This is a genomic window from Flavobacterium humidisoli (assembly GCF_023272795.1).
Lineage (GTDB): Bacteria > Bacteroidota > Bacteroidia > Flavobacteriales > Flavobacteriaceae > Flavobacterium > Flavobacterium humidisoli.
In genome coordinates, this window is sequence record NZ_CP096829.1 from 5,016,897 (window position 1) to 5,247,582 (window position 230,686).

The 230,686-nt window shown below is 33.9% G+C and carries 198 protein-coding genes, 8 tRNA genes, 1 other RNA gene and 1 pseudogene (2 of these 208 only partly in view); 129 read left to right on the forward strand and 79 right to left on the reverse strand.

Features of this window, described 5'->3' with window-relative positions; all coding sequences use genetic code 11:
* From M0M44_RS21030 to M0M44_RS21040, 3 genes are all read left to right on the forward strand, one after another.
* Positions 1-2,424, forward strand: partial view of a T9SS type B sorting domain-containing protein gene (locus M0M44_RS21030; protein ID WP_248727485.1) — the end only. The gene continues 7,446 nt to the left of window position 1, outside the view; 2,424 of the gene's 9,870 nt are visible here — the last part of the coding sequence; its start codon lies off the left edge, out of view; it ends in the stop codon at positions 2,422-2,424.
* Between the two features lie 137 nt (positions 2,425-2,561).
* Positions 2,562-3,479 carry a PorP/SprF family type IX secretion system membrane protein gene (locus M0M44_RS21035; protein WP_248727486.1) on the forward strand — a complete coding sequence of 306 codons (918 nt, stop codon included), beginning with the start codon at positions 2,562-2,564 and terminating at the stop codon, positions 3,477-3,479.
* A gap of 12 nt (positions 3,480-3,491) precedes the next feature.
* On the forward strand, positions 3,492-5,435 hold the full coding sequence (locus M0M44_RS21040; protein ID WP_248727487.1) for an OmpA family protein: 1,944 nt from the start codon (positions 3,492-3,494) through the stop codon (positions 5,433-5,435).
* Positions 5,436-5,551: 116 nt separating this feature from the next.
* On the opposite strand, the gene M0M44_RS21045 is transcribed toward M0M44_RS21040, so the two are convergent.
* From M0M44_RS21045 to pyrR, 6 genes are all read right to left on the reverse strand, one after another.
* Positions 5,552-6,058, reverse strand: a complete 507-nt coding sequence (locus tag M0M44_RS21045; protein ID WP_248727488.1) for a CAP domain-containing protein — start codon at positions 6,056-6,058, stop codon at positions 5,552-5,554.
* 184 nt (positions 6,059-6,242) lie between these two features.
* Entirely contained in the window at positions 6,243-6,887 is a 645-nt protein-coding gene (pdxH, locus tag M0M44_RS21050) for a pyridoxamine 5'-phosphate oxidase (protein WP_248727489.1), read from the reverse strand.
* Between the two features lie 261 nt (positions 6,888-7,148).
* A complete protein-coding gene (locus tag M0M44_RS21055) occupies positions 7,149-8,054 on the reverse strand; it encodes a ribonuclease Z (RefSeq protein ID WP_248727490.1) in 906 nt (301 codons plus the stop codon).
* An 81-nt stretch (positions 8,055-8,135) separates the two neighbouring features.
* Positions 8,136-8,468, reverse strand: coding sequence for a ribonuclease Z (locus M0M44_RS21060; protein ID WP_248727491.1), 333 nt, complete (start codon positions 8,466-8,468; stop codon positions 8,136-8,138).
* Between the two features lie 144 nt (positions 8,469-8,612).
* Positions 8,613-9,539, reverse strand: a complete 927-nt coding sequence (locus tag M0M44_RS21065; protein ID WP_029273654.1) for an aspartate carbamoyltransferase catalytic subunit — start codon at positions 9,537-9,539, stop codon at positions 8,613-8,615.
* A 100-nt stretch (positions 9,540-9,639) separates the two neighbouring features.
* Positions 9,640-10,179, reverse strand: coding sequence for a bifunctional pyr operon transcriptional regulator/uracil phosphoribosyltransferase PyrR (pyrR, locus tag M0M44_RS21070; RefSeq protein ID WP_091493031.1), 540 nt, complete (start codon positions 10,177-10,179; stop codon positions 9,640-9,642).
* A 165-nt stretch (positions 10,180-10,344) separates the two neighbouring features.
* Between pyrR and M0M44_RS21075 the strand changes: the two genes are divergently transcribed.
* Together M0M44_RS21075 and M0M44_RS21080 are read left to right on the forward strand one after the other, a co-directional pair.
* Positions 10,345-11,061, forward strand: a complete 717-nt coding sequence (locus tag M0M44_RS21075; RefSeq protein ID WP_248727492.1) for a hypothetical protein — start codon at positions 10,345-10,347, stop codon at positions 11,059-11,061.
* A 512-nt stretch (positions 11,062-11,573) separates the two neighbouring features.
* Positions 11,574-11,747 (forward strand): hypothetical protein, encoded by a 174-nt coding sequence (locus M0M44_RS21080; protein ID WP_198856286.1) that lies wholly within the window; start codon positions 11,574-11,576, stop codon positions 11,745-11,747.
* A 295-nt stretch (positions 11,748-12,042) separates the two neighbouring features.
* Here M0M44_RS21080 and M0M44_RS21085 read toward each other — a convergent pair whose 3' ends face one another.
* Entirely contained in the window at positions 12,043-13,662 is a 1,620-nt protein-coding gene (locus M0M44_RS21085; RefSeq protein WP_248727493.1) for an ABC-F family ATP-binding cassette domain-containing protein, read from the reverse strand.
* Between the two features lie 323 nt (positions 13,663-13,985).
* Entirely contained in the window at positions 13,986-14,756 is a 771-nt protein-coding gene (locus M0M44_RS21090) for a TlpA family protein disulfide reductase (RefSeq protein WP_248727494.1), read from the reverse strand.
* A 208-nt stretch (positions 14,757-14,964) separates the two neighbouring features.
* Here M0M44_RS21090 and M0M44_RS21095 point away from each other — a divergent pair, with 208 nt between their 5' ends.
* Positions 14,965-15,195 (forward strand): hypothetical protein, encoded by a 231-nt coding sequence (locus M0M44_RS21095; RefSeq protein WP_248727495.1) that lies wholly within the window; start codon positions 14,965-14,967, stop codon positions 15,193-15,195.
* A gap of 195 nt (positions 15,196-15,390) precedes the next feature.
* Here the strand turns inward: M0M44_RS21095 and chiA are convergent, their stop codons facing one another.
* From chiA to M0M44_RS21120, 5 genes are all read right to left on the reverse strand, one after another.
* On the reverse strand, positions 15,391-20,127 hold the full coding sequence (gene chiA, locus M0M44_RS21100; RefSeq protein ID WP_248727496.1) for a T9SS-translocated chitinase ChiA: 4,737 nt from the start codon (positions 20,125-20,127) through the stop codon (positions 15,391-15,393).
* A 471-nt stretch (positions 20,128-20,598) separates the two neighbouring features.
* A complete protein-coding gene (locus M0M44_RS21105) occupies positions 20,599-22,665 on the reverse strand; it encodes a beta-N-acetylhexosaminidase (RefSeq protein WP_248727497.1) in 2,067 nt (688 codons plus the stop codon).
* 153 nt (positions 22,666-22,818) lie between these two features.
* Entirely contained in the window at positions 22,819-24,756 is a 1,938-nt protein-coding gene (gene nagB, locus M0M44_RS21110) for a glucosamine-6-phosphate deaminase (RefSeq protein ID WP_248727498.1), read from the reverse strand.
* 105 nt (positions 24,757-24,861) lie between these two features.
* The gene (locus M0M44_RS21115) at positions 24,862-26,430 is read right to left on the reverse strand and encodes a RagB/SusD family nutrient uptake outer membrane protein (RefSeq protein WP_248727499.1); all 1,569 of its coding nucleotides are present in this window, start codon (positions 26,428-26,430) and stop codon (positions 24,862-24,864) included.
* Positions 26,431-26,440: 10 nt separating this feature from the next.
* Entirely contained in the window at positions 26,441-29,476 is a 3,036-nt protein-coding gene (locus M0M44_RS21120) for a SusC/RagA family TonB-linked outer membrane protein (RefSeq protein ID WP_248727500.1), read from the reverse strand.
* 276 nt (positions 29,477-29,752) lie between these two features.
* Here M0M44_RS21120 and M0M44_RS21125 point away from each other — a divergent pair, with 276 nt between their 5' ends.
* The 3 genes from M0M44_RS21125 to M0M44_RS21135 all read left to right on the forward strand — a co-directional run bounded on the left by M0M44_RS21125 (position 29,753) and on the right by M0M44_RS21135 (position 33,141).
* Positions 29,753-30,805 (forward strand): sensor histidine kinase, encoded by a 1,053-nt coding sequence (locus M0M44_RS21125; protein WP_248727501.1) that lies wholly within the window; start codon positions 29,753-29,755, stop codon positions 30,803-30,805.
* Positions 30,795-31,496, forward strand: coding sequence for a LytR/AlgR family response regulator transcription factor (locus tag M0M44_RS21130; protein ID WP_095930523.1), 702 nt, complete (start codon positions 30,795-30,797; stop codon positions 31,494-31,496). The genes M0M44_RS21125 and M0M44_RS21130 overlap by 11 nt, the downstream gene beginning before the upstream one ends.
* Before the next feature lie 175 nt (positions 31,497-31,671).
* Complete coding sequence (locus tag M0M44_RS21135; protein WP_248727502.1) at positions 31,672-33,141, forward strand: MFS transporter; 1,470 nt, start codon at positions 31,672-31,674, stop codon at positions 33,139-33,141.
* A 118-nt stretch (positions 33,142-33,259) separates the two neighbouring features.
* On the opposite strand, the gene M0M44_RS21140 is transcribed toward M0M44_RS21135, so the two are convergent.
* The 5 genes from M0M44_RS21140 to ffs all read right to left on the reverse strand — a co-directional run bounded on the left by M0M44_RS21140 (position 33,260) and on the right by ffs (position 36,022).
* The gene (locus M0M44_RS21140) at positions 33,260-33,757 is read right to left on the reverse strand and encodes a hypothetical protein (protein ID WP_248727503.1); all 498 of its coding nucleotides are present in this window, start codon (positions 33,755-33,757) and stop codon (positions 33,260-33,262) included.
* Between the two features lie 91 nt (positions 33,758-33,848).
* Complete coding sequence (gene fsa, locus M0M44_RS21145) at positions 33,849-34,505, reverse strand: fructose-6-phosphate aldolase (protein ID WP_198856298.1); 657 nt, start codon at positions 34,503-34,505, stop codon at positions 33,849-33,851.
* A gap of 239 nt (positions 34,506-34,744) precedes the next feature.
* Positions 34,745-34,942 carry a hypothetical protein gene (locus tag M0M44_RS21150; RefSeq protein ID WP_248727504.1) on the reverse strand — a complete coding sequence of 66 codons (198 nt, stop codon included), beginning with the start codon at positions 34,940-34,942 and terminating at the stop codon, positions 34,745-34,747.
* Positions 34,943-34,946: 4 nt separating this feature from the next.
* Positions 34,947-35,750, reverse strand: coding sequence for an SDR family oxidoreductase (locus M0M44_RS21155; RefSeq protein WP_248727505.1), 804 nt, complete (start codon positions 35,748-35,750; stop codon positions 34,947-34,949).
* A gap of 174 nt (positions 35,751-35,924) precedes the next feature.
* An RNA gene (gene ffs / locus M0M44_RS21160) (signal recognition particle sRNA small type) lies at positions 35,925-36,022 on the reverse strand.
* A gap of 88 nt (positions 36,023-36,110) precedes the next feature.
* On the opposite strand from ffs, the gene M0M44_RS21165 reads away from it, so the two are divergent.
* The 3 genes and pseudogenes from M0M44_RS21165 to M0M44_RS23970 all read left to right on the forward strand — a co-directional run.
* On the forward strand, positions 36,111-37,160 hold the full coding sequence (locus M0M44_RS21165; RefSeq protein WP_248727506.1) for a glutaminyl-peptide cyclotransferase: 1,050 nt from the start codon (positions 36,111-36,113) through the stop codon (positions 37,158-37,160).
* 92 nt (positions 37,161-37,252) lie between these two features.
* Positions 37,253-38,491, forward strand: a complete 1,239-nt coding sequence (gene hutI, locus M0M44_RS21170; protein ID WP_248727507.1) for an imidazolonepropionase — start codon at positions 37,253-37,255, stop codon at positions 38,489-38,491.
* Positions 38,492-38,519: 28 nt separating this feature from the next.
* Positions 38,520-38,594, forward strand: a pseudogene (locus M0M44_RS23970) (hypothetical protein); the annotation flags it as partial.
* Between the two features lie 64 nt (positions 38,595-38,658).
* On the opposite strand, the gene M0M44_RS21175 reads toward M0M44_RS23970, so the two are convergent.
* On the reverse strand, positions 38,659-39,537 hold the full coding sequence (locus M0M44_RS21175) for a hypothetical protein (RefSeq protein WP_202004001.1): 879 nt from the start codon (positions 39,535-39,537) through the stop codon (positions 38,659-38,661).
* A 98-nt stretch (positions 39,538-39,635) separates the two neighbouring features.
* On the opposite strand from M0M44_RS21175, the gene M0M44_RS21180 reads away from it, so the two are divergent.
* Entirely contained in the window at positions 39,636-40,673 is a 1,038-nt protein-coding gene (locus tag M0M44_RS21180) for a formimidoylglutamase (RefSeq protein ID WP_248727508.1), read from the forward strand.
* Between the two features lie 136 nt (positions 40,674-40,809).
* Positions 40,810-42,057 (forward strand): DEAD/DEAH box helicase, encoded by a 1,248-nt coding sequence (locus M0M44_RS21185; protein WP_248727509.1) that lies wholly within the window; start codon positions 40,810-40,812, stop codon positions 42,055-42,057.
* Here the strand turns inward: M0M44_RS21185 and M0M44_RS21190 are convergent.
* From M0M44_RS21190 to aroC, 3 genes are all read right to left on the reverse strand, one after another.
* The gene (locus tag M0M44_RS21190) at positions 42,054-44,237 is read right to left on the reverse strand and encodes a response regulator (protein WP_248727510.1); all 2,184 of its coding nucleotides are present in this window, start codon (positions 44,235-44,237) and stop codon (positions 42,054-42,056) included. The two genes, M0M44_RS21185 and M0M44_RS21190, sit on opposite strands and share 4 nt — an antisense overlap.
* A 126-nt stretch (positions 44,238-44,363) precedes the next feature.
* A complete protein-coding gene (locus M0M44_RS21195; RefSeq protein WP_248727511.1) occupies positions 44,364-45,626 on the reverse strand; it encodes a dicarboxylate/amino acid:cation symporter in 1,263 nt (420 codons plus the stop codon).
* A gap of 53 nt (positions 45,627-45,679) precedes the next feature.
* On the reverse strand, positions 45,680-46,738 hold the full coding sequence (gene aroC, locus M0M44_RS21200) for a chorismate synthase (RefSeq protein WP_248727512.1): 1,059 nt from the start codon (positions 46,736-46,738) through the stop codon (positions 45,680-45,682).
* Between the two features lie 188 nt (positions 46,739-46,926).
* On the opposite strand from aroC, the gene M0M44_RS21205 reads away from it, so the two are divergent.
* The gene (locus M0M44_RS21205; RefSeq protein WP_248727513.1) at positions 46,927-47,748 is read left to right on the forward strand and encodes a UDP-2,3-diacylglucosamine diphosphatase; all 822 of its coding nucleotides are present in this window, start codon (positions 46,927-46,929) and stop codon (positions 47,746-47,748) included.
* A 139-nt stretch (positions 47,749-47,887) separates the two neighbouring features.
* Positions 47,888-48,385 carry a hypothetical protein gene (locus tag M0M44_RS21210; RefSeq protein ID WP_095930509.1) on the forward strand — a complete coding sequence of 166 codons (498 nt, stop codon included), beginning with the start codon at positions 47,888-47,890 and terminating at the stop codon, positions 48,383-48,385.
* Positions 48,386-48,506: 121 nt separating this feature from the next.
* Here the strand turns inward: M0M44_RS21210 and M0M44_RS21215 are convergent, their stop codons facing one another.
* From M0M44_RS21215 to M0M44_RS21245, 7 genes are all read right to left on the reverse strand, one after another.
* A complete protein-coding gene (locus M0M44_RS21215; RefSeq protein ID WP_248727514.1) occupies positions 48,507-48,932 on the reverse strand; it encodes a protease complex subunit PrcB family protein in 426 nt (141 codons plus the stop codon).
* Positions 48,933-48,946: 14 nt separating this feature from the next.
* The gene (gene bshA, locus M0M44_RS21220) at positions 48,947-50,092 is read right to left on the reverse strand and encodes an N-acetyl-alpha-D-glucosaminyl L-malate synthase BshA (RefSeq protein WP_248727515.1); all 1,146 of its coding nucleotides are present in this window, start codon (positions 50,090-50,092) and stop codon (positions 48,947-48,949) included.
* A gap of 382 nt (positions 50,093-50,474) precedes the next feature.
* The gene (locus tag M0M44_RS21225) at positions 50,475-50,957 is read right to left on the reverse strand and encodes a hypothetical protein (protein WP_057116491.1); all 483 of its coding nucleotides are present in this window, start codon (positions 50,955-50,957) and stop codon (positions 50,475-50,477) included.
* A 102-nt stretch (positions 50,958-51,059) separates the two neighbouring features.
* Positions 51,060-51,851 (reverse strand): (Fe-S)-binding protein, encoded by a 792-nt coding sequence (locus M0M44_RS21230; RefSeq protein WP_248727516.1) that lies wholly within the window; start codon positions 51,849-51,851, stop codon positions 51,060-51,062.
* Positions 51,852-51,987: 136 nt separating this feature from the next.
* Positions 51,988-53,325 carry a 4Fe-4S dicluster domain-containing protein gene (locus tag M0M44_RS21235; protein WP_248727517.1) on the reverse strand — a complete coding sequence of 446 codons (1,338 nt, stop codon included), beginning with the start codon at positions 53,323-53,325 and terminating at the stop codon, positions 51,988-51,990.
* A 6-nt stretch (positions 53,326-53,331) separates the two neighbouring features.
* Positions 53,332-54,297 carry an MlaD family protein gene (locus M0M44_RS21240; RefSeq protein WP_248727518.1) on the reverse strand — a complete coding sequence of 322 codons (966 nt, stop codon included), beginning with the start codon at positions 54,295-54,297 and terminating at the stop codon, positions 53,332-53,334.
* A 50-nt stretch (positions 54,298-54,347) separates the two neighbouring features.
* A complete protein-coding gene (locus M0M44_RS21245) occupies positions 54,348-55,469 on the reverse strand; it encodes an N-acetylmuramoyl-L-alanine amidase family protein (protein WP_248727519.1) in 1,122 nt (373 codons plus the stop codon).
* Between the two features lie 82 nt (positions 55,470-55,551).
* Here M0M44_RS21245 and M0M44_RS21250 point away from each other — a divergent pair, with 82 nt between their 5' ends.
* A complete protein-coding gene (locus tag M0M44_RS21250) occupies positions 55,552-58,254 on the forward strand; it encodes a putative LPS assembly protein LptD (protein WP_248727520.1) in 2,703 nt (900 codons plus the stop codon).
* A gap of 29 nt (positions 58,255-58,283) precedes the next feature.
* Complete coding sequence (locus M0M44_RS21255) at positions 58,284-58,664, forward strand: RidA family protein (RefSeq protein WP_248727521.1); 381 nt, start codon at positions 58,284-58,286, stop codon at positions 58,662-58,664.
* Here M0M44_RS21255 and M0M44_RS21260 read toward each other — a convergent pair.
* The 5 genes from M0M44_RS21260 to M0M44_RS21280 all read right to left on the reverse strand — a co-directional run bounded on the left by M0M44_RS21260 (position 58,645) and on the right by M0M44_RS21280 (position 66,941).
* A complete protein-coding gene (locus tag M0M44_RS21260) occupies positions 58,645-59,019 on the reverse strand; it encodes a methylglyoxal synthase (RefSeq protein ID WP_248730023.1) in 375 nt (124 codons plus the stop codon). The two genes, M0M44_RS21255 and M0M44_RS21260, sit on opposite strands and share 20 nt — an antisense overlap.
* Before the next feature lie 10 nt (positions 59,020-59,029).
* A complete protein-coding gene (locus M0M44_RS21265; protein WP_248727522.1) occupies positions 59,030-59,881 on the reverse strand; it encodes an N-acetylglucosamine kinase in 852 nt (283 codons plus the stop codon).
* A 130-nt stretch (positions 59,882-60,011) separates the two neighbouring features.
* On the reverse strand, positions 60,012-61,016 hold the full coding sequence (gap, locus tag M0M44_RS21270) for a type I glyceraldehyde-3-phosphate dehydrogenase (protein ID WP_012026555.1): 1,005 nt from the start codon (positions 61,014-61,016) through the stop codon (positions 60,012-60,014).
* 93 nt (positions 61,017-61,109) lie between these two features.
* The gene (pfkA, locus tag M0M44_RS21275; RefSeq protein ID WP_248727523.1) at positions 61,110-62,096 is read right to left on the reverse strand and encodes a 6-phosphofructokinase; all 987 of its coding nucleotides are present in this window, start codon (positions 62,094-62,096) and stop codon (positions 61,110-61,112) included.
* A 309-nt stretch (positions 62,097-62,405) separates the two neighbouring features.
* Positions 62,406-66,941 carry a translocation/assembly module TamB domain-containing protein gene (locus M0M44_RS21280; protein ID WP_248727524.1) on the reverse strand — a complete coding sequence of 1,512 codons (4,536 nt, stop codon included), beginning with the start codon at positions 66,939-66,941 and terminating at the stop codon, positions 62,406-62,408.
* 207 nt (positions 66,942-67,148) lie between these two features.
* Between M0M44_RS21280 and tsaD the strand changes: the two genes are divergently transcribed.
* The 8 genes from tsaD to M0M44_RS21320 all read left to right on the forward strand — a co-directional run bounded on the left by tsaD (position 67,149) and on the right by M0M44_RS21320 (position 74,374).
* Complete coding sequence (gene tsaD, locus M0M44_RS21285) at positions 67,149-68,171, forward strand: tRNA (adenosine(37)-N6)-threonylcarbamoyltransferase complex transferase subunit TsaD (protein ID WP_248727525.1); 1,023 nt, start codon at positions 67,149-67,151, stop codon at positions 68,169-68,171.
* 3 nt (positions 68,172-68,174) lie between these two features.
* Positions 68,175-68,879 (forward strand): 16S rRNA (uracil(1498)-N(3))-methyltransferase, encoded by a 705-nt coding sequence (locus tag M0M44_RS21290; protein WP_248727526.1) that lies wholly within the window; start codon positions 68,175-68,177, stop codon positions 68,877-68,879.
* Between the two features lie 149 nt (positions 68,880-69,028).
* A complete protein-coding gene (locus M0M44_RS21295; protein ID WP_248727527.1) occupies positions 69,029-69,667 on the forward strand; it encodes a DUF4159 domain-containing protein in 639 nt (212 codons plus the stop codon).
* Positions 69,668-69,677: 10 nt separating this feature from the next.
* Positions 69,678-70,175: a TrmH family RNA methyltransferase gene (locus tag M0M44_RS21300; RefSeq protein WP_248727528.1), complete on the forward strand. Its 498-nt coding sequence runs from the start codon at positions 69,678-69,680 to the stop codon at positions 70,173-70,175.
* A gap of 286 nt (positions 70,176-70,461) precedes the next feature.
* Positions 70,462-71,424 (forward strand): zinc metalloprotease, encoded by a 963-nt coding sequence (locus tag M0M44_RS21305; protein WP_248727529.1) that lies wholly within the window; start codon positions 70,462-70,464, stop codon positions 71,422-71,424.
* Between the two features lie 103 nt (positions 71,425-71,527).
* Positions 71,528-72,619, forward strand: coding sequence for an AI-2E family transporter (locus M0M44_RS21310; protein WP_248727530.1), 1,092 nt, complete (start codon positions 71,528-71,530; stop codon positions 72,617-72,619).
* A gap of 2 nt (positions 72,620-72,621) precedes the next feature.
* The gene (locus M0M44_RS21315) at positions 72,622-73,803 is read left to right on the forward strand and encodes a THUMP-like domain-containing protein (protein ID WP_248727531.1); all 1,182 of its coding nucleotides are present in this window, start codon (positions 72,622-72,624) and stop codon (positions 73,801-73,803) included.
* A 4-nt stretch (positions 73,804-73,807) separates the two neighbouring features.
* Positions 73,808-74,374, forward strand: a complete 567-nt coding sequence (locus M0M44_RS21320; protein ID WP_248727532.1) for a hypothetical protein — start codon at positions 73,808-73,810, stop codon at positions 74,372-74,374.
* Here M0M44_RS21320 and M0M44_RS21325 read toward each other — a convergent pair whose 3' ends face one another.
* Positions 74,375-75,022 (reverse strand): M15 family metallopeptidase, encoded by a 648-nt coding sequence (locus M0M44_RS21325; protein ID WP_248727533.1) that lies wholly within the window; start codon positions 75,020-75,022, stop codon positions 74,375-74,377.
* A gap of 206 nt (positions 75,023-75,228) precedes the next feature.
* On the opposite strand from M0M44_RS21325, the gene M0M44_RS21330 reads away from it, so the two are divergent.
* Positions 75,229-75,750 (forward strand): hypothetical protein, encoded by a 522-nt coding sequence (locus tag M0M44_RS21330; RefSeq protein WP_248727534.1) that lies wholly within the window; start codon positions 75,229-75,231, stop codon positions 75,748-75,750.
* A 148-nt stretch (positions 75,751-75,898) separates the two neighbouring features.
* Here M0M44_RS21330 and M0M44_RS21335 read toward each other — a convergent pair whose 3' ends face one another.
* Both M0M44_RS21335 and M0M44_RS21340 read right to left on the reverse strand, forming a co-directional pair.
* Complete coding sequence (locus tag M0M44_RS21335) at positions 75,899-77,002, reverse strand: fatty acid desaturase family protein (protein WP_248727535.1); 1,104 nt, start codon at positions 77,000-77,002, stop codon at positions 75,899-75,901.
* A gap of 173 nt (positions 77,003-77,175) precedes the next feature.
* Entirely contained in the window at positions 77,176-77,499 is a 324-nt protein-coding gene (locus M0M44_RS21340; RefSeq protein ID WP_248727536.1) for a helix-turn-helix domain-containing protein, read from the reverse strand.
* 101 nt (positions 77,500-77,600) lie between these two features.
* Between M0M44_RS21340 and M0M44_RS21345 the strand changes: the two genes are divergently transcribed.
* The 5 genes from M0M44_RS21345 (at position 77,601) to M0M44_RS21365 (ending at position 81,384) form a co-directional block, all read left to right on the forward strand.
* Positions 77,601-77,900, forward strand: coding sequence for a hypothetical protein (locus M0M44_RS21345; RefSeq protein ID WP_248727537.1), 300 nt, complete (start codon positions 77,601-77,603; stop codon positions 77,898-77,900).
* A 35-nt stretch (positions 77,901-77,935) separates the two neighbouring features.
* Entirely contained in the window at positions 77,936-78,139 is a 204-nt protein-coding gene (locus tag M0M44_RS21350; RefSeq protein ID WP_248727538.1) for a hypothetical protein, read from the forward strand.
* Positions 78,140-78,319: 180 nt separating this feature from the next.
* Positions 78,320-80,089 (forward strand): glycoside hydrolase family 9 protein, encoded by a 1,770-nt coding sequence (locus M0M44_RS21355; protein WP_248727539.1) that lies wholly within the window; start codon positions 78,320-78,322, stop codon positions 80,087-80,089.
* Between the two features lie 18 nt (positions 80,090-80,107).
* A complete protein-coding gene (locus M0M44_RS21360) occupies positions 80,108-80,881 on the forward strand; it encodes a ThuA domain-containing protein (RefSeq protein ID WP_248727540.1) in 774 nt (257 codons plus the stop codon).
* 59 nt (positions 80,882-80,940) lie between these two features.
* Positions 80,941-81,384 (forward strand): GNAT family N-acetyltransferase, encoded by a 444-nt coding sequence (locus M0M44_RS21365; protein ID WP_248727541.1) that lies wholly within the window; start codon positions 80,941-80,943, stop codon positions 81,382-81,384.
* 29 nt (positions 81,385-81,413) lie between these two features.
* On the opposite strand, the gene M0M44_RS21370 is transcribed toward M0M44_RS21365, so the two are convergent.
* A complete protein-coding gene (locus M0M44_RS21370; protein WP_248727542.1) occupies positions 81,414-81,932 on the reverse strand; it encodes an STM3941 family protein in 519 nt (172 codons plus the stop codon).
* 289 nt (positions 81,933-82,221) lie between these two features.
* Here M0M44_RS21370 and M0M44_RS21375 point away from each other — a divergent pair, with 289 nt between their 5' ends.
* Positions 82,222-82,392: a hypothetical protein gene (locus M0M44_RS21375; RefSeq protein WP_248727543.1), complete on the forward strand. Its 171-nt coding sequence runs from the start codon at positions 82,222-82,224 to the stop codon at positions 82,390-82,392.
* Between the two features lie 5 nt (positions 82,393-82,397).
* A complete protein-coding gene (locus M0M44_RS21380) occupies positions 82,398-82,910 on the forward strand; it encodes a PRC-barrel domain-containing protein (RefSeq protein WP_248727544.1) in 513 nt (170 codons plus the stop codon).
* Between the two features lie 141 nt (positions 82,911-83,051).
* Here M0M44_RS21380 and M0M44_RS21385 read toward each other — a convergent pair.
* The 3 genes from M0M44_RS21385 to M0M44_RS21395 all read right to left on the reverse strand — a co-directional run bounded on the left by M0M44_RS21385 (position 83,052) and on the right by M0M44_RS21395 (position 83,314).
* Positions 83,052-83,125: transfer RNA gene (locus tag M0M44_RS21385), tRNA-Arg, on the reverse strand.
* A 16-nt stretch (positions 83,126-83,141) separates the two neighbouring features.
* A tRNA-Pro gene (locus tag M0M44_RS21390) sits at positions 83,142-83,216 on the reverse strand.
* A gap of 14 nt (positions 83,217-83,230) precedes the next feature.
* Positions 83,231-83,314, reverse strand: a tRNA-Ser gene (locus M0M44_RS21395).
* A gap of 239 nt (positions 83,315-83,553) precedes the next feature.
* Here M0M44_RS21395 and M0M44_RS21400 point away from each other — a divergent pair.
* The 3 genes from M0M44_RS21400 (at position 83,554) to M0M44_RS21410 (ending at position 86,632) form a co-directional block, all read left to right on the forward strand.
* Entirely contained in the window at positions 83,554-84,732 is a 1,179-nt protein-coding gene (locus M0M44_RS21400; protein WP_248727545.1) for an acetyl-CoA C-acyltransferase, read from the forward strand.
* A gap of 69 nt (positions 84,733-84,801) precedes the next feature.
* Positions 84,802-85,563, forward strand: a complete 762-nt coding sequence (locus tag M0M44_RS21405; protein ID WP_248727546.1) for a C40 family peptidase — start codon at positions 84,802-84,804, stop codon at positions 85,561-85,563.
* 16 nt (positions 85,564-85,579) lie between these two features.
* The gene (locus M0M44_RS21410; protein ID WP_248727547.1) at positions 85,580-86,632 is read left to right on the forward strand and encodes an SMI1/KNR4 family protein; all 1,053 of its coding nucleotides are present in this window, start codon (positions 85,580-85,582) and stop codon (positions 86,630-86,632) included.
* A gap of 286 nt (positions 86,633-86,918) precedes the next feature.
* Here the strand turns inward: M0M44_RS21410 and M0M44_RS21415 are convergent, their stop codons facing one another.
* Positions 86,919-87,764 (reverse strand): AraC family transcriptional regulator, encoded by an 846-nt coding sequence (locus tag M0M44_RS21415; RefSeq protein WP_095930479.1) that lies wholly within the window; start codon positions 87,762-87,764, stop codon positions 86,919-86,921.
* A 115-nt stretch (positions 87,765-87,879) separates the two neighbouring features.
* On the opposite strand from M0M44_RS21415, the gene M0M44_RS21420 reads away from it, so the two are divergent.
* The 4 genes from M0M44_RS21420 (at position 87,880) to M0M44_RS21435 (ending at position 90,769) form a co-directional block, all read left to right on the forward strand.
* Entirely contained in the window at positions 87,880-88,866 is a 987-nt protein-coding gene (locus tag M0M44_RS21420; protein ID WP_248727548.1) for an aldo/keto reductase, read from the forward strand.
* Between the two features lie 417 nt (positions 88,867-89,283).
* Positions 89,284-89,889, forward strand: coding sequence for an NAD(P)H-dependent oxidoreductase (locus M0M44_RS21425; protein ID WP_248727549.1), 606 nt, complete (start codon positions 89,284-89,286; stop codon positions 89,887-89,889).
* A gap of 2 nt (positions 89,890-89,891) precedes the next feature.
* On the forward strand, positions 89,892-90,170 hold the full coding sequence (locus tag M0M44_RS21430; protein WP_248727550.1) for a putative quinol monooxygenase: 279 nt from the start codon (positions 89,892-89,894) through the stop codon (positions 90,168-90,170).
* Positions 90,171-90,307: 137 nt separating this feature from the next.
* A complete protein-coding gene (locus tag M0M44_RS21435; protein WP_248727551.1) occupies positions 90,308-90,769 on the forward strand; it encodes a DUF3291 domain-containing protein in 462 nt (153 codons plus the stop codon).
* 60 nt (positions 90,770-90,829) lie between these two features.
* On the opposite strand, the gene M0M44_RS21440 is transcribed toward M0M44_RS21435, so the two are convergent.
* Positions 90,830-91,537: a class I SAM-dependent methyltransferase gene (locus M0M44_RS21440; protein WP_248727552.1), complete on the reverse strand. Its 708-nt coding sequence runs from the start codon at positions 91,535-91,537 to the stop codon at positions 90,830-90,832.
* 204 nt (positions 91,538-91,741) lie between these two features.
* Between M0M44_RS21440 and M0M44_RS21445 the strand changes: the two genes are divergently transcribed.
* Complete coding sequence (locus M0M44_RS21445) at positions 91,742-92,623, forward strand: LysR family transcriptional regulator (RefSeq protein WP_248727553.1); 882 nt, start codon at positions 91,742-91,744, stop codon at positions 92,621-92,623.
* 234 nt (positions 92,624-92,857) lie between these two features.
* On the forward strand, positions 92,858-94,147 hold the full coding sequence (locus M0M44_RS21450; protein WP_248727554.1) for a DUF2130 domain-containing protein: 1,290 nt from the start codon (positions 92,858-92,860) through the stop codon (positions 94,145-94,147).
* A 56-nt stretch (positions 94,148-94,203) separates the two neighbouring features.
* Here the strand turns inward: M0M44_RS21450 and M0M44_RS21455 are convergent, their stop codons facing one another.
* The gene (locus tag M0M44_RS21455) at positions 94,204-94,635 is read right to left on the reverse strand and encodes an META domain-containing protein (RefSeq protein ID WP_248727555.1); all 432 of its coding nucleotides are present in this window, start codon (positions 94,633-94,635) and stop codon (positions 94,204-94,206) included.
* Between the two features lie 104 nt (positions 94,636-94,739).
* On the reverse strand, positions 94,740-95,513 hold the full coding sequence (locus M0M44_RS21460; RefSeq protein WP_248727556.1) for an META domain-containing protein: 774 nt from the start codon (positions 95,511-95,513) through the stop codon (positions 94,740-94,742).
* A 269-nt stretch (positions 95,514-95,782) separates the two neighbouring features.
* Here M0M44_RS21460 and nirB point away from each other — a divergent pair, with 269 nt between their 5' ends.
* The 10 genes from nirB to M0M44_RS21510 all read left to right on the forward strand — a co-directional run bounded on the left by nirB (position 95,783) and on the right by M0M44_RS21510 (position 107,694).
* A complete protein-coding gene (nirB, locus tag M0M44_RS21465) occupies positions 95,783-98,296 on the forward strand; it encodes a nitrite reductase large subunit NirB (protein ID WP_248727557.1) in 2,514 nt (837 codons plus the stop codon).
* Positions 98,297-98,503: 207 nt separating this feature from the next.
* Positions 98,504-98,881, forward strand: coding sequence for a nitrite reductase small subunit NirD (gene nirD / locus M0M44_RS21470; RefSeq protein WP_248727558.1), 378 nt, complete (start codon positions 98,504-98,506; stop codon positions 98,879-98,881).
* Between the two features lie 150 nt (positions 98,882-99,031).
* Positions 99,032-99,616 carry a DUF4202 domain-containing protein gene (locus M0M44_RS21475; protein ID WP_248727559.1) on the forward strand — a complete coding sequence of 195 codons (585 nt, stop codon included), beginning with the start codon at positions 99,032-99,034 and terminating at the stop codon, positions 99,614-99,616.
* A 10-nt stretch (positions 99,617-99,626) separates the two neighbouring features.
* Positions 99,627-101,438, forward strand: a complete 1,812-nt coding sequence (locus M0M44_RS21480) for a PAS domain-containing sensor histidine kinase (RefSeq protein ID WP_248727560.1) — start codon at positions 99,627-99,629, stop codon at positions 101,436-101,438.
* A 696-nt stretch (positions 101,439-102,134) separates the two neighbouring features.
* On the forward strand, positions 102,135-102,794 hold the full coding sequence (locus tag M0M44_RS21485) for a response regulator transcription factor (RefSeq protein WP_248727561.1): 660 nt from the start codon (positions 102,135-102,137) through the stop codon (positions 102,792-102,794).
* A 96-nt stretch (positions 102,795-102,890) separates the two neighbouring features.
* Positions 102,891-104,375, forward strand: a complete 1,485-nt coding sequence (locus tag M0M44_RS21490; protein WP_248727562.1) for an MFS transporter — start codon at positions 102,891-102,893, stop codon at positions 104,373-104,375.
* Positions 104,376-104,470: 95 nt separating this feature from the next.
* Complete coding sequence (locus tag M0M44_RS21495; protein WP_248727563.1) at positions 104,471-105,730, forward strand: alginate export family protein; 1,260 nt, start codon at positions 104,471-104,473, stop codon at positions 105,728-105,730.
* Between the two features lie 137 nt (positions 105,731-105,867).
* Complete coding sequence (locus M0M44_RS21500) at positions 105,868-106,233, forward strand: hypothetical protein (RefSeq protein ID WP_248727564.1); 366 nt, start codon at positions 105,868-105,870, stop codon at positions 106,231-106,233.
* Positions 106,234-106,356: 123 nt separating this feature from the next.
* The gene (locus M0M44_RS21505; protein ID WP_248727565.1) at positions 106,357-107,070 is read left to right on the forward strand and encodes an endonuclease/exonuclease/phosphatase family protein; all 714 of its coding nucleotides are present in this window, start codon (positions 106,357-106,359) and stop codon (positions 107,068-107,070) included.
* Positions 107,071-107,073: 3 nt separating this feature from the next.
* Positions 107,074-107,694, forward strand: coding sequence for a class I SAM-dependent methyltransferase (locus M0M44_RS21510; protein ID WP_248727566.1), 621 nt, complete (start codon positions 107,074-107,076; stop codon positions 107,692-107,694).
* Positions 107,695-107,812: 118 nt separating this feature from the next.
* On the opposite strand, the gene M0M44_RS21515 is transcribed toward M0M44_RS21510, so the two are convergent.
* On the reverse strand, positions 107,813-108,517 hold the full coding sequence (locus tag M0M44_RS21515) for a Crp/Fnr family transcriptional regulator (RefSeq protein WP_248727567.1): 705 nt from the start codon (positions 108,515-108,517) through the stop codon (positions 107,813-107,815).
* A 175-nt stretch (positions 108,518-108,692) separates the two neighbouring features.
* Here M0M44_RS21515 and M0M44_RS21520 point away from each other — a divergent pair, with 175 nt between their 5' ends.
* The 3 genes from M0M44_RS21520 (at position 108,693) to M0M44_RS21530 (ending at position 114,662) form a co-directional block, all read left to right on the forward strand.
* A complete protein-coding gene (locus M0M44_RS21520) occupies positions 108,693-112,208 on the forward strand; it encodes a nitrate reductase (protein ID WP_248727568.1) in 3,516 nt (1,171 codons plus the stop codon).
* 286 nt (positions 112,209-112,494) lie between these two features.
* Positions 112,495-113,925 (forward strand): rubredoxin, encoded by a 1,431-nt coding sequence (locus tag M0M44_RS21525; protein WP_248727569.1) that lies wholly within the window; start codon positions 112,495-112,497, stop codon positions 113,923-113,925.
* 131 nt (positions 113,926-114,056) lie between these two features.
* On the forward strand, positions 114,057-114,662 hold the full coding sequence (locus M0M44_RS21530; RefSeq protein ID WP_248727570.1) for a hypothetical protein: 606 nt from the start codon (positions 114,057-114,059) through the stop codon (positions 114,660-114,662).
* A 122-nt stretch (positions 114,663-114,784) separates the two neighbouring features.
* Here M0M44_RS21530 and moaA read toward each other — a convergent pair whose 3' ends face one another.
* The 10 genes from moaA to M0M44_RS21580 all read right to left on the reverse strand — a co-directional run bounded on the left by moaA (position 114,785) and on the right by M0M44_RS21580 (position 122,408).
* Positions 114,785-115,792: a GTP 3',8-cyclase MoaA gene (gene moaA, locus M0M44_RS21535; RefSeq protein WP_248727571.1), complete on the reverse strand. Its 1,008-nt coding sequence runs from the start codon at positions 115,790-115,792 to the stop codon at positions 114,785-114,787.
* On the reverse strand, positions 115,779-116,693 hold the full coding sequence (gene moaCB / locus M0M44_RS21540) for a bifunctional molybdenum cofactor biosynthesis protein MoaC/MoaB (RefSeq protein ID WP_248727572.1): 915 nt from the start codon (positions 116,691-116,693) through the stop codon (positions 115,779-115,781). Before moaCB ends, moaA begins: the two co-directional genes overlap by 14 nt.
* A 9-nt stretch (positions 116,694-116,702) precedes the next feature.
* Positions 116,703-117,134 carry a molybdenum cofactor biosynthesis protein MoaE gene (locus M0M44_RS21545; protein WP_248727573.1) on the reverse strand — a complete coding sequence of 144 codons (432 nt, stop codon included), beginning with the start codon at positions 117,132-117,134 and terminating at the stop codon, positions 116,703-116,705.
* 23 nt (positions 117,135-117,157) lie between these two features.
* The gene (locus M0M44_RS21550) at positions 117,158-117,511 is read right to left on the reverse strand and encodes a lysozyme inhibitor LprI family protein (RefSeq protein ID WP_248727574.1); all 354 of its coding nucleotides are present in this window, start codon (positions 117,509-117,511) and stop codon (positions 117,158-117,160) included.
* A gap of 8 nt (positions 117,512-117,519) precedes the next feature.
* The gene (gene moeB, locus M0M44_RS21555; RefSeq protein ID WP_248727575.1) at positions 117,520-118,605 is read right to left on the reverse strand and encodes a HesA/MoeB/ThiF family protein; all 1,086 of its coding nucleotides are present in this window, start codon (positions 118,603-118,605) and stop codon (positions 117,520-117,522) included.
* Positions 118,606-118,616: 11 nt separating this feature from the next.
* Entirely contained in the window at positions 118,617-118,856 is a 240-nt protein-coding gene (locus M0M44_RS21560; RefSeq protein ID WP_248727576.1) for a MoaD/ThiS family protein, read from the reverse strand.
* Between the two features lie 2 nt (positions 118,857-118,858).
* Complete coding sequence (gene cobA, locus M0M44_RS21565) at positions 118,859-119,647, reverse strand: uroporphyrinogen-III C-methyltransferase (protein ID WP_248727577.1); 789 nt, start codon at positions 119,645-119,647, stop codon at positions 118,859-118,861.
* A 5-nt stretch (positions 119,648-119,652) separates the two neighbouring features.
* A complete protein-coding gene (locus M0M44_RS21570) occupies positions 119,653-120,225 on the reverse strand; it encodes a molybdenum cofactor guanylyltransferase (protein WP_248727578.1) in 573 nt (190 codons plus the stop codon).
* 127 nt (positions 120,226-120,352) lie between these two features.
* Complete coding sequence (locus M0M44_RS21575; RefSeq protein ID WP_248727579.1) at positions 120,353-121,099, reverse strand: sulfite exporter TauE/SafE family protein; 747 nt, start codon at positions 121,097-121,099, stop codon at positions 120,353-120,355.
* 136 nt (positions 121,100-121,235) lie between these two features.
* A complete protein-coding gene (locus M0M44_RS21580) occupies positions 121,236-122,408 on the reverse strand; it encodes a molybdopterin molybdotransferase MoeA (RefSeq protein ID WP_248727580.1) in 1,173 nt (390 codons plus the stop codon).
* A gap of 927 nt (positions 122,409-123,335) precedes the next feature.
* Between M0M44_RS21580 and M0M44_RS21585 the strand changes: the two genes are divergently transcribed.
* From M0M44_RS21585 to M0M44_RS21630, 10 genes are all read left to right on the forward strand, one after another.
* The gene (locus tag M0M44_RS21585) at positions 123,336-126,467 is read left to right on the forward strand and encodes a SusC/RagA family TonB-linked outer membrane protein (protein WP_248727581.1); all 3,132 of its coding nucleotides are present in this window, start codon (positions 123,336-123,338) and stop codon (positions 126,465-126,467) included.
* 15 nt (positions 126,468-126,482) lie between these two features.
* Entirely contained in the window at positions 126,483-127,955 is a 1,473-nt protein-coding gene (locus M0M44_RS21590) for a RagB/SusD family nutrient uptake outer membrane protein (RefSeq protein ID WP_248727582.1), read from the forward strand.
* A gap of 186 nt (positions 127,956-128,141) precedes the next feature.
* Complete coding sequence (locus M0M44_RS21595) at positions 128,142-130,058, forward strand: arylsulfatase (RefSeq protein WP_248727583.1); 1,917 nt, start codon at positions 128,142-128,144, stop codon at positions 130,056-130,058.
* A gap of 181 nt (positions 130,059-130,239) precedes the next feature.
* Positions 130,240-131,295 (forward strand): sterol desaturase family protein, encoded by a 1,056-nt coding sequence (locus tag M0M44_RS21600; RefSeq protein WP_248727584.1) that lies wholly within the window; start codon positions 130,240-130,242, stop codon positions 131,293-131,295.
* A gap of 11 nt (positions 131,296-131,306) precedes the next feature.
* The gene (locus M0M44_RS21605) at positions 131,307-132,023 is read left to right on the forward strand and encodes a thioredoxin domain-containing protein (RefSeq protein WP_248727585.1); all 717 of its coding nucleotides are present in this window, start codon (positions 131,307-131,309) and stop codon (positions 132,021-132,023) included.
* Between the two features lie 47 nt (positions 132,024-132,070).
* The gene (locus M0M44_RS21610) at positions 132,071-133,693 is read left to right on the forward strand and encodes a sulfatase-like hydrolase/transferase (RefSeq protein ID WP_248727586.1); all 1,623 of its coding nucleotides are present in this window, start codon (positions 132,071-132,073) and stop codon (positions 133,691-133,693) included.
* A 116-nt stretch (positions 133,694-133,809) separates the two neighbouring features.
* Positions 133,810-135,069: a YeiH family protein gene (locus M0M44_RS21615; protein WP_248727587.1), complete on the forward strand. Its 1,260-nt coding sequence runs from the start codon at positions 133,810-133,812 to the stop codon at positions 135,067-135,069.
* 701 nt (positions 135,070-135,770) lie between these two features.
* The gene (locus M0M44_RS21620; RefSeq protein WP_248727588.1) at positions 135,771-138,818 is read left to right on the forward strand and encodes a SusC/RagA family TonB-linked outer membrane protein; all 3,048 of its coding nucleotides are present in this window, start codon (positions 135,771-135,773) and stop codon (positions 138,816-138,818) included.
* A 10-nt stretch (positions 138,819-138,828) separates the two neighbouring features.
* The gene (locus tag M0M44_RS21625; protein ID WP_248727589.1) at positions 138,829-140,277 is read left to right on the forward strand and encodes a RagB/SusD family nutrient uptake outer membrane protein; all 1,449 of its coding nucleotides are present in this window, start codon (positions 138,829-138,831) and stop codon (positions 140,275-140,277) included.
* A 172-nt stretch (positions 140,278-140,449) separates the two neighbouring features.
* Entirely contained in the window at positions 140,450-142,102 is a 1,653-nt protein-coding gene (locus M0M44_RS21630; RefSeq protein ID WP_248727590.1) for an arylsulfatase, read from the forward strand.
* Positions 142,103-142,237: 135 nt separating this feature from the next.
* Here the strand turns inward: M0M44_RS21630 and rocD are convergent, their stop codons facing one another.
* The gene (gene rocD, locus M0M44_RS21635; RefSeq protein ID WP_248727591.1) at positions 142,238-143,488 is read right to left on the reverse strand and encodes an ornithine--oxo-acid transaminase; all 1,251 of its coding nucleotides are present in this window, start codon (positions 143,486-143,488) and stop codon (positions 142,238-142,240) included.
* Between the two features lie 224 nt (positions 143,489-143,712).
* Between rocD and M0M44_RS21640 the strand changes: the two genes are divergently transcribed.
* The 4 genes from M0M44_RS21640 (at position 143,713) to M0M44_RS21660 (ending at position 147,100) form a co-directional block, all read left to right on the forward strand.
* Positions 143,713-144,165 carry an Lrp/AsnC family transcriptional regulator gene (locus M0M44_RS21640; protein ID WP_095928823.1) on the forward strand — a complete coding sequence of 151 codons (453 nt, stop codon included), beginning with the start codon at positions 143,713-143,715 and terminating at the stop codon, positions 144,163-144,165.
* Positions 144,166-144,275: 110 nt separating this feature from the next.
* Positions 144,276-145,049: a dienelactone hydrolase family protein gene (locus tag M0M44_RS21645; RefSeq protein ID WP_248727592.1), complete on the forward strand. Its 774-nt coding sequence runs from the start codon at positions 144,276-144,278 to the stop codon at positions 145,047-145,049.
* Positions 145,050-145,103: 54 nt separating this feature from the next.
* Positions 145,104-146,078, forward strand: a complete 975-nt coding sequence (locus tag M0M44_RS21655; protein ID WP_420842747.1) for a DUF3667 domain-containing protein — start codon at positions 145,104-145,106, stop codon at positions 146,076-146,078.
* Positions 146,079-146,083: 5 nt separating this feature from the next.
* The gene (locus M0M44_RS21660; protein ID WP_248727593.1) at positions 146,084-147,100 is read left to right on the forward strand and encodes a M28 family peptidase; all 1,017 of its coding nucleotides are present in this window, start codon (positions 146,084-146,086) and stop codon (positions 147,098-147,100) included.
* Positions 147,101-147,268: 168 nt separating this feature from the next.
* Here the strand turns inward: M0M44_RS21660 and rho are convergent, their stop codons facing one another.
* Positions 147,269-149,095, reverse strand: coding sequence for a transcription termination factor Rho (gene rho, locus M0M44_RS21665; RefSeq protein ID WP_248727594.1), 1,827 nt, complete (start codon positions 149,093-149,095; stop codon positions 147,269-147,271).
* A gap of 181 nt (positions 149,096-149,276) precedes the next feature.
* On the opposite strand from rho, the gene M0M44_RS21670 reads away from it, so the two are divergent.
* The 3 genes from M0M44_RS21670 to M0M44_RS21680 all read left to right on the forward strand — a co-directional run bounded on the left by M0M44_RS21670 (position 149,277) and on the right by M0M44_RS21680 (position 151,415).
* Positions 149,277-149,687, forward strand: coding sequence for a DUF4293 domain-containing protein (locus tag M0M44_RS21670; RefSeq protein ID WP_008468670.1), 411 nt, complete (start codon positions 149,277-149,279; stop codon positions 149,685-149,687).
* A gap of 151 nt (positions 149,688-149,838) precedes the next feature.
* The gene (locus M0M44_RS21675; RefSeq protein ID WP_248727595.1) at positions 149,839-150,498 is read left to right on the forward strand and encodes a response regulator transcription factor; all 660 of its coding nucleotides are present in this window, start codon (positions 149,839-149,841) and stop codon (positions 150,496-150,498) included.
* Positions 150,499-150,509: 11 nt separating this feature from the next.
* Entirely contained in the window at positions 150,510-151,415 is a 906-nt protein-coding gene (locus tag M0M44_RS21680; RefSeq protein ID WP_248727596.1) for a sensor histidine kinase, read from the forward strand.
* Here the strand turns inward: M0M44_RS21680 and M0M44_RS21685 are convergent, their stop codons facing one another.
* Positions 151,416-151,910 carry a metallophosphoesterase family protein gene (locus M0M44_RS21685; protein WP_248727597.1) on the reverse strand — a complete coding sequence of 165 codons (495 nt, stop codon included), beginning with the start codon at positions 151,908-151,910 and terminating at the stop codon, positions 151,416-151,418.
* 330 nt (positions 151,911-152,240) lie between these two features.
* Between M0M44_RS21685 and truA the strand changes: the two genes are divergently transcribed.
* The 29 genes from truA to M0M44_RS21830 all read left to right on the forward strand — a co-directional run bounded on the left by truA (position 152,241) and on the right by M0M44_RS21830 (position 174,577).
* The gene (truA, locus tag M0M44_RS21690) at positions 152,241-152,975 is read left to right on the forward strand and encodes a tRNA pseudouridine(38-40) synthase TruA (RefSeq protein ID WP_248727598.1); all 735 of its coding nucleotides are present in this window, start codon (positions 152,241-152,243) and stop codon (positions 152,973-152,975) included.
* A gap of 85 nt (positions 152,976-153,060) precedes the next feature.
* Positions 153,061-154,815, forward strand: a complete 1,755-nt coding sequence (locus tag M0M44_RS21695) for an ABC transporter ATP-binding protein (protein ID WP_248727599.1) — start codon at positions 153,061-153,063, stop codon at positions 154,813-154,815.
* 180 nt (positions 154,816-154,995) lie between these two features.
* Positions 154,996-155,286: a ubiquitin-like protein gene (locus tag M0M44_RS21700; protein WP_248727600.1), complete on the forward strand. Its 291-nt coding sequence runs from the start codon at positions 154,996-154,998 to the stop codon at positions 155,284-155,286.
* A gap of 340 nt (positions 155,287-155,626) precedes the next feature.
* Positions 155,627-155,920 (forward strand): ubiquitin-like protein, encoded by a 294-nt coding sequence (locus M0M44_RS21705; RefSeq protein ID WP_248727601.1) that lies wholly within the window; start codon positions 155,627-155,629, stop codon positions 155,918-155,920.
* 485 nt (positions 155,921-156,405) lie between these two features.
* A complete protein-coding gene (locus M0M44_RS21710) occupies positions 156,406-156,990 on the forward strand; it encodes an NUMOD4 domain-containing protein (RefSeq protein ID WP_095928832.1) in 585 nt (194 codons plus the stop codon).
* A gap of 374 nt (positions 156,991-157,364) precedes the next feature.
* The gene (gene lpdA, locus M0M44_RS21715; protein WP_073416603.1) at positions 157,365-158,753 is read left to right on the forward strand and encodes a dihydrolipoyl dehydrogenase; all 1,389 of its coding nucleotides are present in this window, start codon (positions 157,365-157,367) and stop codon (positions 158,751-158,753) included.
* A 187-nt stretch (positions 158,754-158,940) separates the two neighbouring features.
* Positions 158,941-159,531: a hypothetical protein gene (locus M0M44_RS21720; protein ID WP_248727602.1), complete on the forward strand. Its 591-nt coding sequence runs from the start codon at positions 158,941-158,943 to the stop codon at positions 159,529-159,531.
* A gap of 190 nt (positions 159,532-159,721) precedes the next feature.
* Entirely contained in the window at positions 159,722-160,471 is a 750-nt protein-coding gene (locus M0M44_RS21725; RefSeq protein WP_248727603.1) for a DUF2314 domain-containing protein, read from the forward strand.
* A gap of 166 nt (positions 160,472-160,637) precedes the next feature.
* Entirely contained in the window at positions 160,638-161,144 is a 507-nt protein-coding gene (locus M0M44_RS21730) for a TPM domain-containing protein (protein WP_248727604.1), read from the forward strand.
* A 107-nt stretch (positions 161,145-161,251) separates the two neighbouring features.
* Positions 161,252-161,899 (forward strand): suppressor of fused domain protein, encoded by a 648-nt coding sequence (locus M0M44_RS21735; protein WP_248727605.1) that lies wholly within the window; start codon positions 161,252-161,254, stop codon positions 161,897-161,899.
* Between the two features lie 18 nt (positions 161,900-161,917).
* A complete protein-coding gene (locus M0M44_RS21740; RefSeq protein WP_248727606.1) occupies positions 161,918-162,256 on the forward strand; it encodes an avidin-fold protein in 339 nt (112 codons plus the stop codon).
* Between the two features lie 14 nt (positions 162,257-162,270).
* Positions 162,271-162,711, forward strand: a complete 441-nt coding sequence (locus M0M44_RS21745; protein WP_248727607.1) for a GNAT family N-acetyltransferase — start codon at positions 162,271-162,273, stop codon at positions 162,709-162,711.
* Between the two features lie 11 nt (positions 162,712-162,722).
* On the forward strand, positions 162,723-163,115 hold the full coding sequence (locus M0M44_RS21750) for a DUF1801 domain-containing protein (RefSeq protein WP_248727608.1): 393 nt from the start codon (positions 162,723-162,725) through the stop codon (positions 163,113-163,115).
* Positions 163,116-163,415: 300 nt separating this feature from the next.
* Entirely contained in the window at positions 163,416-164,096 is a 681-nt protein-coding gene (locus tag M0M44_RS21755) for a DUF4919 domain-containing protein (protein WP_248727609.1), read from the forward strand.
* 134 nt (positions 164,097-164,230) lie between these two features.
* The gene (locus M0M44_RS21760) at positions 164,231-164,773 is read left to right on the forward strand and encodes a DUF2975 domain-containing protein (RefSeq protein ID WP_248727610.1); all 543 of its coding nucleotides are present in this window, start codon (positions 164,231-164,233) and stop codon (positions 164,771-164,773) included.
* A 10-nt stretch (positions 164,774-164,783) separates the two neighbouring features.
* A complete protein-coding gene (locus tag M0M44_RS21765; protein WP_057116634.1) occupies positions 164,784-164,990 on the forward strand; it encodes a helix-turn-helix domain-containing protein in 207 nt (68 codons plus the stop codon).
* Between the two features lie 79 nt (positions 164,991-165,069).
* Positions 165,070-165,669 (forward strand): NAD(P)H-dependent oxidoreductase, encoded by a 600-nt coding sequence (locus M0M44_RS21770; RefSeq protein ID WP_248727611.1) that lies wholly within the window; start codon positions 165,070-165,072, stop codon positions 165,667-165,669.
* Positions 165,670-165,858: 189 nt separating this feature from the next.
* Positions 165,859-166,344 (forward strand): SRPBCC family protein, encoded by a 486-nt coding sequence (locus M0M44_RS21775; RefSeq protein ID WP_248727612.1) that lies wholly within the window; start codon positions 165,859-165,861, stop codon positions 166,342-166,344.
* 102 nt (positions 166,345-166,446) lie between these two features.
* Positions 166,447-167,343 carry an NmrA family NAD(P)-binding protein gene (locus M0M44_RS21780; protein ID WP_248727613.1) on the forward strand — a complete coding sequence of 299 codons (897 nt, stop codon included), beginning with the start codon at positions 166,447-166,449 and terminating at the stop codon, positions 167,341-167,343.
* A gap of 12 nt (positions 167,344-167,355) precedes the next feature.
* A complete protein-coding gene (locus tag M0M44_RS21785) occupies positions 167,356-168,270 on the forward strand; it encodes a helix-turn-helix domain-containing protein (RefSeq protein WP_248727614.1) in 915 nt (304 codons plus the stop codon).
* Between the two features lie 43 nt (positions 168,271-168,313).
* On the forward strand, positions 168,314-168,739 hold the full coding sequence (locus tag M0M44_RS21790) for a hypothetical protein (protein WP_248727615.1): 426 nt from the start codon (positions 168,314-168,316) through the stop codon (positions 168,737-168,739).
* Positions 168,729-168,941, forward strand: a complete 213-nt coding sequence (locus M0M44_RS21795; RefSeq protein ID WP_248727616.1) for an ArsR family transcriptional regulator — start codon at positions 168,729-168,731, stop codon at positions 168,939-168,941. Before M0M44_RS21790 ends, M0M44_RS21795 begins: the two co-directional genes overlap by 11 nt.
* Positions 168,942-169,020: 79 nt before the next feature.
* Positions 169,021-169,389 carry a nuclear transport factor 2 family protein gene (locus M0M44_RS21800; RefSeq protein ID WP_248727617.1) on the forward strand — a complete coding sequence of 123 codons (369 nt, stop codon included), beginning with the start codon at positions 169,021-169,023 and terminating at the stop codon, positions 169,387-169,389.
* 106 nt (positions 169,390-169,495) lie between these two features.
* Positions 169,496-170,536, forward strand: a complete 1,041-nt coding sequence (locus M0M44_RS21805; protein ID WP_248727618.1) for a serine hydrolase domain-containing protein — start codon at positions 169,496-169,498, stop codon at positions 170,534-170,536.
* A 5-nt stretch (positions 170,537-170,541) separates the two neighbouring features.
* Positions 170,542-170,964: a DUF1801 domain-containing protein gene (locus M0M44_RS21810; protein WP_248727619.1), complete on the forward strand. Its 423-nt coding sequence runs from the start codon at positions 170,542-170,544 to the stop codon at positions 170,962-170,964.
* Entirely contained in the window at positions 170,965-172,068 is a 1,104-nt protein-coding gene (locus tag M0M44_RS21815; protein ID WP_248727620.1) for an MBL fold metallo-hydrolase, read from the forward strand. It begins immediately after the preceding gene.
* Between the two features lie 51 nt (positions 172,069-172,119).
* Complete coding sequence (locus M0M44_RS21820; protein ID WP_248727621.1) at positions 172,120-173,244, forward strand: lactonase family protein; 1,125 nt, start codon at positions 172,120-172,122, stop codon at positions 173,242-173,244.
* A gap of 85 nt (positions 173,245-173,329) precedes the next feature.
* Complete coding sequence (locus M0M44_RS21825) at positions 173,330-173,854, forward strand: GNAT family N-acetyltransferase (protein ID WP_248727622.1); 525 nt, start codon at positions 173,330-173,332, stop codon at positions 173,852-173,854.
* Positions 173,855-173,995: 141 nt separating this feature from the next.
* On the forward strand, positions 173,996-174,577 hold the full coding sequence (locus M0M44_RS21830; RefSeq protein WP_248727623.1) for an LOG family protein: 582 nt from the start codon (positions 173,996-173,998) through the stop codon (positions 174,575-174,577).
* On the opposite strand, the gene M0M44_RS21835 is transcribed toward M0M44_RS21830, so the two are convergent.
* The gene (locus tag M0M44_RS21835; protein ID WP_248727624.1) at positions 174,574-175,431 is read right to left on the reverse strand and encodes a helix-turn-helix domain-containing protein; all 858 of its coding nucleotides are present in this window, start codon (positions 175,429-175,431) and stop codon (positions 174,574-174,576) included. The two genes, M0M44_RS21830 and M0M44_RS21835, sit on opposite strands and share 4 nt — an antisense overlap.
* An 85-nt stretch (positions 175,432-175,516) precedes the next feature.
* Between M0M44_RS21835 and M0M44_RS21840 the strand changes: the two genes are divergently transcribed.
* The 5 genes from M0M44_RS21840 (at position 175,517) to M0M44_RS21860 (ending at position 178,747) form a co-directional block, all read left to right on the forward strand.
* On the forward strand, positions 175,517-175,909 hold the full coding sequence (locus M0M44_RS21840) for a DoxX family protein (protein ID WP_248727625.1): 393 nt from the start codon (positions 175,517-175,519) through the stop codon (positions 175,907-175,909).
* A 5-nt stretch (positions 175,910-175,914) separates the two neighbouring features.
* Positions 175,915-176,865, forward strand: coding sequence for a polysaccharide deacetylase family protein (locus M0M44_RS21845; protein ID WP_248727626.1), 951 nt, complete (start codon positions 175,915-175,917; stop codon positions 176,863-176,865).
* A gap of 278 nt (positions 176,866-177,143) precedes the next feature.
* Positions 177,144-177,611 (forward strand): SRPBCC family protein, encoded by a 468-nt coding sequence (locus tag M0M44_RS21850; RefSeq protein WP_248727627.1) that lies wholly within the window; start codon positions 177,144-177,146, stop codon positions 177,609-177,611.
* 76 nt (positions 177,612-177,687) lie between these two features.
* Positions 177,688-178,056, forward strand: a complete 369-nt coding sequence (locus M0M44_RS21855) for an iron chaperone (protein WP_248727628.1) — start codon at positions 177,688-177,690, stop codon at positions 178,054-178,056.
* 7 nt (positions 178,057-178,063) lie between these two features.
* On the forward strand, positions 178,064-178,747 hold the full coding sequence (locus tag M0M44_RS21860) for a 2'-5' RNA ligase family protein (RefSeq protein WP_248727629.1): 684 nt from the start codon (positions 178,064-178,066) through the stop codon (positions 178,745-178,747).
* 97 nt (positions 178,748-178,844) lie between these two features.
* Here M0M44_RS21860 and M0M44_RS21865 read toward each other — a convergent pair whose 3' ends face one another.
* Genes M0M44_RS21865 through M0M44_RS21875 form a run of 3 tightly spaced genes read right to left on the reverse strand, consistent with a single transcriptional unit; the run spans position 178,845 to position 181,828 of the window.
* On the reverse strand, positions 178,845-179,207 hold the full coding sequence (locus tag M0M44_RS21865; RefSeq protein ID WP_248727630.1) for a VOC family protein: 363 nt from the start codon (positions 179,205-179,207) through the stop codon (positions 178,845-178,847).
* Between the two features lie 2 nt (positions 179,208-179,209).
* Positions 179,210-179,668 carry a DUF4348 domain-containing protein gene (locus tag M0M44_RS21870; RefSeq protein ID WP_248727631.1) on the reverse strand — a complete coding sequence of 153 codons (459 nt, stop codon included), beginning with the start codon at positions 179,666-179,668 and terminating at the stop codon, positions 179,210-179,212.
* A gap of 12 nt (positions 179,669-179,680) precedes the next feature.
* Positions 179,681-181,828, reverse strand: a complete 2,148-nt coding sequence (locus M0M44_RS21875; protein ID WP_248727632.1) for a cation:proton antiporter — start codon at positions 181,826-181,828, stop codon at positions 179,681-179,683.
* A gap of 292 nt (positions 181,829-182,120) precedes the next feature.
* On the opposite strand from M0M44_RS21875, the gene M0M44_RS21880 reads away from it, so the two are divergent.
* From M0M44_RS21880 to ypfJ, 8 genes are all read left to right on the forward strand, one after another.
* The gene (locus tag M0M44_RS21880; RefSeq protein ID WP_248727633.1) at positions 182,121-183,548 is read left to right on the forward strand and encodes an L-serine ammonia-lyase; all 1,428 of its coding nucleotides are present in this window, start codon (positions 182,121-182,123) and stop codon (positions 183,546-183,548) included.
* 240 nt (positions 183,549-183,788) lie between these two features.
* Positions 183,789-184,607 (forward strand): 3-methyl-2-oxobutanoate hydroxymethyltransferase, encoded by an 819-nt coding sequence (gene panB, locus M0M44_RS21885; protein ID WP_248727634.1) that lies wholly within the window; start codon positions 183,789-183,791, stop codon positions 184,605-184,607.
* Between the two features lie 135 nt (positions 184,608-184,742).
* The gene (locus tag M0M44_RS21890) at positions 184,743-185,093 is read left to right on the forward strand and encodes a four helix bundle protein (RefSeq protein WP_248727635.1); all 351 of its coding nucleotides are present in this window, start codon (positions 184,743-184,745) and stop codon (positions 185,091-185,093) included.
* 64 nt (positions 185,094-185,157) lie between these two features.
* The gene (locus M0M44_RS21895) at positions 185,158-185,847 is read left to right on the forward strand and encodes an RluA family pseudouridine synthase (protein WP_248730024.1); all 690 of its coding nucleotides are present in this window, start codon (positions 185,158-185,160) and stop codon (positions 185,845-185,847) included.
* A gap of 76 nt (positions 185,848-185,923) precedes the next feature.
* Entirely contained in the window at positions 185,924-187,252 is a 1,329-nt protein-coding gene (locus M0M44_RS21900) for an aldehyde dehydrogenase (protein WP_248727636.1), read from the forward strand.
* Between the two features lie 121 nt (positions 187,253-187,373).
* On the forward strand, positions 187,374-188,171 hold the full coding sequence (locus tag M0M44_RS21905; protein ID WP_248727637.1) for a hypothetical protein: 798 nt from the start codon (positions 187,374-187,376) through the stop codon (positions 188,169-188,171).
* A 90-nt stretch (positions 188,172-188,261) separates the two neighbouring features.
* Entirely contained in the window at positions 188,262-192,314 is a 4,053-nt protein-coding gene (locus tag M0M44_RS21910; protein ID WP_248727638.1) for a PAS domain S-box protein, read from the forward strand.
* Between the two features lie 125 nt (positions 192,315-192,439).
* Positions 192,440-193,294 (forward strand): KPN_02809 family neutral zinc metallopeptidase, encoded by an 855-nt coding sequence (ypfJ, locus tag M0M44_RS21915; protein ID WP_248727639.1) that lies wholly within the window; start codon positions 192,440-192,442, stop codon positions 193,292-193,294.
* Positions 193,295-193,500: 206 nt separating this feature from the next.
* Here ypfJ and M0M44_RS21920 read toward each other — a convergent pair.
* The 4 genes from M0M44_RS21920 to M0M44_RS21935 all read right to left on the reverse strand — a co-directional run bounded on the left by M0M44_RS21920 (position 193,501) and on the right by M0M44_RS21935 (position 195,956).
* Positions 193,501-193,574: transfer RNA gene (locus tag M0M44_RS21920), tRNA-His, on the reverse strand.
* Positions 193,575-193,653: 79 nt separating this feature from the next.
* Positions 193,654-194,370 carry a bacillithiol biosynthesis deacetylase BshB1 gene (bshB1, locus tag M0M44_RS21925; protein ID WP_248727640.1) on the reverse strand — a complete coding sequence of 239 codons (717 nt, stop codon included), beginning with the start codon at positions 194,368-194,370 and terminating at the stop codon, positions 193,654-193,656.
* A gap of 86 nt (positions 194,371-194,456) precedes the next feature.
* Positions 194,457-195,521, reverse strand: coding sequence for a chorismate-binding protein (locus M0M44_RS21930; protein WP_248727641.1), 1,065 nt, complete (start codon positions 195,519-195,521; stop codon positions 194,457-194,459).
* Between the two features lie 3 nt (positions 195,522-195,524).
* Positions 195,525-195,956, reverse strand: coding sequence for a PaaI family thioesterase (locus tag M0M44_RS21935; RefSeq protein ID WP_095928875.1), 432 nt, complete (start codon positions 195,954-195,956; stop codon positions 195,525-195,527).
* A 261-nt stretch (positions 195,957-196,217) separates the two neighbouring features.
* Between M0M44_RS21935 and M0M44_RS21940 the strand changes: the two genes are divergently transcribed.
* From M0M44_RS21940 to M0M44_RS21965, 6 genes are all read left to right on the forward strand, one after another.
* Entirely contained in the window at positions 196,218-197,729 is a 1,512-nt protein-coding gene (locus M0M44_RS21940; protein WP_248727642.1) for a hypothetical protein, read from the forward strand.
* A gap of 446 nt (positions 197,730-198,175) precedes the next feature.
* Positions 198,176-201,829 (forward strand): phosphoribosylformylglycinamidine synthase, encoded by a 3,654-nt coding sequence (purL, locus tag M0M44_RS21945; RefSeq protein ID WP_248727643.1) that lies wholly within the window; start codon positions 198,176-198,178, stop codon positions 201,827-201,829.
* Between the two features lie 227 nt (positions 201,830-202,056).
* On the forward strand, positions 202,057-204,468 hold the full coding sequence (locus M0M44_RS21950; protein WP_248727644.1) for a TonB-dependent receptor domain-containing protein: 2,412 nt from the start codon (positions 202,057-202,059) through the stop codon (positions 204,466-204,468).
* A 142-nt stretch (positions 204,469-204,610) separates the two neighbouring features.
* A complete protein-coding gene (locus tag M0M44_RS21955; RefSeq protein ID WP_248727645.1) occupies positions 204,611-205,045 on the forward strand; it encodes a hypothetical protein in 435 nt (144 codons plus the stop codon).
* 176 nt (positions 205,046-205,221) lie between these two features.
* Positions 205,222-207,000 (forward strand): AMP-dependent synthetase/ligase, encoded by a 1,779-nt coding sequence (locus M0M44_RS21960; protein ID WP_248727646.1) that lies wholly within the window; start codon positions 205,222-205,224, stop codon positions 206,998-207,000.
* 143 nt (positions 207,001-207,143) lie between these two features.
* The gene (locus tag M0M44_RS21965) at positions 207,144-208,058 is read left to right on the forward strand and encodes a phytanoyl-CoA dioxygenase family protein (protein ID WP_248727647.1); all 915 of its coding nucleotides are present in this window, start codon (positions 207,144-207,146) and stop codon (positions 208,056-208,058) included.
* Between the two features lie 106 nt (positions 208,059-208,164).
* Here M0M44_RS21965 and M0M44_RS21970 read toward each other — a convergent pair whose 3' ends face one another.
* The 10 genes from M0M44_RS21970 to M0M44_RS22015 all read right to left on the reverse strand — a co-directional run bounded on the left by M0M44_RS21970 (position 208,165) and on the right by M0M44_RS22015 (position 217,739).
* On the reverse strand, positions 208,165-208,710 hold the full coding sequence (locus M0M44_RS21970; RefSeq protein WP_248727648.1) for a 3'-5' exonuclease: 546 nt from the start codon (positions 208,708-208,710) through the stop codon (positions 208,165-208,167).
* Between the two features lie 140 nt (positions 208,711-208,850).
* Positions 208,851-209,354 (reverse strand): hypothetical protein, encoded by a 504-nt coding sequence (locus tag M0M44_RS21975; RefSeq protein ID WP_248727649.1) that lies wholly within the window; start codon positions 209,352-209,354, stop codon positions 208,851-208,853.
* Between the two features lie 324 nt (positions 209,355-209,678).
* Complete coding sequence (locus M0M44_RS21980) at positions 209,679-210,776, reverse strand: slipin family protein (protein ID WP_248727650.1); 1,098 nt, start codon at positions 210,774-210,776, stop codon at positions 209,679-209,681.
* Between the two features lie 761 nt (positions 210,777-211,537).
* Entirely contained in the window at positions 211,538-212,107 is a 570-nt protein-coding gene (locus tag M0M44_RS21985) for a hypothetical protein (protein ID WP_248727651.1), read from the reverse strand.
* Positions 212,108-212,133: 26 nt separating this feature from the next.
* Positions 212,134-212,206 (reverse strand) — tRNA-Leu (locus M0M44_RS21990).
* Between the two features lie 6 nt (positions 212,207-212,212).
* A tRNA-Pro gene (locus tag M0M44_RS21995) sits at positions 212,213-212,284 on the reverse strand.
* A gap of 56 nt (positions 212,285-212,340) precedes the next feature.
* Positions 212,341-212,413: transfer RNA gene (locus tag M0M44_RS22000), tRNA-Asp, on the reverse strand.
* Positions 212,414-212,433: 20 nt separating this feature from the next.
* Positions 212,434-212,507, reverse strand: a tRNA-Arg gene (locus M0M44_RS22005).
* Between the two features lie 805 nt (positions 212,508-213,312).
* Complete coding sequence (locus M0M44_RS22010; RefSeq protein WP_248727652.1) at positions 213,313-214,641, reverse strand: SWIM zinc finger family protein; 1,329 nt, start codon at positions 214,639-214,641, stop codon at positions 213,313-213,315.
* Between the two features lie 5 nt (positions 214,642-214,646).
* Complete coding sequence (locus tag M0M44_RS22015; RefSeq protein ID WP_248727653.1) at positions 214,647-217,739, reverse strand: DUF6493 family protein; 3,093 nt, start codon at positions 217,737-217,739, stop codon at positions 214,647-214,649.
* Between the two features lie 482 nt (positions 217,740-218,221).
* On the opposite strand from M0M44_RS22015, the gene M0M44_RS22020 reads away from it, so the two are divergent.
* From M0M44_RS22020 to M0M44_RS22055, 8 genes are all read left to right on the forward strand, one after another.
* Complete coding sequence (locus tag M0M44_RS22020; RefSeq protein WP_248727654.1) at positions 218,222-220,030, forward strand: type VI secretion system Vgr family protein; 1,809 nt, start codon at positions 218,222-218,224, stop codon at positions 220,028-220,030.
* 5 nt (positions 220,031-220,035) lie between these two features.
* The gene (locus tag M0M44_RS22025; protein WP_248727655.1) at positions 220,036-220,377 is read left to right on the forward strand and encodes a hypothetical protein; all 342 of its coding nucleotides are present in this window, start codon (positions 220,036-220,038) and stop codon (positions 220,375-220,377) included.
* A gap of 3 nt (positions 220,378-220,380) precedes the next feature.
* On the forward strand, positions 220,381-222,315 hold the full coding sequence (locus M0M44_RS22030) for a phospholipase effector Tle1 domain-containing protein (protein ID WP_248727656.1): 1,935 nt from the start codon (positions 220,381-220,383) through the stop codon (positions 222,313-222,315).
* Positions 222,299-223,450 carry a DUF2931 family protein gene (locus M0M44_RS22035; protein WP_248727657.1) on the forward strand — a complete coding sequence of 384 codons (1,152 nt, stop codon included), beginning with the start codon at positions 222,299-222,301 and terminating at the stop codon, positions 223,448-223,450. The genes M0M44_RS22030 and M0M44_RS22035 overlap by 17 nt, the downstream gene beginning before the upstream one ends.
* 18 nt (positions 223,451-223,468) lie before the next feature.
* Positions 223,469-224,629: a DUF2931 family protein gene (locus M0M44_RS22040; protein WP_248727658.1), complete on the forward strand. Its 1,161-nt coding sequence runs from the start codon at positions 223,469-223,471 to the stop codon at positions 224,627-224,629.
* An 18-nt stretch (positions 224,630-224,647) separates the two neighbouring features.
* Positions 224,648-225,790, forward strand: a complete 1,143-nt coding sequence (locus M0M44_RS22045) for a DUF2931 family protein (protein ID WP_248727659.1) — start codon at positions 224,648-224,650, stop codon at positions 225,788-225,790.
* Between the two features lie 18 nt (positions 225,791-225,808).
* Entirely contained in the window at positions 225,809-226,960 is a 1,152-nt protein-coding gene (locus M0M44_RS22050) for a DUF2931 family protein (protein ID WP_248727660.1), read from the forward strand.
* 289 nt (positions 226,961-227,249) lie between these two features.
* Positions 227,250-228,269, forward strand: coding sequence for a DUF2931 family protein (locus M0M44_RS22055; RefSeq protein ID WP_248727661.1), 1,020 nt, complete (start codon positions 227,250-227,252; stop codon positions 228,267-228,269).
* A gap of 47 nt (positions 228,270-228,316) precedes the next feature.
* On the opposite strand, the gene M0M44_RS22060 is transcribed toward M0M44_RS22055, so the two are convergent.
* Positions 228,317-228,595, reverse strand: coding sequence for a hypothetical protein (locus tag M0M44_RS22060; RefSeq protein ID WP_248727662.1), 279 nt, complete (start codon positions 228,593-228,595; stop codon positions 228,317-228,319).
* 403 nt (positions 228,596-228,998) lie between these two features.
* Positions 228,999-230,686: the 3' portion of a DEAD/DEAH box helicase gene (locus tag M0M44_RS22065; RefSeq protein ID WP_248727663.1), read on the reverse strand. 820 nt of this gene lie beyond the right edge of the window; only the last 1,688 of its 2,508 coding nucleotides appear in the window; its start codon lies beyond the right edge, outside the window; its stop codon occupies positions 228,999-229,001.

Here is a 230,686-nt window from a genome sequence, read left to right on the forward strand (position 1 = left end):
GTTCTTGGAGATTATGTTTGGTATGATCTTAACAATAACGGAATTCAAGATGAATGGTATGACGCTAATAATGATGGAGTGGTTACCAAAAACATTCCAGATTCAAACGGATCTATTGATTATAGCCAATGGGAATGGATTGACCTTAACGGAGACGGAAGCTATACTGGTCCGCAAAACAATGGCGAATTAAATGCCGCAGGTTTTGGAAATGCGTTAAATGCCAATGTAATAATCGATGGTCCAAACGGATATCATGAAGAAGTTATAGTGGGTATCGAAGGATTCTGGAGAGATCGTCCAGATACAGCAAATCCTTACGGAGACTATACGATCAAATTGGTTAGAGATGCCAACTTTGATGCCGTGGCTGCTGCTTTAGGAGCAACTGGTTTAGTAAAAGTTCTGCCTTCAATATCTTCTAAAAACATAGCAGCTAAAACAAACAAAATGCAATTGCATACCGTTTGTAAAACAACAACAGACAGTGGTTATGTCGTAACGGTAACTCCAGAGGATTTGGTTCATTTAGATGCCGACTTTGGTGTAAGCTGTAAAGATTACAAAGATATTGTTGCCAATGACGATAGCGCAGGTCCAATTGCAGGTGTAAACCACATTACAACTAATGTATTAAATGTATTGCCAAATGATACTTTAGAAGGAAATGCCATAACTGCATCTGATGTTATTATTACAACTGTAACGCCAAACGAGTTTTTACAATTAAATCCTGATGGTTCTGTTGATGTACTACCAAATGCTCCTGTAGGAACACTGACAATGGTATATCAAATTTGCGAAGCCGATCAGACAGACAACTGTGATACTGCAACTGTTACTGTTACAATTGAAGCTCCAATAATGACCGTTACAGCAACTTCAATTTGTGTTAATGATGTTCCATATATTGATTATGTAGTAACAGCAGTAAACTTCACTCCTTTAAATGGTGTAAGCATTGCTTGGGCAGACAGCAACAGCAATGTCGTAACAACAATGAACAATTTACCATTAAGTGGTCGTGTATTGTGGCCAGGAGCGGTTGTAGACGAGCAAGGAAAAGGAATTGATTGGCCAGGCTGGATTTTTGAAAATAACAGATGGATTGAAGGAGCAGATGGATTTGAGAAATTACGTCCAACTACTAATGTAACTTTCACTGTTAATCCAAGTCAGACTATTACAATTAATTATCCGCCTGCAGATCCTTATTGTACTGCAAGACCAACATTTGCAATAGTGGCTAATGATGATACTCCTGCACCGATAATAGAAAGTCCAACACAAACTACCGTAGGCAATGTTTTAACTAACGATACATTAAATAGTAGTTCAGTAAATATAAATGATGTCACATTAACGACAACTATTCCAGATCCAACAGGTTCGATATCTGTTAATCCTGACGGAACTATAAGTGTTGCACCCAATACACCTGGTGGCACTTATACTTTAACCTATCAAATCTGTGAAAAAGCTGATTTTGGAAACTGTGATACTGCAATAGTGACTGTTACTGTGATTTCTCCAATCGTTGCTAATGATGATACATTCAGCAATATAGGATGCAATTCTTTTGGACTAGTAGGCAATCTATTGAGTAACGACGTAAAAGGAAGAACTCCTATAACCATAGATTTAGTAAACTTTACACTTATTGCCCAAGGAAACACTACTAAAACAGATCCAAATATTACCGTTGATAGTTCTGGAAATGTAAATGTGTCTAGTTTAACAGTTGCAGGAACTTACACTTACAGCTACACAATTTGTGATAAACTAAATCCTGAAAATTGTGATTCTGCAATCGTTACCATTATAGTAATTCCAAATGGTGCTATTGAGGTTACAGGTACAGCATGTAACGATGATTCAACATTGGTTAACTTGAGCAGCCTGCTTCCCGAAGGAAGCCCTACAACAGGAGTTTGGCAAGATAGAAACAATACCAATGCGTTACAGGGTGGCATCCTTAATCCGTTTGGTTTAGCATTAGGCAATTATGTTTTTGAATATGTAATAGCAGATCAAAACTGTCCGCGAACCGTAGTTTTAAACATGGAAATCAATGATGACTGTAAAGTCTTAGCTTGTGGTAACGTGTTGGTGCATAATGCTTTCTCTCCTAATGGTGATAACATGAATGATTTCTTCAAAATTGATAATATTGATGAACTAACCTGTTATCCAGGCAATACTGTCGAAATATATAATCGCTGGGGAATTTTAGTTTTTGAAACTACAAATTACAACAATAAAACAAATGCTTTTGATGGAACTTCAAGAGGAAGAACAACTGTTAAGCAATCTGACGGACTACCAACTGGAACCTATTTTTACATTATCACGTATAAATCTCTAGATGGAAACAACAATGTTCAAGATCATAAACTAGACGGGTATTTATATTTATCTAGATAGCAATTACAATACGCTGCAAATAAATATTTGCAGCGTATTAAAAAATCTATATTTTTTTGATTAATTCTAAAATACAATTAATTAAAAAACAATGATTTAAATAGTCAATAGTAATTATTAAATTAATAAAATCTACTATGAGAACAAAATTATTTTTCTTCGTCATTCTGTTAGTTACATGTTCAGGTTATGCACAGCAAGATGCGCAGTACACACAGTATATGTACAATACAATAGCCATAAATCCTGCCTATGCAGGTTCCCGTGGAGTATTTAGCGTATTTGGCCTTTACCGCACCCAATGGGTTGGTCTTGATGGAGCACCAGAGACAAGCAGCTTCTCAATCAATACGCCAATAAACAATAGCAGACTAGGTATTGGAGCTTCATTAGTCAATGACAAAATTGGCCCTACAAATGAAAATAACATCTCAGTCGATCTGTCTTATACAATTCAGACATCTGCAGATTTCAAGCTATCATTTGGCATCAAGGGAACGGCAAACATCTTCAATTTAGATGTAAACAAATTAAATCCTGCAGACCAGGGCGACCCTCAATTTCAGGATTTAAACAGTAAATTCTCTCCAAACGTCGGAGCTGGAGTCTACTGGCATTCTGACAAAGCATACATTGGTTTGTCTGTTCCAAACTTTATTGAAACAAATCGTTACGACGATAATGATGTTGCTATCTATAAAGACAGAATCAATTACTACTTAATTGGGGGCTACGTATTCGATCTGGACAAATATCAGTATATAAAATTTAAACCCGCCATTTTAACCAAAATGGTTCAAGGGGCACCGCTGCAAGTGGATCTATCTGCGAATTTTATGTTCTATGATAAATTTATGATAGGTGCGGCCTATAGATGGAGCGCTTCATTAAGTGCTATGGTTGGATTTCAGATCACAGACGGACTATATTTAGGGTATGGCTACGATCGGGAAACTACCAAATTAAACAATTACAATTCAGGCTCGCACGAGATCTTCCTGCGTTATGAATTCTTCTCAAACAAAGGCAAAATGACAACTCCTCGCTTCTTTTAAAAATAAGGCATCATGAAAAACTATACACTACTTTTCGTTACAATTATAGGCGCTTTTTCATTCAGCAGTTATGCCCAGCAGACAAAAATAAATGCTGCGGACAAAAAATATGACAGCTACGCTTATGTCGATGCAATAAAGACCTATGAAAAAGTTGCCGCAAAAGGCTACAAATCTGAAGACATGTTTAAAAAACTGGGAAATGCCTATTATTTCAATTCAGATTTCCAGAACGCGGCAAAATGGTACGGCGAATTATTTGCAATGAATCCAAATCCTGAACCGGAATACTATTTTAGATATGCCCAATCTTTAAAATCGACTGGAGATATCGCCAAGGCCAATAAGCTTTTGGAAGAATTCAATGCTGTCTCAAAAAATGACAGCAGAGGAAAACTTTACAAAGAAGACATAAACTATATGGACCAGATAAAAGCAAATTCTGGGAGGTACCAGATAGAAGACGCGGGCATTAATAGCAAATACTCAGATTACGGCTCATTTGTCTATAATAATAAAATTTATTTTGCGTCTGCGCGAGATACGGGAAATTTTACACAGCGTAAACACAAATGGACAGGAGAATATTTCACCAATATTTATAATGCTGATCTGGATCCCGCAACGGGAACCGCATCAAAAGTGAATAAATTTAAATCGGCTATTAATACCAAATTTCACGAAGCTTCTCCTGTTTTTACCAAAGACGGAAAAACAGTCTATTTTACCCGAAACAACTATATTGACGGAAAAAAAGGCAAAGACGAAAGCAAAGTCACTTTAATCAAGCTTTACAGAGCCGAACTGGGAAAAGACAATAAATGGACTAATATTACCGAGCTTCCATTCAACAGCAATAACTACAGCACAGCGCATCCGGCTCTAAGCCCAGACGAAAAAACGCTGTATTTTGCTTCTGATATGCCAGGATCTTTTGGAGAATCTGATCTGTATAAAGTAACTATAAATTCAAATGGTGGCTATGGCCCTCCGCAAAATCTCGGAAACACGATTAATACGGAAGGAAAAGAAACCTATCCCTATCTAACCTCTGAAAATGAGATTTATTTTGCATCTGACGGACATCCGGGTCTGGGAGGATTGGATGTTTTTGTAGCCAATATTGACAATAGCGGAAAAATAAGCAATATTCAGAATGTCGGGGCAGATGTCAATTCTCCAAAAGATGATTTTGCGTACATTATTGATCCTGAAACAAGAAGAGGTTTCTTCACATCCAACAAAGATGGCGGACAGGGTTCTGATGACATCTATAGGTTCTTAGAAACTAGAAGACTCAAATGCATCCAACAGCTATACGGAATAATAACGGATGCTGAAACGGGGCTTGCGCTTCCAGGAGCAAAAGTCACTCTGTATGATGATCAGATGAATCTTAAAAATTCTGCTGTTGCAGACGGTTCCGGAGTATACACCTTTGATGTGGAATGCGGGAAAACGTATTATGTAAGAGCTGAAAAACCAGAATTCACTACAAAAGAAGTAAGTATAGCCATAGACAAAACAAGCGGCAAGACCAACCTGCCGATTGCACTGGAAAAAGCGACCTGCAAGGTTACCGTCGGTGATGATTTAGGAAAATGCTTCGGAATCAAAATGATTTACTTTGATTTGGATAAATCTAATATTAGAACAGAAGCGGCGCTTGATTTGGAAAAAATACTCGTTGTTTTAAACGATTATCCAACTATGAAATTGGATATCCGTTCACACACAGACAGCAGGGCATCGCACCAGTACAACGAAGCATTATCTGACCGCCGAGCCAAATCGACCGTTCAGTGGCTCATTAAAAACGGAATAGCTCCTAACCGATTAACAGGAAAAGGCTATGGCGAAACAGAATTGGTAAATAAATGCGCAGACGATGTTCCATGTACCGAAGAGGAACATCAGGCAAATAGACGAAGCGAATTTATTATTACTGCTTTATAACCTAAAAAAACAGATAAATAAAAAGCTGCCTGTATGGCAGCTTTTTTAATTTAAAAAGTCGTTGCAATTCTATGAATCACAACGACTTCTAAAAAACCAACCTGTTCAATATACTTTTAAAGCTTAACAAATATGTTAGTGTAATATTTTTTTCCTGTAGCTGGATCTGTTGTTACAGATAACCCAAAATGAGTATAATCGCCAACTATATTTTCTTTATGACCTGGACTATCCAACCAAGCTCTTACAGCGGCCTCTGGAGTTTTATAGTTGTAGGCAACATTCTCTCCCACTTTTTTAGCTCCCAATACATTAGTCATGTTAGCAGACCTAGCAACAAAATCATTATGATCTACAACATTATTCTGAATCATATATTTATTATGCTCTTCACATTTATAAGATATATGATTAATTCTTTCCAGAGAATTTAAACCAATACTCAAACGGTATTCGTTTATTAATCTCATCGTCTCTATTTCGGTATCGTTGTAGGTGTAGTTTGCAACAAGTGTTTCTGTTGGAGTAGTAGTTTCCAAGCCAGCTTCAGCGGAATCAGCAGAACATGCGTTCATTGCGACTAGAATCGCAATGAACAACATGGTGCGCATAATCTTTTTCATAATCATCAGCATTTTAGCGGTTTAAAGTAAATGTTGGGGCAAATCCTTTAAATTTATCTTTGAATAAATTCGTTCGTATTATTGTATACCAAACGTATTCAATTTACCGTTAAAGTGCAAAATTAATCGATGAAATGCATTTATTTTTTAATTTATTATATAAAATTCTTACGTAAAACTAATTTTAAGAAGACAACCTTTCAATCTTCCAAGAAAAATCTGACTGACTAGTATATCGAATTCTATCATGAAGCCTATTGGGTCTTCCCTGCCAAAATTCAACTTGCAATGGAGTCACAATATAGCCACCCCAATTTTCGGGTCTGGGAATTGCTTTTCCTTCAAATTCAGTTTCTAGTTTTTTTAAATTTTCTTCTAAAAAAGTTCTGGACGGAATCACTTCACTTTGCTTCGAAACAATCGCTCCAAGCTTGCTTCCATCAGGACGAGAATCAAAATAATTATCTGAAATAATCTCAGATGTTTTCTGAGCAATTCCTTTAATGATTACCTGACGTTCTGCTTCTTGCCAGAAAAATGACAAGCAAACATTTGGGTTTGCTTCTATTGCTTTTCCTTTCTCAGAATTGTAATTGGTGTAAAAGATAAACCCTTCTTCCGAAAATTTCTTCAATAAAACGACACGAGCCTTTGGAAAACCGTCCAATCCAATTGTAGAAACCGTCATGGCATTCACTTCTCCGCTTCCTCCAAAATCTTCAACCTCATGAAACCATCGGTTAAAAAGATTGATTGGATCTTCGGGAATAGTCGTCTCTAATAGTTCGCTTTTCTCATAAGATTTTCTATAATTACTTAAATCGTTCATGATTTATTATTTTAGATTGTTGACTTTAGATTTAGGTTTCAGGTTTCAGGTTTCAGGTTTCAGTTGACTAAATCTGAATATTTGACTGTCACACTAAGCGAAATCGAAGTGTTTTTAGAAACAGAACTTGCTTTGCAAACATGGGCTTCGACTTTGTTCAGCCTGACAAATTTAAAACTTCAAACTTCAAACTTTAAGCAACCATATACAAACTTAGTCCCTTAGAACCTCAGCATCTCAGAACCTTAGAACCTTTTTTAGTTAAAACTCGAAACTACGTCCATCATCTCCTAAAAGCACATTTGGAAAAACCGTTTCGGCTTCTTCTTTAAAACGCTCAATTCCGTCGTAACGTGTTGAATAATGACCTAAAATTAATTGTTTTATATTGGCTTTCAATGCAATATTTGCCGCTTCTTTTGCTGTCGAATGCAATGTTTTTTCTGCTAGCCTTGCTTCAGATTCCAGAAACGTAGACTCGTGATATAAAATATCTGTATTCTGTATAATCGGAATAATCTCTTCATTGTAAACGGTATCAGAACAGAAGGCATAACTTTTTGTTGGCGGCGGATCAAAAGTCAATTTTTTATTTTCAACTACAGTTCCATCGTCAAGTGTGATATCACTTCCATTTTTAATTTTCTGATAATAAGCCACATGAATATCATAATGCTGAACTGCTTCAATATCTAATTTTCTTTCATCTGGTTTTTCTTGAAACAGAAAGCCATTGGTATAAACGCGATGCTTTAACGGAATCGTTTTTACAATAACCTTTTTATCTTCAAAAATAACTTCACTTTCTTTTGATTCTAATTCGTGAAAAAACAAAGAATAAGTTGTCCAAGATTCAGTCAATCTTAACTGAAGAAGAATTAATTCTTTAATTCCTTTTGGACCATAAATATGTAAATCGGTTGTTCTTCCCAAAAGAGAAAAAGTAGAAATCGTCCCAATTAATCCGTACAAATGATCTCCGTGAAGATGGGAAATAAAAATATGATTGATTTTTGAGAATTTAATCTTATTCTTTCGAAGCTGAACTTGAGTTCCTTCTCCACAATCAATTAAAAACAATCGATTTTTAATTTCCAGAACCTGCGAAGTCGGATTAGTAAGTGTTCTCGGAGTTGCGGCGTAACAGCCCAGTATTGTAAGTTTCATTTAGATTGTTGATTTTAGATTTTAGATTGTTTTTTAGACCTCAACATTCAAAATCTAAAATCTGAACTCTAAAATCTACAATTAAAACCCTAGGTCTCTTTCGATTTCTTCCATTTCGATAATATCATGAGCTTCCAAAAGAGAAGGAACCACTGCTAATTTATCTGAAATAGCATTAAAATCAAGATCGGTTGCAACTATAACAAAAGATTTTTTTGTTTTTTTATGAAGCTTAGAAAGTGGTAAAAAAGCTTTCAAATCTTTTTCTGTAATTGCTGCATTAGCCGATAAATCGATTATAATATTTTGTTTTTCAAAGGTTTTAAACTGTTGCGTCACTTTTTCCAAGAAAGCGTTTACATCTCCTTGTGTATCTTTAATCGTAACGGTATGTCCTTTTTGATCTACTTTCATTTTTATAATTTGTGGGGGCTTGTATTTTATGATGCTAATTTAGTAAGTTTTTTTTAGTTTCAAGTTTCAGGTTTAAAGTTTGTCAAGCCACAACAGCTAAACTTGAAACCTGAAACCTGAAACTTGAAACTAAAAAATTAAAAATTACTGTATCTTAGAAGCCAGCAAATAAATAACCGCCATTCTAATCGCAACTCCATTCTCTACCTGATTCAAGATAACTGAATGATCAGAATCGGCCACTTCAGATGTAATCTCTACACCTCTATTGATTGGTCCTGGGTGCATGATTACGATTTCTTTTCCTAGCGAATCCAAAAGTGGTTTGTCAACCCCATATTGCTGCGCGTATTCGCGTGTTGATGGAAAGAAATTCACATCCATACGTTCGTTTTGTACACGAAGCATATTGGCAACGTCACACCATTCTAACGCTTTACGTAAATTCGGCTCCACTGTAACACCAAGCGATTCAATATATCTCGGAATCAGTGTTTTTGGTCCGCAAACTTTTACTTCTGCACCTTGCATCTGCAAAGCGTATATGTTGGATAAAGCCACTCTCGAATGCAGAATATCTCCAACAATCACTACTTTTTTTCCTGCAACATCACCTAATTTTTCTCTAATAGAATAACTGTCTAGTAAAGCCTGCGTTGGATGTTCGTGCGCACCGTCTCCAGCGTTTACAATACTAGCTTTGACATTTTTAGATAAAAAATAAGCCGCTCCGGGATTAGAGTGGCGCATTACAACCATGTCAACTTTCATGGAAAGGATATTATTTACAGTATCAATCAAAGTTTCTCCTTTTTTAACGGATGATTGAGCTGCAGAAAAACTGATCACATCTGCAGAAAGACGTTTCTGCGCTAATTCGAAAGAAAGTTTGGTTCTGGTACTGTTTTCGAAGAAAATATTGGCAATGGTAATATCTCGTAATGAAGGAACTTTTTTAATCGGTCTATTAATGACTTCTTTAAAATGATCTGCCGTTTCAAAAATCAGGTTAATATCATTCTCGTTGATATATTTTATTCCTAATAAATGATTTACGCTTAATTCTTTCATTGTGTGTGTTTATATGTTTTGTTTGTTTAATCGTTTCTTTGTTAAATTATTTAATCGTTTGGTTTTTCCGATTAAACAATTAACCGGTTAACCGATTAAACTAATTTGTCACTAAGTGAACAACATCTTCACCATCATTTTCTTTCCAGCTTACAATTACTTTTTCACCATTAATAGCATCTACCTGACGACCTCGATAATCGGGCTGAATTGGTAAATGACGGCTGAAACGTCTATCAATTAAAACCAATAATTCGATTTCTGAAGGTCTTCCAAAAGATTGAATGGCAGTTAACGCAGAACGAATGCTTCGGCCTGTAAACAAAACGTCATCGATAAAAATGACTTTTTTGTCTTCAACTATAAAATTGATTTGGGTTTTATTGGCTTCAAGCGGTTTATCAGTACGACGGAAATCATCTCTAAAAAAAGTGATGTCTAAATATCCCAAAGAAATTTCAGGAACTTGGTATTCGTTTTCTAATATTTGTTTTAAACGTTCAGCTAGAAAAACGCCTCTTGGCTGAATTCCTACTAAAATAGTATTTGAAAAATCAAGATGTTTTTCGATTAACTGACAAGCCAAACGGTGAAGTATGATAGTAACTTCTTTTGAATTAAGTAATACTTTCTGGCTCATAATTAATTGTAATGATTGATCGGGCAAATATACGGAATCTGATTTTATTTGTTGGGGTGTTGGATGGGGAAATATTTTATGACTTTTATATCTTCCTAACCACTTTATAGTATATTTTCGTATTGTGAATATTTTTATTTCATAAATTTTAATAGTAAATAATAAATGAACCAGACTTTAATTGAAAATGTAAAACTTGCCATCAATCCTAAATTTCAAGATTGGGTTTTATTTCAAAACGGAACTTACATTGTTTTTGATAATACTGACTCAATTAAAAACTTGAAAAGCGAAGCTATTAAAATCATGTCCGAATATGGTCCTGTTCATATCGGATCTCCTGCTGGTGATTTTGGAGTTACCACTCTTAAAAAGGCTCAAGGATGGTCAATATCAGGGCATTATTATGGAATGTATACCTATGTTCATCCATCAGAAATAAATACATTAGCACTCAATGAAAGTGAAATAGGCTTATTTGGTCGTTCAAAAAGAGACTTAGATGGTCAAAATCCCATCATTATATATATTAATAGAAAAGATATTGATGTAAAATTAATTGCTGGCTTCGTAGGTTTAAAAACTATAAAACTTCCATTTGTGTGCGGAAGCAACAATTTCAATCCCAAACTAATTTTAAAAGACGAATCTTTTGAACACAGAGGTTTTTTTTGGAACACTACAGGATACTACAATAACATTGAAAAAATTGATATCTACCTGGCTCACAAGACCACTAACATTGAAATTACCAAAACAAATTCTAAATTTACTTTTGTTGGAAATACAAACGATCATTTGGAACTAAGAAAATGCCTAGCGTTTTTTCATGAGAAAAAATGTACTTTGACACAAAAAGCTTTAGATTTTTTAAATCAGTAATATTTTTAACGGAATCTAATTGACAACAATCACAAATGAAAACATCTCTACAAAAAATTATCTTAAATCCCAAAAACATATTTTTATTTGATGCATTTGGAGCATTGCTTACAACTCTTATACTCTATTTTATCCTTAAAAATTTCAATGAATTTTTCGGTTTATCCAAAGATGTTTTCGAATGTCTTTCATCCATTGCTTTACTTTTTTTCATCTATTCAATAAGCAGTTATTTTTTAGTGAAGCAAAATTGGAAATCGTTTTTAAAAATAATCTGTAGCGCTAATATTCTATATTGTATTTTGACATTAAGCATAGTCTTATATAATTATGAAACAATTTCAATATATGGCATTGCTTACTTTCTAGCAGAAATAGCTGTAATTATCGGTCTTGTCTATTTTGAAATGAAATTTATAAAATCAAAATCCTAAAACATTTCCGAAAAATTCTATAACACATTTCCACGATTGTTGAAGTAATTTTATTATTGAACTTAAAAACTCAACATCATGCAAAATAAAATACTTAGATTGTTAATGGTATTCGTAATACTGTTTTCATTTACAAGCTGTGAAGTTATAGGAGACATTTTTAAAGCCGGAATGGGATTCGGGATATTTATCGTAATCTTTATCGTTGCGATTATTATCTGGATCTTTGCCAAAATGTTCGGCAGTAAATAAGTGATAAATAACAAATTAAAAAATCCCAAATTTCAAATAAAAACTGGAGTTTGGGATTTTCTTTTTAAACACATAGAAACATAGTTTTTGAAATCGTAGAAAGGCGTTTCACTTTTTTTAAAAAACATAGCTATGTGAAAGAATATAATTCTCTTTTGTAGTTCTTATTCGTACTTAATTCGACACTAAAAAACTATGTTTCTATGTGTTTAGAATTATACCCAAATAAAAAATCCCAATTCCAATTTCTAAGTAGATTTTGGAATTTGGGATTTTTAATATTAGAATTTAAAGACTAAAGATTGTACATCTTCTTTCTTTGTTCCTGAATTTTTTCATCATCAAGATATTCATCAAATGTCATGTAACGATCGATAACACCGTTTGGTGTCAACTCTACTATTCTGTTACCAACAGTCTGCGCGAACTCGTGGTCATGTGTTGTAAAAATTACAGAACCTTTAAAATTTTTCAATGAGTTGTTAAAAGCTGTAATAGATTCCAAATCTAAGTGATTTGTTGGCTCATCTAGCATTAAAACGTTTGCACGCTCCATCATCATTCTAGAAAGCATACAACGTACTTTTTCTCCTCCAGATAAAACTCTAGACGTTTTTAAAGCTTCTTCTCCAGAGAAAATCATTTTCCCTAAGAAACCTCTAATAAATACCTCATCACGCTCTTCTTCTGTTTTAGCATATTGGCGCAACCAGTCTACTAAAGTCAAATCGTTTTCGAAGTATTTGTGGTTTTCAGCTGGTAAATACGCTTGGTTTGTTGTAATTCCCCAATCGAAAGTTCCAGAATCTGCTTTTTGTTCGTTGTTTAAGATTTCGTAGAAAGCTGTTGTTGCACGTGAATCTTTAGAAAAAAGAACGATTTTATCGCCTTTCGCCATATTCAGGTTAATATCTTTAAATAAAACTTCTCCATCTACAGAAGCAGACAAGTTTTCTACATTTAAGATTTGATCTCCTGCTTCACGATCCTGATCAAAAATAATGGCAGGATAACGACGGCTTGATGGTTTAATTTCTGAAATATTTAATTTCGAAATCATTTTTTTACGAGAAGTTGCTTGTTTAGATTTCGCAACGTTTGCGCTAAAACGACGAATAAATTCTTCCAACTCCTGTTTCTTCTCTTCTGCTTTTTTGTTCTGTTGTGCACGTTGTTTTGCCGCTAATTGGCTAGACTCGTACCAGAATGTATAGTTTCCTGAGTAGTGGTTAATTTTTCCGAAATCAATATCAGAAATATGTGTACAAACCGCATCTAAAAAGTGACGGTCGTGAGATACAACGATTACAGTGTTTTCGTAGTTTGCTAAGAAGTTTTCTAACCAAGCGATTGTCTCAAAATCCAAATCGTTGGTAGGCTCATCCATAATCAGTAAGTCAGGATTTCCGAAAAGTGCCTGCGCCAAAAGCACACGAACTTTCATTTTTCCTTCCATATCACCCATTAAAGTATAATGGTCTGCTTCTGTGATTCCTAAGTTAGACAACATTGCTGCAGCATCAGAATCGGCGTTCCATCCGTTCATTTCTTCAAACTGAACTTGTAACTCCCCTATTCTGTCTGCATTAGCATCATTATAATCTAAATAAAGTTCATCCATTTCTTTTTTAACAGCGTACAGAACTTTATTTCCCATTAAAACGGTCTCCAAAACAGTATGTTCGTCGAACATGTTGTGGTTCTGGTTTAAAACCGACATACGTTTCCCTGGCTCTAAATGAATATGCCCCGAAGTTGGATCAATATCGCCCGAAATCACTTTTAAGAAAGTAGATTTTCCTGCTCCATTAGCTCCAATAACGCCGTAAATATTTCCGTGAGTAAACGTAGTATTTACTTCGTCGAATAAAATTCTTTTACCAAACTGAACTGATAAATTATTGACTGTTAACATGAATGTCTTTTTAATTAATTTGGTGCAAAAGTACGGAAAAAGGTTCAGAGTTGCAAAGATGCAAAGGTTCAAAGTTTTTTATGCTGATGATGGGTTCTCGCAGAGGCGCAGAGTTTTGTTTTACCAATCTGATTACTACATAATCTTGTCATTTCGAGGAACGAGAAATCTTCGCAAGAAACTCCGTCCCTATAATTTCTAATCTTTGTCGAGCTACTTGTGGAGATTTCTCGTTCCTCGAAATGACAAAAATGAGGTTACTTTGCCATAAAACTTTGCGACTTCGCTCCCGATAGCTATGGGGATTGCGAGATTAATTTAACTTACAGCTTGGTTTCTTTCGCCAAAGCCACTTCAAGACTCTCAAAGTTCGGAAGCACTTTAGCAATCATTCCTTCTTTGTTGATGATGAAATGTGTTGGGAATGAATTCAATTGCAGAGATTCATTCATATAGACTTTCATATCTGGAATTACAGAATAAGTCAAAGGTTTTCTAGCTAAAAACGTTTTTAATTGTTCTGCTGAATCTTCGGCTAAACTCATAAAAACAATATCGTTTCGGTCTTTGTATTCTGAAACTAATTTATTGACTTGAGGAAATTCTCTAATACAAGGCGTACAGTGAATGTACCAGCATTTTATCACTATGATTTTTCCCTTCATGGATTCGTTCGTAACCAGATTTCCGTCTAAATCTTTAAATGAAAATTTTGGAAAAGCGGTTCCTTCCATTTTGTAGTTTTTGTAAGCATCAAAACCAATTTGATTGATTGTTGCTTTTATGCTCGTATTTGTTTTGGGCTGAATTTTGAATAGTTTATAAACGTAAATATTGGCTTCTGACTTCAATCGAACTGGAATGAAGTTTCCATTTGCCAGCTGATCTAAAAAAGCTTCTTTTGAGATTTCTTTTGAAGCTGAATCTAAGGCAGTAAAATCTCTCGAAAGCATTATTCCTTTATTATAAACCGTCCATTGCTCGTAAGTTTTCTGAATTTGAATGGGATCAACTTCTGGATTTCCGAATTTATTTTGAGCGAAAGAAGTAGCGAAAATTAAGAATGCAATTATAGTAGTGAATGATATTTTCATGAAGTTTTATGCGATAATTGTAAATTCAAAAGTACGGATTTCTTTTTAACCGCAATCTCGATAGTTATCGGGAGCGAAGGCATACTTAAAGTTCGCAAAGGTCTTTAAATCCTTAAATTTCACTAATAACCGTATTTACAGCCGATTGACACAAATAAGTGTCATGTTTAAAAATAATTATTATTTAATTTACAAAAATTATAAGATTATGATTACAGATGACTTTTCAACCGAAGTTGAAACAAGATTAAATGATTTTTTTACTGATAAGATTAATTATAAAGAAATGGCAAAAATGATACGAGAAGTAAATAATGTACTTTCATTATGTGTTATGAGAGATTGCGAAATCATCAAATTTGGGGTAAAGAATATTGATGACAGTTTTTATTGGCTTAACAAACTCGCAGAAGTTTTAGATCCTTATTTGGATGCATAAAATACTAGAAATGATCAAAACTAAAAAAACCTGGCAGTAAAACTACCAGGTTCATAATGCACCTCTTTAGGCAAAAACCAAATAACAAATTACCTAAAGTCGCATTTGTTAGAAATAAAATAGATTAAAACATAAATAACCAAACTCAATTTTAACCGTCCCGTTTTTTATTTCTAAATTTTCAATTCTTTTATATTAGTTTAAAAAGTTCATTACTTTCAATGACTTTTTGTGTCCAGATTTATCTGTTACTATCACTACAAAAATTTGTCTACTAGCAAAACTTGGACTATGAAGCAATACTTCTTTATTATTTTGAATATTTCTAGAACTTGTAACATTCTGTCCTATTGTATTGAATACATCAACCTGAGCAATCTCTTCTGTATCATTAGATACCGATAAAGTATTGTTTCTAAAATAAGCCACAGTCGTATTACTATCAGTCGTTATATCTTCTACAGCCAATGTTTTAGCCGTAGCTTGCGATGCAAAATAAGCTGCGTATGCTTTAGACAATTCAGATGAATTACCACAAGAAGAGGCATCCCAGTTTACAGACCAAGTCATTAAACCTCTCAAAGAAGGATACGGTCCGCCAGGCTGCATCGTGTAGGTTCTTCCAGTGAAATTGGTTCCGTTTCTTAAATAGTCCATAGCGTTAATTCCTTCTGTCGGAGTTAGATATCCGCTACCTGCTGCACTCGGACAAGCTGGCAATGCAATAAGAACTTTTGAGGCTGGCAAACCATCAAAATGCATTCCTGTTGAAGCAATGTTATATCCTTTTATGATCATATCTGTTAAGGCTGTAACCATGTTTGCTTTCTTAGCCGTACCATAATATTGACCATCTAATCCGTTTTCTCCTCCTGTGTTATACAATTGTACCGCTAACAAATCCAATTCATTACGCAAGTTTTGAATAATTGGAAGGAACGAACCAAAAGTATCTGTATAAGTAGTATATCCTCCTTGTACGTATTGCGTTTCTGGAGCTGCAGTTAATAAAAATCCAGGTCCATAGTACGCTTTTAATTCTTTGAAAGCATCTACTACGTTTTTTAATCTTGGATAAGCCGAAATACCCGCATAAGAAATATCTCTTAAACCTCCTGCGCTAAAATTCATCGATCCGCCTTCAAAATCAATATCAACTCCATCAAATTGATACTCGTCAATAATAGCTTTTAGACCGTTAACAAAAATATTTTTTTGAGTAACATTATCTAAAACAACATGACCATTTTGACCTCCAATAGAAACAATAACAGGAACACCGCTATCTCTTAAGGCTTTGATATCGTTTTTCAACAATTGCTTATTGAAAACGCCATTAGTCAAATATCTTGCGTCATTTGTTGTTAATATTGGTGTATAACCATCGCGATTAACCGTTTCTACGAAAGAATAATCCACTACATTAAACTTACTTCCGACCATTTGAGAAAAATATAAAAATGGAGCTGCAGTATTTTCCCAAGAGTGCGCGTATCCTAAAATAATTTTAGATGGAAGCGGTATAAATCGATTACCACTTATAGTAGCAATTTTAATGGTATTGTTGAATGTAGTTACAGCAGCTTTGTTATCGGTTGCTTTGATTACAATTGGATAATCCTGATAAGCGGTTGGCGTAAAATTATACGTATAAGTATTATTTGTACCTGCTGTCATATTAAATGTTCCTCCATTTATGGTAATAGTAACACCAGAAACTGATCCGTCACTATCAACAGCTGTAACTGAAATTGGTACAACTTGAAAAGAACTTTGGTAAATAGTAGTATTTGATGGTGAATTCCAAGTAATTACAGGTAATGCATTTGGACAGTTTGCACCTGAACAGTTTAATGTAAAACTATATATTTTCGAATCTGTTGTTCCATTCGAAGCCGTAGCCGTAACAGTTAAGGTATGACTTTGCGAAAACTGATTTGCTACTGGTGTCCAAACTGCTGTATAAGTTCCAGAAGAATTAGTAGCGCTCAAATTTTGTCCGTCTAAACTAAATGCAACAGAAGAGATTGTAGTAGCATCTGCAGCACTTAATCCAACACTTGCAACAAAATTAATCGATGATCCTAAATTTATAGCAATCGCCGAAGCTGTTGGCGCTGTAATAGCAACCACAGGCTTAGTCGTAACCACCGCTTGTGTATTGAAATTATAAACTGTTGGCGTTGTCGGAACAGCAAAGTTTGCCAGATTATTTGGGAAGTATGCTACTTCTCCGTTTTGCCATGAATTTAATTTCAAACTTAAGATTTGCGTATAACCTGCTACAACCGAATTATCGAAAGTATAGTTTCCAGATGCATCTGTTGTTGCTAAAACACTTTTCCAGTTGTGTGTGTTATCTGTCCAAGGTAAAACAATTTCTACTTTGGCTCCTGAAACTGGAGTTGTTCCGTTTTTAACTGTTCCGCTAATTAAATTTGTCGCCGCTGCTAATGCTGCTTTAGCCGTTGAACTTGTATTAAAGTTGTAAACTGTTGGAGATGATGGAACAGGAAAGTTTGCCAAATTATTTGGATAATAATTTACCTCTCCGTTTGACCAAGTATTTAACTTCAAACTTGTAATGGTTGTATAACCGTCTACAACAGAATTATCAAAACTGTATTTTCCTTGTGCATCTGTTGTTGCCAGAACACTTTTCCAAGGATGTGCGTTATCTGTCCAAGGTAAAACCAATTCTACTTTGGCTCCTGAAACTGGAGTTGTTCCGTTTTTAACTGTTCCGCTAATTTTGCTTGAAGTCGTTACAACATCTTGAGCAAAGTTTAATGTTTTGTTAGCATTCAAATTAGAATAAACTGTCGATGCTGGCGTGAATGTCTGGCCTGTTAAAGCTGCAGTTACAGTATAATTTCCGCCAGAAGCTAAAGTCAATGAATATGCTCCACTTGAATTAGTTGTTGCCGTAACATTTCCTGCTGTAGAAGCCGCCGTAATGGTTACGCCAGAAACTGGAGTTGTTCCGTTAAGAACTGTTCCGCTTACAGTGTACGTTACAATTGCTGCGCCTTGAGTAAAATTCAACGTCTTGTTAGCATCGATTGCATTGTAAACTGTTGAAGCTGGAGTATAAGAAAATCCAGATTTTGAAGCTGAAACTGTGAAGTTTAAACCAGCTGTTAAACCTGCAACGCTGTAAGTTCCGCTTGCATTTGAAACTGCTGTTAAAGTTGTACTTCCTGAAACCGCAGAAACCGTTACACCCGAAACTGGAGTAGTCCCGTCCAGAACTGTTCCGCTTACAGTATATGTTGGCTGTGTTCCATTAATCACAACTGCTGTCTGATTTACGGTTACATTATTTAGCGATACTGGAACAAATGTATAACTCGCTTTTAAAGCTGTAAGCGAATAGTTTTGTCCTGAAGTTAAATTATTGAATGCAAAGTTTCCATTAGCAGAAACTACAGTTTGAATTACTGCATTGCTTGCATTTCGCAATTCAACCGTAACATTGGTAATCAAAGTTGATCCGTTTTTTACAGAACCAGAAATACTCACTGTCCCTGGAACAACGCTTCCGAAAGAAGTATCAACTTGGTTTAATAATGAATTAGGAATTGATCCTCTGGTATCTTGAGATAATTCCCAAATCATACCTCCTGCTAAGTTTCTTGATTTTATATACTGTACTTTTAAATCCATTGACTGTTTATCTTCATAAGAAATAAACTCTTTGGTAGTAGCGTTATATAAATATGGAACTTTGGTAGTATTATCAAAATAACGAACCCATCCTGCTGAAGCCGCAGATGGCGTTACCATCATCGTATTTGGATCTAAATAAGCATGCGAATTGGTAACTGGATTTCCAACTAAATCACAGATTTCGATACTTCCAGATTTTTCACAAGCTCCCGAACCATCCCATGTTCCTGTTGGGTTTTGAGGATTAGTACATCCAGGAACTATATATCTTGGTGCTGCAACAAATAATCCGTTTGTTGAATTTGCAGCAACGTTATCAAATTTTTTTCCGTAGAAAGGCAATCCCATGATTAATTTATTGGCAGGAAAACCAATTACATTTAGATATTGATTCGTTAATTCGTCTAATGATTCTGATTGCGTTGCGCCATACAACGGATCGTTTGGATTCCCGCTCGCATATAAAGGAGCATTGTAACAAGTTTTATCATACCAGTTTCCTCCAAAATCATATCCGAAATAGGTAATATAATCACAGTAAGTCGAAATATCTTCGGTCATTCCATACTGCGATCTGTTGTTTGGCCCTAAATACTGTTTAGCAACGTTTCTAACATTGTTTCCAGCAGCAATAGTAACCAATTTATTTGGCATTGCCTGACGCATCGCTTTTAACAAAAGCACTAAATTTTTATTGTCGTCTGGACTGTATTTTTGCGGAGGAACAGGCGCGCCATTTACTATTTCTGTACCGTCAGTTCCACCCGAAAGAGGATATTCCCAATCGATATCGAAACCATCAATAAACGGATATGTAGTAATAAAGTTTGCCATATCTGCTGCTAAAGCTGCTCTTGCTACAGGACTTGCAGCAATTGGAGAAAGATCTTGTCCTTTTGTCCAGCCTCCAACAGAAATTAAAATTTTTAAATGCGGATACTTTTCTTTTAATTTCATTAAATCATAAAAGTTTCCTTTAACTGGCGCATCCCACGGAATGCCGCCTTCCATATGCTCAAAATCAGCATAAGTGTCTAAACATTTTAACTTGGTATTCTCTGGATGTGCAGGATCATAAGTTGTCCCATAAAAAGAATAATTTAAATGCGTTATTTTACTTCCGTCAATTTTAGGAACATTAAAATCCCTAGCATAGATAGACCATTGCGCATAATACCCCACTACTTTTTTTCCGTGAGCTGGTTGAGCCAACGCTAGTAAGGGAAACAATAACAAAAAGAGCAATCTGTAATAATGTTTCATAGTTAATAAATATTAGTTAATAGAAAATAAATAATTGGGCCACAGAAGCTTTCAACACCTTCTGGGTTTCGCTCAACTGCAGATTGGAACCCCGCGGTCGATTGGAAATAAACTCAAATTACATTCTATAGATAAATATTACTATTACTGATTCATTCATAATCATTAGTAAATAGCAGTGATTGATATTTATTTATAATTCTAAAAATAATCTTAAATACAAATGATAGATTTGGGACTAATCATCAATCTATACTCTCGTTTTTTGTCATGTTTTATGGTATTCTTATTCTTCTATTTGGTTTTAAAGGTTAATACTAATTTCATGGCTTATATTTTATTATCCGATTAAGTTAAGTGCTTCTTATATCACAAATCTCAGCCCTAACCATCTCTACCGTGGAACTCTGGCAGAGATAGCTAAAAGCCTGATCAATGGTAACTCTAATTAACACTAACTCAACCAAAATTTTATATTAGTTTCTTTAAACTCTCATAAACTGACAATTCTACGTCAGCATGATCTTTTGTATTGCATTGCTCTATTAAACTTTTTAAATCTGCTGGTTTTAAAGTCGATTTATTATCTAATACAAGCAATAATTCTTGTGATGCATCACTTAATTTTTTTGACAAAGGCAAAATTGGCTGCACTAATGGCGCATTAGCACTTAGCGCTGTTAAGTCTTTATCTACAGCAATCCATTTATTAAAAAATGCAGTTACTTTTGCTTTATTATCAGCCGATTTATTTGCTAAATATTGATTTACTGCAGCATCAAATGCAAGTGCATCTTTTGCGTCTGGTCCGCATGCATCTGCAAACAATGTAAACGGAGAATACATCTGGTACTCTGTTCCTCCTTTGTTACGAGTATATCCTTTTAAAGGCTCGCTTACTTTAGAAAATTCTTCAAGCGACTGAATGTTTTGATTATTGGCAATATTTCTTAAAATAACATCTTTGTTGCGAATGTGCGTAATGCCTAACTCTTCTAATCTGAAAGAAATATGTTCTAAACGTTTACGCATATTTTCTACATCCACAACATCTTCTGCAGACCAAAGTCTTTCGGCAATAGCAGCTGTTCTTGGCCAAACTCTAGAATCTATCGTGGTTGGTGTAGCCAATTCTGTCCACATTGTTGCTTCTCCACCCAAGATTCTTGCTTTTTCATCGCTAGTTAAATTAGCTCCTTTTGGCATCGGATCATTTAAATAATGGCTTGCTATTGGGTACATTAGATCGATATAATAGCCATTTGAAAGAACGGTTTTGTATCCTTTTTTAACTGCATCTACTAAAGATTGCCCTGCTGGCATTCCTTCATTTGGACCTCTCCAAGAATGTACAATAGCTTCTTTAGACAAATCTTTTGTCAAGATTTCTTCCCAGCCCATTAATTGTTTTCCGTGCTTTTTTAACATCGGTGCCAATTGCATGGTAAAATAAGTTTGCAATTCGTGGTTGGTTTTTAAATTATGTTTCTTTTTGAATTCTTGAATCTTCGGATTTGCATCCCAATCTTTTCCTTCGTTTTCATCTCCTCCAATATGGAAATAAGCACCTGGAAATAATGGACAAACCTCATCAAAAACTTCACTTAATAATTGATATGTTTTAGGATTTGAAGGATCTAATGTTGGCGAAAAAATACCCGCATTTCTTTCAATTCCATAGGTAGCAATTGCTGTACCTTGAATATTTTTTTCGGATGTTCCTCCTGTCAGCGTGATTACTTTACTGCCAATTTCTGGATAAGCCGTTAAAATTGCAGATCCGTGACCTGGAACATCTATTTCTGGAACAATTAAAATACCGCGCTCATCAGCATATTTTACGATATTTTTAATTTCCTCTTGTGTGTAATACATTCCATCCGAAGCTAATTGAGTAAACTTTGGATGTTTTTTCATTTCGATTCTCCAACCTTGATCATCAACCAAATGCCAATGAAAAACATTCATTTTCATCGCTGCCAATGCATCAATATTTCTTTTAATTACATCAATTGGCTGAAAATGTCTGGAAACATCTATCATTAAACCTCTCCATGTAAATCTTGGGAAATCTGAAATTTTTGAAACTGGAAAATAAAAAGATTTTGAATTGTTTTGAAGCATCTGCAACAATGTCTCCAAACCATGTAAAGCTCCTAAATCGCTTGAAGCGTTTATAGTTATTTTATTAGAAGTGATATCTAAATGATAACTTTCGTCTTCGTACAAACCAATTTTACCGCTTTTAGTACAATTGATCTGTAATTCTGCATTTGGAAATTCATTTAATTTAGTTATAAAACCTTGTTCAAAGAAAATACCTGTTCGACCATCTAAGCGGCGCAAAAAACGAGTTACTCCTCCAAATATTCTAGCATTTGGATTTCCTGTAATGTTTACTTTAAAATTTTTAGTTAAATTAAAATTACCTTCATTAATAACAACATTCTGAGGCCAAGGCATAATATTCAGTTGCTCCTTCTGGACTTGAGCACCTGCGGCTAAACCTGCAAATAATAATACAAATAGATATTTCATTTTTCTTTTTTTTGGTCGGATAGTTTTTTTATAATTATCCTAAATTTATAAAAAAACAAAACTCAGAATGATTTCAGCTTTTACCTCACTTTGCTATGAGATCAATCTGAATTTTGCTATTTGATTCATTATAAAGTGAATCAGAAATTCTTTTTAGTAATCAAAACGTTTAAAAGCTTCGATCGCTTCATACTCAGCCAAACCTAATTCATCATATAAGATGGCTGTATTTTTATTTCGATCTTCTGCCCTAACCCAAAATTCACGAGAGTCGTTACCTTGAAACATCACCCTGTCTTTTTGAGACTGATGGTGTAAAATAGCATGACGTTTCAACAAAACCTCTGATGGGCTTAATGGAACTGCCATATCAATTTCGTGAATATCCCACTCGTGCCAAGCTCCTCTATAAAGCCACAACCAACAGTCGTCCATGTACGGTTCTGGTTTTAGTTCTTTTAAAGCTGCAAAAATGGCATTTAAACAAACCTCATGTGTTCCGTGCGGATCTGCAAGATCTCCAGCAGCAAAAACTTGATGTGGTTTTATTTTTGCAATAATATTTTTTACAATAGCAATATCTTCTGGCCCTAACGGATTCTTTTTAACTTGTCCCGTTTCATAAAAAGGAAGATCTAAAAAGTGTGTATTCTCATCTTTCAGTCCGATATATCTTGTTGCTCCGTAAGATTCTCTTCTTCTAATCAATCCTTTTAATTTTCTTACTTCTAAAGAATCGATCTGATTTTCAGATTTGTTATTTAGAAATTCGATTACTGATTTGAAATTGATATCTGATTTTTCATCTCCGATAAAATCGCTCGCAACTTCTGCAAATTTTAATGCTTCATCATCTGAAACAGCAATGTTTCCTGAAGTCTGATACACCACGTGAACATCGTGTCCCTGTTTGATTAACTTCGAAAATGTCCCTCCCATAGAAATTACATCATCGTCTGGGTGCGGACTAAAAAGTATTATCCTCTTCTTTGCCGGATTTGCCCTTTCTGGACGAAATGAATCATCTGTGTTTGGTTTTCCTCCTGGCCATCCGGTAATAGTGTGCTGCAAAATATTGAACATATTAATATTCATATCATAAGCAGAACCCTCTTGAGCCAAAAGATCAGACATTCCATTATTGTTATAATCACGGTCTGTCAATTTCAGAATTGATTGTTTTGTTTTTTGACATAGCCAAACAATCGCTTTACTTTTTAATTCAGGAGTCCAAAGACATTCACCAACTAACCAAGGCGTTTTGAAACGGGTTAGCTCTGAAGCTGCCGACTGATCTAAAACAAAAGTTGCATTTGGATGATTCTGTAAAAATGTTGCTGGAATTTCTGAACTGATATCGCCTTGAACTGTTCTTTTGATAATATCTGCTTTATTTTGCCCCCAAGCCATCAAAACAATACGTTTTGACCTCATGATGGTTGAAACCCCCATTGTTATGGCACGTTTCGGCACATTATCGATACCATTAAAAGCAGATGAAGCATCGACTCTTGTGATATGATCTAAGGTAATAATTCTTGTTCCTGAATTGATATGCGAACCTGGCTCGTTAAATCCAACGTGTCCTGTTCTACCAATTCCAAGCAATTGAAAATCAAGTCCACCTGCATTTTTAATATTCATCTCATAATCAATACAATATTGATTGATTTCCTCAATTGCTACTGTACCATCAGGAATATTAATATTTTCAGGTTTGATATCAATGTGATTAAAAAGATGCTCATGCATGAAATAATGATAACTCTGATTATTCTCCTTAGTCATTGGATAATATTCGTCCAGATTAAAGGTGATTACATTGTTAAAACTAAGTCCTTCTTCTCTGTGCATTCTCACTAGTTCCTCATAAACTTTGATAGGAGAAGAACCTGTTGCCAGACCTAAAACACAAGATTTATTTTTCTCCTGCTTAGATCTAATTAGCTGCGCAATTTCCTGGGCTACAATTACAGAAGCTTCAATCGAGCCTTTAAAGATTTCAATATGAATTTTCTCAAATCGAGTTTCTTCAAATTTTCCCGCGCTTTTGTAACTAATATCAGATTTTATTTCTAAAGCACTTTTCATTTCTTTTCTTTTTTGTAGTAAGTACCATTTTGGTTTTAAGAATGGTATAGATAGCTTTCGCCATCTATACCATACTACTAACCAAACTTAATATTCCATTTTTTTTTAGAAGTTAGGTGCATCAACATCCCACCAAAGTCTTGTAGCTCCGTTATCAGGGCCACCAAGGGCAGTTACTCCAGATGCAACACCTGCTGGGTTACTTGCTTCTTCAGACTGAGCAAAAGGAAGTCTTCTAACTCCTAATTCAGTACTAATTACGCCACCACTTTTATTGTTTTTAATTCTGAACAGTTTAGGGTAACCTGTTCTTCTAAACTCAGACCATGCTTCTTGTCCATCAGGATAGGTGGCAATCCATTTTTGAGTTATAATTTTTTCAAGATTTTCTTCATTAGTAGCTCCCCATGCAACAGTAATTTTAGAAACTGCTGGAGTATTATTTTCTGGGAATAATGGATCTACATAATCAAGAGGTTTTTTCGTATTATCAGAAGCGTAAGACGAAGCTCCTTCTGCTCCATTCTGTTCGAAAGATGCTCTAATACCAGCTTCATAAAATTCTTGAGCTGTTCCTCCCATATTCCAACCTCTTAAAGCACCTTCAGATCTAAGGAAATATACCTCTGCAGTAGACATCCAAGTAACTTCTCCTGTTTTTGTTCTAGGTCCCGTTTGCGAGAATTTAGCATATGTAGTTCCAGAAGGATACGTTACACCATTTCTAATTGATGCATACTCACCAGGAGTAATTTCTGCTGTATTCCAATATTTAGAAATACGTGGATCTTGATAACCTCCTAAGATAGACTGCATGTCTGCTCCCATAAATAAACCAACCCAAGAGTGGCTCATTACGTCAATTACGTTAAGATCTACAGGAGATTTAACTTTCATAACATCAGCATTAACCTTAAGAACACCAATTGAATTATTAACTGCTTTTTCAGCTTCAGTTTTAGCTAAAGCAGGATCTACTTTAACAATTCTCATTGCCATTCTCAAACGAAGTGAGTTTGCATATTTAACCCATTGTGTATAATCTCCGTCGTAAGAAGATAAATCTGTTCCTTTAAAAGTAGAAGATTCCCCAGCATCGATTCTTTTAGTTAATTCTGTAACTGCAAAATCTAAATCTTTAAACATTTGAAGATAAATATCCTTTTGAGAATCGTAAAGAGCAGAACCTTCAGCACCATATTTAGAATATACTGCAGGTCCATACATATCTGTAATACGTTGCATTTGAACAACTTTAACAATCAATGACCAAGCATAAAACTGATCGTATTTACCTTTAGCTCTTTGTTCAACTTTGTAAAGATTTGCAATAATATCTACATAAGCTCTTTCCCAAGCATAACCATTCCATCCAGGATTTAATGCATAATCGTAATTATTAGTATCTCCAAATGGAACTGGTGTAATCATATAGCCAGACCATCCATCAGCTTGTAAACTTTGCTGAATCTGATATTGCCAAGTAATATCTGATATATATATTCTACTAAAAGCAGGCTTAAACAAACTTTTAATATTGTTATAATCCTGTTCTAATTGCTCTGTAGTAGCGCCTTCAGGATTTTTATTGATCTCCTCAAAATTGTCTGTACAACCAAAAGCCGCAAGCAATGAGAAGCATATCGCTGTTTTTTTGAATTTATTTAATTTCATGATTGTAAGATTAGAATGTTAAGTTTAAATTAAGACCAATATTTCTTGTTGAAGGTAAACCAAACACATCAACACCTTGTAAGCCTTCACCTGTACTTAAAGCTACGTTTGGATCAAATGGTGCATCTTTGTAAAGAAAGAATAAATTTCTAGCAATTAAAGAGATAGTTGCAGATTGCACATATGGCAATTTGTCCTTTTTGAAAGTATATCCAACAGATATCTCTCTTACATTTACATTTGTTGCACTGTACACATACTCTCCTGAAGCTCCATTTCTACCTGCTGTACCATTGTAATAATCAAATGCATCCATTGTAGTTACAGGAGTTCCGTCGCTCGCTCTTACACCGTTAATTTTAACACCTCCAGCATTTCTAGCATCACCTGTAGCTTTAGATACTCCATTGTAATCGTTGATTGCTTGAGTTAAACTAAGAACTTCTCCTCCAAAACGTCCATCAATTAAGATATTTGCAGTAAATGATCCAAATTTAAAAGTGTTAGACCATCCTAACATGAAATCAGGATTAGCATTACCAACTTCTTCCCAATCTGTTCTTTGAATAGTATTGTCGTCATTAACTAAGATTCTTCCTTGATCATCTCTTTTTAGATTTTTACCTTCAATTACACCAAATGGTCTTCCTTCAATTAATGAATATCTGTAGCTGTTAGATCCTGGATCAGTAAGAACAATTCTACCTCCTGTTCCTTCTTCAGCAGGAATATCATTTACTCTACTCTTATTTTGTGAATAGTTAAGTCTAGTATCCCAGTTGAATTTTTCTCCTCTAACGATATCTGCATAAAGTACAACTTCAAAACCTTTGTTAGAAATACTACCAGCGTTGATTGCATAATTTGTATAACCAAAAGGGTTAGTAGCTGGAGCAGGAACTTGAATAAATTGGTTTTTAGTTTTAGAATCATAGAAAGAAAACTCGAAACCTAATCTGCTATCAAACATTCTCCATTCTGTACCTAACTCAACCTCAGATTTTAATTCAGGTTTTAATGTTGTACCTGGCATTGGTCCAACTGGTGGATTTACAATACTTCCTGCAACAATTGTAGATGTAGGACTTGTAATAAATGGAGAGATGTCATTACCAACTTGTGCATAAGTAGCACGAACTTTTCCAAAGTTGAAAACTTCTGGTAATGTAAACATATCGCTAAGAATACCTGTAACCCCCACAGATGGATAGAAGAAACTAGAATCGTTAGTGTTTACTAAAGTAGACGACCAGTCATTTCTAGCTGCAAGATCTAAGAATAAATAATCTTTGTATCCAAAAGTTGTAGCAGCAAACACAGACTGAACTTCTCTTTCTGCTCCTGTTTGAACGTTACCGTTATTATTTACAAAGTTTCCTAAAGTAAAGATATTAGCATAATTCAAACCTCCTCCGATTCCTGAATCTACAGTCAAACCAGTAACTTTAGTATTATTGATACTTGTTCCGAATGTACCATTGAATGAAAAGTTTTCACCCATTTTTGTATTAAATAAACCTAATAAATCAGCATAATTTTGAGTACCGATTGTATTTGCATTGATGTATCTTCCTGTAGCATGTACTAAAGAAGTTGCAGAACTAGCGTACATTTCTTTTTGGAAATTGCTCTCACTTCTGTTATAGCTATATCTTGAAGCTAAATGAAACCATTCAGCAACTTTATAATCTAAAGCAATTGCTCCATTGAAGAAATTGTTTGTATCAAGAGATTTTTGTCTGTTAATCTGCCAGTATGGATTTTCATTACTTTCATTTACCGCTGCAAAACCAGGATAATTTTGAACATTCATGTTTCTAACAGGATCAAAAACCTCATATGTTTTCAAATCATTTAAGCTAAAAGCTCTTGGATGAGAGTAAACACCACTAATTGGATTGAAATATAAACCATTTGTTGGTCTATTGTTAATTGTTTGTGCAACATAATTTCCTGTTACAGCAACACTCAATCTATCGTTTAAGAATTTGCTTGTTTGACGAATTCCGAAGTTATTTTTCTTCAAATGATTTCCAGGTATAATTCCAGAAGCATCTGTATTAGCATACGTTAAGCTTGTAGAATTTCCTTCAGTTGCTTTAGAAAAAGACATAGAAGTAATTTGTGTAACCCCTGTTTCAAAGAAATCTTTAACATCACCTTCTACTTTTTTCTTATCTCCCCAAGATCTCGGATCTCCTTCTGCAGATGTGTAATCTGATTGGAATTTTGGCAAATAAGCCGCACTGTCAAATGTTGTAACAGAATTGATATTGAATGATTCAACTCCAGCTTTTCCTTTTTTAGAATTAAGTAAAATTACACCATTAGCACCTTGACTACCGTATAATACAGAAGCCGCAGCACCTTTAAGTACAGTCATTCCTTCATAATCATCAGGGTTGATCAATGAAACGATATCACCACCATCACGGTTACCTCCTGCTAAATCCCCAAAAGTACCATTTGGTTGTCCTGTACCTTGATTGTACAACGGAATACCATCAATTACATATAAAGGCTGATTGTTTACAAAAGACGAATTACCACGAATTACAACTTTTGTAGAACCTCCTGCTCCAGATGAACTTTTTGTTACTGCAACACCGGCAATTTTACCAGCAACAGTATTAATAAGGTTAGGATCTTTAACACGAGTTAACTCTTCCCCTTTAAGTTCTTGAGCTGCATAAGTCAAAGATTTTCTTGTTTTCTTTATCCCTAAAGAAGTTACAACAACCTCATTTAATGAATTTGAAGCTCCTTGAACCATCTTCACATTAATTGTAGCAGCATCTCCTACAACTATAGTCTGAGTTTCTAGTCCTACATAAGTGAAAACTAAACTTTGACCCTTTTGAACTTCAATAGTGTACAATCCGTCAAAATCGGTAGTTGTTCCCTTTTGCCCTCCTTGTACAGCAACAGAAGCTCCAGGTAATGGCATACCATCAGAATCTGTAATCACACCCTTGACATTTTTTACTTGTGCAAGCGAAACTTGCGCCGTAAAAACAATCATAAAGATTAAGAAAATTTTTTTCATGTTTATTTTATTTTGTTAGTTATGATGTAAAATTATTCTTAAGGCATTGTTAAAAAAAATAAATTAAACCAACAGCAATAAAATTTAAACGAACGACATAAAACATTCAATAATACGCTTTACGAAAACGTTCTAATAGAAAAAATAAGCACAAATATCCTTTTTTTGCAAAATTTTATTCAAAAAAATTGGCTCTTTGCAGTTAATTGTTTAAAGTTGCACAATATTTTAATATTGTTAAGAAAAACCAAAAAAACATAAATAACTTAAAACCAGTTGAAAGAAATACGAAAAGTTAAATTTGATATTAAACTTCAAAATCATATCTGGTTTTGGGGAGTATATTTTACTTTAAACTTTTTAAGATGGGGAGCGTACTTTAATGATTACCCTTATGCATTCAAATCTAACGTAATTGAATTCTCTCTAGTTATTCCTCTAGTATATTTGAATTTATTTGTTTTAGTTCCGAAATACGTACTAAAACAAAAGTATATACTCTATACTTTTTTGCTTCTAGTAAGTTTGTTTGTAATGTATCTGCTAAAAACAGCCCTAACCTATTATATTATATCAGAAAATATCTGGCCAGAAGCAAATCGCGAATACCATCCTTTTGAGATCAATCACATTGTTGCTGTTTGCATAGGAGAATTGTATGTTCTTGCTATGGCATCTTCTGTGTATCTTACTTTAACCTGGTTGAGAGAACGTGAAAGAAATAGATCATTGAGAGAAAATCAATTTAAAATAAAACTAAAGTATCTCGAAAATCAGATTCAGCCTCATTTTTTCTTTAATACATTAAATAATCTGTATGCTTTATCATTAGAATCATCAAAGAAAGTTCCAGATGTAATTATCAAACTTTCTAATTTGATGGAGTATGTTTTGTATGATGTAAAAGGAACCAAATTTGTTCCGCTTATAAAAGAAATCGATTATATTCAGAACTATATCGAAATCGAAAAACTTCGTTTTGAAAATGTTGAAGTGACCATAAATCTAGAATCTAATATAGAAGATGTTGTTGTACCGCCTTTAATCTTTATTTCTTTGGTAGAAAATGCTTTTAAACACGGTGGATTAAACAACAAAAATTTAAAAATAAAAATCAATTGCAAAGTTATAGACAACAAAGTACTCGATTTTGAAATCTTAAATAATTTTGTAATTTCACAAAATCATAATCCGAAAAAAGGAATTGGCTTGGTTAATACAAAAAAGAGACTAAAACTGATTTACAGAAATAATTTTAGCCTAAAACAGCAAACCAAACTAAATTTCTATATAATCCGATTGCAAATACCAACTCAGAATGAAGATTAAATGCGTGTTAATTGATGATGAGCCTTTAGCTATCAAAGTCCTGCAAAATTACTTTACCAATTTTACAGATTTTGAAGTTGTTGCGACATTCAATAATTCTCTAGAGGCGCTCGATTTTATCAACAGTACCCCTGTTGATGCTGTCTTTTTAGATATTAACATGCCTATGATGACGGGTTTTGAACTTATTAGCCTTATCGAAAACAAAACCAAAGTTATTATTACCACTGCATTTAGAGAATTTGCTGCAGAAAGTTATGATTTGGATGTTTTAGATTATTTGGTAAAACCAATTCCGTTGCCAAGATTTATAAAATGCATCAACAAAATTACTACCGAATACAATCTCAAAAACAATATCAAGATTGAAACCGCAAAAGGAGATTCACATATTTTCATCAAAGTGGATAAAAAAATGATGAAAATTAATATTGAAGAAATTCTTTTTGTCGAAGGAATGAAAGAATACATAAAAGTTGTCACTCCTGACAAAACCTATATTACGCATAAATCTCTTACATCCTTATCTGAAGAATTACCTGCCGATCGCTTTCTTAGAATACATAAATCTTATGTAATTGCGCTAAATAAAGTAAAATCTATAGAAGGAAACCGCGTTCAAATACAATCTTACAACATTCCGATAGGCAGAAACTACAGTAAAGAAGTTAAAAACAAGATATTGGAATAAAATATAATTACGAATTACATTTTCTAAGTAGGTTAAAATTAACACTTTGTTGAAAAAACACAGTCGTTGGTTTAAATTTAACATTATTTATACCTTTTTATTTTTTTTTGATAATCCTAACAAATATATTTACGGTCTTCAAAAAACAATAAAATAAAAAATTAACCTTATTATTATGAGTTCAGAAAATGTGCAAACCAAATGGGGGCAATTTATCTCTTTGATAATCGTCTTCTTCTTTTGGGGTTTTGTTGGTTCAGCCAATGATATCCTGATTCCAGTATTCAAAAAAGTATTTACATTATCGCAAGTACAATCTCAATTAGTAGCTTGGGCATTTTATGCTGCATACTTCGTAGGATCTATTATTTTCTTTTTAGTATCCTTGAAAATGGACGTTTTACAAAAATTCGGATATAAAAAAACCCTTTCAGCTGGTTTACTCCTTTCAGCAGTAGGATCATTTTTATTCATTCCAGCTGCAACAATGGAAAGTTTCCCATTCTTCTTAACAGCTTTATTTACTGTAGGTTTAGGATTCTCAATACAACAAATTGTGGCTAATCCATTAGCAATTAAAATGGGAAGCCCAGCAACTGGAGCACACCGTTTAACATTAGCTGGAGGTATTAACTCATTCGGAACAACAATTGGGGCTATCCTTTTAGGAATTGCTTTATTTGGAATGGGAGATAATAAAAACACTTCACTTTCATTAGAAGACATCAAATTACCTTTCATCATTCTTGGTTTAGCATTTATTGTCGTAGCCGTTTTTATGAACTTCTCTAAAATCGAAGATCCTGAAAAAGAAGAAGTTGAAGTAGTTAAAACAGCACACGAAAAATTTAATATACTAGATTACCCGCAACTTTATTTAGGAATGTTAGGAATCTTCATCTATGTTGGAACTGAGGTTACTATCATTAGTAATTTACCAGCTTTGCTTCATACTGCAGAATTCGGAAACGTTTTAGAAGATGCCATTGCTCCATTCATTGCCCTTTATTGGGGAAGTTTAATGATTGGACGTTGGAATGGTGGAGTTAACGTTTTCAACACTTCAAATCTTGTAAACACAGCATTGAAATTTATTGTTCCAGCTTTAGCATTCGGAGTTATCATTGGAGCAAATATCTTTGCTGCGCATGATGTTTCTTCATTCTACATTTACCCAATCTGGATCTTATTATTTATTGCAGTAAGCTTTGTAGGAGGTAAAAACGCAGGAAAAACATTAATGCTTTTCGGAATTTCAGGATTAACTATGATGGCATTAGGATTAGCATGGCCAGATCCAGAAATTGCTAAATTCTTCTTTATCTCTGGCGGATTGTTCTTATCTATCATGTGGCCTTCAATCTTCGATTTAGCAATTGCAGGATTAGGAAAAAACACAGGAAAAGCATCTTCTTTCTTGATCATGATGATTCTTGGTGGTGGAGTAATTCCATTGGTACAAGGAAGTATCTGTGATTTAGATGCAACAAATCCAAACGGAATTTTCGGCATCACTTACACTCACTTCTCTTACATTATACCGCTTCTTGGTTTTGCATATTTAGGATTCTACGGTTTCTACTGTCCTAAAATTTTAAAAAGACAAGGTATTAGCCACATAGAAAGTGCTGGTGGAGGACACTAAGATTTAAAAAAATCCAATATAAGAAAAATCCAAATTCCAATTATAATAACGGAATTTGGATTTTTTTATTCAAAAAAGGGAAACCTTACAATCTTAGTAACTCAGAACCTTAACCTCTTTACTTCGCATTAATAATATTACTCAAATTCTTCTTAAAAAGAGCCTTATTTTGAACCGTTAAAGGATAAACTACATCTTTGTCCGCATGAACAATTACTTTATCAATATCGGCGTTTAAAAGTGCTTGCGGATCTCTTATTTTCAAAGTACAAGCTCCATCAAAAAAGCCATCGTCTTCTATCGTTTTTCTAGCCTCAATAATTGTCCCATCACTTAAAACTGCCGAAATCTTCATTTCGCTATTTAATGTTTTCGAATAAAATCCATCCATTACCAACAAAAGACGATACGAATTTTTTAATTCCGGGCCTTTAAATTCGTGTCTTGTAATATTATATCGAAGACCTTTAGCAAGAGTTTGAAATTTAACTGAGCAATCTAACTCATAAGTAGCAACATCACCCGCTTCATTTATTGAAGTAACAACTTTAGCGGCTTGAGCGTTTATAGAAAAACTCGCTACAAAAAAAGACAACACACATAAGATAACTTTCATATTTAACTATTTAAGATTCAATATAAAAGTAAAAAAAATCGTCTCTTCTCGTTAGAAAAAAGACGATTTTAATTTTGTAAGTATCTAAGGATTATTTATTTCCTTTTTCAAAGTCAGCTACAAACTGAGCTAAACCGATATCTGTCAATGGGTGTTTCAATAAACCGTAAATTGCAGAAAGAGGTCCAGTCATAACGTCTGCACCAATTTTAGCACAGTTTACAATATGCATAGTGTGACGTACAGAAGCTGCTAAAATTTGAGTTTCGTAACCGTAGTTATCATAAACCTCTCTAATTTCTTGAATCAAATTCAATCCATCAGTAGAAATATCATCTAAACGCCCAACAAATGGAGAAACAAAAGTTGCTCCAGCTTTTGCAGCTAAAAGTGCTTGTCCTACAGAGAAAACAAGAGTTACGTTAGTTTTAATTCCTTTATCAGAAAAGTATTTTGCTGCCATAACACCTTCCTTAGTCATAGGAAGTTTTACAACAATCTGCTCATGCAATTCAGCTAATTCCTCTCCTTCTTTAACCATACCTTCAAAGTCAAGAGCATTAACTTCTGCACTTACATCACCATCAACAAGATTGCAAATGTCAACATAGTGTTTAAGGATATTGTTTTTTCCAGTGATTCCTTCTTTTGCCATTAATGACGGATTAGTCGTTACACCATCCAAAACACCTAAAGCTTGTGCTTCTTTAATTTGAGCTAAATTAGCTGTGTCTATAAAAAATTTCATAATTTGTTTAATTAAAAATGGTTTGTTTGTATTTCTATTTGTAAATTTTTCTTCAAATAAAATATTTAAAGAAAACCTAGCTGCAAAATTACAAAATCAATATCAATAACGTTTTTAAAATTAAAACCATTTTCAAATTATATGTTAAAAATAAGTGTAATTTTTACATTTTTTTTAATCGTTTATGAAATTTTGCAATTTTTCTTCTTGATAAAAAAACACAAAAACAGAGCCTAGAATTATTTCGAATTATTTCTATTCAATTCTTTCAATTCATCTCTAATTTCTTCAAGAACTCTGACAGTGTCTTCTTTATAAGTTTCAGAGTTATTGATTTTGTCACTTATAGAAGCAAATAGTCTTCGAATTATAAACCAAATAATAACTAAAAATAAAACGCCTAAAATAGTTGGCAAATATTCATTAAAATTATCCATAATATTATAATTTATAGTGGTTCATTAACATTTTCTCATACATTTTATCTGGAAGCGCACGTTTTAATACAATCGAAAACTTCTGCATAAAAGCGCCCACTTTATAATGTACGTTTGGTTTTTCAGTTTGAATAATTTTATAAACCGCTTCTGCCATTTCATTTGGATTACTTCCTGCATCAACATGATCATTCATTGTGGCCAGAACTTCGCCATAAACCTTTTCGTAAGCAGAATCTTTAACAACTGGTGCATGATAACGTCCGGCGGCAATATTTGTAGCAAAATCTCCAGGCGCAACATTGGTAATTTCAATTCCAAAAGATTTAACTTCCATTCTTAAAGCTTCAGTAATCAATTCCAAAGCCCCTTTTGATGCCGAATAAACACTTCTATAAGGAAGTCCCATATAACCCGCAATCGAAGTGATATTTATAATAAGTCCAGAATTTTGTTTACGCATTTGTGGCAATGCCGCTTTCATAACTTCAATTGGACCAAAAAAGTTAGTCTCAAAATTATTTCGAATTTCCTCAGTCGGAATTTCTTCTAAAGGCCCTGTAATTCCAACTCCAGCGTTATTAATTACAATATCTAATCTTCCAGAAGTTTCGATAATTTTATTTACCGCTGTTTTAATAGAATCAGAGTTTCTAACATCTAAAGTAACTAATGGAAAAACTGAATTTAAAACTTTCTCAGGATTTCTACTTGTTCCGTATACAACAAAACCTTTTTGATGTAAAAATTCACCAATAGATTTTCCAATTCCTGATGATCCTCCGGTAATTAAAACGACTTTGCTCATTTTTTAGTTATAAGTTATGGATTATGAGTTATAAGTTTTTTGGAATTGGGTTTATTTGAACTACAACAAGCAGTCAATTTTTAACTTCTAACCAATAACATTTAACTTCAGATAGGGTCAAAAATAAAAAAATCCTCCTAAAAGGAAGATTACAAAACTATTAAATTCTAAAAAAAATGGCAAGCGACCTACATCGCACCGCTCAACCACGTACCCTTGCTATGTTCCCATCCTGGGGGAGTCTGCAGGAGCTGGTCGTGTAGGACTTGCCGGTGCAAATATACAACCTTTTTATATTTTTGCAAGACCTTTGCAGCAATAAAAATATCGTCGTATATTGCCTTATTCAAATTTTAAACTATGAAAAAATATAACTTCCTAGCTGTCATTTTATTAGGAATCACATTGGTTGGATGTGGAGAAAAAAATAAAGGTGAAAATTCTTTATTTACTATCGATGATTCTGCTTTTCCCGCTCACCTTACGCAAAAAGAAGCGCTTAATATTGGAATTTTAAACCCAAAATCTAAAGAAATTGACAGCGTTGCCTACTTCGTAAACGACCAAAGAGTTGGAGGTACAAAAGGTGCTGCAAATTTTAGATTTGAATTAATAGATCAAAAATTAGGATATCAATACCTAAAAGCTAAAGTTTATTTTGATGGAGATTCTTCTGATGCAACTGCTAGAATTGAAGTAGTTTCAGATATTGAGCCTAAATTATTAAAATATAAAGTCGTAAATACTTTTCCGCATGACACCACAGCTTTTACAGAAGGCTTAGAGTTTCACGACGGAAGACTTTTTGAAAGTACTGGACAAAAAGGAGATTCTTATTTTAGGGAAGTAGATTATAAAACAGGCAAAGTAATCAAACAAGTTGATCTTGGTAAAGAATATTTTGGTGAAGGAATTACTTTTTTTGGCGACAAATTATATCAATTAACTTGGCAGGAAAAAACGGGTTACATATATGACGCAAAGACTTTAAAACTAGAAAAAACATTCAAATACGATAAAGATATTGAAGGTTGGGGAATGACACACGATGACAAATACATCTATCATTCTGATGGAACTGAGAAAATATGGAGAATGGACCCTGCAACTCAAAAATTAATTGATTACATCAACGTATATTCTGGAAATTCAAAAATTAAAGCTATTAATGAGCTTGAATTAATCAATGGTAAATTCTACGCAAATGTTTGGCAGAAAGATGCTATAGCGGTTGTAAATCCAGAATCTGGAGCAGTGGAAAGAATCTTAAATCTTTCAGATTTACGTAAATCATTAAAAGCTAAAAATGCTGAAGTTTTAAATGGTATTGCTTACAATCCTGCTACTAAAACAATTTTCGTTACAGGTAAATATTGGGATAAAATGTTCGAAATTACAGTTTCGGAATAATTAATAGACAAAAATCAAAAACACAAATTTCACAGATTACACTAATTATTAGTGATAATTTGTGAAATTTGTGTTTTATAACAATTCATTTAATGATCACTTTAATCACAAACATACAAGAACTGCTGCAAGTCCGTGAAACCTCAATTACTAAAGTTTCAGGTTCTGAAATGGCTAAACTCCCAACAATTAAAAACGCTTTTTTAGTATTAAAAAACAATTTAATTGAAGATTTCGGTTCAATGGATAATCTCCCGAAAATAAATGCCGACAAAACAATTGATGCAACTGGAAAAGTTGTACTCCCGGCTTGGTGCGACAGCCACACACATATTGTTTATGCAGGAAATCGCGAGCAAGAATTTGTAGACCGAATCAACGGACTTTCTTACGAAGAAATAGCCAATCGCGGGGGCGGAATTCTAAATTCGGCTAAAAAACTCAACGAAACTTCTGAAGATGAAATTTACGAACAGTCAAAACTTCGCTTGGAAGAAGTAATGCACTTAGGAACTGGTGCTGTTGAAATAAAATCTGGATATGGATTGACAGTTGATGGAGAATTAAAAATGCTGCGTGTAATTAAGAAATTGGCAGAAAACTATCCTATCGCCATCAAAGCGACATTTCTAGGCGCACATGCTTTTCCTACACATTACAAAGACGATAAAGCAGGCTATCTTGATGAAATAATTAACGAAATGCTTCCAGAAATATCAAAAAACAATCTAGCAGATTACGTAGACGTTTTCTGCGAAAGCGGTTATTTTTCTGTAGAAGAAACCGAAAAAATAATGGAAGCAGGTTTAGCATTTGGCTTGAAACCAAAAATCCATGTCAATCAATTTAATTCTATTGGCGGAATTCAGGCTGGCGTTAAATTTAACGCACTTTCTGTAGATCATCTTGAAATTATGAATCCAGAAGATATTCAAGCCTTAAAAGACACAGAAACTATGCCTGTTGCTTTACCTTCTTGCTCTTATTTTTTAAGTATTCCGTACACACCAGCGCGCGAAATTATAAAGGCGGGCCTTCCTTTGGCATTGGCTACAGATTTTAACCCTGGTTCTACTCCGTCAGGAAATATGAATTTTGTCGTAGCAACAGCTTGTATCAAAATGAAAATGACACCAGAAGAAGCTATTAATGCCGCAACAATAAACGGAGCCTATGCAATGGGACTTTCAGAAACACACGGAAGTATCACAAAAGGCAAAAAAGCCAATCTGATTCTAACAAAACCTATATCTTCTTATTACCAAATTCCTTATGCTTTTGGAAGCAATCTTATAGAATCTGTTTTTGTTGAAGGAGAAATTATAGAATAAACTATTATTCTTTTTAAATCATTCAAACACAACCCGTAGTTTTCAACTACAGGAAACGTACCGTTTTCCAAACAACGACAAAACCCTTCAAATTTATCCATAAAAAAAGGTCTGTGAAAATCACAGACCTTTAATATCTTAAGTGGTATTTTATCCCTTCGGCCGAATTATCTTAAACTAAAACTAGTTTTAGAAACTAACTCATCATTATCAAAAACATTGATAAAGTAAGTTCCTTTAGCAAAATCTTTTCCTGGAAGATCTTCACTAACTTGTACAGTTTTGTTTTCGTATTTAACTGTAGTTTTAAAGCTGTAAGTTAATGTATTATCTCCAAAACTTTCTGTTTTCTTTTCGCCTAAAACATTGTTTTTAGCATCAATAACTTGAACATAATACGTTTTGTCTCCAGATTTTGCAATTTGATTTTCAGCAATTGTAAAACTAACTTTCAAAACATCAGCACGGCTCGCTTTATCAGTTTCGATTTGTTTACCAGAGCTTTTCAATTTGTAAGCTGAAGTTTTAGTATTTAAAACAGATAATTTAGAACCTTTTTCTACAGTTTTAGCTAACTCTTCATTTTGACCAACTAAAACTTCGTTATACTTTTTAGATTCTCCTAAAACTACAATAGTACTATCTCTTTGAGTCGTTAAAACACCATTTTGTTTTTTCAACTCATCGTTTTCAGCAACTAAAGTTTTCATTTTGCTCTGCATTGCCTGAACTTGAGATCTGTATTTAGAAACATCTCCTTTAGACTTGTTCAAATCATCCATTAAAGCCACCACTTTGTCTCTTTCTTGGATTAATTCGTCAGACATAGAAGTGTTTTCAGCAATTGCAGCATCATAAGTCGCTTTTAACTCCTGTAAATCTTTCATTACAGATTCTTTCTCAGTCAAGGTTGTTGTAAGTTCAGTTTTAACTACCTCTGTATCAGAAGATAATTTAAAAATATACACTAAGCTACCGATCAGTAGGACTGCTAAAACTGCGATTACCGCCTTTAGACTTGAATTGTTGTTCTTTGGGTTTTCCATATTTAAATAATTTTCTTTAATAACAAATTTAAGAATTAATATAAGGTAATAACGTAAGTTTCTACAATTATATTATTTTTGGAAAATAAATTTTTTTCATGGAAAAATTAATCCCATTCACTATAAATGATTTAGCTAAAATCACAAATCACAGAAGTGGTGAAATAAAGTTCGGAGAAAAAATGATTGTCATTCCGCCAGGAATTGATAAGATTAATTTTATTAAAGAAAGTGAAGCTAAATATGTGCTTTTAGGAATTCCCGAAGATATTGGTGTGCGCGCCAATTACGGAAGGCCTGGAGCCGCTTCTGCATGGCAATCTGCTATAAAAAGTATTGCAAATATTCAGCACAATCGTTTTTGCAAAGGGAGCAATATTATTGTTTTAGGACAAATTAATGTTTCTCAAGAAATGCGCGATGTTGAGAATCTTGATTTTAATGACATTGATGATCGTTCAAAACTAAGTCAGCTGGTTGAAAAAATAGACAAAGAAGTCTCTCATATCATTTTTACCATAATCAAAGCTGGAAAAACTCCAATTATTATTGGTGGAGGTCATAATAATGCCTACGGAAACATTAAAGGTGCCGCTCTTGCAAAAGGAAAACCAATAAATGCAATCAATTTTGATGCGCATTCTGATTTTAGAATTTTAGAAGGCCGCCATAGCGGAAACGGATTTTCATATGCCTACGAAGAAGGTTTCTTAAAGAAATATTTCATTTTTGGCCTTCACGAAAATTATACTTCAAAAAGTGTTTTAGATATTATAAAAAAATTGGAAGACCGCGTTCGATATAATACTTACGACAGTGTCAACATTAGGAAAGAAAAAGATTTTAATCGCGAAATGATTACAGCTTTGGATTTTATAAAAAGTGATGCTTTCGGAATTGAAATTGATCTTGATGCAATTCCAAACATTGCCAGCAGCGCCATGACTATCAGCGGCTTCTCTGTTGAAGAACTAAGACAGTTTGTTTCTTTCTTTGGCGAACATAAGCATGCTGCATATCTACATATCTGCGAAGGAGCACCAGATTTAGACAATTCTCCAAACAATAATTTAATCGGCAAATTGATTGGTTATTTAGTTACCGATTTTATCAAAGCAAACATCGAACCGGCTTGATTTTAAATATCCTATTGGGTTATGCTATAAGGCCTATTTGCCAAATAAAAGCAAATTCAAACAAACGATTGAACGAATAAACATATCTTTGCACAGCATTTTAGTAATTAAAACTGAAATACTAAATACCAAAGATATGTTATTCGAAGATCTATCACTTTCAAAAAGTATACAAAAAGCCGTATTTGAAGAAGGCTATTTAAATCCGACTCCAATTCAGGAAAAATCAATCCCGATTGTTTTAGAAGGCCGTGATTTAATTGGCTGTGCACAGACAGGAACAGGAAAAACGGCAGCATTTGCTATTCCAATCATACATCAATTACACCGAATTGTCGGTTCATCAAAAAAAGCAAAACTGATTCGTGCGCTTGTGGTTACGCCTACTCGCGAACTCGCAGTGCAAATCGGACAAAGCTTTGACACTTATGCAAAATATACCAACTTAACGCAGCTGACTATTTTTGGAGGAGTTTCTCAAAATCCGCAAGTAGATGCTTTAAAAAATGGAGTTGATATTTTAGTTGCCACTCCAGGACGTTTACTTGACCTTCATAAACAAGGTTTTCTTGATTTAAATCATTTGCACACTTTAGTGCTAGATGAAGCCGATCAAATGTTGGATATGGGTTTTATAAACGATGTCAAAAAAATCGTAAAACTGACTCCTAAAAACAGACAAACTTTACTTTTCTCTGCAACAATGCCAATTGCAATTCGCGAGCTTGCAGAAATGTTTCTTCAAGATCCAGAAAAAGTGGAAGTTTCTCCAGTTTCTTCTACAGCAGAAAATGTCGAGCAACGCATTTATTTTGTTGATAAAACAGAAAAAAGAAACTTGCTTTACAATTTAATTAAAGAAGAAAATTTATCAAACGTGCTTGTTTTCTCAAGAACAAAACACGGCGCTGACAATGTGGTAAAAGCGCTTCGCAAAAAAGATATTCCTGCTGAAGCCATTCACGGAGATAAATCGCAAAACGCAAGACAAAGAGTTCTAGATGCTTTCAAAAACAAAGAAGTTGGAGTTTTGGTTGCTACAGATATTGCAGCACGAGGAATTGACATCGAGCAATTGCCTTATGTAATTAATTTTGACTTACCGAATATTCCAGAAACTTACGTTCACCGAATTGGCCGTACAGGTCGTGCAGGAAATGGAGGAATTGCAATCTCTTTCTGCGGAAAAGATGAACTTCCGTATTGGAAAGACATTCAAAAATTAATAAAAGTTGATGTAAAAACGATTACTGATCATCCGTATCAATGGCATTCCGGAAGTCCAGAAGCTGGAGAAAAACCTAAAAGTTCGAACAGAAGTGGCGGAGCTCACAAATCGAGAAAATCAACAAACGCTAAGAAAAACAAAAAACGCTGGTACTAAACAGCGTTTTTTTCTTTTATAAGGAAATTGATTATTTTAAATAATTTAACCGGTTCAAAAGGTTTAATAATAATATCATTCATTCCAGATGAAATCGCCTCATCTGTAATTTCATCTTTATCAAAAGCCGTCAAAGCGACAATTGGAGTTTCTATACCTTGAAGACGTATTCGTTTGGTGGTTTCAAATCCGTTCATTAAAGGCATGTTAATATCCATTAAAATTAGATCGAAGGTGTCATTTTCTAAGGCCTTAAGAGCTGCAAAACCATCGTCAACTACTTTGCAGGAATAATTGTTTTTTTCGATAATCTTTTTGGTAACAAGCTGATTAATCAAATTGTCTTCAACGACTAGAATTTTATAAACCTCGCTTGAAGTCAAATCTACTTCAATTTCATCAATAATACTTTTCGTTTTAGCTAGATCATGCTCAAAAGCAATGGTAAATGAAAATGAAGTTCCTTTTCCTAAATCGCTGTCTAAAGTAATAGTGCTTCCAAAAAGCCCTAAAAGCCTTTTTACAATACTAAGCCCTAATCCTGTGCCTTGATAATCTTCGTCTTTACGGCCAACTTGAACAAACTTTTCAAAAATCTTATTTTGATCTACAACTGCAATTCCTATTCCGTTGTCTTTTATCAAAAAATCTAAATAATGGAGCTTTCCTTCCACTTTATTTAGTTTTATTATAATTTCAACTTGTCCATCTTTGGTAAATTTCAAGGCATTGCTGACTAAATTCATTAAAATCTGAGCCAAACGCAATTTATCTCCAATCAAATATTCTGGAATACGAGAATCAATATCGATAGAAATGCTGTTATTATTCTTCTGTGAAAGAAAAGAAAGCGAGTTCTTAATTACTGTAATTTCATCAGAAATATTAAAAGTCAGATTCTCCAATACAATTTTGTTCTCTTCTATTTTGTTGATCTGCAAAATATCGTTTACGAGAGACAATAAATACCTCGCAGAAAATTTTAATGAACTTAAATGTTGGCTTCTCGAAATTTCTTTATGCTCTTCGAGCAACATATTGGTGATTCCGACAACTCCATAAAGCGGAGTGCGTAATTCATGGCTTATAGTCGATATAAATTGTGTTTTAAGCAAAGAGGCTTCTTCTGCAATTTCTTTCGCTTTAAGAAGCTCTAAATTATGTTTTTTCTTATATCTGATATTCTTTATCAGTGTGACAATTAAAATTAAAAGAATAAGCGAAATCAAAATAAAAAGAATTACAATGATTTTTGACTTTCTTAAACTTTGAGATTGCTCTACTTTTTCTCCCTCAACTTTATCAATCTGCCTTCTATATTCGTCCAACTCCAGACTTAGACCAGCTTGAGAAGCCTTTTTTAGTTTTTTAACATCGTATAAATTATCGGAAAGATTATAATGATTAACAAGCGATTCGTAAGCTTCTTTGTGTTTATTGATTTTATTTAAGAAATGAGCATATTCTAAATAAGCATGTGCCAAATCTGTTTTTTCTTGACATTTTTTTCCTGATTCAATAGCACTCAAAAAATAGGCATTTGCAGCCTTATTATCATTTTTATAGCTAGCATAAATACCGTTCAGCATATCAACTATAACTTCTGTTGATCCGTCATTATATTTTAATTTCGTGCTATTAACATATTTTAAAAAAAGATAACCTTGATTGAAGTTTCCAATATCAAAATAAGCCCAAGCAATATTGACATTGGTAAAATAAACCTCTTTCAAATCATTAATTTTCAAAGCATAAGCAACTGCTTTTTTATAATTACGGATTCCTTCATCAAACTGTTTCTTTTCGAAGCAATACATATTCCCTAAATTATTATAGAGAAGACATTTTATAGAATCGTTATCGGTTTTATTGGCATAATACAGCCCTTTTTTGTAGAAGAAAATCGCTTTATCAAACTCTGCTAATTCATTATAGTTGGCCGCAATAATATTATAGGAACGGGCCGTAAGGCAGTAATCTTTTAGTTCTGTTGCTGCATTTAAGGCTGCTCTAGAATAGATAAGTGATTTTTCGAAATTAGATTCTCTAAAATTTAAAAGTGCTTTCTTTACAGTCTTATCAATTTTAGGATCTAGATTGCAATTAGATTGCGCGATTGCCGAATTGGCGAAGCAATTCAGAATCAAGAATAAAAGTAAAAAAATCCGTTTTTGGGGCATCAATCGGCTAGTTTGATCAAATATACACTTTAAAATAAAAAAAAGCTGTATTTCATAAAAAAATACAGCTTTTCAAAATATTATTTCAAGAACTACGATAAAAAAATTAAAATCTTAGCTTTTTTATTATTCTTTATTGTTTTCCCATTGTCCAACAACTGAAGTTGCCAATGCATTTCCTAATACATTTGTTGCACTTCTAAACATGTCGCAGAAGTGGTCAATTGGAAGAATCAATGCAATTCCTTCAATAGGAATATCAAACATACCGCAAGTCGCCGCAACGACAACCAAACTAGCACGTGGTACACCTGCAATACCTTTACTTGTCAGCATTAAAACTAAAAGCATCGCCATTTGTGTTCCTAGATCTAAATGCACATTATAGAACTGAGCAATGAAAATACTCGCGAAAGTCATGTACATCATACTTCCGTCAAGGTTAAATGAATATCCAAGCGGCAACATGAAAGAAACGATTTTATCTTTTACCCCAAAACCTTCTAATTCTTCAGTTAATTTAGGAAATACAGCTTCACTACTTGTAGTTCCAAAAGCGATTGCCAAGGGTCCTGTAATTCGTCTTAGCAATTCTGTCATTCTTCCTTTTAGGAAAATATATCCAATCAAAATTAAAATTGCCCAAAGCGTACCGATACCAATTAAAAACGAGCCGAAAAACTTGAAGTACGTAATAACCAATTCTTCTGCGTCTCGTATAGCAAATACACCCGCAATCGCTCCAAAAACCCCAATTGGAGCAAACTTCATTACATAGTTTACCATTTTCAAAACAATGTGCGATAGTTTATCAAAAGCACTAATAATTGGTTTTACTGTTGGTCCTAGAGAAGCAGCCGCTAATCCGAAGAAAATAGAGAAAACCACAATTTGCAGAATCTCATTAGTTGCCATTGCTTCAACAATACTTTTTGGCACGATATGCTCAACAAAATTATCAAAAGACAGATTTTGCGTTTTACCTGTAACCTCAGAAGCCGCGGCCATATCAACGTGTTCTAGTTTTAAACCAACACCTGGCTGCAAAATATTTACGTAAAACAATCCAATTAAAAGAGAAATAAATGAAGCTGTAAAAAACCATCCAATAGCTTTCCCTCCAATTCTTCCTACGGTTTTAATATCACCTAATTTCGCAATTCCAACCACCAAAGTCGTAAAAACCAATGGAGAAATAATCATTTGCACCAAACGAATAAAGATGGTTGCCAGCATTTTTATTTTACTGCTAAATGCCTGCGTCGCTTCGGGTGAAATGGTGTTGTGCAATATAATTCCTAAAATAGCTCCAAGAACCATCGCAATTATAATTTGCCCTGTTAATCCCGAAAGAAATGATTGTTTTTTAGTTTCTGTAACTTCTTGCATTAATTTATTTTTTAATTATTAAAATAATAAGACCCTCACTGTCTTACCTTTTATTAATATGTTTTGTTGATCAAATAAAAATCAGCCAAAACAATTGCCGCCATCGCTTCTACGATTGGCACTGCGCGAGGCACTACACACGGATCATGACGTCCTTTTCCTGTCATTGGTGTAATGTTACCTTTATTATCTAAAGAATCTTGAGTCTGCATAATAGTTGCAACTGGCTTAAAAGCAACCCTGAAATAAATATCCATTCCGTTGCTGATACCACCTTGAATTCCGCCTGATAAATTTGTTTTTGTAGTTCCGTCAGGATTGTATAAATCGTTATGTTCGCTTCCTTTCATTTCAGATCCAGAAAAACCACTTCCGTATTCAAAACCTTTTACTGCATTAATAGAAAGCATTGCTTTTCCTAATTCTGCATGAAGTTTATCAAATACTGGTTCCCCTAAACCAACTGGAACATTTTGAATTACACAACTCACAACACCTCCAACAGTGTCTCCCTGTTTACGGATGTCACGAATATATTCTTCCATAATCGCTGCAGATTTTTCATCTGGACAACGTACCGGATTGCTTTCAATTTTAGAAAAATCTAATTCTTGATATGGTGTTTCTAAATGAATTGGCCCAACAGAAGAAACATAGGCGTGAATTTTAATTTCTGGAAGCATTTGCTTAGCAATTGCTCCTGCTACTACCCTACTTGCTGTTTCTCTTGCAGAACTTCTTCCACCGCCACGGTAATCGCGAAAACCATATTTCTGATCGTAAACATAATCAGCATGGCTTGGTCGGTAGTTATCTTTTATATGAGAGTAATCGTCTGATTTTTGATTGGTGTTCGGAATAATGAAACCGATTGGTGTTCCTGTCGTTTTTCCTTCAAATATTCCTGATAAGAACTGAACACTGTCTGGTTCTTTTCTTTGTGTAACAATTGCTGACTGACCTGGTTTTCTACGAGCCATATCTACTTCAATTGCTTCAAAATCTAATTGTATTCCGGGAGGGCATCCATCAATAATACCGCCTAAAGCTTCACCGTGAGATTCTCCAAATGTAGTTACTTTATATAGTGTGCCGAAGCTATTTCCTGCCATTGTGTTTTGTTTTGAGCAAATGTAAGTTTTATGAATTAAATTAAAAAATTTAAAACTGGTATTATTAACGAAACATTAAATGGGATAAAAATCACAATTTGGTAAAATTACCCTCTTTTTGGTAACCTTTTAATAAAATTAAATTTCACAAATTTTCTTTCATTTGTAAAACTTCAAATCAAGAAAAATTGAAAAAAAGAAATGTCGAATTGGTCATTCTTTCTGATGTCCATTTAGGAACTTACGGAAGTCATGCTAAAGAACTAAACAACTATCTTTCAAGCATTAAACCCAAAACTTTAGTTTTAAACGGCGATATAATTGATGCTTGGCAATTTCGTAAATCGTATTTCCCAAAAGCACATTTACGAGTTATTCAACGCATTATCGGAATGGCTTCTAAAGGAACAAAGGTTTACTATATTACTGGAAATCACGACGAGATACTTCGAAAATTCAGCGATATGAACATGGGGAATTTTGCTCTAGTGGATAAATTAGTTTTAGAACTAGACGACAAAAAAGCTTGGATTTTTCACGGAGACGTTTTTGACGCCTCTGTTCAGCACTCAAAATGGATTGCAAAACTAGGCGGATTAGGATACGATTATCTAATTTTAATGAATCGATTTGCCAATTGGTGTCTAGCTAAACTAGGACGCGAACCTTATTCTTTTTCTAAAAAAATAAAAGCGAGCGTTAAAAAAGCAGTTAAATTTATTTCTGATTTTGAAACCACAGCAACCGATCTAGCCATAGAAAAAAATTACGACTATGTAATCTGCGGACATATTCATGAACCAAAAATAGTGACCAAAGAAAACAAACATGGCTCTACTTTATACCTAAATTCTGGTGATTGGGTAGAAAACTTAACAGCTCTAGAATACCATAAAAAACGTTGGAAACTGTTCTCTTACAAGGCTACAAATTTTGCAGAAGAGGAAAATCTTTTAGAAATGGAAGATCTTATCACTTCTCAGCTCATTTCGTCGATAATCTTAAAATAATCCTTACAAAAACCGTTTTTTAAGAATTTTAACGTGCCAAATTCCTAAAAATGAAAATTATGTAACAATTTTCAAAAATATTATACGTTCTGAAATTGACTGTAATAATACATTTGAAAAAAATTAATTAACCATTTTTATGAAAAAGATACTTTTATCTGCCCTTATGCTTCTTGGTTTAGCATTTACGGCTCAATCACAAGAAATTTCGAAACACGCTTTAGGATTACGTCTGGGAGACAACAACGGATTTGGAGGTGAAATATCATACCAATTAGGATTAAATCAAAAAAACAGACTTGAGTTCGATTTAGGATGGAGAAACAGCAGTGATGTAGACGCCATAAAAGGAGTTGCCCTTTACCAATGGGTTTGGAACATCGACGGAGGTTTTAACTGGTATGCTGGTGTCGGAGGAGGACTAGCTGCTTGGGATCACGATTACTACAACAACAATTACAGATACAGCGATAGCGGAACTTATGTTTTTGCAGCTGGAGATATCGGTATAGAATATAGATTTAAAGAAGTGCCACTTACTTTATCATTAGACGCAAGACCAGAAATTGGTTCAGGTTATTATGATGATGACAATTTTGGATTTGACGTTGGTTTAGGCGTTAAATTTAGATTCTAAATAAAAATAAAAAATAATTGTAAGAAGAAACCTGTCGCTTAAAAGCGACAGGTTTTTTTTATTTTTTTATTTGATTGTCCTTCTGAGCGATCCCGAGGCTTCTTTAGAAGTTTTCTTCCAATTATTTAATAATAATTTCTTTTTTAGAATGAATTTTTACAACTGTATAAGGATATGAAATCACCTGCATTGTCATGGCGTCTTTTGCAGGACTATTTTCTTTTACAGTGATAATGATATTTTTATCTGTTTCTTCTACCTTCTCAACATCAATAGAATAACCGCTTGTGTTTTTTTCACCCATATTTAGAATCACATAATTATAATCTTGAATATCAGGATCCTTCATCTTATGTGCTAAAAGCGGATCGTTTTCGAGCATTTTAATTTCATTTGGTTCCGTCAAAATTTCAAAAAACTTAATATTTCCACCACCGTCCGATTGTGTTGTTAAAACTTCGTACAATGATGCTTTTGAATTTTCGACCTTCTTCACTCCGCACGAAATCAAAACAAAAACCGCTAAAACAGAAATTACTTTTTTCATCTTATTCTTTTAAATTAGTGCTTCTCCAATTTGTAATCGTCAACCGCCTTCTGGTATAAAGCTTCATATTTAGGCAATATGTTTTTAATATCAAATTTTCTTGCCACTTCTAGTGCATTTGCCTTAAACTGATTTAAAATCGCATCATCTTTCAAAATCTTCAATGCATTTTGTGCCATTTCCTCAACATTTCCAACATTGCTTAAATAGCCAGAAAAACCATCAAAATTTACTTCAGGCAAACCACCAGAATTACTTGAAATTACAGGAACACCGCAAGCCATTGCCTCCAATGCAGCCAAACCAAAACTTTCTGTTTCCGAAGGCAGTAAAAACAAATCGGTCATACATAAGATTTTATCAATCTCGTGACTATTTCCAAAGAAAATCACTTTATCTAAAATCCCTAATTCCTGACACAACAATTCAGCTTTTTCTTTTTCAGGTCCATCACCAACCATCATTAATTTTGCTGGAATTTCTTTCTGAACGTTATAGAAAATCTTAATAATATCTGGAATGCGCTTTACTTTTCTAAAGTTACTAATATGAGTAATAATGCGCTCATTTTCATTAGCCATTACATAACGGTGACAAGGCGCATTTGGATCTTTTTTGACTTTGTCCAATTCAATAAAATTCGGAATTACCTTTATTTTATTTTTGATTTTGAACAATTTTAAAGTATCATCTTTCAAACTCTGCGAAACAGAAGTCACATAATCTGACTTATTAATGCTAAAAGTCACCGCAGGCTTATAAAACGGATGATTTCCGACAAGCGTAATATCAGTTCCGTGAAGTGTCGTAATCATCGGAAGATTAATTCCTTCGTTTTTAAGCATTTGTTTTGCCATATAACCTGCATAAGCATGCGGAATGGCATAATGCACATGCAAGAGTTCTATCTTGTACAATTTCACCATATCAACCAATTTACTTGACAACGCTAATTCGTATGGCTGATAATGAAACAAAGGATATTCCGGAACATTTACTTCGTGATAATGAACATTCGGATTCAAAAGTGCCAATCTTACCGGCTGGCTATATGTAATAAAGTGTATTTCGTGTCCTCTTCTGGCTAATTCGAGACCTAACTCTGTGGCTACTACACCACTACCTCCAAAAGTAGGATAACAAACAATTGCTATTTTCATGGATTAAATTTAATTCTACGAAAATACTCAAAAATAGCGTTTAATTAACCGTTTAAATTGTTAGATTTTTGACAAAATTAGATTAACTCTGGTTGATAAATATTTTTAGAAGCAGCATAATATCATTCAAAACAACTAGCAGTCCCGCTGTCCGCTATATCTTTTTCTGCCTAAAGGAGCCAGAAAAAGGATACCGCTCCCATCGGGGCTAGATTAGACGTTTTTGTTTTCATAAGAACCCATCTTGCCAACTTTGTCAAAGTTCTTTACAAAACGAAACCGACAAGTCTTTAAAACCTGTTAGGCATAATTTGAAATCCTTTTAAACAAAAAAGGCACAAAATCTAAATTTCATGCCTTTTAAATATATTTTTAAATACTCTTAGAAAAATCTGCTGTGCCAGCTATCGGCTGCAGGAACTTCCCAAGATTCGTTAAATTCTTCGATATTGTTTACCAAATTATTGAAAACAATTGTATTCTCAGAAACCGACTTATCTTTTACCATTTTCTTGAAATCAATTAATGGTTTATGCGCGATATGCTCTCCTAGTTTAAAAGTAACGTTCATTTTGTCCAATAAATCAACATTGTATTTTTTCTCCAAACTTTGGATAAATTCAACAGAACTATCAATAGAGCAACCTGTAGCAGCCTGTACATCTTGATTTACTGCCAATATAATAAATCGGTTATATTTTAGTAAAAAAGAAGCTTCAAGACTTGTACCATGCGCGGCCCATTGTTCTACAAAAGCTTTTAAATCTGTTTCGATTTCAGAAAACTCTTCCTCAGAAAATTTTCTGTTCGACTGGTAAATCCAAACTCTAGATTCACCTGGTAAATTTTCAAAAGGTATATACATTTTTAATTTTAGATTTTAAATTGTTGATTGTTGATTTGTTTCAAGTTTCAAGTTAAGCTAGAAAACTTAGAAGCTTAACATCTTAGAAACTTAGAATCTTCTTTACAAATCCTGCGCATTAGCAATTAACTCTGCAACGTCCATTACTTTTACTTCGCCCTCTTTATGTGCATGCTTAATTCCGTCTGTTAACATCGTATTACAGAACGGACAACCAGCAGCAATAATATCAGGCTGTACTTCTAACGCATCTTCTGTACGAAGAACGTTTACTTCTTTATTTCCAGGCTCGGCATCTTTAAACATTTGTGCTCCACCTGCTCCACAGCATAAACCGTTTGCTTTAGAACGCTTCATTTCGACTAATTCAACGTCTAATTTCTGAATTAAATCTCTCGGCGCTTCGTAAACTTTATTGGCTCTACCTAAATAGCAAGGATCGTGGAATGTGATTTTTTTTCCTTTAAATTGACCACCTTCAACAGTTAATCTTCCATCATCAATTAATGATTTTAAAAACTCTGTATGATGAATAACTTCATAGTTTCCTCCTAATTCTGGATATTCATTTTTCAAAGTATTAAAACAGTGCGGACAAGCTGTAACGATTTTTTTAGCTTCATAAGCATTCAAAACCTCGATATTCATCATCGCCTGCATTTGAAACAAAAATTCATTTCCAGCTCTTTTCGCAGGATCACCAGTACAACTCTCTTCAGTACCTAAAACTGCAAAAGAAACATTGGTACGATTTAAAATTCGCACAAATGCTTTAGTAATTTTTTTTGCTCTATCATCAAAACTTCCTGCGCAACCTACCCAAAACAAAACCTCTGGCTGTTTTCCTTCGGCAAGCATTTCTGCCATTGTTGGTACTACTAAATTTTCTGACATTTCTCTCACTTTTGTTTAATCGGTTGATCGTGAAACTGTTCAATCGCTAAAAGCAAAATGACAATTTTATAAAAACCGAAATATTATTTTAAAATCGATTAAACGGCTAAACAACTAACCGATTAAACAATAAATCTTAATTCTCGTTTTTCCAATTTAAACGGTCTTGCTGGCTGTACTGCCAAGGCGCACCGTTATTTTCAATATTAGTCATCATTGCGTTTAATGACATTGGAGCAGCACTTTGTTCCATCACCAAATAACGACGCATATCCATAATAATAGACAATGGGCTAATATTTACAGGACATTCCTCAACACAAGCATTACAAGAAGTACAAGCCCATAATTCTTCTGGAGTAATATAATCGTTTAAAAGGGTTTTATTATCTGGAACAAACACACCTTTATTAGCATCAATATTTTTACCTACTTCTGTCAAACGATCTCTTGTATCCATCATGATTTTACGCGGAGACAATTTTTTACCTGTTTGATTTGCAGGGCAAGAAGAAGTACAACGCCCGCATTCTGTACACGTATAAGCATTTAACAATTGAACCCAGTTTAAATCCTGAACGTCGCTTGCACCAAATTTAGCTGGATGCGCATTCTCATCAGCCGGAGCTGCCGCAAACGGATCAGCATTTGGATCCATCATTAATTTTACCTCTTTTGTAACAGAAGCTAAATTATCAAATTGACCTTCTGGTTTTAAGTTTGCAAAATACGTATTCGGGAAAGCCAAAAGAATATGCAAGTGTTTTGAAAAATATAAATAGTTCATGAAAACTAAAATACCAACAATATGTAACCACCAGAAAACTTCAAATAATAATCCAACTGCTTCATTAGACGTACCATTGAAAATTGGCGCTATAAATTGGCTTATTGGATAACTTCCTGCTTTATGAAAATGAGAATATCCTCCAGGAACATTCTGCAAATGCAAGTCTGAAGCATTCATCAATAAAAACAGAATCATTAAAACTGTTTCAAAATACAGAATGTAATTGGCATCACTTTTTGGAAATCCATTCAAATCAGAATTAATAAAACGCTTCAAACGAATTACATTTCTTCTAATCCAGAAGGTAACTACAGCAATAATTACAAGTATTGCCAATATTTCAAATGAAGCAATTAAAACATCATAAACTACGCCTAAATAAGGCGCAAAAACTCTATGTGTTCCAAAAAGTCCATCAATAATAATTTCTAATAATTCGATATTAATTATTATAAAACCTACATAAACAAAAATATGAAGGATTCCTGCAACAGGGCGTCTCACCATTTTTGACTGCCCAAGAGCAATCAATGCCATGTTTTTCCAACGAGCTTTAGGATTATCTTTTCGATCTACATCGACTCCCAAATTAATATTTCGGATGATTTTTTTTACGCTCGCTGCAAAAAAACCGAAACCTACTATAAGAAGTACTGCGAATAAAATATTATCTAAATAACTCATTTATAATTATTTTTTATCAGTTGAGTTTGTTTCTTCTGTTGGTGCTACGTATGGTTTATTTTTCTTTCCAAAAAGAGAAACGTTTACGTAACGAGTTGGATAAAGACGAAGATCCTGCAATAACAATTCAAGCTCTTTTGAAGTTTTAGTCAGGTTATTATACAAAGCCTCATCGTTAAGTATTTTTCCTGCTGTACCTTTTCCAGAATTCAAATTATTCATTAAAACATCAACTTTAGCTAAAGTTTGGTTCAAATTGCGAACTGTTTTACCTAAATCTGCTTTATTTAATGAATCTGAAATCTTATTGAAGTTACCAGACATTTTATTGAAGTTTGTAACCATTCCATTAATCTGTCCTTTATTAGTATCCAAGATATTATTAAGACTTCCAGATGCTTTATGAAATTGTTGCATTGTCTGACTTAATTCAGCAATTGTCTTCTTTAGATTTTCTTGAGTATTCTTATCTAAAGTATTATTCAATCCTGTAACCAAATTATCGATATTCAAAAGCATTTTATCAAGCTTTTGCTGAATTGGTTCAATTTTTCCTCCTAAGGATTCTGTTAATCCTAATTCGACAGTAGAAGTTAACTTCTGCCCGTCTTCAGCTAATTCTTTGTCAGCAAAATTCGGAATGATTTTAATTTGTTTCCCAGCAATTAAACTTGGAGAATAAATTGCCGCTATGCTGGTTTTAGTAATTGGAAAGTCTGTTTTAAGCTGAAGTTCAACCAGTAATTTACCTGTTACTTCATCAATTGTAATTTTACTTACTTTACCAATTGCAAGTCCATTTAGTGTTACTGGAGCTGATGGTGATAAATCCTCAACATTATCATATTCAGCATATAATACGGTATAATTAGTAAAAAGATCTCTACCTTTTAAAAAACTATATCCCCAGATAAATAATAAAATAGATACGATGACTAAAATAGCCGTTTTAATTTCTCTTGTTAGTTTCAAAATTCTAAGTGTTTGTACAAAATTAATATAAATATTCGAACTTGCGCTTATTATTTAATCGCGTCCTGAATACTGATTTTTTCCCCATCTTTAGTTGCTACTAAAAATGCTGCGCCATACCCTTTACCTTTAGCTTCTTGCAGATATTTTTGAGCTGTTTCGTAACTTGGAGTTTCTTCGTAGAAATATTTATAAATATTATTTTCGTACACCATTGTTACATTTTTCAATCCTTTAAAATTTTTAGGTTCTAAAGGTGTTTTTTTAATACTTGCAATAAGCTGTACTTTAAAAAATGTTCCTTTTGGAGCATTCTTCGCAACTGCAACTGGAGTAGTTGTTTTTGGTTTTGCAGGAGTAGTATCTCTTACGGGCCGACTCTCAGTAGCTTCCGCTCCTGTCCCAAAATATTCACGTTTATAACTTAAAATAGCTTCTGCAATTGCTCTTGCAATATCATCTTGACCTTCTTCAGAATTTAGGATATTTCCTTCTGTTGGATTCGACACAAATCCTGTTTCAACCAAAACTCTTGGCATATAAGCCTTATGAAGTACCATAAAAGGAGCCTGCTTCACTCCTCCATGACGAAGTTTTTTTCCTAATTTCTCAAAATTTTCTTCAATTTTAGTCGCAAGCGTAATACTATTGTCTAAATATTCTTCCTGCATCAAAGTCATACCAATCATCGACTCTGGCGAGTTAGGGTCGAAACCTTCATATTTACGTTTGTAGTCTTTCTCTAATGTAATTACAGAGTTCTCTTTTTTCGCCGCTTCAAGGTTTGATGCTACTTTACTTAAACCCATTACATAAGTTTCAGTTCCGTCGGCTGCTGTATTTTTATTTGCATTACAGTGAATAGAAACAAAAATGTTTGAATTTGCTCGGTTAGCAATATTTGCTCTTTCAACTAAATCGATAAAAACATCTGTTTTACGAGTGTAAATTACATTAACATTAGGATTAAGTTCTAAAATCTTTCCGACTTTCAAAACAATAGCTAAAGCAATATTCTTTTCAATTCGTCCGCTATAAACCGCTCCAAAGTCATGATCTCCGTGGCCAGCGTCAAGTGTCACCTTAAACACATTTGACTGACTGTGAGCACAAAAGGACGATATTATTAGAAATAAAGTAAATATTACCTTAAATTTGTTAATTCTATTCATAAATCTAAAAGTTAATTTTAATAAAATGCAGCTGTTATAATTTTTAGAATTGATTATTTTTGCCAAAAAATTATATGTAAGTTTGACATGTCAAAAAACAAGCCATAATTTTACAAAAATAGCATTTAAACCTTTGCACACAAACTTATTTAATATCGTTTTAATATCATTTTTCCTAACTATAGGTTGTGGTAATTTATACTCGCAAGAAATAAAAAACAAAAAAAAGCCTTTACCTGCTGTAAAACAAACAGATAAAGAAAATCCTGCAATTACAGATACTATAAAATTAGATACTGTTAAGCCCAAAAAGACTTTTTTGGATGGAAAAGTAAGATACAAAGCAAAAGACTATGCTAAAATTGATCAGAAAAAAAAGCTGATCACCTTATATAATGAAGCGGAATTATACTATAAAGATGTCGAATTAAAATCTGGTATAATTGTTCTTAATTATGAAAAAGACGAAGTTTATGCTGGAAGAATTAAAGATTCAGCAGGAGTATTAACTCAATATCCTAACTTCAAACAGGGATCAAGTGAAGTACAACCAGATTCTATTCGCTTTAATTTTAAAACAAAAAAGGCTTTAATTTATAATTCAAGAACAAAACAAGGCGAATTAAACATTAAGGCTTCTGTTACTAAAAAAGAAAACGACTCTGTATACTTTTTAAAAGGTGCACGTATTACGACTGCTCAAGATATTGATCATCCTGAATACTATTTTCAAACGAGTAGAATTAAGTTTGTACCAGGCAAAAAGATTGTTGCAGGTTTAACACAAATGGTAATTGCCGATGTTCCTACCCCACTGGCATTACCTTATGGTTTTTTTCCTTTAAGTAAGGAAAAAAGCGTATCGGGTATTATAATCCCAAGTTATAACGATTCTAATACACGCGGATTTTCATTGCAAAATGGAGGTTATTACTTTGCTTTGAGCGATAATTACGATTTAACTGTACTCGGTGATTATTATACCAACGGAAGTTACGCCATGCGTTTTGAATCTGCATATGCCACGAGATATAAGTATCGAGGAAATGTGAACATTCGTTTTGAAAATTTAATTAGCAGCGAACGCGGTTATCCTGATTATTCAAAACAAAGCATTTATAATATTCAGTGGTCGCATTCTAAAGACACAAAATCAAATCCTAATTCTACTTTCTCTGCTTCTGTCAACATGGGTAGTAGTAAGTACTTCAAACAGTCTATCAACCAAGCCAATATTGGATCGAACTTAAATAACACATTAAGCTCTTCTATTTCGTACAATAAAACATTTAATACGATCCCAGGTTCTCGTATTGCGCTATCTGCAACCCATAGCCAAAACACACAAACAGAAGACATTATTATGACGCTTCCTTCTTTACAAGGAAGTATTGATCGTATATATCCTTTTGTTGGCAAGAATGGCGTTAAAAAAGGATTAATCAAAAATATCAACTTACAGTACAATGTAAGCGGTAAAAACTACTTTAAAACAAAAGATTCACTTTTTTTCAAACCACAAATGTTTGATGATGCTCAATTGGGATTACAACAGACGATTCCGTTAAGCACGAACTTTAAAATCTTCAAATATTTTAGTGCAGGAGCCTCTACAACTTATCAGGAAACATGGGTAAATAAAACGATTCAAAAAGTTTACGACCCTACTGAAGGACAAACAGTCAATAAAACCGTAAATGGCTTTGATTCATTTAGAACATACAATTTCAGCACCAATTTAGGTACGACGATTTATGGAACTTTTAATTTTGGAGACGATAAAAGAATCCAATCTATTCGACACGTAATGCGTCCGAGCGTAACGTATGCCTATACTCCAAGTTTTGAAAAATACTACGACACATATGCCGTCGATGCCTCTGGTAGAATTACTTCTGAGTACACGCGATTTGAAAGCGGAATATACGGATCGCCAGGAAAAGACAATTCAAACATTGTTGGTTTTGCCTTGAGCAATACTTTTGAAGCTAAAGTAAGAGATCGAGACAGCACAAAAACAGAACCTAAAAAAATAATGTTGCTAAACAACTTAAACTTTAGCACAAGCTACAATTTTAATGCTGACGGAAAATCAACTTTTGGATGGCAGCCTGTATTAGTTAGTGGTGGAACACAGTTTTTTGACAATAAAATGAATATGAATTTTGGTGCAACATTAGATCCTTATGCGATTGATAATGGTGGTAACAAAATTGACAAATTCAATATCGACAATGGCGGAAGTTTATTCAGAATGACAAGCGCAAACGTAACTGTAAACTATTCATTCTCGAATAAAGGAAGCGGAAAAGAAAAAGAACAAAACACACAGAGTAGGCGAAACGGAGGTCGAAGCGATGACTTATTTGGTACCAATACAGACTTAAACGACAGTCGTAACAGTCAGTTTGCCAATGAACCTGAAAAAGATGATGTAATTACAGAATTCTTCAATTCGAAAGTTCCATGGGATATGACACTTGCTTATTCTTTAACCTATTCAAACATAAAACGAGAAAGCACTATTTCTGGAAACTCTCTTATGATTTCTATCAATACCGACCTTACCCCTAAATGGAAAGCTGGGGTTTCTACAGGATACGATTTTGTACAAAAAGGAGTTACCTTTACGCAATTCCGTTTTGAAAGAGATTTATTAAGCTGGAGAATGGCCTTTAACTGGCAGCCTTTAGGCACAAATTCTAACTGGAACTTCTTCATCGGAATTAAATCTGGTATGCTTAGCGATATCAAATGGAACAAACGAAGCGTTTCAAATAGATAAAATACTTTCGAATCAAAAATAATTTTATTATGAAAAAGATCATTTTCACCGAGAAAGCTCCGGCTCCAATCGGGCCGTATAATCAAGCCGTATTATCTGGAAACACACTTTATGCTTCTGGACAAATTGCAATCAATCCTGAGTCAGGAGAATTGATTACAGACAACATTAATGATGAGACCAATCAGGTTATGAAAAACATTGCCGCGATTCTTGAAGCAGCAGACATGACATTTGAAAATGTTGTCAAGTCAACTATTTTCATCATGGACATGAATAACTTTGGAGCAATAAATACCGTTTACGGTTCTTATTTTAACGAAAAAACCGCTCCAGCTCGTGAAACGGTTCAAGTGGCTTGTTTGCCAAAAAATGTTAATGTAGAAATTTCTATAATCGCTGTGCAATAGCATCTAATAATAATTGTGCCGTTGCTTCATTTGTTGCCAGCGGCACATTATGAACATCGCAAACACGAATTAGCATATTAATATCAGCTTCATGCGGATGACTTGACAAAGGGTCTTTAAAAAAGAAAAACATCTGCGTAATTCCTTCTGCAACTCTTCCTGCAATTTGCGCATCGCCTCCAAGAGGTCCAGACAGCATTCTTTGAGTTTTAAACCCTGCCGCTTCTGCTTTTCCTCCAGTAGTACCAGTTCCAATAAGCCTTATCTTTTCATTATGCAAAACAGCTTCATTTTTGATTAAGAAGTCAATTAAATCAGCTTTTTTTCCATCATGAGCAATAATGGCAATTTCCATAAAACCAGAACTATTGATTAGCGACATGGTAAGCAATTAATCCATCAATAGGTCTTCTCAAAACATTCCCTAATTGAAGTTCATATTTATTAAACGTCTCTTGTAATTCATCTTTCAAATAAAATGCAATAGATCCAACAAAATGTACTGGAACTTCTTTACAGTTATCGAATTGTTTAATATAATTCTTAACAAAAGATTTCATCCCTTTAAAGATAATTTTTCTACAGAATTCTGTGTCTTTATGCTTAATCAAGAACTTTGCGTATGTTGCTAAATAAGCATTTGGGTTTGGTTCTTTATATAATTTATTTTTAATAAAATCTGGATCAACGTCGTACTCTTTTTCAAGTTCAACAGCCAATTCTTTAGGCATTTTATTAAAATAGTATTTTCTAATTAATTCTTTTCCAAAAACGTTACCGCTGCAATCATCCATTACGATATAACCTAATGATTGAACTTTTTGGTGCAATACTTTTCCATCAAAATAACTGCAGTTAGAACCAGTTCCCAAGATGCTAACTATTGCCTCTTCTCCTTTTGGAGTTGTTGCATAAACAGCAGCATAAGTATCTTCTTGAACGTCTACTATAGCGTTAGAAAAATATTCTTGAAAGATTCTTTTCAGCCACTCTTTCATTCTGTCTGTACCACATCCGGCACCGTAAAAGAATAAATGTGTAGCATTTTTTTTATTTTGTAAGATATCAAAACGGTCATTTAATCTTTCGACAATTTCTGGCTCGTCTAGAATTTCAGGATTTAATCCTAAAGTTTGTGTTGTGAATAATACTTTTCCATTATCATCTATCGCAATCCAATCGGCTTTAGTAGATCCACTGTCAACTATTAATTTCATTTGTTTAGTTTTTGGAATTAGGTTCTCTATTTTTAATTTAAAAGTGTATTTTTTACATTAATTATAGAAGTAACAAAATAAGAAAATCCCGTTATGGTAAAGTAACGGGATTTTGCAAAAATATATATTATTATTTTAAACCTGCAATATGTACAGATAAATCGATTAATTTGCTTGAGTATCCGTACTCATTGTCATACCAAGAAACTAATTTGAAGAAAGTTGAATTTAAACCGATTCCTGCACCAGCATCAACGATAGAAGTTCTTTTATCTGAAATAAAGTCTTGAGAAACAACTGCATCTTCAGTGTATCCTAAAATACCTTTCATTTCATTTTCTGAAGCTTTTTTCAATACAGCTAAGATTTCTTCGTAAGTAGTTTCTTTAGCCACTTTTACAGTTAAATCTACAACAGAAACATCAGCAGTAGGTACACGGAAAGACATTCCAGTTAATTTTCCATTTAAAGATGGAATAACTTTTCCAACCGCTTTAGCAGCACCTGTTGAAGAAGGAATGATGTTGATTGCAGCAGCACGTCCACCTCTCCAGTCTTTTCTAGAAGGTCCGTCAGCAGTCATTTGAGTTGAAGTAGTTGCGTGAACAGTAGTCATTAAACCTTCAACGATTTCGAAATTATCGTGGATAACTTTAGCTAATGGAGCTAAACAGTTTGTAGTACAAGATGCGTTAGAAACAACTAAATCAGAAGCTTTTGCAGTTTCGTGGTTCACTCCCATTACAAACATTGGAGCATCAGCAGAAGGAGCAGAAATGATAACTTTCTTAGCACCACCTTTTAAGTGCTCACTTGCAGTTTCGATAGTTGTGAAGATACCAGTACATTCAGCTACTACATCTACATCAACTTCGTTCCATTTTAAGTCAGCAGGATTTCTTTCTGCAGTGATACGGATGTTTCTTCCGTTTACATATAGTTTTCCTTCTTTAACTTCTACAGTTCCGTTGAAACGACCGTGAACTGAATCATATTTTAATAAATAAGCTAAGTGGTCTACGTCTAACAAGTCATTGATTGCAACAACTTCTACATTATCTCTATTGAAAGACTCTCTAAAAACGATTCTTCCGATACGTCCAAATCCGTTTATTCCTAATTTTACTTTTGACATTTTACTAAATTTTTTGCTTTTGTTTTTATTACACTAATTCAAAGTCTAATTTCCTCACAATAAACTTCTCTCTCTTTTTAAACTTTATATTGGTTATGTCGACATAATGTCAGACACTCTTAATAATTCTCTATCAATTTCTGATTTACCTTTGATAGCTTGCTCAAGAGGTGTTAAGATCACTTTATCTTCACGAAGTCCAACCATATAGTTAGATTTTCCTTCAATTAAAGATTCAACTGCTTTAACTCCTAAACGGCTTGCCAAAACGCGGTCAAAGCAAGACGGCGAACCACCACGCTGCATGTGCCCTAATACAGAAACACGTACATCGTATTCAGGTAAATTAGCTTCAACATAATCTTTTAATTCGAATACGTTTTTACCAATTTTATCTCCTTCAGCGATTACAACAATACTAGATGATTTTCCTGATGCTTTACTTTTTTGAAGTGAATCTAAAAGACGATCTAAACCTAAATCTTCTTCAGGAATAAGAATTTCTTCTGCTCCTGCACCAATACCAGCGTTAAGAGCAATGTGACCCGCATCTCTACCCATAACCTCTACAAAGAAAAGACGGTTATGAGAACTTGCCGTGTCTCTAATTTTATCGATACAGTCTACAACAGTATTTAAAGCCGTATCGTACCCTAGAGTAAAACTTGTACCAAAAATATCATTATCAATTGTACCTGGAATTCCCATTATTGGGAAATCGAATTCTGAATTAAAAATTAATCCTCCGGTAAAACTACCATCACCACCAATAACAACTAAAGCATCCACACCAGCCTTAACTAGGTTTTCGTGTGCCTTCTTTCTACCTTCAGGGGTTCTAAACTCAACTGAACGAGCCGATTTTAAGATCGTTCCACCTTTGTTTACAATATTATTTACGCTTCGTGGTCCCATTTCTTTGAAGTCGCCTTCAATCATTCCCTGATACCCTCTATAAATTCCGATGCATTCTATATTATGGTATGCGCAAGTTCGAACAACTGATCGTATTGCAGCATTCATTCCAGGTGAATCTCCTCCTGAGGTAAGAACACCTACTTTTTTTATTGTTTTTGGCATTATTTAAGTATTAAAGTGTAAAATTAGCAAACATTCAGCACTTTTCGGGTTACGATTATCATAAATTAATAAAATCTGTTAAATTCAAACGTTTTCGTTAATAAGTTTTTTCTAGGAAAAAATTTCATTAAAAATAATAAAACAGTATTTTTTTAATTAAATCGTCAAAATTAACAATACCCTGATGAAGTGTTATAAAAATGAGAATTTCCCGCTCACATGGAAAATTCTATTAGAGTGCCTAAATTTAGCACAAAAAAAACCATTATGAGAATAATGGTTTTATAAAAGTCTATTTTTAACAAAGTGTTAATAATCGTTGTCTGGAATTAATCCCTCATTATTATTATTTGGAGTTCGTGTTTGTGACTGTTCCTTTTTCTTCTTTTCTTCTTCTTTTTTTCTTTTCTCCTCGTCTTCTTTTGCTTTCTTTTTATTTTTCTCAGAATCTTTTTTACTTGTAAAATTCATATAATCCGGATTTAAATAAGAATCCGGCGTTTGATCGGCAGAAGAACCTTTTACAGCTTTTTCAATTTTATGGCTTTTAAACAGTTTATTTACAAGCTCGCTAAAGGTATCAAAATCTACTTCATATGAGATACCAACTCCTTGCGTATATCCAATTCCCTGTCCAATATAATTAATATCATTTTCTTTATTGAATAAGCGAAGATTCATCGTACCGTCTTCATTTACACGATACAAAATCTCAATATCTCCAACAATAGCAGATTCATTCACACCTCCAACAGGAACTCCTAATTTACCATTGATCGTAATTCGTTCATTTACTTGAGACGATATATTGGCTACAAACTGACCATCAACCTCCTGCCCTGTTCTTCTATCTGCTGCAATATAATTCAAATCGATGTTTACTTTATCATTATCCGATTTGATAATTCCACCCAGCAAACTTGAAGCAGTTTCTGTTAACGTTCCAGAAAAATCTCCTTGGCTAAATCCATCTGTACTCATAAATGAACCCGTTGACAATAAATAAAGCGCTTGTGTCTGACGAATATCCTTATCATCAAGCTTATACTGTATCTCCGACTTTAAAACATTACTTACTGATGGGAATTGAATATCAAAATTAGGTTCTGGACTGGCCAAATCTCCTCTCAACCCAATAACAACTTCTACAGGAACTTTTTTATTAAATGAAGAAGTATTATCTAAAAGCACCGCTGGATTGGCCTGCGTTTTATAAACGGCCTCCAAATTCAGCTGAGCACGCATGGGGTTTCCTTCCCAAATAATAGAACCTCCTTTTTTAACCGTAAACTTTTTATCGATAAGTCCGCCATATTTAAAGTTATAAGTTCCTTCGTATGCCTGGAAATCCCCCCACATATTAAATTTACCCAAAGTATTAATTTTAAATAAAAGCGATCCGTATCCTTTTCCTTTCATACCATGACCAGAATTTCGATCTAGAATAACTTCTACTTCGGCATCTGGCGTAATATCAAAATCAAATTCTAGCTCAAGTCCATTGTAATCTCTGGTTTTTTCTACAATTCCATTGGCTAGATTATACTTTTCTTTTGGTGTTACAAAATGAATCCAGCTACTTTCTCCAACACTCTGCGTATTATTAATTGGTATCTTAACCTCGGTGCCTTTTTCAGATTTTGCATCTACCTTAATAAACAGAGCATCAACAGGACCTTTTATGCTGGCCGATCCGTTTATAAATGCCGTTCCAAAATAGGCAGCATCATCGCTATCCTTTGTATCGAGTGCCACTAATCGTTTAGAAGTAATATTCAAATCTAACTTCCAATCACCAAAATTATTATGCTCAATACTTCCATTCAACAAACCTTTCGTATTGTATTTAGTATCTGTCAACTGATTATTTCTAAACAAGAATTTCTCGTTCGTTAAATCAATTACCGTTCGATCGCTAAGTTCGTAATCTGTATTTAGGTACGGAATGGTCATTCCTGCTTTTTCTACATACAAACGACCGTTGATTTCTGGTTTTTTCAAATTGCCAATAACAGCAGCGTTTCCAGAAACAGAACCGCGAACGTTCGATAAAACATCTCCACCAATAGTTCCTAATGTAGCCAAATTGAAACCTTCAAGTTTCAGACTCATGTCCATAACCGTTTCTTTATTCTCTACAGCAAAAGTTCCGTTTGCCCTAAACGATTCTGTAAAGCCATTTTGAATCGATGAATTAACCGTAAACTTTTTAAAGCTTTCATCTCCAGAAATATCAAAATTAAGAGTCCCCAATTCGGTCTTATTCATAACCAGATGATCGATTTTTATGGATGCCGTGGGCTGATAAACATTTTTATTCTGCTTATAATTGACATTTCCATTCAAGTTACCATCAAATACAAACTTGGAATTTACAGGTGTGATTTTATTAATATCAACATCTTCAAAAGTCAGTTCGAGATCTTTATAATCTGTACCTTTTATAACTCCGTTTAAATCAATTTTTTGGTTTTCGTGAGATAAAACGATATTATCAAATGTGAAGTTTTTAAAAAATTGATCAATTATAATCTGATTATCTTTTTCAGCATCTTCATTTAAGTACCAGATATAATCCTTAAACTTCATTTCAGATTTCTTGATCCCGACAATATTGTTTTTGCTCTTATCTATAGTATGGTATAAATCTAAATTAAAGTAATCCTCTCCTTGATTTCCTCCTTTAAACTCCGAACGCACATAAAGAGTATCATTTGCCGTAACATTAATCAAATTGAAATCACGTATTTTATAATAAGGCGTCTTAATACTATCTAATTCGACATAGGCATTATAAAGCGGGTTTTTATTATCAATATTAATACGGATATTATCAAAGGTATTTTTGTCTGCTGTAATTTTTTTAGATCTAAAACGAAATTTAAATTCTTGCAAATCCGAATCAATCTTCCCGCGCACAACTGTAGACGAATCAATATTTATTTGCGGATAAAGCATTTCAACGACTTTATCGTAAACACGGAAATTAAAGCGTAAAAACTGCCCTTTTCTTACTTTATAAGGCTTGTAATTGGTATACAAACTTCCTACAGAATTCATAACCAATTTATCCAATTGATCAAATCTAAATTTACCCACAATTTTTCCGTCAACCACATCATTCGAACTAATCGTTATGGTTCTCAAACGATCGGCATCAAAACTTGAGTTCAAATTCACCTGATCAAAAACGTAAGTCGATTTTGGGTTTTCATATTCTGCATCATTAATAAAAATGTCACCTTGCAGATTTTCTATAGAATTTCCAGTTAATTGGACTACAACATCTCCTCTAAAACGCGAAATCGAATCTTTGACAAACTTAAGTTTTCGCAAATCTGAATTTTCAACATTGATATGAAAATCATAACGATTCTCTTTCTTGCTCAAATCCAGCAAACCATCAAAACTTAAATTCAAGTTCGGATCGTTTATCGCAATTTGCCCTTTATAATAAGGAAGCTTAAAGTTTCCGTTTACTACTATATTGTTATAAGTATATTTATTGTAATCCAGCTTCGCAATATCTCCTTTAACAACTGTATTTAAATATTTTTCAGTAAAACCAACGCCATCCACATCAAGATTCAATGTAGTTCTGCCAATATCTTTTCTACTTAAAACAGCTCCAACATCAAAATTCGTCAATATGATATTCCCAGAATAAGAAGCTCGATCAATAAAATCCATATTATTCATATGAAGATCAATTTGTCCGTTCCCGATATCGGTTGCCATTTTGAAATCTGTTTCCAATGCTGTGGTCGAGACTTTTGCTTTACCTACGATATTAAATTTACCAATTTTCTTCATTTCCTTCGGAAGTCTTTTTCCTAAAACTCCTGGAAGTAAAATCACCAAATCATCATAACTAGAGAGCAATTTGTCAAATTTTCCATCCATAGAAAACTTCTGTTCTTTGCTACCTAAAAGATTTCTAAAATTGATTGTTCCGTTAATTTTTGATCCGTTTGTATCGCTTAATCTTAACTTTGTAAGCGTCATATTATTCAACGGACCATCTAATTTTGTTTTCAGTTTAAAATGCTGATTTTTACCCAAACCATCATAAAAATGACGGATATCGTTTGTTGCAATAGAAGACGAATCTATCACAACATTAAATCGAACTTTATCTGTAAAATCAATAAAATCAGACGGTTTATAATTTAAGATTGCTAAACCATAAATAGAAGATCTTTTGGTTTTAATGGCTAGATTTTCAACTTTGATCTGTTTTTTAGTATAGCTAAATTTTCCGGCAAAATTAGAAACATACAACCCACGGTGGTCCATAAAAGAAAATCTATGGATGTTCGTATTTACATCTGGCCCATACAATTTAAACTCACTGATGTACGCATTTAATTTTGTAAAATCGAGAAATTGAGGAGTCGTTTTATTTTCATCTACTACAGAAAATCTTCCTTTCTCGATATAAGCGTTTTTAGCTGTTAATAAGAAGTGCTTCGTCGATTTTTTCTTTGGAGTATTCTCGACTTCAAAAGCTTGAATAAACTTATTTATATTATTTTCGTCTTCGCCTTTGTAAGTTTTCAGATTAAAAATCAAACCTGTCAGACGTAAATCTCCAAAAATCAAATCTCCATCTAACAATCTGCTGAAGCTGGCAATATCAGTCGTAATGATATCCGAATAGATCATCGTTTTTTTATGATGATCCAGAATCGTCACTTTCTTCAATTTTACGCCACCAAAAATATTAATTGCCGTTTTTTCAACATTAATACTAACCTTGTAATCTTCGTTTAATGAGTTGGTAACATAATTGGCAATCTGTGTCTGAACGACAGGAAGAGATAGTATGATAGCGAGTGCTAACAAAAGTAAAATCAACCCAATTAGGGTTCGTGATATTATTTTCTTTACTTTTTTGATAGCTTCTTTAATTTTAGTTTTTCTTTTAATTTATTTTGAACAGACAAAGTACGGCTGTTTCTGATAAAAATTCTTTAATTTTGGGGCACTGCTTAAATCAAAGAAATTTAATCATTTGATTTGTCAAATATAATTCAAAATTTGTGCCTTTATATGCAAAATCCAGAGGTTTTTATTCTAGCCATCGAAAGTTCATGCGATGATACTGCTGCCGCGGTTTTACATAACGACAAAGTATTGTCAAATGTTGTAGCCAATCAATTAATTCACAATCAATACGGAGGTGTTGTTCCTGAATTGGCTTCCCGAGCGCATCAGCAAAATATTGTACCTGTGATCGATGCTGCACTTCGTAAAGCAAATGTACAAAAAGAACAGCTAAGCGCAATCGCGTTTACGCAAGGACCAGGATTAATGGGCTCTTTATTAGTCGGGACTTCTTTCAGCAAATCATTATCATTGGCTTTAAATGTACCGCTAATTGCTGTAAATCATATGCATGCGCATATCTTAGCTCATTTTATTGATGAAGAGGGCTACGATAAACCTGAATTTCCTTTTTTAGCTTTAACAATTAGCGGTGGACATACTCAGATTGTAAAAGTGAATAGTTTTTTTGATATGGAAATTATCGGAGAAACCACCGACGACGCTGTAGGTGAAGCATTTGACAAAAGCGCTAAAATTCTTGGCCTTCCTTATCCTGGCGGACCTTTGATTGATAAATATGCAAAAGAAGGAAATCCGAAAGCTTTTCCCTTTACAAAACCGAAAGTTCCGGGATTAGATTTTAGCTTCTCTGGATTAAAAACAGCTATTTTGTATTTCATTCAAAAGAACAAACAGCAGAATCCAAATTTTATTGAAGAAAATTTGAATGATATTTGCGCTTCTATTCAGTATACGATTATCGAAATCTTGATGGATAAAATTAAGTTGGCGGTAAAAGAAACTGGAATTACACAAATTGCAATTGGCGGTGGAGTTTCGGCAAATTCAGGAATTAGAAGCACGCTAAAAGAGACCGAAAGCAAATATGGATGGAAAACTTTTATTCCGAAATTTGAATATACAACAGACAATGCTGCAATGATTGGAATTGTAGGATACCAAAAATACTTATCTAATCGTTTTGAAACTTCTGCTGTGGTTTCTAAAGCAAGAATCGAATTTTAAATCATGCAGTTATTTTTTAATCCGAATATAGACGAAACAACCGAAAGCTTTTCTTTTGACAAAGAAGAAAGCCGTCATATTATAAAAGTCCTTAGAAAAAAAGATGCAGATATTCTGCATGTTACAAATGGTTCTGGGCTATTGTTTGAAACTCAGATTACATTGGCTTCAGACAATAAATGTATTGTTGAAGTCCTTAACATTACGAATGCCGAAAAACCAAAATTTCATTTGCACTTGGCTGTAGCGCCAACTAAAATGAACGATCGTTTTGAATGGTTTCTGGAAAAAGCTACCGAAATTGGAATTCAGGAAATCACTCCTATTTTCTGTGATCGTTCTGAAAGAAAAGTGATTAACCGAGATCGTTTTGAAAAAATCATTCTTTCGGCAATGAAACAATGTAACGAAACATTTCTTCCGAAATTAAATGAAGCTATTTCATTCAAAGAATTCATTAAGCAAAAGCAAAATGGTTTACAGTTAATTGCACATTGCGAAGAAACAGATAAAAAATCGCTGAAAGAAGTTTTAAAACCAAATGAAGACGTTACAATCTTAATTGGCCCTGAAGGTGATTTTTCTGAGAAGGAAATTGCATTGGCATTAGAAAATAATTATAAACCTGTAACTTTAGGAAATACACGTTTAAGAACAGAAACGGCTGCTGTGGTGGCTTGTCATAGTGTTGTTTTTTTTAATGAATAAATTAGCAGCACAAAGTTTGCCATCCGGAGGAACGAAGAATCTCACACGTAACTAGACAATAATTGGCAACAAACTATACGGAATTTCTAGTTTGATTTCTCCTTCGTCGAAATGGCAAAAAATGCGAAAACAAGATATTTAAAACTTACATGAAAAAAATATTCTATTTATTATTCCTTTTTTCAATCTCTTCTTTTTCACAAGAAATTGCTTTGCTTAAATACAGCGGTGGCGGCGATTGGTATGCAAATCCTACTTCTTTGCCTAATCTGATTAGTTTTTGCAACGCTAATATTAATACGCGTATTAAAAATAAACCTTCGACTGTAGAGCCAAGCAATCCAGATTTATTTTCGTATCCGTTTGTACATATGACGGGTCACGGAAATGTAGTTTTTAGCGATGCCGACGTGACCAACTTGAGAAATTATCTGACTGCGGGTGGTTTTCTGCATATTGATGACAATTACGGAATGGATCAATTTATTAGAAAAGAAATCAAAAAAATATTCCCAAATAATAGTTTAGTCGAAATTCCAGCGAATCATCCTATTTTTCAAAAACCTTTTCCTTTCCCAAACGGATTGCCGAAAATTCACGAACACGACGGAACGCGCCCTCAGGCATTTGGAATTTTTATAGATAATAAACTGGTTTTACTTTATACTTACGAATGTGATTTAGGCGACGGCTGGGAGGATCCAGAAGTTCATAATGACCCTGCAAACGTAAGAGACAAAGCCTTGAAAATGGGCGCAAACATTATCAATTATATTTTTACTAATTAAATTTTAGAAAGTGCAACTTACTCACGAAGAAAATCAATTTGAAAGAAAAACGTTTCCCATAACTTTAGTTTGCGATCATATTTATTTTCAGCAGAATATTGGTTCTTTGTTCAGAATTTCTGAAGCTTTTGGAGTAGAAAATATTATCTTTTTTGGAAAAGATATTCCGCTGACACTTCGTAAAATCAATAAAACTTCGCGCAGTACACATCTTCATGTAGCACATTCTATTATTGAAGATTTTACTGAACTTCAATCTTTTCTATTGGATAATGATTTTGAAATTATTTCTCTAGAAATTGCTTCTAATAGCAAACCTTTAAAAGAAGTTAGAATTCCGAAAAATAAAAAAATTGCGCTTTTAATAGGAAGCGAAATCAACGGAATATCTGAAGAACTTCTAAAACTTTCTCATCAAATCGTGCACATCAATATGTTTGGCAAAAACAGCAGTATGAATGTGGTTCAGGCCGCGAGTATTGCACTTTATGAGATTACTTCTTTGTAAAAATTCTTTTTGAAGCATTGTACTTGTTTTTTTTATATCAATTTGATTTCTCAAAATTATCGTTAAACTACAGATAATCACGATGAAATACATTTTAAAAACACAAAAGAAAGAAAAAACTTATTAATATTTTTTACTTAGTTTTTGTAGGAATCAATGTTTGTAAGGGATTGCAAAATTTCTCACAAAATAATCTTTGTAATATTTTTCTACAATATTTTTTTGTTATAAAATTGCTGCATTATTTAACTAATCAACGTTTTTATAACAAAAAACCCAAATTATTATGAAAAAAGTTATTATTACCACATTTGCGGCATTAATGCTGTTTGCTTGTCAAAATGATCAATCAGCAGAATCTGCTAACTCAGATGCAAGTGTTGCTTCTAGAAGAGGATGCGCAACACAAGAAGTTTTAGAAGCTCAATTAAAAGCTGATCCATCATTGGCTATTAGAATGAACGAAATCGAAACTTTTACTGCAACACATGCAGGTTCAAATTTCACAGGCCGTTTGGTAAATGGAAAAATCGAAATTCCAGTTGTAGTCAATGTTCTTTACAGAACTGCTGCGCAAAATATTTCGGATGCACAAATTCAATCACAAATTGATGTTTTAAACAAAGATTTTAATGCTTTAAACTCAGATTACAATAATGTGCCAGCATTATTTTCAGGAGTTAAAGCTAACATTGGAATCACTTTTGTTTTAGACCAAGTTATTAGAAAATCTACAACTAAAACTTCTTGGGGAACAAATGATGCAATGAAAAAAACTGCTCAAGGAGGAATTGCTCCTACTTCTCCAACTACAAAATTAAACATGTGGTCTTGCAACATTGGAGGCGGAATTTTAGGTTATGCACAATTTCCTGGAGGTTCTTCTGCAACTGACGGAGTGGTAATCGATTCTCGTTATTTCGGTTTATCTGGCTCGGCAAATGCACCATTCAACTTAGGAAGAACTGCTACACACGAAGTGGGCCACTGGATGAATTTACGTCACATTTGGGGAGATGCAACTTGTGGAAGCGATCTTGTTGCTGATACTCCTACTCATAATACTGCAAACTATGGCGTTCCTGCATATCCACACTACAGCACTTGTTCTGGAACACCTGTAGAAATGACAATGAATTACATGGATTATGTTGATGATGCTGCAATGTACATGTTTTCAACTGGTCAAAAAAGCAGAATATCGGCTATTTTTACAACTGGAGGAGCTAGAGCCTCTTTTGCACAATAGTTAATCTAAAAAATACAGAAAAGCGAGATGAATTTCATCTCGCTTTTTTTTTATCTTAAATTTTCAGAATGCTTTTCCTATATTTATAGTCTAATATTTAAACATGATTACATCAAAAACTATTTCGAACGGAATTTTAAGAGCTTTAGCGACAATCTTAATCATTGGTATTGTTTTATATTTTCTCTATGAAATACAAACTGTTATTGTTTATCTGTGCATTTCTTTAATACTATGTTTAATTGCGAATCCGTTAGTTTTATTTTTAAAGAATAAATTAAAATTCAGCAATTCAATGGCGGCCACCACCACCATTATCTTTTTTATATTTCTAATTGTGGGCTTCATTCTTTTGTTTGTTCCTTTAATTATTTCTCAAGCCAATAATTTAGCGCTATTAGATACTGCACATCTTCAAACTAATTTTATAGAGGCAGAAAAACACCTTGAAGAATACTTTAATATTCAGCATATTGATTTAAATAAGGTGATAAAAGATTCTAAGCTTACTTCTGTTTTAGATTTCAGTTATTTTACAGGATTTATCAATTCGATAATCAATTTTATGGCCAATATGGGAATGGGATTGGTTTCTGTTTTTTTTATTACTTTCTTTTTTATTAAAGATCAGGATATCTTTAAAGATCAGGCAAGAAGAATATTACCAGATTCAAATGAAGATAAAATCTTAAATTCTATTACTAAAATAAATCATTTACTGACTAGATACTTCATTGGATTATTATTGCAATTGATTGTTGTTTTTATTCTTTATTTAATTGTCTTACTGATTTTTGGAAATAAAAATGCTTTTGTGATTGCTTTCTTATGCGCCATTCTAAATATAATACCCTATTTGGGTCCAATCATCGGAACCACTTTGGCTGGGTTATTAACCATGATAAGTATGATCGGAAAAGATTTTCAATCAGAAATTCTTCCTACAACTATTTATGTAATTATTGGTTTTTTAGTGGTTCAGGCCATTGACAATAATGTTAGTCAGCCAATAATTTCATCAAAAAGTGTAAATTCGCACCCGTTAGAAATATTCTTGGTTATATTAATTAGCGGTATTACGTTCGGAATTGTTGGTATGATTATAGCAATTCCTGTTTTTACAATGATTAAAGTAATTTTAAAAGAATTTTTTCCTAATAATAAAATTGTCTCCGTATTAACCGAAAGAATTTAGCTTTGAATACTACTATTTTGCATCAAGAAATACAGGAATTTATAATCCAAAATACTGGTGCAGATGTAACAAAATTGGCGCTGCAAAAAAATCCATTTCCAGATGTAGATTGGATTTTAATTTTAAACCAAATTGAAGCCCGAACAAAAGCCAAAGAAAAACTGCCGACTTGGTTTGTTACGGAAAATGTAATTTATCCAAGTAAAATATCAGTAGAACAAACTTCTTCAGAGAAAACAGCAGCTTACAAAGCTTCTTTAATTTCTGGCGAATCTTTAATTGATTTAACTGGAGGTTTTGGTGTTGATGATTATTATTTTTCGAAAAAATTTAAATCGATAACCCATTGCGAAATAAACGAAGAATTATCTGTTATTGTTTCACACAATTTTAAACAGTTAAAAGTTAAAAATTGCACTTTTCATGCTGGTGATTCTATTCATTTATTAGAAGAAACCAATCAGAAATTTGACTGGATTTATATTGATCCTTCACGAAGAAATGATAGCAAAGGTAAAGTCTTCATGCTAAAAGATTGCCTTCCAAATGTTCCAGAACTGCTCGATTTTTATTTCGAAAAATCAGATCATATTTTAATTAAAACAGCCCCGTTATTAGATATTTCAGCGGGATTGTCAGAATTAAAAAATGTAAAGAACATTCATATTATAGCGCTAGAAAACGAAGTTAAGGAACTGCTTTTTGAAATTCATAAAGGCTATTCTGGTAACGTAACTTTAAAAACCGCTAATATTCTAAAAGAAAAAACAGAAATTTTCGAGTTTGTTTTGGGCGATGAAATCTCCTATCCGTCCTTCGATTTTCCAAAGAAATATCTTTACGAACCAAATGCCGCTATTATGAAATCTGGTGGTTTTGATGAAGTAAGCGTCACTTTTGAAATCGATAAACTTCATAAACATTCTCATTTGTATACTTCTGAAGATTTAATTGATTTTCCTGGAAGAAAATTTGAGATTCAAAAAGTGATTCCATACAATAAAAATGAAATGAAAAATGAGCTTGCAAATCAGCAGGCGAATATTACCACTCGCAATTTCCCCGAGACGGTGGAAAACATTAGAAAAAAGTGGAAAATAAAAAATGGCGGTAATTTGTATTGTTTTTTTACAACTGATGTAAAAGCTAACAAAATAGTTTTAATTTGCACCAAAATAAACTAATACAATGAAACAACTAATTACACTAACTCTTTTTTTATTGACTATTACCGCATTTGCACAAAAACCATGTGAATACAGTGTAAATGTAAATGACTCAATTGGAAGCTATAAAGTAACTAATGAGTATTTAATGAGTGAAAAATATTTTGGAGGAAACTTTGATTACATTTTCTTTTCATTAGCACAAACCGACGGATTGCCAACTTTAAATCTTCAGGCTATTCAAAAAAGCAAAGATTTTATTAAGGCAAACTGCTTTGATAAAAATTCAAAAATCTTTTTACAATTAGAAAACGGAAAAATTGTAACCTTAATGCATATTAATCAAGAAAATTGCGGAACACTAATTCGTGATGATAAAGGTTTTAACAATCGTGTAAACACTGGAATTTTCATGTTCATGAAAGACAATTACGAAGAACTAAAAAAATCTCCTATCTCGATTATGCGAATAAAATACTTAACAAACATAGAAGATTACGTTGTAAAACGAGAGCTAACATCTGAGTTGACAGGAAAGGTAACCAATCCGAATACTTATTTCATGGAGAATATCAGATGTGTTGAGTAATCAATTGCATTTCCATTTTTGATTGGAAACTTTATCTTTTAAACCTGCTTTTAAATTATAATGCCACCACTCAGAATCAAATGAATTGAAGCCATTTTTAATCATTGTATTTTTTAAATAAGCTCTTTTTGAAAGAATTTCTTCTGAAAGCTGTTTAAAATTATGACTGGCCATAATTCCAAAAAAATCAAAAGAAGTTCCCATATCAACTTCTTTTCCTGTTACATCAACCAAAGAAATATCTACGGCTCCTCCTCTATTGTGGATGGAGCCTTTTTTTGGATCTGCAACATAAGTCGGATTCGACACAATCTCCCACATTTTTTTCTGAATATCTAAAGGTCTATAACAATCAAATAATTTGATTCGATATCCTTTCTTCAAAAAATCATTATTGGCCGCAATTAAAGCTTTTACAGTCTTTAAACGAAGCATACATTCTGCGCAATCGTACACTTTGGTTTTCAGAAAATTATCTTCCGTGGCATATTTCATATCATAAATAAAATCATTGCTATAATCTCTTAGATTTACAAAAGTCGTATCTGAGATTTTAGCTTCTGATGAAGATACATAAGCTTCATTTTGCGCTTGTAAAGAGCTAATTCCGAAAAGAAAAAAAACTAAAATTTTCAAAGTGTGATTCATCGCCAAATAATTTAAAAAATTGAAATTAAACAAAAAATATTAAAAAACGGATTCTTACTGTTCTTCTTTAAAGCTAAAAAATTAGTTTTTTGAGTCCGAAATCCATCATAAACTACTTTCAAAACAAAAAATATTTTTAATATCTTTATGAAAATTAGATCATTACGACTTTGTATATTAAATTATTAATTCAAAAAATCAGTTATATGAATTACAGAGCCACATACCTTTCAACAGTTATATTGGGCTGCTTACTATTTGTTTCGTGCAAAAAAGAAAGCATTAAAAGCATTCCCAAAACAGATTCTACTTCAATAAAAACAGAAGCTTTAAAAGAAGATAGTGTTGTTTTAAATCCAAATGATTCTTTATATGGTTTAGCTGATAAAAGCGTTATTGGAACTCACTTTTTGACTAAAAGCAAGTTGGCGCCAAGATTAAAAAAACTATTAGGAACTGACTATGACCAAATGGCAGCAAACTGGAACACTGAAACTCCTTTTGAAAAACAAGATAATATACTGCACGCTTGGGGATGCAAACAGCACGACTGCAGCACTTATTCGTATGATTTGTATATTGATGTTAAAAACAATAAAATTAATGTCTACAAATTTGCCGAATCAAAACTAACAGTATTTAAAGAAGATAATTTTGATATTGAAATTAAAGACAACCTTTTAAAAGACTTGAACATTAAAAAAGAAAATATCACGAATAAAAAATAAGCACAACGTTAAAAAGTTTTATATATCACTCCGTTGGAGCTTTTTAATACAAGAAATTAAATCATAAATATACGCTCTGCTGGAGCAAATTCAAAAAAAGGCTGGTTCAATAATGAATCAGCCTTTTTTTCAAAATAGCTTTTAGTACCTATATTTCTCCTGTTACTAAAATATTTTCTTTTACACCTTTGTTTTTCAACATTCTAAAATGAGAACGAACGGCATGATAAAATGGATACGAAGTATAGGGCAAATTATATTCTGCTGCATAACGTTTTATAATTGGCGTAATATAAGGATAGTATGTATGGCCAACCGCTGGAAAAAGATGGTGCGCAACGTGATGCGTAAATCCGCCGTATAAAAAATTAGCCAGTTTGCTTTCCGTACTAAAATCTTTAGTTACAATCATTTGATGCACCACCCAAGTATCAGAAAGGTTTCCTTCTTCGTCTGTATTCGGAAAATGAGCATCTTCATCAACGTGGGTCGAAACCAGTGCTACCACCCCAATTGCACTTCCGCATAAATGCATAGACAGCCAAGCAAAAAGAACGATATACCAAGGCTGGCTTAAAAGCATCATTGGAACAAAAAGCAGGTAAGTTAAATTAATAATCTTGGCCGCAAACATTCTGTAAACTTCTTGTCTCGGAATCTTGTCGACTACTCTTTTTACATAATTATCCTTCGTGCCAAAAAAGTCTTTAAAATCTCTAATATAGAGCCAGTTTAAGCTATAAAGCGGATAAATAAACCACATATAAATGTGCTGATACTTATGGTAATTAAACAATGGACTGTTTGGGAATATTCTAATAATATCGCTTTGTTTGATATCAACATCCCAATCGGGCACGTTTGGATAAGCATGATGCAAACTTATATGACGTCGCATCCAAAGCCAATGATTACTACCAAAGAGTTCTAAAACATACAAAAACCATTCATTATGCTTTGGCTTTTTGAACAAAGCTCCATGTGCAGCATCATGAAAAGCATTTATAAATAAAACAATCATGGTAATACCAGCCAAAATATAAAAAAGAAATAGTAAGGGGGTCTGGTTGCCGAAAATTAAAATACAGACGTAGAATAAAAAAAATACTGCTAAAAGTCCGAGAGACTTTACAACATTTAGTACATATAAGGACGAGTTTTTTAAGACCGTTTCATTCACTTCTAAACGCATCTTTTTAAAAAAATCATCTGTTCCTGGTTTAACATAAACCGGTCGTTTTAATTTTTCCATATTGGTTACTGCTAGAAATTGTTAACCAAATTTAATAAAAAAAAACTTAACCTCTTAGAATCGATTCAACTAAAAATCAAGTATTTCAGAACAAAAAACCACTCTAAAAAGAGTGGTTCAATTAATACTGTCAAATTTAGAATTGTTAGATTTTTTTTTGGGAAAACTTTTTACTATTCCTCAAACTTTTTGTTTGCTAATCGCAGTCTAATATCATGAATACGAACTTCTATTTCTTGTAAATCTTTTAAAATAGTTTGCTTTTCATAAACTGCTCCAGCTTCATTAACCAAATTTTGCTCATCGGGAGCAAAAAGATCATTCAAATCTACATCCGGAAAGTTTTTACTTAAGCTAAGAATAAATTCAGAACCTATATTAGCCGTTCCATGTAAATACCTTCCAATCATTGCAGGGCTAAATCCTAAAATTGCCCCAACTTCCTTCTGCTTTAATCCTTTATCCCTAAAGAATTTACTTAGTTTCTCGTGATACATCATCATTAAAATTCAAACAAAATATAGTTAAAATATATTTTTTAACATTAAAAAGAATAATAAATATAATATTATTCTTACATTTACACAGACTAACAACCATGCCATTAATAATTAGCAAATATATGTCAAAATTAATCAATAATAGCAATTTTAAAGAAGATAATTCTCACAATAAAAAAGCTTATGAATTTATAGATAAGCATTTACCTGTAACGTATGTCGACCTTACCATTTCTTGTATTATTAAAAAAGGACACCCTACTCCAAGCAAAGCATTAATTAGAAATGTAAGAAACAAAACAATACTTAGAAATGATATTTTATTAGCATTAGTAGAGGTAGCACATGAAAACAAAGAAGCTATTGAGAAAATAAAACTCTTAACCTCAGAAATCTAGAAGAGACTGAACCATTTTTAACCAATGCTTTAATTATGACAAATCAAAATTCTAATAAAAAAGAAAACAGCCAATCAGATTCTATTCAAAATCAATTTGAAATTTCATCTTCAAGTAAGATGCCTTTAGAAAATATACCTTTCTTATACGGAATGACGCTCGAACAATACAAAGAAGGTCTTGAAATTCATTTACAATGTTTTAATCAATTGGAGAAATTAAAAAGGATAACGAATTAAATTAATAGACCAATAAAAATCCCATCAAATACACATCAATAGTATTTCCGTTAGAGCGATTAACACTAATAAAACCAATCTGCATCGTAAAAATCATTGTTTTAGTATAAAACCATTTCGTTTAGGTAAATTTTCTCTTTTTTGTAATTTGCCTTTTCTACTAGCTAAAAAACTAAAACCATGTTACAATTCAGCAAACAAGTAAACTTTGTACTAATCGTTTTGTTTATTTCTATTTCTGCATTTAGCAAAACTACCATCTTTGTAAATCAAGTAGGCTTTGATCCGAAAAGTCCAAAAATTGCCATAATTGAATATTACAACGATCATCTGAATTCAAATTTTGAAATCGTAGATGCTGACTCTGGAAAAACCCTTTTTACCGCTAAGATTGGAAAGGCAGAAAGTATTAATGACTGGAATTTAGGCAATTTTTACTATAAAGCCGATTTTTCGTCTTTTCAAAAGCCAGGAAACTATAAAGTTACATTAAAAATTGTAGATCAAGTTTATACTTCTGCACGATTTTCGATTGAAGAAAACATATTAGCCAAAAGAACTATTTCTTCAATCGTGCATTACTACAACAAACAAAGAGCCAATACTCCAGAAGAACTTGAAGCAGACAAAAACATGCTCCTGTTTGGAAGCACCAAAAAAGTGGACGTACATGGCGGATGGTGCGATGCATCTGGCGATGTTAGCAAATATTTTTCTCATTTAGCTTACGCTAATTTTGTATCGCCACAGCAGACTCCTTTGGTAACTTGGTCACTTATCAACACTTCTGAAGCTATTCCGAAAAAGCTTACCCAATGGAAAATAAAAGATTCTTTAGACAACGAAGCCATTTGGGGCGCCGATTATATGATGCGCTGTCTTTCTGATGAAGATTATTTTTATATGATCGTTTTCAGTTATTTTGATAAAAATCCAGCAGCAAGAAGAATTGTTGGACTAAAAGCCAATAGCGTTACAACAGATGAATATCAATCTGCTTTTCGCGAAGGCGCCGGAATGGCAATAGCTTCTCTCGCAAGAATTTCAAAATGGAATAAGAGTGGCGATTTTACCTCAAAGCAATATCTGGAAGGAGCTAAACGAGCTTATGAGCATCTTTTAATCAACAACATCAAATATGATGATGACGGAAAAGAAAATATTATAGATGATTATTGCGCTTTGATGGCTTCAACAGAATTATGGATTGCAACCAATGACAATTTCTACAAAGAAGAAGCTAGAAAACGGGCTCATAAACTTGAAAGTCGAATGACAGATAAAGGCTGGTTTAGAAGCAACGATGGAAATCGTCCGTTTTGGCATGCTGCAGATGCTGGCTTGCCTATTGTCGCTTTAACAAGATATTTAAAGAAAGAAACAGACGATAAAGAAATAGCTTCCGCTAAAAATGTCATCAAAAAAGCTTTAGAATATAATTTAGCCGTTACAAACAATGTTACTAATCCGTTTGGTTATGCAAGGCAAAGTTTTTTATTTAATGATAAAATTCAAGACGGATTTTTTATTCCGCATGATAATGAAACAGGCTGGTGGTGGCAAGGCGAAAATGCCAGATTAGCATCATTAGCAACTGCAGCAGTGGAAGGAGGAAAAAGTATTTCAATTCAAAAAAATAGCGATACAAAAAAATCGCTCGATTTGTACACATCACAGCAATTGTCTTGGATTTTAGGCTGCAATCCGTATTCGATGTGCTTTTTGTACAAATTTGGAGAAAAAAATGTACCATACATGCATTCTAATTATGGCCACGGATCGGAAAAAGGCGGAATTTCTAACGGAATTACAGGTAAAGACGGAAATGGTGACGGTTCTGGAATCGATTTTAAAACAGAAGACAAAGGCAATGAATGGCGTTGGACCGAACAGTGGATTCCGCATTCTGCATGGTTTTTACAAGCAATTACTGCAACAGTTGAACCCTAACATCTAACAAATCATTTCATGAAAAAATCAATAGCATTTATTTTACTTGTTTTAAGCTGTGTTTTTCAACAAGACTGTCTAGCTCAAAAACAAAAAAAGTCTCACTTTGAAGCTTTAGTTTTATATGAAAACGGCGGACATCATCTTGATTTTACAAAAGCCGCAAAACCTTGGCTAAACAAACTGGCAATTGACAGCAGTTTTACAGTTGATTATATCGAAAATACCAAAACAATCAATGAAGCACTTTTAAAACAATATCAAGTTTTTATACAATTAGACTATCCTCCCTACACTTGGAGTGAAGAGTCAATGCTTGCGTTTCAGAAATACATGAATAGCGGAAAAGGCGGTTGGGTTGGTTTGCATCATGCTACTTTACTTGGTGAATTTGACGGATATCCTATCTGGAAGTGGTTTTCTGATTTTATGGGCGGAATCAGATTTGTGAATTACATTCCTGATTTTGCAAGTGGAAAAGTAAATATTGAAGACCAATCTCATCCTATAATGAAAAATGTTCCAACCAATTTTCTAATCAAAAAAGAAGAATGGTACATTTATGATAAAAGTCCGAGACCAAATGTGCATGTTCTAGCTTCAGTTGATGAAACTACTTACCAGCCAGATTCAAAAATAAAAATGGGAGATCACCCTGTGGTTTGGACAAACAATCATTTTGCTTCCCGAAATGTTTACATTTTTATGGGACATGCACCAGAATTATTCGAAAACGAAGCTTACACTACTCTATTGAAAAATTCCATTTTCTGGGCAGCTGGAAAAAGATAAATTCAATATTGACATAATTGTTATTTTTGCCCATTATCAAAAATTATTTTTTTTCAATTGTGATTCAGAAAGTCAATAAAACAGAATATCCAGAATTAATTTCAGTTTGGGAATCTTCAGTAAAAGCAACGCACGATTTTTTAAAACCTGAAGATTTTACATTTTACAAAGAACTCATTCCAAACTTTTTTGATAATGTTTTATTGTACTGCATAAAAAAGGATCAACAAGAAATTATAGGTTTTCTGGGAACTAGCGAAGAAAATTTAGAAATGCTATTTGTAAGAGCAGAACAAATTGGAAAAGGAATTGGAAAAAAGTTACTCCTGTACGCCATTGAAAAACTTAAGATCTCAAAAGTAGATGTGAATAAAGACAATGCAACAGCCACAGCATTTTACAAGCATTTTGGTTTTGAACTAAAATCAACATCTGATGTAGATGGCTGCGGAAAACCGTATCCGATTCTGCATTTAGAACTAATAAAAAAGTCGCTTAATTAAGCGACTTTTACATTTATAATAAACTATTTTTATTTTTTCCAGTACTTTAAAAACAGTTCATATAATTCTTCTGCATTAATATCAACCTCTGAGGCAGAATACATTAAGTTTAATTTCGAATTTTGTTCATCAAAGGCCAGTTTCCAAAGAAACTTAGAAACGCGACCATCATACTTGGCTATATTATCAATTGTAACGGCAACTAAAGTGTCCCCTCCAACTTTATTTAATTGCAAATCGGTAACATCTTGCCACTCTATTCTTCCAAATGCTTTAGCAACTGGAGTGGTTCTTCCAGAAAAACCATTTGTATCCATTTGACTTAATGGAGATTTATCTTTTATACTGGCAAGAATTTTAAATATTAAAACAAGCATAATTAAAAGAATCGCACCAGAAGCAATCGAAAGTTTTATTTTAAATACTCCATCAAAAGTTCCTATGCCGTATAAAAGCATAATCGCTATTAAAATACTGATTGCGCTGGCATATAAAAGTAAGTTTTTGGTTTTCTTAGAGTTTCGGTATAATTTTATTTCTTCATTCATGGGGCGCAGTAAAAATTTTCGTTTGTTATTAGACTTAAAAATGAAGAAGCAATTTACTACAAAATAATTTAAGAACCCAAGCAACTCCCGCAAACATTGGGTTAATTAAATTAACAAAAACCAATTTCAAAAAATATATTTAGAGCCACTAAACTTGCAAAACATTATCAATCAATTTTCTAGCCGACTGGGAATTGTATAACTTCTATCCGAAATTAAATACTTACAAACGCCATCTCCATTTGTACCTTTATTATAAAATTAAATATTCATACTAAAAATACAGGTTATGGCAGAAATTAAAATTGAGAAAAAGAAGCCAATTTGGCCGTGGATTGTAGCAATCCTACTAATCTCAGCACTTGTATACTACGTCTTTTTGAAAGATGATCAGGTGCGAAATGAAAACAGAATGGAAATCGAAAACAATTCTAGTGTAGATAGCACAGCAAATTATTAAGAACTATGGAAAATAAAGACAAAAATTTATACCGATTAGATGAGCTTTCTGATTATAAAGTTGCCTCAAACTATTCAGACGTAAGAGGTTGGAAAATTGTAGACTCAGACAACCGCACAATAGGAAAAATTGATAATCTTTGGGTTAATAAAGATATGCAGCGTGTTGTTTATCTTGATGTTAATTTAGACAAAGGATTAATTGAAGATACTCGTAATGAGGTACATGATGCAATAGAAAATGAAAATGGAAAGGAATTTATATACAAAGATGGAGACAGCCATATAATAATACCAATTGGTTCTGTAAGCATAAATAAAGACACTAAAATTGTCATGGCAAACAACATCGGATATGAAACGTTTAGAAAAACAAGCAGATACAACCTTCAGCAAGATTTTGATAGAAATTATGAAAGAAGAGTATTGAATTCTTACTATCCTAATAATGAATCCCCGTTTGCATCTGACAGTGATGATGATACTTTTTACAAACGTAAAGAATTTGACAATTATTGATAAACCGTAATTGGCATTAAAAATAAATCTTATAAACGAATAAAGACCAAGCGTTCAAGAATGTTTGGTCTTTATTTATTTTGGTAAGCTATTCAAAAAAGAGATAAAAACAAAAAAGCCACTCTATTGAGTGGCTTCTTGTGATCGCAGAAGGATTCGAACCTTCGACCGCCTGCTTAGAAGGCAGGTGCTCTATCCAGCTGAGCTATGCGACCATTATTTCAATTGTAGTCGGGGTGGCAGGATTCGAACCTGCGGCCTCCTGCTCCCAAAGCAGGCGCGATAACCGGGCTACGCTACACCCCGAGGCAAAATTTAAGCGGAGAGACAGGGACTCGAACCCTGGCGACGGTTACCCGTCGACAGATTAGCAATCTGCTCCATTACCGCTCTGGCACCTCTCCTTGCTCGTGGAATTGCTTCCGTTTTGCGAGTGCAAATGTATAACAACATTCCTTTTCTCACAAGCTTTTTTTGGAGTTTTTTTAGTTTTTTTTAATCTTTTTTCAAAACCTCTTCACAATCAAACAAATAGAATTAACAAAAATTTCACCTTAAATTTAAAATCAACCCTATTCAATACAAAATTTGAATTTATTCAAATAAACATTAAATTTGCTTACTAACTATTATTAAACAGAAAATGAACAAAAGAGTTGTTATCGTTTCTGCCGTTAGAACACCTATCGGAAGTTTCATGGGCGGGTTATCTAGTGTACCTGCACCAAAATTAGGAGCTGCTGCCATAAAAGGAGCGCTTTCAAAAATTAATCTTGACCCAAAATTAGTCGATGAAGTTTTCATGGGGAATGTAATCCAGGCCGGAGTTGGACAAGCACCAGCCCGCCAAGCTGCATTGTTTGCCGGATTATCGGAAGAAGTTGCTGCTACAACAGTAAACAAAGTATGTGCTTCTGGAATGAAAGCCGTAATGTTTGCAGCTCAGGCAATCGCATGCGGAGACGCAGAAATTGTGGTAGCAGGCGGAATGGAAAGCATGAGTTTGATTCCTCACTATGTGCAAATGCGTGCCGGAAATAAATTTGGTCCTGCAACTATGTTGGACGGAATGCAGAAAGACGGTTTAACAGATGCTTACGACAACAACGCAATGGGAGTTTGTGCTGATTTATGTGCATCTGAATACAAAATAAGCCGTGAAGAGCAAGATGCCTTTGCAATTCAATCATACGAAAGAAGTGCAAAAGCGTGGGACGCTGGAAAATTCGAAAATGAAGTTGTTCCTGTTGAAGTACCGCAAAGACGTGGCGAACCTCTTATATTTTCAAAAGATGAAGAATATACTAATGTGAAATTAGATAAAATTCCATCTTTAGCTCCAGTTTTCACAAAAGACGGAACTGTAACCGCTGCAAACGCTTCAACAATTAATGACGGAGCTGCTGCTTTGGTTTTAATGTCTGAAGAAAAAGCAAACGCTTTAGGATTAAAACCTCTAGCTTACATAAAAGGCTATGCAGATGCTGCGCAAGAACCAAAATGGTTTACAACAAGTCCAGCAAAAGCATTACCAAAAGCTTTAGACAAAGCGGGAATTTCAATCTCAGATGTTGATTATTTCGAGTTTAACGAAGCTTTCTCTGTTGTTGGATTAGCCAATGCAAAAATATTAAACCTTGATAACGATAAAGTAAACGTAAACGGTGGCGCTGTTTCATTAGGACATCCTCTTGGAGCTTCTGGAGCACGTATAATAGTAACTTTGCTTAATGTTTTAGAACAAAACAATGCAAAAACCGGAGCAGCTGCAATTTGCAACGGCGGCGGCGGCGCATCGGCAATTGTTATCGAAAGAGCTTAAAACAATATCACAAAAAAATCAGGAGTCTTAAATACAACTCCTGATTTTTCAACTTATAAATTTCCTTAAATGTTTGGAATTTGCAATTTAGCCATAGTACCCGTTCGAGCTGAAGCCAGCGACAGAAGTGAAATTGTCACACAGCTTTTGTTTGGCGAGCATATAGAAATTTTAGAACGCAAAAATCAATGGGCACGAATTAGGATTCAGTTTGATGATTATGAAGGTTGGGTAGATTCTAAGCAATATCAGGAAATTACCAAAGAGCAATTTGATCTTTTGAGCAAAGAGTCGATTATTTTAAATGCGGACTTAATTGATTACATTACAGCTCCAAACAATCTACTGCTTCCAATTCCGCTGGGAGCTTCATTATCCTTTTTAAACAACAGCGAAATCAATATTTCAAATTTCGAGTTCGAAGGAACCAAAACCAGTGGCATCAAACCTAAAAGCGCTTTAATAAAAACTGCTTTTATGTATTTGAATGCTCCATATTTATGGGGAGGAAAAACTCCTTTTGGTATTGATTGTTCTGGTTTTACTCAAATGGTTTATAAATTGAACGGATATAAAATTCATCGTGACGCTTCTCAACAAGCTCTTGAAGGAGATCCTTTAAGTTTTATTGAAGAATGCGAACCAGGCGATTTGGCTTTCTTTGATAATGACGAAGGAAACATTACCCATGTCGGAATCATAATGGACAACAATTATATCATTCACGCAAGTGGAAAAGTTCGTATTGATCGTTTGGACCATACTGGAATCTACAATCCAGAATTAAACAAACACACTCATAAACTACGTGTAATTAAAAAGATTATCTAACTCTCAAAAAAGCAAAATGACAAAACTTGAATTATCCAAAACAGGCTTTCAGATTAATAACATAAACATCGAATTCCCAATTGATATCACAGTTTTAAAACAAGCTCTAGGAGATTTTAGATACACCAAAAAACAATACAATCACATTTATACTTGGGATGACCAAGGTATTATGGCTTTTTCTAAAGAAGGAGACAAAGTCGAAAGTTTGGCCGTTGAATTTGAAGTTAGAGAATATGATTATTGCGCAAAAAGCATCTTTACAGGAGAATTTATTTTTGACGGACAAGAATTATTTCAATACTACGACGACAACAAAAATCAGCTTGTAAAGCTTTTTAAAGGAGACCGAAGCGGTGCTTTCATTCTTAACGGAATAAGTGTCTGGTTTGATAAAGAAGATGGCAAAATTACATCTCTGAGTATTTCTGCTTCCGAAGAAAAAGAAAAGAAAATCACTGCCCCTATTGACCCTGAATTCAAATTGTTTGAGCCCTTATGGCAAGAATGGATTTCGGAAATCAATAAAATTGTTTCAACAAACAACGATTACTACAATCTTACAGAAGGAATTTCTGAAGAAGATATTCAAGAACATATTGAACTTGAAGATGAGATTACTATACCGCCCGCTCTTATAAATTTTTATAAAGTTAAAAATGTAAATTACGACCCAGTAACGGCTGTTTTTCAGTTTGGAGTAAACAATTGGAGCTATGATTTAATTCCGTTTGAAGATATTGCAGAAGAATGGAATTCAATTCAAGATTTACAATTTGACGAAGAAGACTTACCTGAACAAGAAATAGATTTCGAAAAAATCAATACAAACAACTACGCTAACCCAAAATGGATTCCGTTTGCTACAGGAAGAAATGGTGATTATTTACTATACGATACAGATCCAGCTTCAAAAGGAAAATTTGGACAGATTATAGAACTCCAAAATGAATCTTGGGACAGAAACATCGTCGCTGATTCTTTAGAAGAATTAATCCAAAATGAAATCCGCAATCTAAAGTCCGGCAAAATCGAACACTTTGATTTTATTGTTGGAAAAGAAAGTTAAAGCACGCTGATGACACAGATTCACTTCGTGAAACGCGGATTTGAACGGATTTTTTTTCTCCCGCAGATTTTGGAGATTGCGCGGATTTATTCTTAAAAAAAAATCCTCTCTAATCAATTCAATCTGTGGCAAAAAACAAAAAATTCGTGAATTCGTGATTAACAAAAGTTTGCTTCTCCCCCAGATTTAGCTGATTGTTCAGATTTATTCTAAAAAAATCTGTCTAATCTGCGAGAGGAAAAAATTATTAAGCAAAAAAATTCGTGCAAATTAGTGAAATTCGTGTTTAAGCACTCAATCGAATCGTTTTTCTAAACTCAGACGGACTATATCCTTTCTGTTTTCTAAAAAACTTATTGAAATGACTTTCATCGGTAAAACCAAACTCATACGCAATTTCGTTAATGCGCTTATCGCTAAATTGCAAACGGTGCTCAATCAGTTTTGTTTTGTAATTACTTATATATTGCTGCATAGTTTCGCTCGCATGCTTCTTAAAATAACGGCCTAAATACGTATTCGAAATCCCAAAATAATCGCTAATAGATTCCGCTTTAATTTTTTCAGGATAGTAAATATTATTCTGAATATATTGCAGAATATCCATCGCTTTCGCCTCGGTATTTATTGTTATTTGTTCAGGAAGATATTTCGCAATATTTCTTGCCACAATAATAATCAATGTATTAACCAGCTGCTGAATCAGTTCCTGATTGTAAACGTCTTTATCCTGATGCTCACGGCAAATGGCTTCAATCATAACCTTTACCAGACATTTATCCGGATCATTTTTAAGTATACAGCCTGGCTGATGATTGGCGTTTTGAAGAATATATTCTAATCGCTGAATATTTTCGTTCTGCAAACTAGAATTTTTCAAATAAATATCATTAAACCTCAAAAAGAAAAATTTTGTTTCGGTTTCAATTGTAAAATTATGACAATCTTCAGGCGTCAATAAAAATAAATGCCCTGGATCATACTCAAATATATTCTTATTAATACACTGCCTTCCTGTTCCTTCCAAAATGTAAACCAGTTCGAAAAAATTATGACGATCCCCAACATCTGGATATTCATTCAGCGTTTCAAAAGAAACCGTAAAAGGTTCATATAAGTTTTCTTTTTTCATAATTCTATTTATTTGAAGATGCAAATATACCTAAAAAAGACAAATATATACCAAATAAGAACCATAAAAACAGTATAATTTTGCCTCATCAATTTAAACACAAAAAATCACAATCATGGAATATAGAAAACTAGGCAACTCAGAACTTGAATTATCAGCTATTACTTATGGTGCATTTGCTATTGGCGGAACCATGTGGGGCGGAACAGAAAAGAAAGATTCAATCGACTCGATTCACGCTTCAATCGACAACGGCGTTACCACAATCGACATCGCTCCTTTTTACGGATTTGGTTTAAGCGAAGAAATGATTGGAGAAGCCGTTAAAAGCGTAGATCGTTCTAAAGTTCAGTTACTAACAAAATTCGGTTTGGTTTGGGATGGAAGTAATAACGGAAAAGGCGATTTCTTTTTTGACGCCGACGATAATGGCAAAAAAGTTCCAATTTATAAATATTCATCAAAAGCGAACGTAATTAAAGAAGTTGAAGAAAGCCTAAAACGCCTTCAAACCGATTATATCGATTTATTGCAAATTCATTGGCCAGATTCAACAACACCAATTTCCGAAACAATGGAAGCGGCAGAAAGCTTAATTCAGCAAGGAAAAATCAGAGCTTTTGGAGTAAGCAATTACAATGTTGCACAAATTAAGGAAGCACAAAAAACAATTCAAGTGTCTTCAAACCAAGTAGCTTACAGCATGCTAAACCGTAAAATTGAAGAAGAACTAATTCCTTTCACCGTTGCAGAAAATATCGGAATCATTGCATATAGCCCAATGGAAAGAGGTTTATTGACTGGAAAATATTTCACAGACAGTAAATTAAAAGAAAACGACCATAGAAACGGTTACTTCAATCAATTTGATCTTCAAAAAGTTAAAACTTTAGTTGAAGAATTAACTTCTTTAGCACATGCAAAAGAAGCAAGCTTATCTCAATTGGTTTTACGCTGGACATCTTTACAAAAAGGAATTGCAATTGTTTTAGCGGGAGCAAGAAACGCAGAACAAGCCATTTCAAATGCCAAAACAATGAATTTCGATTTATCAGCTTCAGAATTGGATTTTATTAATCAGGCAATTGCTAAAATAAAATAATTCTCTTTTTAAACACATAGAAACATAGGTTTTACTTTGTCTGCAAAGACATTTCACTTGAATTCACAAACATAATCTGCGTAGTCTTGTCATTTCGAGGAACGAGAAATCACACTAGAAACTCTGCAAACTAAGGCGCCATTCTTTGGCGAGCAACGAATGTGATTTCTCGTTCCTCAAAATGACAAACTTTGAGAACTATGTGTTCGAAACCAGTTTCTTTCCATTCCCTTTTCCAAGAAAGAAAAACCTATGTTTCTATGTGTTTAAAACAATCTCAAAATTTAAATAATTAGAATTTGGGCGTGTCCCTCCGGGTCGGGCTTTCGGCTATATCTTTTGCTCCATTTCATTACGCAAAAGGATACCGCCTCAATCCCTCACGCATCCATTTTCATAAGAAACAATAATTTTAAAATGAAAAAAATATTTATAATCAACGGCGGACAAAAATTCGCGCATTCAGGCGGAAAATTCAATAAAACAGTTCAAGATTGGACCATTGAATTTCTTTCTAAAAACAGCGAATATGAAATAAAAACAACTCATATAGAAGACAATATCGATCTTCAGGAGGAAGTAGAAAAATTCGTTTGGGCAGATTTAATCATCTATCACACACCCGTTTGGTGGTTTCAATTACCAAATCTTTTCAAAAAATACATCGATGATGTTTTCACACAAGGACATAACAACGGAATTTACAAAAGCGACGGAAGAAGCCGCGTAGATCCAGATATCAATTACGGAACTGGCGGACTTTTACACGGACGAAAATACATGCTTACCACAAGCTGGAATGCTCCTGCAACAGCATTTACGCTTCCCGGAGAATTCTTCGATCAGACTTCTGTTGATGATGGCGTAATGTTTGGTTTTCACAAAATGAACAAATTTACTGGAATGGAAAAAATAGACGGATTCCATTTTCATGATGTAGAAAAAGGGGCAACACCAGAAAATATTATTATCTTTAAAGAACAATACACCAAACATTTAGAGCAAACTTTTAAAAACTTATAATTATGATTTCGATTACCGCAATTTTAAAAAGCAAACCCGAACATTTAGGTGAAATTAAAACTATGCTTAACCATCTAGTTACCGAAACAAGAAAAGAAGCAGCCTGTATTCGCTACGATTTGCACACTTCTGACAATGTTTTTATCCTTTGGGAAGAATGGAAAGATCAGCCGGGATTAGATCTTCATAACACTCAATCCTACTTACAGGAATTTATCAAAAAAACAGAAGCCTTAGTGGCAAGCCCAATTCAGGTTTATAAAACAGCTCAGATTTTATAAGTTTTTTTGTTAGCCACGAATGCACGAATTTTATTTTTAAAATCTATATGTAAAGATTTTAGGTTAATTCGTGCATTCGTGGCTATAAAATTATCCGAAAAAAGCTAAATTGCTTCTGTTTCAGAAATATAAAAATCATGAGTAATTACCATCTTGCCGAAATTAATATTGCGAAAATGAAAGGAGTCGATATTAACGATCCCATCATGAAAGAATTTGTAGATAATTTAGACCTCGTAAATACTTTAGCCGAAAAAAGTGAAGGTTTTGTCTGGAGATTAAAAGACGATACTGACAATGCCACAAGTCTGAATCCGTACAATGACGAACAAATTATCATCAATGTTTCGGTTTGGGAAAACATTGAAACACTAGAGCATTATATGTACAAAACCTTCCACAGCGAATTTCTAAGACGTCGCAAAGAATGGTTTCAGAAATTTGGAAAAGCCCACACCGCTATGTGGTGGATTCCAAAAGGACATAGTCCAACTCTTGAAGAAGCAGTTGAAAAATTAGATTATTTACAGCAAAATGGAGCTTCGGAGTTAGTTTTTGATCTTAGAACTAAATTTCCTGCTCCAAAACAAACCGTATAGTTTTTTATAGCCACGAATTTATGAATTAATCTATGCATAAATTCGTGGCTGACAAAAGCTTTACTTTATACCTCCAAAAGCCCCGAAACACATATTCTTATGCAAAATTTCGACTTTTGAAAAACCTATTTTTTTCATTAAATCCAATTGATAGTTCATTGATCTTGGCGAATCTTCTTTCTCAATATAATCTAAAACTTTCTGACGGTACTCTACCCCTCCTATTCCTTCCAAATATTCTCCATAACGTTGCCAAGTATACTCATTCAATAATTCTGTATCTTGCGTTATTAAATCAGAAATCATTAAACATCCGCCTGGTTTCAATAATTTAAATAATTTAGTAAAAGTTGTTTCCCAATCTTGATCGTCTCTCAAATGATGCAAAACAGCACCAGCTAAAATAATGTCAAAACTGTTTTCTTCTAAATCTATTTCTCTAATATCCCCTTGCTTCACAACAACTTTTCCGTTTGTTTCTGCTGAGACTCTTTCAAAAGCTTTGTCTAACATCGGCAAACTCAAATCGACCAAAGTACAGCTTAAGTTTGGCACTTTAGACAACATCTTTAAAGTATAATTCCCAGCACCGCATCCCACATCTAAAACAGTTGCAGCATTAGGAACAATTCGTTTTGAAGCTTCGGTTATTAATTCTAAAGAAATAGTAGCATCGATTGTTGCCACTTGACCTGTTTCTAAATTTGAAAATCGTTCGACATCATTGTCAAATCTTTCCTTGATTTCTTCAATAGTTGATTTTTTCATTGTCTTTTGTTTTTTTTAATCTCTCGCAGATTTCGCGAATCTTTATGCTATTATAGATTGGAAATATTATGGTTTAGACGATTTTTTCTAAATTAATAATCTGCTTTATCTGCGAGAGACTTATTTTTTGATTTTCAAAACTATTCTTTCCATAAATACTTTAAAAATACTATTTTTATCAATTAATAATACTTTTAAAGTATCATGGAATTACGTCACTTAAAATATTTTTTGGCTGTAGCCGAAGAACTGAACTTTACCAAAGCATCGGAAAAACTGTTTATTTCACAGCCACCGCTGAGCCGTCAAATTGCTGAATTGGAACAAGAACTTCAGGCAAAGCTTTTCATTCGAAACAATAAAAAAGTCGAATTAACCGAAGCTGGAAAATATTTTGAAAAAGAAATAAAAGAACTTTTTCAGAATTTGGAACGTATTTCTACTAAAACAAAAAAGATCGCAGAAAACGTGTCGGGCGAGTTCAGAATTGCTTATATCAGTTCGATTTATTCATCTGTTATTTCAGATTTAATCAAACATTTGAAAGCGCAGTTTCCATATGTCAATTTCAAACTTTTTGAAGTTTCAACAACAAAACAAATCGATGCTTTAGAAAAAGGAAAAATCGAAATGGGAATTATCCGATCACCTATTCATTCACCTAAAATAAAATCGCATTTATGGTTTAAAGATGGCTTTTCTTTAGTTTACAATAAAAACACGATTCAAATAAAATCAGAAAATGATATTTTGCAACTGAAAGATGAAACGTTTGTTTTCTTCAATAAAGATTACGCACCGCATTACCACGAAGTTCTATTGGAACTTTGTGCATTTTATGGCTTTTCGCCGAAGATTATTCACGAAGCGAATAATATTAATTCGATAGTGCAATTGGTGAAAAACGGTTTAGGAATTTCGATTGTTCCGTCAAACATTGCTAAAAATAATCCCGTTTCGGAGATTGGTTTTATCGAATTGAAAAAAGTTAATTTATTTACGAATGTTTCAATTATCACTGCAAAGGAAGATGAATCCGAAATTACAAGATCAGCTGTTGCGTTTTTATTGGCGCAAAGGCGCTAAGTTAAAAAGTTTCTAATACTCATTTTGAGTATTCGTATAACTTGTCATTTAGACGAAAATGAGAGAAAATCCTTTTCAATCTTTACAATCTGTAGCAAAAAAACTTTGCGCCTTAGTGCCTTTGTGGCATATAACAAAAAATCGTTACAATTTAGTACAGTAAATCGCATCACAAAAAGAGAACTTTTAAATATCTTAGCAAATTCAAATTCTACAATAAAATTTCAATATAAAATGGCCGAGCAATCTTCAATTCAGTGTCCAAACTGCGGAACTCCTATCGATGTCAATGATGTTTTAAAACATCAGTTGGAAGACAGCATCCGTAAAGAATTTCAACAAAAAGCCAGTATTCAAAACCGTGAAATTGAGCTTAAAAACGAACAGTTTGAAAAAGCTAAAGCAGAATTTGAAGCCAAGAAAAAACAAGAAAACGAACTTTTTGCTGAGCGTTTGGAGCGAGAAAGAAAAATAGCCGAAAAAGAAATTTCTGAAAAGCTTAAAATCAAACTTGAGGAAGAAAATAAAGACCGTTTGCTTTTGATGGAAAAAGAACTCTCAGAAAAATCAGAAAAAATCAGGGAATTAAATAAAATGGAAGGTGAAATCGCAAAACTACAACGCGAGAAACTGGAAATGAAAGATGCAATCCAAGCTGAAGCTGAAAAGCAGTTAAATGCACAACTGACTTTGGAGCGAGAAAAAATCAGAAAACAAGAAGACGATAAAAACGAGCTTAAATTTAAAGAACTTCAGAAACAGCTGGAAGAACAAAAAAAGCTGACCGAAGAAATGAAACGCAAGCAGGAACAAGGTTCTATGCAATTGCAGGGTGAAGTAATGGAATTAGCCATAGAAGAATGGCTGGCCAATAATTTTCCATTAGACAGCATTGACGAAGTTAAAAAAGGTGCAAATGGGGCCGACTGCCTACAGATTGTAAATACCCGAGAACATCAAAACTGTGGTTCTATTTATTACGAAAGCAAAAGAACAAAAGCCTTTCAGCCTTCATGGATTGAGAAATTCAAAAACGACATCAGAACCAAAAGAGCCAATATCGGGGTTTTGGTTACCGAAGTAATGCCAAACGGCATGGAAAGAATGGGTATGAGAGACGGAATCTGGATTTGTACGTATGAAGAATTTAAAGGTTTAAGCGCTGTTTTGCGTCAGTCCTTAATTCAGATCAATCAAGCGGTTCAGGCACAGGAAAACAAAGGCGATAAAATGTCTATGTTATATGATTTCCTTACAAGCAATGAATTCCGTTTGCAGATTGAAGGAATTGTAGAAGGTTTTACCCAAATGCAAAGCGATCTGGACTCTGAAAAAAGAGCTATGCAAAGAATCTGGAAACAGCGCGAAAAACAAATCGAAAAAGTGGTTCACAATACTTTAGGAATGTACGGTTCAATTCGTGGTATTGCAGGAAATGCAGTTCAAAGTGTAAAAGCTTTAGAGCTGGATTTTATTGAAGAAGAATCAGAAAATGAAGAAGATCCTAAGGAATTGTTTGAGTAACCCTATTTTATAAAAATAAAAAAGGCTTCGAAATCAATCGAAGCCTTTCTTTTTAATTAACCCTTTTTAAAAGACATTGTTAGTCCAAATTGGTTTGAAAGGAAAAGTTTATTATCCTTAATAGAATAACCCGATGTTGTTTTTAACAACTGCGTAAACTCACCTTCTTTTTTTGCATCACACTTTTTAGTTTCTGTTGTGAAATTTGAAAATTGAATTTTCCCATCACCTTTTGAAACCAGATTGCCCTTTACAGCATTACATCCTGTCGATCCAGAAAATGCAGATGGCGTAATTACAATTTTCGGAGAATTTGAAAAATCTTTATTGGTAATAACTTTTCCGTTTAAGTTTTCCAAAATCCAAGTTTGCTGTAATTTCTTTTCAACTAAGCCTTCACTACTAGAAGTGGTTGTTTGTGTTTCTTTAGTCGATTTACAACTGCAAACTAATACCATTGCAATTAATAACATTAAAATCCTTTTCATGTAAAATAAATATTATAAGTTTTATTTTACAAAAGTATTTTAGCGATAAAACAAACAAGAGCCTAATAAGCTTTTTTTTAGATACAATACGACATTTTAAAGTTCTAATCTACTTTCTTAAAAACAGCCAATTTCCCAGAAGGATTGGACAAAGTCAATTGATTGTTCCCAATAGAATATGTTGTGGTGCTTTGTAAAGCTTTCAAAAACTCCCCCTCTTTATTTCCTTGCGGACAAGCCATTAAAGTTGAAATTACTTTAGTAAAACGTAAAAGATCTTTCTCAAAAAAGATTTGCCCGGATATAGAATTGCAACCGCCATATCCCATAAATCTGTTTTCTGCTGAATTAATTTCGATTCTTGGAAATTCCTTTTGAAAATCGGTTGCAAAAACTTTATAGCCATTTAATTCTTCTAGTACCCAAATATCATCAAGACGATAATCGGTAAGATATTTTCCGCAACCGCTTAGCTTCTTTATTTCTAATTCTGAGTTGTTCTTAATTTCAACTCTTACACTATAAGGCGAAATTGCGCCTGACATAGAATCCTGGCAATCCAACTGCTGAATCGTAGTCGTAGCCGAAGCAGTTTCATTGCTTACTTTGTACATTTTTACATTGGCATCCATAGCCCTAATCGCATCAACTGATGGAAAAGTGATTTTTTCTTTCCCAGGAATTAATGATGTAAAAACGATTTCCTCATTCCCTATTTTGATTCCCCAAAAGGGTTCGTTTCCAGTTCCTTTAAAATAATATTTCAAATCTTCCTCCGTAGAACTTACTGAACTTGTTCCAGCAGATTCTTTATTTGCTGCCGTTTTACAGCCTATCATTAAAAATGACAATACCAGTATTGAAAGTATTTTTTTCATGAGATTTCCTGTTTAAAAATGTTCTTCTTTGTAAAACATCCGTAAAATTCTTATGAATTTACGATATTTTTTTGAAACGCTTATTTAGAATCCTTTCAAATTTAAAAAACCGAAGTAACGAAAAAATCATTCAAAACCCGCACTACGTAAAAGATTAAGACAAAATACGTAGTCCACAAACCTGTTTAGTGCTTAAAAAATATTTTGTTTACGTATTTTAATAAGTATAAATACTTATATTTGCGTAGTAATACTTAATTAAAGAAATCATGATTAGAGTAATAGTAGTTGGAAACGGCATGGTTGGTTATAAATTTTGCGAAAAGTTCGTTGCAAAATCTAGACAAGAAAAGTATCAAATCACAGTATTTGGTGAAGAACCAAGGCGAGCTTATGATCGCGTTCACTTAAGCGAGTACTTTGGAGGCAAAACAGCAGATGATTTATCTCTATCAACAAGTGAATGGTACGCTGAAAATAACATTACTCTAAATACATCAGAATTAATTACAGATATTAATCGTGATGCAAAAACAATTCATACACACTTAAACAAAACACATACGTACGACTACTTAGTTTTAGCTACAGGATCTTCTGCTTTTGTTCCTCCAATTGAAGGAGTAGAAAAAGAAGGCGTTTTTGTATACAGAACTATTGAAGATCTAGATGCGATTATGGCATACGCCAGAAAAATTAAACAAAAAGGCGCAACCGAAGCGGCAGTTTTAGGCGGAGGATTATTAGGACTTGAAGCAGCAAAAGCTGTTAGAGATTTAGGGTTAAATCCGCATGTGGTGGAATTTGCACCTCGTTTGATGCCGAGACAATTGGATCAAGGCGCAAGCGATATGCTTCAGTCAAAAATAGAAGAATTAAACATCGGAATTCATCTTAACAAAGCAACGCAATATATTGACGGAAAGGAAAGTATAACCGGAATGATGTTTGCAAACGACGAATTGTTAAAAGTAGACATGTTAGTTATATCTGCCGGAATTAAACCTCGCGACGAACTGGCAAGAGTATCAGGGCTTGAAGTTGGTGTACGAGGCGGAATTGTGGTAAACAATCAAATGCGAACATCGGATCCTTCTATTTTTGCGATTGGCGAAGCGGCATTGTACAATCAAAACATTTACGGACTTGTTGCTCCAGGTTATGAAATGGCTGATGTAGCTGCCGAACAAATCTTAAATGGTGACAAAACCATGAGAGAAACCATCGATATGTCAACACAATTGAAATTAATTGGAGTTGAAGTGGCAAGCTTTGGTGATCCTTTTGTTGAAAATATTGACGTTACAGCTATTATTTACGAAAATAAACTAAGCGGAGTTTATAAAAGAATTAACGTTACTAAAGACTCTAAAAAACTATTAGGCGGAATTCTAGTCGGCGATGCTAGCGACTATAATTCACTTTTCCAGATTTACATCAACGAAATGGCATTGCCTAAAAATCCTGAAGATTTGATTTTAGGTTCCCGTGACGGTTCTGAAGGTTCTTCTTTAGGAAGCGTAATGGATTTGCCAGATACTGCTGTAATCTGCTCTTGCGAAAACGTAACGAAAGGTTCTATTTGTTGTAAAATTCTAGACGAATCTTGTGCTACACTTTCAGATGTTGTAAAAGCAACAAAAGCGACTTCTGGTTGTGGAGGCTGTAAACCAATGGTTTCAGATTTGGTAAAAGCGACCCAAAAATCACTTGGAAAAGAAGTAAAAGAAGTTATCTGCGAGCATTTCAGCTATACACGCCAGGAATTATTCGATTTAGTAAAAATCAATAAATACGAGAATTTCTATGACGTTTTAGATCACCACGGAAAAGGCGACGGATGCGAAATTTGCAAACCAGTTGTCGCTTCAATTTTCTCTAGTATTTATAATGATACCGCAAATAAACATGTAACAACACAAGACACAAACGATAGATTTTTAGCAAACATTCAAAGAAACGGAACGTATTCTGTTGTTCCAAGAGTTGCAGGAGGTGAAATTACAGCCGAAAAGCTAATCGTAATTGGCGAAGTAGCCAAACAATTTGATTTGTACACTAAAATCACTGGAGCACAAAGAGTGGATTTATTCGGAGCGCATTTGAGTGATTTGCCAAAAATCTGGAAAATCTTAATCGATAACGGTTTTGAAAGTGGGCATGCTTACGGAAAATCACTTCGTGCCGTAAAAAGCTGCGTTGGAAATGCTTGGTGCCGTTACGGAATGGACGACAGCGCCGGATTTGCTATCGAACTAGAAAACAGATATAAAGGAATTCGTTCTCCTCATAAACTTAAAGGTGGCGTTTCAGCCTGCATTCGCGAATGCGCAGAAGCACGTGGAAAAGATTTCGGATTAATTGCTGTTGAAGGCGGATGGAATTTATACATCGCTGGAAATGGCGGTGCAAATCCTAAACACGCCGTTTTATTGGCTGAAAAAATCGACAAAGAAACCGTGATCAAATATATGGACAGATTCTTAATGTATTATATAAGAACTGCTGGCCCGCTGATTCGAACTTCAACTTGGTTAGAAAAACTAGACGGAGGTTTAGATTATCTAAAAGAAGTCATTATCGAAGACAGTTTAGGAATCTGCGAAACGCTTGAAGCCGAAATGCAGACATTAGTAAACACTTTCGAATGCGAATGGAAACAAGTTCTAGAAAAACCAAGATTATTGAAACGTTTCAATCACTTTATAAACTCAGACGAGAAAGACGATAATGCTGTTTTTGTTCCGTTAAGAGATCAAAAAGCACCAAAAGCCTGGTCATAAAAAACTAATTGGAATTGCCTGTAAAGAAGAAAAAGAAAAACTTTGCGTCTTAGCGCCTTCGTGGCAAATAAAAAATCAGCTCCAAAAAAAAAGAAAAAAAATCATTTAACGTTTGCTGTCCTTCTTACCCTCTTTTTTACTGCGCCATCAAATCTCTCTTGATTGTAAAAAGAGGGCTAAGAAACAGGAAACCAAAACTCAATCAAAATGGAAGAAATCTTAAATCAATACGAAACAGTTCATGCGAGCGATGCAACAATTTGGTTCAAAGCAGGTAAAATAGAAGATTTTCCAACCAATCGCGGCGGATGCATCAAATACAAAAACAAGCAAATTGCCATTTTTAATTTTGCCCGCAGAAATGAATGGTATGCGTGCCAAAACGCCTGCCCACACAAAATGGAAATGGTGCTTTCAAGAGGAATGACAGGATCTGCAGATGATATTCCTAAAATCGCATGCCCAATGCACAAAAAGACATTTTCTCTGGTTGATGGTTCAAATTTAAACGGCGACGATTACCGAATTGCAACTTATCCTGTAAAGGTTGTTGAGAACGAAGTTTTTGTTGGCTTTGTAGATTAGACTTTTAAGAGGCGAGAAAAAAGAAAAAAGAAGCAAAATGAAAAAGTTTTTCAAATCTTGCTTCTTGCTTCTTCCATCTCACTTTCGACTTTTGACTTTCGACTTTTCTACTTAATTCCTTATCTTTGGATTCTATTATCAAACCAAACAATGACTACACCTTTCCAAAAAGCAAGCGAATGGATTGATGCTGAAAATGCACAAGATCCGAACATCGAAATCGATCAAAACCAGGAATTTCCTAAAGAATTATTGTATTCGAACAGGATGTACGAAAGACTAATGCAGTTTGAACCAAATGCATCTGAAGAAATTCAGATCGCATCAAAAGCACAGCATATCTGCCGATGGAAAGTTGCCCGAGAATCGTATCCAATGGATCGTGTTGGTTATTTGAAGTGGAGAGAAGAACTTAAAAAATTCCACGCCAAAACTACTGCCGAAATTCTCCAAAAAGCCGGTTATGATCAAACTTTTATTGACCGCGTTTCCTTTTTAATTGAAAAAAAACTGCTTAAAAAAGACGCCGAAACCCAATTACTGGAAGATGTAATTTGTCTTGTGTTTTTAGAATATTACTTAGAACCTTTCGTTCATAAACATGATGAAGAAAAACTTAAAAATATCATCAAAAAAACCTGGGATAAAATGTCGGACAAAGGGCATCAGGAAGCCTTAAAAATCAACTATTCTGAAGAAAATTTAAACCTTATAAAAGCTTCTTTAGGATTGTAAAAAGATTTAGATGAAGAAAAGCAATCAGGAAGCTGCAGAAAAAATCACTTTCAAAAATTTACGCCGTCTGTATTTTTTTGCACTTCTTACTATTGCCTTAACTATAATTATCAGTCAGTTTTTAGTTCAATACAATCTGAATCAGCAGTTAAGCGATTCTAAGATTATCAATTTTTCTGGTAAACAAAGAATGTTGAGCCAGAAAATTGTAAAAGAAGTCCTTATTTTACACTACGTTTCTGATTCGGCTACAGCCAAAAAAACTTCGCATCTAAAAGAGGTTTTAGAACTTTGGAAAAAGAACCAAAATGCGCTTGAAAATGGCAATGATAGTTTAGCTTTTCCAAAAGAAAAATCAGAAACACTTTCTAAATTATATCTTGAAATCAATCCGATTTTCAGTAAAATTGCACAAACTACAGATTATTTTTTGTTGAATTTACAGCAGAAAAAATCAGCTTCTGAAAATCAAAAATTGGTACAAATTATTTTGGAAAACGAAGGTGTTTTTCTTTCGAAAATGAATCAGATTGTAACGCAATACGATCTGGAAGCACACGAAAAAGTAACCGAACAACGCCGAATAGAATATTGGATTTTTGGTTTTACACTTTTAGTTCTGCTTTTAGAGTTCCTTTTCATTTTCAAACCTACAAATAAGAAAATCGAGCGATTAATTACACGACTTTTATCTTCCGAAAAGAAAGCTTTAAAACTGGCATACGATACTGAAATTCTTAGCGAAATCAAGGAAAATTCGGTTAAAGAATTGAAATCACTCAATTATGCCATGGAAAATACTTTATTGTATTGCAGAATTTCGCCAGACGGTTCAATTATTCATATTGGAGAAAAATTTGCCAAACTGCTCAATTACACCAAATTTTCATCCAACAAAAAATTCTCACAAGTTTTAACTGTTGACGAAAAAGAACAAATCAATTTTGACCGCCTAATTTTCGAAAAACAAAGAAGTGGCTGGCAAGGCGAAATCAGTATTTTAAACAAAGAAAACGAAACCATTTGGCTTGATTTGTCAATGGTTCCAGTCATGATCAAAAAAGACGAATTGGAACTTTTGATCGTTTGCTTCAACATCACAGAGCGTAAAAAAGCACAACGAGAAGTTGAACGCTTAAACCTTGAAAACACCACCGAAAAAATCAATCAGCAAAAGATCATTTCAAGCAAAATTGTCGAAAATCAAGAAAACGAGCAAAACCGAATCGCCAAAGAAATTCACGACGGAATCGGCCAGATGCTTACGGGTTTAAAATTTAGTTTAGAAAGCATCAATCTCGATGACAGGGAAAAATCACAACAAAAAATCGAGTATTTAAAGAAACTTTCTCTTGATATTATAAAAGGTGTCCGTACGGCAACTTTCAACTTAATGCCACCAGAATTAAGCGATCACGGAATCGTTTCTTCGCTGGCAAAACTTACTCAAGAACTTTCAAAACTTACCGGAAAAGAAATCCTCTTTTACAACAAAACCGATTTTGACCAACGTTTAGATTCTCTAATCGAAATCAATATTTATCGATTAACTCAGGAAGCCATCAACAACGCGATTAAATATGCCGAATCTTCGCATATCATTGTTCAGCTTTCGCACAGTGAAACGCTTTTAAGCATCATCGTAGACGATAACGGAAAAGGTTTCGATGTGAATTCAGTCGATAAAAAACGCAACAGTGAATCTGGAATGGGACTTTTATTCATGAAAGAAAGAATCCAATACATCAACGGACGCGTTTTCATGAACTCCATTCCAGGCGAAGGAACGAGAATTACTTTTAACATTCCGATTCTTAAATGAGAGAATTAGTCAATTTGAAAATTAGATAATTTACGTAAACGTCTAATATCCATTTGTCAAGCTGAGCGAAGTCGAAGCCCACACAAAGCAAATCCACAATCTAAAATCCACAATCTAAAATCTAAAATCTAAAATCTAAAATCTAAAATCTAAAATCTAAAATCTAAAATCATTAGGGCGAGCCACCATCCCGATAAAAGGGCAAATTTACTTGTCTTTATTCGCCCTTTTATCGGGATGCTGTCGGGCTATCCGCGCTACTTCGGTAGCTTGCTCCTATCCCTCTCGCGGATATACAGTTTCAAAAGATGATTTGATTTTATTATAGACCTTTCCAGTATTTTTTGTCATCTTGACGCAAGAAAGTATAACACAAAATATTCTCAATATTGTTATTTCGAAGAACGAGAAATCTCCACAAGTAGCGCTACAAAGATTGGCGATTTAGATTGTGGAGTTTCTTTGCATGAACTTCAACTCCGCTCAGCCTGACAATACTAAGTGGTTAAATTTACATTTAGATATTGAAATTGATTTTTGCAATTGCCATTGATATTGCAATTTTTTCTAATGATTTTTTAATATTGGAATTTAGAATTTCACAAATCAGAATTTAAAATCTAAAAAATTACGTATATTAGCGTCTTCTTTATAGATGAATATACGTAAAAATCGAGAATCAAAATTAAGTAAACTATGAGCAATATCATTCGAGTAGTACTGGCAGATGACCATGTTTTTGTTAGAGACGGAATCAAATCCTTACTGGAAAATGAAGCAAACATCGAGGTTGTAGGTGAAGCAATCGATGGTGCAGATGCTCTGGAAGTAGTTGCTGCAACACAACCAGATTTACTTATAGTAGATATTCGTATGCCCAACTTAACTGGTATCGAGGTAGTAGAAAAACTTAGAAGCGAGAATAACAACGTAAAAATCATCATGCTTTCTATGCATGAATCAGAAGAATATGTGTTGAAATCGATAAAAGCTGGCGCCGATGGTTATTTACTGAAAGGTTCGAGCAAAGAAGAATTTCTAAAAGCTTTACACAGTGTTGCTGTTGGAGGCAAATATTTCAGCGGTGATATTTCTTCTATTTTAATCAGTCAACTCACTAATTCATCGCCATCTTTAGAACCTAAGCAAAGCTTGGGTGAAGAAATGATGATTACAAAAAGAGAAAAAGAAATCTTGACGCTTCTTTTATCAGGAAAAGGAAACAAAGAAATCGCTGAAGCGCTTGATATCAGCAAACGAACTGCCGAAGTGCATCGTTTTAACTTAATGAAAAAACTGAAAGTAAAAAACCTAATGGAACTTTCAAACAAAGCGACTGAGTATTCCTTAATTTAAAAATACGTATAAATACGTAATTATTTTTCAAAAACTGCGTTTTAGCAGGTTTTAACTAAGTTATAGTACTTATTTTTACATAAAAATATAAGTGCTATGAAAAATACAAATTCACTATCGCAATCACACAAAATTTTATTTTTGAACACATTGGCATTTACAGTGTGTTTTGCTTGCTGGACCTTAAACGGGGTTCTGGTAACCTTCTTAGTCGATAACGGAATTTTCCATTGGGATGTTATTCAAGTTGGATGGCTTTTAGGTATTCCGATCTTAACTGGATCAATTATGCGTCTTCCAATCGGAATTTTAACTGATAAATTTGGCGGAAAATATGTTTTTTCACTTTTACTACTTCTAAGTTCAATTCCGTTGTTCCTGCTTCCCTACGCCGACAGTTTTTTCATGTTTGCCGTACTTAGTTTCTTCTTCGGAATGGTCGGAACCAGTTTTGCAGTCGGAATTGGCTATACCTCTATCTGGTATCCAAAAGAATGGCAAGGACGCGCTTTGGGAATATTCGGAATGGGAAATGCAGGCGCAGCAATTACCACTTTTTTAGCGCCTTCCCTATTAAATCATTTTTCTATTGATGATCCGCAAAATGGTTGGAAAGTTCTTCCAATTATTTACGCTATTTCATTGGTTGTAATTGGCGTTGCTTTTCTCATTTTCACTCAAAATAAAAAACCAGAAAACAATACCAAAACAGTTTCTCAGATGCTTACTCCTTTAAAATCACAGAGAGTTTGGCGTTTTGGAGCCTATTACTTCTTAGTTTTTGGATGTTTTGTTTCCTATTCTCAATGGTTATTGCCAAATTTCATGAACGTCTACCAAACCAGTTTAGTAATGGGAGGATTGTTTGCCACGATGTTTAGTTTACCATCTGGAGTAATTAGAGCTTTTGGAGGTTATTTATCTGATAAATTCGGAGCTAGAAAAGTAATGTACTGGGTTTTGGGTTCATCGGTAATTTTGAGTGCTCTACTGTCGATTCCTAAAATGGAAATTACAACTTCCGGTCCTGGAATCTTGGCGGCAAAAAAAGGCGTTGTAAACGTAATCAACGACAAAACCGTAAAAATTGGAGATAAAGAGTATCCAATTGCGCAAAAAACATCCAATAGTAATGAAAATGCTATTTTTCCAACTTCTACAAGCTGGCAAGATGTTATAGTAACGCATAATCAAAGTGTCGCAAAAAAAGAACTGATTGCCAAAGGAGTAACGGTAATTAAATTTGATGCTAATATGTGGGTGTTTTTAATTTTAGTAATTCTGATTGGAATTTCTTGGGGAATCGGAAAAGCAGCGGTTTACAAACACATTCCTGAATATTTCCCGAAAGAAGTTGGAGTTGTGGGCGGAATGGTCGGAATGATTGGCGGTCTAGGCGGATTTTTTGGACCAATTATCTTTGGATATTTATTAACAGCAACCGGAATCTGGTCAAGTTCATGGATTTTTATTCTAATATTTTCAACTGTTTGCTTAGTTTGGATGCATTACACTATTACCCAACTATCTAAGGAAAAACAAATTAAAACAAGTAAAGCAAAATTAGAACCAGCATATTAAACTTAGATTAAAAAAAAATTAGAAATATGATTGAAATCATAATAAACAATGGCTTTTTCTTATAAATTTACTTTCAATAAAAATCAAAAAATTTTATGAAGAAACTTAAACTAATTTTAATACTTATCGTAGGATTAAGTTTTGAAATCCAAGCACAAGAATTAGATGTAAATCTGCAGATTAGGCCACGTTTTGAATATCGTAACGGTTACAAGACTCTTCTTCCTGAAGGACAAAAAGGAACTTCTCAAATTTCGCAGCGCTCTCGTTTAGGCATCAATTTCAAACAAGATGATTTAATTTTAAAATTAACTTTCCAAAACACAAGAACATGGGGAGATGTCCCTCCTGCTACAGTTGCTGATAAAAATGGAGTTGCTGTTTTCGAAGCTTGGGCGCAATATAATTTTACTGAAAAATGGAGCGCCAGAATGGGGCGTCAGGTTCTTTCTTATGACAACCAGCGTATTCTTGGCGAAATGGATTGGGCGCAGCAAGGCCAGAGCCACGATGCACTTACTGTAAGTTATCATACAGAAAGGCAAAAATTAGATTTTGGGGGCGCCTATAATTCTACTGCCGAAAATACTTTCCAAACACCGTACACTGTTGCCAATTATAAAGCAATGCAATATGCATGGTATCACAATCAATTTAACACTGACTTAGGCTTAAGCTTCCTGCTGCTTAACACTGGTTACGAATATGCCAATGCTGATGCAAAACTATTGGTTGATTACAAACAGACTTTTGGCCCTTATTTAACTTATAAAACAAGTAAAATAGACAGTAATTTTTGGGTATATGGACAAACAGGAAAAAGCACCGATTTACAAGTTAGTGCTTGGAACGCAGCTGCAAATTTTAACTACAGCATAACCGATTCTTTTAAAGCTGGTTTAGGATATGAATTTCTATCAGGAAAAGCAACTAACGACGGAAGTACAGTAATCAAATCGTTCAATCCTATTTTTGGAACCAACCACGGATTCAACGGTTATATGGATTATTTTTATGTTGGAAACCACTTAAATAGTGTTGGTTTACAAGATGCTTTTATCAAATTAAACTACAATGTCAACAAATGGCAGTTTGCTTTGATTCCTCATGTATTCCTATCTGCTGCTGATGTAGTTACGCCATTAAACGAAAAATTAGATTCCTATTTAGGAACTGAGATTGATGCAACTTTTGGATATAATTTCAAAAAAGATATTACAGTGACAGGAGGTTATTCTCAAATGTTTGGCTCTAAAACTATGGAGTTTATTAAAAATGGAGATGCCAATCATACCAATAATTGGGCATGGTTAATGGTTTCTGTGAATCCGAGAATTTTTAGCTGGAAAAAATAATTTTTCTTTAAAATTAACCTACAAAAAATCCCTTTTTCTTATTTCGAAAAAAGGGATTTTTTTTCACCCTAAAAAACTTCATTATTTGCTTTAATTATTTATATTTGAATCGATTATGAACCCCCAATTCTATCCTAATGAAACCATTTCTAAAACTGTCATTGGTGACTTTTATTGTCACGCAAACAGGCATTGCTCAAAAGTACAATGATGCCTTAATTTCTAAAAGCTCAGAAATAAATTTTGCAAAAACGCAAAAAAGAGGAATCAAAAAAAACAACATTGTTTATTATGTCGAGAATGATCTTCAAACAATATCTGCCTACAAAAGAAGTAAACTGAAATGGCAAACCAATGTAATTTCTGTTTGTGGAAAACCAAAAAAAGGAGAACCTGAAATTAGATATGTTGGTTATAATTCAGACAAACTGCTTATCGTTATCGGAAAACATAATTTTGCTGAAATTGACGTAAATAGTGGTGAAACTAAATTTGTTGGTTAAAATAAAAAAGCATTACTTAAAATATATTATAATTTACCCTTTTTCAGTTTCGGAAAAGGGTATTTTTTTGAGTTTTATTTGGGTATATTTGAATTAAATTTTAAATCTAATTTTATATTTAAAATGAAACTAATCGCTTGGAATTGCAACATGGCATTCAGAAAAAAAGCTCAATATATTCATGCTTTGAATCCTGATATTGCCGTAATTTCTGAGTGTGAAAGTCCTGAAAAACTCAAATTTTCAGATAGCATAAAATTACCTTCGGATATCCTTTGGTACGGCACAAATCCAAATAAAGAAATTGGCGTTTTTTCGTTTGGAGATTATAAATTTCAATTGTTAGAATGTCATAATCCAACTTTCAAAAATATTCTTCCAATTGCCGTAACAGGTGGGAAAATTGACTTTACTTTATTTGCAATTTGGGCAAATAATCCCGCTGATAAAGATGGCGCTTATGTAACCCAGATTTGGAAAGCGATTCATTTTTATGAAGATTTAATCAAAGAAACTAAAACCATTTTAATTGGCGATTTCAACAGCAACACCATTTGGGACAAACCGCGAAGAGAAGGAAATCATACTACGGTCGTAAATAAATTAGCCAAAAAGAACATCTTCAGCACTTATCATAAATATTTCAATCAAATTCAAGGCAAAGAAGAGCATCCAACTTTATATCTTTATCGACACGAAAACAAACCTTATCACATGGATTATTGTTTTGCCTCAAATGATTTTATGGAAGTTTTAGAAAGTGTCGAAGTCGGGAATTATAAAGATTGGACGTTATACAGCGACCACAAACCTTTAATCATTAAATTTAATATATAAACCATGAACAACTGGACAAAAAGATGGGACGACCGGTACAGCAGTGAAGAATTTGCATACGGCGAAGAACCCAATAATTTTTTAAAAGAACAACTAGAAAAACTAAGTCCTAGCACCATTCTTTTTCCTGCCGAAGGCGAAGGAAGAAATGCCATTTTTGCTGCAAAATTAGGCTGGAAAGTGGTTGCTTTTGACATTAGCGAAGAAGGTAGAAATAAAGCACTTCTTTTAGCAAAAAACAACAATGTTTCAATTGATTATCAAGTTGGAGAATTGGAAACTTTAGATTTTCAAGAGGAACAATTTGATGCGATCGCTTTAATCTACGCACATTTTCCAGCTGAGATAAAATCTAAAATTCATAAACAACTTGATAAACTTTTAAAGAAAGACAGAATAATTATTTTTGAAGCTTTCAGCAAAAAGCATTTAGAATACGTTACTAAAAATGAAAAAGTTGGCGGACCAAAAGACATCGAATCTTTATTTTCAATAGAAGAAATCAAAGCTGATTTTCCTAATTATGAAATCATCGAATTAGAAGAAAAAGAAATCGAACTTAACGAAGGTTTATACCATAACGGAACTGGTTCTGTAATTCGATTTATTGGCAGAAAAAAATAAATTATACTCGACGTAGAGACGCATGCGGTTAAAACGCACTACAGTGCGTCTCTACAAAAAAATCAAAATTTTTACAATAAGAAACCTTAGCATCTTAGAATCTTAGCAACTTAGAACCTTAAAAATACTTATGTTCCATAATTTCAGATCTCAACTCTGAAACTTCCAAAATCCCAACACGTTTTCCTTCTGTTTTAATTAACGATTCTTTTTTTAGACTTGATAGAATACGTATGGCCTGTTCTTCTGTAGTTCCCGCAAAATCGGCAATTTCTTTTCGCGAAAGCTCAATATCAATCAAACAATTAGTTTGTCCGAATTTACGATGAATATAAAGCAACAAATCAATTACACGTTCGCGAACATTCATGTGTGCAATCTTGCGGATATTGTTTTCGCTTTTGTTCAATTCTTCGGCATAAAACAACATTAAAGCATAAGTAAATTCAGGAACTTGCTGTAAAATTTCGAGCATTGTTTCGTTACTGAAATTACATAAAACCGTATCTTCTAATGCGTAAGCTCCAATTAAATATTTTTTTCCAGTTCCAAATCCGCGGAAACCGATAATGTCGCCATTTGTGGTTAAACGAACTATTTGTTCACGACCATTGATTCCGGTTTTTACTGTCTTAGCCTTTCCTTTGCAAATAAAATAAAGCCCTTGCATTGGCGCGCCTTCAATAATAAACCGATCCGATTTTTTACAGATGATATTTTTCTTTTTAGAAATGTAAGCGGCCATCTGCTCTAAATGCAGGTGTTTCTTGATAAAACAATTTTCATTGATGCAGGAATAACAAACGGTTTGCTCTTCTTTCATGAGTCCTAAATTTTAGCAGATTAAAAACTAATTTGTTGCCCCCATTTATTTTTATCAAAATTAGAAAAATAAATTTAAAAAATAAGTATTAATACGTAAAAATACTTATTTTTGCGTAAGTACTTTTCTAAAGTCAGATCAATCAATAACAATAGTATCTCTAAAAAGAACTCTAATGCAAACTACAAAGATCAAAACTACCTGTTCCTACTGTGGCGTTGGCTGTGGTATAATTGTGACCAACGATGCAAAAAATGGAGTAATGGTAGAGGGCGACAAAGATCATCCTGTAAACAAAGGCATGTTATGTTCTAAGGGGATGAACTTGCACTACGTAGTTAATGACACCTCTGACAGAATTTTGTACCCTGAAATGCGCGGAAGCAAATCCTATCCGCTGGAACGCGTAAGTTGGGATACCGCTTTGGACCGCGCTGCAGCTGTTTTTTCTTCTATTATAAAAAAACATGGCCCAGATAGCGTTGGATTTTATATTTCTGGACAATGTCTAACTGAGGAATATTACTTAGTCAATAAACTGGTAAAAGGGTTTCTAAAAACCAATAACATCGACACCAATTCCAGACTTTGTATGAGTTCTGCGGTTGTGGGTTATAAAAAAACTTTTGGAGAAGATTCTGTTCCAATTGCTTATGATGATATTGAACTGGCTGACACATTTCTAATTACAGGAGCCAATCCGGCTTGGTGCCACCCTATTCTTTTCAGAAGATTAGAAAAACACAAAGAGAAAAATCCGAAAACCAAAATAATTTGTATCGATCCTAGACGAACCGATACTGCTGCTTTTGCCGATTTACATTTGCAAATTATTCCTGGCTCAGATATTATTTTATATCATGCCATTGCCAAACGCATTATCGAAAAAGGTTACGTCGATCATGATTTCGTTAAAAATCACGCGGAAAATTTCAAACAATATAAGGATTTAGTTTTAAGCACTTCTTTAGAAAAAGCCTCTAAACTCTGTGGAATTCCTGTAAACGATATTAAACTGGCGGCAGATATTATTGGAAAAGCAAAAGGTTTTATTTCGCTTTGGGCAATGGGCTTAAATCAAAGTGCTGTTGGCGTTGATAAAAATACAGCATTGCTGAATTTATCTTTATTAACGGGACAAGTTGGAAAACCGGGTTCTGGGCCATTTTCATTAACAGGTCAACCCAACGCAATGGGCGGACGAGAAGTTGGCGGAATGGCAACACTTTTGGCCGCGCATAAAGATATTGCCAATCCAAAGCATCGTAAAGAAGTCGCAGATTTTTGGGGCGTTGATGAGATTTCGGACAAACCAGGTTTAACAGCTACAGAAATGTTTGAAGCATTAGAATCTGGAAAAATGAAAGCGATTTGGATTATCTGCACCAATCCGTTAGTGAGTTTACCCGATTCGAGAAGAGCCGAAAAAGCACTTCAAAACGCTAAATTTGTAGTAGTTCAAGATATTTCACACAATGCGGATACAGCCAAATTTGCTGATTTACTTTTGCCTGCTGCGGGTTGGCTAGAAAAAGAAGGAACGATGACCAATTCGGAGCGTCGTATTTCGTATCTCCCAAAAGGAATTAATGCTCCTGGAGAAGCACTTCCTGATATTGAGATTCTCATTCGCTTTGCGAAAAAAATGAATTTCAACGGATTCAATTTCAACAGCGCCGAAGAAGTTTACAAAGAACATTGTGCACTTACCAAAAACACTAATATTGATATTTCTTTCTTAAATTATAATCGTTTAAAAACCGAAGGCACTTTTCAGTGGCCAGTTCCAGATTATGGACATCCGGGAACACCGAGATTATTTACCGACAAAAAATTCTATACGCCTTCTGGAAAAGCGATTTTTAATCTTCCCGTTTCGATCGAAAATACGTCGGTGCAACCAAATGATGAATTCCCTTTTATTTTAACTACAGGAAGAATTCGCGATCAATGGCATACAATGACAAAGACTGGAAAAGTCTCTCGTTTGTTAACGCATATTCCAAGTCCAGTTTTAGAAATAAATCCAATTGATGCTTTCAAAAATGATATTAAAAATGGTGATATTGTTGTAGTTTCCAGCAAAAACGGAGAAGTCCGCGTAAAAGCAAAAGTTACCGATTCGATCAAAGAGAAAGTAGTTTTCCTGCCGATGCATTGGGGAAAACAATTAGAAAATGATCTAAATCGAACCAATAATTTAACGAATACTGTTGTCGATCCAATTTCAAAAGAACCTGATTTTAAATTTACTACGGTTTCCATTACCAAATATGTAAAACCATTTCAGAAAATTGCTATTGTTGGCGCGGGTGCCGCTTCCTTCCGATTCATACAAAATTACCGTGAATTCAATTCGACCGACGAAATTATTGTTTTTTCGAATGAAGTAAATCCGTTTTATAATCGCGTTCTGCTTCCAGAATACATGACTGGAGAATTCACTTGGGAACAGCTTTTAAAAGTAAAAGATGGTGAAACCTTCAGTAAACTGAAAATCACAATGAAAGCGGGAGTGGCAATTGAAAAATTAGACCCAAAACAAAAAACAATTGTAGACAGTCTGGGCGAAATTCACACTTTTGATTCTTTGATTTTAGCAACAGGAAGCCGTCCTTTTGTTCCAGAAAACGCACAGCTTCATCTTCCAGGACGTTTTACAGTCAGGAGAAAAGAAGACGCAGACCGTTTGAAAAAACATTTAGACAGCACCAATCTTCCTCCCGAAGAACAGCATGTAGTAATCATTGGAGGGGGTTTATTAGGATTAGAATTAGCCGCAGCTTTAAAACATAAAAAAGTAAAAACCACTATAATCCAGAGAGCTTCGCGCTTGATGGAACGCCAATTGGATCTAATTTCAAGCAAATTATTGGCCGAAGAAGTACAATTACGTGACATTCAGATTTATTTTGATAATGAAGTGAGCACCGTTTTTGAAACCGACAATCCGAATGAAATTGAAATTGCTTTAAAGAGCGGAAAGATCATTACGGCAAATGCAATTGTCTATACGATTGGCACTATTCCGAATATCGAAATTGCTCGTGAAAGCGGTTTAGCCTGTGGACGCGGTGTGAAAGTCAATCAGTATTTACAAACTTCAAATCCTGATATTTTTGCAATTGGAGAAATAGCAGAATTTGATAATAAACTGTTCGGAATCACTTCTGCAGCTGAAGAACAGGCCGATATTCTAGCTAATTTCCTTGCAGGCGATATTAGCAGTTATTACAAAGGATCGATTTTAATGAACATTCTAAAATTAGAAGACATTAATCTTTGCAGCATTGGCGATATTACAATTCCTGAAAATGATGATACTTACGAAGAAATTGTTTTTGCCGATTTGAAAAAACGCTATTACAAAAAATGCATCGTAAAAGATGATCTTTTGGTTGGTGCTATTTTAATGGGCGACAAAAATGAATTTGCTGAATTTAAAACAATGATTGAAAGCAAAATCGAATTATCTGACAAACGTAATACGCTTTTAAGAGGAAGCTCAAATGCAAAACCAGTTTTAGGAAAATTGGTTTGCTCCTGCAGTCAAGTCGGAGCTGGAAATATTGAAGAAACAATTAAAAGTGGCGTAAGTGATTTTACCGATTTATGCAAAAATACAGGAGCAGGTTTAGGATGCGGAAGCTGTAAAACAGAAGTTAAAGAGATATTGGCGAAGTGCAAATAGTTTTCAATCGCAGTTTTCAGTTTACTTTACTTTGAACATAAATTTTTAACGCAAAGTTCGCAAAGGTTTTTCGCAAAGTTCTAAAAGTTTGTTTAATTTATCTTTAAAAGTAGACAAAGTGCTCAAAGCTTTGATAATAGATTCTAATCACGCTTTGTGAACTTAAAAAAAAATACACACAGAACTATAAACCTTAAAAAACTTTGCGAAAAAACTTTGCGAACTTTGCGTTAAGATCAACACAATATAACGACCTGAAACCTGAAACTTGAAACAAAAAAACAAAATGGAACTAACAAGATTAATAGTAAAAGGAGGCGTTATTTCGCCAGGAGAATTGCGAGAAGTAGTTAATATCGCTTTTGAAGAAGGTCTAGATTCGATTTCTTTTGGTTCTAGACAAGATATTATTTTTCCGAAAGGATTTAAATCTTTGGATAAAACCACTTTAGGAAAACATCATTTTGTTTATCCAGATCAAAAAAGTGGCAACAATATCGTTTCTTCCTACGTTTCAACTGATATTTTTAGAAACACAAATTGGCTTACAGGAAACCGTTTTTTATATATTTTGGAAGAATTTAAAGAACAGCCAAAACTTAAAGTCAACATAACCGATCCAAAGCAGCAATTAGTTCCTTTGTTTACAGGACATTTAAATTTCATTGCTTCAGAGCATGAAGATTATTGGTATTTATATATTCGTCTTCCCAAATGGGAAAAAATAGAAGTCTATCCTGTTTTGATTTACAGCTGGGATTTGGCTAAAATTTATTACGAAATCGAAAAAATTTCAGACGAAGATGCAGCTGATATCGAACTGCTTTTCACTTTGGTTAGCGAAGCTTTAGACACCAACAACAGAACAATCGACAAACCATTGAATATCCCGTTTTATCCATTTCCATATTACGAAGGAATGAACAGAATGGGAATTGATCAATATTGGCTGGGATTGTACTGGAGAAACAATTTATACGATTTGGATTTCCTGAAAGAAATGTGTGATCTATGTTTTGAATGCAAAATCGGGAAAATCTGTATTACACCTTGGAAATCTTTCATTATAAAAGGAATCCCGAAAGACCGAAAACTAGAATGGGAAAAATTCTTAGGAAAACGCGGCATCAACGTTCGCCATTCTTTATTAGAATTGAATTGGCATTTACCCGTTGCAATGGAATGGGCTTTAAATCTAAAAACTTTTCTGGTTAGAACATTAGATCAATTTGATATCAGTACCTATGGATTGAATTTCGGGATTTCAGAATACAATCGTGACGGACATTATTTTACTTCGATTGTCATCGAAAAAAATGAACTTCCGACAGCTTTAGAATCGATAAAAATCAGAGATACTTATAATGTATTATTCGCCAAGAATTTCGATCCAAATACTCGTGAATATATTGTGCATTCACAAGATATTGACAAGCTCGAACTGCCGACTATTTTAATTGAATTAAGCCGAAAATATTTTGAAGAATTAGGAAATACAACATCTGAAACTACCGAAAAACAACAGAAAAAAGAAAAACCACAACAGGATATTTACCAATGTCAGGAATGCTTAACGCTTTATAATTCAGAATACGGAGACGAAACTCAAGGAATTCCAAAAGGCCTTTTATTTGAAAATCTTCCAGAAACCTATTGCTGTTCTCTTTGTGAAGCGCCAAAAAGCAATTTTAGAATTTTGGAAACAGTTGAAAATTAATACGTTCTATTATTTCTGTATTCAAAAATTGCGTATATTTAGCTTAACTAAGAATTTATATTAAAGCGTCATACTTCGAAAACTTTAATCTGCTTAGTAAAAATCGATTTTACTCAATAAAAAATATAGTTATGATAAAAAGAACAACACAATCTTCTGCTGATAAAGCTACCGATGTTCCAGCAGAAACAGCTGTAGAAAGCACTACAGAAATACAGCCAGAAACTAAGACCACAATTAAAAGGACTACTAGAACTGCAGTAAAACCAACAACTGCCAAAACAGCTACAACAAGAACGGCTGCTGCAAAAGCACCTGCTGCAACTGTCAAAACTGCAGCAAAAACTCCTGTAAGAGCAGCTTCTAAAACAGCACCGAAAGCTACTGTGAAAAAACCTGCAACCACATCTGCCAAAACAGAACCTATCGTTTCTGAAATTGTAGAAATTAAAACCAATGACGTGGCAGAAAACAAACCTATTGTAACTGTTGAAAAAATTGGCAAGCAGAAAAACGACATAAAATCAAAGCTAAAAGCTAAACTTAAAGCAAAAAAAGAGAAAGAGAAGAAAAGAGAAAAAGCGATTAAAGCTGTTATCAAAAAATTAGAGAAAGCTAAAAAAGCAAAACTAAAAGCAGCCGAAAAGAAAAAAGAAAAGGCTAAAAAAGCGAAAGCTAAGAAACTTGAGAAGAAAGCGAAAGTTCAAAAAAAGGCAAAAGCCAAAAAGAAAAAATAGTATTCTGAGAAAGGTTTGACTTTAAAAAAGTTGAACCTTTTTATATTTTCATTAGCAATGTAAATACAGTTTGTCATTTAAACGAAAGGAGAAACGACAAAATTATGCATTCATTATAAAAATTACCCCCCAATAGCAATCATACTACGGTTATCAAAATGTTTTGTAGGATCATTAATTTCGTTAACGGTAGACATTCCCGCGCGCACTTTCTTTTTATTCTGAATCGATTCTGAAATTAAATTGGCGATGGATTCTCCATTTCTAAAAGCCGTCAATAAATCGGTTTCTGAATTAGAGAAAAGGCAGTTTTTTATTTTTCCGTCTGCCGTCAAGCGGATGCGGTTACAGCTGTCACAAAACGGATTTGTAATCGAACTTATGATTCCGAAATCGCCTTGGAAACCTTTAATTTTATAATTTCTGGAAGTGAAATTTTTTTCGTCTTCTAATTTCAGCATTTCTTCTGAAGAAAATTGAGTTCCAACTAAAGATAGAATTTCTTCTTGCGAAACCATTTTGCTTCTGTCCCACTCGTTTCCAGCAAAAGGCATAAATTCAATAAACCGAACCGAAATAGGCAGAAACTGAGTCAGTTTCACAAAATCTACAATTTCATTATCATTAAAACCTTTTATCAAAACCACATTTACTTTTACCTGAAAATCATGATTCAGAAGTAAATGCAAATTATCAATTACTTTTTCAAACTGATTTCTAAGCGTTATAGAAGCAAATTTAGAAGCGACCAAAGTATCTAAACTCAAATTGATTTTTTGTACCTTAAACTCTCTTAAAACTTCAATATGACGATCCACTAAAATTCCGTTTGTTGTCATGGAAAGCGAAATGCCAAGTTCTGATAATTTAGAAACAATTTCAGGAAAATCCTTTCTGAGCAAAGGTTCACCGCCCGTTAGTCTTATTTTGTCAACACCATTTTTTACGAAAGTTTCGGCAATAGCAAAAATCTCATCGGCCGTCATTAAACTAGCTTTTGGAGATAATGCGATTCCATCCGCTGGCATGCAGTACGTACAACGCAGGTTGCATTTTTCCAGCAGCGAAATGCGCAAATAATTATGTTTGCGCCCAAAACCATCCGTCAAAATAGTGTTAGAGGCTGTCATGATTTTTTCCTTTTAAAATATGAAAAACATGCATTACGTGCGGAAAAACAGCATCCATAGATTCCCTCACTCCGTTTGTAGAACCTGGCAAAGCCAAAACCAGACTTTTGCCTAAAGTACCTACAACACTTCTAGAAAGCATTGCGTACGGCATTCTTTGCTGACCGTAATTGCGAATGGCTTCCTCGATTCCTGGAATTCTGCTTTCTAATAATGGTTCTAAAGCTTCTGGTGTAACATCTCTTGGAGATAATCCCGTCCCGCCTGTAAAAATTACCAGCTGATTTTCTTTAGCGAAAGCTTTAGTTTTTTGCTGAATAATATCCAATTCATCTGGAATAATTTCGTAATGAGAAGTTTCAACTCCGTATGAATCCAGTTTCTCTACAATTGTTTTTCCAGAACGATCTTCTTTATCTCCTGCAAAAATAGAATCGGAACAAACGAAAACTGCCGCTTTAATTACATTCGGGAATTTATTTTTGAAAGACGATTTTCCGCCTTCTTTATTAATTAATTTGATGGTCGAAATTTCGATTTCCTTATCAATTGGTTTTAGCATATCATACATGGTAAGTGCTACAATTGATGCGCCGTGCATGGCTTCAACCTCAACTCCCGTTTTGTAAACGGTTTTTACTTTAAAAATAATATGAATATCCAATCCTTCGACATTGTATTCAACAGAAGTAAATTCAATTGGAAGCGGGTGACAATCTGGAATGGACAAATGGGTGTTTTTGACCGCAAACAATCCAGCCGTTTTTGCCATTTCAAATACGTTTCCTTTTGGCACTAGATTATTCACAACAGCATCAATTGTTTCCTGCTTGCTTACTTTGACAATTGCGGTTGCTGTTGCGACTCTTAAAGTGCTTATTTTATGCGTAATATCTACCATTATAATTTCTTAGGTATTTTGTTTCCAAGTGAATGTATCGTTTTCAAACATTTCTTTGCCAAAAATCGGAACATCGGTTTTAATCCAGTTTACGATGGCTTCTGTTGCTTCATAAACTTGTTTGCGACGTGTTGCCGAAACAAAAACAAACAAACAGATTTCGCCTGCTTTTACAACACCTAAACTGTGGTAAATGTGCATACAGGTTAAATCGAATTTAGCAAAAGCTTTTTCTCGAATTGTGTACAAAGCTTCATTCGCCATGTCTTTATATGCCGAATAATCGATTGCTACGACGGTATTATCGTGAATAACATCGGCACGAACTTGTCCTAGAAAAATATTATGTGCTCCAATCGTATGTTTTGATTGATGTTTAGCGATAGATTCCGCTATAAATTCAGGAGCAATTGGCCCTTCTACAAATACATTTTTACTCATTTTTATGTTTTTTAATAAGGACTTTAAAAGCCGTTCATCAAACTTTTCAATTCCTTTGTTCTGCTAATGGTAAGCTGCATTCTACAATCTGCATACATTTTATTTGCTATAACACCACCGTCACCTTCAGAATAGCATTTAAATTTACAATTTGAATCTCTAAATTTTATCCAGTCTTTTTGAGCAGCAACTAAAGCTGTCTGATCTTTTGTCCCTAGTTTATTTTTCAGCTGATTATAAACTTTATTCAATTCTTTATCCGCTTTATCATAAGCTTCATAAAGCTCTGTTTCACCAGTAGCATCAACTTGGTTTTGTGAAAAACCGAATTGAGAAAAACAAAAAAACAAAAACAATCCGAAAATAACTTTTTTCATAGTAGCTATTATTTATTAATTAGAATGGATTTTTCATGCAACGATTCTTTCATCGCTAAAGCACCACCAGCAATGCTTTTTATATTTTTAAATTGATGCTTTTGAAGCAATTCAACTGCGATTTTACTTCTGATTCCAGATTGACAGAAAACGTAAATCGTTTGATTTGAATTCAGTTTTTTAATTTCATTTTCTAGATTCACCAACGGAATCTGAAGGCTGTTTTTCAAATTTATTTTTGGCAGTTCGTCTTCATTTCGAACATCTAAAAAAAGAACCTCATCATTTTCTAGTTCATCAAAAATAAACTCAAATTTTATCTCTTCAATCTCATTTTCAGATGAATTGTATTTCTGTTCGAAATCTTCTTTAGTCATTTCTATTTTTGAGCTCTTTTCGAAATCATATTTCTGTTGCTCATTATTCAAAATATTATAAATCAGAATCTTTCCAATCAAAACTTCTCCTACTCCAAGAATCATTTTTATGACTTCATTGGCCTGAAACATTCCGATAATTCCAACTGAAACACCAATTACACCAGCGTCCTCACAATTCAATGCACTATTATTTTCATCTGGATACAAACATCTATATGCTGGCCCGTTTTGATAATTGAAAACAGAAACTTGTCCCTGAAATCTAAAAATAGATCCATAAACCATTGGTTTATTGGTTACGAGACAAGCATCATTAATCAAATATTTAATGGCAAGATTATCTGTTGCATCAACAATTATATCGTATTTTTCAAATAAGGAAATAGCATTTTTTGCTGATAATTTTTCAGAAAAAGCATGTACTTTAATCTCAGGATTTAACTGCGAAATCATCAATTTAGCTTCCTTAGCTTTAGAATTTCCAACAACAGAACTTTTGTAAATTACCTGTCTATGAAGGTTCGAAATTTCGATAAGATCATCGTCAATAATTCCGATTTCACCCACTCCCGCTCCAGCCAAATAAGGCAGAACTGCAGCTCCCAAACCTCCGGCACCAACAACCAGAACTTTAGATTTCAGTAATTTGCACTGGCCAACATCTCCTATCTCAGGAAGAATAATTTGTCTGTTATATCGTGAAGTTTCGCTCATTAGTTTTAGTTTTATCCTCCGGCAAATGGTGGCAATAATGCTACAATATCACTAATATGTAAAGTATAATCTGAAGTTTTAGAAACTATTTTCTGATTCACAGCAACGCTGAAAGTCAGCGATTCAAACTCATATTTATTGTTTAAATCCTGTAATAATTGCTGCAATGATACTTCTTCCGAAAAAGATAATTTTTCGAATTCACATTTTGTTTTTTCAGCAACAGCTCCAAAATATTTAACCTCGATCATTTTTATAAATTTAAATTCTGAAAAATAAATTCGTCTTCAAAGTGTTCTTGAAAATACGAAATCCAACTTGATGTATTTCTCACTACTTCGCCAATCACAATAATTGCAGGCGATGATATATTTTTTTCAGCCACCAATTTAGTAATTGTATTGATAGTTCCAATTACTTTTTGTTCTGAGTTTTTTGTTCCATTTTGGATAATCGCAATGGGCAGATCGTCATTTCTGTTTTCTTGATAGATCGAAATGATTTCGTCTAATTTATGCATTCCCATTAAAATAACCACCGTTGCTGCCGATTTTGATGCTAACAAAATATCTTTTGACAATTTATGGTCTGATGTCGTTCCTGTAATAACCCAGAAACTTTCAGCAACTTTTCGCTGTGTCAAACTTATTCCGACTGAAGCTGGAACTCCTAAAGCAGATGAAATTCCTGGAACAATAGCTGTTTCGATTCCAAAATCTTCAGCAAATTCGATTTCTTCACTTCCTCTTCCAAAAACAAACGGATCGCCACCTTTTAAACGAACAACATGTCCATAACGATTTGCCATAGAAACAATCAATTCGTTAATCTGATCTTGTGTGTAAGCGTGACAGCCCAAACGTTTTCCAACAAAAACAATTTCTGCATTTGATGCATATTTCAGTAATTCTTCGTTTACTAAAGCATCGTACAAAACCACATCGGCACTTTTTAAAGCTTTAATTGCTTTCATAGTAATCAATTCAACGTCGCCTGGACCTGCGCCTATAATCGTCAATTTTGGTGTTTTTAAATTTCGCATAGTCTTCAAGTTAAATTGATATTCAGATCATTTAATTCGTCTGCCGAATTGATATTGGTCAAATGATAATTTTCACTTTCTTCGATATTGATAATCTGATGCGGCAATTTGGCTAGCAGATCCATCATTTTTAATTCATTAGAATCAATGGCTTCTTTTATAACCGGAACAATATTTTTTGAATAAATTCCGATTAATGGATGGGTTTTACTTTCGGATTCAAAAACTGTAATACCTGCTTCTTGAGTATGTTTTGAAATTAATTCCTGCAATAATTCGGTTGAAATTAACGGAATATCACAACTTAAAATCAAATTGAATTCGGTTTCAGAATGTGATAATGCCGTGTAAATCCCTCCCAACGGCCCTTTGTCTACTACTAAATCCTGTATTTTTTGATAGGGTAAATAATCGTATTCTTTTGATCCTGTAATCAGCTTAATTTGATCTGTTATGGGTAAAATTGCCTGAATGATATGTTCTATAAATGGTTTATCTTGAAACAAAACCAATCCTTTTTCTGACTGCATTCTGGTGCTTTTTCCTCCGCAAAGAATAAATACTGTTAGTGTTTCCATGGTTTTTTTGTTTCAGGTTTCAAGTTTTATGCTGAATGAGAAAAATTTACTCGCAACTTTAAAATTAAGTCGCCAAGCTGAATTGCTACAAAGCTTTGCGTGCTTTGCGGTTCAATTCAATTTATTTTCAAGGAAAAATCAATTTAACGCTTGCCATTAAAATTACTGTCCCTAATACCATTTTTAATGTTCTGTTAGAGAAAGAGCCACTTCCGTAAAAACCTCCTAACATTCCTCCTACTATAGCAATTGGAACGAGATAGAAACTTTCCATCGGAATAGTTTTCCCTCCTAAAAAGAATCCTAACATTCCGGCAAATGAATTCACAAAAATGAATAAACTCGATATTGCCGCCGATTCTTTTACTGATGCCCATCCTAAAAATAATAGAATCGGACTTAATATAATTCCGCCGCCTATTCCCAGCATTCCAGATAACAATCCGATAGCAAAACCAATTGCCAAAGCAAACGGAAGATTGATTTTTACTTCTTCTTTTTCTTTAAAATTAAAAACTCCAAACAATCTCAACGCTGCAAAAACCAATACAATTCCTAAAACAATTTTATAAATCGCATTATCTAAGGTGATAAAACCTCCAATAAACGCTGCTGGAATCGATGCTATCGCAAACGGATAAAATAGCTTGGGTTTGAAATAATTGTTTTTATAATAAAACAAAAACGAAATACTCGAAACAAATAAATTCAACAGCAAAGCCGATGGCTTCATTACAGAAACTGGAAAAGCAAAAATGCTCATCAAGGCCAAATATCCCGAAGCTCCGCCGTGCCCTACACTTGAATATAAAAATGCTATTATAATTAAGGCAAAACTGAATAATAATATATTTTCGGAAGTTAGGAGACTCATATTTTTGTTTAATCGTTTATTTGGTTTACTGTTTAATCGTTTTTATTTGCTATGTGTTTTTAATTATATAGCGCTTTTCGTTTTTTATCTAAAATCTATCTCTTTATTCTTTATTCTTTATTCTATCTAAAAAACTCTAATCAATCGGCAGAATCGTTACCGACTCGCCTTTTTTAATATTTTCGACATCCTGGGGCACTATTACTAATCCATTCGCTACAGCGAAAGAATTTAGCATTGCAGAACTTTGTCCATCTAAAATTTCAACACTTGTTTCATTGTATAATGCTTTCAAAAAAAGTGTTTTACCTATGTTATTTACGATGTCATTGTCTAATTTTCGAATAATCTTCGGTAAATGTGTATTAGAGAACCCCATACGGTTTTTGACTGCTGGATATACATAAATATAAAAATTGGTCAGAGACGAAGCGGGATTTCCTGGTAGCGCAAAAACCAAAGTATCTTTTTTAGAACCAAAAAACATTGGTTTTCCAGGTTTTTGATTGATCTTGTAAAAAAGCTCTTCTACTCCATTTTTCAATAGTGCTTCTTTTACAAAATCATAATCCCCAACAGAAATTCCGCCAGATATAAGCACAATATCATTCTTCTCAAGAATGGACTTCAATGCTTTTTTTGTCGCTTTTAAATTGTCTTTAACAGTATGAACTTTGATTTTATTAACTCCAATAGTCTGCAATGCAGCCTGAAGCATTACAGAGTTGCTTTCGTAAATTTTGCCTTTTGAAAGTTTTTTACCTGGTTTTACTAATTCATTTCCTGTGACTAAAATAGCCACTTTCGGTTTTTTAAAAACTGTTATTTCAGTAATTCCTAAACACGCTAAAAAACCAATTGCCGCCGGCGTAATCAATGTATTAGCTTCAAAAACAACATCTTCTGCATTAATCTGTTCCCCCTTACTTCTTACATTAGCAAACGGTTCTGGCATTTTTGCAATTAAAATTGAATCTCCGTTTACCATTACATGTTCTTGCATAACAACGGTATCGGCATCATTAGGAACATAAGCACCAGTAAAAATACGAACAGCTTGAGTCTCTTTAAGTTTTATATTGGCATGATCTCCAGCTTGAGAAATACCTACCACATCAAACTGATGTCTTCGTGAATGAATAAAAGCATAACCATCCATTGCTGACTGGCGAAAAGGAGGCATTGAAATTGGCGAATAAATTGTTTCTGCTAAAATATATCCCAAAGCTTTATGCACTGAAATTTTCTGAGTGGACAAAACAGAACTATTTGCTGCAACAATTTCTAAAGCTTCTTTTACTTCTATCATTTCTTTGGATTATAAAACTAAGTAAAAATACTTAATACAAATATAAGTATTTATCATTAGGTTGATTAAAAAATTTAAATTTTCTTTTTGCGATGTATAAAATTACTCTAATTTATTCAAAATCAACTTTAAATTCAAGTTTAGATTTTAAATAATAAACAGTAAAAAAGCTTTTCACGCCTTTTTTTGTCGTTTTTATCATTTAGAAATCTGTTTAGAGCTATTTTCAAATTAAAAATAAAGTGTAAAATACTACAATTTTACTTAATTTCTAAGATTTCTTTTAACATTTATTGTAAACTCAAAGATCTTGTCAACACCTTTAAAATAAGGCGATGAGTGAAATTATCTTTTTTAGAATATCTCTCTACATGCATATTTTTCAAAAAAAAATCAACAAACTTTTGGTTTTTATTATATAAAATTTAACTTTGTCTATAGGATTAGTAGAGTTTAAGATAATATTTCCAACTATAAAAATTATTATTGTGAAAACAACAGAAAGCATATCGCGTTACATTCTTCCTAAAAAATACACTTATAGCACTATTTGTTATATGTGTTTCTGTTGTTAATAATCTACCTTTATTTTGTTTGCCTTTAGAATACATATCAAAGCAAATCAAAAAAAAACACCACCAAAAATATTTACTGAATTTTAACCAAAAATCTCTCCGATGCATTCAATTGTGTTGGATCAGATTCTTGAAATCCTACCTATTATTCAACAAATTAAATAACTAACAACTAAAAAAACTAAAATGAAAACATTGCAAACGTGCTGCTGTAAATAAAAAAAGCCATTTCTGCGGCAACAGAAATGGCAAGGCTTAAAGAACATTTATCACTAAATCAAGAACACTTTTAGAGTGCTGTATAAACAGTGCTCAGGGCGTCTTGTTAATTACTTAAAACCAACACAAAGAAATGAAAAAAAAGTTAAACATACACATACTGCTGTTTCTACTCTTGATAATGGCAGGATTACAAGCCCAAAATACCACGCCGCTTATCCAATCTAAACTTGACGGAACTGTTGTAGATGCCATTACAAATCAGCCTATTATAGGTGCTTCTGTAACCATTAAAGGAACAACTCACGGGGTTGTAACCGATGCAGAAGGAAAATTTTATTTTCAGACGGGACAGAAATTTCCTTACACTTTGATTGTAACTTACATCGGATATAAAAAAATTGAAGTAATTGTTGAGAAAAATCCAGTAATCATTAACCTTAAAGAAGAACGCCAAGAACTAGACGAATTGGTTGTGGTAGGTTACGGAACTCAAAAAAGAAAAGACATTACAGGTTCTGTAGCTTCAGTTCCAAAAGCCAATTTATCTCAAGTAACTTCATCGGCAGATAATCTTTTAAGAGGTGCTGTTGCGGGAGTTGTAGTTACGCAAAGTTCTGGTCGTCCGGGTGCTTCTTCTAGCGTTCGTATTCGTGGAGGGAACTCTATTACTGCTGGTAACGAACCTTTATATGTTGTAGACGGAATCTTAATTTACAATGACAACAGTAACAGCGGCGCTGGAGTAACGTATGCTGGTGCTAGTGTAAATGTCCTGTCAACTATAAACCCTGCCGATATTGAATCGATAGAAGTCCTAAAAGATGCATCGGCGACCGCTATTTACGGTTCTCGCGGTGCAAACGGAGTTGTAATTATTACGACTAAAAAAGGAACAAAAGGACAAGATAATATCTCGTACCAAGGCTATTTCGGTTTCCAGAATATTTCAAAAAAATTAAAATTAATGAATGCCAGCGAATGGGCAAGTTTAAGAAACGACGTCCAAGCAAGTATTGGCCAAGCTCCTTCTTTTTCAGCTGCCCAAATCGAAGCTTTAAAGACTTCTGGAAATTACGATTGGCAATCGGCAGCATTTGTAACTGCAGCACCTGTTCAAAGTCATAATCTATCTTTTTCTGGCGGTGACGAAAAATCAAGATATGCTATTTCGGCAGGTTATTTTGATCAGGATGGTATTGTATTAGGTTCTGATTTTAAACGTATTTCACTACGCGCCAATTATGAACGAAACTATTCGCAGAAATTCAAATTTGGCGTAAATGCAAACTATACCAATTCAATTGCAAACGGAGTGGGTACAAATGGTGGTGCAGCAGCTGGAAGAAATCCAAACCCGCTTGTAAGTGTGGTTTTGAATGCTCCTGTTGTTCCTATTAAAAATGCAGATGGAAGCTATAATGTAACTGACAATCCTTACGCAACTTCTGTAAATGGTTATATTCCGAACCCAATTAACGACTTGGATAATACAACTAACGAAACTAAACTAAACAGAATCCTAACTAGTTTATTTTGCGAATATAAATTCAACAAAGAATTAACTGCGAAAGTGGCAGTGAGTGGTGATGTTTTAAACACAAAACAAAATTACTATGCTCCTTCAAACACAACGACAGGAGCCGGGACAAAAGGTTTAGCTTCTATCGGAGAAAGATCTGTCGGTTCTGTTTTGAATGAAAACACATTAAATTACAACACCCATTTTGGCGAAAATCATAAATTTTCTGCTTTAGGAGGTTATACGCTTCAATATACAAAAGGCGAAGTTGTAAATGCTGGAGCTCAAACTTTTGTTAATGATGCCAATACTTACAATGCTATTCAAGATGGTGTTCCAGTAAAACCATATAGTGATGCTTATGAAAGTGTTCTAAAATCTTGGTTAGCGAGAGTAAATTACTCTTATAAAGGAAAATACAATTTAACCTTATCTGGACGCGCAGACGGTTCTTCTAGATTTGGTTCAGAATCGCTTTGGGGCTATTTCCCTTCTGCAGGATTTTCATGGAATATTACCGATGAAGAATTTGCCAATAACATTAAAGGTGTAACCGAAGCAAAACTGAGAATTACAGCGGGAACAACAGGAAACCAAGAAATTGGAAACTATCTGCCTTTGGCTTCAATGGGATCTGTAAATTATTCTTTTGGAGGAACATTATACACAGGTCTAGCGCCTACCCGATTGGCAAATCCAGATTTGAAATGGGAAAAAACAAATCAGTACAACGTTGGACTGGATTTATCCTTATTGGACCGAAAAATCAATTTTGTTTTTGATGTGTATTACAAAAAAACAAAAGACCTGTTAATTAATGTTCCAGTACCGTTGAGTTCTGGTTATGCGACAGTGCTTCAGAACATTGGAGGAGTTGAAAATAAAGGTTTTGAGGTTGGTTTAACAACTGAAAACATCAAAACAGAAAACTTCGCCTGGAACTCCAACATCGTATTTTCTTTAAATAGAAATAAAGTTACTGAGATTGGAAATGGTGTAAACGAATTTTTCCCAGTAGTTCCAAATGGTTCTTTGTTGCAGCAGCAGCCTGTTATTGTAAAAGTTGGCCTGCCTTTGGGAAGTTTCTGGGGATACAAAACCAACGGAATTTTCCAGACTCAGGAAGAAGTTAATACACAGCCAAAAATCAACAGTTTAGCAAATACAAAAGTTGGAGATAGAAAATATGTAGATACCAATGGAGATGGTGTTATTACAGCACTTGACAAAGGAAATTTAGGCACTTCTCAGCCCAAATTTGTTGGAAGTTTCAGTAACACTATTTCCTACAATGATTTTGATTTGAACTTTTCATTTCAAGGAGCTTACGGAGGAAAAATCTTCAATGCTTTAAATCAGCAATTAGAAATTTCGACTCTTGGAACCAATGCTGCGTCAACTCTGAATGACAGATGGACACCAACAAACCCGAGTAATGAAATTCCTAGAGCATCTAGTTCTCCGCTTGGAATTGTTTCAGAACGTTATGTAGAAGATGCTTCTTTCTTACGATTAAAACTAATCACTTTAGGATACACTTTACCTAAAAGCGTTTCTAAAAAATTGGGAACAAAAAGCGTAAAATTCTATATCTCAGCAGAAAACCTCATCACGTGGACCAAATACACTGGATATGATCCAGAGGTAAGTTCATACGAACAAAATAACTTATATCCGGGAATCGATTTTGGTTCTTATCCAAACTCCAAAACATTCATCTCGGGCTTGAACGTAACTTTCTAAGTAAAAAAATATATAATGAAAAAGATAATCATAACATTCCTTTTAAGTGCCGGTCTTTTCGTATCGTGCGCTGACCTTGAGGTAACACCTACCTCTTTTGTAACCGAAGACAATTATTTTATCACGCAAGACGATGCTACTGCAAGTGTAACTGCTGTTTACGCTTCTTTAAGTATTGATCCCGGTGAACAGAGTTTGTTTGGAAGAAACCTTTATTTCTTAACTGATATGGGTTCTGATTACGCAGCGGCAGGGGTTTCTGCTACCAACCCACAGGTTAGGGCAATGAGCAGTTTAACGCACGATGCTACTAATGACCGTGTTCAGGTAGCATGGAGACAAATTTACAACGGAATCAACAGAGCCAATGTGTCTATTGATAATATTCAAAAAGTTTCTGGTTCAGAAGTAATTAAAACTAGGTTAATTAATGAAGCCAAATTTATTAGAGGTCTCTTGTATTTTCAGGCAGTTCGTCTTTGGGGCGGAGTTCCTATTGTTTTACATGAAGCGACTTCTATCAATTTAGGTGATTTAAAAACCAATCGTTCTACGGCTGATGAAGTTTACAATCAAATCATTAAAGATTTAACAGATGCTGAAGCTTTGCCTAAAACCTACACCGCGGCAGATGCTGGACGCGCTACTTCTGGAGCTGCCAAAGCCATTTTAGCAAAAGTATATCTGACTCGAAAAGACTGGCCAAATGCTATTGCAAAATCTAGAGAAGTAATTGATGGCGGTTACGGATATGCTTTGTTTGAAGATTTTCAGGATATTTTCACCAAAACAAAAAAGAACGGAAAAGAGCATATTTTCTCTGTTCAATTTGAACCCAATCAAGCAGGAAACGGTTCTAGCGGAAGTACTTTTCAATCAACATCATTTACTGGGTTTACTGCAACAGAACCAGCAGATATTATCTCAGACGTAGCGTTGTTTTATGACATTTATGCTCCTGGAGATAAAAGAAGAGATGTGAGTTACGCCAAACAATTGTTGAATCCGACAACTGGAACACTTTATACTTTTCCGAAACCAATCTTCAAAAAATACTTGGATTTATCCAATTTGGCCACTCCTGGAAACGTAGCGATCAACTTTCCTGTTATTCGTTATGCGGATATTCTTTTGTCTTTAGCGGAAGCGATAAATGAACAAGGCGGACCAACGGCAGAAGCATACGAATTAATCAATCAAGTAAGAAGAAGGGCTTTTGGAAAGCCTATTACAACTCCAGATGCTGCTGTTGATTTATCTGGATTAAATCAGAGCACATTTAGAGCGGCGATTCAGGAAGAACGAAAAAAAGAATTTGTTCAGGAAGGACAAAGATGGTTTGACTTAGTACGATGGGGAACATTGGTTACTGAAGTGAAAAAAGTAACGGCTAAAAACTCGGTTTCAGAACGAAATAACCTGTACCCGATTCCGCAAAGCGAAAGAAACATCAACCCTGATGGATTACCTCAAAACCCAGGTTATTAAAAAATTTAAACACATAGAGACATAGATATAATTTTTAAAATAAAAGGAATTAAAGAGAAACATGTTTCTCACACATAGCTATGTGAATTTAAACAAGTGAAAAGCCTTTTACCACAAAGCAAGTCTATGATTCTATGTGTTGAAAAAATAAGAACCATTATTTAAATAACTAAAAAACTATAAACAATGAAAAAATTTAAAAATAGCATTGCAGTCAAAAGTCCGAAGAAAGGGCTTTTGATCACTGCTTTCCTGATTGCACAATTGGGAATAGCGCAGGAACAGACAGAATTTAAAGGAGTAATCGGAAAAACATTGGCAGATTCTAAAGAATATTGGCCAGATCCTGTAACAGCACCAAAAGGAGCTCCAAATATTGTTTGGATTCTTTTAGATGATGTCGGATTTGGAGCTTCAAGCACTTTTGGAGGCTTGATTAATACGCCTACTTTTGATAATCTGGCAAATAATGGTCTACGTTATACCAACTTCCATACAACAGCAATTTGTGCACCTACTCGTGCCGCGTTATTGACAGGAAGAAATTCAGGAAGAGTTCACGTAAGCGGATTTTCTCATACTATTTTATCTGCTGGTTTCCCAGGTTGGGACGGAAGAATTCCTTCTGATAAAGGAACAATTGCAGAGATTTTACGTGACAACGGTTACAACACTTTTGCAGTTGGAAAATATGGTGTTACGCCAGATGAAGATGCTACAGATGCAGGTCCGTTTGACAGATGGCCAACTGGAAAAGGCTTCGATCATTTCTACGGATTCTTAGGTTCTCAAACCGATCAGTACAATCCTGATTTAGTGGAAGATCAAGTTCATATTAAACCTGACGGACGTCATTTAAACGAATTGATTACAGACAAAGCCATCAGTTATATTCAGAAACAGCAAAAAGCGGCACCAGGAAAACCTTTCTTCTTGTATTATGCGCCGGGAGCAGTTCACGCGCCTCATCAGGTAGCTGAAAAATGGGTGGAGCCTTATAAAGGAAAATTTGATGAAGGCTGGGATGTTTACCGCGAAAAAGTATTGGCAAACCAAAAGAAATTGGGAATATTTCCTCAAAATGCAGGACTGCCAGATCGCAACGCTTTAATTACTGAATGGAAAAAATTAACTCCAGACCAAAAGAAAGTATACGCAAGATTCATGGAAGTTTATGCCGGATTCCTAACGTATACCGATTATGAAATTGGAAGAGTTGTGGATTATTTAAAACAAAGCGGACAGCTGGACAACACTTTAATTTTTGTGGCAATTGGTGATAATGGAGCCAGTAAAGAAGGAACATTGCAAGGAACAATCAACCAGAGTTTGTTTGCTCAAGGAAAAACGGATGAAGAAAACTTTCAAAGTAATTTGAACAATATCGGCGAAATTGGAACGGCAAAAGGTTTAAACACCAATTATCCTTTAGGATGGGCACAAGCAACCAATGCTCCTTTCAAAAACTGGAAACAAGATGCGCAATCTGAAGGCGGAACTCGTAATCCTTTAATTGTTTTTTATCCAAACGGAATTAAAGATAAAGGCGGCATTAGAAACCAATACAGCCATGTAACCGATTTGCTTCCTACTACTTTGGCTATTGCCGGAATTAAAGCTCCAGAATATATCAAAGGAATCAAACAAGATATTATTCAAGGTTCTTCTTTCCAAGCTTCTTTGGATAATCCGAAAGCCGAATCATTACACAAAGTGCAGTATTACTACATTTTTGGAAACAGAGCAATTTATAAAGACGGATGGAAAGCTTCTGCAGCACATTTACCAGATTCTTTTGCTGTAAAAAAATCTTTGGGAAGCAACGAAAAACCTGCTCCAAGCAATTTTGATACAGATGTTTGGGAACTATACAATCTAAACGAAGATTTTAACGAACGTAACAATCTGGCGAAAAAATATCCTGAAAAACTGGCTGAACTTCAAAAGCTATTTGACGAACAAGCCAAAGAAAACAACGTCTATCCTTTGATCGATTGGCAGGATGTTTACAATAGAAGAATTCACAATACAAGCGCCGACAAAGGAAAAACAGTTTCTGACTTAATCAAACAAGCAACTAAACCTGGAGGAACCAATAATTAATTATACCCAACCTGCAAGGTTTTGAAAACCTTGCAGGATATAAAAACATACGATTATGAAACGAGTAGATTATGAAATTATAGGAAAAAAGATTGTCGTGGGGATAATCTTGTTTTTAGTTCCACTGGCAATTCTAGCTGGCGGATTAGCAGTAATAAATCAATTTTTAAAATAAGAAATCATGGCTATAGTTCAAAAAGAAAAATTAACAAGAGACTTAACAATAAGCTTCTTCATTTATTCATTGCCTGTCGTGGCAATTTATCTGTATTTTAAACTAACAGGCGCAGCTGCAAGTGAATCGCATATTACACTGCCTTCATTTTTAGAGTTTGCACAGCCTGCTTTTGCAAACATTAGAACTTGGGGATTAACTGTTTTTATGCTGGTTCTAGGCGTAATTGAATTTGCAGCAGGATTATATGACGACGAATGGACAGGCGAAGAACGCAAAATAGATATCGTTTGTTTCTTAGCTCCAAAATTGCTTTTGCCTCCTGTAATTGCTTTTTTCAGTTTAACTGCTCTTCCTTATTTATTACCAAACTTAGCTAACTCATTGTCATGGGTTCCGTTTTGGGGAGGCTTTTTCTTAATTGCCATTGCCGACGATTTAACGCAGTACTGGTATCATAGATTGCATCACCAAGTTCCGTTTTTATGGCGTTTTCATAGAACACACCATTCGGCTCCGTATATGGGAATGGCGATGGCGTCTAGACAAAACTTTATTTACACGGTTTTCTTCTCTCAAATTTATTTGACAGCAACACTGACTTATTTAGGTTTAGGGCTTCCTGCCTTGTTTGTTTTAGTAATTAAAAGTTTTATCACTTTGGGAGCGCATTCTAGCATTCCATGGGATAAGCCTTTCTACAAATACAAAGTATTGCATCCAATTGCGTGGGTTTTAGAAAGACTGATTTCTACTCCTGCCACACATCAAGCGCACCACGCAGATACAAGTGGAGATGGTGTGGGACACTTTAAAGGCAATTTCGGAAACATGTTTTTTATCTGGGATATCATTTTTGGAACGGGATTGATTACTCGAAAATATCCTAAATCATTTGGAACAAAATCGTACAAACAAGAAGAATGGTACGCGCAGTTTCTTTGGCCAATTTTTAAATCCAAAAAAGAAGGAAGCTGTCTTGCCGATGGAGTATTATCACTTCCGTTAAAACCTAAGGCAGTTGCCGAAGAAACTCCTAAACCTGTTTTAGAACAAGTATAATATTTACTGATATGAAAAATCAATTTTTAAAAACCAGTATAACAGCAATTGCCTTTTTATGGGCAGTTGCTGCTTTTTCGCAAAATGAAAGTCATAGTTCATTGTCATTAGATTCATTTTATTCGAAAATAAAAAGTCAAAAAAATCCGCAAATTGTCGATGCGAGAACTCCTGACGAATTTGCATTGAATCATATTGAAGGTGCCGTAAACTTTAATCTTCAATCTGAAAACTACGCGCAATCTATTGCTAAACTAGACAAATCCAAACCTGTTTTTATCTATTCTATCGGAGCTGGCCGAAGTGTTGCTTTAGAAAAAGAATTATTAAAAAATGGTTTTTCAGAAGCCTATAGTTTAGAAGGCGGAATTGCCAACTGGATTGGAAACGGAAAGCCTTTTTATTCTAATCTAAAAAGCAAATTATCACTGGCAGAATTCAATAAAATCATTGCCGATAACAAGACCGTTCTGGTAGATATTGGTTCCAAATACTGCGGTCCTTGTAAAAAAGTAAAACCAGTTCTAGAAACCATACGATCAGAATATGGAACAAATTTAAAAATCGTAGAAATTGAACTGGAAGACAGCCCGCAAGTTATTGCCGATTTAAAAACTGTAAAAGTTTTCCCGACCTTGATTTTATATCAAAACGGAAAAATTGTTTTTAAGAAAGAAGGCATCAACGATTTGAAAAATGAAGTTGATGTTGCATTGGCTTCTAAATAGAGAGCCACAATATTGTCATTTCATTAAAATAACTAACCAAAAACAATATGCCAACCAAGAAAAAAATTACCAAAGTTGTTCTACCAATTTTAATCATAATGCTTATTCTGGCAGCGTTTCTATTTTGGCCCATAAATACAAATGGAACTTTAGTAAAAGAAGACCAAAAACTAGCCGAAGGCAAAAAGGAATTTTTAGCATCCAAAGCTCCGTCTGATTCAGCATCAAGCAAAAAGACGAATATCATTATTCTCCTTGCCGATGATTTAGGCAAATATGATATTTCGCTCTATGGCGGAAAATCGACTCCTACTCCACAAATTGATTCTTTGGCTGCTTCTGGAGTTACTTTTACTGATGGATATGCGTCTGCAGCGATCTGTTCCCCTTCACGTGCGGGGCTAATTACAGGAAGATATCAGGAACGTTTTGGACATGAATATCAGCCTGGAGATCGTTATCCTAAAAACAATTTAGAATATTATGCTTTTAAGTATTTGCTGAATACCAACAATTGGAAATTAAATGATAAGATCGAATATCCGAATGATGCTTCAATTGCAACGCAAGGCTTGCCTAAATCTGAAATCACATTTGGTGATCTCGCCAAAAGGCAAGGTTACAGAACCGGAATTATCGGAAAATGGCATTTAGGCCACAACAAAGGTTTCTTTCCTTTGGACCGTGGTTTCGATTATCATTATGGGTTTTATCAGGCATTTTCACTTTATGCACCTGAAGATGATAATCCCGACATCATTAATCATCATCACAAAGATTTTACCGACAAAACCATTTGGGGCAAAGGCCGTGTTGGAATTGGGCAAATTCGCCGAGACAGCACCATTATTGATGAAAAAGCGTACTTAACCGAAAAATTTGCGGACGAAGCTGAAGCTTTTATTGATAAAAACAAGAACAAACCTTTCTTGCTTTATATTCCGTTTAACGCTCCGCATACGCCTTTTCAGGTTCGTAAAAAATATTACGATCGTTTTCCGAATGTTAAAGATGAAAACAAACGCGTTTATTTTGCTATGATCAGTGCTTTAGACGATGCAGTTGGAAGAATCCGTGAAAAAATCAAAAAAGAAGGTTTGGAAGAAAACACTTTAATCGTTTTTGCCAGTGATAATGGTGGTGCCGATTATACTTTTGCTACGACAAATGCCCCTCTTAAAGGCGGGAAGTTTTCTCATTTTGAAGGCGGAATTAATGTTCCTTTTGCACTTTCGTGGAAAGGAAAAATCAAACCTCATACTGTTTACAAAAATCCAGTAAGCACTTTAGACATTTTCACAACCATTGCCTCGGCGATTGGTTCTGATTTACCAAAAGACAGGATTTATGATGGAGTCGATTTAGTCAAAACCGTAAATGAAAATAAAGTTGCTCACAAAGATTTATACTGGCGCTCGGGCGATGCAAAAGCGATTAGAAGTGGCGACTGGAAACTCGTTATCAGTGGAAAAACACATGAAAAATGGCTGTACAATCTTGCTTCAGATAAATTTGAAACAACAGACCTCTCTCAAAAAAATCCTGAAAAGGTAAAGGAATTACAAGTTGCTTTACAAAACTGGGAAAAAGGATTGATTAAACCGCTTTGGCCAAATCTAACCTATTATGAATTTGATTTTGGCAAACAAAAATACTTTGTCGATCTCTAATTATCCTTTATACAAACCCGACAGGTTTTAAAAACCTGTCGGGTTTGATCTAAAATTCAAATCTATAATTAATACCTACAAGGTTTTGGAAACCTCGCAGGAAAGAAAACAATTAAATGTCAACCTCAACAAAATTTACTATACACGAAGACTGGACCGTCGTTATTCTCGGTTTTATCATTATCGGAATTTTACTTTTTATTTTTCTTCCACAAGTTCCTGTCTTTAAATGGACAAACGGAAATGATTTAATAAACAATGTTTTCGAAATCAAAAACATTCGAACAATTAGTTTTCAATTCCTTTATTTTATTTCTATCGGAACAATTGGAACTTTCTTAGTTGGGAAATCAATTAAAAATTTCATTTTGGGTTTTCCAATTATTTATATCCTAACGATAATCGCCTTAATACTTGCAGGAAATTCTGAAGTAAAAGCTCTAAATCTGGAAGCTGTTATTTTCAGTTTAGTTATCGGATTGATTATCGGGAATTTTTTCAAGCTTCCAGAATGGTTTCGCTCTGCTTTATCAACTGAACTTTTTGTCAAAATTGGATTGGTTTTATTGGGAACGAGTGTTATTTTTTCGGATATTTTAAAGGCCGGATCTTTAGGTTTAATTCAGGCTTTGGTGGTTGTTTTGTCTGTTTGGTATTTTGCATTCTGGTTGTGTAAAAAACTAAAAGTAGACGACGAATTAACGATGATGATTTCGAGTGCGGTTTCTATCTGTGGCGTTTCGGCAGCGATTGCAACTTCGGGAGCTATAAAAGGAGATTCTAAAAAACTCTCTTATGTCATTTCGATGGTTTTGGTTACTGCCATTCCGATGATGATTTTTATGCCCATCATTGCCAGCCATTTTAATTTTCCTGAAGAAGTAACTGGAGCATGGCTTGGCGGAAGCATTGACACTTCTGGAGCAGTTGTCGCTTCTGGAACTTTGGTTGGTGAAACTGCTTTAAAAATAAGCACGATTGTAAAATTTTCTCAAAATGTTTTATTGGGTTTAGCCGCTTTTGCCATTTCCATTTATTGGACTTACACTCACAATAAGTCTTCTGAAGTTCAAGAATCAAAACCAACCCTTGGCGTAATCTGGGAGCGTTTTCCAAAATTTGTCATTGGTTTTATTGCAGCTTCTATTGTCTTTTCGTTTTTTATTGCACCAGAAACCCGAGAAAGCGTCAAAGAAAGTTTAAAAAATCTACAGGGACTTTGGTTTGCTTTGGCTTTTACAAGTATCGGTTTAGAAACTAATTTTAAAGATTTACTCCAAAGCAATAGCAGAAAACCTTTAATAGCTTTTCTTGTTGCGCAATTCTTTAATATCATTATTACATTGATTATCGCTTTTTTGCTTTTCAAACCTTAAAAAAGTATTAATATTCCATATCAACCCCGACAGTTTTTAAAAACCTGTTGGGGTTCCTTTTATAATTCAGTATCAACCTAAAAAAAGCAAGTAAAAACTGTATAACAAAGGAGTTTACATCTTCATTTATTTTTTCAAACAAAAACATTAAACAACTAATTTACAACGTTTTAAAAACACTAATAATATATTTTAAATTCTTTAAATATACTTTTTACCAAAAAAATTAAATAATCTTTTGGTTTTCATTATAATAAAATTAACTTTGTCTATAGGATTAGTAGAGTTTAAACAATAAAGAACTACATTTTGAAAACAACAGCTTACACATCGCATTACATTCTTCCTGAAAAATTCACTTATAACGCTTTTAGTTATATGTGCATGTGCTGTTAAAAATTCTATCTCAGTTTTCGTTTCTTATCGAAAATAAAATCACAAACTAGATTACATCTTGACAATAAACGATTAATACATAAGTATTGAACGATTAACTATGTCAAAACCATATTAACTAAAAAAATAATAACTAAACAAGATTACAAAATGAAAATAATGCACTGCCCTATCCTTTCATAGTAAAAACCATTTCTGCGGCAACAGAAATGGCAAGACTCAAAGAACATTTATCACTAAAGAAAGCCTTCGGAATTTGAAAACCAATTTTCCGTACCGCTTTATTATTTAAATCCAAAAAAGTAATGAACAAGCAATTACATGCCTTTTTGTGGCTTTTTGTATTCTTAATTTCGATCGGAATTAAAGCACAAAACACGCAACCCTTAATTAATTCAACCTTAAATGGTACCGTTGTAGATCAGGTTACCAATCAGCCCATTCCAGGTGTAACTATTCAGATAAAAGGAACAACGCACAGTTCTGTAACCGATTTAGACGGAAAATTCTATTTTCAAACGGGACAAAAATTTCCTTACACTTTAATCGTAAGCTATTTAGGCTACGTTACAGCAGAACATATCGCAACCAAAGATTTCATTCAGATCTCACTAAAAGAAGATGTCAAAGAATTAAATGAAATCGTAATCATTGGATACGGAAGCACTTCCAAAAAAGATTATACTGGAGCTGCCGAAACCGTAGCTCAAATGTCATTAAAAGCAACTCAGAAAACATTGGAAAGTTCACTTCAAGGTTCTGTTGCCGGTGTTAACGTAACACAAACTTCTGGTCAGCCGGGTGCAGGAATGAGCATTCGTATCCGTGGCGGAAGTTCTATTCAGGGCGGAAATGAGCCTTTGTATGTAATTGACGGATTTCCGTTATACAATTCAGAAGTCACTTCTGGCGTTTTGAGCGGTACACCGACCAACCCGCTTTCTACCATAAATCCGTCAGACATCGAGTCGATTACGGTTTTAAAAGACGCTTCTTCAACAGCTATTTACGGTTCTAGAGGAGCAAACGGAGTTGTCATTATCACCACCAAAAAAGGCTCAAATAATGCTACCACTGTAAATTATGATTTTACAATTGGGCAACAGTCGGTTCGTAAAAAAGTTGATGTGCTAGACGCACAAGGTTTTTCAAGATTGAGAAATGCCGCTTTATACGATTCTAACCCATCAGGCGGACCAAACCAATATCTGACTGATGCACAAATTGCTCAATTAGGAAAAGGAACCGACTGGCAAGACGCGGCTTTCCAGAAAGGATTGACACAAAATCACCAATTAAGTGTTTCTGGCGGAAACAATCAGACCAAATATGCGGTTTCTGGAAATTATTACAATCAGGAAGGTATTATAAAAAACACAGGTTTTGAACGTTTCAGCGGACGTGTAAATTTAAATTCAAAAATAAGCAGCAAAGCACGATTCGGATTAAACTTAACTATCGCAGAAACCAAAGCAAAAGTGGCGCCAACTGGTTTGGTTACAGCTTTATTGAGCATGCCACCAACTGCAACGATTTATGAGCCAGACGGAAGTTATACTTTAAGAAATCCGTTTGAGAATATTTTTGCTAACCCAATTGCGACTTTAAACGAACGCAAAAACCAATCTATTACCGATCGTATTTTAGGAACTATTTACGGCGAATATGATATTTTGAAAAATCTGGTTTTGAAAGTTTCTTTTGGAACCGATATGATTTTCAACAAAGAAAAAAGCTATCTGCCATCTAGCATTTATGAAGGTTCGATAACAAACGGAGAAGGAAAAATTGGAACTGCCGATTCCAGAAGCTGGTTAAACGAGAATACATTGACCTATACAACAGTATTTGGCGAAAAACACCATCTGAATGCTTTGGCGGGTTATACGCAGCAAAGTTCAACCAGAGAATTTAATACTTCTGGATCACAGCAATATGTCAACGATATTACGTCTTACTACAGTTTACAAAGCGGAAATGTCGCTTTAATGCCAACTTCTGGTGAAAGCACTTGGGGATTGAATTCATTTTTATCAAGAGTAAATTATAATTATGATTCGAAATATTTCTTAACAGGAAGTATTAGAGCCGATGGTTCTTCTCGTTTCGGAAAAGATAATAAATGGGGTTATTTCCCTTCTGTAGCCGCAGCTTGGCAGATTAGTAACGAATCGTTTTTTAATCCTGTAAAAGACGTTATCAATAGTTTAAAAATCAGAACAAGCTGGGGCGCTACAGGAAATCAAGAAATTGGTGAATACCAGTCTTTATCGACTTTGACGAGTGTAAAATATCTTTTCGGAGATCAGATTTATACAGGTTTTACGCCTACGCGAATTGCAAACGACAATTTAGGATGGGAATTAACCAATCAGTTTGATGCTGGTGTTGATGTTGGTTTCTTCAATGATAAATTGAATTTAACGGTTGATGTCTATCGCAAAACCACCAAAGATTTATTGTTAGATGTTCAGCTTCCGTACACAACAGGGTTTACTTCTTCACTTCAAAACTTTGGGTCTGTAAGAAATCAGGGAATTGAATTTGGTTTGAATGCTTCTCTTGGAAATACTGCATTTTCTTGGACATCGAACTTTAATATTGCCTTCAACCAAAACAAAATTATTGCTTTAGGAAACGGTGCCGAATTTTATACTTTCGGAAACTACATTTTAAAAGTTGGCGAGTCTTTGGGAACTTTTTATGGTGCCGTTACAGACGGAATTTTACAGACAGATGAAGTTGCCACAAAAGGCGTTTACACAGGAAATGCAGCACCAAAAGCTGGAGATCGCTTGTACAAAGATATTAACGGAGACGGCGCATTTACAACTGCAGCCGACAGAACCAGTATTGGCGATGCACAACCTGATTTTGTTTTCGGATTCTCAAATAATTTCACTTATAGAGGTTTTGAATTGGCCATTTTAGTAAATGGTTCTGTTGGAAATAAAATCCTGAACGGAAACTTACAGGCTTTAGAATTATACAATGGACAGCAAAATGCTTCAACGTCAGCTTTAGATGCGTGGACACCAACAAATCCGAGCAATACAACACCTCGAGCAAAATTAGATCCAGCTCCAGTTTTCTCTAATCGATTTGTAGAAGATGGATCTTTCGTGAGATTAAAAAACATTGCTTTAAGTTACAATCTTCCTAAAAAAATATCAGAGAAATTAAGTTTGACCTCTGTAAAATTCAGAGTAATTGGAGAAAACTTATTAACGTGGACAAAATACACTGGCTACGATCCAGAAGTAACAAACGGAACGACAATTTCTCCAGGAACAGATACTGGAATTTATCCTGCTTCTAAAACAATCTCAGGAGGTTTAATCGTAACATTCTAAAAGACTTATCATGAAAAAAAATATAATATTCAGTCTAGCGGTACTCTTTTTAGTGAGTGCTTGTAATACTTTAGACGAAGATCCGAAAGCATTTATTTCGTCTACCAATTTTTATAAAACAACCGAAGATGCCGATGCTGCAGTCATTGCGATTCATAATGCTATAAACAGTTCAACACATACGTTGTACAATCGTTTAATTCAAATTGCTACCGAAATGGCAACAGACGATTACGAAGCAGGACCGAGAGCCAGAAATGCGCATGTTAGAGCTTTGTCCAATTTAACGCACGATGCATCAAATGACCGTATGATCGAATTGTGGAGACAAAGTTATGACGGAATCAATAGAGCGAATGTGGCTATTGATAATATTGCTAAAAATCCAAATCTTAATTCACAGAAAGACAAAGATTTAATTAACGAAGCAAAGTTCTTAAGAGCCTTATTATACTTTAACTTAGTACGATGGTTTGGAGATGTTCCATTGGTTTTACACGAAACAACAGTTTTAACGCCAGAAGCAATCAATGTTAGCAATACGCCTGAAGCTGATGTTTATACTCAAATTGAAAATGATCTAATTGATGCCGAAGCACTTCCAGTTGTGCAGCAAAATAAAGGTCGTGTAACCAGTGGAGCAGCAAAAAGCATTTTAGCGAAAGTATATCTAACCGAAAAAAAATGGCAGAAAGCAGCCGAAAAAAGCAAAGAAATCATTGACAGTAAAGTTTATGATCTATTCGAAAATTATGCTGATGTCTTTAATGTGGCAACCAAAAACGGAAAAGAACATATTTTCTCGGCTCAGTTTAAAGGATTAACCAACTGGAACGGAAATATGCTGGCTTCTACAGCAGCACCAACTTCTGTTCCTGGAATTGCAGGAGATCAGGCAGATGCATTACATAAAGAAGGCGGTCTTTTTGAAGCTTTTGCAGAAAATGACAAAAGAAAGTACATCACTTTTGCGGTAGAATTTGTGAGTCCGACCGACGGAAAAACATATAAAGTAACACCTCATTTTAATAAATATTTTGATCCTGCAACGCCAACTTCGCCTGGACAGTCTTCTAAAAACACGCCAATTATAAGATTTGCAGAAGTATTACTGATTTATGCAGAAGCTTTAAACGAACAAAACAGCGGTCCAACTCCAGAAGCTTATGCAGCAGTTGACCGAGTAAGAACCAGAGCAGGCATTGAATTATTGGCTACAACATCACCAGCATTAAGTCAAGATGCTTTTAGAGAAGCGGTTTTTGAAGAAAGAAGAAAAGAATTGGTTTACGAATATCAGCGCTGGTTTGATCTGGCAAGAAGAGGCCCAGATTACTTTGTAGCAAAATTAAAAGCGGCAGGCAAAACCAATGCGCAACCCAAACACGTTCACTTTCCTATTCCGCAAAGAGAATTGGATTTGAATCCGAATTTGAAGCAAGTTCCGGCTTGGAGATAATTTTTTAAACACATAGAAACATACTTTTTAAATGCTGTTTAAATTTAATATAGCTATGTATTGAGAAATGTATTTCTCTTTTACATACTGCTTAAAGCAAAAAAATCTATGTTTCTATGTGTTAGAAAACTTTTAAAAATTAAAAATATACTAACAGTAAATTATAAATAAGATGAATAAAAGAATAAACATTTTATTTTCTGTTTTATTGACAGGAATAATAGGTTCTCATGAAACCGAAGCCCAAACCGCGTCATCTAAACCCAATGTAATTTTGATTATGGTGGACGATATGGGATATTCAGATTTAGGAAATTATGGATCTGAAATTAAAACGCCAAATCTAGACCGTTTGGCTAAAGAAGGAACGCGACTTCGCGAATTTTACAACAACTCAATTTGCGCGCCAACAAGAGCTTCTCTATTAACAGGACAATATCAGCACAAGGCTGGAGTTGGTTATTTTGATGTAAATCTAGGTTTACCAGCTTATCAGGGTTATCTCAACAAAGAATCTTTAACCTTAGGAGAAGTTTTCCGTTCTGGTGGTTACAGCACTTTAATGTCTGGAAAATGGCACGTAGGTTCTGAAGATCAAGCGCAATGGCCCAACCAAAGAGGTTTTGATAAGTTTTACGGAATCTTAAAAGGAGCCGCGAATTATTTTGATACAAAACCGCTTCCATTCGGAAAAACGGCTTATCCTGTAAAAATGATTCGTAATAATGAGGAATTACATCCAAAAGATGATTCGTACTATTTCACAGATGAAATCGGAAACAATGCCGTTACTTTCTTAGACGAACAAAACAAAGAAAACAAGCCTTTCTTTTTATACTTAGCATTTACAGCGCCTCACTGGCCACTGCAGGCAAAACCTGTTGATATTGCCAAATACAGAGGAAAATTTGACGAAGGCTGGGATGCTTTAAGAGAAAAAAGAATTCAAAAATTAAAAGAAAACGGCATTCTGCTTCCAGGTCAAACTATTGCTCCTCGTGACCCAGAAGTTCCAGAATGGGATAAATTGACTTACGACGAAAAGCAATTTTGGAAAGCCAAAATGGAAGTTTATGCTGCAATGGTAGATAACATGGACCAAAACGTTGGAAAAGTTTTAGACAAATTAAAAGCTTTGAAAAAAGACAAAAATACTCTGATTATTTTTATTGCTGATAATGGAGCTCAAGGTGGTTTTAATACTTACAATCCATTGAGAAGAGGTTTGGTTCGTAACGATGGACCAATTGGAACTTCTGGTTCTTTTGATTATCAGGAACAAAACTGGGCATATTTATCGAATACTCCGTTACAAGATTATAAAAACAATATGCACGAAGGCGGATTCAGCTCTCCGTTTATTGCTTGGTATCCATCAAAAATTAAAGCGGGAAGAATCGATAAAGGAACTGGACATATTATTGACCTTGCTCCTACTTTCTACGAATTGGCTGGAATCGAATATCCTAAAAATTTAAATGGCGTAACTTCTAATCCACTTCCAGGAAAAAGCTTACTTCCAGTTTTATTTGATAATGCTTCCGAAGTAAACCGCGGCGCGCCATTATTCTGGGAAAGAGCTGGGAATAGAGCGGTTAGAGAAGGAAAATGGAAATTGGTTTCCATTTATCCGTCTTATCAATGGGAACTTTACGATCTTGAAGCAGACCGTGGAGAAACAACCAATATTGCCGCACAAAATCCAGGAATTGTAAACGATCTTTCGGCAAAATATTTTGACTGGGCAGATAAAACTGGAGTTGTAGAATACAGCAAATTCAAACAAAAAGGAGAATTAATTCCGGGTGCTGCTGCTAAGAAATAATTACTTTTTTTGATATTTTAGTAATTATGCAAAAAAGCGATTGTTATTAAGACAGTTGCTTTTTAAAACAAAAAAATGGTGTACAAAAAAAGCAGCAATTTATTTGCTGCTTTTTTATTTTATATTTCCATTCGATTACCTAAAATCATTCAAAGATTTCTCAATAATCTCCAGACATTCATTAATTTGTTCTTCTGTCATTACCAAAGGCGGAGCCAATCTAATTTTATTTCCGTGAGTTGGTTTTGCCAATAATCCGTTATCTCTAAATTTTAGGCAGATTTCCCAAGCCAAATCAGATTCTTCATCTGTATTGATTACGATGGCATTTAGAAGTCCTTTTCCTCGTACCAGCGTAATTAAATCATTTTTCTCAGCAATTTTATTTAATCCGTCTCTTAAAATAACTCCTAAACGTTCTGCATTTTCAGCCAATTTTTCGTCTTTAATAACTTCAAGAGCTGCAATCGCTACGGCCGCTGCAACAGGATTTCCTCCAAAAGTAGAACCGTGCTGTCCAGGTTTAATCACATTCATGATTTCGTCATTACATAAAACAGCCGAAACCGGATAAACGCCACCAGAAATTGCTTTTCCTAAAATTAAAACATCAGGCTGCACATTTTCGTGATGAACGGCTAATAGTTTCCCTGTACGTGCAATTCCCGTTTGAACCTCATCGGCAATAAAAAGAACATTGTGTTTTTCGCAAAGCGCTTTCGCTTTCGCTAAATAACCTTCAGATGGAACATAAACTCCTGCTTCACCCTGAATAGGCTCAACCAAGAATCCAGCAATATTTTTAGATGAATTTAAAGCATTTTCAAGAGCTTCTAAATTATCATATTCAATTTTGATGAAACCATCTGTAAAAGGACCGAAGTTTTTACGCGCTGTTTCATCATTTGAAAATGAAATGATAGTCGTTGTTCTTCCATGAAAATTATTCTCGCAGACAATAATCTGTGCCTGATTCTCAGGAATTCCTTTTACTTCATAAGCCCATTTTCTAGAAATTTTCAATGCGGTTTCAACTGCTTCAGCACCCGTATTCATTGGAAGAACTTTATCGAAACCAAAATATTTCGTTACGTATTCTTCGTAGTTTCCTAATTTATCATTGTAAAAAGCACGAGAAGTCAAAGTCAGTTTTTGCGCCTGCTCTACCATTGCATTTACAATTTTAGGATGGCAATGACCTTGATTTACCGCAGAATAAGCAGATAAAAAATCATAATATTTCTTTCCGTCGACATCCCATACATATACGCCTTCTCCACGCTCTAAAACTACAGGAAGCGGGTGGTAATTATGAGCACCATATTTGTTTTCTTTATCAATCAAAACTTCTGATTTTGATGAAAGTGTTTTTTCTGTACTTATCATAATATGCTTTTTATTTCTACAAAAATATCAAAATTAAACGAATTAACACCCAAAAAACAATATTTTGACTTAAATACAACAAAATAAAAGTCAAAAACTCAATTTAAGCACTTTTAAAAAGACATATTTATTTTTTTTGGAAATGAGATTATGTGCTGTTTATTAAAAAAAAGAATTACTTTTATAAATAACAAAAGACCCAATTTTTAAACGATTTTTATTGAATGGAATTATTAGACGAATTTGATATTAGCATTATTAAAGAATTAGAAAAAGACGGAAGAATGGCCTTTTCTTCTATCGCTACTAATCTTAAAATATCAAATACAATGGTGCATCAGCGTATTAACAGAATGATTGAACAAGGTGTGATTTCTGGAATAAAACCCATTATTCAAGAAAAGAAAATTGGTTACGACTGGGCTTCTTTTACTGGACTTACATTAAACAAAGATTCTGATTCTGAAAGAATTATTGAGGCGCTTAAAGAAATCCCTGAGATTACCGAATGCTATTATGTAACAGGCTCTTTTACTCTTTACATAAAAATTATAGCAACAAATCACGAACATATGCGCCGCATTCTTTACGAAAAAATCGACGGAATTCCAGGCATTGACAAAACCGATTCTATTGTAGAATTGGGCTGCGCTTTTAAACGAAACATATCCTTATAAAAAAAGAAAAACATTCTTTTAAAGTATTGGTTACAAACCTCACAAGAATTTACTTGTGAGGTTTTTTTGTAACATAATATTTCTGATATTTGTTAAAAATTGAAGAAATTATGAAAAACTCCATAATCATTTTATTCAGTGCAATCTTATTCTCAAATCTTATGAATGCGCAATTAAAACCAGTAAAATACACAGAAGGAAGCCAGCAGCTTAATGGCTTATTTATAAAATCTGCAAAAAAAAGCAGTAACAACTCAGGAATCTTACTTTTACCGGCATGGCTTGGTATTGATAATGCTTCTAAAGGAATCGCAGAAGAACTATCTAAATTGGGCTATCATGTTTTTATCGCTGATATCTATGGCGAAGGAAATTATCCTAAAAATACCGGAGAAGCTGGAAAACAGGCTGGTTTTTATAAAACAAATTTCGAAGCGTATCAAAAACGTATTGATGCTGCTTTGAAAGAATTAGTAAAATCTGGCGCAAATGCCGATAATATTGTTGCTATTGGATATTGCTTTGGAGGAAGCGGTGTTCTTGAAGCGGCCCGCGGACATTTGAATGTAAAAGGTATTGCTTCCTTTCACGGTGGTTTAGGAAAAGATGCCAGCAGAAAAAACGAACCGATTTCTACGAAAGTTCTTATTTGTCATGGAGCCGATGATCCGTTTGTTTCAAAAGACGAAATTGCTGCTTTCCAGCAGGAAATGCGTGATGGCAAAGCAGATTGGGAGATGATTTATTATGCAAATGCCGTTCATTCTTTTACTAATCCTGAAGCGGGAAATGATAATTCTAAAGGTGCTGCATATAATGCTGTGGCTGCAAAAAGATCTTTTGACCATTTACAGCTTTTCTTAAAAGAAGTCCTGAAAAAATAATTTCAAAAAACAAATACCTAAAAACTACCAGAACCAATCAATTAAAATAAACCAATGTCACATAACAAAATTAGAGAAGACAAAACTTGTCTAAATTGCAGGCATGTTGTGGAGCAGAAATACTGCCCAAACTGTGGACAAGAAAATAGCGATAGCCGAAAAACTTTTCATCATTTATTTATTCACTTTTTTGAAGATTTAACCCATTACGAAAATGCTTTTTGGAAAACAATAAAAAATCTTCTTTTTAAACCTTCAACGCTTACTAAAGAATATCTTTCGGGAAAACGTTTGTCTTATCTTGCGCCAGTTCGACTTTATATTTTTATAAGTTTTATTACATTTTTATTGATTTCAATGTTTCCAAACAATGTAGGTGAAAAAATTGACAAAAGTGAAGAAGCGCTGAACAAAGAAATTTCTAAAGCTAGTGATAGCTTAAGTATAAGCAGAAAGGATGACAAAAGGTATTTTCATTTTAAAACAATGAAAGAACTTGATTCAATTCAAAAATATGGAAAAGAAAGCGAGAAGCTAAATGCATCTTCTTATTGGTTTTCTGAAAAAGCAATACACGTCACGGAAAAATACACCAAAAAAGAAATTTATGTAAAATTTGTTGAATCGTTCTTTCACAATCTTCCTAAAATTCTCTTTATAATCATGCCGTTTTTTGCTTTTTTCTTATGGCTTTTTCATAGCAAAAAAAGGTGGTATTATTTTGATCACGGAATTTTCACACTCCACTATTTCTCTTTCCTCTTACTGATTTTCCTCATCATGTTTATCATTGATAGGGTTATTGGTCTTTTTGGAGAAGATAGCCCACTAACTTTTATATCATCCATTACAACATTTGCAGGAACCATTTGGATGTGTTATTATTTTTATCCTGCACACCACCGTTTTTATGGCGAATCTAGAATAGTCTCTTTTATAAAAAGCTTTTTATTGTTTATAATAAATTCTCTTTTTATCCTATTTTTACTCAGTTTATACGTTCTTTACACATTTATTAATTTACACTAACTAGAATGAAAAAAATACTCATTTTATTATTAGTTGTTACTGCGTATTCTTGTAAAACTGCGCAGTCAACAACAGCCAAAGACAATTCGGATCCGTCAAAATATGTTAAAGCTATCAGCGAAAAAGATCTTAAAAAAATGCTTTACACTATTGCTTCTGACGAAATGGAAGGTCGAGAAACGGGTTCTAAAGGACAGAAAAAAGCAGGTCTTTACATGATCGAGCAATACAAAAAAAGCGGAATTTCTTTTCCAAAAGGAGCATCGGATTTCTATCAGCCAGTTCCTGCAGCATTTATGAACGCAAAACGCAATCAGAATCTTCCAGATTCTGAAAATATCTGGGCTTACATTGAAGGTTCAGAAAAACCAAACGAAGTTTTGGTAATTTCTGCACACTATGATCACGTGGGTATCAAAGATGGCGAAGTTTATAATGGCGCTGATGATGATGGTTCTGGAACTGTAGCAGTGATCGAAATGGCTAAAGCTTTTGCTAAAGCTAAAAAACAAGGTCACGGGCCAAAACGTTCTATTTTGTTTCTTCATGTAACTGGTGAAGAGCATGGCTTACACGGATCTCGTTATTATTCTGAAAATCCATTGTTTCCTATTGCCAATACAATCGCAGACATCAACATTGACATGATCGGACGTCGTGATGTTGAGCATTCAAATACAAACAACTACGTTTATGTAATTGGTGCTGACAGATTATCTTCTGATTTACATAATGCAGTTGTAGCTCAAAACGAAAAATATATCAAAATGGACTTAGATTTTAAATTTAATGATCCAAAAGATCCAAACCATTTCTATGAGCGTTCTGACCACTATAACTTTGCAAAACACGGTATTCCAGCTGTTTTCTTCTTTAACGGAGTTCACGAAGATTACCACGGAAAAGGTGACGAGCCTCAAAAAATTGAATACGACGCTTTAACTAAAAGAACAAAACTGGCTTTTGTCGTAGCTTGGGATTTAGCTAATAGAGAAAATAGACCGGTAGTGGATAAAAAATAGTTACTAAGATTCTAAGATGCTAAGATTCTAAGTTTTTCTCTTAGCAACGGTTATAAAAAAAGGATGAGTTAAACTCATCCTTTTTTTATTTTATATCTTTTTTGATTTAGTTTTACTCAAAGCTAAAAAACTTAGAATCTTAGCATCTTAGAGCCTTAGCAACTTTAACTAGTCATTCATCGAAATCAAAAATTCTTCGTTATTCTTTGTTTTCTTGAAACGATCGTTCACGAAGTCCATAGATTCTACTGGGTTCATATCAGATAGATATTTACGCATAATCCACATTCTTTGTAAAGTTTTTTCGTCTAGTAATAAGTCATCGCGACGTGTACTTGACGATGTAAGATCGATTGCAGGGAAAATACGTTTATTCGCTATCTTACGGTCTAATTGAAGCTCCATGTTACCAGTTCCTTTAAATTCTTCGAAGATTACTTCGTCCATTTTAGAACCAGTTTCTGTTAATGCAGTTGCGATAATACTTAAAGAACCACCGTTTTCTACATTTCTTGCAGCTCCAAAGAAACGTTTTGGTTTTTGCAATGCATTGGCATCAACTCCTCCACTTAATACTTTTCCAGATGCTGGCTGAACCGTATTATAAGCTCTTGCTAAACGCGTAATAGAGTCTAATAAAATCACAACATCGTGACCGCATTCTACTAAACGTTTTGCTTTTTCTAATACAATATTAGCAATTTTTACGTGCTCTTGCGGCTCTCTATCAAAAGTTGAAGCAATAACTTCACCACGAACACTTCTTTGCATATCAGTAACCTCTTCAGGACGCTCGTCAATCAAAAGAACAATTAAGTAAACTTCAGGATGGTTAGCTGCAATTGCATTTGCAATATCTTTAAGAAGCATTGTTTTACCTGTTTTAGGCTGTGCAACGATCATACCACGCTGACCCTTACCTATTGGTGAAAACAAATCTATAATTCGGGTTGAAATAGAACTGCCTTTTTCGGCTAGTTTGAATTTTTCTGAAGGGAAAACAGGTGTCAAGTGTTCAAAAGAAACTCTATCGCGAACAACTTGCGGATCGTGTCCGTTAATTTTTAATACACGAACCAAAGGGAAAAACTTCTCGCCTTCTTTAGGAGGGCGAACCACTCCTTTTACAGTGTCTCCAGTTTTCAAACCAAATAATCTGATTTGTGAAGTTGATAAATAAATATCATCTGGAGAAGCTAAATAATTATAATCTGATGAACGTAAAAATCCGTAACCGTCAGGCATCATTTCAAGAACACCTTCACTTTCAATAATTCCGTCAAATTCAAAATCAGAATCCCTGAAATTATTATTGTTCTTCTTATTTTTATGATTAGGATTTTGATTATTGTGATTTCCGTTTCCATTGCCATTCCCACTCTGATTTTGATTCTGATTTGGGTTCTGGTTTTTATTCTGATTCGGATTGATCTTTTTAGCAGGAGCAATTTGAGGAGTTTTTTCAGCTGTTTCGGCTGTTGGCTCAGAAGTAATTGGCTCTGATGGGGCTGCTTCTACATTTTCCTCTGCAGGAACTTCTTTTACAGCCTCTTTCTCTTTTTTAAGAGCTACTTTTTTCTCGTATGCCGATTTGCTGAATTTTACAACTTTCGGCTCTTTTTTTGCCACTGGCTCTTTCTTATCCTGTACTTCTACTGTTGCCGTTTCTGCAATTGGCTCAATTGTGTCTGCAGCATCGTTTTTTTGAACAGTTTCCTCTACTTTATCAAATTCTAAAACGGGTGTATTTTTGGTATTTGCTGCTTTTGTTTTAGCTGGAGCAATTCTGGCACGCTTTGGTTTATCTTCTTTAGCATCAGAAACTACTTCTGTTTGAGGAGCTGGAGCTGGCGCAGTAGTGCTCTCTTGGTGTGCTAAAATCTGACTAATTAAAGTCTCTTTTTTGACACCAGTAATCTTTATTGTTTTAGCTAACTTAGCTATTTCTTGAAGCTCAGAAAGCTTCATTTCTTTTAATGCAGAAATATCAAACATGAATGTTCTATGAATTTAATTATTTTAAGGAATACTGTAAAAAGAATAGGTAGATAATTAATTTGAATTGACCGCAGTATGAAGTGCTTACGGTATTATGATGCAATAATACGAATAAAATTTTATCATACAATAGTATTTTAAAAAAAGAAAATATATTTTTGTAAAACATTTTTAGACCATGATACAAAGAATTCAGACTGTATATTTATTTCTAGCTTTTGCTGCAACTGGCATTTTAATGCTTTTTGTTCCGCTTTGGACAACTAGTGCAGGAAAGCCATTCTTTTTTATGCAGGACCAGCTTTATACTGTTTTATTAGGCTTAACGACTATGCTTAGTATTATCAGTATCATTTCATTCAAAAAGAGACAAAATCAGTTTGTGCTAAACAGACTTAATATAATATTAAATTTAATTTTATTAGGATTATTTGTATATCGATCACTAAATTTATCTGGAGGGACTGAGGTCTCTGAGAAAGGTATTGGGATGTTCATGCCGATTGTTGCTATCGTGTTATTAGTTTTAGCTAATAAGGCCATCAAAAAGGACGAAGATCTTGTAAAATCTGTTGATCGTTTGAGGTAAACCTATAAACTTAGTTTATTTTGTGCGAAGAAGAACCCGAATTTTGATTCGGGTTTTTTTTATGCCTTATTTTATCATAAATCAGACCTAAAGAGCATTATAAATGTGTGATTTACATGGTAAATTTGCATTTTCGAATTCAAATATAATCATGACACCAAAAATAAGAATCCATCTTGCAGATGATCATCAGGTATTAATTGACGGTCTTTCCAACCTGCTTCAAACTGTTTCAAATTTTGAAGTGGTCGGAACTTCTTTAGACGGCACCAGTGTTTATGATGATGTAATGAATGACAAAGCCGATGTTTTAATACTAGACATCAGCATGCCAAAGAAAGACGGCATAGAGGTACTGAAAGAATTTAGCGAAAAAAATATGTCTTGCAAAGCCATTATTTTATCCAGTTACGATGATCTAAAAATCATTAAAGAAGTTATGAAATTAGGCGCAAAAGGCTATCTGTTAAAAAATTGCGCTGGAGAAAATATTATAGAAGCTGTCGAAGCCGTTTATCAAGGGCAGGAATATTTTAGCGACAGTGTTAGAGAGAAAATTTTCAATACTTTTAGAGACAACCCTAAATTAAATCAGAACGCACTTATAGAAAACCCAATTTTAAGTCCGCGTGAGATTGAAATCATTATTTTAATTGCCTTAGAATACAGCGGCAAAGAAATTAGCAAAAAACTCTTTATCAGTTCACACACTGTAGAAACGCATCGAAAAAACATCATGAAAAAGCTTAATATAAAAAGTACAATAGGTCTGGTAAAATATGCTCTTAAAAACAATTTGATTAATCCTTAAAGATTGCTTGTATGTTTCGTTTCAAATTCATCCTATCTCTTCTTCTACTTTTTTCTTTTGAAGAAATTACTTTCGCACAGTTAAAGAATACAGCACAAACTTCACAAATCGAAAACAACCAAACGACCGTTAATTATCTTAGTAAATCCGAACAGCTTCGAAATAAAAAAATCGTTAGTTTAACCATTATACTCACTGTAATCATTTTTCTTTTATTTTACTTTTTATACCAAAACAACAAACTAAAACAGAAAATAAAACGAAAAGACACCAAACAGAAAATCCTTCTCAATATTATTAATTCTGGAATTGACTCTCAAGAAGTAGAGCGTAAAAAAATTGCTTCTTTTCTCCATGACAATATCAATTCACTATTATCATCAGCGGGATTACATTTAAATACCTTTACAGCTCAAAACGATTTAAAATCGGAAGAAATACGGAAAGCAAAAGCCATTCTATCAGAAGCGCATGAACTTTTACGCGATATGTCTCACGATCTTGTTCCTTCGCTTTTGGTGCGTTTTGGATTAATTTATGCTTTGGAAGATTTATGCGAGAAAAATTCAAATTCTGCAATTGAATTTGAATTTTCAAGCGCTATTCCGATCAGTAGAAGATATGTTGAAAAATTTGAAATGAAAATCTATTTCATAGTCAGCGAATTGTTTAGTAATATTACTAAACATAGCAATGCTAAAAAGGCAAAACTCTCTTTAGCTGAAAGAGAAAACCAACTAATCCTCCACATTTACGATGACGGAATTGGTTTCAAAACGCAAAAATTAAAAGACGCTGAAGGTTTCGGTTTAAGTAGAATTAGAGCTAGAATCAAAAAATACAAAGGAACTTTATCGATAACTTCAAAAGAAAATCAGGGAACCAAAATAAAAATTCAGATTCCGCTGCCACATTAATCACTTCTCTCCTATTTCGATAATTTCCAAATCTTTGATTTTATCATCATCAATTACAAAACGCAACATGGTTCTCACTTTATGAAAACCACTTTTCCCTGCCGCGCCTGGATTCATATGCAATAAATTATTCTTCTTATCAAACATTACCTTCAAAATATGTGAATGTCCGCAGATAAATAATTTAGGCGGATTCAAAGCTAATTCTTCTCTAACATTCTGATTATACTTTCCGGGATAACCGCCAATATGGGTAATCCAAACCGAAACATTTTCACATGAAAAACGATTATTTAGCGGAAATTCTAATCTTGCTTTTGCATCGTCAATATTTCCATAAACCGCTCGTAAAGGTTTTAGTTTTTTAATCGTATCTGTAACTACCAAATCTCCAATATCACCCGCATGCCACACTTCGTCTGCCTGAGCAACATATTTTAAAATAGTATCATCGATGTGACTGTGGGTATCTGAAAGAAGGAGAATTTTAGTCATTTTTTTTATGCAGGTTCAAAGGTTTGGAGGTGCAAAGGTACAAAGGTTTTCTTTCTAGAGGCTTACCAAAGTGCGTCTTAGTGTTGTTTTCAAATTTAGTTTTTTTCAATTTAACGTGAGACGCACTGCGGTGTGCCTCTACAGATATACGCAACGAAAAATCTTTGCAACTCTGAACCTCTGCAGTAAGACGCACTTCAGTGCGTCTCTACGGATATGCACAACGTAAAAACCTTTGCAACTCTGAACCTTTGCCCCTTTGCAACTAAAGAAAAAAACCTTAGCATCTTTTTTCGTACCTTTGCAACTCTGAACCTTTGAACCTCAACAGTGAGATATTTTATTCAATTCGCTTATAACGGAACACATTATCATGGCTGGCAAATACAGCCAAACGCTTCTTCAGTTCAAGAAACTTTAAATAAGGCTTTTTCGGTTTTATTAAATGAAAATATCAGCATTATGGGTGCTGGAAGAACGGATACTGGTGTTCATGCAAGCGAAATGTACGGTCATTTTGACACAGAAAAAAAATTAGACATTCCAATTTTAATTCATAAACTGAATTCTTATTTACCAAAAGACATTGCGATTTTTAATATTATTCTCGTTCACGATGATGCACATTGTAGATTTGATGCTACAAAACGAACTTACGAATATCATATCAATACAGTAAAAAATCCATTTTTACAGGAATTATGCTGGTATGTTACACAAAAACTGGATGTTGCTTTGATGAATGAAGCCGCACAGTTACTACTGAAGCACACCGACTTTCAATGTTTTTCAAAAGTTAACACTGATGTAAACACATTTGATTGCACGATTTTTGAGGCGTACTGGAAACAAGAAAACGAAAAACTGATTTTCACCATTTCGGCAAATCGTTTTTTAAGAAATATGGTTCGCGCCATTGTGGGTACATTGATTAATATTGGTTTAAAGAAAATTACTTTAACTGATTTTGAAAATATCATTGCCAGCAAAAGCAGAGAAAAAGCAGGATTTTCGGTTCCGGCACATGGTTTATATTTGACCAATATTTATTACGATTATTTATAGCTATTAGCTATAAGCTGTAGGTTTTAAGCACCAAAAATGTTAAGCCTATTGCCTAAAGCCTAAAGCTTAAAGCTTGAAAAAACAAATGAAAGCAAAAGCATTCGACACAGGACTATTCAAACGAATTTTAAAATATACACGACCTTATAAATGGCGTTATTATGGCGTAATCATATTTGCCATTTCGCTGTCTATCTTCGCTGCACTTCGCCCCTATTTACTAAAAGAAACGGTCGATGGCTACATCAAAACTCATGATAAAATAGGATTGCTGATGTATATCGTTTTGATGGGCGTAGTTTTGCTGATGGAGGTCTTTTCTCAATTTTACTTTGTTTATTGGGCAAACTGGCTCGGACAGGATATTGTAAAAGATATTAGAACCAAACTTTTCAAACACATTTTGAGTTTCAGAATGAAGTATTTCGATTTGGTTCCGGTTGGCCAGCTGGTTACTCGCGCTGTTTCAGATATTGAATCGATTGCCCGTATTTTCAGCCAAGGTTTGTTTATGATTATAAGCGATTTGATGAAAATGTTCGTGGTTCTTATTTTTATGTTTTATATGAACTGGAAACTAACCTGGATTGTTGTAGTTGCAATGCCTATTCTAGTTTACATTACCAGAATTTTCCAACGTAAAATGCAAGTGGCTTTTGAAGAAGTTCGAACGCAGATTGCCAATATGAACTCTTTTGTACAAGAGCGCGTGACGGGAATGAAAATCGTACAGCTTTTTAACCGTGAAAAAATCGAAGCTGAAAACTTTAAAGAAATTAACAACAAACATAGAGTTGCTTGGATTAAAACAATTTTGTACAACTCGATTTTCTTCCCGATTGCCGATATTATTTCGTCTATTACTTTAGGTTTGGTAGTAGTTTATGGCGGATTCAGAATTTTGAATGGAGATCATTTTACAACTTTTGGTGATTTGTTTTCGTATACCATGTTTATCGGAATGTTGTTTAATCCGTTGAGACAAATTGCGGATAAATTTAACGAGATGCAATTGGGAATGATTGCTGCCAATCGTGTTTTTGACATTATCGATACGCAAGATCATATTCAAGATACAGGAACCATTGAAGCGCCCGTTTTTAATGGAAGAATTGATTTTAAAGACGTTCGTTTCAGCTATATTCCAGAAGAAGAAGTCATAAAAGGTATTGATCTTTCGGTTTCTGCTGGACAGACCGTGGCAATTGTAGGTTCTACAGGAGCAGGAAAGTCTACTATTATTAATTTACTGAATCGTTTTTACGAAATCAATAGCGGAACAATCTGCATTGATGGAGAAAATATAGAAAACTATACTTTGGCTTCTTTAAGAAAACAAATTGCTGTTGTTTTGCAAGATGTGTTTTTGTTTGCCGATACGATTTATAATAATATTACTTTGCACAATCCAGAGATTACGAGAGATAAAGTAATTGATGCGGCAAAGAAAATTGGAGTTCATGATTTTATTATGAATCTGCCCGATAATTATGATTTTGATGTAAAAGAGCGTGGCGTTATGCTTTCCTCTGGACAGAGACAGCTTATTGCTTTTTTACGTTCTTATGTGAGCAACCCAAGCATTTTGATTTTGGACGAAGCGACTTCTTCTATCGATACCTATTCTGAAGAAATGATTCAGCGTGCGACAGAAACAATTACAAAAGGAAGAACTTCGATTATTATTGCGCACAGACTAGCAACAATTGTAAATGCCGACAAAATTGTGGTTATGGATAAAGGCTTGATCGTAGAACAAGGCACACATCAAGAATTACTTAATAAAACAGATGGTTATTACAAAAACCTGTACGATTCACAATTTTCAGTAGCTAATTAGCTTTACGAAATTACTTACATCCTTAATTTTCAAAATCTTACAAAAAATTAAATTACTAAAAACACGATTGTTCATTGTATTTAAGAAAAAATGAATTTATTGCAACTCAAAAATTTTAATTGTATTCTTACAAATAAATAAGTAAGTTTGAGAAATAAATAATCATTTTTAAAAAATCCTATGAAAAAAAAATTACTTTTTATCGTTTTCTTTTTAGTCTTTTCGGCTAATGCATTCTCCATGCAAATTTTTATAAGAGTTGTTGGTTCTACAGAAACTATAACCCTTGAGGTCGAAAGCTCTGACACCATTGATTACATTAAGTTTAAGATAATGGACAAAACAGGAATTCTTCCTGATACCCAAAGGCTTATATTTGCAGGAAAACAACTTGAAGACAGCAGAACATTATCTGATTATAACATTCAAAAAGAAAGCTCAATACATCTGGTTATTCGTAAGGAAATGTAATAATTAATATTTTTTTCTCCTATAGAAAAAAAGACACTTAAAATTAAAAATAAAAGGTTCTGACTTTAATTGAAACTCAGAAACCTTTTATCATCATATAGTGTTAAGAATTGATTTTGAATCCTTCAAGCCAAATGTGATGCAATTTTTAATAGCTAATTAACTTTACGAAATTACTTACATCCTTAATTTTCAAAATCTTACAAAAAATAAAACACTAAAAATACCTTTATTCATTGTATTAAAAGTAAATTTAGTCTAACACAACTCCAGCATACCACTTGTATTCTTACAAATAAATAAGTAAGTTTGAAACTTAATAATCATTTTTAAAAAACCTATGAAAAAGAAATTACTTTTTATCGTTTTATTTTTAGCATTTTCGCTTAATGCGTTCTCAATGCAAATTTTTGTAAAAACTTTGACTGGAAAAATCATAACAATTGAGATTGAAAGTTCAGATACTATTGATAATCTTAAGGCCAAAATATTCGATAAAGAAGGAATTCCAGTGGAATGCCAAAGAATCATATTTGCAGGAAAACAACTTGAAGACGGTAGAACACTATCTGATTATAACATTCCAAAAGAAAGCACAGTACATATGGTTCTTAGAACTCCTCCGTGTAATTAATTTATTTTGAAAGAAGATAACAAAGTTTTTAATTCTAAAACTGGGTTATATGCTTCAATTTTAAATACAATATGGGAAAGCAAAAAACTCTCCTAAAGTATACAAGCTTAAAAATAATGGGGTTTGACTTTTAATTAAAAGTCAAACCCTTTTTTCATATAGAGTTATGAATTGATTCTAATTGTTCTTCAAGCCCAATCTAGCATAATTTTCATTAGTAAAAAGGACCTCAATAATTTCAAAATGGGCTAAACCAGTAAATTAATAATTATTTAGCTATAAATTGACGTTTGTTTCTTAAATTAAAAAACTGCAGTATTCATAAATTGTGATTTAAAATCCGACTAAAAACTGTCAAAAACGCTTTAAAACGTTAAATTAGCGTTATAGAAATCATAAAATTGCCCTTTCACAATCAGTTAGATAGCAGAAATTTTTGGTTTATTCTTTATCTTTGAGAATATAGAAATCAAATGTAAAAGACAATGCCACAAAATAGATTTTATCCTGATGAAAAATTCAAAGAAATAGAAATAAATGCCTCATTACAATTAAGATACGCCATTTCGAACAGAGGAAGGCTAATCAGTTTTACCGACGATATTGAAAACGGACGCATCTTAAAAGGAGGTTTAAGCGACGGATATCCAACTTTCCGTTTTAAGGTTAAAAAAGACGATAAAATCGTAAACAAGTATCTCTTCTTATACAAATTAGTGGCTCAGTACTTTATTCCAAAAGATTCTGAAGATCAGACTTATGTTTTGCACTTAGATTATAACAGAGCAAACGATGATGTAAGTAATTTGCGCTGGGCAACCAAACAGGAAATGATGGCGCATAGCCGTAAAAGTCCACGTGTTATTCAGGCAAAAAAGAACTTAATTGAACACAATCTAAAAGCTGATGGACGAAAATTAACAACCACAAAAGTGATGCTAATTAAAAAAATCCTAGCAAGACCAGAACAAAAAACACGTCTTAAAATGATTGCAAAACAATTTGGCGTAAGCGAAATGCAAATTAGAAGAATTGCCAGCGGAGAAAACTGGGGACACGTTAAGATTTAATTTTTAATTGTGAATGGTAAATTATTAATTCATAATTATAAGCCACAGATTATACAGATTAACAGAGATTTTTTGAAATCATTTTAATCCTAGTAATCTGTGGCTTGTTTTTTTTGCCATCAACTATCAACCACAAACCATCAACAATTAATCACTAAATCTTAAAAATCACTTCATAATTCACAATTTACAATTCACAATTAGTTCGCTTTCTGTGAAAAGGCCAATATCTATATCTTTAAAAACAAAATTTCAAGTGTTCATATAAAATAAATCCTTAAATTCGCAATCACAAATAACAAAAGAAGAAATCGAAAGATGAGTTTCGGAAATACAAACTTCATTTTCGATAGTTAATACTAAAAGCAAAAAAAATGAAATACGACGTTATTGTTTTAGGAAGTGGTCCTGGAGGATATGTAACAGCGATTAGAGCTTCACAATTAGGCTTTAAAACTGCTGTAGTAGAAAAAGAAAATCTAGGTGGAGTTTGCCTTAACTGGGGATGTATCCCAACAAAAGCGCTTTTAAAATCTGCTCAAGTTTTTGATTACCTTAAACACGCTTCTGACTACGGATTGAAAGTTTCTGAATTTGATAAAGATTTCCCTGCAGTTATTCAACGTAGCCGTGGCGTAGCTGAAGGAATGAGCAAAGGTGTTCAATTCTTAATGAAAAAGAACAAAATTGACGTTATCGAAGGTTTTGGAAAATTAAAACCAGGAAAAAAACTTGACGTTACTGATAAAGACAATAAAGTTACAGAATATAGCGCTGATCACATTATCATCGCAACTGGTGCTCGTTCTCGTGAGTTACCAAACTTACCTCAAGATGGTGTAAAAGTAATTGGATACCGTCAGGCAATGACATTGCCAACTCAACCAAAATCTATGATTATTGTGGGTTCTGGAGCAATTGGAGTTGAGTTCGCTCACTTCTACAACTCAATGGGAACAGATGTTACTATCGTAGAATTTATGCCAAACGTAGTTCCTGTAGAAGACGAAGATATCTCAAAACAATTTGAGCGTTCTTTGAAAAAATCAGGAATTAAAGTAATGACTAACTCTTCTGTTGAGCGCATTGACACAACAGGAGCTGGAGTTAAAGCATTTGTTAAAACTGCAAAAGGAGAAGAAGTTTTAGAAGCAGACATCGTACTTTCGGCAGTTGGAATCAAAACAAACATTGAAAACATCGGATTAGAAGAAGTTGGAATCGCTGTTGACAGAGATAAAATCTTAGTAAACGCTTACAACGAAACTAACATTCCAGGATACTATGCAATTGGAGACGTTACTCCAGGTCAAGCTTTAGCTCACGTAGCTTCTGCTGAAGGAATTAACTGTGTTGAGAAAATTAAAGGTTTACACGTAGACCCAATCGATTACGGAAACGTTCCTGGCTGTACTTACGCAACTCCAGAAATCGCTTCTGTTGGTTTAACAGAAAAACAAGCAAAAGAAAAAGGTTACGAATTAAAAATTGGTAAATTCCCATTCTCAGCTTCTGGAAAAGCAAAAGCTGCTGGAAACGCTGACGGATTCGTAAAAGTAATTTTTGATGCTAAATACGGAGAATGGTTAGGATGCCACATGATTGGTGCTGGTGTTACAGATATGATTGCTGAAGCAGTTGTAGCTCGTAAACTAGAAACTACAGGTCATGAAATCCTTAAATCTATCCACCCTCACCCAACAATGAGCGAGGCTGTTATGGAAGCTGTAGCTGATGCTTACGGCGAAGTAATTCACTTGTAAAAACAAACCGTTTTACGGTTATATATAATTCTCAATTTAATAAATCCGATTTGTGAAAACAAGTCGGATTTTTTTGTGCCTTTTACCTTTTAAACTTTTATAGTTTTTGCAAATTAGGATTTTAAAATTTTAATACTATTTTCGCACCAAAATTAATCTAACCAATTACAAAAAAACAAATACTAGTATGAAAAAATTAATCCTATTTATAATATTAGGAATAACTATTAATGCGACAGCTCAAGAAGCTAACGTAGAAAAATCAATCTTTTCGGCACAAACAGGTTTTGCCGGAATTTGGCTTAACAACGAATTAAAACTTGCTAATTCAATTGCTTTAAGAAGCGAAATTGGTATCGAACACGATTTTGCAGTTGGAGATCATTATGATGAAGCTGGTTTTATATTACAACCCGTAATTACAGCAGAGCCAAAATTTTATTTTAATCTGAAAAAAAGAAACGCCAGAGGAAAAAATATTTCGAATAACAGCGGTAATTATATTTCTCTAAAAACAAGTTACCATCCAGATTGGTTTGTTATTAATTTAGATGATAATATCACTAAAAATGCAGATTTATCTATTACACCAACATGGGGAATGAAAAGAGCAATTGGAGATCATTTTACTTACGAAGCTGGTGCAGGAATAGGATACAGATTGGTATTTATTAAAGCAAATTCTAATTTTGGAAATGCACAAAGTGTAGATGATTTTGATTACACAAAAGAACAATTCTTGCTTTATTTTCATTTAAGAATAGGGTATACTTTTTAAGAAATTAAATTCTAATTTTTATATAATCCGATTTGTGAAAACAGGTCGGATTTTTTTATTTCAATATATCTAAAGTTCTTAAAATAATCTTCGTGTTTTTGTCTTAATAAAATTCAAAAATCATTAGATATCATTTTCCTTAAAGTCATAAAAAGATTACTTTTATAAATCATTATAAATATCCTTTTTTATGGAAGAAACAAAAATATTCTACGCCGACGGAGAAAATCCAAAAATGATCGAAGCTTACAAAAAAGCACAAGAAACTTTTAAATATTTCTGGAGAGAGTTATCTTGGGAATATCGCAGAATAATTCCTGGACTTGATGTAGCTTGTGTAAAATTGGCTTTCACTCAAGATATAGACGATGAAACTATCGTAGAACATATGTGGATTAACGACGTAAACTTTGACGGCGAAACGATATACGGAATTTTAGTAAATGATCCCAATGACTTAACCAATGTTAGTAATGGAGACGAAATTGCAATTCCGATTAATCAAATCAGTGATTGGTTATTTGCAAGTCAAGGAAAAACATACGGCGCTTTTACAATCCATGCCATACGCTCAGAAATGGACGAAGACGAAAGAAAAGATCACGACAATGCTTGGGGCTTAGAATTTGGAGATTACAATGACATTCTGGTTGTTACGAATCAGAAAGAAAAACCAGAGAACTTGGTGGAGCATCCGATGAGTATAAATATGAAAGAAAGTCTCATCGAATTCTTAAAAAACAATCCAGAAGAAATAGAAGCGCAAGACGATTTAGGCTACACTTTTTTGCATCGTGAAGCGATTGCTGGAAATCAGACTTCTGTAGAACTCATTTTAAAAGCCGGAGCAAATGCAAATGCAAAAACCAATAGCGGAAAAACAGCTTTAGATTTTGCCAAAGAACTCAAATGGGATCATTTAATACCTTTATTTCAATAAAAAATTTCAGAATCCGGTTTACCAAAAGTAGATCGGATTTTGTTTTAATAAACTGCTTTTCAAAAAAGAATATTTTTTCATTTTAAAATCAAAACTGATCATTTTTTCATCTGTTTGCAATAAAGAATGTGCTACTTTTGCAGCACCAAATCTAACATGCCATAGAATGAAAAAATTATTCTTTACGCTTATACTGTTATCTTCAGTTTTATCTGCCCAAACCAAAACCGACGCCGATTTTGCTTCCCGTTTAAAAAGCACTTTTTCTCAATCTACAGACTGTGTGAACGACTTCGAAAAAGTATTGAAACCAGCAGAACTTCAATCGTTAAACACGACCCTAAACGCTTTCGAAAAAAAACACCTTTATAAAATTGTGGTCATAACAACTCCTTCTGTTGAACCTTTTCAGTCTTTTGATGAATTTGCAGTAGATCTTGACAAATTTTTATCAAAAGACCCGCGATTAGATCCAACGCTTTTAATTGTTGTCAGTAAAACATTAAGACAAATTCAGGTTTTAAGTGTCGATTTTATAAAATACAAGTTAAATGCTGAAGACACACAAAACATAATCAGCACCTACTCTATTCCCGAACTTAAAAAAGGAAACTATTTTAAAGCTTTAGAGCAGGCTTCAAATGAATTCATGAAAAAATTACAACAACAATAAATAGGTCAAAATCCGATTTGCGAAAGCGAGTCGGATTTTTTTTTAATATCTGAAAACTACTAGTTAGAAAAAGACCTATTTTAGTGTAAAAATAAGTTTTACTAGAAATGGAATTAGAACAATACAAAAAAGAATTTTCAGAAGACGACGCCGTTGGATGGTTAGAAATTGATAAAGAATTTGACCGACTTTATCCAGGGCAGGAACCCAAACATTTTGCTCCAGCAATTAGCTATATGCTTGGCGGAGAACATCCGCTTGACGGTGTAAGTTATTACGAAAGTAAAAAACAAGAAGATCATTATCATTTTATTACTTACGGATTTTCTGAATTGTATTATAACGAAGAAAAAGTAGACGGAGAATTTAGCAAATGGGGTTTCGAACTTACTTTTAGATTAAAACCTTTTGAAGCCGATAATGGCAATCCAAGCTGGGCAATTGCACTTTTGCAAAATATCGCCAAATATGTATTTGACAGTGGAAATTGGTTTGAAGAGTTTCATTACATGCCAGCAAACGGACCAATTCGTCTGGACACTGAAACCGATATTACGGCATTAATTTTTGTGAATGATCCGGAAATCCCTAAAAAACAAACGCCACACGGCGAAGTTTCATTTTTACAAATCGTCGGCATAACTTCTGCAGAATATGAACACATTAAAGAAAATCCAGAAGGAGTTGAAGAAATAGTTAAGAAGCTAAAAGAAAACAATCCTTTACTAATTACCGATTTAAATCGAAAAGATTAAAATTTAATAGAATTTAAAATGATCAATTACAATAATAAAATCTTTAAACCTGTAAGCAACAGCGAAAATGGAGAAACCTCTAGTGAAACTGCATTTCATTACAAACAGGAAGGAAATATTTTAACATCAGAATATTCAGGAGGGAAAATCAAAAAAGGCCATCTTGTTGGATTAGTAGACGAAGAAGGAAACATTGAAATGAGGTATCACCAAATAAACGAAAAAGGAGAACTTATGACAGGAATCTGCACTTCTAAACCCGAAATAGTAGAAAACGGTAAAATAAGGCTTCATGAAACTTGGCAATGGACATCTGGCGATCTTTCAAAAGGAAATTCTGTAATTGAAGAACAATAAATACAAATTCTAAAATGGCGATCATAATAGAATCAAGAGATGCAGATTTACCTCATTTAAGAGAATTATTCTTAAACGAAAGACGGCGCACCTTTACAGAACAAGATATTTCAGAATTTGAATTAGACGATTTTGACAAGCAAACACAAGGCGAATATATTTTAACGGCTCTTGTAAACAATATCCCAGTCGGATTTATTTCGATCTGGATGCCAAACAACTTTATCCATCATCTGTATGTTGATGTTAAACATCAAGGACAAAATCTTGGTACAGAATTATTAAAAGCTGCCATCTTAAAAACCTCGTTTCCAATTACCTTAAAATGTCTTGTAAATAACATTAAAGCAATTGAATTTTATACTAAAAAGGGGTTTATAGAAAAATCGCGAGGAAATTCTAGCAACGGAACTTATATTCTACTTGAGTTGACAAAAGATATAAAACAACCATAAATGCTAAAGACATGAGCCAGATTCAAGATTACAACAATTCTCAGACCGCAGAAAACAAAGAAATCTGCGATCTTCTTTTAACGATTATAAATGAAAATCTTTCTGATGCCGAAAGCAAAATCTGGCATGCGCATCCTGTTTGGTTTCTAGATGGAAATCCGATTGTGGGTTATAGCAAATTAAAGGATTCTGTTCGATTACTTTTCTGGAGCGGACAATCTTTTGAGGAAGAAAAACTCCAAAACGAAGGTTCTTTTAAAGCTGCCGAAATGCGCTACACAAACAGCAATCAAATTAACCACGAAGACTTAAAACGCTGGCTAGAAAAAAGCAGAGAAATTCAATGGGATTATAAAAACATTGTCAAACGAAAAGGCGAACTGCTTCGAATAAAACCACTTTAAAAAAGCAATTATTTAATTTCCAGTTTTTTATCTTTAATCTTATTACTGACATACTGTTGTCGCAAAGGCATTTTATCTTTATAAAAAATGGATTACCGAATAATCTAGAAAAATAAAATTCAGTTTTACTTGGGCGTGTCCCTCCGGGTCAGGCTGTCCGCTATATCTTTTATGGTGAACCCCACCATAAAAGGATATCGCTCCCATCCTTCACGCATTTGGTATTCATAAGAACATTTTTGTTCTTATATAATTTGTACTTTAGTAAGATCAGAACTACAACCAAAAACACTCTAAATCATGCTAAAACAAATTTTCATCCTTCTCCTTTTTTGTTTTGCAATTCAATTGCATTCACAAGAAATAGGTTTTACAACTCCAGATTATAAAGCCATCGAAAAAGAAATCAACGACAAAAATTCAAAGTTTTACTATCCTAAATTAATGGAAAGACTCACGAAAAACGACACGCTTTTATCGCATGACGAATACCGCCATTTGTATTTAGGCTATGTTTTTCAACCCAAATACAATGCCTTTTGGACGTCACCAGACGAAGAACAGCTTCGCAAATATTATGACAAAGAAGAACTCGAAGTTTCAGATTATGACGAAATAATCAAATTGTCTAATCATACCTTAAGCGATTTTCCGTTTGATTTAAAACAGCTCAATTTCCTTACTTACATTTATCATTTAAAAGGAGACGAAACATCTGCAAAAATTGCCTCTTTTAGATTTCACAGCATCATGAATGTAATACTTTCTTCTGGCGACGGAAAGAAATGCGAAACTGGTTTTCATGTACTAATGGTCGATCATGAATACATTTTACTCAGTCTTTTCGAAATTGAATCGAAAGGACAGTCACTTGTAGAAAATTGCGATTATCTAAGTTTCGAAAAAGGCGCATACAATGTAGACGGTATTTACTTTAACATCGAAAAAATGCTAGAAAACGAAAAGAAAATGCTACGCTAACATACTTTAAAAAACAAAATACACAGCTTCAGCAGATTTTAATGCTGAAGCTTTTTTTTGATAAAAACTATTTATTTATTGTTTATCAATAAATTTTTATTATTTTAGCAGCATAACTTCTAATCTTGAATAGCATGGAAATTAAAATTGGAACACCGCAAATTCTAAAAATCCTGAATATCTTATCATGGGTTATTTTTATTGGCTTATGCGTAGAAGCCGGCATGTATCTTTTTAACGGAATTTATACTATGACCATAAACTCCTATAATGCTCGTTTTCTTCATTTGCTTGACTTATATAATTACAGTCCTAGTTTTTATATTCAAGAAATATGCTTTATCAGCATCGTGGCAATCTTAAAAGCCATTATGTTTTATCTGATTGTAAAAATGTTGCATGAGAAAAAATTAAACATCCAACAGCCTTTTACTGCCGAAATGGGTCGCTTTATATCTTATCTTTCTTATCTCGCTTTCGGAATAGGGCTGTTTTCGTTCTGGGCCTTCAAATTCAACAATTGGCTAATTATTAAAGGCGTGAAACTTCCTTCGTTAGAATCACTTAATTTGGAAGGCCACAGCATTTGGATCTTTATGGCAATTGTCTTGTTTGTTGTAGGGCAGATTTTTAAAAGAGGAATCGAAATTCAATCTGAAATTGACTTAACTATTTAAACAAAAAATTATGCCCATTATAGTAAATTTAGACGTCATGATGGCAAAGAGAAAAATGTCATTAAACGAACTTTCAGAAAAAGTAGATTTAACCTTGTCCAATCTTTCCATTCTAAAAACGGGTAAAGCAAAAGCAATTCGTTTCAGTACACTCGAAGCAATCTGTAAAGTTCTCGATTGCCAGCCCGGCGATATTTTAGAATTTTCTGAAGAATAATTTGAATTCGATTTAATTTGTATTTTCGTATGAATCAGATTAAAATTTCAAAACAATTATAAATCTAAAAAATCTGAAAATGAACATTCTCATTGTTTACGCACATCCGAGCAAAAAATCGTACACTTTTCAAGTTTTAGAAAGATTGAAACTAGCCTTGAATACTGAAAAATGGAATGTAGAAATCTCCGATTTATATGCATCCAATTTTGTTGGCGATATGTCTGAAGAAGAATACGAACGAGAAGGTTTTGCCAAAACACAATTTCCTATTCCTACAGATGTTTTAGCAGAACAAGAAAAAATAGAAAAAGCAGACTGCATTATTTTTCTATATCCTGTTTGGTGGAGTGATTGTCCTGCAAAATTAAAAGGTTGGTTCGATCGGGTTTATTCTGTGGGATATGCCTATGGACAAAATGAAACTTCAAGAAAAATGAAAACTATTCCGTATGGCCTTGTAATTTGCACAGCGGGACATCCGAATGAATTTTTGCATGAAATTGAAATTGCACAAAGCATGGAAAAAATTATGCTCGAAGACCGACTTGGAAAACGTTTTACGCATAAAGAAATGATTATTCTAGGCGGAACATTGGAACTAGAAAATGTTATGCCAACACATTTTGAACTCATAAATAAAATTCCTCAAAAATTTAAAGCAATATATAAACCTTAATTTTACCTTATAAGTATTATTGTGTTTTTGGGAATTATTATTTCTGTTATATCGTTGTTTGAAGGCGGTTTCTAAACCTCGACAATATAGAACGTGTCCGAAATACACCTTAAAAATGTCTTATAAACACCGTAATCAATTGATTTTTAGATTGTAATTTTACTTTACTAATTTAAAAATCAATTAATTATGAGTACGCACGATTTTACCACTACTATAATTGTCAATCAAACGCCAGACGAAGTTTTTAAAGCTATACAAAATGTTCGAGGCTGGTGGTCTGAAGAAATTGAAGGCAAAACAGCAAACAAAGGAGACGAATTTAAATACCATTATGAGGACGTTCATCGCTGTAAAATAAAATTGATTGAAGTAATTCCAAATCAGAAAATCGTCTGGCTGATTGAAGAAAATTATTTCAGCTTCACCAATGACGATACCGAATGGACTAACACAACGGCTGTTTTTGATATTTCGAAAGAAAACAATAAAACGAAACTCACTTTTACCCACGTGGGTTTAGTGCCAGAATACGAATGTTTTGAAGTTTGCAAAGCAGGCTGGACCAATTACATTGAGAATAGTTTGAAAAAACTAATCGAAACTGGAGAAGGTCTGCCGAATGCTACTGGAAAACCACAAATTGAAACCGAAAGAAAATTATCCGAAAAATAAAATCACATTTCATACTATTATTTTAGGCTAAGTCAATCATAGATTTGGCTAAATCTATTTTTCTAATGCTTCGCAACTTTGTATCAACAAAAAAATAATAGTATGAAAATTATAATTACAGGTTCTCTAGGGAACATTAGCAAGCCTTTAGCGAAAGCTTTATTAAAAGAAAAACATCAAATTACAATAATTGCAAGCAGTAGCGAAAGAAAATCGGAAATCGAAAATCTAGGAGCTCAAGCCGCGATTGGATCTGTTAATGATGTTCATTTTTTAACTCAAACCTTTACAGGAGCAAATGCCGTATATTGCATGATTCCACGTGCGAATTATTTTGATCCGAATCTTGATTTAGATGCTTTTACTCGTACAATTGGAAATAGTTATGCAGAAGCTATCGCAAAATCTGGCGTAAAAAGAGTAGTGTTTTTAAGCAGTATTGGTGCACATTTAGAACAAGGTTCTGGAATTATTCAGCGTTATAATGAAATTGAAGTGGTTTTGAACAAACTTTCAGAGGTTTCCATTACATTTATGCGTCCGACTTCTTTTTACTACAATTTGCTGGCTTATATCCCGATGATTAAAAACCAAGCGACTGTCGCTGCTAATTATGGAGCTGACCAATTGATTCCGTGGGTTTCACCAAACGATATAGCCGAAGCAATTGCAGAAGAACTTACAACTCCGCTTGACGGAAAAAAAATACGTTATGTGGCGAGCGAAGAAGTTTCTGGAGATCAAACTGCAAAAATTTTAGGAGAAGCGATCGGAAATCCAGATTTAAAGTGGAAATTAATAAGCGACGAAAAAACACTAAACGGATTAATTGCTGTTGGAATGCAACCTAAAATTGCACAAGGTTTGGTAGAAATGTATGCCGCACTTTATAGTGGTTTACTAAGTGAAGATTATTACCAACATCGTCCAGCAGTTTTAGGAAAAACAAAACTGGCAGATTATGCAAAAGAATTTGCTGCCGTTTTCAATCAAAATTAATTACCTTGGAGTATGGCAAATCAGCAACCCCTTCGATTTAAAACAATAAGCGAATTTCATGAATTTAGAGATTTGCCAAAACCCGAACATCCTTTGGTAAGCGTTTACAATTTTGAAGATTTAAAATATCTCCATAACGAAGAACCCAAAAGCTTAATGCTGGATTTTTATTCGATTGCTTTAAAAAGAAATGCCAACGCAAAAATGCGATATGGCCAACAGGAATACGATTTTAAAGAAGGAGTTTTAATTTTTCTTTCGCCAGGGCAAGTTTTTTCTATTGAAGGAAATTCCGAAATGCAACACACAGGATGGTCATTATTGATTCATCCTGATTTTCTTTGGAATACGCCGCTCGCACAGAAAATCAAACAATATGATTATTTTGGTTACGCGGTCAATGAAGCGCTTCATCTTTCTGATAAAGAAGAAAATATGCTCATTGATATTATAAAAAATATTCAGCAGGAATACCAATCTAATATCGATAGATTCAGTCAAGACGTTATTATTGCACAAATTGATTTATTTCTCACTTATGCCGAAAGATTTTACAACAGACAATTTATTACCCGAAAAATAAGCAGTCATCAGATTCTGGCACGATTAGAAAAACTTTTGGAAGACTATTTTACCGACGACACTTTAAAACAAAAAGGAATTCCAACAGTTCAGTTTATTGCCGAAAACCTAAATGTTTCACCCAATTATCTAAGCGGATTATTAAAAACGCATACGGGCCAAAGCACGCAGCAGCATATTCATAATAAATTGATTGAAAAAGCAAAAGAGAAACTTTCGACTACTTCTCTTTCTATCAGCGAAATTGCATTTGAACTTGGTTTTGAGCACCAGCAATCCTTTAGTAAATTATTCAAAACAAAAACAAACACTTCACCTTTAGAATTCAGGCAATCATTTAACTAATTCCTTTATTTTTCATACATTCGTTAGGTAAAAAACGAAAATTATGAATCCATTTTTAAGAAATACTTTGGCTGTAATTGCAGGTCTTGTTATTGGCAGTATTGTTAATATGAGCATCATTTTAATAAGCGGCTCTATAATTCCAGCGCCAAATGGTGCAGACGTTACTACTGCTGAAGGTTTACAAGCAACAATGCATTTATTTGAGCCAAAGCATTTTCTTTTTCCATTTTTGGCGCACGCACTCGGAACTTTTGCAGGAGCATTGACAACCGCTTTTGCTGCAATTAAGCACAAAACAAAACTGGCTTTCGGCATTGGAGGTTTCTTTTTATTTGGTGGTCTTGTTACAATTTTCACTTTGCCTTCTCCGCTTTGGTTTGGTTTAGTTGATTTAGTTTTTGCTTATATTCCAATGGCGTATTTGGCTTCTAAAGTTGCTGTAAAAAAGAGAAATGATGGAAAATAAAAAAAAGATAAAACCAGCAAAAAAATGCTATGAACATCTTGGCGGTAAATTGGGCGAATTGCTTCTAGAAACATTTGCCGACAAAAAATGGATTGCCAAAAACAATCCCGAAGAGAAGCATTTTTACATAACCGAATTGGGTGAAAAAGAGTTTACTAAACTTGGTATTGATATTAGCCAAATCAAATCGGAAGCCATTTAATTTTATAAATTTCCTTTTCTTTTCTACAAAATTTATAGCACTTTATTTCATAACTTAGTTTGCTTTTAAATCTTGAATCATGACTAAGAAAGAAATCGCTAAAAACTTCCTGAAATTGGCAGCAAAAGGACATTCTCACGAAGGTTTTCGATTATATGTCGGAAAGAATTTCAAACATCACAACGCCTACTTCAAAGGCGATGCAGACACCTTAATGCTTGCCATGGAAGAATCTGCTAGAACAAATCCGAATAAGATATTTAAAATTCATCATATTCTAGAAGATGGAAACCTGGTTGCCGTGCATTCACATCTTAAACAAACGCCTTCAGACATTGGTTTTGCTGTTGTGCATATTCTCAAATTCAAAGACGACAAAATCGTAGAACTCTGGGATTTAGGACAACCTGTTCCAAAAGATTCTATTAATACAAATGGAATGTTTTAAATTAAAATTTTGTTTCAAGTTTCAGGTTTCAAGTTACCTCTGAAAACGTGAAACCTGAAACTTGAAACCTGAAACTCAAAACAAATAGAAACTCTCAATAACCAAAATGAACTTCATCTCTAAAATTTCAGTATTACTGCTAGTAATCTTCACAAGCTGTCATTCTTCTGCACAGAAAAAAAACGATTTTAAAAAAAGTATCGATAGTGTGATTCAAAACAGTAATCCAAAATTTAATGGTGTGATTTTGATTTCTCAAAATGGAAAAACATGGTATTCTAAAGCAGAAGGCTTTTCTAATTTTGAAACGAGAACACCTTTAAAAATGGATACCCAATTTGAAATCATGTCCAACAGTAAATTAATTGCTGCGGTTTTACTTTTGTTGGAAGTAGAAAAAGGAAAAGTAGATTTGAATGCTCCAATCAAAAAATATCTGCCAGAACTAAATCAAACTTGGGCAGATTCTGTCACGGTCCATCAGCTTTTAAATCATTCTCACGGAATTATCGATTTGCAAAAACCATTGGCTTTTAAACCTGGAACTGAATTCAAATACGGAAATCTAAGTTTTAATTTGGTTGCAAAAATTGTGGAATTCAGCTCTAAAAAAAGCTATACAGAGGTTGCTGAATCGCTTTTTAGGAAATTAAAAATGAATCACACTTTTTGTTATTCAAAAGATAAAGAACAAAATCTAGCAACGGGTTATTACAATGTAAAAAATCAGCTGGAACAAGATACTTCAAGACAAATTAATACTGAAAGTTTGGGAGCAGATGGCATTATTTCAACCGTTTCTGATCTTGCTATTTGGAATAATAATCTGCATAAAGGAAAAATATTAAAACCAGAATCGTATCGGTTACTAACTAAAAACACCATTTTATCTCAGCATAATTTCTTCGGAATAGAAAAAAAACCTTATGGATACGGAATTCGAATTGTAGAAGAGGAATCTGTTAAATATCTCGGACATACAGGATTAGGAGACGGATTTTCTGGCGTAAATTTGTATTTCCCGGAAAGTGATGTTAGTCTGATTGTTTTAGAAAATCAAATGCCCGAAGATGCCAATTTATTTTATGCTTCCGAATTCAAAATCAAAAACATCCTTCTAAAAAGTGATTTATTAAGTAAAAAGTAAACCAAATGGCAAAAAATAAAACCACCGAAACAGCAGAAAGTGTTACTGATTTTATTAACGCTGTCGAAAATGAAGTGAAAAGAAAAGATGCTTTTGAACTTCTTAAAATAATACAGCAAATAACTGGCTTTGAACCCAAAATGTGGGGACCGAGCATTATTGGTTTTGGGAATTATCACTATAAATATGACAGTGGACATGAAGGCGATGCGCCATTAGCTGGATTTTCGCCAAGAAAAACAGCAATGACTGTTTATTTTTATCTGCCAGAAGAAAAGAGAGAAGAACTTTTATCTAAACTAGGAAAACACACTTCTTCGAAGGCTTGCATTTACATCAAAAAATTGGCTGATGTCGATATCGAAGTCTTAAAAAAGATAATTTTGCTTTCTACTCAATACACTCAAAAATTATATCCCTCTAAATAAATGACCACATTCTTAATTCTATTATGTCTGATAGCTCTTGCTATTTACATGTTTCTACAGCATCCAAAATTTGGAAAAGCTCCTTCTGGAGAAAGACAAACTCAAATTCAAAATTCGCCTCAATATAAAAACGGAAAATTCGAAAATCAATCTTTTACACCCGACCTTGCAGAAGGAGCAAGTATGGCTGGGGTTTTGTTTGAATTTTTCTTCAAAAAAGTAGATAGAAAAATTCCAACCGATTTGATTCCATCCGTAAAAACCAACTTAAAAGAACTTTCTTTGGATCAAGATGTTTTAGTTTGGTTTGGACATTCATCTTATTTCATTCAGCTGGAAGGAAAACGATTTCTAATTGATCCTGTTTTTAGTGGCAACGCCTCTCCTATTCCTGGCACAACAAAATCTTTCAAAGGTTCTGATATTTATTCAGTCGACGATCTTCCAGAAATTGATTACTTATTGATTACACACGATCATTATGATCATTTGGATTACGATACTATTTTAAAATTAAAACCTAAAACTAAAAAGATTATCACGGCTCTTGGAGTTGGCTCACATTTTGAGTTTTGGGGATTTCCATCGGAAATTATTATCGAAAAAGATTGGTACAGTACCATTCTATTAGATGAAAATCTGACGATTCATACTACGCCTTCAAGACATTTTTCTGGCAGAAGTTTTAAAAGATGTAATACACTTTGGACTTCTTTTGTTTTGGAAACTAAAGATTTTAAAATGTATTTGGGTGGCGACAGCGGCTATGATTCTCATTTTGCTGCAATTGGTGAAAAATATGGTCCATTTGACATTGCTTTACTGGATAATGGTCAATACAATGAGAAATGGAAATACATTCATAATATGCCCGAAGATGTAATAAAAGCAATGACAGACTTAAAAGCAAAACGAGTATTTCCAGTGCATTCTTCCAAATTCTCTTTATCGCTTCATTCTTGGGACGAACCATTGGTAAAAGTAACCGAATTGAATAGTTTATCTGAAAATCCGATTTCTTTAATTACACCAATGATCGGCGAAACTGTTGAATTGAAAAATGACAAACAAGAATTTAAACAGTGGTGGAAAGGGGTTAATTGATAATTGAAAAACTGAGCCTAAATCTAAAATCTGGAACAAACTAAAAAAAACGTGAAACAAAAAATATACAGTTCTATAATTGCATTTCTGCTAACAATAAACCTGTTTTCTCAAAATACCTATGTCTTTTTGGGATCCTATAATCGTGATAAAACAGCTGAAGCCATTCAAGTTTATCAATTGGATACATTGAGCGGAAAATTGACCAAATTTACTTCGGTTAAGAATGTTGTCAATCCATCCTATTTAACAATTTCGCCAAACGGAAAATACATTTATGCCTGTACAGACACCAAAACTCCAAATGCAGGAAGCGTAAGCAGTTTTGAATTTAATCCGTCAGCAAAAACTTTGACTTTTTTAAACAGTCAGAGAAGTGGCGGTGAAAATCCTGTTTATGCAAGTGTTCACAAAAACGGAAAATGGCTTGCCAATGCCAACTATACTGAAGGAAGCGTTTCGGTTTATCCGCTTTTGGAAAACGGTAAAATAGACTCTATTGCTCAGAATTTTCAATACGTGGACGGAAGCGTTAATAAAGATCGACAAACTCGATCTCACGTTCATTCGGCAGTATTTTCTCCACAATGCGATTATTTGTTTTTACCCGATTTAGGAGCCGATAAAATTCGCTGTTACGCTTTTGATGAAAATCTAAAAAAGCCTTTAATCGAAACTAAAAATCCGTTTACTAAAACCGATTTAGAAGCTGGCCCAAGAGATTTTACTTTTCATCCAAATCAAAAATGGGGATATTGTATTGAAGAAATGGCAGGACAAATAAGCGTTTACAATTACGAAAATGGTGTTTTAAATAAAATACAGCGTATTGCCACACATCCTGATAAAATAAAAGAGGGTTTTGAAAGCTCTGATATTCATATTTCTCCTGATGGTAAATTTTTATACGCTACAAATCGTGGAAAAGAAAACAATATTGCCATTTTCTCTATTAATGAAAACGGATTGCTTAAAAGCATTGACTATCAGTCTACTTTAGGAAAACATCCGAGGGTTTTTGCTCTTGATGAAAGCGGAAAATTTTTAGTAGCATCAAATGTTCTAACCGGTAATGTGATAGTTTTTAAAAGAGATTCTAAAACCGGACTACTAAAGAAAATAGGAAAACAGATCAAAATGGAAAACGTTTCTTGTGTACAGATTAAACAGATTTGATTTTCTCATAAGTATATTATAGATGATCTTGTCATTTCGAGTAACGAGAAACTTTGTGTTATAAATTATTAAAAAAAATAAAAAAATGGCAACATCAAACTTCAATTTACAGCCCGATTTTTTAGAAAATGATATCTCAAAATTAATTCCGTTAGAAGAAAAACACTTTGAAGCACTATTTGAAGCCGCTTCTGATCCGTTAATCTGGGAACAGAATCCTGCAAAAGACCGATACACAAGAGAAGGTTTTAAAACTTATTTTGATATTATAATTACAAAAGGTTCATTCTTAATTCTTGATAAACAAACCAATGAAATAATGGGAACAACTAGTTTTTATGATTACAATCCAGAAAAATCGAGCGTTGGAATTGGCTATACTTTCATTACAAGAAAATATTGGGGCGGCCCCTACAATAACGCAAACAAAAAATTAATGATTGATTATGCTTTTCAACACGTTAATTCGGTACTTTTTCATGTGGGATCAGAGAATTTCCGTTCTCAAAAAGCCGTTTTAAAACTTGGAGCAGAAAAAATCAATGATATGATGTTTACAGTTAATGGTGTAGACGTACCCTATTTTGAATACGAATTAAAGAAAGAATGAGAGATTATTAAGAGAAAAGAATAAAGAATAAAGAATAAAGAATAAAGAATAAAGAGGAAAGAGGAAAGAGACGAGAAGCAAGAAATATGCAGGACTTCTTTTGTTTCTTGTCTCTTGCTCCTTAAAAGAAAAAAATAAAAAATGAAAAGAATAACGGTTTTTTGTGCTTCTAGTTTTGGCACTGAAAAAATTTACGAAGAACAAGCAATTTTAGTTGGAAAAACTTTAGCTGAACAAAATATAGAAGTAGTTTACGGTGGCGCAAATGTAGGTTTAATGGGAGCTGTTGCAGATGGCGCTCTAAATGCAGGCGGAAAAGTAATTGGTGTGCTTCCAAACTTTTTAAGATCGAAAGAAATTGCGCATTTAGGTTTAACCGAATTGATTTTGGTGGAAAGCATGCATGAAAGAAAAACCAAAATGAACGATTTATGTGATGGCGTTATTGCGCTTCCCGGTGGTTTTGGAACTCTTGAAGAACTTTTCGAAATGCTGACTTGGGCGCAATTAGGTCTTCATAAAAAACCGATTGCTATATTAAATGTAAACGGATTTTATGATTCGCTGATCGCATTACTGCAAACCATGACAGAAAAAGGATTATTGAAAGATGTGAATCGAGAAATGCTTTTGGTTAGCGACAATATCGATGATTTATTAGAAAAAATGAGAAATTATGTGCCTCCGACAGTTGGAAAATGGATTGATAAAGAACAATCTTAGGTTTCAGATTTAACTCTGTCTACATTTTTAAACTGCTTTTTATAGTCACTAGGATTCACTCCATTATATTTTTTAAACAATCGATTCAAGTGGCTCGCATCGCTAAAACCAAATTCATATACAATCTCATTGATTTGCATATTGGTATATTTCAGTCGCGTTTCAATTAATTTTATTTTGTACGCGATTGTATATTCCTGTATGCTTTGCCCTATTTTGGTTTTAAAATACTCACTTATATATTTTGGCGAAACATTAAACGCCGACGCCATATTTGATGCTTTTAATTGATCCGGCTGATAAATATTCTGATGAACGTAATTCAATAAATCCAAACTCGGTACAGCATTTACCTCATTTACACTAAGAGGAGCCATAAGCGAAATATTTCTTGCTGCTATAGTGATAATGGTATTTATAATTTGTTTTATGACTTCTTGCTGCTGCGGAAATTGACTTTTTTGTTCTCTTATAAGCGCCTCAATCATTGCTCTTATTAAAGGTTTGTCGATTATAGTTTTTAGAATACAGCCCGGCATATGATTGTGGTTATGGAAAATAAACTCCAATTTCTGAATCCAGTCGCTATTTTGTGTTTTAAGATAGCTGTCATTAAAGCGTAAAAAGAAAAACTTCGTTTTCTCAGTAACTTCAAAACTATGTGTGTCCTGAGGAAAAATTACGAAAAACTTATCATTACTATACGGCAATCGGTGATCATTGATAATTTGAGTGCCCTTTCCTTCTAGAACAAACACCATTTCGAAGAAAGTATTTTTACGTTCTTTCGGTTCGTATTCCAAAACTTCTAAAAACTGAAGTTCAAAAGGATGGTGTAAGTTTCTAATTTCCATCTTCCAAAAATACAAATTATTCCAATGATTGTACAAATTTTTAAAAGTCGTTATCTGGAACTTTGTACTATAAAATCACATTAATATGGAAACAACCTCATTTTTATTATTACGTCTTGCAATCGCCATCAGCATGTTTGGCCACGGATTGGTTCGTCTGCCGAAACTAGCAACTTTCAGCAATTGGATGGTTGGCAGTTTTGAAAACTCAATGCTGCCTAAAATCATCGTAACCCCCTTCAGTTACATTCTTCCAATAGCCGAATTTGCAATCGGACTTTTCTTATTATTAGGTATCTTTACTAAACCATCTTTAGTTGCCGGAGCAATCGTTATGCTCATCTTACTATTTGGTACTTCGATGATTGAGAACTGGGAAGCTATTCCATCGCAATTAATTCACATCGCATTTTTTGCTTTGCTTTTGCATTTTGCAGATTATAACAGCTGGGCAATGGATACTTTAATTAAAAAATAAACGTCATGAGTTCAAGAAGAAATTTTATTAAACAAACTGGAATAATAGGAATGGTTGGGATGATGAACCCTATTGAAGCTTTTTCGGAAGTTTCAAAAAACGCGCCTCTTTTCACTTCTCAACAAACAAAATGGGCAGATGGTTCTAGATTAGTCGTGTCAATTTCAATGCAGTTTGAAGCCGGAGGACAGCCTCAAAATGCCGAAAGTCCATTTCCTCAAAATATACAAAAAGGTTTCATTGATTTTCCAGCGGCGACTTGGTACGAATACGGATACAAAGAAGGTATTCCGCGTATGCTCGATAATTGGGATAAATTGGGCGTAAAAGTCACTTCGCACATGGTGGGAACTGCTGTTTTAAAAAACCCAGAACTGGCAAAAGAAATTGTACAGAGAGGCCACGAAGCGGCCGCACATGGAATGAATTGGAGCACGCAATATACGATGCCTTACGATGAAGAAAAGAAGTTTATTAAAGATGGTGTCGATGCTATAAAAAAAGTCACTGGCTTTACCCCTGTCGGCTACAATGCCAACTGGCTGCGCCGAGGACAAAATACTTTGGATATTTTACAAGAACTTGGTTTTAAATATCATATTGACGATCTTAGCCGAGATGAACCTTTTATAATTCAGGTAAAAAATAAAGATTTTGCTGTAGTTCCTTATACGCTTCGATGCAATGATATTGTTTTGATTGAAGGGAAAAACTTTTCAGCAGATCAATTTTTACAGCAAGTTAAAATGGAATTTGATCAATTATACGCCGAAAGTGAAACACAACGCCGACAAATGTCAATTAGTTTTCATGACCGTATTGGAGGAACTCCACAAATGGTAAAGGCAGCAAATGATTTAATTAAATACATGCAGCAGCATAAAGGTGTGAGTTTTAAAAGAAAAGACGAAATTGCCGAAATGGCGCTACAGGACAAAACCACAATAAGAGAATAACTTTTAGATTTTAGATTTTAGATTTTAGATTTTAGATTTTAGATTTTAGATTTTAGATTTTAGATTTTAGATTTTCTAAAAATCGCTGCGCTCTTTTTGAATTTGTGGCTAAGATTCAAGAAAAAAATAAAATTTTACATTTAACATAATAAATCCATGCAAGGTTAAAAATACTGGTGTGGATTTTTTTTTATTCTCTTTTTTCAAAATTTCTTTCTTAAATTAGAAGTCCCAAAAAAACAGCTCACTTTTTACCTTACACATTTTACATATTAATCATGAAAACAGAAAATAACAAATTTGCTAAAGCCGAAATGCTGATTCGGAAACCTGTTTCAGAAGTTTTTCAGGCTTTTATTGATCCTCATATTACGAGTAAATTTTGGTTTACAAAAGGGTCAGGAAAATTAGAAGAAAATCAAAAAACAGAATGGACTTGGGAAATGTATGGTTTTTCGCTTTCTGTTACTACACTTGTTCTTCAAGAAAACAAAAAGATTGTAATTGAATGGGGAAATCCAGATGAAAACACTTTGGTAGAATGGGTTTTCAGTCCGTTGAATGAAAATGAAACTTTTGTTAGCATCACCAATTCTGGTTTTCACGGCGATGCAGACAAAATAATTGATCAAGTTCGTAACTCAACTGAAGGATTTACTTTAGTTTTAGCCGGAGCAAAAGCATATTTAGAGCATAATTTACAATTGAATTTGGTTCTAGATCGTTTTCCGAAAGGCCTTGCTTAAATTTTAGTTTCATGTTTCAAGTTTCTACTAAGAACCTGAACTTGAAACCTGAAACTTGAAACAAAAACAAACCACTATGGATATTAAAAAACCCGAAAATATAGACGAATACATTGGCGCATTCCCGAATGATGTTCAGGAGATTCTAGAAAAAGTTAGAGCAACGATCCAGAAAGCAGCGCCAGATGCCAAAGAAAAAATCAGTTATGCGATGCCAGCTTTTGAGCAGAATGGAATTGTAGTTTATTTTGCTGCTTTTAAAAACCATATTGGGCTTTATGCCCTGCCATCTGGCCATGAAGCTTTTACAGAAAAACTTTCTAAATATAAATCTGGAAAAGGCTCTGTTCAATTTCCTTTAAAAGAGGCAATACCTTATGACTTGATTACTGAAATTGTCAAATTTAGAGTCAAAGAGAATCTCGAAAAAGCAAAAAAGAAATAAACCACAAATGAATTTAACCCAACATTACGACCAGCTTTACGAGACATCTTCTGAAATCATTTCAGCAGGGAAATATTCTATTGATTCTGAACTTAAAAACGAGTCCGATTCACGTTTTGGAATCACATTACTTATTCGCCCAAATGATGAAATTAAAGCTAATATTCAGTCTTTCATAAGCGAGCTGAAAAAAGCCGAACCTGAGCAATATTTTTACCCAGACTCAGACATTCATATTACTGTGATGTCGATTATTTCTTGTTCTGATAAATTTACTTTAAATCAAATCTCACCAAACGAATATATTGAGGTAATCTGCAGAAGTCTCGTTGATGTTGAAAAAATTAAAATTCATTACAAAGGTGTAACTGCTTCCCCTTCGGCAATTATGATTCAGGGATTTCCAAGCGATGAAACGCTGAATAATTTGCGAAACAGACTTCGTGAAAACTTCAAAAATTCGGGATTACAGCAAAGCATAGATAGCCGTTATTCTATATCGACGGCGCATTCAACTATAATGCGTTTTCAGGAGAAGCTCCATGATCCAAAAAAATTAATACAAATAGTAGAAAAATTTCGTGATTATGATTTCGGAGAATTTGAAGTCAAAAATTTAGAATTGGTTTATAACGACTGGTATCAGCGTAAAAGTACAACGCGCGTTTTAGGTGATTTTGGATTGAGATAGTTTTTTTTAAGCAATTAAGGAATTTATTTTTATAAACAATCAATAATTACTTCACCTATTTTTATCGCTTGAATCGTGGAAAAACAAAAATATCTACTTATTTAAACTTTCCAAAATGCCATAAAACTCCAGACGGATCGTGCAGAAAACATTCGCTTCCCCAATCTAAATATTTTATTGGAGTTAATTTTACTCCTTCATATTTTTCAGGGAGATTTAAAGCCAATAGCTCACTGTAATAACGTTCGACATTATCCACTTCAAGAAAAATCATAGTGTTTTCAATCCAGTTTTTATCATAGTAATCTTGAAGATAAAAAGCGATTTCTCCTGTTTTAAAAACCGAAAAATTAGATTCTAAAACCATTTCTTCGAATCCTAAATCGCGATAAAAACTTCTTGAGATTTCAAAATTTTTAGAACCTATAAATGGTCTGATTGATTGAGCTCCGTGATTCATTACTATAGATTTATATCGTTATAATAAATTAAAAACCATTTATTATTAATCAGTTTAAATTGTCTTTCAACTTCAAAACCACTATTCGGAATCCAAAATCTTTCAGTGATTAAAGTATCTGTTTTTACTAGCGAATGCTGGTATTCTTCAATTTCTGTTTTTTCAGCAACAGGAATTACTTGAAACTGCCAATTCTTTTTTGTCCAATTGTATTGCTCAAAACCAGAAACATGTTTTCCCTCTATCGGAAAATCAACTCTTGAAACTTGAAAAATTGAATCAGAATGGAATTTTTTATTGAACTCGTCAAAATTCTCTGGAAGTTCTTTTTTTATAGGTTTGGCAATGCTATCACTTTTAACAGCAATTTTAGAGTTTGATTTCGCTTCTTCTTTTACTTTATTACAATTTACAGCAATAAAAGCGAAAGCCAAAACAGGCAAAATAGTTAAAACTTTCATTAAGATTAGATTTTAGCTTTTCTTCAAAATACTTCCCAAACCACGTCCGATTTGTTCTATTGCTTCGATACCTTTTGCCAAAGGCGATGCGGTAAAATCTTCATAAGCATCCATCGCACTTTCTTTTCTATCGTCTTGCGGATAAACAAGCATTACATTATTGCTGTCGAAATATTTTTCAAACTTCGTTGGCAATTTATCAAAAATAGATTGATATGAAACAGAACCTTTTCGAGATAAATTGACAACAACCAAATCGGTTGGTTTTATTTCACCAGAAATGCTTTCAAAATCTTCCCAATCCGAAACATTTTTAAAACCAAATTTGCTGTTCAATTTTAAATTAGAAGCAATTTGCTGAATAGCCTGATAGGTCCTTTCCTCGCCGTAAATCACAATCGGAATGCTTAATTCTTGCGCCAAACGGCTCACTTTCTGCATTAGCAAATGAAAACCAATTCCTCTTTCTGAAAATGGAGGGCAAATAAAAACCAGTCTTTTTTCTTCAATAAAATTCTTTTGAAACCTGCAGATAAATAAAGTCTTATCTACATTATTAATAATCGAATCTACATTTTCTCCAAAGATTTTATCAATAAAACCAGTCTTCCTTGGCCAGCCCACAATCACGATATCCGACATGATTTCTTTAGAAGTTCTTGCAATTCCGCTCGCAGGATTGTGATCTATTCTGGCAATAGTATTAATTTTCACTTCTGAAGCCGATCCTTGAATTACAAATTTGTCGGCTGCTTTTCTGTATTTTAAAATGTTCTTTTCCGCCTGATTATTGTTTGGAACAATTGTCAATAAAGTAACCGGATTTGATGATTTTTTATCTTTGATCAAAAGCGCAAAATCCAATAAACTTGCCGCAGCAGACGATTTTGCTAACGGAATCAAAATATGTTCATCTAATATTTGATCTCTATCTGTATCCTCATGTGAAATCTCCTCTTCGCAAATGGCAATTTTTTTCGCAGCTTTTTCGGTTGCAAAAGATGCTACAATACACGTAATCAGAATTAGAATAATAGTTCCATTTAAGATATTTTCATCTAATATTTTTGCTTTAAACCCAACCAAAATTACAGCCAGAGTTGCCGCCGCATGCGCACTGCTCAATCCAAAAATAAGCTGTCTTTCTGTTCTGGTATATTTAAAAACAATTTGAGTAAAAAACGCTGCAATCCATTTTCCAAATATCGCAACGACACTTAAAGTTCCTGCCACGATTAACGCCGTTGGTCCGCTTAAAATAACGCTAACATCGACTAGCATTCCAACAGAAATCAAGAAAAACGGAATAAATAACGAATTCCCCATAAATTCAATTCTATTCATCAAAGCCGAAGAATGCGGAATCAGAGGATTCAAAGCCAAACCTGCCACGAAAGCTCCAATAATTGGCTCTACTCCTGCTACTTCAGCCAAAAAAGCTGCAAAGAAAACTACAGAAAGAACAAAAATATAATGGGCGTGTTTTTCACTTTCTAACTTCTTAAAAAACCATTTTGCTACACGAGGGATAATCAAAAACATTATAGCAGAAAAAATCGCCAATGAAATGATCAATTTAACCCAAAATGCCTGATTTAGATTTCCTTGACTGCTCCCCATAATTACTGCCAGAATAATCAAAACGGCAGTATCGGTCAAAATAGTTCCTCCAACCGTAATGGCAACAGCTTGATTTTTAGCAATTCCTAATTTACTCACAATCGGATACGCGACCAAAGTGTGTGTAGCAAACATACTTGCCGTTAAGAAACTCGCATTAAAATCATATTTCAACAAATAAAAACAAACAGGAAATCCTATTGAAAGCGGAAGAATAAATGTAAAAAAACCAAAAAGCAAACTCTTATTTCTATTGGCTTTAAACTCGTTCATATCCAATTCTAAACCCGCAATAAACATGATATACAAAAGCCCGATGGTCGAAAATAAATCTACTGCGGAGTTTTTAGCGAGGATATTTAATCCGTGCGGACCAATGATAACCCCAGAAATAATAAGTCCGATAATTCCAGGAATATTTATTTTTTTTAATAAAATTGGACAAAGCAGGATGATAAATAGTATCAATGAAAAAATCAATACTGGATTGCTTAGCGGTAATTCGAATTCTTGTAATAGATGTCTGAAAAATTCTATCATATGGTAACTTTATCTTCTTGTGGCATTATTATTTGTAAAAAGACGTTTTCAGAATTAAAACAAAATCCATGAAGTATTAATAATAAAGAATCGAGTAATGTAACTCGTTCTTGTACAAAAATACCGAAAAAACACGAACTTTTTACGGAAACTGCATATTAAGGTTTTAAATTTATTTCGTTGCCGAATTATTAAATTTTAATATTTTTTTTAACAAATACGCAAGATTAACATTAAAAAATAAATCATCGTTGCATTATTCGATTATCTTTGTCTTAACAAAAAATGAACAATGGAAGAATGTATCTCTGTTTTTGATATGCTTAAAATTGGCGTTGGCCCTTCAAGCTCACACACTTTAGGTCCTTGGCGCGCTGCTGAACGCTTTCTAGAAGAACTGAAAGAAGAAGCAATTTTAGACGATATTACAAGGGTAAAAGTCGATTTATATGGCTCGCTTTCTTTAACTGGGAAAGGCCACGCAACAGATCTTGCGGTAATGCTAGGATTAAGCGGACAAGATCCTGAATATATTCCTGTTGAGGATATTGCAGGAATTATAAAAAAAATCGAAACCACAAATGAAATCAATTTGGGCAACCAAAAAGTGATTGCGTTCTTTTTTCTTCAAGACATTGTTTTCAACAAAGACTTTCTTCCGTTTCACGCAAACGGACTGAAATTTACGGCATACAAGTCTGATGATTCTGAATACGAATCGACTTTTTATTCTATCGGTGGTGGATTTGTGGTAAAAGAAGAACGTACCAATGCCAAACTGAAAGAAGTTATAAAATGCGCATTTCCTTACCCAATTCAGAACGCTGCTGAATTATTGAATTACACCATTACTGAAAACAAATCGATTTCTGAAATTGTATACGAAAATGAAATTTCGATGCGTCCAGAAGCCGAAGTGAATTCGGAATTAATGCGTATTTGGAATACGATGCTGGAATGTATGTACATTGGCTGTCATTCTGAAGGAATTCTTCCTGGCGGACTTCATGTTCGAAGAAGAGCTTTTGACATGCACCAAAACTTAATTGGATTATCTAATTACACTGACCCGCAAAGCTGGTTGGAAGAAATTAGAAAAACTGAAGTTAAATTTCGCCAGATCCTAAAATGGGTGAGCTGTTTTGCACTTGCCGTTAATGAAGTAAACGCTTCTTTAGGCCGCGTGGTTACGGCTCCTACCAACGGAAGTTCGGGTGTAATTCCTGCTGTTTTAATGTATTACATGGTAATTGAAAACCATAATGCAGGCGAAAAAGAAATCAAACAATTTTTGATGGTGGCCGGTGAAATTGGAAGTATCTTTAAAAAAGGTTCTACCATTTCCGCAGCAATGGGCGGATGTCAAGCTGAGATTGGCGTTTCGTCTTCAATGGCCGCAGCTGCTCTTTGCGAATTAATGGGCGGAACTCCCGCTCAAGTTCTTATGGCCGCTGAAATTGCCATGGAACATCACTTAGGTTTAACCTGCGACCCTATTGGCGGTTTAGTTCAGATTCCATGTATCGAAAGAAACACAATGGGGGCTATTAAAGCAATAAACGCTGCTGAATTAGCTTTAGAAACCGATTCTAAAAATGCTAAAGTTCCATTAGACAAAGTGATTAACACCATGTGGGAAACAGCAAAAGATATGAATTCAAAATACAAAGAAACTTCTGAGGGAGGTCTTGCAATTGCTGTAAACATGGCTGATTGTTAAAACTTAAAATAACTATTGCCAGATATTAAAGTTTTTAGATTGATAAAAATCCTTCTTAAACCTTTAATCTCTGGCAAAAAATCTCATAAATTACTACACAATTACTCTATTGTAATGGAAAACACTCAATTTCTATTAGAATTTAAAGACCGAAAACCATTTTCTCTCGAAATATTCTATAATTGCTAATTCCCTTTTTACAATTATTCAATACTTTTACAACATCAAAAAAACATTAAAATGTCAGTAGCAAAAAAAGATTATAAAAGAATCACAACAAAGTCATTAATTGAAATGAAAAGCAACGGAGAGAAAATCTCTATGCTTACTGCGTATGATTATACAATGGCAAAAATTGTTGATACAGCTGGTATCGATGTAATTTTAGTTGGTGATTCGGCATCAAATGTAATGGCTGGTCACGAAACAACCTTGCCAATTACTTTAGATCAAATGATATATCATGCTTCTTCTGTAGTTCGCGCTGTAGAAAGAGGTTTAGTTGTAGTTGACTTGCCTTTTGGAAGTTACCAATCTGACCCAAAAGAAGCCTTACGTTCTTCTATCAGAATTATGAAAGAAAGTGGCGCTCATGCTGTAAAATTAGAAGGGGGAAAAGAAATTAAAGAATCCATTAAAAAAATATTACACGCTGGTATTCCTGTAATGGGGCACTTAGGTTTAACACCTCAATCTATCTACAAATTTGGAACTTACAGTGTTCGCGCAAAAGAAGAAGAAGAAGCTGAAAAACTTATTGAAGATGCCAAAATGCTTGAAAAAGTGGGATGTTTTGCTGTTGTTTTAGAAAAAATACCGGCAGAACTGGCTAAAAAAGTGGCCGAAAGCATTTCTATTCCAGTAATCGGAATTGGAGCTGGAGGCGGTGTTGACGGTCAGGTTTTAGTAATTCACGATATGTTGGGAATGAACAATGAATTCAGTCCTCGTTTCTTACGTCGTTACTTAAATCTTTACGACGAAATGACCAAAGCAATTGGCCAATATGCTGCAGATGTGAAGGCTAGCGATTTTCCGAACGAAAAGGAACAATACTAAGTCCAGACTGGCTTAGATTTTAGACATATTTAGACTTCTTAGACCTGTGCTTAAATTTATTTAATCGCTAAAACTCTGAGAAGTCTAATTTTTAAAATTTAAGCTCTTAATTAAAATTATTAACTAAATTAAGACATGCATCAATTTAAAGAGCTTTTGATTTGGAAAAAGAGCAGATCATTTTGTTCTAAAATTTATTCTATAACAGCCACATTTCCTAGTGAAGAAAAATTTGGAATAATTAATCAACTAAGAAGAGCTGCAGTATCAATTCCTTCTAATATTGCAGAGGGTTCTTCAAGAAATTCAAATAAAGATTTTGCTCGATTTTTAGAAATTGCTATTGGATCAGCATATGAAGTCGAAACACAACTTTTAATTTCATCTGATTTAGGATTTATAAATGAAGAAAATACATCTGAATTAATTGATTTATTGGAAGAAATCACTAAAATGACATCCCGATTTAGAGCTACATTATTATAAAATAAAAAATATAAGACAACATCTAAGAAGTCTAAGCATGTCTAACAATCTAAGTAAGTCTAATATGAAAATCATTTCAGACAAAAACAATCTCCAAATTCTTCACGAAGACAACCATATTATTGTGGTTAACAAACGTGTGGGTGATATTGTGCAAGGTGATAAAACGGGCGACAAACCTTTGTCTGATGTTGTGAAAGAATATATTAAAGCCAAATACAACAAACCAGGAGATGTTTTCTTGGGTGTTATTCATCGTCTAGACAGACCTACAACTGGAATTGTTGTTTTTGCTAGAACTAGCAAAGCTTTATCGCGTATGAATGAATTGTTCAGTAATCGCGAAACCCAAAAAACATATTGGGCTGTTGTTAAGAATAAACCAAAAGAAGCAAAAGCAAAATTGGTTCATTATTTAAAAAGGAACGAAAAAAACAACACTTCAAAAGCGCATTTAAAAGAAGTCCCAGATAGTAAATTGGCTAGTTTAGATTACATTATAATAAAAGAACTCCAAAATTATACCGCTCTGGAAATCAATTTGCATACGGGTCGTCATCATCAAATTCGCGCACAATTAAGTGCAATCGGATCACCAATTAAAGGAGATTTAAAATATGGCGCAGATCGAAGCAATCCCGATGGAGGAATCCATCTTCATGCGCGAAAACTAACTTTTGTTCATCCTGTTTCAAAAGAGAACATCACAATTATTGCTCCTACTCCAGACGATCCTATTTGGAATGCTGTATGATTTTATGATTTAATTGTTAATTTTTTAAATTTTATCGATTAACTTGCATAGAGAAAAAACAAGCAAATCGAAAAAAATGGACTTTAAAAGCGACATCGGATATCGAAAGGAAACTCTAAAAAAGTTATTGTATAATATTCAAAAAAGCGAAGATTTAATTGCAAAAGCTTTATATGATGACTTTAAAAAACCAGAGTTCGAAGCTGTTTTAACCGAAACTAATTACGTTATTTCGGAACTTAAGGATACAATTAAAAACCTGAACAAATGGGCAAAACCAAAACGTGTTTTTCCTTCTCTGCTTAATTTTCCCTCTTCCGATTATGTTTACAAAGAACCTTATGGAGATGTATTAATTATTGCTCCTTGGAACTATCCTTTTCAGCTTGCTTTATGTCCTCTCGTGGCTGCAGTTGCAGCAGGAAATAGAGTCGTTCTAAAACCATCTGAACTTACACCTCATACATCTGCCATAATTGCAAAAATTATAGAAAAAACATTTCACGTTAATCACGTAGAAGTTTTTGAAGGTGGTGTTGATGTTTCTAATAAATTATTGGCGCAACGCTGGGATTATATATTTTTTACAGGAAGCGTTGCTGTTGGTAAAATTATTGCCAAAGCGGCAGCAGAAAATTTAACCCCCGTAACTCTTGAACTAGGCGGAAAAAATCCTTGTATTATTGATGAAACAGCTAATTTAAAACTGGCAGCCAAACGAATTGTCTGGGGAAAATTTATCAATGCAGGACAAACTTGCATTGCACCCGACTATATTCTAATTCAGAAAAACATGAAAGTCAATTTCATTTCTTATATGATTGAAGAAATTATAAAAGCCTATGGAAAGAAAATTGACAAATCTCCTGATTTTGCACGAATTATAAATACAAAAAACTGGTATCGATTGACTAATATGATTCAAGATGAGCACATCTTGTTTGGTGGAGAAAGCAATGCTAGCCAACTTTATATTGCGCCTACTCTTCTTGAGGAACCAGATTTAGAGAGCGCCGTCATGAAAGAGGAGATCTTTGGTCCTATTTTACCAATTCTTGTTTACGAAAATGAAAAAGACATCGAAAATGTTGTGAGCCGTTATGAGAAACCTCTTTCATTTTACATTTTTAGCGAAAATAATTCATTTGCAAAGAAATTAATTTCAAAATACTCTTTCGGAGGCGGATGCATCAACGATACAGTTATTCATTTTTCTAACAATAGACTGCCTTTTGGCGGTGTCGGATATAGCGGAATTGGTGCTTATCATGGTAAACGAAGCTTCGACACATTTTCTCACCATAAAGCAATTGTCAAAAAAGGAAATTGGCTTGATTTGCCTATGCGCTACGCCCCTTACAAAGACAAATTGGGACCTATAAAACGAATTTTAGACTGGTTATAATAGCGGTTAAAAACATTTCGGAATGTTTTCTAGATTTTTATACAGAATTGATTAAAAATATTATATTTACGTCAAGATACCTTTCAAATATTACAAGTCTATAAAACAATCTTACACAAAAATGAAATCTACACTTAACCAAATTGAGGACATTAAAAAAAATGGCTTTTCCCTTGATTTTGCTACAGTTTTTAATCACGCTTTCGAAAATTACAAAAAAATAGCGCTTTATTCAGGACTTATCATCCTAGTTTTTTCGATTATTGCAGCCGTCGCTTTTATGGGTATAATGTTTGCCTATTTTGGAGCCGAGGCAATGACAAAAGATTTCATTGAAAATTTTGAGAATCAACAATTCACTTCAATTCAACTCGTAATTCAAACTGTTGCTGTTTCTATGGTTGCAGGAATTACTGCTCCTTTTGGCGCTGGTTTTCTAAAAATGGCCGACTCTGCAGATAAAGATATTGAGTTTAATGTTTCAACTATTTTCACTTATTACAAAGCACCTTATTTTGCACAAATTTTTGTTGCTGCATTTATTCCGGCAATTTTAGGAACTGCGATTGCTAATTTAATCGAAAGCTCAGGAATTGTATTTGTTGGAAATATTATTTCGTTTATGGTTTCTTACTTTATGTACCTTTCCATTCCATTAATTGTTTTTGGAAACCTTAAAGCTATGGATGCTATAAAGTCTAGCATCATTATCGTTACAAAAAATCCGCTTAACATATTTGCTTTTTTTATTATAGGTTTCCTTGGTTCAATGGTTGGTTTTATTGGCTGTTGCGTCGGAATAATATTTACGGTTGTTTTTAACAGCTCTATGATTTATGCGACTTATTTCGCCATTTTCGGAACACAATCTGAAGAAGAAGATTCAATTGATTCAATCGGAAAATACAATGTAGATTAAAACCGAAAATTCTTATTTACCGAGAACTTAACCACTTCTTTTTAAGAATTTTCAAAAGGCTATTTACTAAACCAACATACCCCAAATTCTATGGTCGCAAACTATAGTTTTTTCAATTCGGTTATTTCAGGAATTTCCACTGCCGGAAGTACCTTCGAATCAATTATGACTGGATGGTATGTGTTTAATCCCGATATTATTTACTATAACAACCATAAACTTTTTGTTTTAGGCTTATCGCTTTTTGCTTTCCTTTCGCTCTTGGTTTATCAATTTTTTAGAATTAAAGCTAAAATTGGATATTTCATCGAAAAAAAGAAAGAACAAGATGCTGTCGGAAGAGAATACCAGCTTTATATCTTATTTTTTGGGATTGCGGTAATTGTAATCGAAATAATAAATGAAATTTTCAAAATAAGACCCAAAAGCCTCTTAATTGTAAATGTTTCAATTGGAGTTTTGGTACTTATCATTTACACGATAACAGATAAAATTAAATGGATAAGAGATAAAATCCAACAGATTTTTATTTCTAGCTTTTTTATTTACATCAGTTACGTAGCCTACAATATTGTTAATCTAAAAGATGATGTTGTACCTATTATTGTTTTCCTTATTTCTTTTTTCTTTTCGTACAACATCCTTAAACCCATAAAGATTTATTGGGCATTTGTTGCTTTAACGTTTACCTTTCTCATTACAACGTTAACATTTCAACTTATTCCAATAAAATCTTCCATCTTATTGCTTAATTTCTGCATTCTAATTTTCATTATAAATCAAGTAAAATATGCCGTTTTATTAAACAATCGCGACAATTTTAGATTTGCAAACGAAATTGTCCATAAAGGAAATTCACTTACAATAGCATCCAATCAAAAAGGTGAAATACTTTTCTGCAGTGAAACCATAACTCCTATTTTAGGATATCAACCCGATCAAGTTATGGGTTTGAAGTTCTGGGAATTAACCCATGATTTAGAATCAGAAGAAAAATTCAATCCTGTTAGAGACCAAGAAAACAAACTCTACATAAGAAAATTAAAAACCGAAAACGGCGAGTACAAATACATTCAGTGGAAAGATAAAAAGTTTTCAGATGATTTAATTATTAGCATTGGACAAGATGTTACCGAACAAGTTATCGTTCAGGATCAATACAAAAACCTAATCGAAACGGCTACCGATATTATTTTTGAAATAGATGCAGAAGGTCATTTTACTTTTATAAATGAATTTGGTATCTCTACTCTTGGATATTCTCAAAACGAAATAATCAAAAAACACTATTCCAATTTTATTCACGATAATTATATCAACAGCGCCGTAGATTTTTACGAAAATTTGGTTCTTAATGAAAATAATTATCCCATAATTGAAATTCCTATTTTGAAGAAAAATGGTGAAGAAATATGGATGTCTCAAAAAATTATTGTCCGCAAAAATGAATTAGGATTAACGATTGGCTTCTCTGGAATTGCAAGAGATATTACCGAGAAAAAAAATATCGAAAACGAGAAAAAAAAACGTCTTAAAAAAATTGAAGCCTATAACAATTCAACCAAAAAATTATCAACGACAGATTTTAGCAAATACAATGAATTAAACACCGTTATCGATTTAATATTAAAAGAAGCCGCTTCTATAAGTAACACTAACCGCGTAAGCTTTTGGAAATACGACAATGATTTAATTACCTGTAAAAATCTTTTTAGTCTTGACAATCAAAGTTTAAGCGACAAAAACATTCTAAATAAAGAGTCATACCCTATTTATTTTGAAACCTTAAACAATAAAGCAATTATTAACGCACCAGATGTATTCAACAAATTGGAAACATCTGAATTTCAAAAGCTTTATTTTACAAAAAACAATATCAAATCAATGCTAGATGTGCCTATTTTCTTAACTGGCCAATTAGCAGGTGTTGCTTGTTTTGAAAGCACAGAACAAAAACGAGAATGGGACAATGAGGACATTAATTATGCGAGAACGATATCAGACGTGATTTCTCTTGCCATTTCTTCACAAATGCGTTTAGAGGCAGAAAGAAAATTGGAACTTAAAAGTCAGCTTTTATCTGCGCTTTCTTTATGTACAGAAAAGTTTTTGCTAAGCAAAACGACTCATCAAATGTTTCAGGAAACATTTAACATTATTGGAAAAGCAGCCAAAGTAGATCATATGTATTATTACGAAAAAGATGCGATCTATAACACTGTAAGTCAAAAATATAAATGGTCACGAGAGGGCGTTGTCCATCAGATTACGCCTTTGCATCATATGACGGAAGAAAATCTTCAAGAAATATATGATGTGGCATCGCAAAGAAAAATCCTCAATATATTTACAAGAAATCTTAATGATGGTTTTTTCAAAAAACTTCTCATCGACAATGAAATACAATCCATATTAATTTTACCTATTTACATTAATGATCTTTTTACAGGTTTTATTGGTTTTGATGATTGTACGACCGAAAGAAAATGGACTGAAGATGAAATAAATATCTTTCAGGTATTGGCTAATAATATTTCATCGGCATTAGAAAGAAACCGAAATGAAACTAAAATTATTGAAAGTGAAGAAAAATTTAAACTGATTGCAAACAATATTCCTGGAACAGTTTATTTATCAAAATTTGATGCTTTCTCAACCAAAATATTCTTAAACGATGAAGTTTTAAATCTTACCGGATATTCGAAATCTGAATTTATTGAAAATAATTTGTCTTTTCTATCGTTAATTCATCCTGATGATAAAGAAGAAGTAATTAACAATCAAATCGATAATCTACAGCATGGAATGCCTTTACACAATGTGTATCGTATTCAGCGCAAAAGTGGCGAATTTATTTGGATAGAAGAATTTGGAGATGTAATTAAGCGAGACGATGAAATTGAATTTGTGGGCGGAATCTATTTTGATATTACAAGTAAAAAAGAAATAGAAGACGCGATAAAAGCCAAACAGCTTGCTGAAGCGGCAAACAAATCAAAATCTGACTTCTTGGCTAATATGTCGCACGAAATTAGAACTCCTCTAAACGGAATTATTGGTTTTACAAATTTATTAATGAAAACGGATTTGGAGGAAATTCAAGAAAAATACATGACCACAATCAACCAGTCGGCTCATTCCCTTCTTGAAATTATAAATGATATTTTGGATTTCTCAAAAATTGAGGCAGGAAAACTAGAGCTTTTTATTGATTTATATGACATAAAAAAAATCTTAGGCCAAGTTTTCGATTTAATTGTTTACGAGTCTAATAAAAAGAATCTGGAACTTGAATTGAATATTGATCCCGATGTTCCTAAATATATCTGGACAGATATTGTTCGTCTCAAACAGATTTTGATTAACCTGCTTTCAAATGCGGTTAAATTTACAACTGAAGGCTCTATCAAACTAAACGTTTCAGTTTTAGAAAAGAATCATGGCAACCATTGCGTTATTCGTTTTGCGGTAATTGATACCGGAATTGGGATTCTTGAAAAAAATCAGAAAAAAATATTCAAAGCTTTTCTGCAAGAAGACAGCTCAACAACAAGAAAATTTGGAGGAACAGGATTAGGCTTAACCATATCTAACCAATTGCTTGCTTTAATGGAAAGTCGTTTGCAGCTGGAAAGTAAAATTGACGAAGGAAGTACTTTTTTCTTTGATTTAAATTTAAAAACAAGCAATCAAAGCATTAATGATAAATACAATGCCGAGCTTAAAAGTTTGAATATCGACTTAGATTCTGACGAAATAGAGACAAGCGACAACAATATTACTTTTTTAATTGTAGAAGATAATAAGGTAAATATGCTTCTTCTAAAAACAATTATAAAAAATCTATACCATAATGCTTTCATTTTCGAATGCGAAAATGGATATGAAGCCATTCAGCAATTTGAAAAAATTAATCCGACTATTATTTTTATGGATATTCAGATGCCAATTATGAATGGTTATGAAACTGCAAAAGCAATTAGAAATACCAAAAAGGGTCGCGATGTTCCAATAATTGCCGTTACAGCAGGCGCGGAAAAAGAAGAAAGAAACAAATGTATTTCGGCTGGAATGGATGATTACATTTCTAAACCAATTATGAAAGGAAGTGTTGAAGAAGCACTAGTTAAATGGCTTGGATAATCTTAATATTTAGAAAAAAACTCATGTTAAATCTTTTCATTTTTTAAAAATGATTCTGAATTTTATCATAAAAAATCTATAAATTCGTACAACGTTTTAAATAACAAGTTTAAAAACAATTCAATATGAAATGGCAAGGAAGAAGGCAAAGTGATAATGTCGAAGACAGAAGATCAATTTCTGGTGGAGGAAAAGCAATAATTGGCGGAGGAGTTATTGGGATCATCGTTTTGCTTCTAAATGTTTTTGGCGGTGAAACAGGTCAGCAAATAGCGCCAATACTCGAACAAATGCAAGGCGGACAAGGCCAACAGACCGAAGCTGCAGCTCCGTTAAGCAAAGAAGACGAAGAAATGGGAAATTATGTAAGAACTTTGTTAGCGTACAATGAAGATACGTGGACTAAGATTTTTGCAGAGCATGGAATGACATACGAAAAGCCAAAATTAGTTCTCTTTAAAGGCGCTGTACAAACTGCCTGTGGTGGAGCATCATCGGCTTCTGGCCCTTTTTATTGCCCAGGTGATCGCAAAGTGTATATGGATTTAGATTTCTTTGAAGAATTAAAAACTAAATTTGGTGCAAAAGGAGGCGATTTTGCTATTGCATACGTTATTGCGCATGAAATTGGCCATCACATTCAAACTTTAATGGGAACATCTTCTAAAATGCGTCAGATGCAGCAAGGAAAAAGTGAAGCCGAAGCCAATAAATTATCTGTCGCATTAGAGTTACAAGCTGATTTTTATGCTGGAGTTTGGGCACATGATAATCAAAAAGATCTTGATGTTGGAGATATTGATGAAGCTTTAAGTGCAGCAAATGCTGTTGGAGATGATGCAATACAGAGTAAAATGCAAGGACATGTTGTACCCGATTCTTTTACCCACGGAACTTCAGAACAAAGAATGTATTGGTTTAAAAAAGGCTTTAAAACTGGAGATATAAATCAAGGAAACACATTTGAAGAAATTCGATAATACATAAACCAAATATAATAACCACCAGAAAAGCACAACTTAGCAGTTGTGCTTTTTTTTATGAAACTCCAATAAAAAAATTCCAAATTCCAATCTCTCACGGATGAAACCATAAGTTATATCAAATTGGAATTTAAAATATTGAAATTTTCCCGAAGGGATTATAAACAAAAAAAGCCTTGAATTTCTTCAAGGCTTTCTATCTGGGTGGCTGACCGGGTTCGAACCGGCGACCCGCGGCACCACAAACCGCTACTCTAACCAGCTGAGCTACAACCACCATTTTTCTGCTTAGCGAGTGCAAATATAGAACAAAGGTTGAGTTCTACAAAGAAAAAAATGAAAAATTTTCATAAAAATCAAATCAAATTTTCTAAGCTATTGACTGCCAAACATCTTTCTACTGTAAAACCTTCTGCAAAATCTTTCCCAACTAACCTTCCTAAGTCCTGCGCACGATAATTTAAGCTTTCAAAAAAGTTTTTACTCGTAATTGGTGTCGAAGGTTCTTTTGAATTGGGATCGTAAAATTGAGTTTTGTATGCCATAATCGCTTCAATCTTCTTTTCTTCAAATCCTGTAATGTCTACAACGAAATCTGGTTCTAGATTTTTCCATTGAATATAATGATAAACCACTTTTGGTCTCCACGCTTCTTGCTGCACTCCATCAACCGAAGTTTCAATTTTCATTAACCCTGAAAGAAAACAAGAATCAGAAACCAGTTTGCTTCCTTTTCCGTGATCAATATGACGATCGTCGACTGCATTACATAATACAATTTCAGGCTTGTACTTACGAATCATTTTTATGACTTCTAATTGATGCTTTTCGTCATTAATAAAAAATCCATCACGCATTGCTAAATTTTCACGCACAACAACTCCTAAAATTTTTGCTGCATCTTTTGCTTCCTGATCTCTAGTTTCTGCTGTACCTCGCGTTCCTAGTTCACCACGCGTCAAATCTACAATACCTACTTTTTTTCCAAGGGAAACTTCTTTTAAAATGGTTCCAGCACAACCTAATTCTACATCGTCTGGATGCGCCCCAAAGGCTAATATGTCTAATTTCATTTGTTTTTTTGTTTGTTTTGTTTTGTTTCAGGTTTCAAATTTCAAGTTCTGTACGTAACCTGAAACTTGAAACTTGAAACCTGAAACTATTTTTTCAATACTCTTTTCATCGTCACCGATTTATTGACGCTTTCTTCCCATTCTTTTTCCGGAATACTTTCTTTGGTAATACCGCAGCCCATATATAAGATAGCTTTATCTTCCTGAATCTGCATGCATCGTAAATTTACAAATAAATCAGAACTAGCATTATTTCCTTCAAAAGTACTGTTCAATTCGCCTAAAAAACCAGTGTAAAAAGTTCTATCATAGTTTTCATTTTCTAAAATAAATGCTTTCGATTTCTTTTTTGGAAGTCCGCAAACAGCAGGTGTTGGATGTAACGTATCTATTACCTCTTCTAAAGTCGAATTATCTTTTAAAACCCCAGAAATATCGGTTTTAATATGCCAGATCGATCCTGCTTTTAAACTATAAGGCTCAGAAACGACAACGGAAGCCGTAAATTCTCGAAGTCTTTTTACGATAAAATCAGTCACAAATTGCTGTTCGTCTTTTTCTTTCTGCTGCCAAACAATTTCTGTTTTCTGATTATCTTTTTGTGTTCCCGCCAAAGCCATGGTTTCAAAAACATTTCCGTTTGCTTTTAGCAATTTTTCTGGAGTCGCCCCCATCCAAAGTCCAATTTTCGGATGAAAAAAACAATAGCTGAAAGTGGCTGGATATAGCTGAACCAAGTGCTGAAAGGTTTCAATAAAATCAAATTCAGCTAAAGGAACTTCTTCACTTCGTGATAAAACTACTTTTTTGAATTCTTCATTTTTAATGGCCTCAATTCCCTGCGCTACTAGATATTCATATTGAAATTTAGCTTCGGTATCAAAACTCAAATCGTCAATTTCAATTGGTTCAAATAAAGTTTTTTCTTTTTGAATCGTAATAATTTCCGATTCATTTTCAGGAATTAGAATGAGTTGTTTTTCATCAAAAGAAGCAAAAACAAATCCTTTTTCGCTGTAATCCGAAACGGTATTTAAAATAGTATTTTGCTGTAAAATCCCAATATAATTTTCTGTATTGGGTTTCGAATAAAGTACAAAGGGCAAATTTTGTTCTTTATGATTTTTAATTTTTAAGAAAAATGGATTCATAATTTATTCACTTTTCTTTCTATCCAAAACCATATTCGTCAACTTGCAAAGCGAAACTAGGTTTCCTGCTTCATCGGTAATTTTGATTTCCCAAAGATGAAGACTTCTTCCTTTGTGAATAATCCTAGCTGTTCCGAAAACATAACCCTCGCGAATACTTTTTAGATGATTTGCCGAAATTTCGATACCTCTTACCTCTTGTTCTTTCGGATTGATAAAAAAGAAAGAAGCCGCACTCCCAACACTTTCTGCCAAAGCTACAGAAGCGCCTCCATGCAACAATCCCATTGGCTGATGAACACTTGGGTTTACAGGCATTTTTGCAGTTAAAAAATCTTCTCCGGCATCGATATATTCTATTTTAAGCGTTTCCATCAATGTGTTTTTAGAAAACTCATTACAGCGCGCTAAAATCTGCTCTTTTGTATAATTCATTAAAATAAACTTTAAAATCGTAAAATTAAAGAAAGATAAGACATAAATCTAAAAATCGGATTCCAAAATTAAAAATCAATTATGAACTTGTCAGTTTTTTGCTATTTTTACAAAAACAATCAAATTCAATCTTTGGCTGATTTTTCTTCGCCACAGATTACACAGATTTAAAGGATTTTAAATATAGTCTCTAATTACACGAAATTCGTGGCAAAAAAAGATATTTTTAATCCTTTTAATCTGTGGCTAAAAACTATTTAAATGCGTCAATACTTTACAATCTTTGTTCTGGGTTTAATTCTGGCATTCAGTTCTTGCCGAACTGATTTTGATACTGTTGCCAGTTCTGGAAATTTAAAGTTTTCGAAAGACACTGTTTATTTGGATACTGTTTTTAAAAATATTGGTTCAAGCACTTATCAATTGAAAATATACAATCAGAGTAAAAACGATATTTCGATCCCGATTGTACAATTTAAAAAAGGCTTAGATTCTAAATATAGAATGACTGTTGACGGAATGACGGGCAACAACGGGAAAATTTTTAAAGATGTTACGCTTTTAGCAAAAGACAGTTTGTACATTTTTATAGAAACCACGGCAGATATTACAGATGCGAATCCTGACGATTTTTTATATACCGACGAAATTCAGTTTGACAGTGGAGCAAATTTGCAAGAAGTTGCTTTGGTTACTTTAATACAAGATGCTGTGTTTTTATATCCAAATCAAAATCCCGACGGAACCAAAGAAAAAATTAAAATTGACGGCAAAGATGTTGACGGATTTTATTTAAACGAAAATGATTCTGCAAACGGAAATGAACTTCTTTTTACAAATGAGAAACCATATGTAATTTATGGCTACGCAGGCGTTCCAGAATTTAAAACCGTAACTTTTGAAGCTGGTGCCAGAGTTCATTTTCATGCCAATTCTGGATTATATGTTGGCGATAATGCTTCTCTACAAATTAATGGAACAGCATCTACAACTGATCAACTTGAAAATGAAGTGATTTTTGAAGGCGATCGTTTAGAATCACTTTATTCTGATATTCCTGGACAGTGGAAATCGGTTATTTTTTCAAATGGAAGTGCCAATCACGCTATCAATCATTTAACTTTGAAAAATGCGGTTATTGGCTTAGACTTGCAAAGTCCTTACAACACATTCGAAATTAAAAACACTCAAATTTACAATTGCGCCGAATACGGAATTTTAGCTCGAGATACTCATGTTATTGCTAGTAATATTGTAATAAACTATGCTGGTTTAGCTTCTCTATCCTGCATTTATGGTGGAAATTACAACTTTACGCATTGCACGTTTAACAACAATTGGTCAAGCAGTTCTCAAGTTGCAGTAAATTTAAGTAACTCTTTAGCGGGAGCAACCCCAGAGACTAATCCTTTAACCAATGCTATTTTTAATAATTGCATTATTTATGGTTCGGCTACAAACGAATTCAATTTGGATAAAAATCCAAATGCACCATTTGTCTATCAATTAAATAATTGTCTGCTAAAATTCAGCAGTTCTACTAAAGATCCTAATTATCAATTCAAAACCGACACAGAACATTACACCAATATAATTCTGAATGAAAACCCTAAGTTTTATAATGTTTCTCAAAATAAATTTAATATTGATAAAACTTCTGCCGCTTTCGCGAAAGGAGATCCAGTCTTTATGATTCCAACCGATATTTTGGGAATTACAAGAACTTCGCCACCCGATTTAGGTGCGTATCAGAGTCAGGATTTTCCTAAATAGCTACTTTGCCGTGAAGACACAAAGACTCTAAGTTTTTTTGATGTCATTTTTCTAGCAGATCGAGCAGATTTTGAAGATTTTCTAGAATAAAACTCAGTAAAAATCTGCTTCAATGTGAGCAAATTTGCGTGAAATAAAACTTTTGAAGCCATTCAAAATGAAAAAAATCCGCAAAATCTGCAAAATCTGCGGGATATAGTTTTTTCTAGATTTATAGTTTTTTAAACAAAATAAAAAAAGAAAAACTTTTGCAATCTATTAAAAATAAAAACCTTTCCAACTTCAGAATTAAAAAAAACTTTGTGCCTCAGTATCATCATGACAAACCCCAAAATCTGCCAAAAAAAAGCAGTTTTATTTTTTTTCTAAAGACTTTGCTATCAAATTTGCGCCTGCTATTTATTTAAACTAAATTTGCAGCTCAATACAACAAACTACACAAAAAAATGATCCATTTCTTTGAAAACCAAAGCAAAACTGTTTTTGCCGTACAAACGCAAAACGAAATTTCAGCTCAAGACATTTCAAAATTAAACTGGCTTTTTGCCGACGCGAATAAGATCGAAAAATCTGCATTGACAGGTTTCTTTGTTGGTCCTCGCGCTACCATGATTACACCTTGGAGTACAAATGCGGTAGAAATTACTCAAAACATGGGGATTTCTGGCATTATCAGAATCGAAGAATTTCATCCTGCAACGGAAGATTTTACTGATTTCGACCCAATGCTTTCTCAAAAATTCAACGAATTAGATCAAGAAATCTTCACTATCAACATTCAACCAGAACCAATTCTGGAAATAGATGATATTGCTGCTTACAATAAAGTGGAAGGTTTAGCTTTAAGCGAAGAAGAAGTTGATTACCTAAACAATCTTTCTGCTAAACTAGGAAGAAAATTAACTGATTCTGAAATTTTTGCTTTTTCTCAAGCAAATTCAGAACACTGCCGTCACAAAATTTTCAACGGAACATTTGTGATTGATGGAGAAGAAAAAGAGACTTCTCTTTTCAAATTAATCAAAAAAACATCTCAGGAAAATCCTAACGATATTGTGTCTGCTTACAAAGACAACGTTGCTTTTGTAAAAGGACCAAAAGTGCAGCAATTTGCACCAAAATCTGCTGACAAACCTGATTTTTACGAAATAAAAGAATTTGATTCTGTTATCTCATTAAAAGCAGAAACACACAATTTCCCAACAACTGTTGAGCCTTTCAACGGAGCTGCAACAGGTTCAGGAGGAGAAATTCGTGACCGTTTAGCTGGAGGACAAGGTTCATTACCATTAGCTGGAACTGCAGTTTACATGACTTCATACTCTCGTTTGAACGATGACAGAAAATGGGAAAATGCTGTTGAAGAAAGAAAATGGTTGTATCAAACCCCAATGGATATTTTGATCAAAGCTTCAAACGGAGCTTCTGATTTTGGAAATAAATTTGGACAGCCGCTTATTACAGGTTCTGTTTTAACTTTCGAACATTCAGAAAACGACCGTAAAATTGGTTACGATAAAGTAATCATGCAAGCGGGTGGAATTGGATACGGAAAACTGGATCAATCCATTAAAAAGAAACCACAAGAAGGCGATAAAATTGTAATTCTTGGTGGAGAAAATTATAGAATCGGAATGGGTGGTGCTGCGGTTTCTTCTGCAGATACTGGCGCTTTTGGTTCAGGAATCGAGTTAAACGCGATTCAGCGTTCAAATCCTGAAATGCAAAAACGTGCCGCTAATGCCATTCGTGGTTTGGTAGAAAGCGATAATAATCCAATTGTTTCTATTCACGATCACGGAGCTGGAGGACACCTAAACTGTCTTTCTGAATTAGTGGAAGAAACGGGAGGTTTAATCGATTTAGACAAATTGCCTGTTGGAGATCCAACACTTTCTGCAAAAGAAATTATTGGTAACGAATCTCAAGAAAGAATGGGATTGGTTATTGGTCAAAAAGATATTGATACGTTGCAAAGAATTGCCGACAGAGAGCGTTCGCCAATGTATCAAGTTGGAGATGTAACGGGAGACCACCGTTTTACATTCGAATCAAAATCAAATGGTTCAAAACCGATGGATTATGCTTTAGAAGATTTCTTCGGAAGTTCTCCAAAAACGGTTATGACAGATAAAACTATCGATAGAAAATATGCTGATGTTGCTTACAATGCAGGAGATTTCGAAAGTTATTTAAAAGACGTTTTACGTTTAGAAGCTGTTGCTTCAAAAGACTGGTTAACCAATAAAGTGGATCGTTGTGTTGGAGGAAAAGTGGCGAAACAGCAAAATGCAGGTCCGTTACAATTGCCTTTAAATAATGTCGGCGTTATGGCTCTGGATTATTTAGGAAAAGAAGGTATTGCAACTTCTATTGGGCACGCTCCTATCGCAGCTTTGATTGATCCGGTTGCAGGATCTAGAAATGCTATTGCAGAATCGTTATCAAACATTATCTGGGCGCCAATTAAAGACCAGTTAAAAGGTATTTCATTGTCTGCCAACTGGATGTGGGCTTGTAAAAACGAAGGTGAAGACGCTCGTTTATACGCTGCTGTTGAAGGATGTTCTGAATTTGCAATTGAATTAGGAATTAATATTCCGACAGGAAAAGATTCGCTTTCAATGAAACAAAAATATCCAAATGACGAAGTAATCGCGCCTGGAACGGTTATTATTTCTGCTGCCGGAAACTGTACAGACATTAGAAAAGTAGTTGAACCTGTTTTACAGAAAAACGGAGATTCAATCTATTATATTAATTTGTCTCAAGATGATTTCAAATTAGGAGGTTCTTCTTTTGCACAAATTAGAAACACAATCGGAAACGAAACTTCTACAATTAAAGACGCTTCTTTCTTTAAAAATGCGTTTAATACCATTCAGGAATTAATCGGCGAAAGCCAAATCTTAGCGGGTCATGATATCGGAAGTGGTGGTTTGATTACTACTTTATTAGAATTATGTTTTGCTGATGTAAATCTGGGAGCTAAAATTGATTTCAGCGCTTTCGCGGAAAAAGACCTATTGAAGATTCTTTTCGCAGAAAACATCGGAATCGTATTTCAAGCAAAATCAGATGCAGCTGTTGAAGCTAAATTAAAAGCTAACAATATCGAATTTTTCAAATTAGGAAAAGCGACAACTACTGAGACTTTAGACCTTGGACTTTGGACTTTAGACATTAAAAAATACAGAGATATCTGGTTCGAGACTTCTTATTTATTAGATCAAAAACAATCTAAAAACGGAAGAGCTCAAGCACGTTTTGAAAACTATAAAAATCAGGTTTTAAATTATACTTTCCCTGCACATTTTACAGGAAAAAAACCAGAAATCGACAACTCTAAACCAAGACCAAAAGCTGCTATTATCCGCGAAAAAGGAAGTAATTCTGAACGTGAAATGGCAAATGCTATGTACTTAGCAGGTTTTGACGTAAAAGACGTTCACATGACGGATTTAATTTCTGGACGTGAAACTCTTGAGGATATTCAGTTCATCGGAGCTGTTGGAGGATTCTCTAATTCAGACGTTTTAGGTTCTGCTAAAGGTTGGGCTGGAGCTTTCTTATACAACGAAAAAGCAAAAACAGCTTTAGATAATTTCTTCAAAAGAGAAGATACTTTATCTGTTGGAATTTGTAACGGCTGCCAGTTGTTTATGGAATTGGAAGTGATTAATCCTGAGCACGAAGTTCACGGAAAAATGCTTCATAACGAAAGCCAGAAACACGAAAGTATCTTTACTTCTGTAAAAGTTCAGGAGAATAATTCTGTTATGTTATCGACGTTGGCTGGAAGCACTTTAGGAGTTTGGGTTTCTCACGGAGAAGGAAAATTCAATTTGCCTTATGCAGAAGACCAATATAACATTGTTTCTAAATACGCTTACGAAGGTTATCCTGCAAATCCAAACGGTTCAGATTATAACACAGCAATGATGTGTGATAAAACAGGAAGACATTTGGTTATGATGCCTCACATTGAGCGTTCGACTTTCCAATGGAACTGGGCTCATTATCAAAAAGACAGAAACGATGAAGTTTCGCCTTGGCATGAAGCTTTTGTTAATGCTAGAAAATGGATTGAGAAAAACTAAAAATATATTTTTACTAAAGCGCCCGAATTTTATCGGGCGTTTTTTTTTTGCCTCGAATTACGCTAATTTTCACTAATTTTTGGCACGAAGAAAAGCATTACTGCGCACCATTCGTAAAATTCGTATAATTCGTAGCTAACACTTTTTTAAACTATTCTAAGATTAATTTAATGGTATCTTAAGATAGTTTAAGCAAGCACAAATATTGGAGTAAATATCTTTGTCTCATGAAAAAATGGAAACAAAATTTACTCGCTGCAATTATCTTATTCGTTATAAGCCAATACTCTTTTAGCCAGAAAACAAATTCAATTAATGGAATTATAACAGATGGAAAAACTCCAATCGAATTTGTCGACGTAGTTTTAAAACCAGTAAGCGACACAACCAAAACGGCTGCATATGCCATTACAGATGCTTCTGGAAAATTTATTCTTGAAAATATAGATCCTGCCGACTATATTTTAAAATTTAGATTAATTGGTTTTAAAACAATAAATCAGAAAATAAAATATTCAGGTTCTACTGCTGCATTAGGAAATATCGTTTTGCAGGAAGATGCCAATTTATTGAACACAGTTGTCGTAAAATCAGAAAAAAAACAGATTCAGAAAACTGCTGAAGGTTTTGTTTTTAATGCTGTTTCAAACATTTCACAATCTGGAGGAACCGCAACCGATATGCTAAAAAGCATTCCAACTGTTGCGGTTGATGCTGAAGGCGGCATTACCTTAAGAGGAAAATCGCCTATGATTTTGATAAATGGGAAAAATTCTGCCATTACCAACATGGATCAGATTGCCGCGAGCAGTATTGAAAGCATTGAAATAATCACGAATCCGACGGCTAAATATGATGCAAATGCTGAAAGCGGCATCATTAACATAAAACTCAAAAAAAACAACCTAAGCGGTACAAATGGTGCCGTAGCGCTAGGTGCAGGTTTTGGTGCAAAAGGAAGAGTCAATAGTTCTGCCCTTTTCAACCATAAAACAGAGAAATGGAATTTTGGTTTAGGATATGACAATCGTTTTGCTGGAAGAACCAAGAAAATAAATGCTGACCGAACTAATTATTTTATTAATGATGAACATTATATTCACCAAAATAGAAATGATGAACGAACTGAAGGCTTACAGAATTTGAAATTGAATATTGATTTTTCTCCAAATGAAAAAAATAGTTTTTCATTTGAAGCACTTGGAAATATCGAAACCCAAGACAATGACGAAACTTTGTACACGCAGGTAAACACAAGTGCCAATGCATTTTTCTCTAATAACAGAAGGCATTCATTAGAACTGGAACGTTCAAAAGTGGGCGAACTTGCTTTTACTTATGATCGTAAATTTTCTGACGAGCGAAAAAATTTAAATACATCGATTACTTCATCTTTCGGAAAACACAGAGAAAACACCGATATTGATACTTATAATTATGATGAATATCAGCAGCAGATTGATGGCGCTTTATTGCAAAGAACTCACAACTATGAAAATCAGAATATTTCGAATGCCATTGTAAATTACACTTTTCCAATTTCAGAAAAATCGATTATAGAAACAGGTTACAAAGGAACTTTCCGATTTTTTAATTCAGATTTTGAAAGTGCTGATATGATAAATGGGGAATATGTTGTAAACCCATTAGCGAGCAATACTTTCAAATTTAACGAACAAATAAATGCCGTTTATGGACTGATGAATTCCTATATCGGTGACAGCGAAAACCCAAAATGGAAATATAATTTAGGATTGCGTGCAGAAAATGTTTCCAACACTGGAGCAACACAGAATAACAGTGACCGATTCAACAATGATTATTTGAAAATTTTTCCGTCAGCTTCCTTGCAATTGAATCTAAAACCAGAAGAATTTATCAAACTAAACTACAGCAAACGAATCAACCGACCTGATTTGGATGATTTAAATCCGTTTATCGATATTACAGATGCACTGAATCCGCATGGCGGAAATCCATATTTAAAACCAGAAATCATTCATATTGCCGAAATAAGTTATAATAAAAACTGGAAAAACTATTCTTTTTCGACCAATGCCTTTTACAGAAACGCAACTGATGCAATCAGACAATATGCACAGCTTTTAGATAATGGAGTGGTTTTACTCCAGCCTCAAAACATTGGAAGTACGGTTACGTATGGTTTAGAAACTATTTTCAGCCTTAAACCAGTTGGTTTTTATGACGCAAATATTAGCTTAACCGCTTTTCAGCAAAACATTAATGCAAACAATTTACCTCAGGCCGAGGATGTTGTAAGCAATGCTTTCAGCTGGTACGGAAAAGTGATTAATAACTTTGTTCCCTGGAAAGGCGGAAAGCTTCAGATTATAGGAAATTACAATTCTGCTGTTGCAACTCCGCAGGGAAAAAGAATTCCGATATACAATGTAGACATGGGATTTCAGCAAAAATTAGGAAAAGGAAATGCCCGACTGGGCTTAGTTGTAACCGATATGTTTAATACTTTAGAAAGCGGTTACAAAAACAATACGCTTTTGTTTAGCAATCATAGAACCAATAAATCAGACACAAGAGCTTTGATGGTTACTTTTGCCTACACTTTCAGATCTGATTTTAAAGAAAAATTACTAGAAAATCAGTTTTCAACGGAGTAAAAACAAACCTAAAATGATAAAAATGTAAAAATTTCATTCTTGTATTTTTAAGCTTCCATTCTATAAAAAAAATGGATTATATTCGCTCAGCAAAAATCATCCAATAGATTTTTCGGCCCAAAAATATTTAAACCTACATAGAATGAAATTTTTAAAATTACTTTTTGTTTTCAGCCTATTCTTTGCTGTTACACCATCACATTCACAAGTTCACGTAGATCAGATTATCCACAATTCTAAAGAACGCTATATTACTACTACAATTGGCTATCCAGTTCCTGGAACGTATGCTCCATTAAACCAAAAAGAACCTATTACAGTTTTAAATCCAGACGGAACAGGTTTTATTCAAGCTGAAGATTTAAGCAAACAAAAAATAAATTGGGGGATTGAATGTAATGAAGAAGGTATTCCTGTTTTTAAAGAAGGCTTCAATAGTGCTTCTTACACATTCTGGTACAGACCAAATGACAGTAATGAATGGTATTATTCTCAATTCTCTATTCATTTTGCTAAGAAAAAAATGTTTTTAATGGGCGAAAGAGTAAAAGTATACGAAGATTATAACGTACAATAGCTTTTAAAAACGTCTTCAAATTAAATTTTTCTTGATTTTTTAGAAATTTAACGACAAAAAAGAAAACGTTTTCGTTGATTTTTAATAGTCTTTATAAATTTTCCCATTAAATTTTATAAAATTGAAAATCATACCCAAATTTTATTTAATTTGCAATAAAATTCAATATATTAAACATGGTTTCAATCACACGCCTTTTTGATTTTCCCTATTATCAACAAGAAACTTACAACCTTCCAGTTGCGCTTGCAACCAAAAAAAATGGAGTCTGGGAAAAAACATCTAGCCAAGAATATATTGCAAAAGCAAATGCTATTTCTAGAGCATTATTGCGTATGGGCGTTCAGAAAGATGATAAAATTGCTTTAATTACTTCGAACAACAGAACGGAGTGGAATATAATGGATATTGGTATTTTGCAGACTGGTGCTCAAAATGTTCCAATTTATCCAACTATTGCAGAAGAAGATTACGAATATATTTTGAACCATAGCGGCAGTATTTACTGTTTTGTTTCTGATGAAGAAGTATTACAGAAAGTAAATGCCATTAAAGCAAATGTACCCACTTTAAAAGAAGTTTATTCTTTTAATGAAATTCCAGGATGCAAACACTGGACAGACCTTCTTGCACTTGGCGAAGACGAAAGCAATCAAAGTGAAGTTGAAGCTAGAAAAGACAGTATCCAGACAGATGATTTAGCCACTATAATTTATACTTCTGGAACAACAGGAAAACCTAAAGGAGTTATGCTTTCGCACAAAAACATTGTATCGAATGTTTTAGACAGTGCGCCAAGAATTCCTTTTGATCCAGGAAAAAGTACTGCATTAAGCTTCTTGCCTATTTGCCATATCTTTGAAAGAATGATTTTGTACATCTATCAATTTTATGGGGTTTCGGTTTATTTTGGAGAATCTATAGATAAAATCAGTGATAACTTAAAAGAAGTGCGCCCAACTGTAATTACAGCTGTACCAAGACTTTTAGAAAAAGTTTACGATAAAATTTATGCTAAAGGAGCTGAATTAACCGGTATCAAGAAAAAATTATTTTTCTGGGCAATTGATTTAGGTTTAAGATACGAACCATACGGAGCAAATGGTGCTTGGTATGAATTCCAATTAAAAATTGCACGCAAACTAATTTTCAGCAAATGGAAAGAAGGTTTGGGCGGAAATTTAGATTTAATGGTTTCTGGAAGTGCGGCATTACAACCACGTTTAACGAGAGTTTTTGCTGCCGCGGAAATTCCAGTTATGGAAGGTTACGGTTTATCTGAAACATCGCCAGTAATTGCAGTTAACGACCAAAGAAATAGAGGCTTTAAAATTGGAACGGTTGGAAAACCAATTCGCAATCTTGAAGTTAAAATCGCCGAAGATGGAGAAATCTTATTGAAAGGACCAAACGTAATGTTGGGTTACTACAAAGATCCAGAAAAAACTGCTGAAGCAATTATAGATGGTTATTTCCATACAGGAGATATTGGAGAAATTGATAGTGAAGGTTTCTTGAAAATTACAGATCGTAAGAAAGAAATGTTCAAAACTTCTGGAGGTAAATATATCGCTCCACAAATGATTGAAAATGCCATGAAACAATCTCGTTTTATTGAACAGATTATGGTTATTGGAGAAGGCGAAAAAATGCCAGCAGCGTTTATTCAGCCCAACTTTGAATTTGTAAAAGAATGGGCGAAAATTCATAAAATCGTTTTAGGAGATTCTCCTGCTGATATTTCTTCAAATGCTGAAGTAATCAAACGTATTGATAACGAAGTGGAAGAAATCAACAAAAAATTTGGTCACTGGGAACAAATTAAGCGTTTTGAGCTGACACCTGATGTTTGGTCAATTGATGGAGGACAACTTACTCCTACTTTAAAATTGAAACGAAAAATCATCAAAGAAATTTACAAAGATCTTTATGCAAAAATCTACGGAAACAATTAATAAATCAAAATAATATAACCAAAGTGAAAAGGCTATCTCATTGAGATAGCCTTTTTTACTATCAAAAAACGGGTATTTTTACTTTAAATACTAAACTATAAATCGCGTATTTTTAGGTTTTCTTTCATCTAAAACAGAATAATATGCCTTGGACAGTTCTCGAACAATTATGGAAACGTACTTTAGATTCTAAAAATGCGGACTCAAACCATACCAATTGGGATAGTCAAATTAAAATACTGTATCAATTAGGTATTGGTATGGAAGATACTTTGTATTTTCTATATTCTGAAAAACCAGATTTTGAAACTTTCAAAACATGGATTAATAATAGAAAAAGAGATATTGCATCCGAAATCGAGGATTTAACTGAAAATGTACTATCTGATCAAGATCTTGAATTTTGGAATCGGAACGGTTATGTTGTCGTTAAAAATGCTATTTCAAAAGAAGATTGCGAAGCCACACAAAAAGCTATTTGGGAATATTTAAAAATGAATCCGGATGAAAAAGAAAGCTGGTACAAGCGTCACGAAGAACAAAAAGGGCTTATGCTTAATTTTTCAGATCATGAAACTTTAAATCGTAATCGTTTTTCGCCAAAAGTAAAAAAGGCTTACGAACAGCTTTATGGAACTACGAATATCTACAAAACTATAGACAAAGTAAGTTTTAATCCGCCCGAAACAGATCATTTCACTTTTCTTGGAAGTCCTCTTCATTGGGATATGAGCTTAAAAAAACCGCTTACTTATGGTCTTCAAGGCTTGTTTTATTTAACCGAATGCAGAGAAAATGATGGCGCTTTCCATTGCGTTCCAGGTTTTCATAATCAAATCGATGAATGGCTCGACAAACTTGAACCGCATGAAAATCCACGAGAAAAAGCTTTAAAAACTTTACATCCAAAACCAATTACAGGAGATGCAGGCGATTTTATAATCTGGCATAACGCATTACCGCACTGTGCAACGCCAAACAAAGGAGAAAATCCAAGAATGGTTCAATATCTTACTTATCTTCCAAACGATTACAATGCAGCTGGAGAATGGATTTGAATCGTTTACAATAATTGCAGAAACGCGAAAAACTGTAAATACTTCTATTTACAGTTTTCTACAGTCATCAGCTATCCTTTTAATAACTGATATTACAAATTAAATTCTAACTTTTAAGGCACCAATTCAAAATCTTTGCGATGTTTTTGGCATCGTCAATTCCGCGGTGATGTGTTCCTTCTAACGGAATATTTAGCAATGCAAGCGCGCCGTTCATTCCTGTTGGTTTAACCAAGCCAAACTTTTCGGCAAAATGCTCTTTTACATTGATATGCTCCTCTCCCATTGGGTATGGAATACCCAACGATTTACATTGTTTTTTCAGCATATTCAAATCGTACTGGCCGTAACTTGCCCAAGTATATAAATCGGGGTTGTATTCGTCAATAAGCTCATTAATGGCATCTTCGAAACTAACTCCATTCTTATCAAGTAAATCCTGAGTAATGGTGGTCAATTCCGTACAAAATAAACTAACGCTCGAGCACTGTGGTTTTACCAATATTCCTTTATTCTTAGAAATTGCTCCAGTTTCTGTATCCAATACAGCCAAACCGATTTCTATAATTTCATTTTGCTGCCCACTCGGGACCGCACCTTGCCAACATGTGGCTTCTAGATCGATAATAATAATTTTATCTGTAGTTTTCATTTTTTTAATTTTTAAATAATTGTGTTTATTTTTTTTAACCGCTAAGAGCGCTAAGATTTACACAAAGGATCGCTAAGATTAGTTTTAGCTCCCGATAGCTATAAAAACTTTGTGTCTTAGCGACTTTGTGGCAGAAACCTTTAGAAAAACATGCTTTTAAAATCTAGAAAGAAACTTCTTTTCTTAGACTTTTTTTCAGGTTTTTCTTTTTTTACAGCATTCTTCTTTTCAAAAACAGCTTTAGCTTTCTCCAACTTTTTAACTGGTTTTGTCTCTTCTTTTTTAGAAGTTTCATAAAACTTTTTGAAAGGACGCGGTTCGAAATCAACCAAAATAGCTGCCATATTTATAGCATCAATATTTGATGGATCTGTTTCTCCTTTAAAGAACGTCTCGATAGGTCTGAACTTGTCTTTCTTTTCCTTAAACTTATTTTTCTTCGTATGATCGAAATCTAAACCCAAAAGATTCTTAAAAACATTCAAGTCATCTTGAGTTGGGTTATTCTCGAAAATCAACCAACACAAATCACGAAGTTTTCCACGAGAAGGCTTGTACAAATAATCAAAGTATTTGTCGCCTTTTTCTATCTCGTATTTATTTCTAATTGCTTTTTTGTATTTTTCTAGTGTATTGTTTTGCATGATATTTTTCTTTTGCAATTCTTGGAAATCTCAGGAAATCGAAGGCTTTTCTGGGAAATCCAATATCACAAAAGTTCAAAAACACGCTTGCTTTACTAGAGAAATATCTTTAAATGATATATATGGTTTCCCTAAAATTCACCTTTTCATTCCATAGGCTAATGCATTCTAAATCTGCTCCTTTAATTGAGGCAAACGAAGATTCACTTAACTCCACTGTATCCGTTTGACCTTTCTGGCCCGACGCAAATCCTATTTCTTGATTCATCCTTAAATTTTTATTATTAAACTTAAACGATCAACATTTTACTGCTAATAGTTCTTTTACTTTACGAAGATTTCTTTTAATTGACCAATTACGTTTCCACCGCCAGAAATGGTGATTTCACCAATTTTATCAGCGATTTTTTCAACGTACTCCATCTCTTTCAACTTCCACAACATTTCGTTTTCTTCCATCAGCTTTGCTGTGTTTAGCAAACTTCTTGTTGCGGCAGTTTCTTCTCTTCTCATAATGCTGTTGGCCTGCGCTTTTTTCTCAGCAACCAAAACCTGATTCATGATTTCTTTCATATCTCCTGGAAGAATTACATCTCTTATTCCAGCATCAGAAATTGCTAAACCTAAATCTTTGATCTTAGTTTTTGCTTCTTCTAAAATAGCATCGGCAATTGCATCTTTCTTTGACAATAATTCATCTAAAGTTAATCCGCCAACAAAAGCTCTTAAAGCCAGTTGCATTGCGACATACAATTGTTTTTCAAAATCTTTATTTTCGGTCAAAGCTTTCATAATATCAACCACTTGATATCTCACAAAAAAGTTAATTCTTAATCCTGCTTTATCTTTAGTCAACAACTCCTGACCAGAAATTTCCAATTGTTGCTGCCTAGTATCAACGGTTTTCACTTCGATTGTAATGGCGTTATTCCAGAAATAATGTGTCCCTGATTTCAATTCTTTCACAAAAGTTCCATTCACAAATAACAAAGCTTTATCATTACTTGCTACAATAAATTTTCTTGTGAAGTATCTCATCTTGACATTTTCCAATAAGTTTACTGGAATATTTTCTGTGATTTCAATCTTAGACAAATCTGCTTTAATGAATTCATTTTTTACAACTCCTTTCCAAAAAGCATATTTCCCTGGCGTTAAAACTTCTTTGAAATTTCCTTTTACAAATTGCAATACGATTTCGTTATCTGCAACTTCAACAACTTCCAAAAGAGATGCTAACACTTCATTTTGCAATAAAATATCCAACTCAAAAGGAGCCTGAAAAGATCCGTTTAGATCATAAATCATAATGTTTTTGTTTCCAAAAATCCAATGTAATCCTTCTTCTAATACTTTAATTAATTTTCTATTTTCGAACACCAAGCCTACTTGGTAAGTCTCGATTGTAATTCTTTTTATCATAATATTTTTTTGTTTCAAGTTTCAAGTTTAAAGTTTTATGTTCCAAAATCTTTAAACCTCTATACTCTATTCTCTATATTCTATTCTCTTCTTAATAAAAAAACCTCATTGTCTTTCTCCTCCAAGAAAAACGGACGAATAGTTTGTTCTTTGTCTGTCTGAATTGTTTCTGATTCTATTTTATTGAGAGAATCCCCAAATTCTCTAAACAATCAAATCAAAAAGAAAACAAACTTTTCAAAACACATTTCTATTCGCACTGGCTTTATCAGAGTGTGAAACATCAGATTGTAAAATCCTATTTTCACTGACAAAGACAAATCAGTTTTTTCTAATGGTCATCTTTTTAAGAGTGATGGTCTCCAATGTTACAGGTTTTTGAGACCCGTCGACTTACCGGATTCGTCCAACCGAAGCGTATTCGGTGCAGGATTCGAACCTGCATAACACATCCAATGCTCTATCCAAATTGAGCTATCACATTACTGTGAATGGGATTCGAACCCACAACCCTCAGATCCCTTGTGCGACAATTTTTTGGAAAACCATCAAAACCTCCAAACCAAGCTGCATAGAAAAACATAATACGCTTTCGCGAAAAGTCTGCTACAATAGTGCTATACCGAAACACCCAACAAGGCTTATTTGATATTTTTATTCAAAGTTTCCTTTGATATCATTTCATTTTATGAAAGAACTTTTATTTCTTGAACAAATATTCAATTTATACTGCGCAATTATTTTGCGCAGATCTTTTAATTCTATACAAATTCTAACTTGACACGTTTAATACCAAAATCTGTTTTTCTCAATTTGCACATTCTTCCATCTGAAATATGATGGAAAACAATACCTTCAATGTCACTTTCTAATAAGAATTCTTTCAAAACATTAAACTCAAGATTTACAAAATCAAGTATTTCACTTCCGTGTTTTACCAATGTATGTTTCTCAAAATTCTCAGGGTTTCCTTGTATTTTAGGTCCGCATAATTCGTAAGTTCCGTCAACTTTATTTTCTAATCCATCAAAACCTTCAAAGAAATGTTTATCCTCCGATTTTGAACGATCACATTTTAGCCAGTGTGGGTGATGTCCCGAAATAGGGTCTGCTTCCTGACAAGGAATTGCTCCCAACGGAATTGTTCTTCCTTTTTTAGCATCAAACCTTTTAAATATTTCACCCTCTATAATTGCGGCAGATGTTCCATCAAATTTTCTGGTTGCAATAGCTTCTCCTTCAAAAACCCATTTGTTTTCAGTATTAATTTTATCTATAACCCTTCCTAAATCATTAGGATCTTTGGCGAATAATGTGCTTATCTTTTTCATATATATTTTTTTAAATCTTCATTTTGTACAGAAAGAGAGATTCGAACTCTCAAAATACTGATTCTAAGTCAGCCGCGTCTGCCGTTCCGCCACTCCTGCATTTTGTCTGGGAAGCAGGATTCGAACCTGCGACCTCCCGCATCCAAAGCGGGTAAACAACCTCCGTTATCTTCCCAGGTCTATTTAAGTCTCTAAGTAGCTTAGAATCTTAGCCACTTACCAACTTAAAAAAGCGGCTCATACGGGAGTCGAACCCGTTTCTCCCGAGAGACAGTCGGGAAGGTTAGCCAGTAACCCCAATGAGCCAGTTCCTTCTAGAGAACAAGTAATTTTGGAAGGATTCGAACCTTCGACCATCTGCTTAGAAGGCAGACGCTCTATCCAACTGAGCTACAAAATCATTTATTTTTGGGCATAAAAAAAGCACCCGATCAAAGGTGCTTTACAAAATTCAACGTGATATAACTATCCTATTGCCTATATTGATGCACCTGCATTGTCAAACGTCCAAGATCAAATCTTGCGTTTAGTGGTAATCCGTATGATATTTTATTTTGTAAAGCCATTTTATATGCTGTATTATATTTTAAATTCTTATTATTATTTGAAACGCTGTGTTTCAATTTTGTTTGGCAAAGATAATGTCGAAAAAATCATATTTCCAAATATTTTTAAAGATTATTTCACTGATTATCAATTAGTTAACTGTAAAATTAAACCAAAGAAATCCCTGTCCGCAAACTGTTGCAGATTTTTCTTTTTATCAAATGACTGTTACTCATCAGATTACTTTTCAAGATTATATTTCGCTATTGGGTTTAATCATTAAACATTTTGTCAATTATTTTTTTAGTTTTTTTTAGTTATGGTTTAATATTCTTTCATTTTTATTGTCTTTCTATCCAATTTTATGGCCACAATGAGCAAAGTCAAAGTGGCTAAAAACAAAAAAAGCGCCCTACTTTGAGGACGCTTTTCTGTTTTATGATGAGTTTTACTCTAAATTTTACATTTTAATTTCATAAAAATACATATTGCATCCTGATACTTTAGCCGGAAGTTCTCCTGCTAAGTGGTCAAAATATTTTGCTATTGAAAGTGTCATATGTATTTCTTTTATTTTTTATTACGGAAACAAATGTAGTATATTTTGTGATAATTTAACAAAAATCTCTAAAAATTTTAAAAAACAAACATTTTCAGTTTTACGAAATAATCATTTTTACTGCCAAAATATGCTTACAGATTCCTCTTTTTCCTTGATAAGCGGTAAACCAATCGCAGGTACATTTTTGAGAAGTATTGTCAATTATTACTTTATGCACCACGCCAGAACCTTTTACTTTGGCTTCAATATAATCTGCTCTACGTTCTGTTATTTCTACTTCTTCATTATCAATTAACTTTTTGGCATTTTTAAGTCTTGGATTTAAAGATAAAATACGTTCCGTTTTAAAAGGAAGACGGCGGTAAAAATGTGCTTTTTCACTTAAGTCATAACCCAATAATCCCATTGAAGACAAATTGGAAGTTAGATTATCCATTGTTCCAAAGTCGATATCATTTTCTATCGAAAGCACTGTTGGATCAAACATTTCATTTGATTTTAATAAACTGTTTAAACCGTAAACCCATTCTATTGGCAGATTTTCGGTCATCGTTTCCAATACATTTCCTTCGCCTGAAAATCCGCGGTATGAATCTGGAGAAAAAGCCATTAATAACTGCATTTTTCCAAACTCACATACAATCGCACAGGTTTGTTTATCATCAGATTCGTAAATAAAGATCTTCTCTACAATCGCCAGAATTCCTTCCAATAAACGTAATCTTTGCACACCGCCAATTCTAACACTGTCTGGAGTTGCCAAAGTCGAAAACGTAAATTTTCCAGCTCTTTTGGTTATAAAGAAATCTCCTTTTACATTTCCTTTTGGCAGACTTTGAAACAACTGAATGGTTTGAATTTTATTCAATTCAAATTTCAAATCCATTTCAGCCAAATACAACTGAACGCTCGTTAAGCCTTTTATCCATCGCATTGGCAAAGTCACTTTTTTCTCTACCACTTTTGCTTTGCTCGTAATAACTTGAACGTCCTGCTGACCTACGGCAAGAGTTACTTTCTCGTTTTTCTGAATGGCGTTTAGCGCGTTCAACATCGGATCGTTGAAATCTACGTTTGTGGTTCCGTTGGCAATAAATTCTCCGTCAATGGCTTCAGGTTTCATGTCCAATCTTATATAAACTCCGTTGCAGGATGAAAATCCTTCAAAGCGCAATCTTTCTGAACCCGCAGAAACAATTGGATCACGAAGACTTGGCGGTATAGGGCCAAAACTCGAACGAACCACTTTTGCAATCGTACTCCAGCATTTTGCCGTTACATAAGGATCGGTTAAACTTCCCCAGAAAAAACAGGGAATATTATTGACTTCTTCAATTTCGGTTTGATGGGCCAAAACCAAATTATTGATGCCTTTTGTTTTACTGTATGTCGAAACTCCTTTATAATTATATTCTAAATCTGTCATTTTCTTTATTTTAAAATTTGCTTAACCAATGATTTAAGCGAAGCATTATCTTTCCATTGTTCAAAGAAAGCAATTGCTTTTTCTGATGGTTTTTGATTTGTTTTGATTAAAATATCGACATAATTTTCTATCATTTTTTTGAAATTTGTCGGCAGTTTATCTTTTATACTCAAATTAGAAAAAAAGGCATTAAAAAACTGAAGCAACGCACTATTATGCAAAGGCGAAATATCCTTCAAAGCTATTACTCCGTCTGTTAATCTTGCAAAAGCACCGTATTTTTCTGATGCTAAAAATGCCGTTTTTTCAGAAAATTTCTCCATATCCAAACTCTGTTTTTCTACCAGATTAATGAGGGTTTCAGAAGCTAACAACCTTAAATCTTTTTTCTCTTGAAAAAAACACGCGGCAAATAACATCAGCGCATTGTCAGAAAATCTAAATTCTGGTCTGTTCATTACATCGAGAAAACCTCTTAATTCTGGTTTTGAACCATCTGTAATTCTACAGTTATTTAGTAAAGTTAGCGCTAATGCATCAGGATTTTGTGGTGTTAAACTATGCCAATAATACGTATTACCAGCGTAATTTAAATTGTAATCCCAACTATTTGATCGAGTATAGATATCTTGACTGTAAAGCAGATAATTTGGAATTTTGGTATAGTTTGGCATATCAAAACGAAGTTCATACCAAGATGGCGATCGTTCTTTTTCTTTGGTTTGATAATTGGTCCATTCGTTCCACTGCTCTTTAAATTTAATTTCTGGCGTGTAAGGCGAAACTACAAAAGGAACTTCTTTTAAATACGTATTTTCAAACTCAGAAAATGTACTGTCTGGATAAAATGTTCTAGCCGCAACTGCCCATAAAGATAAATTTCCTGTTTCTTTTGTGGTTTTGCCCAAAGTAGCTAAAAGTTTTGAAACTAATGAAGTAGAGTCAATAGTCAGTTTATCTTCTACTCCTAAAGAAAATGATAAAAGCGGTTTCAATTCTCCTTCAACTTGATCCAATAACAGAATTGCTTCTTCGGTATTTTCTCTTGGCATTCTGGCAATTGCAATCGCTAAATCTAGAGAGTCAATTTCTTCATTTACTTTCTGATACGCAATTACTCTTTCTAACAAAACTTTCGGAGCCACCCAATATGGCTTATGACTTGGAAAGGAAAGCATTGGCAGTTTCGAATTAGAGTCGATTTTCTGCTGTACTTTTTCCAACAAAAATTTAATTAACGCAGGCGTATTAATTTTAGAATAATGTTTTTTCTGACTATCAAATTTACCATTCATGTTGGCTATTTTTTGAGACAAAAACGAACTCACAAAATTTTTATGAATACTTTCAAAATAATGTTTATTCAATTGTTTTTCGTACGGCTGTAATTGCGCATTATAATCGGCAGGAAATAAATCTCTCTGCTGAATATAGATATTCATCAGGATTTCGGTATCGAGAACTTCTTCTGAAGCGATAAAATTTCCAAACTGAAACAAAATCTCGTTCCAGTCTTTCGGCACCTCAACTTCTTCTGTCAGCAATAATTCTTTTTTAGGTTCGAATTGATATTCCTCAAAACCGCTTTCATCAACAGCTTGTGAATCTTCATCCATAAACTGAGTCAAACCAGATTTGATATTTCCCTGCATTAAAGTCGCATATGAAGATAATTTTTCTTTCAGAACTTTATCTTTCGCAGAAGCCATTTTTACCAGAATTTTGCTCGCACGTTCCTGTAAAGTCAGATCAGCGATTACGTAAATATCTGCTATTATTGAAGCAATCTGATTGTTTAATTTCGGATTGGCTTTGCTTATTTTTTCTAAAACTGGCAATACGCTTTTTATACCGGCTTTGCAATCGCTTCGCATCATCATGGGCTCCAACCATTCTAAAAATGATTTGGTTTTGAATTTCGGATGACTGTAAATTTTCTTTACCAATTCTATTCCGTAGCTCGTAATGGGCGGGTAAGCGTTGTGCAAAAGCGAAAATATATTTTCCTGAAAAACGATTAATTCCTCTTCTGTTGCTTGAAACTCTTCGATTCTTTTTCTAAAGAAAGATTTCAGGTTATTGTTCCATTCTTTGGTTTGAATCTGGATGGCATTTTCAAAAAAGAAAGCTCGATCCATTTTTTTCTGATCTAGTAATTCTTTGTAAATAATCGCCCAAGCATTGAATTCGTCATATTGTTGCTTATCATTATCTCTAAAAGCAATATTATTAAGAATCGTTTCGTAATTAAACAATTCTGGTACATCTCTCTGATACGTAATTTTATCTTCTAAAATATTCCCAATAGAAACTCTAGTTTTCACTTTAGTACGCCATTCGTTTATATTTGCCAAACATAAAGCATACAATTCTGGATTAAACTGCATTAATCCCAATTCTTCAAACTGACGCAAAATAGAGTAATTAAAACTCACCCAGTCTTGTCTTCTTACTTTATCGAGAATAAAAGTTTCAAGCCAGTTTGGTTTTGCCCAAAGCAAAGTTTCCAATACATAAGGCTTACTATCTGCTTCCTCTAATAATTGAAGCGCTTCATCCCACGAATTAATGTCTGTTTTATCAAACAATGCAATAGCACTCAACGTGATAATATTGTTTTGCTCCATATCTCCGCGACGTCCCCACCCATAGTCATGTTTATCTTTTTTTACATATCCAGGATCTTTAGACAAATCGGTATATGTCATCCAGTAGCGTTTACATTTCTTGATATGTTTTTTTAAAGCATCAATATTGCCTTTTGACTTTTCTTTTAGAAACGGCAAAAGATCAGAAATCTTTTTAGATTTAATAATGCTGTCATATTCCTCGATAACCTCATCTGCGTTTTTAGTTTTAGCCGATTTTGGTTTCGAAGCCATATCTACTTCTCCAGATTCAGAATATCCTTTTTTTACTTTTTCGGCCAAAATTTTCTCAGCCATTTTCAAGCATTCTTCGTCTGAACCAAAACTTTTGCTCTGCACCGTTCCTGATGTTCCATTCTTCCCGTAAGTCACGGTATAATTTGATCCTATGACTTCGATTTCCCAGAATTTATCCGAAGTTCCGTCGATGTATTTAAGATGTTTTTTCATTATAATCTATATGTAAATAAGTTTTATTTTGTCTAAAGAAGATACTTTTTGATCTTCGAACCTTGATCTGGCGCGCTCCTATACTGTTTTTGCCGACTTTTTTCGAAATCGTAAAGTAAGAATTTTAAACCAAGTTTTTCTTAAAAGAATATCTTTTAAATGTTAAAAAATCTTACGTTTTAAAAGTACAATTTGAAGACAACAAAATACCCCGCAAATTGGTATTTGCGGGGTTTGGGTTTTTATTGGTAGCACTTTGCCCCTAACACAACAAAAACCCTATTCTGATATTTTTTTGTCGTTTAGGGGTATTCTTTATTTTTTTCTTCAATATAAATTTACCCAATACCACACTAAAAGTACTGCGCCTATACCAGCAGTATAAATCCAACTACATAAAAAGTCCCACTATCCTTCTCTATATCAGAATTAAGGATCACAAAACTATTGCATCAAACTAACCTTATCTAAATTTCTAAAAAATGTCAAAATTCTCCGAACAGGTAAACATCACGATAGAAGGCTTTACCCAAAATGTGATTTATTACAATCTTGAGCTTTCTCAAAAAATGGCAGACCACCATCATTTTTCTTTCTTTTGGCAATACACCGGAAAACCTATCATTGCTCCGCAGGATCAGGAAAAAGCTATTAGCAGTTACATTGGCAGCGAGGTAATTTTTACCTTTAAGGTAAAAGGCATACGTGTAATGTCTAAAGGAAGAATTACAAAATTGGGCTCTATCGATAAGAACGGAAGCCCTGCCGGACTGCACGTTACAGGAATAAGCCATACCATAGCACTTGATGATATGCCAAAATCCAGAATCTTTCGCGAGAAAAGCCTCCAGCAGATCGGACTGGAGATTTTTGCCGAAGAAAGTTCAGGAGAATTTTACCAGAGGGAAGCCATTGCTCCAACTTATACAAAGGAATTCAGTTTTAAAACCCAGTACAACGAAACGAGCTTTGATTTTCTTAAACGCCTTTCTTCACGCTACGCCCAATGGTTTTATTTTGACGGAATGCGCATGCAGTTTGGCCAGATTAAAAACACCGACATAAAGCTTATAAACGAATCATCGCTCCATAACTTTAGCATCGAGGCCAGCTTGGTTTCGCATAAAACCTCTTTCAGCAGCTATGATTATAACAGCGCTGCACGCATAAAAAATGGTGCAGAAAAAACCTCCGAAGGAAGCCGAGACCGATTTGCATCGCTTGCCGTCTTTAAGCAGCCTTACATTGTAAGACCCGGACTTGAAAACGGCGCGTATACCAGCAACGCCCAAAATAAAGAGGAAATTGACGAAATGGTGAAAATGCAGACCGCTGCACGAGATGCAAACAGCATATTCTACAGCGGCACCTCCTATCTGCCTATAGGTTTGGGGCAGACTTTTTCTATTGAAAACAAGAACGTAGAGCATCATTTACTGGCAGTTGAAATTGTACACCGCTCTGAAGTAAACGGAAATTACACCTGCCAATTCAAAGCAATTCCAGCCGATGTGGCAGCGCCGCACTATACAGACGTAAATGTATTTGCTCCCGCCGAAAGCCAGCCCGCAATAGTAATTGACAATAACGACCCTGAAAAAATGGGGCGCATAAAAGTGGAGTTCTTCTGGAACGGCTGGACAAGTAAAAGCGACTGGATGCGTGTGGTTCAGCCTTACTCCGGTTCTGGAAAAGGGCTTTATTTCAGACCCGAAATTGGAGAAGAAGTTCAGGTGAGTTTTGAAGGCGGCAATGCAGAACGCCCGTATGTTTCTGGCACCTATTACAACGGAAAAGAAATGCCCGATTTCTTTGATGCCGAAAACCGAATTAAAGGATGGAAACTCCCTTTTGGACAGCTTTTCAAGTTTATTGAAAAAGTGGGTATCTGGCTTTCTGACCCAAGCGGGAATGAATTGCATATGAATGAAGAAACAAAAAGCATTAATGTGACCTCTCCTGAAACAGTTACAATACGCGCTAAAAATATTGTTTTTGAAGCAAGTGAAAGCATTACTTATGCAGCTGGAACTAATATCTCTGAAACAGCAATACTAAATAAAACTTCAAGTATTGGAGGAATTTTAGACACTAGTGTCGGATTGGACAAAATACTACATATTGGTGGAGATAATCATATCAATATTGATGGCAACTCTAACTCAGAAGTAAAAAAAGATAGAAATATCGCTTCTGAAAATAGAATAGTTACACATAGTGAAATTGGACATGAGTTTCACTCTAATAAGGATATCAAAAACAACAGTAGTGAGCAAACAAGACAAAACTAATTAAGATGGCAATAAAAACAATCTGTGGTATTACCATAATGGGAAACATTGCCAATTACAGTTTTCACAACTCTAAAAACGGCGCTCATTTTTTCTTGAAAGACAGCAATGTCAGTTATAGCGATCCTTTTGGAAACCACATGACCAATCATGCCAGTCATATCCGAATTAATTTTGAGCCTTTTAGATTAGAAAAAATGGGCGATGAAATTCGAAAATCAGATGGCAGTCTCATTATCATGATGCCAAAAGAACAAATAGAAGAAATTGCCAACAAAACCTTTTATGCTGATGGGCAGTTTCATGCTATAGATTTTTTAACCTATACCATAACCGAAGAAAAATAAACTATGTCAGAATATATTAGAGTAAAAGGAAACATAATAGAAAAAACTGGAGGAACTTCCAGAGTTTATGCCAAAGGAGGAATTGAACACAACTCAAACGGACGTATTGATTATTTTGCTGAAAATTATACTTATGGCGAACCAGAAAAATATGTCCCAAAACAGCCCGAAAACTCCATAAATGTCTACTTGGGAATGTTTTTTGATGGCACTGGAAACAATCGTTTTAATTCTGACAGCATGTATTACTCTAAAATTAAAAATAATACCGACAGAATAGACCCAAAAGATATTCCTTCTAACAAAGAAACAGAAATTACAGTAGAAGATCAGGATAAAAAAAGTAAAAAAATTAAAGTAAAAATTACAGATCGTGACAGCTATTGGAATCCCTATTCGAATATTGCCAAACTTTTTGATTTATATAAAACCATTACAACAAAGGATTACGAAGATAAAAAAAACTATCCCGAATATGGCAAACATATAATTCTTAAGCAATACGTGGAAGGCATTGGTACAAAACAAGGGAAGCCAGATGATCTTTTGGGTTCAGGTTTAGCCAGAGATACTTGGGGCGTAATAAGCCGTGTACATGAGGGTATCGAAAAAGTAGTACAAGACCAATTTAGTGCTGTACCCAAAGACAGAAAAATCAATAAAATTGTGATTGATGTATTTGGTTTTAGCAGAGGGGCTGCTGCGGCAAGGCATTTTTGCAACGAAGTGATGAAAGAAGCCACATACAGGAATGAAATGATAAATGATCCTTATGATAAATACCCTCTACCCTCCGGAAAAAAAATAATCGATAAACATGCCGGAGGAAAATTAGGATTTGAGCTAAGTGCAAAAGGACATATGCCTGTGGGAGAAACCTACAAAATCGAAATTCGCTTTTTAGGTCTTTTTGACACTGTAATATCCGATATGATTGTAAAAGAAAATATGGGCTACAAATTAGGGCTTGGCTCGCCACTTATACCTTATCTAAGTCTTGCTCCTTTGGCTCAGGAAGCATTGCCAGAAATAAAAACCAATATAGGAAACCTCAAGATAGGCAAAGTTTTTCATATAAAAGCATCTACAGAATGGAGAAAAAACTTTGCTTTTACCCCTTCAGAACAAGGTTATACGCTAGGTATGATAGGTTCTCACTCTGATATAGGCGGTGGGTATGCAGAGTTAACCCATTATGAGCCTGTACTAAGTTATTTTGATGTACCGCTTGGCAATACAAAAGCCCTAAGCCAAATGGAGAAATTTAAGCAATTTTACACAGACAGATTTATCTGCACTAATGAAGAGCTGCAATTTGTAAATACCTACGATCACGTTACCGAAACCAGCATTTCGCCAAATTCTATGGAAACAGGCGTATCCCATAGAGAGTTAAAAGCGTCCAATGATTTTCCTGATGAAGGGAAAACCATCTCAAACAACCCCATTTATCAAGTTTATCAAACCAAAAATTCAGATCATTATGTATTAAAAGATTCTAGATATATTTCAAACAAGTATTCGCTGGTACCCATGCAGCTTATGCTCGAAAAGGCAATAGAAAACGATGTGCCACTCTTTAAAAATTACGATGAAGCTTCTCCAAAGCCTCCATATAAATTTGAATACGAAATTCCCGAAACTGCAGCATTTGATACATTAAGACAATATTTGGAAATTATGCGTGCTGCTTCAAAAGAAGAAAACAAAGACAAAAATTCAACCTACGAGATAGACTACGAGATCTACAAACACATACATCATAATTACGTTCACTTATCGGCACATTATGGCGGTTTAGAAAATGATTTTTTAACAGTGCAAACAGGAGATCATCATTTTTTATCTGACTATGTTTTTATCAATGAGCCTGTTGAACCGATTATAAAAGATGAAAAAGTAATTTATAAACGAGAAATATATGTACCAAAAAGTTAGATTTTTTTTATGCTGCTTTTTAACCATTGGTTTATTTTGTAGCTGTCAGCCTAAAGATACATTTAGTTGGAATGCGGGTCTTTCTGGTCCAAAAAACTACCCTTCGGGCGCACCTTTTGTAGAATATTTTTATCAGGGAAAAAGCATTGCAGGGACTTCTTCTGGAACAGGTGCAGATCAAGGGTGGAGCATTACCAGCGGAGGTTATGTTGGAGGTGATCGATATAAACCAGTTCCAGATAGCATGGCAGTAAAATGGGTATGTTCAGTTGACAACTTAGTTTATAAAGGCGGATTCAAATTGCCCAGAGACAAAATGCTCGAATTGTTTAAAAGAAAAGTGATAGATTCTTATGGGGACCAAAACGACTATAGTGTAATTGTTGCTGGAATGGCTCCTGGCGGTAATATAACTCTATGGATGCAGGGCGGATATGCCACTACAGAAATAGCAAAATTTAAAATTTTAAAAGGGGAAGAGGATCAAAATATAGATGATGATTACAAAAAAAAAGATATAAAGTCATGGGGCAATTATCTTGCTTATTGGAAAATTCATGGCATTCCGTATTCTGTCTGGGAAAAAGGAGAAAAAGAATATCCATATGATATTGGGTTTACGACTGAAGAAGAAGATAAAAAAGGTTATAGTATAGCCATTGCTGGCTACACCAAAGATGGCAGTGTAATATATTCCAATGAAGATCCGATTCCATACTTAAAATGGAATGAGAATGTAAAGCTACAAGTAGCAAAAGGTAAAAAGCTTCCTGTACAATTTTGGATACGATGGCATTCAAGTGATGGTAAGGAATGGTATGAATCAAAAATTGTTTTGCCAACTAATTTAGATAAACAACTATTAAAATTTCAAGAACAATATGGTAAAGATGTATTTCTTACTGTAGGAATGAATAAAGTTTCTGAAAATAAACCATACACATTTGGAAGGATATGGCTTGAAAACTTTAAGGTAAAAACAGAAATAATGAAATTTAGGGCTGCCAAATTCAATTTAGAAAAAAATGATTTTGAAATATCACAATACTCGCTTCCAAAAGGTTTTGTATTTCCAAAATGGGAAGGCAGAGAACCTATTGAATTTCCAGAATTAGATTATTGGCAAGAAAAGTAATTTACAAAAGAGAAATATATGTACCCAAAAGTTAGATTTTTTTTATACTGCTTTTTAACCATTGGTTTATTTTGTAGCTGTCAGCCTAAAGATACATTTAGTTGGAATGCGGGTCTTTCTGGTCCAAAAAACTACCCTTCGGGCGCACCTTTTATAGAATATTTTTATCAGGGAAAAAGCATTGCAGGGACTTCTTCTGGAACAGGTGCAGATCAAGGGTGGAGCATTACTAGTGGAGGTTATGTTGGAGGTGATCGATATAAACCAGTTCCAGATAGCATGGCAGTAAAATGGGTTTGTTCAGTTGACAACTTAGTTTATAAAGGCGGATTCAAATTGCCCAGAGACAAAATGCTCGAATTGTTTAAAAGAAAAGTGATAGATTCTTATGGCAATCAAAACGACTATAGTGTAATTGTTGCCGGAATGGCTCCTGGCGGTAATATAACTCTATGGATGCAGGGCGGATATGCCACTACAGAAATAGCAAAATTTAAAATTTTAAAAGGGGAAGAGGATCAAAATATAGATGATGATTACAAAAAAAAAGAAATAAAGTCATGGGGTAACTATCTTACCTATTGGAAAATTCACGGCATTCCATATTCTGTCTGGGAAAAAGGAGAAAAAGAATATCCATATGATATTGGGTTTACGACTGAAGAAGAAGATAAAAAAGGTTATAGTATAGCCATTGCTGGCTACACCAAAGATGGCAGTATAATATATTCAAATGAAGATCCGATTCCATACTTAAAATGGAATGAGAATGTAAAGCTACAAGTTGCAAAAGCTAAAAAACTTCCTATACAGTTTTATATTCAATGGATATCGCAAAATGATCAAGAGTGGTACGAAGCTGAAATTGTACTGCCAAGTAATCTAGAGAATCAATTTATTGAATTTCAAAAAAGATACGGCAATAATATATTTCTTACTGTAGGAATGGATAAAGTTTCGGAAAATAAACTATATACATTTGGAAGGATATGGCTTGAAAATTTTAAAGAAAAAATTGAAATAATGAAATTCAGAGCAGCAAAATTAAATGTAGAAAAGAATAGAAAAAAGAAATACGAAGTTTCAAAATATTCTTTACCTAAACATTTCGTATTTCCTAAATGGGAAGGCAGAGAGAAAATACAATTTCCAGAGTTAGAATATTGGCAAGAAAAGTAATTTACAAAAGAGAAATATATGTACCCAAAAGTTAGATTTTTTTTATACTGCTTTTTAATCATTGGTTTATTTTGTAGCTGTCAGCCTAAAGATACATTTAGTTGGAATGCAGGTCTTTCTGGTCCAAAAAACTACCCTTCGGGTGCTCCTTTTGTAGAATATTTTTATCAGGGAAAAAGCATTGCAGGGGCTTCTTCTGGGACAGGTGCAGATCAAGGCTGGGGTATTACCAGCGGAGGTTATGTTGGAGGTGATCGATATAAACCAGTTCCAGATAGCATGGCAGTAAAATGGGTATGTTCAGTTGACAACTTAGTTTATAAAGGCGGATTCAAATTGCCCAGAGACAAAATGCTCGAATTGTTTAAAAGAAAAGTGATAGATTCTTATGGTAATCAAAACGACTATAGTGTAATTGTTGCCGGAATGGCTCCTGGCGGTAATATAACTCTATGGATGCAGGGCGGATATGCCACTACAGAAATAGCAAAATTTAAAATTTTAAAAGGGGAAGAGGATCAAAATATAGATGATGATTACAAAAAAAAAGATATAAAGTCATGGGGCAATTATCTTGCTTATTGGAAAATTCATGGCATTCCGTATTCGGTTTGGGAAAAAGGAGAAAAAGAATATCCATATGATATTGGATTTTCTAGCAAAGATTTTACTTATGGTTATCATCTAACATTTATTACGAAGGAAGGATCATGGTTTTCTTTAGATAAACTTAATTCTTTTATACCTTGGGAGAAGAATGAAATACAAACAAAAAAGGCTATTGAAAAAAAACATAAATCTCCTGTTCAATTGAATATTCAATGGTATACCGATGAAGAAAATTATAAAGAAAGACAGTGGTATGATGGCAAAATAGTTTTACCACAAAATTTTGAAGATTTTTTAAAAACGAGGCTTTATAGTAGATTACTAATTAGCATTGAAAAAGATGAGCATAAAGATGCTGTATATGGCAAATTACTACTAAAAGGGAGAAACCAAGAAAAGGAAATTATGATTTTTAAACTAGGTAAATATGATTATAAATTAGAAAAACAATTGTCTCCAGAATATGTTTTGCCCAAAGATTTCGTATTCCCTAAATGGGAAGGCAGAGAGCCTATTGAATTTCCAGAATTAGATTATTGGCAAGAAAAGTAATTTACAAAAGAGAAATATATGTACCCAAAAGTTAAAGTTTTTTTACACTCCTTTTTAATTATTGTTATAGCCATTAGCTGTCAGTCTAAAGATACCTTTAGCTGGAATGCAGGTTTCTCTGCACCAAAACACTACGGAGCAACTGGACCCTTTGTAGAATATTTTTATCAAGGCCAAAGCATTGCTGGAGCTTCTTCTGGTGTAGGAATTAATCCAGGCTGGGAAATTACAAGCGGAGGTTATGTTGGAGGTGATAAATACAAGACAGTTCCTGATAGCATCGCTGTAAAATGGATTTGTGGAGTTGATAGATATTCTTACGAAGGAGGAAGTAAATTACCCAGAAATAAAATGCTCGAATTGTTTAAAACAAAGGCGATAGATTCATATGGTAATCGACAAGAATACAGTCTGATAGTGGCAGGAATGGCTCCGGGTGGAAATGTTACCATTTGGATGCAGGGAGGAACTGGCAGTACAGAAATATGCAAATTTAAAACAGAAAACAAGGGCGTATGGAAAGAAAATGATACAGAATATAATAAATATATAACTGAACATCGTACTATATCTGAAGCATTTAAGGAATCAAGTTTTTTTTGGAAAATTCATGGCATTCCGTATTCGGTTTGGGAAAAAGGAGAAAAAGAATATGATTATGATATAGGTTTTTCAAGTGAGGAAGAATACAAATTTGCATTAACTTTTTATACCAAGGACGGCAGTTTATTTCAAGTTGACAATAAATCGAGTTTTTTGCCTTGGAAATATAGATTTGTTTCTTATCCAAAAAATTCTGATCATCTTTCTAAAAAGAAAAAACTTCCGGTACAAATCCACATCCAATGGTACTCACAGGATGAATCAAGGTGGTTTAATGGCGATATTATTATGCCTCAGAACTTAGAAAAAAAAATTAATTCTAGCCAGTTTGATAGAATGATTATATCAATAGAAAAAGATACTCAAGATAAAGTTATTGGAGATATTTACTTAGTCAATAAATCAAAGCAGGATAAGATAATGTCTTTTCAGCTTGGGGTTTATAATGAATCTCTCAAAAAACTAATGGCTCCGGAATACTCTCTCCCAAAAGGTTTTGTATTTCCAAAATGGGAAGGCAGAGAACATCTTGAGTTTCCAGAATTAGATTATTGGCAAGAAAAGTAGAGTTATGAGAAACAGTTTTGTGCAGTTTTAGATGTCACCTGCCCCTACTAGCGAGATCGTCCCGCTCGTGAACACTTAAGTTTATGTACCCGAATAAATTAAGCCTCAAGCGCACGAGCAGGACGATCTCGCTAGCAGAGGGAACTGGTATGGAACCCACACAGGATAGCCAAAATAATATAATCTGGAAACAAACAATAATCAAAGGATAACGATGAAACAGAAAATACATTGTTTAATTACTGTCTTAATTGCATTGAATATCACCTTAACATCATGTCAAAATAATATGAAAGAAGAAAAATATTCTTGGGGTGCCGCAGTCTGCACACCAAAAAACTACCCTGCTGAAATTTTTTCAGGACATTTAATATTAGGTGTCAATCCCAAAAGTAGTTATGTGTACATGCCTTTTGATGATGTTATTAATAGCTATGATTTAGGTGACAATGATGGCTCTTCTTCTGGCCAAGCAGAAGGAATTTCGCCTAAAACGCTAGACATATCTTGGCTCTCATATACTGAAAGCAAAAGTTATTCGGGAATCTTTCAACTCGATTCAGATAAAATAGAATCCTTAATGATAAATGGCAGCGAAAGACCATACTGGGATAAAGATGCAAAGAAAATTGGAATAGCTGTAGATAAACATTTTGTAATTAATGCAGGGCTTTTTCCTGGAGGTATGGTCGTTTTATACGTTTTTAGTCCTTCAAATATGACCATTGTTGGACGTTATCAGGCTCATGAGGATAAAACTGTAGATTGGGGCGTTGCACATGAAATAATGAAAACCCAAGAAGGTATTGATGAAACAATCAGAGTTAATATTAAAGATTTGCCACAAGAAATATTAGACCAGATTAAAAATGGCACCATTCCGTTTGGATATTGGGAAACTCTTTTTAGAGATTATAATTTAACTCCTCAGGTTAAAGCAGAAGATAAAGTAGAAACGATTCGTATAAATTATATTAATGGAGAATTTGAGTCTATTTTCTTGAGTTTAAACAGAAATGTAATGCCAGTAAAAAAACGTGCTATTCCACGTAAAGTAAATATTGTTTGGCACGATGTAAACGATAGACGTATGGAAAGCGATGTTTTTTTTGATGAAAAAAAATCGATGGCTCTTTTTGAAGAACTACAAGCAGGAGAAGCTGTCCATTTCATAATAGAAATTGACCGTAATACAAAACCAAGAGAAACTAAAGGGATTTCTATAAAATTAAAGTCTGCTTCTTCTGAAATTGATATGAATGAGGCAATTGTTTCACAGGAATCTTTTACGAAATCTATACCTTATTAGAAAAACTAAAAAACCCTGCAAATACCAATTCGCAGGGCTTTCTATTTTTATTGATTTACTTTTAAACTGGCACAAGCCTTATAAATCTGCTTCTCTGAAAATGGCGATAACGTTTCTGCCAGATTACGGCTGGTTCTTAAACAGCTCAGTATTTTTTGCCTTAAATTGATATCGTCGCCAAACTCTGTATGCATTAAAAGCTCGAAGATTTCCTGCAAATACATGGGCTGTTCTTTGTAATCTCCCTCAAACAATTCGTCTGAAAGGAAATTAATTACGGATGGCACTACATCACGATGTGTTGGTTTTTGATTTTCTTTTTGCATAATAGAAAATTTTAGATACGCGAATACCCCGCTTTAGGTGTGCAAAACATTCAAAGGAATGATTTAGGAAAGTTTCCTGTTCCTTCACCGTGACGAGGTATTCGTTTATATTTACTTTAAAAAAGTTTAGGATTTCTCCTTTGATTGTTTTGCATTGCAAAGATAATCCTTTATTTTAAAAAGAAAGAAAAAGATTACTTTTTAACTATAATTTTAATCTAGGTTTAAAAACAAAGATAAAGATTATACTTTGTGGGATTGCTATCTATGCCAAATTAAAAAAACAACTAATCTTCTCACAGTTTAAAAGCGCAAATTATCAATATTCGCTTTTTTTATCTTTTTTTACCTACCGAACTTCATATCCTCAAGATAAATCTCAGAAATTTTTACTAATTTATAATTATCGTTTACTAACTATATCGCTTAGATAATTACTTCTAAATAATGGCGGAGTAAAAAAATGTGCTACAAGTAATTTAGAAATTTCTATTTGTGTTATTGCATTAATACCAATACTGCATATTGCATTTACATATTGTGTCAAATTTTTTCTAATTTTTTCTAAGGCTTGTTCGTCAATTACTTTTGTATTTTCGCTTGGATTAACATTATAGCCTTTTATTTTAGGACTTTGAAGCGTAACAAGTGTGTGTTTAGCAGTCTCACCATATTGTTTTTTAAACCACTCTCCTGATTGTAATAATTGACCAATATTATCTCTTGTAATTTCTTCATGTATAGCCATTGATTTAGCCTCTAATATTAAGAAATGGTTATCGGTCATACCCCATAAAACATCTGGGCCATTACCAAATTCTAATTCTGGTTCCTGAGCATAGAATCCAATCATTCTTCCAACATTCGCTAAAGCATTTTCAAATTTAATGTAATTAATATCTGGACTATATTTGAAGTTATTAAGCACTTCTTCTAAATAAATTTTGAAATCTTGAGATTTACCAAATTGACTTAAAAACTTTTTGACATTAGAAGATTGTTCCTCATGTACAGCAATTTTTGTATAATTATTCCCGAGCTTGGTTTGAAACATATGCGTAGCATTTGCTGATGCAGCTAATTGTAAATCATTTGAACCAACCTTATTCTCTAAATATAACAATTGCGCTGAAAATTGAAAATACCATCCTTTTTGTTTACTCGAAATTGGCATACCATCAATTATTTTTTTAACAATCACATCTTTTGAACCTGAGTAATTTCTTGATCGAAACAAATCAATTGCCTCTTTTTCATGGACTGCAATATTTATATTTTTTATTTTTTCTTCATTTAAAACATCGACATCAACTTTAGAAATTCCTTGTGAATGAAATGTTCTCCAGTCAATATTTTGAGACAAACAAAAATCAATTGTTTCTTTTATTGTTTTGATAGAATCTTCTTTACTTTCTTCATCTAATAAAGTTAGTCCCATCTCAAGTTGCTTTCTTGTTACAGAGGTAAAATATTGCAAATTATTTCTATTTCCTAAAAATTGAAGTAAATCATTCCCCATTAATATTACTGCGCAAAAATCACTTCCTGATCGAACAGCTCTTCCTAAACCTTGCTCAATTATTTGTGCTTTGAGAGAAGCTTTTACGCTATCAAGTCTCATTTCTGTATACAATTCTTTAGAAGATGTAAATGCAGGATAACCATCCATTATTAAAATTCTGCACATATCTCCATTTAAATCTACTCCATCATACCTATTAACCAAAACATATAATCCTCCTTGTTTAGATTTAAGTGCACTGATATTCTCATTTATGTCTCCATCATTTAACACGATTCCTCCATTTTTTATCCAAGGTTCTGCCTTTGCATATGATGGAACTAAAACGACAACATTAATGTTATTTTCAGAATATTCTTTTGCTAACTTATAAATATCATTATCAAACAAACTTGGATCAAATCTTTTCGGTGCTAAAATTAATCTCTGTCCAATATCTTTTCTATCTTTTGGTATTAAAGCATTAATAATACTTTCTGAATTAATACCAAAATCTTTAATTAAATCTGTTTGATCTTCAAAAGTTGCTGAAAGAATGTATCTATGTTTTGCTTCAAAAAAGGATTTTA

Coding starts and splice junctions, on each gene's coding strand:
- M0M44_RS21215 (WP_248727514.1), bottom strand. CDS start 48,932: ATGAAAAAAGTAATTTCTGTTTTAGCGGTTTTTGTTTTGATTTCGTGC.
- M0M44_RS21865 (WP_248727630.1), bottom strand. CDS start 179,207: ATGAATCACGGAGCTCAATCAATCAGACCATTTATAGGTTCTAAAAAT.
- rocD (WP_248727591.1), bottom strand. CDS start 143,488: ATGATAAGTACAGAAAAAACACTTTCATCAAAATCAGAAGTTTTGATT.
- M0M44_RS21965 (WP_248727647.1), top strand. CDS start 207,144: ATGCCTTGGACAGTTCTCGAACAATTATGGAAACGTACTTTAGATTCT.
- M0M44_RS22045 (WP_248727659.1), top strand. CDS start 224,648: ATGTACCCAAAAGTTAGATTTTTTTTATACTGCTTTTTAATCATTGGT.
- M0M44_RS21760 (WP_248727610.1), top strand. CDS start 164,231: ATGGAAATTAAAATTGGAACACCGCAAATTCTAAAAATCCTGAATATC.
- M0M44_RS21630 (WP_248727590.1), top strand. CDS start 140,450: ATGAATAAAAGAATAAACATTTTATTTTCTGTTTTATTGACAGGAATA.
- M0M44_RS21380 (WP_248727544.1), top strand. CDS start 82,398: ATGGAAAATAAAGACAAAAATTTATACCGATTAGATGAGCTTTCTGAT.
- M0M44_RS21425 (WP_248727549.1), top strand. CDS start 89,284: ATGAAAAAAATATTTATAATCAACGGCGGACAAAAATTCGCGCATTCA.
- M0M44_RS21900 (WP_248727636.1), top strand. CDS start 185,924: ATGGACTTTAAAAGCGACATCGGATATCGAAAGGAAACTCTAAAAAAG.
- M0M44_RS21080 (WP_198856286.1), top strand. CDS start 11,574: ATGCAAAATAAAATACTTAGATTGTTAATGGTATTCGTAATACTGTTT.
- M0M44_RS21860 (WP_248727629.1), top strand. CDS start 178,064: ATGAATTTAACCCAACATTACGACCAGCTTTACGAGACATCTTCTGAA.
- M0M44_RS21370 (WP_248727542.1), bottom strand. CDS start 81,932: ATGAATGAAGAAATAAAATTATACCGAAACTCTAAGAAAACCAAAAAC.
- M0M44_RS22055 (WP_248727661.1), top strand. CDS start 227,250: ATGAAAGAAGAAAAATATTCTTGGGGTGCCGCAGTCTGCACACCAAAA.
- M0M44_RS21775 (WP_248727612.1), top strand. CDS start 165,859: ATGAGTACGCACGATTTTACCACTACTATAATTGTCAATCAAACGCCA.
- M0M44_RS21695 (WP_248727599.1), top strand. CDS start 153,061: ATGAAAGCAAAAGCATTCGACACAGGACTATTCAAACGAATTTTAAAA.
- M0M44_RS21580 (WP_248727580.1), bottom strand. CDS start 122,408: ATGATAGAAGTAAAAGAAGCTTTAGAAATTGTTGCAGCAAATAGTTCT.
- nirD (WP_248727558.1), top strand. CDS start 98,504: ATGGAAGAAATCTTAAATCAATACGAAACAGTTCATGCGAGCGATGCA.
- M0M44_RS21545 (WP_248727573.1), bottom strand. CDS start 117,134: ATGAGTAAAAATGTATTTGTAGAAGGGCCAATTGCTCCTGAATTTATA.
- M0M44_RS22025 (WP_248727655.1), top strand. CDS start 220,036: ATGGCAATAAAAACAATCTGTGGTATTACCATAATGGGAAACATTGCC.
- M0M44_RS21310 (WP_248727530.1), top strand. CDS start 71,528: ATGATTACATCAAAAACTATTTCGAACGGAATTTTAAGAGCTTTAGCG.
- M0M44_RS21295 (WP_248727527.1), top strand. CDS start 69,029: ATGAAAAAAATATTCTATTTATTATTCCTTTTTTCAATCTCTTCTTTT.
- M0M44_RS21305 (WP_248727529.1), top strand. CDS start 70,462: ATGAAAAAAGTTATTATTACCACATTTGCGGCATTAATGCTGTTTGCT.
- M0M44_RS21815 (WP_248727620.1), top strand. CDS start 170,965: ATGACCACATTCTTAATTCTATTATGTCTGATAGCTCTTGCTATTTAC.
- M0M44_RS21575 (WP_248727579.1), bottom strand. CDS start 121,099: ATGAGTCTCCTAACTTCCGAAAATATATTATTATTCAGTTTTGCCTTA.
- rho (WP_248727594.1), bottom strand. CDS start 149,095: ATGTTTGATATTTCTGCATTAAAAGAAATGAAGCTTTCTGAGCTTCAA.
- M0M44_RS21805 (WP_248727618.1), top strand. CDS start 169,496: ATGAACTTCATCTCTAAAATTTCAGTATTACTGCTAGTAATCTTCACA.
- M0M44_RS21180 (WP_248727508.1), top strand. CDS start 39,636: ATGGAAAAATTAATCCCATTCACTATAAATGATTTAGCTAAAATCACA.
- M0M44_RS21745 (WP_248727607.1), top strand. CDS start 162,271: ATGGCGATCATAATAGAATCAAGAGATGCAGATTTACCTCATTTAAGA.
- M0M44_RS21255 (WP_248727521.1), top strand. CDS start 58,284: ATGAAAAAGATCATTTTCACCGAGAAAGCTCCGGCTCCAATCGGGCCG.
- M0M44_RS21265 (WP_248727522.1), bottom strand. CDS start 59,881: ATGAAATTAATAGTTGACAGTGGATCTACTAAAGCCGATTGGATTGCG.
- pyrR (WP_091493031.1), bottom strand. CDS start 10,179: ATGAGCCAGAAAGTATTACTTAATTCAAAAGAAGTTACTATCATACTT.
- M0M44_RS21445 (WP_248727553.1), top strand. CDS start 91,742: ATGGAATTACGTCACTTAAAATATTTTTTGGCTGTAGCCGAAGAACTG.
- M0M44_RS21845 (WP_248727626.1), top strand. CDS start 175,915: ATGAGTTCAAGAAGAAATTTTATTAAACAAACTGGAATAATAGGAATG.
- M0M44_RS21640 (WP_095928823.1), top strand. CDS start 143,713: ATGGAATTATTAGACGAATTTGATATTAGCATTATTAAAGAATTAGAA.
- M0M44_RS22035 (WP_248727657.1), top strand. CDS start 222,299: ATGTACCAAAAAGTTAGATTTTTTTTATGCTGCTTTTTAACCATTGGT.
- M0M44_RS21740 (WP_248727606.1), top strand. CDS start 161,918: ATGATCAATTACAATAATAAAATCTTTAAACCTGTAAGCAACAGCGAA.
- moaA (WP_248727571.1), bottom strand. CDS start 115,792: ATGACAGCCTCTAACACTATTTTGACGGATGGTTTTGGGCGCAAACAT.
- M0M44_RS21185 (WP_248727509.1), top strand. CDS start 40,810: ATGTTATTCGAAGATCTATCACTTTCAAAAAGTATACAAAAAGCCGTA.
- M0M44_RS21585 (WP_248727581.1), top strand. CDS start 123,336: ATGAAAAAAAAGTTAAACATACACATACTGCTGTTTCTACTCTTGATA.
- gap (WP_012026555.1), bottom strand. CDS start 61,016: ATGTCAAAAGTAAAATTAGGAATAAACGGATTTGGACGTATCGGAAGA.
- M0M44_RS21655 (WP_420842747.1), top strand. CDS start 145,104: ATGTCACATAACAAAATTAGAGAAGACAAAACTTGTCTAAATTGCAGG.
- M0M44_RS21375 (WP_248727543.1), top strand. CDS start 82,222: ATGGCAGAAATTAAAATTGAGAAAAAGAAGCCAATTTGGCCGTGGATT.
- M0M44_RS21165 (WP_248727506.1), top strand. CDS start 36,111: ATGAAAAAATATAACTTCCTAGCTGTCATTTTATTAGGAATCACATTG.
- M0M44_RS21675 (WP_248727595.1), top strand. CDS start 149,839: ATGACACCAAAAATAAGAATCCATCTTGCAGATGATCATCAGGTATTA.
- aroC (WP_248727512.1), bottom strand. CDS start 46,738: ATGGCAGGAAATAGCTTCGGCACACTATATAAAGTAACTACATTTGGA.
- M0M44_RS21075 (WP_248727492.1), top strand. CDS start 10,345: ATGAACCAGACTTTAATTGAAAATGTAAAACTTGCCATCAATCCTAAA.
- M0M44_RS21410 (WP_248727547.1), top strand. CDS start 85,580: ATGACAAAACTTGAATTATCCAAAACAGGCTTTCAGATTAATAACATA.
- M0M44_RS21335 (WP_248727535.1), bottom strand. CDS start 77,002: ATGGAAAAATTAAAACGACCGGTTTATGTTAAACCAGGAACAGATGAT.
- M0M44_RS21435 (WP_248727551.1), top strand. CDS start 90,308: ATGAGTAATTACCATCTTGCCGAAATTAATATTGCGAAAATGAAAGGA.
- pdxH (WP_248727489.1), bottom strand. CDS start 6,887: ATGAACGATTTAAGTAATTATAGAAAATCTTATGAGAAAAGCGAACTA.
- M0M44_RS21985 (WP_248727651.1), bottom strand. CDS start 212,107: ATGAAAAAGATAAGCACATTATTCGCCAAAGATCCTAATGATTTAGGA.
- M0M44_RS21475 (WP_248727559.1), top strand. CDS start 99,032: ATGACTACACCTTTCCAAAAAGCAAGCGAATGGATTGATGCTGAAAAT.
- M0M44_RS21060 (WP_248727491.1), bottom strand. CDS start 8,468: ATGAAAGTAGATCAAAAAGGACATACCGTTACGATTAAAGATACACAA.
- M0M44_RS21895 (WP_248730024.1), top strand. CDS start 185,158: ATGAAAATCATTTCAGACAAAAACAATCTCCAAATTCTTCACGAAGAC.
- M0M44_RS21260 (WP_248730023.1), bottom strand. CDS start 59,019: ATGGAAATTGCCATTATTGCTCATGATGGAAAAAAAGCTGATTTAATT.
- M0M44_RS21330 (WP_248727534.1), top strand. CDS start 75,229: ATGAATTACAGAGCCACATACCTTTCAACAGTTATATTGGGCTGCTTA.
- panB (WP_248727634.1), top strand. CDS start 183,789: ATGTCAGTAGCAAAAAAAGATTATAAAAGAATCACAACAAAGTCATTA.
- M0M44_RS21140 (WP_248727503.1), bottom strand. CDS start 33,757: ATGAAAGTTATCTTATGTGTGTTGTCTTTTTTTGTAGCGAGTTTTTCT.
- M0M44_RS21595 (WP_248727583.1), top strand. CDS start 128,142: ATGAAAAAATTTAAAAATAGCATTGCAGTCAAAAGTCCGAAGAAAGGG.
- M0M44_RS21175 (WP_202004001.1), bottom strand. CDS start 39,537: ATGGAAAACCCAAAGAACAACAATTCAAGTCTAAAGGCGGTAATCGCA.
- M0M44_RS21600 (WP_248727584.1), top strand. CDS start 130,240: ATGGCTATAGTTCAAAAAGAAAAATTAACAAGAGACTTAACAATAAGC.
- M0M44_RS21735 (WP_248727605.1), top strand. CDS start 161,252: ATGGAATTAGAACAATACAAAAAAGAATTTTCAGAAGACGACGCCGTT.
- M0M44_RS21130 (WP_095930523.1), top strand. CDS start 30,795: ATGAAGATTAAATGCGTGTTAATTGATGATGAGCCTTTAGCTATCAAA.
- M0M44_RS22015 (WP_248727653.1), bottom strand. CDS start 217,739: ATGAAAAAACATCTTAAATACATCGACGGAACTTCGGATAAATTCTGG.
- M0M44_RS21795 (WP_248727616.1), top strand. CDS start 168,729: ATGGAAAATAAAAAAAAGATAAAACCAGCAAAAAAATGCTATGAACAT.
- M0M44_RS21105 (WP_248727497.1), bottom strand. CDS start 22,665: ATGAAATATCTATTTGTATTATTATTTGCAGGTTTAGCCGCAGGTGCT.
- M0M44_RS21210 (WP_095930509.1), top strand. CDS start 47,888: ATGAAAAAGATACTTTTATCTGCCCTTATGCTTCTTGGTTTAGCATTT.
- M0M44_RS21980 (WP_248727650.1), bottom strand. CDS start 210,776: ATGATAAAAAGAATTACAATCGAGACTTACCAAGTAGGCTTGGTGTTC.
- M0M44_RS21720 (WP_248727602.1), top strand. CDS start 158,941: ATGAAAAAATTAATCCTATTTATAATATTAGGAATAACTATTAATGCG.
- bshB1 (WP_248727640.1), bottom strand. CDS start 194,370: ATGAAATTAGACATATTAGCCTTTGGGGCGCATCCAGACGATGTAGAA.
- M0M44_RS21045 (WP_248727488.1), bottom strand. CDS start 6,058: ATGAAAAAGATTATGCGCACCATGTTGTTCATTGCGATTCTAGTCGCA.
- M0M44_RS21610 (WP_248727586.1), top strand. CDS start 132,071: ATGCCAACCAAGAAAAAAATTACCAAAGTTGTTCTACCAATTTTAATC.
- M0M44_RS21960 (WP_248727646.1), top strand. CDS start 205,222: ATGGTTTCAATCACACGCCTTTTTGATTTTCCCTATTATCAACAAGAA.
- M0M44_RS21855 (WP_248727628.1), top strand. CDS start 177,688: ATGGATATTAAAAAACCCGAAAATATAGACGAATACATTGGCGCATTC.
- M0M44_RS21955 (WP_248727645.1), top strand. CDS start 204,611: ATGAAATTTTTAAAATTACTTTTTGTTTTCAGCCTATTCTTTGCTGTT.
- M0M44_RS21680 (WP_248727596.1), top strand. CDS start 150,510: ATGTTTCGTTTCAAATTCATCCTATCTCTTCTTCTACTTTTTTCTTTT.
- M0M44_RS21225 (WP_057116491.1), bottom strand. CDS start 50,957: ATGTATATACCTTTTGAAAATTTACCAGGTGAATCTAGAGTTTGGATT.
- M0M44_RS21835 (WP_248727624.1), bottom strand. CDS start 175,431: ATGGAAATTAGAAACTTACACCATCCTTTTGAACTTCAGTTTTTAGAA.
- M0M44_RS21235 (WP_248727517.1), bottom strand. CDS start 53,325: ATGAGTTATTTAGATAATATTTTATTCGCAGTACTTCTTATAGTAGGT.
- M0M44_RS21910 (WP_248727638.1), top strand. CDS start 188,262: ATGGTCGCAAACTATAGTTTTTTCAATTCGGTTATTTCAGGAATTTCC.
- M0M44_RS21150 (WP_248727504.1), bottom strand. CDS start 34,942: ATGGATAATTTTAATGAATATTTGCCAACTATTTTAGGCGTTTTATTT.
- M0M44_RS21355 (WP_248727539.1), top strand. CDS start 78,320: ATGTTACAATTCAGCAAACAAGTAAACTTTGTACTAATCGTTTTGTTT.
- M0M44_RS21950 (WP_248727644.1), top strand. CDS start 202,057: ATGAAAAAATGGAAACAAAATTTACTCGCTGCAATTATCTTATTCGTT.
- M0M44_RS21480 (WP_248727560.1), top strand. CDS start 99,627: ATGAAGAAAAGCAATCAGGAAGCTGCAGAAAAAATCACTTTCAAAAAT.
- M0M44_RS21095 (WP_248727495.1), top strand. CDS start 14,965: ATGATTACAGATGACTTTTCAACCGAAGTTGAAACAAGATTAAATGAT.
- M0M44_RS21710 (WP_095928832.1), top strand. CDS start 156,406: ATGCCACAAAATAGATTTTATCCTGATGAAAAATTCAAAGAAATAGAA.
- M0M44_RS22030 (WP_248727656.1), top strand. CDS start 220,381: ATGTCAGAATATATTAGAGTAAAAGGAAACATAATAGAAAAAACTGGA.
- M0M44_RS21530 (WP_248727570.1), top strand. CDS start 114,057: ATGATAAAAAGAACAACACAATCTTCTGCTGATAAAGCTACCGATGTT.
- M0M44_RS21550 (WP_248727574.1), bottom strand. CDS start 117,511: ATGAAAAAAGTTATTTTCGGATTGTTTTTGTTTTTTTGTTTTTCTCAA.
- M0M44_RS21780 (WP_248727613.1), top strand. CDS start 166,447: ATGAAAATTATAATTACAGGTTCTCTAGGGAACATTAGCAAGCCTTTA.
- M0M44_RS21430 (WP_248727550.1), top strand. CDS start 89,892: ATGATTTCGATTACCGCAATTTTAAAAAGCAAACCCGAACATTTAGGT.
- M0M44_RS21290 (WP_248727526.1), top strand. CDS start 68,175: ATGCAGTTATTTTTTAATCCGAATATAGACGAAACAACCGAAAGCTTT.
- M0M44_RS21345 (WP_248727537.1), top strand. CDS start 77,601: ATGCCATTAATAATTAGCAAATATATGTCAAAATTAATCAATAATAGC.
- M0M44_RS21460 (WP_248727556.1), bottom strand. CDS start 95,513: ATGAAAAAAATACTTTCAATACTGGTATTGTCATTTTTAATGATAGGC.
- M0M44_RS21035 (WP_248727486.1), top strand. CDS start 2,562: ATGAGAACAAAATTATTTTTCTTCGTCATTCTGTTAGTTACATGTTCA.
- tsaD (WP_248727525.1), top strand. CDS start 67,149: ATGCAAAATCCAGAGGTTTTTATTCTAGCCATCGAAAGTTCATGCGAT.
- M0M44_RS21840 (WP_248727625.1), top strand. CDS start 175,517: ATGGAAACAACCTCATTTTTATTATTACGTCTTGCAATCGCCATCAGC.
- M0M44_RS21645 (WP_248727592.1), top strand. CDS start 144,276: ATGAAAAACTCCATAATCATTTTATTCAGTGCAATCTTATTCTCAAAT.
- M0M44_RS21685 (WP_248727597.1), bottom strand. CDS start 151,910: ATGACTAAAATTCTCCTTCTTTCAGATACCCACAGTCACATCGATGAT.
- M0M44_RS21755 (WP_248727609.1), top strand. CDS start 163,416: ATGCTAAAACAAATTTTCATCCTTCTCCTTTTTTGTTTTGCAATTCAA.
- M0M44_RS21055 (WP_248727490.1), bottom strand. CDS start 8,054: ATGAAACTTACAATACTGGGCTGTTACGCCGCAACTCCGAGAACACTT.
- M0M44_RS21350 (WP_248727538.1), top strand. CDS start 77,936: ATGACAAATCAAAATTCTAATAAAAAAGAAAACAGCCAATCAGATTCT.
- M0M44_RS21700 (WP_248727600.1), top strand. CDS start 154,996: ATGAAAAAAAAATTACTTTTTATCGTTTTCTTTTTAGTCTTTTCGGCT.
- M0M44_RS21785 (WP_248727614.1), top strand. CDS start 167,356: ATGGCAAATCAGCAACCCCTTCGATTTAAAACAATAAGCGAATTTCAT.
- M0M44_RS22020 (WP_248727654.1), top strand. CDS start 218,222: ATGTCAAAATTCTCCGAACAGGTAAACATCACGATAGAAGGCTTTACC.
- M0M44_RS21065 (WP_029273654.1), bottom strand. CDS start 9,539: ATGAAAGAATTAAGCGTAAATCATTTATTAGGAATAAAATATATCAAC.
- purL (WP_248727643.1), top strand. CDS start 198,176: ATGATCCATTTCTTTGAAAACCAAAGCAAAACTGTTTTTGCCGTACAA.
- pfkA (WP_248727523.1), bottom strand. CDS start 62,096: ATGCCAAAAACAATAAAAAAAGTAGGTGTTCTTACCTCAGGAGGAGAT.
- M0M44_RS21770 (WP_248727611.1), top strand. CDS start 165,070: ATGAACATTCTCATTGTTTACGCACATCCGAGCAAAAAATCGTACACT.
- bshA (WP_248727515.1), bottom strand. CDS start 50,092: ATGAAAATAGCAATTGTTTGTTATCCTACTTTTGGAGGTAGTGGTGTA.
- M0M44_RS21930 (WP_248727641.1), bottom strand. CDS start 195,521: ATGAATCCATTTTTCTTAAAAATTAAAAATCATAAAGAACAAAATTTG.
- M0M44_RS21890 (WP_248727635.1), top strand. CDS start 184,743: ATGCATCAATTTAAAGAGCTTTTGATTTGGAAAAAGAGCAGATCATTT.
- lpdA (WP_073416603.1), top strand. CDS start 157,365: ATGAAATACGACGTTATTGTTTTAGGAAGTGGTCCTGGAGGATATGTA.
- M0M44_RS21400 (WP_248727545.1), top strand. CDS start 83,554: ATGAACAAAAGAGTTGTTATCGTTTCTGCCGTTAGAACACCTATCGGA.
- M0M44_RS21905 (WP_248727637.1), top strand. CDS start 187,374: ATGAAATCTACACTTAACCAAATTGAGGACATTAAAAAAAATGGCTTT.
- M0M44_RS22040 (WP_248727658.1), top strand. CDS start 223,469: ATGTACCCAAAAGTTAGATTTTTTTTATACTGCTTTTTAACCATTGGT.
- M0M44_RS21750 (WP_248727608.1), top strand. CDS start 162,723: ATGAGCCAGATTCAAGATTACAACAATTCTCAGACCGCAGAAAACAAA.
- moeB (WP_248727575.1), bottom strand. CDS start 118,605: ATGAGCGAAACTTCACGATATAACAGACAAATTATTCTTCCTGAGATA.
- nirB (WP_248727557.1), top strand. CDS start 95,783: ATGATTAGAGTAATAGTAGTTGGAAACGGCATGGTTGGTTATAAATTT.
- M0M44_RS21570 (WP_248727578.1), bottom strand. CDS start 120,225: ATGGAAACACTAACAGTATTTATTCTTTGCGGAGGAAAAAGCACCAGA.
- M0M44_RS21875 (WP_248727632.1), bottom strand. CDS start 181,828: ATGATAGAATTTTTCAGACATCTATTACAAGAATTCGAATTACCGCTA.
- M0M44_RS21515 (WP_248727567.1), bottom strand. CDS start 108,517: ATGAAAGAAGAGCAAACCGTTTGTTATTCCTGCATCAATGAAAATTGT.
- M0M44_RS21490 (WP_248727562.1), top strand. CDS start 102,891: ATGAAAAATACAAATTCACTATCGCAATCACACAAAATTTTATTTTTG.
- ypfJ (WP_248727639.1), top strand. CDS start 192,440: ATGAAATGGCAAGGAAGAAGGCAAAGTGATAATGTCGAAGACAGAAGA.
- M0M44_RS21195 (WP_248727511.1), bottom strand. CDS start 45,626: ATGCAAGAAGTTACAGAAACTAAAAAACAATCATTTCTTTCGGGATTA.
- M0M44_RS21870 (WP_248727631.1), bottom strand. CDS start 179,668: ATGAAAGTTTTAACTATTTTGCCTGTTTTGGCTTTCGCTTTTATTGCT.
- M0M44_RS21415 (WP_095930479.1), bottom strand. CDS start 87,764: ATGAAAAAAGAAAACTTATATGAACCTTTTACGGTTTCTTTTGAAACG.
- M0M44_RS21590 (WP_248727582.1), top strand. CDS start 126,483: ATGAAAAAGATAATCATAACATTCCTTTTAAGTGCCGGTCTTTTCGTA.
- M0M44_RS21765 (WP_057116634.1), top strand. CDS start 164,784: ATGCCCATTATAGTAAATTTAGACGTCATGATGGCAAAGAGAAAAATG.
- M0M44_RS21495 (WP_248727563.1), top strand. CDS start 104,471: ATGAAGAAACTTAAACTAATTTTAATACTTATCGTAGGATTAAGTTTT.
- M0M44_RS21190 (WP_248727510.1), bottom strand. CDS start 44,237: ATGCCCCAAAAACGGATTTTTTTACTTTTATTCTTGATTCTGAATTGC.
- M0M44_RS21135 (WP_248727502.1), top strand. CDS start 31,672: ATGAGTTCAGAAAATGTGCAAACCAAATGGGGGCAATTTATCTCTTTG.
- M0M44_RS21605 (WP_248727585.1), top strand. CDS start 131,307: ATGAAAAATCAATTTTTAAAAACCAGTATAACAGCAATTGCCTTTTTA.
- M0M44_RS21825 (WP_248727622.1), top strand. CDS start 173,330: ATGGCAACATCAAACTTCAATTTACAGCCCGATTTTTTAGAAAATGAT.
- M0M44_RS21245 (WP_248727519.1), bottom strand. CDS start 55,469: ATGAATAGAATTAACAAATTTAAGGTAATATTTACTTTATTTCTAATA.
- hutI (WP_248727507.1), top strand. CDS start 37,253: ATGATCACTTTAATCACAAACATACAAGAACTGCTGCAAGTCCGTGAA.
- M0M44_RS21500 (WP_248727564.1), top strand. CDS start 105,868: ATGAAACCATTTCTAAAACTGTCATTGGTGACTTTTATTGTCACGCAA.
- M0M44_RS21320 (WP_248727532.1), top strand. CDS start 73,808: ATGAAACAACTAATTACACTAACTCTTTTTTTATTGACTATTACCGCA.
- fsa (WP_198856298.1), bottom strand. CDS start 34,505: ATGAAATTTTTTATAGACACAGCTAATTTAGCTCAAATTAAAGAAGCA.
- M0M44_RS21090 (WP_248727494.1), bottom strand. CDS start 14,756: ATGAAAATATCATTCACTACTATAATTGCATTCTTAATTTTCGCTACT.
- M0M44_RS21830 (WP_248727623.1), top strand. CDS start 173,996: ATGAAAAGAATAACGGTTTTTTGTGCTTCTAGTTTTGGCACTGAAAAA.
- M0M44_RS21705 (WP_248727601.1), top strand. CDS start 155,627: ATGAAAAAGAAATTACTTTTTATCGTTTTATTTTTAGCATTTTCGCTT.
- M0M44_RS21935 (WP_095928875.1), bottom strand. CDS start 195,956: ATGAATTATACAAAAGAGCAGATTTTAGCGCGCTGTAATGAGTTTTCT.
- M0M44_RS21660 (WP_248727593.1), top strand. CDS start 146,084: ATGAAAAAAATACTCATTTTATTATTAGTTGTTACTGCGTATTCTTGT.
- M0M44_RS21560 (WP_248727576.1), bottom strand. CDS start 118,856: ATGATCGAGGTTAAATATTTTGGAGCTGTTGCTGAAAAAACAAAATGT.
- M0M44_RS21085 (WP_248727493.1), bottom strand. CDS start 13,662: ATGTTAACAGTCAATAATTTATCAGTTCAGTTTGGTAAAAGAATTTTA.
- M0M44_RS21880 (WP_248727633.1), top strand. CDS start 182,121: ATGGAAGAATGTATCTCTGTTTTTGATATGCTTAAAATTGGCGTTGGC.
- cobA (WP_248727577.1), bottom strand. CDS start 119,647: ATGCGAAATTTAAAAACACCAAAATTGACGATTATAGGCGCAGGTCCA.
- M0M44_RS21725 (WP_248727603.1), top strand. CDS start 159,722: ATGGAAGAAACAAAAATATTCTACGCCGACGGAGAAAATCCAAAAATG.
- M0M44_RS21485 (WP_248727561.1), top strand. CDS start 102,135: ATGAGCAATATCATTCGAGTAGTACTGGCAGATGACCATGTTTTTGTT.
- moaCB (WP_248727572.1), bottom strand. CDS start 116,693: ATGGTAGATATTACGCATAAAATAAGCACTTTAAGAGTCGCAACAGCA.
- M0M44_RS21975 (WP_248727649.1), bottom strand. CDS start 209,354: ATGCAAAACAATACACTAGAAAAATACAAAAAAGCAATTAGAAATAAA.
- M0M44_RS21405 (WP_248727546.1), top strand. CDS start 84,802: ATGTTTGGAATTTGCAATTTAGCCATAGTACCCGTTCGAGCTGAAGCC.
- M0M44_RS21420 (WP_248727548.1), top strand. CDS start 87,880: ATGGAATATAGAAAACTAGGCAACTCAGAACTTGAATTATCAGCTATT.
- M0M44_RS21850 (WP_248727627.1), top strand. CDS start 177,144: ATGAAAACAGAAAATAACAAATTTGCTAAAGCCGAAATGCTGATTCGG.
- M0M44_RS21615 (WP_248727587.1), top strand. CDS start 133,810: ATGTCAACCTCAACAAAATTTACTATACACGAAGACTGGACCGTCGTT.
- M0M44_RS21155 (WP_248727505.1), bottom strand. CDS start 35,750: ATGAGCAAAGTCGTTTTAATTACCGGAGGATCATCAGGAATTGGAAAA.
- M0M44_RS21115 (WP_248727499.1), bottom strand. CDS start 26,430: ATGAAATTAAATAAATTCAAAAAAACAGCGATATGCTTCTCATTGCTT.
- M0M44_RS21440 (WP_248727552.1), bottom strand. CDS start 91,537: ATGAAAAAATCAACTATTGAAGAAATCAAGGAAAGATTTGACAATGAT.
- nagB (WP_248727498.1), bottom strand. CDS start 24,756: ATGAAAAGTGCTTTAGAAATAAAATCTGATATTAGTTACAAAAGCGCG.
- M0M44_RS21040 (WP_248727487.1), top strand. CDS start 3,492: ATGAAAAACTATACACTACTTTTCGTTACAATTATAGGCGCTTTTTCA.
- M0M44_RS21625 (WP_248727589.1), top strand. CDS start 138,829: ATGAAAAAAAATATAATATTCAGTCTAGCGGTACTCTTTTTAGTGAGT.
- M0M44_RS22060 (WP_248727662.1), bottom strand. CDS start 228,595: ATGCAAAAAGAAAATCAAAAACCAACACATCGTGATGTAGTGCCATCC.
- M0M44_RS22050 (WP_248727660.1), top strand. CDS start 225,809: ATGTACCCAAAAGTTAAAGTTTTTTTACACTCCTTTTTAATTATTGTT.
- M0M44_RS21940 (WP_248727642.1), top strand. CDS start 196,218: ATGCGTCAATACTTTACAATCTTTGTTCTGGGTTTAATTCTGGCATTC.
- M0M44_RS22010 (WP_248727652.1), bottom strand. CDS start 214,641: ATGACAGATTTAGAATATAATTATAAAGGAGTTTCGACATACAGTAAA.
- M0M44_RS21510 (WP_248727566.1), top strand. CDS start 107,074: ATGAACAACTGGACAAAAAGATGGGACGACCGGTACAGCAGTGAAGAA.
- M0M44_RS21325 (WP_248727533.1), bottom strand. CDS start 75,022: ATGAATCACACTTTGAAAATTTTAGTTTTTTTTCTTTTCGGAATTAGC.
- M0M44_RS21505 (WP_248727565.1), top strand. CDS start 106,357: ATGAAACTAATCGCTTGGAATTGCAACATGGCATTCAGAAAAAAAGCT.
- M0M44_RS21525 (WP_248727569.1), top strand. CDS start 112,495: ATGGAACTAACAAGATTAATAGTAAAAGGAGGCGTTATTTCGCCAGGA.
- M0M44_RS21455 (WP_248727555.1), bottom strand. CDS start 94,635: ATGAAAAGGATTTTAATGTTATTAATTGCAATGGTATTAGTTTGCAGT.
- M0M44_RS21520 (WP_248727568.1), top strand. CDS start 108,693: ATGCAAACTACAAAGATCAAAACTACCTGTTCCTACTGTGGCGTTGGC.
- M0M44_RS21620 (WP_248727588.1), top strand. CDS start 135,771: ATGAACAAGCAATTACATGCCTTTTTGTGGCTTTTTGTATTCTTAATT.
- M0M44_RS21670 (WP_008468670.1), top strand. CDS start 149,277: ATGATACAAAGAATTCAGACTGTATATTTATTTCTAGCTTTTGCTGCA.
- M0M44_RS21800 (WP_248727617.1), top strand. CDS start 169,021: ATGACTAAGAAAGAAATCGCTAAAAACTTCCTGAAATTGGCAGCAAAA.
- M0M44_RS21450 (WP_248727554.1), top strand. CDS start 92,858: ATGGCCGAGCAATCTTCAATTCAGTGTCCAAACTGCGGAACTCCTATC.
- M0M44_RS21340 (WP_248727536.1), bottom strand. CDS start 77,499: ATGTATCACGAGAAACTAAGTAAATTCTTTAGGGATAAAGGATTAAAG.
- M0M44_RS21360 (WP_248727540.1), top strand. CDS start 80,108: ATGAAAAAATCAATAGCATTTATTTTACTTGTTTTAAGCTGTGTTTTT.
- M0M44_RS21120 (WP_248727500.1), bottom strand. CDS start 29,476: ATGAAAAAAATTTTCTTAATCTTTATGATTGTTTTTACGGCGCAAGTT.
- chiA (WP_248727496.1), bottom strand. CDS start 20,127: ATGAAACATTATTACAGATTGCTCTTTTTGTTATTGTTTCCCTTACTA.
- M0M44_RS21970 (WP_248727648.1), bottom strand. CDS start 208,710: ATGAAAACTACAGATAAAATTATTATTATCGATCTAGAAGCCACATGT.
- M0M44_RS21810 (WP_248727619.1), top strand. CDS start 170,542: ATGGCAAAAAATAAAACCACCGAAACAGCAGAAAGTGTTACTGATTTT.
- M0M44_RS21230 (WP_248727516.1), bottom strand. CDS start 51,851: ATGTCAGAAAATTTAGTAGTACCAACAATGGCAGAAATGCTTGCCGAA.
- M0M44_RS21790 (WP_248727615.1), top strand. CDS start 168,314: ATGAATCCATTTTTAAGAAATACTTTGGCTGTAATTGCAGGTCTTGTT.
- M0M44_RS21730 (WP_248727604.1), top strand. CDS start 160,638: ATGAAAAAATTATTCTTTACGCTTATACTGTTATCTTCAGTTTTATCT.